Source organism: Candidatus Binatia bacterium (assembly GCA_036563615.1).
Taxonomy (GTDB): Bacteria; Desulfobacterota; Binatia; order UBA12015; family UBA12015; genus DATCMB01.
In genome coordinates, this window is the sequence record DATCMB010000022.1 from 281,493 (window position 1) to 511,052 (window position 229,560).

The following is a 229,560-nucleotide window of genomic DNA, read 5'->3' on the forward strand; positions in this document are numbered from 1 at the left end:
GAGGGGGCGTTCCGGCACGAGCTCGACATCCCGTTCTCGCGCGCGCTGGTCGCGTACCCGACCGACGCCCCGGAGCGCGTCGCGGGCTACGTCGTGCTGTGGCACGTCGCCGACGAAGTGCACCTGCTCAACCTCGCCGTCGCCCCGGAGCTGCGCGGGCGGGGACTCGGTCGGACGCTCGCGACGGCGGTCGTGGAGCATGCGCGCGAGGTCGCGGCCCGCTTCGTCACGCTCGAGGTCGCGATCGGAAACGACGTTGCGCGGACGCTCTACCAGCGGCTCGGATTCGTCGAGCGCGAGCGGCGCCGCGACTACTACGCGCCGGGCATCGACGCCGTCGTGATGGTGCTCGAGCTTGCTTGACGCGGCGCGTTGTGAACGCCGTTTTGGGCGTCGCGCGGCGGCTTCATAGTTGCTTAAAGCCGAAATTTCCGCTACGTTGGGAGTCCGTCCTCGGAGGGTCCCGCCTGATGCAGTTCAAAGTCGGTGAGAAGGTCGTCTACCCCGCGCATGGCGTGGGCGTGATCGAGAGCGTGCAGAGTCGCACGATCGCCGGCACCGAGAAGAAGTTCTACATGCTCCGGTTTCTCGACAACGACATGACGATCATGGTGCCCATGGAGAACGTCGCTTCCGTGGGCCTCCGACGCATCATCGGCAAGGACATGGTGAGCAAGGTCTACAAGATCTTGCGCGACAAGAAGGTCGAGATCGACCAGCAGACCTGGAACCGGCGCTATCGCGAGTACACCGAGAAGATCAAGACCGGCTCGGTGCTCGAGATCGCCAAGGTCCTTCGCGACCTGTTCGTCCTCAAGGGCGACAAGGAGCTCTCCTTCGGCGAGCGCAAGATGCTCGACACGGCGCGCAACCTCCTGGTGAAGGAGCTCGCGATCGCGCGCTCGCACCCCGAAGAGAAGATCATGGAGGAGCTCCGCACGATCTTCGCGCCGTAAGGCGCCGAGATCAGGCTCAACTTCTTCAGGCGTCAGCTCAGCGCGCCGTCGGGTTCAGGCTCCCGCTGCGGAAGCCCTCGAGATCGAGCACGACCCGACGGAACCCCGCCGCTCGCACGCCGGCGACGATGCGCTGTCGGATCTCCGGATCGAGACAGCGTTCCATCTCCGCGACCGCAATTTCCAGACGCGCGGTGTCGTCGCCATAGCGGACGCGGAACTCGCGGAAGCCGAGCTCGCGCAGCACGCGCTCCGCGGCCTCGATGCGCTGCAGCCGCTCGTGCGTGATCGCCGTCCCGTACGGCACGCGCGAGGCGAGGCAGGGCGACGCCGGCTTGTCCCACGTCGGCAGACCCAGCACCGCGCTCGCCGCACGGACGTCGGCCTTGGTCATGCCGGCCTCGACCAGCGGGTGACGCACCTGCTGCTCGCTCGCGGCGTCGAGACCCGGGCGGAAGTCGCCGAGGTCGTCGACGTTGACGCCGTCGAGCACCGCCGCGAGGCCGTGCGCCGCCGCCTCCGCGTGGCAGATCCGGTAGAGGTTGTCCTTGCAGAAGTAGCAGCGGTTGATCGGGTTCTTGGCGTAGTCCTCGATCGCGACCTCGTCGGTCGACACGACGAGGTGACGCGCGCCGATCCGTGCTGCGAGCGCCTTCGCCTCGGCGAGCTCGTGCGCCGGCATCGACGCCGACGTCGTGGTGAGCGCGAGCACGCGCTCGCCGAGCACGTCGTGCGCGACGCGCAGCAGGAACGTCGAGTCGACGCCGCCGGAGAACGCGACGACGGCAGAGGGGATCTCGCCGAGCAGCTCGCGCAGCCGCGCGAGCTTGGCGTCGACGGCGGGCTCGAGCCCCGCGGTTTCGGATCGCGTCGCGACGGGGTGCGCGTCGCCGGTCACGCTACGGCCCTTCCGGCTGGAACAGGTCGGTGGTGAGGTAGCGCTCGCCGGTGTCGCAGAACATCGTCAAGACAATCTTTCCGGGGCCGAGCTCGCGCGCCACCTCGATCGCCGCCGCGCAGTGCGCGCCCGACGAGATGCCGACCAGCAGACCTTCCTCGCGTGCCAGACGGCGGGCGTACGTGGTCGCCTCCTCGTCGCTCACCGCGATCACGCGGTCGTAGGAGCCGGGCTTGAGGTTCTCGGGGACGAAGCCCGCGCCGATGCCCTGGATCTTGTGGTAGCCGGGCGAGCCGCCGGACAGCACGGCCGACGCCTTCGGCTCGACCGCGATCACCTGGCAGCCCGGACGCTCGCGGTGCAGGACTTCGCCCACGCCGCTGATCGTGCCGCCGGTGCCGACGCCGGCGACGAACGCGTCGAGCTGCGGCATCTGCTCGAGGATCTCGCGCGCCGTCGTGCGGCGGTGCGCGTCGGGGTTCGCCGGGTTCCGGAACTGCTGCGGCATGAAGGCGCGCGGGATCGTGCGCGCGATCTCCTCCGCTCTCGCGACCGCGGCGTGCATTCCCTTCGAGTCTGGCGTGAGCTCGAGCTCGGCGCCATAGGCGAGCAGCAGGCTGCGCCGCTCCTCGCTCATCGTGTCCGGCATGGTGAGGATCAGCCGGTAGCCCTTGATCGCGCACACCAGCGCCAGTCCGATGCCGGTGTTGCCGCTGGTCGGCTCGACGATGGTGTCCCCCGGACGGAGCCGTCCGGTGCGCTCCGCCTCCTCGATCATCGCGAGGCAGATTCGGTCCTTGACGCTGCCGCCCAGGTTCGCGAGCTCGAGCTTCGCCCAGATCTCGGCGCCGTCCTTCGGCGCGACGCGATTGAGGCGGACGACCGGCGTGTTGCCGATCAGCTCGAGGGGCGATTGTGCGACGATGTTGGGTAGCGGCATGTCGCGCGGATGCTAACTGAGGGCGGCCGAACTTTGAAGAACGATCCCGTCGATCGGCCGTCGAAAGGGGAGGCCTCCCACGATGCGGGCGGCGCTCGCGACGCGGGGCGGCGCGTCCTGCTGCTCTTTCCGGGAGCGCTCGGCGACGCGGTCTGCCTCGAGCCCGCCGCGGCCCACCTCGCGGCGCAGGGCGAGCTGGTGCTCTACGCGCGCGGCGCCGCCGCGGAGGTCGCGGCGCTCTATCCCGCGCGGCCGCGCGTCTGCTCGCTCGACGCTCCGGAGATCGCCCGGCTGTTCGCGCCGGGCGAGGACGATCCCGAGCTCGCGCGCTGGCTCGCGGGCTTCGCCCGCGTCGTGAGCTTCACCGGGGCGGGGGTGCCGGAGGTGGCGCGGCGGCTCGGCGCGCTGCCGGACGCGACGCTCGCGCCGTTTCCGCGCCCGCCGCTCGAGCGCCATGCGGCCGACCATTTTCTGGGCGTCGTCTGCGGCGACCCGGCGGCGACGGCTCCACCGCCGCGGCTGGTCGCACCGGCGGAGGGCCGCCCGCCTGCGTCAGGCGGCGGCGCGCGCCTCGTCCTGCTGCCGGGCAGCGGTGGACGCGACAAGCGCGCGGCGCCGGAGCTGTTCCTCGAGGTCGCCCGACGCTGGCGCGACGCCGGCGGCGAGGTGACGGTCGTCCTCGGTCCCGCCGAGGCCGCCGAGGACGCGGCGTGGGTCGCAGCCGGCCGCGTCGTGCGACCCGGGTCGGTCGCCGAGCTCGCGGCCGTGCTCGCGCGCAGCGCCGCGTTCGTCGGCAACGACGCCGGACCGAGCCACGTCGCCGCGGCGCTCGGGGTCGCGGGCGCGGTGCTCTATCGCTCGACCTCGCCCGCGAGCTTCGGCCCGCGCGGTGAAGACGTCGCCGCGATCGACGTCCAAGCGCACGACGCGACGGTCAGTGCGGTGTGGGACGCGATCGGTCGGCGGGTCGTGGGCGAGCGGGACGGGAAGTGCGCCGCTCCATCGACGCCGAGTCCGCCCACTCCGCGTGACAATCGCCAGGATGATGAGTAGGGATGATGTCATCAGGTTGTCCGCGTCGTCGACGGGCTTGGGGCAGAACCGGGTGACGCACGACGAACCGCTCCGACGATCGCCGGTCAGCCGAGACGAACAAGGAAGAGCGCACAAAGCCATGGGATTTCGCAGCGGTCGCGCCGCCGGTCACGTCCTTGGCGGTCTTCCGCGGGCTCGCGCGTCGCTCGGGCTCGAGCGAGCTCACGTCCGCGGGCGTCGCGGGCCGGTCGGCTTGTCGGTGGGATGCAGCGAGCCATGAGCGAGCGGGAAGTGGGGAACAGCGAGTCGCTGCACGCCGCCGAGCGGCGCGAAGGGGAAGAGAAGCCGGCCTTTCGCGTGATCGACCGTCGGCGCTTCGCGCCCGACGGCAGCGAGCGCGCGGACGACGAGCCGCAGAGCCCGTCGTCGGGCAGCGACGCCGGTGCGCAGAGCACCTCGTCGCGCGAGGAGCGAGCGCAAGCGGCGGGCAGCGCGCAGTCGAGCTCGTCGTCGGCTCAGGGGCCCGAGCTCGCGATGCCGAAAGGGGAGCCCTACGAGCCCGGCGACATCCCCGAGCCGACCTTCTCGACGCTGGTGATCAGCCTCAGCACGCAGGCGCTGATGTATCTCGGCGAGATCCCGCCCCTCGAGGGCGGTGAGGCGCGCAAGGATCTCGCGGCCGCGCGCAACATCATCGATCTGCTCGCCGTTCTGGAGCGGAAGACGACGGGGAACCTCGACGCCGGTGAAGCGGCCTTGCTCGAGAGGGTCCTGTACGACCTCCGCATGAGGTTCGTCGCGATCTCGCGCGCCAGCTGAGCCCGAGATCCACCATCTCTCGTCCCGTAGAGAATCCGAGGTAGCCATCGAATGCGCAGCGTGTTGAAGGTCATCGTCCTGCTTCTGGTCGGCTTCGTGGTCGGCGTCGTCGCCGTACGCCAACGCGGCCAGCAGGAGCCCGCGGTCGCAACCGCGCAGGAGAGCGCTGCCTCGCGGCCAGCGCCCGCAACCGGCGGCAACGTACCCGCCTCCGAGAACAGCGCGTGCGTGACCTGCACGCTGCCGGACTTCACGCGCCTGGCGCACGATCTCGCGCCGGCGGTCGTGAACATCTCGACCTCGAGCAAGCCCGACCGCGGCGACGGCGGCAACGGTGACCGCCGCTTCCACGGACCGCGCGGGCAGATGCCGGGCTTCCCCGGTCAGGATCCGCGCGAATTCTGGGAGCCTTTCGAGCGCTTCTTCGGCCCGATGCCGCGCCGGCGCATGCCGGAGCGCAGCCTCGGCTCGGGCTTCATCTTCGATCCCGCGGGCTACATCCTGACCAACAACCACGTCGTCGAGAACGCGAGCGAGATCAAGGTCAAGCTCAACAGCGGCGAGGAGCTCACCGCCCAGCTCGTCGGCCGCGATCCGAAGACCGACATCGCCGTGCTCAAGATCGACGCGAAGAAGGATCTGCCGACGATCCCCTTCGGCGACTCCGACGCCGTCAAGGTCGGCGAGTGGGTGATGGCGATCGGCAACCCGTTCGGTCTCGAGTTCTCGGTGACCGCGGGCATCGTCAGCGCCAAGGGACGCTTCATCGGCCAGGGCAACTACGACGACTTCCTGCAGACCGACGCGCCGATCAATCCGGGCAACTCGGGTGGTCCGCTGCTCGACCTGCAGGGCCGCGTCGTCGGCATCAACACCTCGATCTTCAGCCGCAGCGGCGGCAACATTGGCATCGGCTTCGCGATCCCGATCAACCTCGCGAAGGAGCTGATCCCGCAGCTGCGTGAGAAGGGTCGCGTGACGCGCGGCTGGATCGGCGTGATGATCCAGAAGGTGACGCCGGAGATCGCCGAGTCGCTCGGCCTGCCGGCGCCGCGTGGCGCGCTGGTCGCCGACGTCGTCAAAGGCGGCCCGGCGGAAGAGGCGGGCGTCAAGGTCGGCGACGTGATCGTCAGCTTCGACGGTCACCAGGTGAAGGAGTCGACCGAGCTCCCGACGCTGGTCGCGCGCCAGGCGATCGGCAGCGAGGTCCCGGTGGTCGTGATGCGCGATGGCAAGGAAGAGACCATCACCATCAAGATCGCCGAGATGAAGGACGACGAGGAGCAGGTCGCGAGCGGCGAGTCCGAAGCCTTCGGTCTCACCGTGCAGAACCTGACCCCCGAGATCGCCGAGTCGCTCGGCATCGGCGTCGACGTGCAGGGCGTCCTGGTCTCCGGCGTCGAGCCGGGCAGCCCGGCGGACGAGGCCGGGCTGCGGCGCGGCGACGTCATCGTCGAGGTGAACCGCAAGCCCGTGCGTGACGTCGACGCGTACAACAAGGAGATGAAGAGCGTCGGGTCGGGCAAGAGCGTCCTGCTGCTCGTCCGGCGCGGCGAGAACACGGTCTTCCTGGCGCTCAAGCCGCCCGCAGGGTGAGGCCGGCTGCGCCCGACGCGAAGCCGAGCGGGCGCGGCCGACGGCTGCGCTCGCTACTCGCGGTGTTGTTGGCGGCGGCGATCCCGCTCGCGGGGATCGCCGCGTTCGCCGTGTGGGTCACCTACGCGCGGCTCGCCCGGGTGGTGGACGAGAAGTTCGCCGGTCGGCGCTGGGACTTCCCGTCGCGCATCTACAGCGACGAGTTCCTGCTCTACACGGGCCTCGACCTCGACGCGGCCGGCGTGCCGCGCAGGCTCGAGCGTCTCGCCTACCGGCCGATCGACGACACGCCGCGGGTCGGCGGCGAGTTCCGCCGCGAGCCCGGCGCCCTCGAGATCGCGCTGCGTCCGGGGGCGCTCGGTCGCACGCAGACCCAGCGCGTGCGCTTGACGCTCCACGGCAGCCGCATCGCCGACATCACCGACCTCGAGACCAACGAGCAGCTCGCCGCGGTCGCGCTCGAGCCCGAGGAGCTGACGGGCATCTGGGAGGGCGCCTGGGAGGACCGCCGCGCGATCAAGGTGGTCGACGTGAGCCCCGTACTGGTGCGCGCGATCCTCGCGACCGAGGACAGCCGCTTCTTCCAGCACCACGGCGTCGACCTGATCGGCATCGCGCGCGCGGCGCTGACCAATCTGCGCTCCGGCCGGGTGCGGCAGGGCGGCAGCACGCTCACGCAGCAGCTGATGAAGAACTTCTTCTTGACGACCGACCGCACGCTGTCGCGCAAGGTCGTCGAGGCGGCGATGGCCGTGGTCGCCGAGCGTCGCTACTCGAAGATGCAGATCCTCGAGAACTACCTGAACGAGATCTACCTCGGGCAGCGCGGCGCTCGCGGCATCTTCGGGGTCGCCGAGGCGGCGGAGTTCTACTTCGGCAAGCACCCGCGCGACCTCGACGTCGCCGAGGCGGCGCTGCTCGCCGGCCTGATCCGCGCGCCGAACGCGTACTCGCCGTTCCACTCGCCGGAGCGCGCGCTGCAGCGACGCAACACCGTGCTCCGGCTGCTGCTCGAAGCGGGCGACATCGACCAGACGACCTACGAGGCCGCGGTCGCAGCACCGCTCGGCGTCGTCCCGCCGCCCACCGACAGCACCACCGCGCCGTTCTTCGTCGACTACGTGAAGGGGGAGCTCGCCGGACGCTTCCCGCCCGACGTGCTGACGACCGAAGGGCTCAACATCTACACGACCCTCGACCCGCTGCTGCAGGAGCAGGCGCAGCGCATCGTCGAGAAGCGTCTCGACGACCTCGAGAAGCAGCGGCCGCGGCTCGCGGAGGCGGCGAAGAAGGACCGCCTGGAGGCGGCGCTCGTCGCGCTCGCGCCGCGCACCGGCGAGATCAAGGCGATGGTCGGCGGCCGCAACTACCAGGCGAGCCAGTTCAACCGCGCGACGCAGGCGCGCCGGCAGACGGGCTCGACGTTCAAGCCGATCGTCTACCTCGCCGCCATGCTCGAGGACGATCCGGAGCGTCACCTGACGCCGGCCTCGCGCATCGACGACTCGCCCTTCGTCTGGCGGCTCGACAACGGCCGCGAGTGGTCGCCGCGCAACTACGGCGACCACTACTACGGCGAGGTGACCGTGCGCGTCGCGCTCGAGCGCTCGCTGAACGCGGCGACGGCGCGCGTCGCGCAGTCCGTCGGCATGGACGCGATCGTGCGGCTCGCGCGCGAGCTCGGGATCGAGGGACCCATCCCCGAGGTGCCGTCGATTGCGCTCGGCTCGGTCGAGGCGTCGCCGCTCGAGATGGCCTCGGTGTACGCGGTGCTCGCGAGCGGCGGCACGCGCGCCGAGCCCGTCGCCATCCGCCGCGTCACGTCGCGCGACGGCGAGGTGATCCTCGGTGAGCCGCCGTCGTTGCGGCCGGTGATCCCTCCCGATACGGCGTACGTGTTGACGCACGTCCTCGAAGGGGTGCTCGACCACGGCACCGCCGCCGGCGCGCGCGAAGCCGGCTTCCGGCACCCGGCCGCAGGCAAGACCGGCACGACCAACGACTACCGCGACGCGTGGTTCGTCGGCTTCACGCCGGATCTCGTCGCTGCGGTGTGGGTCGGCTTCGACCAGCGCTCGCCGCTCAACATGTCGGGCGCGAGCGCGGCGCTGCCGATCTGGACGGACTTCATGAAGGTCGCGACCGCGGCGCTGCCGCCGCGTCCGTTCCTGCCGCCGCCCGGCGTGACGCTGGTCACGATCGATCATGGCTCGGGCGAGGTTGCCGAAGCGGGCCGTCGCGGCACGATCCAGGAGGCGTTCCTCGACGCCGACGCGCCGGCGATCGTGACGCACGAGGCGGAGCCCGTCCCGGTCGCGCCGCAGGACGGCGACGGAGGCGACGGATACGAAGACGCGCCCGAGCCGCGCGAGCTGCGCGAGGAGCGTCTCGCGTACGCGGGCGCAGAAGCGGAGGTAGGGAGGTAGGCGATGACGGCGACCCGTTCCCGCTGGCTGGTGCGGCTCCTGATCCTGATCGTCGCGATTTCCTTGATTGACTGCGCGCCGCGCAAGCGCGTACGTCGCAAGATGGTGACCCGGCCGACGCCCACCGCGACGCCGCGTCCCGACAAGAAGCGTCCGGCGCCGACGCCGACGCGTGCGCCGCGCGACATCACGCGCGACCCGCTGACGCGTCTCATCACCGAGAGCACGCCGTCGCGCGACGTGTCCGCGCTGAGGCTCGCCGAGCGGGCGCGCGAGGAGCTCGACGAGGGCACGACCGACAGCGCCTTCGAGCTGCTCGACACCGCGATCAAGAACGCGCCGACCCTGCAGCCGCCCTACGTGCTGCGGGCGCGGGCGTACCTCGCGGAAGGCGCCACGCAGCAGGCGCGGTCCGACCTCGACAAGGCGGCGTCGCTGCCGGCGCCGACCGCTTGGGTCGCCGAGGCCGCCGCGGTGCGTGGCATGATGTTCGAGCTCGAGGGCAACCGCAGCGAGGCCATCGCGGCCTACCGGCGCGCGCTACGGATCTTCCCAGGCAACGTCCGGGCGCGCGAGGCGCTGAAGCGTCTCACCGGCAGCACGTCCGGTGGGGGAGGGCCGCCGTGATCGTCCTCGGCATCGAGTCGTCGTGCGACGACACCGCGGCCGCGGTGCTGCGTGACGGACAAGAGCTCTCGAGCGTCGTCGCCTCGCAAGAGGAGGTGCACGGACCTTACGGCGGGGTCGTGCCGGAGCTCGCGGCGCGCAACCACATCCGCCACGTCGTGCCGGTGATCGAGACGGCGCTCGTGCGCGCCGGGATCGAGCTCGGCGACGTCGACGCGGTCGCCGCGACGCGCGGCCCGGGCCTCGTCGGCTCGCTGCTCGTCGGGCTCTGCACGGCGAAGGCGATCGCTCGTCGGCACGGGCTGCCGTTCGTCGGCGTCAATCACATCGAAGGACACCTGCTCTCGATCGAGCTCGAGGAGAAGGTCGAGCGTCCGTTCCTCGGCCTCGTCGTCTCGGGCGGGCACTCGGCGCTCTACTGGGCGGGCGAGGACGGCCGCTACGCGCTGCTCGGCCAGACGCGCGACGACGCGGCCGGCGAGGCCTTCGACAAGGCGGCGAAGCTGCTCGGGCTCGGCTATCCCGGCGGGCGCGCGATCGAGCAGGTGGCGCGCGACGGCGATCCCGACGCACTGCCGCTGCCGCGTCCGCGCGTGCGCGGCGCCGACCTCGACCTGAGCTTCAGCGGCCTCAAGACGGCGCTTCGTCTCGGCCTCGAGAAGCATCCGAACCTTCCGCTCGCCGACGTGGCGGCGTCGTTCCAGCGCGCGGTCGTCGACACGCTGCTCGACCTCGTGCGTCGCGCGATCGACGGCACGGGCGCGACGCGCGTCGTGGTGACGGGCGGCGTGTCCGCCAACGGCGCGCTGCGCGAGGCGATGGCGCGGCTCGCCGAGGAGCAGGGCGCGCGTCTGCTGGTGCCGCCGCTCCGGCGCTGCACCGATAACGCCGCGATGATCGCCTACGCCGGCTGGCTGCGTCTGCAGCGCGGCGAGCGCGATCCGCTGACGCTCAACGCCGCGGCCGAACTGCCGCTCGGACCGCGCGTGCACCCGAACGAGCTCCGTGCGTAAAGCGGCCCGCCGACGCGCGCTCGGCCAGCACTTCCTGATCGACGGCGAGGTCGCGGACCGGACGGTGCAGCTCGCCGACCTCGACCCCGGCGCGACGGTGCTCGAGATCGGACCGGGCCGCGGCGCGCTCACCGACCGCCTGCTCGCGGCGGGCCATCGCGTCGTCGCCATCGAGGTCGATCCCGAGCTTGCGAGCGCGCTCGAGGCGCGGCGCGACGATCGGCTCACCATCGTGCGCGGCGACGCGCTGCAGGTCGACCTCGCGACGCTGCCGCCCGGACCGCTGCCGGTGGTCGCCAACCTGCCGTACGCGACGGGCACGGCGATCGTCACGCGTCTGCTCGAGCACCCGGAGCGCTTCCCGCGCCTCACGGTGATGCTGCAGCTCGAGGTCGCGGAGCGTCTCTGCGCGTCGCCGAACACGCGGGCGTACGGCAGCTTGACGGTGCTCTCTGCGCTGCACGCCGAGGCGATCTTCGGCTTCGTCGTGCCGCCGCAGGCGTTCTCGCCGCGGCCGCAGGTCGACTCGGCGGTGGTGCGCCTCGACGTGGTCACGACGCCGCGCGCCGCGGTCATCGACGAGGCGCTGTTCCGGCGGGTCGTGCGCGCGGCGTTCGCGCAGCGCCGCAAGACGCTGCGCAACGCGCTCACCGCGGGCTTCGGCAGCGCCGTGGCCGACGCGATGCTCGCGGCGGCGGAGATCGATCCGCGCCGGCGCGCGGAGACGCTGTCGCTCGACGAGTTCGCGCTCCTCACGAGCGCCGCCGCGCGGGTACGCCAGCGCGCGTCCGACGCGGACCATGCCTGAGCTGCCCGAGGTCGAGACCGTCTGCCGGACGATCGCGCCGCACGTCGTTGGGCGCCGTATCGAGCGCGTCGACGTGCGCGAGCGGCGTCTGCGCCGTCCGATCCCGCGCGACCTCGAGGCGCGTCTCGCGGGACGCGTCGTCCACGGCGTGGCGCGGCGCGCGAAGTACCTCCTGCTCGACGTCGGCGAGGGGCTGCGCTGGGTCGTGCACCTCGGCATGAGCGGACGCTTCTGCGTCGGCGAGCCGCCGCCGGGGCAGCCGCACGTGCACGTCGTCGCGGACCTCGAGGGCGGCGTGCGGCTCTACTTCCGCGACCCGCGCCGCTTCGGCCTCATGCTGCTGTCGAGGGACGACGCCGACCTCGGCGTGCTCGGCGTCGAGCCGCTCGGTCCCGACTTCGACGGCGAGCTGCTGTGGTCGCTGAGCCGTCGGCACCGGCGTGTCACGGTGAAGTCGCTGTTGATGGACAGCCGGCTCATCGCCGGGGTCGGCAACATCTACGCCAACGAGGCGCTGTTCGAGGCCGGCATCCGACCGGCTCGGCGAAGTTGGCGCTTGACGCGCGCCGAGGCGGACCGTCTCGCCGCGGCGGTGCGCACCGTGCTCGAGCGCGCGATCGCGAGCCGCGGCTCCTCGCTGCTCGACTACCGCGACGCGGACGGCAACGAGGGCGAGTTCCAGCGCATGCTGCGCGTCTACGAGCGCGAGGGTGAGCCGTGCCGACGCTGCGCGACGCCGATCAAGCGCGTCGTCATCGCCGGACGCAGCTCGTTCTACTGCCCGCGCTGCCAGCGCTGAGCTGTGGCCTCAGCGCTGTCGGACCTCGCGCGCACGCAATCCGTCGCCGACCATCTGGATCGCGAGCACCGTGACGCCGAGCGCGATCGCGGGCGCGATCACGAGGTGCGGCGCGACCAGCAGGAACGAGCGTCCCTCGGCGAGCATCGCGCCCCACGACGGTGTGGGCGGCGGCGGGCCGAGGCCCAAGAACGACAGGCTCGACTCCGCGATGATCGCGCCGGCGACGCCGAAGGTCGCCTGCACGAGCAGCGCGGGACGCGCGCTCGGCAGCAGGTGACGCAGCACGACGCGCAGCGGGCTCGCGCCGAGCGCCAGCGCGGCGTGGGTCGACTCGCGCGCCGCCGCGGCGCGCACCTCGGCGCGCGTCAGACGAGCGTACGCGGGCCAGCTCATCACACTGAGCGCGATGACGACGTTGCGCGCGCTCGGTCCCAGCACCGCGGCGAGCGCGATCGCGAGCAGGATGCCGGGGAAGGCGAGCAGCACGTCGGTGACGCGCATCAGCAGCTCGTCGAGCAAGCGCCCGCCGTAGCCGGCGAGCGTGCCGAGCGCGACGCCGATCGTGAGCGCACCGGCGACGGCGGCGGCGCCGACGCCGAGCGACAACCGCGCGCCCCAGAGAAGACGCGCGAGCACGTCGCGCCCGAGCCGGTCGGTGCCGAGCGGGTGCGCGGCGGACGGCGGCTCGAGGTGGTGCGCGAGATCGATCGCCAGCGGGTCGTACGGCGCGAGCCAGGGCGCGAGCAGCGCTGCGGCGGCGATCACGGCGAGCAGCGCCGTGCCGACCAGGAGACGTCCTCGTCCGCGCTGCCGCGTGACGACGATGGACGGCGCCGATTCCGCCACGGGGAGCGGCGTCGCGGTCATGCGCGCTCCCGGAGCCGCGGGTCGAGCGCCGCCTGCACGAGGTCGGCGAGCAGGTTCACCGCGACGTAGCTCGCGGCGACCACCAGCACGCAGCCCTGCACGAGCGGGTAGTCGCGGGCGCCGATCGCCTGCACGAGCAGTCGTCCGAGCCCGGGCCACGAGAACACGGTCTCGGTCACGATCGCGCCCGCGAGCAGGCCACCGAGCTGCAGCGCGAGCACCGTGACGGTCGCGGTCGCGGCGTTCGGCAGCGCGTGGCGCAGCAAGACCAGCGCCGGCGAGAGTCCCCTCGCGCGCGCCGTGCGCACGCAGTCGAGCGCGAGCGCGTCGAGCAGCGAGCTGCGCAGCTGACGCGCGAGCAGCGCCGACATGCCGAAGCCGAGCGTCGCCGCGGGCAGCACGAGGCTGTCGAGACCGCGTCGTCCCGACACCGGGAAGAGCGGTAGCTCGACGGCGAGCCCGAGCTGCAGGAGCGGACCGAGGCAGAACGTCGGCAGCGCGGTCTGCAGCGCCGCGAGCAGCACGCCGAAGCGGTCGATGCGCGATCCCGGCCGCGCCGCCGCGGCCATGCCGAGCGGGACGCCGACCACGAGCGCGATCACGAGCGCAGCACCGGCAAGCTCGAGCGTCGCCGGGTAGCGCTCGGCGATCAGCTCGCTCACCGGACGCGACGTCGTCAGCGAGCGTCCGAGGTCGCCGCGCAGCGCGCCCGCCGTGAAGTCGACGAGCTGACGCCAGGCGGGACGGTCGAGGCCGAGCTCGTGGCGCAGCGCCTCGCGGTCGGCGTGGCTCGCGCGCTCGCCGAGGATCACGTCGACGGGATCGCCCGGCACGGCGTGCAGCAGCGCGACGACCAGCACGAGGACGCCGAGCATCGTCGGCAGCGCGAGCGCGAGGCGGAGGCACGCGTAGCGCAGCATCACGAAGTCGCGGGCGGTACGGAGATCAGACGCGCCGTCGCGAGCGAGCGCAGGTCGCCGGTCGGCGTCGGTACGAAGCCGTCGAGACGCTTTGTCTTGACGACGACGTTGTCGACCCACCACAGCGGCACGAACGGCAGATCGCGCTGCGCGATGTCCGTGACGCGCCGGTAGCGCTCGAGACGCTGCTCGCGGTCGGGGAGGCGCCGCGCCTCGAGCGTCAGCAGATCGACCTCGTCGTTCGCGTAGCCCCCGCGGTTGCTGCCGTGCGGCGGCGTCATCCGCGAGTGCAGGATCGTGTGCCAGTGGTCCGGGTCCTCGATGCCGACCCAGGCGAGGATGAAGAGGTCGAAGCGTCCGCGGCGCACGTCGCCGTAGAGCGACGCCCACTCGAGCGGCCGCACCTCGACGTCGAGCCCGACCTCGCCGAGCATCGCGGCGACGACCTCGCCGACGCGGCGGCGGATCTCGACGCTCGACGTCTTGAGCGTCAAGCGTCGCCCGGCGGCGCCGGCCTCCTCGACGAGGCGTCGGGCGAGCGCGGGATCGTAGCGGTACTCGGCGCCGTCGTGGTGTGCCCAGTGCTCGGGCGGGAAGAGCCCGTTCGCCGGACGCGCGTGACCGGCGAGCACGAAGCGCACGATCGACTCGCGGTCGATCGCGTGCGCGATCGCGCGCCGCACCCGCAGATCGGCGAGCAGCGGATCGCGCAGATCGAGCCCGACGTAGTGAAAGGTCGAGCCCGGGGTCGCGACGACGTCGAGCCCTTGCTCTTCCAGCCACGGCAGCAGGTCGGGCTCGACCGCGTTCTGCACCAGGTCGATCGCGCCGCGCGCCAGCGCCAGCGCGCGCGACACGCTGTCCGGCGCGACGCGGAAGAGGATTCCCGGCAGCGCGGGGCGCGGCTCGGCGGTGTCGCTCGCCGCGACACGGACGGTGTCGATGTCCGCCGACTCGAGACGGAACGGGCCGGCGCCGATGCGGCACTCCGGCAGCGCTGCGCACTTCGCGGGGAGGATCGCGAGGCGCGTCGCATGGAGGAACGTCGCCGCGGGCTCGCGCAGCGTGAAGCGCACCGTCCGCTCGTCCTCGGCGACGACCTCGGCGACGAGCTCGAGGGCCTCGTGCTGCTGCGCGCGCAGCGCCGGCGAGGCGAGCGAGCGGTACGTCGCGACGACGTCGTCGGCGCGCACCGGCGCGCCGTCGTGAAAGCGCGCGGCGCGGAGGTGGAAGCGGTAGGTGAGAGGATCCGGCGACTCCCAGCGCTCCGCGAGATCGGGCGTCGGCTCGCCGGCCGCGTTGGTGGTGGTGAGACCGCGGTGCACGAGGTCGAGCACGATCGTCGAGCTCGCGTCGCTCGCGGTGCGCGGATCGAGCGCCGTCGGCGCCGCGTCGAGACCGACGACGAGGTAGCCCGGAGGACGCTCCTGCGGCCGCGCGCAGGCCGCGACGAGCACCGTCAGGAGAGCCGCCAGAATCGCGCAAGTACGCCCTCTGACGGGGGAAAATTGTTGACCTTCGGAAAAGAAGTCTGTTAGCTCGTCCGCGCGGCGGCGCTCAACAGTCGCCAGGCGATTGCCGATGGAGTCCGTGACAGCCAGACGTCGGACGGCCGGGTGTCTCGCGAACACGCCGCGGCACCACGAGGTGGGGAGGTGGGAATGATTCGTCGGTGGCTTCTCGTCGGCCTGCTGTCGGTCGTCACGTTCGCGAGCGTGTCGCGCGCCGACCAGGGACCATTCCCGAGACCGAAGGTGCTCGAGCCGGCGATCAAGTTCTGGCGCGACATCTTCGCGACCTACTCGAAGCACCAGGTGGTGGTGCACGATGATTGGTATCTCGGCAAGGTCTACGAGGTCGTCGACTTCCGCTCCTGGGTGAGCGACGGCGAGCCGCTGACCATCTCGCAGGAGAACGAGAAGAAGCGCCAGATCGAGGAAGCGAAGCAGCGCGTGCGCAACATCCTGCTCTCACTGCACGCGCGTGGTGGCGACACGTCCGGCATGACGGCGGACGAGCGTCGCATCTACGAGATGTTCCGCGACGTGCCGGGGCACGACAAGTTCCTGCTCGCGGCCGATCGCGTGCGCGCGCAGCCGGGTCTGCGCGAGCGCTTCGCGCTCGGCATCGCGCGTCAGCGCGGCTACCTGCCGCGCATGGAGCAGGTGTTCCGCGAGGAAGGCCTGCCCGTGCAGCTCGCGCGCCTGCCGCTCATCGAGTCGTGCTTCGACCTGAACGCCTACTCGAAGGTCGGCGCGGCCGGCGTGTGGCAGTTCATGCCGTCGACCGGCAAGCAGTACCTGCACATCAGCGACGCGATCGACGAGCGTCGCGATCCGCTGCGCGCGACGCGCGCGGCGGCGCAGCACCTCGCGGCGGACTACCAGGCGCTCGGCTCCTGGCCGCTCGCGATCACCGCGTACAACCACGGCCGCGGCGGTGTGGCGCGCGGCGTGCGCGAGATCGGCTCGTCGGACATCGGCGACCTCGTCACGCGCTACCGCGGCAAGGCGTTCGGCTTCGCGTCGCGGAACTTCTACGCCGAGTTCCTCGCCGCGCTCGACGTCGTCGAGCGTGCCGACGAGCTGTTCGGCGACCTGCCGTACATCCCGCCGATCGAGGGCGAGGAGGTGCCGCTGCCGCACCCGATGGGGCTGCACCACGCTGCGCGTCTCGCGGGCGTCCGGGCCGAGGATCTGGTGGCCGCGAATCCGGCGTTCCTGTCCGCGGTGGTCGACGGACGCGCCTACATTCCGCGCGGCTACCGTCTCCGCGTCCCGCCGGGCGGCGACGTCGTGCAGGTCGCGCGCGCGACCCCGCCGCCGGTGCAGCGCACGCAGGTCGCGTCTGCGAAGCGACCGAGCAAGAGCACCCGTCCGGTCACGGTCGCGTCGAGCAAATCGAGCAAGAGCTCGAAGACCCAGACGGCGAGCAAGAGCGCGTCGAGCAAGAGCGCGTCCCGCCAGGTCGCGAGCAAGAGCAGCAAGGGCAAGAGCAGCGCGAAGAAGAAGCCGACCGTGATCGTGCACCGCGTGCAGAAGGGGCAGACGCTCGGCGACATCGCGCGCCGCTACGGCACGACCGTCGAGGCGATCCGCAGCATGAACAAGGTGAGCGCGCGCTCGTTGCAGGTCGGCCAGCGGCTGCGCATCCCGAGCTGACGGTCGGTCCGGGCGGGCGCTTCCGGACGCCGCGTGCGCGCAGCGTCGCGCCCACACGGCGCCGTGAGCAGCGACGAGCCCGGCTCGTGCGGGCCTCGGCGGCTATGCTAGGGCTCGTCCCGGGCTCATGCGCTATCTGCCGATCCTGGTCGATCTCGCGGGACGCCCGTGCCTGGTCGTCGGCGGCGGGGCCGTCGCGGCGCGCAAGGCGGCCACCTTGCTCGACGCCGGAGCGCGCGTGAGGGTCGTCGCGCCGAGCGTGTCGCGCGAGATGGAGGAGGTCGCGGCGCGGCCGGACGTCACCGTCGAGCGCCGCGCCTACCGGCGCGAGGACCTGACGGGGGTGGCGCTCGCCTTCGCGGCGACCGACGACGCGGAGCTGCAGGAGCGCATCGCGCGCGACGCGCGCGACGCCTCGGTGTGGCTCAACGCCGTCGACGAGCCGGAGCGCTGCTCGTTCGTCATGCCCGCGATCCTCGATCGCGATCCGCTGGTGGTGGCGGTCGGGACGGGCGGCGCGAGCCCGGCGCTCGCGCGCCGCATCCGCGACGACATCGGCCAGCTCCTCGGGCCCGAGTACGACGCCGCGCTCGCGCACCTCGCGCTGCTGCGCACGCGCTATGTGCCGGGTCCGGCGCGTCAGGCCGCGTTCAACCGCCTCGTCGACGGTGGGCTGCTCGAGGCGCTGCGCGCGCGCGACGGCGCGCGCGTCGAGGCGCTCACGCGCGAGGCGTGCAGCGGGCTCGACGCCGTCGCACAGGAGGCGCCGTGAGCGAGGCCGTGCTGCTGCGGCTGGCGATGCTGGCCTACCTCGTCGGCACGGTGTCGGGCGGGCTCGGCCTCGTGCAGCCGCGCGACTCCACCCGGCGGACCACGGCGGGCGCGCTCGTGGTCGGGTTCGTCCTGCAGGCGGCGGCGATCGTCGTGCGCTCGCTCGAGGTGGGGACGATCGCGGTCTCTTCGTTCGCCGAGCAGGGCGCGCTGTTCGCGTGTCTGCTGGTCGGCATCTACGTGCTCGCGCAGCTGCGCTACCGCCTCGCGGTGCTCGGTGCGGTGGTGGGACCGATCGGCTTCATCGGCGCGCTGGTCGCGCTGGTCGCGCACGGCGGCGCGCAGGACGTGCCGCCGTTCCTGCGCAGCCCGTGGCTGCCGGTGCACGTGATGCTCGCGTTCCTCGGCAACGCGGCGTTCGCGCTCGCCTGCATCGTGAGCCTGCTCTACCTCTGGCAGGAGCGGCAGCTGAAGGCGCACCACGTCGGCCCGCTCGCCCGACGCCTCCCGTCCCTCGAGACGCTCGACAACGTCAATTTCAAGTTTCTCGGCTGGGGCTTCATCCTGCTGACGCTGAGCATCGTGAGCGGCGTGCTGTGGGCCGAGCTGACCTCGGGTCGGCTGCTGTCGTGGGAGCCGCGCACGATTTGGACGAGCGTCATCTGGGTGATCTACGCGGTGCTGCTGCACGGACGCTTGACGGTGGGGTGGGGCGGACGTCGCGCCGCGGCGCTGACCATCGTCGGCTTCGCCGTGCTGTTCGTGTCGTTCATCGGCGTCAACGTGCTGACGCCGGGACGCCACGCCGTGAGCTACGGATGAGCGAGGGAGTCGCACGCGTGCGCCCGCTGCGCCTCGGCGCGGGGGCGCGGGTCGAGCTCTGGGTGATCGGACTCAACCATCGCAGTGCGCCCGTCGAGCTGCGCGAGCGTCTCGCCTTCTCCGACGAGGACATCGTGCCCGCCCTGGGGCGCGTGCTCGAGTCGACGCCGGTCGACGAAGCGGTGCTGCTCTCGACCTGCAACCGCGTCGAGCTCGTGGTCGCGGCGCCGCCCGACGTCGACGTCGTCGAGCCGGTGACGCAGTTCCTCGCGCGCGAGCGCGGCGTTCCGGCCGCGACCATCGCCGCGCACGCCTACGCGCATCGCGGCAAGGGCGCGGTGCAGCACCTCTTCCGCGTCGCCTCGAGCCTCGACTCGATGATGGTCGGCGAGCCGCAGATCTTGGGCCAGCTCAAGGAGCAGTTCCGGCGCGCGGCCGAGTGCTCCGCGGCGTCGCGCGTGCTGCGTCGCTGCTTCGAGCGCTCGTTCTCGGTCGCGAAGCGCGTGCGCAGCGAGACCGGCGTCGCGGGCAAGGCGGTGTCGCTGAGCTCGGCCGCGGTCGAGCTCGCGCGACGCATCTTCGACGACCTCGGCGACAAGACGGCGATGCTGATCGGCGCCGGCAAGATGAGCGAGCTCGCCGCGCGGCACTTCGTCGCCAACGGCATCGCGAGCGTCATCGTCACCAACCGCTCGTTCGACCGCGCCGTCGAGCTGGCGCGCACCTTCGGCGGGACGCCGGTTCCCTTCGAGCGCTACTCGCAGTACCTGCCGCTCGCCGACGTCGTGCTGGGCTCGGTCGCGACCGCGGGCTACATCCTCGGACCGAGTCAGCTGCACGACGTGCTGCGCGCGCGGCGCCGCAAGCCGATGTTCTTCATCGACCTCGGCGTGCCGCGGAACTTCGATCCCGCGATCAACGACCTCGAGAACGTGTACCTCTACAACATCGACGACCTCGCCCACGTCGCGGACGACCATCGCGCGGAGCGCGAGCGCGAAGCGGTGCGCGGCGAGGAGATCGTCCGCGAGGAGGCGGAGCGCTTCTGGCGCTGGATGTCGAGCCGCGACGTGACGCCGACCATCGTCGCGCTGCGCGGCAAGCTCGACGGCATCCGACGCGCGGAGCTCGACCGCGCGATCGCGGCGCTGCGCAAGCTCGAGCCCGAAGAGCGGCGCGCGCTCGAGGCGATGACGCAGGCGATCGTCAACAAGATTCTCCACCAGCCCTTGTCCGTGTTGAAGCAGCTCGCCATGCAGGACGAGGCCGAGGCGGCGCAGGTCGCGGAGCTCGTGCACCGGCTGTTCGCGCTCGAGGCGGGTGACACGGGGCGCGAACGCGATGCCGACGGCGACGACGAAGACTCCTGAGCGGCTGCGGATCGGCACGCGCGGCTCGAAGCTCGCGCTCGCGCAGAGCGGACAGACGGCGCGGCTGCTCGAGCAGTCGGGGATCGCGACCGAGCTCGTCGTCGTCAAGACGTCGGGCGATCGTCTCGCCGACGTCTCGCTCGCCAAGGTCGGCGGCAAGGGGCTGTTCATCAAGGAGCTCGAGGAGGCGCTCGCCGAGGGCCGCGTCGACCTCGCGATCCACTCGATGAAGGACGTGCCGGCGGAGGTGCCGCCGGGCTTCGTGATCGCCGCGGTGTCGCGGCGGGCGGACGTGCGCGACGTGCTGGTGCGCCGCGCGGGCGGCAGTGCAGGATCGCCCGAAGCATCGGCGGCCACGACGGACGCGCCGTACGAAGCGCCGCCGACGCGAGCGGCGACGACGACACCGCCCGCGGGCGACGCGCTCGCAGCGCTCCCCGCGATCGCCGCGCTGCCGCCCGGCGCGCGCGTCGGCACCGGCAGCCTGCGCCGCCGCGCGCAGCTCGCGGCGCTGCGTCCCGATCTGAACGTCGTGCCGCTGCGCGGCAACGTCGACACCCGCCTGCGCAAGCTCGAGGGCGGCGAGCTCGACGCGGTCGTGCTCGCCGCGGCGGGCCTCGCGCGCCTCGGGCTCGACGTCGCGGCCGAGCACCTCGCCGAGGACGCCTTTCTCCCCGCGCCAGGGCAGGGCGCGCTCGCCATCGAGACCCGCGCCGACGACGCGCGCGTCCGCGAGCTGGTGCACGTGCTGCACGATCCCGCGAGCGCCGCGGCGTGCGACGCGGAGCGCGCGTTCTTGCGCGAGCTCGGCGCGAGCTGCCAGGTGCCGGTCGCCGCGTTCGCGCGCGTCGCGGACGACGGCGCGCTGACGCTCACGGGTCTCGTCGCGAGCCTCGACGGCACGACCGTGCTGCGCGACGTCGCGCGCGGCCGCGCGGAGCAGGCGTCCGACGTCGGACGCGCGCTCGCCGACGCGCTCGTCGCGCGCGGCGCGCGCGCGATCATCGCCGCCGCGGAGGAGGCTGCCGGTCGGCTCTAGCCTGCGCGCACGCATGGGCCCCCTGAGCCAGGAGACGAGCCGCCCGTTCGTCGGGCGCGAGCACGAGCTGCGGCTTCTCGCCGGCGCGCTCGCCGACGCCCAGGCGGGACGGGCGCGCTGCGTGCTCGTCACCGGCGAGGCGGGCATCGGCAAGACCAGCATCGTCGAGCGCCTGGTCGCCGAGGTGCTGCAGCACTGCGTCGCGTGGGGACGCTGCAACGAGACCGAGGGGGCGCCCGCGTACTGGCCGTGGATCCAGGTGCTGCGCGGGATGATCCGGCATCGCTCGGTCGAGGGCGTGCGCGAGCTCGCCGGAGCGGCAGCGCTCGAGCTCGCGCGTCTCGCGCCTGCTCTCGCCGGCGACCAGCAGCCGCCGGTCGACGACCGCGACGACCGCGAGGCCGCGCGCTTCCGCCTGTTCGACGCGGTCGCGACGCTGGTGCGCCGCTCGGGCGACGTCGAGCCGCTCGTCGTAGTGCTTGACGACCTGCACTGGGCGGACAGCGAGTCGCTGCTGCTGCTCGACTACGTCGCGGGTGAGCTGCGCGACGCACGCGTGCTGCTCCTCGGGACGTACCGCGAGGCCGAGCTCTCGGCGACGACCGCTGCGCCGAAGCTGCTCGCCGCCGTGGCGCGCGTCGCGGACCGCGTCGCGCTCGGCGGCCTCGCCGCCGACGAGGTGGCGGGCTTGCTCGTTCGCAGCGACGGGACGGCGCCGTCGCGGTCCCTGGTCACCGCCGTGCACCGCGCGACCGGCGGCAACCCGTTCTTCGTCGTCGAGATCGCCGAGCTGCTGCGCGCGCGCGGCGAGGAGGACGCGAGCGCGCCGGAGGGCGGCTTTCGCGTTCCCGACACGGTGCGCGAGGCGATCCGCCGTCGCCTCGATCCGCTGCCGGCGCCCACGCGTCGAGTGCTGCGGCAGGCCGCGATCCTCGGGCTCGAGACGACGCTCGAGCCCCTCGCGGCGCTGTCGGGAGCGTCGAGCGCGTCGGTGCTCGAGGACCTCGAGCCCGCGCTGCGCGCAGGCTTGGTCGTCGAGACGCAGCGCGCGGGCGAGTACCGGCTCGCGCACGCGCTCCTGCAGACGGCGCTGCTCGACGAGCTCGACGTCGTCGAGCGCGCCGAGCTGCACCTGCGCGCCGGCGAGGTGCTCGAGACGCTCTACGCCGAGGACCCGTCGCCGGTGCTCGGCCAGCTCGCGCACCACTTCCGGCAGGCGGCGGCGCTCGGCGGGGCCGAGAAGGCTGTCGAGCACGCGACGCGCGCCGGCGACCGCGCGATCGCGAGCCTCGGCTTCGAGGAGGCCGCGGGACACTACGAGCGCGCGCTGCAGTCGGAGCGCGCGACGTCGCGCGACCCGCAGCGGCGTCTCGAGCTGCTGCTCAAGTTCGGCGACGCGCAGCGCTGGGCGGGCGACGAGGACGGCGCGCACGCGACGCTCTACGAGGCGGCGCGCCTCGCCCGCGAGCGCGGCGACGCAGTTTCGCTCGGACGCGCCGCGGTGCACGTCGTCGCGGCGAGCGCCGAGACCGGCGCGGTCGACCAGCCGCTGGTCGAGCTGCTCGAGGCGGCGCTCGCGGGTCTCGGTCCCGAAGATTCGCCGCTGCGCGCGCTGGTTCTGGGCGCGCTCGCGCGCACGCTCTACTTCGCGCCCGACCCCGCGCGGCGCGACGCGCTGAGCCGCGAGGCGGTCGAGGTCGCGCGCCGGGTCGGCGACCGCGCGGTGCTCGCGACCGTGCTGAACGACCGGCACTTCGCGCTCTGGCGCGCCGGCACGGAGAAGGAGCGGTTGGCGCTGACCGACGAGATGACCGCGCTCGCCGCGCAGTCCGGCCACGTCGACACGATCGCCGAGACGCGCGCCTGGCGGATCCTCGACCTGATCGAGCTCGGGCGGATCGAGGAGGCGGATCGCCTCGTCGCCGAGCACGTCGCGGCGACGGCGTCGACGCGCATCCCGCGCGCCGTGTGGCACGCGACGCTCGTCCGTGCCGCGCGTGCTTTGCTCGACGGTCGCGTCGCCGAGGCGGAGCAGCTCGCGCAGCGCGCGCTCGAGACGCGCGTCGCACACCCGCGCAACAACGCGCTGCAGTTCTACGCGGTGCAGCTCTTCAACATCCGCCTCGCGCAGGGACGCCTGGCGGAGGTCGGATCCGAGGTCGAGCGCGTCGCCGAGCGTCCCGGCGTCCCGCCGATCTGGCGCGTCGTGCTCGCGATCATCGAGCTCGCGCGGGCGGGACGAGCAGGCGAGCGCGATCTGCGCCGCGCTCGCGAAGGACGACTTCGCGGCGCTGCCGCGCGACTCGACCTGGCTCCCCGCGGTGGCGACGCTCGGCGAGCTCGCCTGGGAGCTCGGGGAGCCGGAGATCGCGGCGCGCGCGCATGCAGCGATCTCACCCTACCGCGGACAGATGGTGGTGAGCGGCTTCGGCGCCGTCGTGCACGGCACCGTCGACCGCTACCTCGGCGCCGCCGAGCTCGCGATGGGTCGCCACGACGACGCCGTGCGCTCGCTCGAGGCGGCGCTCGCCTTCGCCGAGCGCGTCGGCGCGGAGGCCGAGGCGCTGCGCGCGCAGAGCCTGCTCGCGCACGCGCTGCGGGCGCGCGGCGCTGCGGGCGACGCGGCGCGCGCGGACGCCCTCGCGGCGTCGGCGGTGGCGCGCGCCGAGGAGCTCGGCGCGCCGGGGCTGGCCGGTGGCCTGAGCGGCCGGCGGCGCCCGGACGTCGCCACGGTGGCGCAGCCGGGAACGGCGCAGACCGCCAGCGCGTCGCCGGGCGCGCAGCCCGCCGTGCAGCGCGCGACGCTGCGTCGCGAGGGCGACTTCTGGACGCTGGTCTTCGGCTCCGAGGTGCTGCGCCTGCGCGACACCAAGGGCGTGGGCTACCTGCGCGTCCTGCTGCGCCACCCGGGACGCGAGCTCCACGCGCTCGACCTCGCGCGCGGAACCGAGGAGCGTACCGCCGCGGGCGACGCCGGCGAGGCGATCGACTCCGAGGCGGCGCGCGCCTACCGCCGCCGGCTCGACGAGCTGCGCCGCGAGGCGGAGGACGCGGGCGACCCGGACGCGTACCGCGACGAGATCGAGGCGCTCGAGCGCGAGCTCGCGCGCGCGACCGGCCTCGGCGGCCGCAGCCGGCGCACCGGCTCGGACGCGGAGCGCGCCCGGTTGAACGTCACCCGGGCGATCGCGTCCGTCGTGCGCAAGATCGCGAGCGCCTGCCCCGAGGCCGGACGGCACCTCGAGGCGTCGGTGCGGACGGGCACGTTCTGCAGCTACGAGCCCCGCGACCGCGCGATCCAGTGGGACGAGTGAACGGCGTTCAACGTCTTTGAACGCCCGCGGGGCATGTCGGACGCCGATTTGCGCTTTCGCCCCGCCCCCGACGGTACCGCGCTCGTCGACGCCACGACTGGGCTCGCCTGGGAGCTCGCGCCCGAGGCGACGCCGCTGCGGTGGCACGAGGCGCTGGCCTCGACGCAGGCCTCCGGCTGGCGCCTGCCGACGGTTTCCGAGCTCGTGGTGCTGCTGACGAGCCTGCCGTCCGACCATCCCTTCCCGGGGGAGCCGCGCCCGGGCGACCTGTTCTGGTCGGCCTCGGAGTCGCCGTTCGCGCCGGCGACGCGGGTGCGCGCGGTCGAGATCGGCGCCGACCTGCGGGCCGCCGTGCTGCTGCTCGACAAGGACGCGCTGGCCCGGCGCTGGCGGGTCCGCGACCGGTCCTGACGCCGCGACCGCTCCTGCGCGGGCATCCGGGATGCGTCCGCGCACGTTGACCGCCGATGGCGGCCCGCCTAGACGGTTGGGTCGTCGTGAACACCGCCGCACCCGACGTCCGCCAGCGCGAGCGCTTCGTCGGACGGGGTCGGGAGCTGCGCGCGCTGAAGGCGCACCTCGCCGCTGCCGATGCCGGCCGCGGCACCCTCGTCCTGATCAGCGGCGACGCCGGGATCGGCAAGACGCGGCTCGTCGAGGAGGCGCTGCACGGCGTCCCGCGCCGTCGCGTGCTGTGGGGACGCTGTCGGGCCGGGGCGGGCGCGCCCGCGTACTGGCCGTGGCGGCAGATCGTCGGCGGCTACCTCGAGAGCGCCGCGCCGGAGCGCGTCCGCGCCGACCTCGGCGACGGCGCGCCCGACCTCGCGCGGCTCGTCCCCGCCGTGCGGACGACGCTCGGGGTGTCGCCGCGCGACGCCATCCCGGACGACGAGCAGGCACGCTTCCGGTTGTTCGACGCGGTCTCGGAGCTGCTGCTGCGCGCGTCGGTGGACGAGATGCTCGCAATTGTGCTTGACGACCTGCACGCGGCCGACCTCGAGTCGCTGCTGCTACTGCGCCACCTGGGCGCGGCGCTGCGCGGCAGCCGTCTGCTGCTCGTCGCGGCCTACCGCGACGTCGAGCTGCGGCAGGCGGCGCAGGCGGCGCGCGTCGTCGCGGATCTGGCGCGGGTCGGGCATCGGGTCGCGCTCGACGGCCTCGACGCCGACACGGTCGCCGCGTTCGCGCGCAACGTCCTCGCCGACCTGCCGGACGCGCTGGTCACGCAGCTTCACGACGTCACGGGCGGCAATCCGTTCTTCGTCAAGCAAGTGATGGCGCTCCTGCACCGCGACGGCTGGGACGCGTCCGGCCGTCTGCCGATCCCGTTCGAGGTGCGGGCCGCCGTGCGACGTCGCTTCGATCCGCTGACGCCCGCCGTGCGCTGGCTGCTCGCGCAAGCCGCGGTGCTCGGCCGCGAGTTCGAGCTCGGCGTGCTGGCGGCGCTGGTCGAGCTGTCGGAGGCGGACGTGCTCGGCATGCTCGGCGAGCCGCTCGCGCTCGGTCTCGTCGGCGAGGCCGAGGCGCCGACGCGCTTCCGCTTCGCGGACGCGCTCGTGCAGCAGACGCTGTACGACGATCTGCCCGCGGCGGACCGCGCGAGTCTGCACCGGGCCGCGGCGGAAGCGCTCGAGGCGGTGAGCGCGACCTCCGTCGTCGCGCCTTTCGCCGAGCTCGCGCACCACTACCACCGCGCGCTCGGGCGCGACGCGCTCGAGAGGGCGGTGCGCTTCTCGGTCCGCGCCGCCGAGCACGCGCGCGAGCTGCTGGGCTACGAGGAGGCGTGCGCGCACTACGAGCGCGCGCTCGCCGCGCAGAGCACGCTCGGCGCGCCCGTGCGCGAGCGTCTGCCGCTGCTGCTCGACTTCGCCGAGGTCCAGGCGCTCGCCGGCAACGGCGACGGGCTGCGCGCGACCTGTCTCGAAGCCGCGCCTCTCGCGCGCGAGGCGGGCGATCCGCGCGCGCTCGCGCGCGCCGCGCTCGGCTACGGCCGCATCCCGGCGCTGCAGGCGGACGATCCGACGCACGTCGGGCTCCTCGAGGAAGCGCTCGCGGCGCTGCCGGACGGCGACTCGCCGCTGCGCGCGCGTCTCCACGCCCGCCTGGTGCTCGCCACGTACTACGGCGCGCCGCCCGAAGAGCGCGACCGGCACGCGTGCGAGGCGGTGGCGATGGCGCGTCGTCTCGGCGACGCGGCGACCGAAGCCATCGCGCTGCGCTCGCAGTACCACGCGCTGGCCGGCACGCCGGATCCGTCCGCGCGGCTCGCGGTGCTCGCGGAGGCAATCCGCGTCGCGGAGCGCTGCGGACGGCTCACCGTCGCCTGCGACGCGCGCATCGATGCGGTCGGCGACTCCCTCGAGCTCGGCGACGTGCCGAGCGCCGACCGCGCTCTTGCTGCCGCGAGCGAGCTCGCCGAGCGGCTGCGTCTGCCACGCTCGCGCTGGCGGACGACCACGCTGCAGGCGGTGCGCGCGTTGCTCGATGGCGACCTGGCGCGCGCCGAGCAGCTCTCGGAGCGCGCGGTCGCGACCGCCGGCTCCGGCGCCGACCGCCGCGACGTCCTCGCGGTGCACGGCGGCATCGTGTTCCACGTCCGCCGCGCGCAGGGACGGCTCGCCGAGCTGATGGACGCGACGCGCGCCGCCGTCGGCGAGCGCACGTCGCCGCTTTGGCAGGCCGCGCTGGCGCTCGCCGAGGCCGAGGTCGGAAACCCGGAGGCCGCCGCGACGCTCGTGCGCAGGATCGCCGCGCGCGGGCTCGCGGAGCTGCGCCGCGACTGGACGCGGTTGCCGACGCTCGCGTACCTCGCCGACGCCTGCGGCCGGGTCGCCGAGGTGTGCGGACGGACGGGCGTCCGCGACGTGGCGCTCGAGCTCGCAGCGCTGCTCGAGCGCGAGGCGCCGCCGGTCCTCGTGTCGCCGATCGCGTGCCTCGGCCCGAACGCGCGCTACCGCGGCGTGCTCGCGCACGTCGCGGGCGAGCTCGAGGTCGCGGTCGGGCTTCTCGAGGAAGCGGTCGCGCTCGGCGAGCGGCTCGGCGCGCCGATCGAGGTGGCGCGTGCGCGGCTCGCGCTGGCGCGCGTGCTCGTCGAGCGCGCGGCACCGGGCGACGCGGAGCGCGCGCGCGAGCTCGCGGATGCGGTTGCCGACACTGCGCGGCGCCTCGCGCTCGGTGGGCTCGCGTCCGACGTCGAGGCGCTCCGCGGCGCTCTCGCACGTGCGGGCAGCCGCGGCCTCGTGTCTAGGCGGGCGTCGAGCGCGCCGCGCGTGTCTTCGTTGCCGACGCTCGAGGTGACGCTGCGCCGCGAGGATGGAGACTGGATCGTCGCGTGCGGCGACGAGTCGATGCGGCTGCGCGACACCAAAGGCGTTCGCTACCTGCTGCGGCTCGTCGCCGTTCCCGGACGGGAGATCGCGGCGCGCGAGCTGTTCGCGGAGGGCGAGCGCTCGGGCGGCAGCTCCGCTCCGGCGGTGTCGCGCGAGGCGCTGCGCGAGCGCGCGCGCGAGCTGCGCGAGGAGCTCGCGGAGGCGGAGGAGTTCCACGACCTCGGCCGCGTCGAGGCGCTGCGCGAGGAGCTCGAGGAGCTCGCCGAGCAGCTCGCCTCGGGCGTCGTCGCGACGTCGCGCGACGGCGCGCGCGGTGGCGACGAGGCCGACGCGGCGGCGGCCGAGCGCGCGCGTCTCAACGTGACGCGCGCCATCCTCGCGGTCGTGCGGCGCGTCGCGCAGGAGTGTCCGGCGCTCGGTCGCCACCTGCAGGACGCGGTGCGGACCGGGACGCTGTGCGCCTACCGTCCCGATTCCGCCCAGCAGGTCGTCTGGAAGGTCGTGGCAGCCGAGGTCGCGTGAGCGTCGCTCGAGCCGCGGTCACGGACCGAGGCGCGTGAGCTCGTGCACCACGAGCACGCGGCTTCCCGCACGCTCGAACACCTGGCCGCGCGCCACGACGTGCGCGGCGACGTGCTCGCGCGCGGCGGCGCTCGGGTCGCTCATCGGGGTGCTGCCGGCGAGCGGGTAGAGGTCGCCGGTGTCGTCCTCGACGATCCCGAGCTGGCCGCCGTTCTTCAGGCAGACGAGCGCGCAGGCGCGGTGTCCCTCGCCGCGCACGCCCTCGCGCAGATAGCAGCTGGTCTCGACGACCTCGCCGCGGATCTCGACCAGACGTCCGCCGGGAATCTGCTTCGGCTCGGAGGGCTGCGTGGTCGCGTGCGCGAGCCAGGCGAGCGCCGGCGCGACGGCGAGCACCAGGATCGCCGCGCTCGCTCGCTTGGGGACGTCGCGTCGCATGGCGGCGAACGTAGCCGGCGATCGACGCGGCTGCACGCGCTCGCGCGCAGGCGCTTGCTTGCCAGCCCGCAGGTGCGGCGGTACCTGGGAGCCGTGGCCGCCGGGATCGTCTATCTGGTCGGTGCCGGGCCAGGAGACCCGGGCTGCTTGACGCTGCGCGGCCGCGACTGCCTCGCCCGCGCCGACGTCGTGATCTACGACTACCTGGCGAACGCCGAGCTGCTGCGCCACGCGCCGCCGGACGCCGAGCGCATCTTCGCGGGCAAGCACGGCGCGGGTCCGCACCTGCTCGAGCAGGAGGAGATCAACCGGCTGCTGATCGAGCACGCGCGCGCGGGCAAGACGGTCGTGCGCCTGAAGGGCGGCGACCCGCTGGTCTTCGGACGAGGAGGCGAGGAAGCCGAGGCGCTCGCGGCGGCGGGCCTGCGCTTCGAGATCGTGCCCGGCGTGACCTCGGCGCTCGCGGTGCCGGCGTACGCCGGCATCCCGGTCACGCACCGCGACTGGGTGTCGGGCGTCACCGTGCTGACCGGCCACGAGGCGCCGGGCAAGCGCACGCCGCGCGTGCGCTGGGACCTCGTCGCGACCGCCGGCAACACGATCGTGCTGCTGATGGGCGTGACGCAGCTCCGCGCCAATCTGCGAGCGCTGCTCGACGCCGGCTTGCCCCCGGACACCCCGGCCGCGGCGATCCGCTGGGGAACCACCGCGCGCCAGCAGGTGATCGAGTCGACGGCGGCGAAGCTCGCGGACGAGGTCGAGCAGGGCCGGCTGCGTCCGCCGGTGACGGTGGTGATCGGCGAGGTCGTGCGCCTGCGGTCGACGATCGCGTGGTTCGAGCGCCGTCCGCTGTTCGGGCGTCGCGTGCTGGTGACGAGGACGCGCGAGCAGGCGAGCGCGCTCTCCGCCCTGCTCGCGGACGCCGGCGCCGAGGTCGTCGAGTGCCCCGCGATCGCGCTCGTGCCGCCGGATTCCTGGGAGCCGCTCGACCGCGCCCTCGAGCGGCTCGCGACCTACGACTGGATCGTCTTCACCAGCGCGAACGGCGTCGAGCGCTTCTTCGCCCGGCTCGACGCGTGCGGTCGCGACGTGCGGGCGCTGCACCGCGCGAAGATCGCGGCGATCGGTCCCGAGACCGCGCGCTCGCTCGCCGTGCGTCACCTGCGCGCCGACCTCGTGCCCGACGACTTTCGCGCGGAAGGTCTGATCGAGGCGCTCGCCGAGGGCGACGTCCGCGGCAAGCGCTTCCTGCTGCCGCGCGCGGGAGGCGCGCGCGCGGTGCTGCCCGAGTCGCTGCGCGCCGCGGGCGCCGAGGTCGACGAGGTCGTCACCTACCGCGCGGTGACGCCCGAGGAGAGCGTCGAGCGGCTGCGCCGCGCGCTCGACGAGGCGCCGCTCGACGTGCTGACCTTCACCAGCTCGAGCACCGTGACGAGCTTCTTGACGCTGCTCGAGCGTGCGGATCCCGAGCGGGGCAGGGCGCGCATCGCGGACGCGCGCGTCGCCTGCATCGGCCCGGTCACCGCGACGACGGCGCGCGAGCACGGCTTGCGCGTCGACGTCGTGCCCGAGAAGTACACCGTGCCGGCGCTGGTCGAGGCGCTCGTCCAGCATTTCCGGCAGGGCGCCGCGGACGCGGCGCGGGAGGTTCGTTGATGCCCGGTCGATTCCCCACCGTCCGGCCGCGTCGGCTGCGCACCACCGAGCGGCTGCGCCGTCTGGTGCGCGAGACCCGGCTCGCTCCGGAGCAGCTCGTGCTGCCGCTGTTCGTCATCCCGGGACGCGGCAAGGCGATCGACGTGCCGTCGATGCCGGGTGTCAAGCAATGGACGGTCGATCGCGTCAGCGAGGAGGCGAGCCGCGCGTTCGACGCCGGCGTGCGCAGCGTCATCCTGTTCGGCGTGCCGGAGCACAAGGACGCGCAGGGCAGTGATGCCTGGCGCGAGGACGGCATCGTGCAGCAGGCGCTCCGCGTGCTGCGCCGCGACCTGCCGGAGCTCACGCTGATCACCGACGTCTGCATGTGCGAGTACACCGACCACGGGCACTGCGGCGTGCTCGACGGCGAGACCGTCGCCAACGACCCGACGCTCGAGCTGCTCGCGCGCGAGGCGGTGTCGCACGCGCGCGCCGGCGCGGACATCGTCGCGCCGTCCGACATGATGGACGGGCGCGTGGGCGCGATCCGCGCCGCGCTCGACGCCGCGGGCTTCAGCTCGGTGCCGATCCTGTCGTACGCCGTCAAGTATGCGTCGGGGCTGTACGGTCCGTTCCGCGACGCGGCGCAGTCGACGCCCGCGTTCGGCGACCGGCGCAGCTACCAGATGGACCCCGCGAACGGGCGCGAGGCGCTGCGCGAGCTCGAGCTCGACCTCGAGGAGGGCGCGGACATGGTCATGGTCAAGCCCGCGCTGCCGAACCTCGACGTGATCGCGGCGGTCCGCGCCGCGTGCCACGTGCCGGTCGCGGCGTATCAGGTGAGCGGCGAGTACGCGATGATCAAGGCCGCGGCCGCAAACGGCTGGATCGACGAGGCGCGCGTCGTCGACGAGACGCTGACCGCGATCCGGCGCGCCGGCGCGGATCTCATCTTGACCTACTTCGCCGCCGAGGCGGCGCGCCGCTGCTGAGCGGCGAAGGAGGGATCGTGGCGAGTCCGATCGCGAGCGTGAGCCACGTCGGCGTGTGCGTCTCCGACCTCGAGCGCTCGCTGCGCTTCTACTGCGACGTGCTCGGCTTCGAGCGCTCGTCGACGATGCCGGACGTGCACGTCGCTGGCGAGCCGACCGACACGCTGCTGCGTCTCTCCGGCGTCGACCTGCACGCGGTCTACGTCGAGCGCGACGGCTTGCGGCTCGAGCTGCTGCACTACGCGTCGCCGCGCTCGCCGCAGGCGCCGCCGAAGCGCGCGATGAACGACCTCGGCTTCACGCACCTGTCGGTGCGGGTCGCGGACGTCACGGCGGCGCTCGCGACGCTCGAGCAGATGGGCGTCGAGATCGACCGCGAGAGCGTCATCCAGTTCGGCGGTCTGACGGTCGCGGCGTTCGTGCGCGATCCGGACGGTCTGCCGATCGAGCTGGTGCTCGCGCACTGACGCCTGCGTCGCCGAGGGCATCGCGCTCACGGCGTGAAGCCGAAGCGCTTGATCCAGCTCGGGTCGGCGCCCTTCACCTCGAGGCGCGCGGGCAGACCGCGCGGCCGCTCGCGACGCTCGCCGATGCGCAGCGCCTCCGGCTCGCGCTCGTCGTCGATCAGCAGGTCGATCGTGAGCTGGTTGAAGTCGCCGCCGAGCGTGACGTCGAGGCCTTCCTCCTTGCCGTTGGTCCGGGTCTCGAACTCGAGCTTCGAGGGCCTGGGCTGGCGGATCAGCAGGTCCTCCGAGGTCGGCGTCACGTCGCGGAAGCTGCCGGTCTTGCTCGTGCGGAGCTCGCCGCGCACGCGGTGCCGGCCGCCGTCGGGCAGCAGGCGCAGGTGCAGCCGTCCGCCCTCGCTCCACAGGAAGCACGCGACACCGGTGTCGATCGCGAACGCCGGACGGCCGTAGATCAGGCGGAACGGCAGCACGTCGGCCGGCGGCTCCGCGCGCACGACGGCCCCCGTGCAGAGCAGCGCCGCGCTCAGGCCCAGCGCTGCGAGCAGCGCCCGGACGTGGTGCGACCGGCGGCTCAGGACGCCGGTGGACGGCTCGGAAGCTCGCAGAACTCCCCCGTGTCGGCGCTCGCCGCGTCGAGCGAGAACGCCCGGCTGACGGTCCAGGTGAGACCGAAGGTGCAGAAGTAGAGCGCGTGGTGGCCGGACTCGCCGCCCGCGATCGCGATCAGGAACTGCTCGGGACGCGCCGCGAGCGGCACCGTGCCGTTCTCGACGTAGCCGCGCTGCTCGAGCTTCGGCCAGTACGCGCGCGGCCAGCGCTCGATCGGCGTGCGCGTCTTCTCGAGCAGCATGCGCTGCACGTCCTCGACCGAGAAGCCGTCGCGCGCGATCTTGGCGGCGAAGTCCGGGCAGAGGAGCAGCAGCATGTCGCCCTTTTCCTGCGGCACCAGCACCTTGTTGTTGCCGATCCAGTCGATGCCGTGCGCGAGCACCTCGATCAGCTCCTCGCCGCTCTCCGCAAAGACGTCCGCGATGTCCTGCGTGCCGGTCGCGCAGGTGACGGTCATCACGTTTTCCTCGGCGCGGAAGCCGCGACGCACGTGGAAGGGCTCCCAGGGGCTCTTCTCCTCCCACTCGCCGAAGCACAGCGAGATCCGTCCCGGCTGGCCGAAGCACGACTTGCTGACCGCGCCCGGGATCGAGCCGCCGACGTTGCGCATCACGAGCCGCAGCGCGCGGCCGATCGTCGCGTTGGCGCGGCCGTTGTGGCCGAGGCACGAGTAGCCGCACTCGATGCCGAGCGCGTGGCGCGCGGGGCCGTTGATCATCAGGGCCGGCGTCGCGCAGCACGTCGTGGTGTTGATCGCGTAGAGGTTGAACTCCGGCCGGGCGACCGCCTCGACGGCCGCGATCACGGCCGGGAAGACGTCCGGCGCGCAGCCGGCGAGGACGGCGTTGATCGCGATCTTCTCGACGGTGGCTTCACCGCGCCGCGGCTCGATCACGCCGACGACGTGCGTCGGCTCGAGCGGCGTGGCGTCGAGCATCGCCTGGACGCGCGCCTCGGTGGGCGGGACGACGGGCAGTCCGTCGCCCCAGCCTTGACGCTCGACGAACTCGTAGACCGCCACCGGGTCGTCGGGCACCGAGAACAGCTCGGAGACCAGCGTGCCGCGCGCCATCCGCGCGACCTTAGCACTCTTCAGCGGGCGACGAGGAGGGAGACGACGTCGTCGAAGCGCGCGAGCACGATCGCCTCGATCTCGTCGACGCTCTTGGTCTCCATCGGGTGCGGCAGGACGAGCGTGCGCAGCTCGGCGTAGCCGCGCGACCGGGCGGCCATGGCGGCGAGGTTGGCGAACACCTCCGTCACCACGAGGACGGCGGGGACGCCCTCGTTCTCACAGACTACGGTGTCGTGGACACTCCACGACGTGCACGACCCTCAAGTGCCGAGGCCGACGACGGCCGCATCCACCTCCCGCGCGAACTCGGCGACGCGCGCGCTCTCCCGCTCGGGCGTGCCGATGCGGGACTCGGGGTCGAACATGACCACGTCGGCGACGCCGAGGCGCTCGCGGGCGAGCTCGGCGAGCTTGTCCGCGAAGACCTCGAAGGAGCGCCAGGTGTGGTCGCGCCGGATGCCGAGGCGCTTGCCGGCGAGCGTCGCGAGCGGCGCGTTGAGCGTCCGGACGTCGCTCGGCCCCAGCGCGACGGGCGACAGGATCTGAAGCTGGCTCATGCGCGCTGCTTAGCCGAGGTCGCGGGGCGGTGGGAAGAGGAGGGTTGGCGTCGGCCGGCCACGGGGGGCGATCGTCGGTCCGGCTGCCCAGGTGAACGGCTCCGGACGGCCTGCCGATAACCACCGCCGGGTGGTGCCGAGCGGTCGTTTTCGCTGCCCGACCGGGAGGTCTGGTAAGGTTGACAACCCGGACGGGCCCCACTAGGGTTCCGCCCGCTGCCCAGGGGGTCGCGCCCGGAGGGGAAAACGGGGGCGGGCTTCAGAAGCGGCGGCATCGCCAGCGAGAGCAACCACATAACGGGCTCGGGCCAGTCTCGATCACGCCGTGACGGACGGTCCGGGTCAAACCAGCCCGGAGGACGCGCATGCGAACCCAAAGAGCTGTGTTGGTGATGCTACTTTCGCTCTGTGCGGGATGTGGTGTCGAGGTCGTACGGAAGGCCCAGCCTCTGGCGGGTCTGGAGAGCAGCCCGGGAGGGAGCTGGGTCAGCACCAGGGGCAGCGAACGCGGGGAACTGACGCATTCCATCGCCCGGGGGCGGGGGGCCTTGCCGCCGCTCGCGACCGCGGAGTTCGAGCAGATGACCCTGCACCCGCGGGTCATCTCGCACGCCAAGCAGCTCAGCCGCTCGCAGCGGATCACCGTCCGTGATGCGCTCGCGCGCAGCGGACGCTACATGGAGATCATCGAGCGCGAGCTCGCGCGCGAGGGCGTCCCGACCTCGCTGGCGTTCCTGCCGGCGGTCGAGAGCCACTTCTCCTGCGAGGCCGAGGGCCGCGGCACGGTCGGCCTGTGGCAGTTCACCCGCAGCACGGCGCAGCGCTACGGCCTGACGGTCAACGCGCACGTCGACGAGCGCCGCGACCCCGAGCGGGCGTCGCGCGCCGCCGCCCGGATGCTGCGCGACCTCTACGAGCAGTTCGGGCGCTGGGGGCTCGCGATCGCGGCCTACAACGCCGGCCCCGGACGCGTGCAGCAGGCGCTCGAGCGCCATCCCGGCGCCGACGTCTGGCAGCTCCTCGACCGCGGCTCGCTGCCCGAGCACACCCGCAAGTACGTGCCGAAGGTGCTCGCCGTGGCGGCGATCGCGAGCGAGCCGGAGCGCTTCGGGATCAGCGACGTCACGCCGCTCGAGCCGCTGAGCTACGAGACCTTCGAGGTCGCGGAGCCGCTCGACGTCGAGACCATCGCCTCGCTGTCGGGCGTGTCGGCGAAGGACATCCGCGAGCTCAACCCGGCGCTGCGCCGCGGCTCGATCCCGAAGACGCCGGGCGGCTTCACGCTGCGTCTGCCGCCGGGCACCAAGGAGCGCTTCGCCGAGAAGTACCGCGCGCGCGCCGGCGCCTGATCCTGCGGTGCGCGCATGCTGCAGCATGTGCGCAGCTCGGGCGTGCGCGGCGCCTGTGAGCGCGCGTCGGGCGTGAGCTCGACGCCTTCGGCGCGCGGTGCGTCGAGCTACGGCCGGCGCAGTCGCAGGGCTCGCTACGTCGGCGTAGCGCCGCGCGTGCGCAGCCCTCGCTGTTTCAGTGCAGCGTGTGCACCGGTCCCTCGACGACGCCGAGGACCGTGAGCGCCTGATCGGCGCTGTCGATGTGGTAGAGGATGTAGTAGCGGTCGATCGTCAGGTAGCGGCAGCCGCCCTGACCCTCGAGCACCGCCGACCCGCTCGGCAGCGGGTCGTCCGCGAGCGACACGATGGCCTCGCTGATCTCGCGCAGCGGGCCCCCGCCGATCTGCTCCATCTCGCGGTACGCGCTATACGTCAGGTTGAGCTTCATTCGACAACCGTCCATCCGTCTGGCCCTTGGTTCGGTTGCCGCGAGCGTCGACTTTAGACACCATCATGCGCCGATCCGGAGCCCGCATGACGAAGCCCGCAGCAGCCGAAACGCAGCCGACCGCAGCTTCCTACGTCCGCCCGGAGATCGCGGCGCTCTCGGGCTACGTCCCCGGCGAGCAGCCGAGCGACCCGCGGGTCATCAAGCTCAACACCAACGAGAACCCCTATCCGCCGCCGCCGTCGGTGCGCGAGGCGATCGCCGAGGCCTGCGAGCGTCTGCACCTCTACCCGGACCCGACGGCGCGCCCGCTGCGCGAGAAGGCGGGGGAGCTGTGGGGCGTCGACCCCGACGGCGTGGTCATCGGCAACGGCTCGGACGAGCTGCTGTCGCTGCTCATGCGGACGGTCGTCGCGCCGGGAGACGCGGTCGCGTACGCGACGCCGACGTACTCGCTCTACAGGACGCTGGTCGCGATCCAGGGCGGCCGCAGCGTCGAGATCCCGTACGGTCCGGACTACGCGGTGCCGCAGGAGCTCTTCCGCGTCGACGCGCGCATGATCCTGGTGTGCAACCCGAACGCGCCCTCGGGCACCGTCGTGTCGACCCGCGAGCTCGAGAAGCTCGCGCGCGCCCGCCGCGACCTGCTGCTGGTGGTCGACGAGGCCTACGTCGACTTCGCCGACGACGGCGTCACCTGGATCGCGAACGGCGAGCCCAACGTCGTCGTGCTGCGCACGCTCTCGAAGTCGTACTCGCTCGCCGGGCTGCGGCTCGGCATCGCGGTGACGACGCCCGAGCTCGCGCGCCAGCTCAACAAGGTCAAGGACTCGTACAACGTGAGCCGGCTCGCGCAGGCGGGGGCGCTCGCGGCGCTGAGCGACCAGGCGACGATGCGCGCGCACGTGGCGCGGGTGCGGGCGACGCGCGCGCGTCTCACGGCCGAGCTCGAGAAGCTGGGCTTTTCGGTGCTGCCGTCGCAGACCAACTTCGTGCTCGCGCGACGTCCGGGCGAGGCTGCGCTGCCGATCGCCGAGGCGCTGCGCGAGCGCGGCATCCTGGTGCGCTACTTCGCCGAGCTGCCGGACGCGCTGCGCATCACGGTCGGCACGGACGCGGAAATCGACCGCCTGCTCGAGGAGCTGGCGCAGCTTCGCTGAGACCGCGGGCTCTGCGGCGCCGCGGGTTCTGCCGAGCCGGCGTCGGCCGGGCGCGTCGCCTGGCGTCGGACGGGTAGGGCGGCTCGTCGCTCGTGACGAGCCTTCTGGGATCCGCGGCCCCCGAGATCCGTCCGTCGGGACGGACGCTCGAGCTCAGTTCGTCGGGATCGGGACGACCTCGATGTCGAGCGGGATGTCGTCCGCCGCTTCCTCGTCGGCGTCGGCGTCCGGGGTCTGCTCGGCGGCCGGTGCGCCCGGGCTCGCGCTCGCGTCGGGCGTCGGCGTGGGCTGCGCCTCGAGGAAGTCCGAGCGCTTCTTGTCGACGCGCTGGAAGACGTAGTCCTGCAGCACGTAGACCATCGGGCTGCCCTCGACGTTCGCGTAGAGCGTCTTGCTCTCGCCCTCGCCGGCGCGCGCGACGCGGATCGTGCCGATGTCGCCGTCCGCCTTGCGCACGCGGATCGTCAGGATCGGCTGGTCGAGCCCGAACTCGGGCTTCGGGCCGTCCTCGCTCGCGATGCTCTGGCCCTTCAAGCCGCGCAGGTCGTCGACCAGACGGCTCGCGACGAACTCCTTGACCTTGGCGTCGCCGGCGTCGGCGACCGTCCACTTGTCGTCCTTCTTCTCGAGCGTGAAGCCCTCGCCGTCCTGGCGCTCGACGGCGACCTGGGTCGCCTGGTCCTTGTCGAACTCGAGCACCGTCTTGTCGAGGAAGTCCTCGGTCGTCTTGCTGACCGTCGAGAAGACGTGCGAGCCGACGACGTAGACGGTGTCGGCCGCGTTGCTCTGGACGAAGATCTCGCGCTTCGAGGGCTCGTCGGTGGCGCCGCCCACGAGCAGGGATTTCTTGGTCTTGTCGGGTCCGACCACGAGCTCGACCGTGACCCGCGGCGGCGTCAGGTTGTACTTGGCGTCGGGCGGCGAGCCGGCGTCGTCGACGAAGCCGGTGGCGCGCAGCGAGCGCAGCGAGGAGAGCAGGCTGCGCACCTGAGCCGCGTCCGCCTTGCGCTCGGGCTCGCCGGCGAGCATCCACTCCGCGCCCTGCTTGCGCAGCACGATGGGCTCGGGCTCGGGGCCGGTGATCGTGATCTCCTGAACGTCGGCGTCGGCGAACTCGAGCACCGTCTTGTCGCGGACGTCGGAGACCTCCTTCTGCATGCCGATGCGCACCGTCTCGGTGGTGAGCAGGACGGCGGGCTCGTCGTTGCGCTGCGCGTAGGCGGAGAAGCCGATCGGCGTCTTCTTGCCGAGCTCGACCTTCGCGGTCTTGCCGTCGGCGAGCGTCAGCACGACGGTGGTCTCCGGCGGATCGAGGCCGTAGAGCTTCAGATCGCTCGGATTCTCCTCGACCGTCTTCTTGACCTCACCGTCGGCCAGCGCGCGGATCAGGTTGTCGACCGTGACCGCGTCCGCGTTGGTCGAGAGCGGCGCGGTGAGCTTCCACTTGCCGTCGACCTTCTCGAGGTCGAGCGTGCCCTTGGGCGACTCGATGTGGATCTTCGTCACCGCGTTGCGGTCGACGTCGAGGAGCTTGGTCGCCTTCTCCTCGGCCTCCATCTTCGGGCGCTCGACCCAGTACACGTAGGCGCCGAGCGCGGCGACGATCAGTGCGAGGATGATCGTGTTGCGAAAGCGCATGATGCCGCGCAAGCGAGGCTCAGAGCGTGGACCGTCTCCACCAGACCGCGAGGCCGGCGATCAGCAGCAGCTCGGGCAGGATGAGCACCGAGAGGTAGAAGATCGCGGTCGCCTGCTCCTCGCTGAACTGCACGCGCGACGCGCGGACGGTGCGCGGCCGGATCGACAGCAGCTCCTCCTGGCTCGCGAGCCAGCCGAAGGAGTTGAGGAACAGGTCGCGGTTGTAGAGCGAGTTGATGTTCTTGTTGTCGGCGAAGCCGGCCGTGCCGTAGACGACGAGGCGCGCCTCGCCTTCGCCCATGCCGAGCTGCTTCAGGTCGGCGGTGACCGCGACGCCGATCGACACGGGCCCCTTGACGTCCGCCTCCTCGAGGACGGCGATCTGCTGCTCGAAGAGCGACGTGAGGTCGGTCTCCGCCCAGCTCGAGCTGCTGGTCTTGGCGATCGACACCACCGTGAGCCCGGGCTTGGTGTCGCCCTCGCTCACGCTGCGGGTCATCGGGAAGACCGTGCGCTCCTTGAGATCCTTGGTGATCGGGTGCGCGCCGTACGAGCTGACGATCGGGTTCAGACCCAGCTGCGGACCCTGGAAGAGGCGAACCACCTGATCGACGATGACGTCGTTTCCGAGCTTGACGCCGAACTCCGCGAGCAGCGGCGCGAGCTGGTCGCCGGAGCGCGGCGGCAGCATGAAGATCGCCTTGCCGCCCTTCTTGAGGAACTCGGAGATCGCGTCGATCTGCTGCTGCAGCAGCGGACGCTCGGGAGCGGCCAGCGCGAGGATCGTGCAGTCCTCGGGCACCTTGCCCTCCTGCACGAGCAGCAGCTTCTTGACCTCGTAGTTCTCGTTGACCAGCGCTTCGCGCGCGAACGCGAAGCCCCGCGCGCTCTGCTGGTCGTCGATGTCGGGCTCGCCCTCACCCTCGACGAAGCAAACGGTCTGCTTGGTCTGCTTCGTCACCTTGATGAGCGCGTTGGTGATCGACTCCTCGCTCGGCTGCGAGACGGTCGTCGCCTGATCGCCGTACGCGACGCGCACCGTGCGGTACGCGCGCACGCCGTACTTCTCGGTGAGCTCCGGCTGCTTGTCGGGATCGATCAGCGTCGTCTTCACGCGCGGCGACGCGTAGGAGAAGCTCTCGAGCAGGGCCTCGACCTCGGGATCGTGTCCGCCCTCGAGGAACGCCTGCAGCTCGACGTCCTGCTGCAGGCTGTCGAGCACGCTCTGCGCTTGCGGCGAGAGCGTGAAGACGCCGGACTCGGTCAGGTCGTAGCGCTTGTTGTAGCGCACCCCGAGCCAGTTGACGCCGACCAGCAGCGCGATGAACAGCGCCGAGTACACCACCATGTTGGTGCCGTACTTGGTCGAGCGCGCGCTCAGCAGCTTGCCGAGGTCCTTGAAGCTGCTGAACAGGAAGATCAGCAGCAGGACCCCGCCGAGCACGAGGTGCAGCAGCGTGTAGGCCTCGAGCCGTCCCGTGAAGAAGAACGAGACGCCTCCGAAGAAGAGGAGGATCAGGCCGACGATGCCCAGGAGCGATTGCGAACGTCGCATGCCGGTTCCCGCTCAGCGCCAGCGGATGGACTCGACGGACCGCTGGGTGAGGAACATCCAGCCCACGATCATCGTCGCGAAGTAGACCAGGGTCTTGGTGTCGATGACGCCCTTGATCATGTCCGCGAAGTGCTCGGTGACCGAGATGTAGCGCAGCACCGCGCCGAGGGTCTCGCCGGCGCTGTCGGCGGGCCACGCGATGACGAAGAGCAGGAGCAACATGACCAGCCCGGTCACCGCGGCGATGATCTGATTCTCGGTCAGCGACGACGCGAACATCCCGACGGTGACGAACGTGATCGCGAGCAGCAGCAGCCCGATGTAGCCCGACACCATGATGCCGAGCTCGGGGTTGCCGTAGACGGCGAGGATCACGCCGTAGATCGCGGTCAGCCCGACCATCACGACGATGAAGCACGCCGCGCCGAGGAACTTGCCGACGACGATCTCCCAGGTGGCGACGGGCGAGGTGAGCAGCAGCTCGTACGTTCCGGCCCGCTTCTCCTCGGCGAAGCTCCGCATGGTGATCATCGGCACGAGGATGACGAGCACCACCGAGAGGTTGTGCAGCAGCGGCGCGATCACGAACTCGTTGACGTTCAGACGCGCGATCGCTTCGGCGCCGCCCTGGAAGCTCGAGTACATCGTGACCAGGAAGTTGAAGCGCGCCAGCAGGTTGAAGAAGAACCACCCGCCGAGCAGCAGGAACCCGGTCATCACGACGTAGGCGATCGGCGAGACGAAGATCGAGCGCAGCTCTCGCCCGGCAATCGTCAAGATGTTGCGCACGCTCAGACCCTTGCTTCGGCTTCGGCCAACGCGTGCGCGGCCCGCTCCTCCGCCGCCGCGTCACCGCTGATGTGACGCAGGAAGACCTCTTCGAGCGACGCGTCGCGCGTCAAGTTCGCGATCGTGTCCTCGCACGCGATGCGGCCGGCGTTGATGATCACGACCTTGTCGCAGACCTGCGCGACCTCGGGGAGGATGTGCGTCGACAGGATCACCGTGCGGTTGCCCGACAGCGTCTTGATCAGGCTGCGAATCTCGATGATCTGCCGCGGGTCGAGGCCGATGGTGGGCTCGTCGAGGACGAGCACCTCCGGATCGTGGACCAGCGCCTGAGCGAGGCCAGCGCGCTGCTTGTAACCCTTCGACAGGTGCGACAGCAGACGGCCCGCCACGTCGCTGAGACCGGTGCGCTCGATCACCTCGTCGCATGCGCTGCGCACGCGCGAGCGCGGAACGCCCTTCAGCTTGGCGACGAACGTGAGGTACGAACGCACCGTCATGTCGGGATAGAGCGGTGGGTTCTCCGGCAGGTAGCCGATGCGGCGTCGCACCTCCGCGGATTGCGTGAAGATGTCGAAGCCTGCGATGCGCGCCGTGCCGCTCGACGGGGGCAAGTAGCCCGTGAGCATGCGCATCGTGGTGGTCTTCCCGGCGCCGTTCGGGCCCAGGAACCCGAGGACCTGACCGCGCTCCGCCGAGAACGAGATCCCCTTCACAACCTCCCGATCACCGTAGCGCTTGGCGAGCTCGTGAACTTCGATCATTCGCGTCTTGGACGATCCTCGGGACGTCGGAATTCGGCGCGATACCTAGTGACCATCGGAAAAGTTGTCAAGGTAAACGACCTTGCGTAGCGCGCGTTTTCGAGCTTCGTGCGCAGACAAGTACAGAGTCCCTTCGCGTTTCGTGCCGACGTGACATCACTCGAGGCCGTTGGTACGTCTGCTGAGATGTCGTCGGGGACGACGCCAGAGCGAATCTGGCTGGTCGATGGTAGCGGGATCGTCTTTCGGGCTTTCCATGCCCTGCCGACCCTGGCGACGCGTCGTGGCCTGCCGACGGGCGCGGCCTACGGCTTCACCAGCATGCTCGCGAAGCTGCTGCGCGAAGAAAAGGCGACGCACATCGCGGTCGTGTTCGACGCGCCCGGCAAGACGTTTCGCAGCGAAGCGTACGCCGATTACAAGGCGACGCGCCCCGGAATGCCGAGCGAGCTCGCGCCGCAGATTCCCTACATTCGACGCGTCGTCGAGGCGCTCGGCATCCGCGTGATCGAAATTCCGGGCGTCGAGGCGGACGACGTCATCGGGACGCTGACCGCGCGCGCAGTCGCGCTCGGCGTCGACGTGCGCATCGTCACGAGCGACAAGGACATGATGCAGCTCGTCGGCCCGCACGTGACGCTCGTCGACACCATGCACGATCGCACGTTCGGCGTCGAGGAGGTGCGCGCGCGCTTCGGTGTCGAGCCGTCGCAGGTCGTCGAGGTGATGGCCCTGATGGGCGACAGCATCGACAACATCCCCGGCGTCAAGGGCATCGGCGAGAAGACGGCGAGCCGTCTGATCTCGCACTACGGCTCGATCGACGAGATGTACCGCCGCCTCGACGAGATCGAGACGCTCGGTCTGCGCGGCGCAAAGCGCGTGCGCACGATTCTCGAGGAGGGCGAGGAGTCGGCGCGCGCGAGCCGCTTCCTCGCGACGATCCGCAGCGATCTGCCGATCGAGCTCGACATCGAGTCGCTCGCGCGCGGCGAGGCCGACACCGCCGAGCTCAAGCGGCTCGCGACCGAGCTGGAGTTCACCAACCTGCTGAAGGAGTTCATCGGCGAGCCGGCTCCCGCGAAGGCCACGCGGCGCACCGAGAGCGCGCGTCCGGAGGAGGTCGAGCGCATGCTCGGGGCTCCCGGCTGCGTCGCGGTGGCGATCACGGACGTCGCCGCCGCGTCGGCGCAGGGCGAGCTGCAGCTCTCGCCGCCACGGCGTCTGGTCGCGATCGCGAGCGCCGAGGACGACCGCGTGCTGCTCGCCGAGGCGATCCCGCCGGGCGTCCGCGAGCTGCTCGCGCGCAGCCGCAGCGGCTGCACGCTGGTCGTCGACGACCTGAAGGCGCTGCTGCACCTGCTCGGTCTCGACGAGCGCATGGACGCCGCCAACCCCGAGGCCGACGTCTGCGACGTGCCGCTCGCGTCCTACGTGCTCGATCCGTCGCGACGCGCGCACTCGATCGAGGCGCTCGCCAACGATCGGCTGAACCGCACGCTGCCCAAGCCGGGCGACAGCGACGCCTCGACGCGCGCCGCGGAGCTCGCGAGCGCCATGCTCGAGCTCGGTCCGATGCTGATGGCGGAGCTCGAGGCGAGCGGTCTCGCGAAGCTCTATCGCGACCTCGAGCTGCCGCTCGCGCGCGTGCTCGCGGTGATGGAGGCGCGCGGGATCGCCGTCGATCGCGAGGCGCTCGAGCAGGCGGGGCGCGACTTCCGCGCGGCCGCAGAGGCGCTCGAGGCGGAGATCTTCGCGGCGGCGGGCGGTCCGTTCAATCTCGGCTCGCCGGCGCAGCTGCGCGAGGTCCTGTTCAACAAGCTCAACCTCCCCACCAAGGGCGTCAAGCGCGGAAAAACCGGGCTGTCGGTCGACGCCGACGTGCTGAACAAGCTCGCCGAGGTGCACCCGATCGCCGCGAAGATCGTCGAGCACCGCGCGCTGACGAAGCTCATCTCGACGTACGTCGTCGGGCTCGGCGCGCTGATCGATCCCAAGACCGGAAGGCTTCGCACCTCGTTCAACCAGACGGTCGCCGCGACCGGCCGGCTGTCGTCGAGCGAGCCGAATCTGCAGAACATCCCGGTGCGCACCGCCGAGGGACGAAGGATCCGCGCCGCGTTCGTCGCCGCGCCCGGCATGCGGCTCCTGTCCGCCGACTACTCGCAGATCGAGCTGCGCGTGCTCGCGCACCTCACGCAGGATCCCGTGCTGCTCGATGCGTTCCGCAAGGGCGAGGACATCCACCGGCGCACGGCGGCCGAGGTGCTCGGCGTCGCGCCCGAGGACGTCACGCCCGAGATGCGCCGGCAGGCGAAGGTGATCAACTTCGGCATCATCTATGGCATGGGTCCGCAGCGACTGTCGCGCGAGCTCGGGATCCCGTTCGCCGAGGCCGAGGCGTACATCCGGCGCTACTTCGAGCGCTACGCGAGCGTGCGCGCGTTCGCCGATCGCGTGGTCGCGGACGGGCGCCGCGACGGCTACGTCTCGACGCTGATCGGCCGGCGGCGCTACCTGCCGGACCTGAACTCGCGCGAGCCGAACATTCGCCAGGCCGCAGAGCGCATGGCGTGGAACAGCCCGATCCAGGGCACCGCGGCCGACGTGATCAAGCTCGCGATGCTGTCGGTCGAGCGCGAGATCGAGCGCACCGGCAGCGGAGCGCGCATGCTGCTGCAAGTGCACGACGAGCTTTTGTTCGAGGTGCCGGAAGGCGAGGTGGACGAGGCGGGACGTCTCGTGCGCCGCTGCATGGAATCGGTCGTCGAGCTCGCCGTGCCGCTCGTGGTCGAGCTCAAGTCCGGCCCCAACTGGGCTGCGCTGCAATGAATTTCCCCGTCGGAAGGTCCGTCTAGTGTCGGTGGAGCGTTCGGAGTGGGACCTCGTCCGCCTAGCCGGCAGCGGCGACAAGGAAGCGTTTCGCGAGCTCGTCGAGCGCTACCAGCGCCGCGTGCTGGCGGTGGTCATGGGCATGCTCCACGACCGCGAAGCGGCGCTCGAGGTCACGCAGGAAACCTTCATCAAGGCGTTCCGCTCGATCGGCCGCTTCAAGGGCGATGCAAGCTTCTACACCTGGATCTACCGCATCGCGGTCAACCTCGCGATCGATCATCAACGGCGCGAGTGGCGTCGTCCGCTCGCCGAGTCGACACGAAACAACAACAACAGCGAGTCGCCGCCGGAGGACATTCTGGAGCGCGTTCGCGACCAGAATCCGCGCGGTGATCCCTTCGAAGCAACCAAGGACGCAGAGCTACGCGAGCGCGTTCGCCAAGCGATCGACGAGTTGACCCCAGATCACAGAGCCGTGATATTACTGCGAGAGTTGGAAGGTTTGTCGTACGAGGAGATCAGCCGGGTGATGCAGTGCTCCAAGGGAACGGTGATGAGCCGGCTGCACTACGCCCGCAAGAAGCTGCAGGCCCGCCTCAAGGAGTTCATGTGAATTGTCGCGAGGCGGAACGGCTGATCGACACCTTCTTCGACGGCGAGCTCGACGGCCGCTCGATGCGCGACGCGGCGCTGCACATCACGCGCTGCAAGCGCTGTGAAGCCGAGCTCAACGACCGCGAGCGACTGCAGGAGCTGCTCGCCAAGGCGATCGACGAGGAGATCGCCGACGTCGACCTGAGCCGCATCTGGGCCGCGGTCGAGCCGGCGATCGATCGCATGCCGCGCGTGCGCTGGGCGAACGGCGTGGGCTTGCGTCTCGCCGCGACGAGCGCGCGCGTGCGCGGCCTCGTGCTCGGACGGCGCGACGACGCGCGGGACTACGACGACGCGCCGGAGCTGCGCTCGCCGAGCTGGGCCGCGGACCAGGGAGGCGGTCGCGTCTGGCGCTGGTCGCTCGCCGGCGGCACCGCGCTCGCGGCGTCGGTGCTGCTCGCGCTCGCGCTGCTGCCCGGCTCGCGCGAAGGCGAGCAGGGCGCCCCGCGGCTCGCGACGGTGAACCCGCCGGCGTCCGCGGTCGCGCGCAGCTCGACGGCGCCGCAGCCGAACGCGCTCGCGAACGACCTGCCGTTCGCGCTCGCGAGCTCCAGGGACGTGCGCGCTTCGCGCTCGTCGGGCAAGCAGGTCCAGGTCGAGTCGGTGAACTTCCCGCGCAGCTCCGTCGCGATGTGGAGCGAGCCGTCGAGCGACACGACCGTCATCTGGATCGAGGACGAGGAGCTGGCTGCCGGGGCACGATGAGCCGGTCGTCCAGGTGCACTCGATGACGCCGATGCCCGAGCCTCGTCCCGACACGCTCACGACCCTCTCCGGCAGCGGCGCCACTCCGCCAACGCATGAGCAACGTCGCGCGCGGGGAGCGATCGCACCGCGTGTCCGCGTCGCCGGCGCGCTGACGGTCGCGGCGCTGCTCGGGACGCTCGCCGCCGAGGCCGCGGCGCAGGAGCGCGTCTCGCTCGAGGTCGGCACCGTGCTCGCGACCAACTCGCGCGAGCACTTCGACGCGCAGCTCGCGGGCATGCGCGACCAGCTGCAGCGGCTGTTCCGCTACAGCTCGTACGAGCTCGTCAAGCAGGAGCAGAGCGACGTAAGCTGCGGCAAGCCCGCGACCTTCGACATCCCGGGCGGGCGGCGTCTGCGCGTGATGCCGAAGCAAGCGCGCGGCGGGCGCGTGTCGCTCAACCTCGCGCTGATGAAGGACAGCCACGTCCTGATGAACACCGACCTGACGCTCGGCAAGCGCGGGCTGATCATGGTCGGTGGGCCGCGCTACGAGAACGGGACGCTGATCATCTGGATCGGCGCGCGGCGCATGCCCGACGCGAGCGCCGTTCCGCCGGCGCTCGAGGTGCAGGGTCCGGCGGCGGCTGCTACGCAGCAGGCGGGTCCGCAGCCCGCAGGAGCGGTGACGGAATCGGTCGAATGATCCCCGAGCTTTCTTGGCAGACGTTGCTCGACGGCGTGCGCGACGCGTGGAGCGCGCTCGGGAGCGCCGTCGCGCCGGAGGGCGTCTTCACGCGCGACGCGCTCGAGCGTCTGGTGCGCCTCAGCTATCCGGTCGCGCCGTTCAACCGTCCCGAGCTGCTGGCGCCGATCCTCGGTCTCGCCGGCGTGCTTCTGAGCTTGGTGCTCGCCGGCGTCGCGGTGTCGTCGCTGCTGAGCATGGTCGCGGCGCTCCTCGCGCTCGGGCTTCTGCTGACGCGCTTCTTTGGCGTCACGCTCGAGCTCGGCGGCGCGGTCGCCAGCTGATCCGCCGGCGCCGCGCGCGCCGCTCGTCGCTCAGAGCTCCCGCAGCTCGCGGCGTTACGGCCGCTGCTGCTTCATCGCCTCGGCGAGGATCCGCGCCGTGCTCTCGCGCATGATGCGCGGGTCGACGGGCCGACCCTCGATCAGCGCCTTGCGCACGTCCTTGCCGGAGATCGACACCGGCTTCTCGTCCGGGTGGTTCTCGGTCAGGTCGACGCGCCCGATCGACTCGTAGTACGCGGCGAAGCCGACCTTGAGCGGCTTGATCTTCAGGTCGCCGGCGAGGTTCGAGAAGATCTCCTGCGCGTCGAAGTCGCCCCAGATCGCGGTGCCGTCGTGGAAGGGCGCGTCGGCGTGCTTGCGGCCGATGATGATGTCGGTGAAGCCGAAGTTCTGCCGGTAGATGGCGTGCATCACCGCTTCCTTCGGGCCGCCGTAGAACATCTTGATGTCGAGTCCGAGGAGGATGACGCGGTCGGGCACGGACTCGCCGCGCGGACCCCACAGCGCCGGGTCGCTGTCGCCCTCGCCGAGGCCGCGCTGCGTGATCAGCGCCTCGTACGTCGCCATGCGGACGTCGGCCTTGACGTCGTCGCCCTTGGTCTCGCCGATCAGCGGGTTCAGGCAGGCGCCCGCGTTGTAGCCGGCGCGGATCAGCGTCTCGAGGCCGTAGACCAGCGCGTACTCGTGCGCGCGGTGCAGCGGGTTGCGCGTCTGGAACGCGACCACGCGCTCCCAGCCCTTCTCCGCGAGGAGCTTGCGGACCTCGCGCGGCGGCAGGACGTACTTGCCGAGCACCGGGTGCTTCGGCTGCGGCAGCACCTCGATGCGGCCGCCGATCAGGTGCGTCTTGTCGGCGTCGCCCTTCAGCACCATGTCGGCGCCAGGGTGATCGTGGCGCGGCGTCCCGTACACCTTCTCGAGATATTTTTGCTTGTCCCAGGGGAAGACGTCGCTGACCTCGACGACCGCGACCACCTCGCCGCGGCTGTTCTCGAGCGCCACCTTCTCGCCGCGCTCGATCTGCGCTGCGAGCTTCGCGTCGACCGGGAAGGAGAGGGGGATCGTCCAGGCGTAGCGCTGGCCGCCGCGCTCGATGTAGGCGTGGTCGAGGACCTGGTGGTACTCGGCCTCGCCCATCGGACCGGTGAGCGGGCTCAGCACGCCGTCGCCGAGCCGGTAGACCGTCGACAGATCGGCGTCCGACACGGGCACGCGACGAAGCTTCGCGGCGTCGGCCCGGAACGCATCGATGCGCTCGGGCGCGACCATGCAGGAAACGGGCTCGGTGAGCCCGCCGTGAGGCGGGATGAGATCAGCCATCGACGAAGACCCTCTGACGTGAAGTGGATTCGCTGCGCGGCTGGCGCACCGGCGCGCGGGCGTCAGCGGACTGCGGGACTCTGGGTCAATACCGGCTGCGCCGGAGGCGGGCAACCACGCGGACACGCTGCGCTCCGCTCGGGCGCGCGCTCGTCCCACGTGGCGCCGTCGGCGGCGAGCCGCAGCGCTCGGGCGACGTCGTCGGCGGGGCCGATGGCCGCGAGCCAGCGGCAGCACGCGAGCGCCGCGAGCGTTCCCGCGAGCGCGCGCTGCGCGACCTCCGCGGCGCCGCGCTCGGCCTGCGGCGTCGCCGTGACCGCGGCGGAGGCGAGGCAGGCGAGGCAGCCGTGGCCGCGTGGCAGCAGCACGACCTCGAGCGCGCCGCCGCCGTCGCGCACGGCGATGCTGCCGAGCCGCGGCGCGCCCGCGGGCAAGCAAGCCGACGCACCCGCAGACGAGGACGCCGGCTCGCGCGCGTCGTCCGCCGAGAACGCGAGCACGACGTCGTAGGTCTCGAGCGACGCGGGCGGCTCGTCGAGCAGCCGCACCTGCGCGTCCGGGCTGCGCTCGGCGAGCGGGGCGAGCGCCAGGGCGCCGGCGTCGGCATCCGGATCCGGTCGCGAGCGGGAGGCGCTCGCCAGGCGATCGATCCGCCCCACGCCGGCGCCGGCGAGGTAGCTCAGCGCCGCGTCGGCGGCGACGCCGTCGCCCAGCGCGAGGACGCTTGCCGCGAGCAGCCGCCGCTGTCCGACGCCGCCGAGCTCACGCAGCAGGATCTGCCGGCTGTAGAGCTCGATCTGTTCGTCGGTGAGGCTCACTGCCCCGGCGCCAGGCGTACGTCCGGATCGCGCGCACGGCGCCCGCGCAGGTCCTCGATGCGCGGCGCGCGGTCGCGCCAGCCCTGCCAGAGGTTCGTGCTCAGATACTTGTCGCCGAAGTCGGGGAAGATGGTGACGATCTCGCCGCGCTCGAGCGTGCGCGCGAGCTTCAGCGCGGCCCAGCACGCGGCCCCCGACGACTGCCCGACGAGGATGCCTTCCTCGCGGCCGATCCGGTAGACCATGTCGTAGGCCTCGTCGGTCGGCGCCGGAATCTTCGCGTCGAGCTGCTCGCGGTGGTAGATCCCCGGCACGATCGAGCTCGCCATGTGCTTGAGCCCTTCGAGGCCGTGGAAGGCGTCGTCCGGCTCGACCTCCACCACCTGGATCGCGGGATTGCGCTCCTTCAGGTAGCGGCCCGTCCCCATCACGGTGCCGCTCGTGCCGATCGTCGCGACGAGGTGCGTGACGCGCCCCTCGGTCTGCTGCCAGATCTCGGGACCGGTGGTCTCGTAGTGGGCGAGGGGGTTCGCCTCGTTGTTGTACTGGTCGGGCTTGAAGTAGCGCTCGGGGTCCTCCGCGATCAGCTTGCGGCACAGCCGGATGGCGCCGTCGGAGCCCTCGAGCGGGTCGCTGAGGGTGATCTTCGCCCCGTACGCCTCCATGATGCGCCGCCGCTCGACGCTCGCGTTCGCGGGCAGCACCAGCTCGACCGGGTAGCCGAGCGCCGCACCGAGCATCGCGAGCGCGATGCCGGTGTTGCCGGAGGTCGAGTCGATGATCGTCTTGCCCGGACGCAGCTCGCCGCTCTCGAGACCCTTCTGGATCATGCGGAGAGCGGGACGGTCCTTGACCGAGCCACCCGGGTTGAAGCCCTCGAGCTTCGCCCAGATGGTGACGCCGGGCGGGATGTCCGCCGCCACGCGCGTCAAGCGCAGAAGCGGCGTCTTACCGATCAGCTTGGCGACGTCAGTGGCACGAAGCGGCTGCCGGGCGCCAGGCGCGAGCGCCGCATCGCTCAGACCCGACCTCCCGCGATCGCCGGGACGATCGAGATCTCGTCGCCGTCCTTCACCTTGGTGTCGAGCTGTTGCAGGAAGCGGATGTCGTCGCCGTTGACGTACAGGTTGACGAAGCGACGGACGCGCCCCTGCTCGTCGCAGATGCGCTCGCGGATGCCGGGGTAGCGCCGCTCGAGGTCGTCGACGAGCGCGCCCACGGTCGCGCCGTTACCGCTCACCGATTCGGATCCCGCGGTGAACTTGCGGAGCGGTGTCGGCACTTTGACGGTCACAGGCATTTCCAAAAGCCTCCCTTCAATAGCGGTGGATATTGACGTTGGGGGTACGTCTGCGCAAGGGCGCGCTCACGCGGGCGTCGGGCTCGCGGGCTGGCCGAGCGCCGCGTCGCAGGCCGGGCAGCGCGGGTTCGGACGGAGCTCGAGGGTCCGCCAGCGCAGCCGCGTGCCGTCGAGGATTGCGAGCCGGTTCGCGAGCGCGGGTCGCTCCCCCGACGCGATCCGCGCCGCCTCCGCGGCCGCCATGAGTCCGACCGCGCCCACGACCGGCCCCAGGACGCCCGCCTGCTGGCAGGTCGGCATGTCGTCGTCGGACGGCAGCTCGGGGAACAGGCAGCGCAGGCAGGCGCTGCGGCCGGGCAGGATGGTCATCAGCTGGCCGTCGAGGCCGAGCGCGCCGGCGTGCACGAGCGGCGTGCCGAGCGCGAGCGCCGTCGCGTTGAGCAGCACCTTGCTCGTCAGGTTGTCGGTGCCGTCGACGATCACGTCGTGGCCGGCGAGGAGACGCTTCGCCGACGCTTCGTCGAGGCGCTCGTCGTGCGTCGCGACCTCGAGCCCGGGGTGCCGCGCGCGCAGCCGGCGCGCCGCAGCCTCGACCTTGCGGCTCCCGACGTCGCCCGTGCCGTAGAGCGGCTGGCGCGGCAGGTTCGATGACTCGACCACGTCCGCGTCGATCAGCGTCAGGCGGATCCCGCGGACCGCGGCGAGGGCGGCGGCCGCCGGCGCGCCGAGCCCACCGACGCCGACGATCACCACGCTGCCCGGGCTCACAGCGGCTGGGACGCGCTCGGGCGGGTGCGGCTTGGGGACAGCGGTTGCACGGGGCTCGCGACCGCGTTCGGCGACAGGCGCGCGCGCAGCGCCTGCACGGCCGCGCCGGCGCGCGGCTGCGTCGGGTGCGGCGGAGGCGCGCTCGTCGCACCTTCCCCGCCGCCGTTCGCGCCCTGCGCTTCCGCGAAGGCCGCGTCGGCGAGCTTGGCGAGGTCCTCGTCGCCGGTCGCGCGCGCGTCGGCGGCGATCAGCGCGATCGCCTCGCGCGCGGCGTCGGTCTCGGGATACGTCGCGAGCAGCGTCGCGACGCGCGTGCGACCCGCCGCGTGGTTGCCCTTCTTCAGGTAGAACTCGGCGACGTAGAGCTCGCGCGCCGCCAGGTGCTCGCGCACCTCGCGCAGCTCCTCGCGCGCGCGGTTCGCGTACTCCGACTCCGGGTAGCGGAGGATCACGCTCTCGAAGCGCGCGTGCGCGTTCGCGGCCGCGTTGAGGTCGCGGTCGATGGTGTCCATCTGCGCCATGTACGCCTTGCCGATGTTGAACTCGACCTCCGGCAGACGCGGGCTCGTCGGATGCATGCGCTGGAAGTCGGAGAAGGCGGCGATCGCCTCGGCGTAGGAGCCGTCCGCGAAGTGCGCCTCCGCGATGCGCAGCTCGACTTCCTCGGCACGCGGATCGAGCGGGTAGTGGTCGAGCAGATACTTGTAGGTCGCGATCGAGATTCCGTAGTTGCCGTCGACGAAATCTTGCGTCGCCTGACGGTAGAGCTCGTCGGGCGGAGCGACCTGGACCTTGCTACCTCCGCACGCCGTCGCCGCCCCGAGGGCGAGCGCGCACAGCACGCGCGAAACGTCTCGCTTTGGAGAGGGTCGGCGCATGCGCTAGACGGTAGTGAATGCCTCGCGGCCCAGTCAAACAGCCGGTCGTCGCCGGGCTGACGGGCGGCGAGCTGCTCGGCATGTGGTCGAACACGCGCATGGTCGTGTTCGCCGCGATGTCGGCTTCGCTGTACGCCGCGATCCTGATTCCGTTCAAGGTGATCCCGCTGATCCCCGGGATCACCGAGCTGCGTCCCGCGAACGCGGTGCCGGTGATCTGCTCGTTCTTGTTCGGTCCCGCGGCCGGCTGGGGCGCGGCGATCGGCAACGCGATCGGCGACACGTTCGGCGGGCTCGGACCGGGCGACCTGTTCGGCTTCGTCGGCAACTTGCTCTACGGTCTCGCGCCGTACCGGGTCTGGCGCGCGCTCGGCGGCGGACGGCCGCTACCGGTGGACGCCGCCGGCTGGGCGCGCTTCTTCGTCAGCGTGCTCGCCGGCGCGGCGCTGTGCGCGCTCGTCGTCGGCTGGGGACTCAACCTGCTCGGCTTCGTGCCGTTCCCCGTGCTGGGCAACGTCGTGCTGCTGAACAACCTGCTCGCCGCCGGGATCCTCGCGCCGCTCGTGCTGCGGCAGATCTACCCGCGCGTCGAGCGCGCGCGACTGCTGTTCGACGACGTGCTCGAGGTGCGGCCGCCCGGACGGGTCCGCACGACTCTTGGCTTGACGCTGCTGTTCGTCGGCGCCTGCGGCGGGCTCGTCGCCGGCAACCTCGCGGCGACCGGCGCGTGGCAGCCGCCGTGGGTCGAGCCCAGCGGCTCGCCGACGCTCGCGCCCGAGGTCGGCTTCGGGGTCGCACCGTTCGTCGCGCTCGCCGCGCTCGGTCTCCTGCTCCTGTGACGGCTGCCGCACCGCCGCAACCCGTACCGGCGCCGCCAGGCGAGCCTCTGCTCGAGCTGCGTTCCGTCACCTGCCGCTATCCGGACGCGAGCGCGCCGGCGCTCGCCGACGTCGACTTCACGCTGCGCGCCGGCGAGATCGTCGCGGTCATGGGACACAGCGGCGCCGGCAAGTCGACGCTGCTCAAGTGCTTGACGGGGATCGTGCCGCGCTTCGAGCACGCCGAGGTGACCGGCGAGCGACGCGCCTTCGCCGAACCTCTCGACCACCTTCGTCCGGGCGATCTCGCCGGACGCGTCGGCATGGTCTTCCAGGACTTCGAAGCGCAGATCTTCTCGACCAACGTCGCGCTCGAGGTCGGCTTCGCGCCGCAGCAGCTCGGCCTGCCGCGCGCCGAGATCGCCAGGCGCACCGAGCGCGCGCTCGAGCGCGTCGGGCTCGCGGGCTTCGACGCGCGCGATCCGGCGACCTTGTCCGGCGGCGAGAAGCAGCGTCTCGCGCTGGCCGGCATCCTGGCGCTCGAGCCGCGGGTCGTGCTGCTCGACGAGCCGATCACCGACATCGACCCGGAGGGCAGGCGGCGCGTGCTCGAGCTGCTGCGCGCGCTGCGCGACGAGGGCGTCGGCGTGCTGATCGTCGAGCACGACGTGCTCGCGGCGCAGGAGGCCGACCGCCTGGTGCTGCTCGCGGAGGGACGCGTGCGGGCGGACGGGCCGAGCGCCGATCTCCTGCGCGACACGGAGCTGATCGCGGCCTGCGGCGTCAGGCCGCGCGACCTCGACGTGCTCGCGCTGCGGCTCGGGATCACCGCCCCGCTGCGCGACGTCGACGAGGCGGCGGACGTCCTGCGGCGCGCGGGCTTCGTCGCGCACGCGACCCCCGACGCGCAGATACCGCACGCGCAGGCGTCGACGTCGTCCGCCGACCCGCGCGCAGAGCGCTCGCCGACCCGCGCGGAGCAGGACGAGCCGCCGCTCCTCGAGCTGCGCGACGTGTCCTTCCGCTACGGCGACGACGCCCTCGCGCTCGACGGCGTCTCGCTGCGGATCCGTGCGGGCGAGATGGTCGCGCTCGTCGGCCAGAACGGCTCGGGCAAGACGACGCTCGCGAAGCACCTGATCGGGCTGCTGCACCCCTCGCAGGGCGCGGTGCTGCTCGAGGGCAGGGACACGCGCGGGCTGTCGCTCGGCGACGTCGCGCGCCGCGTCGGCTTCGTCTTCCAGAACCCGGACCACCAGCTGTTCTCGGCGTCGGTCGCCGAGGAGGTCGCGTACGGCCCGCGCCACCTGTCGCTCACGCCAGAGGAGCTTCGGGCGCGCGTCGAGCGCGCGCTCGCGGTGTGCGGGCTCGCCGACCGTCGCGACGACGATCCCTTCTTGCTGCGCAAGGGCGAGCGGCAGCGCCTCGCGGTCGCGTCGGTGCTGGCGATCGAGCCGCGCGTGCTGATCCTCGACGAGCCGACGACCGGCCTCGACTGGCGCGAGCAGCTCGCGATCCTCGAGCTGCTGCACGAGCTCAACCGCGCCAGGGTGACGATCGTCGTGATCTCGCACTCGCCGTGGCTCGTCGCCGAGCACGCGCAGCGGGTCGTGCTGATGGCGCGCGGTCGCGTGCTGTTCGACGGTCCGGTGCACGAGCTGCTGCGCGCCGAGGAGGCGCTGCGCGCGGGCTCGTTCGTGCTGCCGGATGCGTCGCTGCTCGGGCTGCGCTTCGGCGTCGCGGCGCGCTCGGTCGACGAGCTGGCGGCGGCGCTCGCGCGTCGGGGGACGCGGCCGTGACCTCGTCGCTCTTTCTCGACCGCGGCAGCGCCCTGCACGGCGTGCACCCGCTCACCAAGCTGTTCGCCGCGGCCGCGTTCTTCGTCGCCGTGTTCTCGCTCGAGCACCCGCTCGCGATCGCGCCGTACGTCGCGGTGCTGCTCGCCGCGGCCGCCGTCGCGCGCGCGACGCCGAACCTCGTGCGGCTGCGCCTCCTGCTGATCGCGATCCCGCTCGGGACGGTGCTCGTGTGGACGTTCTTCTTCCGACAGAGCACCGCCGACCTCGTGTTCCGTCCGTCCGTCGAGGGCCTCGTGTTCGGTCTCGGGATGGGGCTCAAGCTGCTGAGCTTCCTGCTGATCAACGTGGTGCTGCTGTCGACCACGCGGGTCGAGGAGCTGACCTTCGCCTTCACGCGGCTCGGGCTGCCGTACCGCGTCGGCTTCGCGCTGACGCTCGCGTTTCGCCTGGTGCCGCTGTTCGCGGACTCCGCCGCGACCGTCCTGCAGGCGCAGCGTCTGCGCAGCCTGGGCGCCGAGGCGCGCGGCGTGCGCGCGCGTCTCCGCCGCACGGCGCCCGTGATCGTCCCGGTGTTCATGGGGGCGCTGCGGCGCGCGGATCAGATGGCGATCGCGCTCGACATGCGCGGCTTCAGCCTTCCGGGACGTCGCCAGCCGCTGCTCGAGCGCCGGGTCGGGCTCCCCGACCTGTTCGTCGCGCTGATCGCGATCGGCGCGCCGGCGAGCGCCTTCCTGATGCGCGCCGCGGGCTTCGGCCTCGTCGGTCGCTGAGGCGCCGGCCGTCTTGACACGTCCGGGGGGTTCCGTACCTACACGAGTCACGAGGTTGCGCGGGACATGACCAGGGGAGGCCTGCAGAGACGCCGCGTTGCGATCACTGGCTTGGGCGTGGTGAGCCCGCTGGGATGCGGAGTCGAGCAGAACTGGGAAGCTCTGATGGCGGGCCGCTCCGGCATCACCCGCATCACCCGCTTCCCCTGCGACGACTTCCCGACCAAGATCGCCGGCCAGGTGCCCGACTTCTCGCCCGAGCGGTACATCGAGAAGAAGGACCGCAAGAAGATGGACGTCTTCATCCAGTACGCGCTGGGTGCGGCGACCATGGCGATGGAGGAGTCGGGGCTGAAGATCACCGACGACAACGCGGGCCGCGTGGGCTGCATCGTCGGCGTCGGGATCGGCGGCCTCGAGTCAATCGAAGAAACACATTGCAGCTTCCTCGAGTCGGGTCTGCGGCGGCTGTCGCCGTTCTTCATCCCGAAGCTGATCGGCAACCTCGCGCCCGGCCAGATCTCGATGCGCTTCGGCGCGAAGGGCATCAACTACGCGCCGACCAGCGCGTGCGCGTCGGGCGCGCACGGGGTCGGTGAGGCGTTCCGCCTGATCCGCGACGGCTACCTCGACGCGGCGATCGCGGGCGGCGCCGAGGCCGCGGTGACGCCGCTCGGCGTCGGCGGCTTCAGCGTCATGCGCGCGCTGTCGACGCGCAACGACGAGCCCGAGCGCGCGAGCCGCCCGTTCGACCGCGACCGTGACGGCTTCGTGATCGGCGAGGGCGCGGCAATCCTGATCCTCGAGGAGATGGAGTCGGCGCTCCAGCGCGGCGCGCGGATCCACGCGGAGATCGTCGGCTACGGCGCGAACGCGGACGCGTACCACATCACGCAGCCGGCGCCCGAGGGCCGCGGCGCGGCGGAGTGCATGCGGCTCGCGCTCGAGGACGCCGGCGTCGAGCCGCACCAGGTGGGCTACGTCAACGCGCACGGCACCTCGACGGAGGCCAACGACGCCAACGAGACCACCGCGATCAAGAAGGTCTTCGGCGAGCACGCGGCGCGCCTCGCGGTGAGCTCGACGAAGTCGATGACCGGACACCTGCTCGGCGCGGCCGGCAGCCTCGAGGCCGTGTACACCGCGCTCGCGGTGCGCGAGCAGATGCTGCCGCCGACCATCAACTACGAAAACCCCGACCCGGCCTGCGACCTCGACTACGTCCCCAACCAGGCTCGGCGCGCGAGCTTCGAGGTCGCGATCTCGAACTCGTTCGGATTCGGCGGCACCAACGCGTGTCTCGTGTTCCGCCGGTTCGAGCCGAGCGGCGGCGGCGAGCGCTGACCGCCTCCGGACGCGAGCTGTCTCCCGGACGCCGCTCGATGAGCTTCTCCGATCTCTTGCGCCGGCAGCTCGTCTTCATCGTCGGCAAGGGCGGCGTCGGTCGCACGACGGTGACGCTCGGCATCGCGCTCGAGGCGGCGCGTCGCGGACAGCGCGTGCTCGCGGTAGAGCTCGAGGGCGCGCGCGGTCTCGAGGCGGCGCTCGCGGCGCAGCGCGCGTCGACGTCGCCCCCCGAGGGTCTCGACCGCATCGAGTACATGGCGATCGACGGACGGCGCGCGCTCGAGGAGTACCTGTCGCTGATCATCCCGGTGCGCCGCCTGCTGAAGACGGTGTTCTCGAGCAGCGTCTACCAGTACTTCGTGGCGGCGGCGCCCGGGCTGAAGGAGCTGATGACGGTCGGCAAGCTCTGGTACGAGGCCGACCGTCGCCGCGGCAAGGACGGCCAGCCGCACGAGCTCGTGCTGGTCGACGGTCCGGCGACGGGCCACAGCCTGCAGTACCTGCGCATGCCGCAGGCGGCGCTCGAGGCGTTCACGAGCGGGCTCGTGCACCGCGAGGCGGAGCGCGTCGTCGGTCTCTTGCGCGATCCCGAGGCGACCGCGGTCGTCGTGGTCACGCTGCCCGAGGAGATGCCGGCCAACGAGAGCTGCGACATGTACCGCGGCCTGAACGAGCTCGGCATGCACACCGCGCTGCTGGTCGTGAATCAGGTGCACACCGCGCCGTGCACGCGCGCCGAGCTCGAGGAGGTCGCGAGCCGGCTGCGTGCCGACGCGGTCGCGACGCGCGGCAAGCGGCGCGAGCGTGCCGAGCGCAAGGACGCCAAGGAGGGCAGGGACGGCAAGAGCGCCGGCCGCGACGCGCTGCTCGCCGAGATCCTGGCCCGCGCCGAGGAGGAGCTCGGCTGGTCGGAGATCAACGCCGCGCACCTCGAGCGTCTCGCCAAGGAGATCCCGGTGCCGACCGTCAAGCTGCCCTACATCTTCAACGAGGAGTTCGGCGCCGAGGAGGTCTGCCAGCTCGGCCGCGAGCTCTCGACGCAGCTCGACGCGACCGGCGCCGCGCGCCCCGCGCGCGCGAAGAGTCCGCGCTGAGGATCGCCGTGGTCGCCGCGCGCAGCACCGCCGAGCTCTCGCAGCTGGTCGAGCGTCACCGGATCATCGTGTGCGCGGGCTCGGGCGGCGTCGGCAAGACGACGACGGCCGCGGCGCTCGCGCTCTGGGGTGCGCTGTGCGGACGGCGCGCGATCGTGCTCACCATCGATCCGGCGCGACGGCTCGCCGACTCGCTGGGCGTCGGCCCGATCGGCAACACTCCGGTCGAGGTGCCGCGCGAGGTGCTGGCGAACCTCGGCCGCGAGGTGCGCGGCTCGCTGTCCGCGATGATGCTCGACCAGAAGGGGAGCTGGGACGAGCTCGTCGAGCGCCACGCGCCGAGCCCGGAGGTGCGCGAGCGCATCCTCGAGAACCGCTTCTACCGCCAGCTCTCGCAGAGCTTCGCGGGCTCGCAGGAGTACATGGCGGTCGAGCAGCTCGGCGAGCTCGAGGCGTCGGGACGCTACGACCTGATCGTCGTCGACACGCCGCCGACGCAGCACGCGCTCGACTTCCTGGAAGCGCCCGAGCGCCTGCTCGCGTTCCTCGACCGCAAGATCGTCAAGTGGTTCGTCAAGCCGTCGTTCTCCGCCGGCTGGTCGACGCTGCGCACGATGAATCGCACGGTCGGCTTCCTGCTGCACAAGATCGAGGACGCGACCGGCGTGTCGGCGCTCGCCGACGTGACCGACTTCTTCGGCGCGATGGGCGGGCTGTTCGAGGACTTCGAGCCGCGCGTGCAGCGCGTGACGCAGCTGCTGCGCCAGCCGGAGACGGCGTTCCTTCTCGTCGCCGGGCCGGACGAGCAGGTGCTCGACCAGGCGGAGTACCTCGCGGGGCAGATGGCGGCGCGCGGCATGCCGCTCAAGGGCGTGGTGATGAACCGCGTGCACCCGCTGGTCGTGCACGACGGCATCGCGGACTCGGTCGAGGCGGTGACCGCGCTGCTCGAGGAGGTGCTGAGCGGCGAGCCGCAGAAGAGCCCCGCTCCGCCGCTCGAGAGCACGCGGCGCTCGGGCAAGGCGCCCGCGCCGGCCGCGCGCCGCGCGTCGCTCGCCGAGCGTCTGGCGCGCAACTTCGTCGCCTACCAGACGCGCGCGCGCGGCGACGCGGTGCGGATGGAGATCTTCCGCCAGGCCCTGCCGCGCGGCGTGCCGCTGGTCCAGGTGCCGAACCTGACCGGCGACGTGCACGACCTCTCGGGTCTGCTGCTCCTGCACCCGCACCTGTTCGGCGCGCGCGCTTGACGCGCATGCGTATGTGCTTGACGGGCGCGCGCACGACCCCCGACGGGTGTGTCCGCGTGCTCGACGCACGCGACGCGCTCGGCTCTCAGCTCGCGATCGCCGTCGAATCGGACGCCGAGCCCGCGCCGCGCTCGGTCACCGGCTGCGCGACGATCCACTCGAACGTCCCGTACGCGCCGCACGCGCAGCGGTCGCGCCACTCGGCGCTCTCCCGTCCGCAGCGCCGGCAGGAGTAGGCGAACGGCCGATGGCTGCCGGTCGCGGCGCGCGCGAGCAGCGTCGCGGCCTCGCGGTCGTGACCGCGCGCCAGCGCCAGCTCGCCCGCGACGAGGTCGCGCTCGGGCGTGACGTCGATGCCCTCGGCGCGATAGGTCGGCGTGTCCTTGACGATCTCCGCGAGCTCGGCCTCCGCCGCCGAATGTCGCCCGGTCGCGACCAGGGTGCGGGCCAGCATGAGCCGGGGCGCGGCGAGACGGTTGCCCGCGCAGGCGTCGCGCAGGATCGGCAGCGAGCGCTCCGCCTGTCCGGTGCTCGCGTGCAGCGCGGTCAGGCGCTCGAGCAGGACGCCGCTCGGGTTGCGCCGGATGGCGTCGCGGTAGAGGCGCTCCGCGGCGCGCACGTCGCCCGCGGCGCGCGCGCGCTGGGCGAGGGCGACCACCGCCGGCAGGAAGTCGGGCGCTTCGCCGAGGATCCGGCGTAGCGCGTGTCCGCCGCCGGCGGCGTCGGCGTCGGCCGCGCGGTAGCGCATCGCGAGCAGCATCTCCTGCGCCTCGGCGCGCCGCAGCGGCTCGCGCTCGACGCTGACGAGGCGCTGCGCGCTCGCCGCCGCGTCGGCGAAGCGGCCTTCCGCGGCGAGCGCCGCGGTGAGATCGGCGAGCAGGCGAGGGCTGTCCGGCTCGAGGCGGACCGCCTCCTGCAGCCAGTCGATCGCCGCGCCCGCGTTGCCGCGGCGCATGGCGAGCAGCCCGAGCTGGTGCAGCAGCCGCGGCTCGCTGCCGAGCTGGCTGCGCGCCGATTCGAGCAGCCGACGCGCGGTCTCGAGCTCGCCGCGCGCCTCGTACGTCCGCGCGAGCGCCATCACGGCCTCGAGGTCGCGCGGGTGCCGCTCGACGTAGCGCTCGAGCCTGCGCGTCGCGGTGTCGAAGTCACCGGACCAGAGCCGCCGGTGTCCTTCGTCGCGCACCCGCAGCATGGATTGACGCTTGCGCTCGCGACGCTGCTCGCGCCAGCTCGACACGCTGCTCACGCTCGAGCGCAGCATGCCGCCGAGCAGCACCAGCGCCGCGCCGAGCGCCAGCGCGCCGAGCACCAAAGCCGCCATCGGCAGCTCGAGCGACGACTGCGGGCCCAGCAACAACGAGACGGTGTGCCCGTTGTGGTAGAACAGGTACCCGACACCCCCGCCGATCAATCCGACGAGGAGGGCTACGGCGAGGCGACGCAGCAGCGTCTACCTCGTGCTGTCGGCTTCGCGCGCGGCGGCCGCGGCGAGCTCGGTCGAGGACGCCGGCAGCGTGCGACGCGGTGCCTGCGCCCAGAGGCGTTCGAGATCGTAGAAGTCGCGCACGGGTGCATAGAACACGTGCACGACGACGTCGCCGAAGTCGAGCAGAACCCACTGGCCGTGGCGCAGCCCTTCGACGGCGAGCGGACGGTAGCCCGCCTTGCGGCAGACCTCTTCGACGTGCTCCGCGATCGCGCGGACCTGCGTGTCGGAGCGTCCCGAGACGATCACGAAGTAGTCCGCGAGCGAGGTGTGCTCGCGGACGTCGAGGATCGCGAGGTCGGCGCCCTTCTTGTCGAGCGCCGCTTCCGCGCAGAGCACGGCGCGCTCCCACGTGGCGTCCTTGCTCTGCTTGCGCGACGGGGATCGACTCACGACGAGGCGAAGACTCCCTTCCCGTTGTGGCGCCTGCCGCAGCTCAACGGGTCGTCCCGGCCGGCGCAGCGGCGTACAGACCGTGCGCGGCAATGTACTCGACGACGGCATCGGGAGTGAGGAAGCGGATCGAGCGCCCGGCGGCGACCGCAGCGCGCAGCGCCGAGGCGGAGACGTCGATGGCGGTCACCGGGATGAAATCCAAGCGGTGCCCGCTTTGATGACGGAAACTACCGATGTCCGAGACGTAGCAGAACGTACCCCGTGCGGCAATGTGGGGCGACGCGATGCGCAGGGCATCCGGACCGGGCGCGACCTCGTGCGGCGGCCGCGAGGTGACGACGAGGTCGCACTCGAACGGGATCTCCTCCCAGCGGTGCCAGGTGTGGAAGTCGCGGAACGCGTCGAGGCCGACGATGAGCACGAACGAGCGCTGCGGGTGGCGCTCCTTCAGCACGCGGATGGTGTCGATCGTGTAGGACGGTCCGCTGCGCTCGAGCTCGACCGGCTCGACCCGCAGCCCGGGCCCGCCCGCGACGGCGAGCTCGAGCATCCGCAGACGGTCTTCCGCCGGCGCGACCCCGAGCGCGTCCTTGTGCGGCGGCGTGCTCGCCGGGATGAGCCACACCTCGTCGAGCTCCGCGCGCTCGCGGACCTCCTCCGCGGCGCGCAGGTGGCCGAAGTGCACCGGGTTGAAGCTGCCTCCGTAGAGGCCGGTACGCGTGCCGCTCAGCGCGCGCCTCGCGTGTCGCGTCGCTCAGCGGACCTGGCCATCGCCTTGGACGACGTACTTGTAGGTCGTGAGCTCGCGCAGCCCGAGCGGACCGCGCGCGTGCAGCCGGTTCGTCGAGATGCCGATCTCGGCGCCGAAGCCGAACTCGCCGCCGTCGGTGAAGCGGGTCGACGCGTTGACGTACACGGCGGCCGAGTCGACCTCGCGCGCGAAGCGCCGGGCCGCGGCGCGGTCCTCGGTGACGATCGCCTCGGCGAGTCCCGTCGAGTGCGCGCCGATGTGCTCGATCGCCTGCCCGAGGTCGTCGACCACGCGGATCGACAGGATGAGGTCGAGGTACTCCGTGTCCCAGTCCTCGTCGGTCGCGGGCTTGACGTCGGGCAGCACCGCGCGCGTGCGCTCGCAGCCGCGCAGCTCGACGCCGCGCTCGCGCAGCGCCGCCGCCGCCTTGGGCAGGAACTCGGACGCGATCTCGCGGTGCACGAGCAGCGTCTCCATTGCGTTGCACACGCCGGGGCGCGACGTCTTGGCATTGACGCAGATCGTGACCGCCTGCGCGACGTCCGCCGCCCGGTCGACGTAGGTGTGGCAGATGCCCTCGAAGTGCTGGATGACCGGCACGCGCGCCTTCTCGTGGATCGCGTGCAGCAGGCTCGCGCCGCCGCGCGGGATGATGACGTCGATCTCGTCGACCGCGCCGAGCATCTCGTCGACCGCCTTGCGGTCGGTCGTGCGGACGAGCTGGATCGCGCCCACCGGCAGACCCGCCTCGCGCAGCGCGCGCTCCGCGACGTCGGCGATCGCGGTGTTGCTCTGGATCGCCTCCGAGCCGCCGCGCAGCAGCACCGCGTTGCCCGACTTGAGGCAGAGCGCCGCCGCGTCCGCGGTGACGTTCGGGCGCGACTCGTAGATCACGCCCACCACGCCGAGCGGCACGCGGACCTGCGCGATCTCGAGCCCGTTCGGGCGGCGCCAGGTGGTGATCGTGTCGCCGACCGGATCCGGCAGCTCGGCGATCTCCTCGACGGCGCGCGCCATGGCCTCGACCCGGCGCTCGTCGAGCGTCAGGCGGTCGCGGAAGGCGTTGGTCGCGTCGCGCAGCGCGGCGAGATCGCGCGCGTTGGCCTCGAGCAGCGTGCGCGTCTCCTCGCGCAGGAGACGGGCGAAGGCGCGCAGCGCCGCGTTCTTGGTCTCCGTCGAGGCGAGGCGAAGCGGACGCAGCGCCGCCCGCGCCGCGCGCAGCGGCTCGGCGATCAGGCGACGATCCTGGGATTGATCTTCAGCGGGGCGATTCACGCGCGACACGTTAGCATCCCGCGCCCGCCGCGCGCCCACCGCGGCTCGCGCCGGCTTGGCACGAGCGTCCGCGAGCGGCGCGTGGGGCAGGGCGCGCCGCCCCGCGCTTTCCGCCGATCACGACGCGCGCTCGCCGGACGCGACGCGCGGCCGCTCGACGTCGGCGAGCACCACGAGGTCGTCCCGGTGCACGATCGCGTCGCCCATTTTGTAGCCGAGGAGCGCCTCGACCTCGCTGCTGCGCTTGCCGGCGATGCGCGCCGCCTCGGTCGAGCGGTAGCTGACGAGGCCCCGCGCGAACTCCTCGCCGTCGGGTCCGACCAGGCTCACGCAGTCGCCGGGCTCGAAGCGTCCGCTCACCGACACGACGCCCGACGGCAGCAAGCTGCGGCCGCGCGTCGTCACCGCGGCGACGGCGCCGGCGTCGCAGTGCAGGACGCCCTTTGGCTTGACGGTGTACGCGATCCAGTGCTTGCGCCGCGCGAGGCGGTCCGCGAGCGGCAGGACGAGCGTGCCGACGTCGGCCTGCGGATCGAGCACCGCGGCGAGCGTCCCCGGCTTGCGGCCGTCGCCGATCACCACCGCGATGCCGGCGGCGCTCGCCTTGCGCGCGGCGAGCAGCTTCGAGCGCATTCCGCCCGTGCCGAGCCCGCTGCTGCCGCGCGCGAGCTCGAGCGTCGCCTGGTCGACGCGCTCGAGCACTGGGATGCGCCGCGCGTCGGGCGTCGTCACGGGGTTCGCGGTGAACAGCCCGCCGACGTCGCTCAGCATCACGAGCAGGTCGGCGCCGACCAGCGTGCCGACCAGCGCCGACAGGTTGTCGTTGTCGCCGAACTTGATCTCGTCGACCGACACCGTGTCGTTCTCGTTGACGATCGGGACGACGCGCTTCGCGTGCAGCGTCGCGAGCGCGTGCTCCGCGTTCAGGTAGCGGTGGCGCTTCGCGAGGTCGTCGGCGTCGAGCAGGATCTGCGCGACGACGATGCCGTGCGCGGCGAGCGCCTTCTGCCACTCGGCCATGAGCTGGATCTGGCCGACGCTCGCCGCCGCCTGGCGCTCGGGGATCGTGCGCGGCGCCGCACCGCCGAACAGCGTGCGCCCGGCGGCGATCGCGCCCGAGCTGACCACGGTCACCGCGAGCCCGCGCGCGTGCACCCCGGCGATGTCGCTCGCGAGCCGCGCGAGCGCCGCGCGGTCGAGCCCGGCGCCGTCGGCGAGCACCGACGAGCCGATCTTCACCACGACGTGCCGCAGCCGGCGGATCAGCGCCGGCTTGACGTCCGCTTGACGGAGCTCAGGCATCGCTGGGCGTCTCGCGCGTGTCGATCGCCGCTTCGGCGGGCGCGGACTCCTCCGCGCGGTGCAGCTCGTCGAGCGCGCGCGCGATGCGGGCGACCAGCTCGGGCAGACCTTCGCCGGTCACGGCGGAGATCCCGAGCACCGAGTGCCCGCGCGCTTCGAGCTCGCGGGCGAGCTCCGGGAAGCGCTCTCGTGCTTCGGTCAGGTCGAGCTTGTTCGCGGCGACGATCTGCGGCTTCGCCGCGAGCTCCGGGTCGGCGAGCTCGAGCTCGCGCTGGATCACCTCGAAGTCGTGCAGCGGATCGCGTCCGCTGTCGGGCGACAGGTCGAGCAGGTGGAGGAGCAGGGAGGTGCGCGACAGGTGACGCAAGAAGCGCGTGCCGAGCCCGACGCCGCGGTGCGCGCCCTCGATCAGACCCGGGACGTCGGCGATCACGAACGAGCGTCCCTCGTCGACGCGCACGACGCCGAGCTGGGGCACGAGCGTCGTGAAGGGATAGTCGGCGACCTTCGGACGCGCGGCCGAGAGCCGTGCGATCAGCGACGACTTGCCGGCGTTCGGGAAGCCGACCACGCCGACGTCGGCGAGCAGCCGCAGCTCGAGCCGCAGGCGGCGCTCCTCGCCCGGCTCGCCCGGCGTCGCGTGGCGCGGCGCCTGGTTCACCGAGGTCGCGAAGTGGATGTTGCCGAGGCCGCCCTTGCCGCCGCGCGCGACGATCACCTCGGCGCCGTCCTCGCACAGGTCGGCGAGCGTCTCGCCGGTGTCGGCGTCGCGCACGATCGTGCCGACCGGCACGCGGGCGACCAGGTCGTCGCCGCCGCGTCCGTACTGCTCCTTGCCGCGGCCGTGCTCGCCGCGACCGGCCTTGAGCAGCGGACGGTACTTGAGGTCGAGCAGCGTGGTCAGGCTGCGGTCGGCGCGCAGGATGACGTGCCCGCCGCGTCCGCCGTCACCGCCCGAGGGGCCGCCGCGAGGAACGAATTTCTCGCGACGGAACGCGACGCAGCCGTTGCCGCCGGCGCCGCCCACCGCCACGATCTCGACCTCGTCGATGAACTTCATGCAGCCCGCCTCGGGTCGGGCGAGCCACGATACGCGGACGGACTTCTGCTGCGGCTCGCGCCTTCGGCGCCGTCAGGCGGAGGCCGTCTCCGGCGTCGCCTGCGCCTGGTCGAGCGGCAGCACGCTCACGCGGCGCCGATCCTTGCCCATGCGCTCGTAGCGGACGATGCCGTCGATCTTGGCGAACAGCGTGTAGTCGCGGCCCATGCCGACGTTGCGGCCGGGATGGATCCGCGTGCCGAGCTGGCGGACGAGGATGTTGCCTGCGCGCGCGGTCTCACCGGCGAACAGCTTGACGCCGCGCCGCTGACCCTGGCTGTCGCGCCCGTTGCGAGTGCTGCCCTGACCTTTTTTGTGTGCCATGGTGATTCCTCGAGCGCTGCGCTCAGATCGAGAGCACCTGGACGCCGGTCGTCAGCTGACGGTGACCGTGCCGGCGGCGGTAGTTCTTCCGGCGCTTCTTCTTGAAGACCAAGATCTTGCGCGTCTTCTCCTGCCCGATGATGCGAGCGGCGACGCTCGCGCCCTCGACCAGCGGCGTGCCGATGGTCACCTGCTCGCCGTCACTGCGCAGCAGCACCTCGGGGAACGTGATCTCACTGCCGACCTCACCGTCGAGGGCTTCCACCCAGATGACGTCGCCGGGCTCGACCCGGTACTGCTTTCCCCCCGTACGGATGATCGCGTAAGCCATGCTCTGATCCCTTGGCAAGAGTAACCGTCTTGGCTACCGAACGGGTGTGCGGGAGTCAACCGAACGAGGCGCAGAGACGGCCACCTCGACGGTGGTGCTCTACAGCCGCGAAGATTGCTGCCTCTGCGAGGACGCCCTGCGCGAGATCGAGGCCGCGCGCGCGAGCGTACCGTTCGAGCTCCGGATCGTCGACGTCGACTCGGACCCCGAGCTCGTGCAGCGCTACGGCCACGAGGTCCCGGTCGTCGAGATCGACGGCCGCAAAGCGTTCAAGTATCGGGTGACGAGCCGCGAGCTGCTGCGCCGCCTGCGGCGACGGTCCTGAGCGGGTGGAGGTAGGGGCAGGATGCCACGCATCGCGGTCGATGCCATGGGTGGGGACTTCGCGCCGGAGGAGGTGGTCCGCGGCGTCGCCCAGGCGTCGCTCGAGACGGACATCCAGATGATCCTGGTCGGCAGCGCGGACAAGATCCAGGCGCTGCTCGACGAGGGGCCGTACAACCCCGAGCTGATCTCGGTCCGTCACTGCTCGTCCGCGATCGGCATGGGCGAGGACCCGCGCGAGGCGCTGCGCGCCAAGCGGGACGCCTCGATCGCGGTCGCCGCGCGCATGGTCGCGGCGGGCGAGGCCGACGCGATGGTGTCGGCGGGCAACACCGGCGCCTGCGTGCTCGCCGCGGCGAAGCACTTCAAGCTGATCCGCGGGGTCAAGAAGGCGGCGCTGGCGAGCGTCTTCCCGCGCCAGACGGAGTACCCCGGTCAGGACACGCTCGGGCTGCTGCTCGACGTCGGCGCGACCGTCCGCTGCGACGCGGTCGAGCTCACGCAGTTCGCGGTCATGGGCAGCGCGTACGCGCGGCGGATCTCGAAGGTCCCGAACCCCCGGGTCGGCCTGCTCAACATGGGCAGCGAGGAGACCAAGGGCGGCGAGGTGCTGGTCGAGGCGTACCGCCGCATGAAGTCGCTGCCCGCGATCAACTTCGTCGGCAACATCGAGGGCAACGACGTCGCGACCGGCAAGGCGGACGTGATCGTCACCGAGGGTCTGCTCGGCAACGTGGTCCTCAAGCTCATCGAGGGCATCGGCGAGATCGCGGCGACGCTCGCCGCGCACGCCGCGCAGGAGAGCTGGCGCTGGCGGCTCGGCATGGCGATGATGTCGAGCGGCATCGCGCGCATGCGCGACCTGACCGACTTCCGCACCTACGGCGGCGCGCCGATCCTCGGCTTCGAAAACCTCTGCATCAAGGCGCACGGCCGCTCGACCGCGCCAGCGATCCGCAACGCGATCAAGGTGGCGGCGAAGGCGGTGCGCGACCGCATCTCGCCCGAGATCGCGGAGACGCTGGCGCAGATCCGGTGAGCGACGTCGCCGCGCCGGACGTAGCCACCACGGAGGCGATCGAGCAGGCCGCGATCACCTTCCGCTGGGACCTCGACAAGACCTACCTGCGCACGCAGTTCGAGAGCCTGCGGCAGATGGTCAAGATCCCCTTCGAGGCGGGGAGCGACAAGGTCCACCTGCCGGGGGTGCCGCAGGTCATCCAGGGGCTCCGTCGGTGCGCGGTCGCGCGCTCGCAGCGGCCGTTCGTGTTCTTTCTCTCGGCGAGCCCGCCGCAGATCGGCAACGCGATCCGCGAGAAGCTCGAGCTCGACGGCATCGAGTACGACGGCATCATCTTCAAGGATCAGCTGCGCAACCTGGTGCGCGGCCGCTGGCGCAGCCTGCGCGAGCAGGTCGGCTACAAGCTGAGCGAGCTGCTCGAGAGCCGGCAGCGCGGACCCGCCGCCGCGCGCGAGATCCTGTTCGGCGACGACTGGGAGAGCGATCCGCTGATCTACTCGGTGTACGCCGACATCCTCGCCGGCCGGCTCGACGTCGAGGCGGTGCGGAAGATGCTGCGCACGCTCGACGTCGAGCCGAGCGCGATCGCGCGCGTCGCGCGCGCGATCGAAGCGCTCGAGAGCCACTCCGAGGTCGTGCAGCGGATCTACATCAACCTCGAGAAGCGCACGCCGCCGGGACGCTTCCACGCCTTCGGCCCGCGTCTCGTGCCGGCGTTCAACTACTTCCAGACCGGAGCGTCGCTGTTCGAGCTCGGGCTGATCGACGACGAGGCGCTGAAGGCGATCGCGCGCGCCCTCATCGAGGAGGCGAGCTACAGCGGCGACCGGCTGCGCAACTCGCTCGACGACCTCGTGCGTCGCGGGCATCTGAAGCCGTCGAGCCGCACGCGCATCATCCGCATCCTGCAGCGCGCCGGCTACGCGAACCCCGCCCCGCACGAAGCGATGCTGCGCGCGCGGCTCAAGGCGGCCTTCGAGCGCCTGCAGGCGCGCTGGCGCCGCGGCGGCGAGACGGAGCAGTTCCCCGAGCTGGACTACGCGCAGATCCTGCGCGACTGGACCGGACGCGAGCTCTGACGGCTCTGCGCGGCGGCTCGGACTCGGACGGCGTCGGGCACGCGCCGCGCGTCGGGCAGGCCGCGCCGCCCGTCAAGCGCGCGCCGCGTACTCGATCAGCCGCAGGTCCTCGGTGTCGCCGAGCTGCTGGCGCAGCGCCTCGAGCACGCCGCGCAGGTTGACCACGCGCGTGCACGCCGCGACCTCGGCGAGACGCTCCTTGTTCTTGACGAGGAAGCCGGTGACCACCTCGCGCGACACCGCCTCGACGCCGTTCACGTCGATCGTGATGCGCTGGTAGCCGGCCTGCACCGCTTGTTTGACGCGCTTGAGCAGCGCCCGCGCCCCGCGCAGGTCGAGCGCGCCCTCGACCTGGATGAAGAGCGACCGCATGCGCTCGTCGCTGACCGCCTTGGTGCGCAGCCACGCCCGGCGCGCGATCGAGCCCTCCGGCAGCGCCTGCTGGCCGGCCGGCGTCACGACGTACGGCGAGCGCGCACGCGCGCGCCGCGTGCGGTTCAGCGCGCGCAGGAGCTGCATGCGCACGGTGTAGCGCCCGCGCCGCGCCTGCGCGGCCTCGGCGCGCAGCCGGTAGCCGGCGGCGAGCGCCAGGTTGCGGACGCCGCCCGGGAACAGCGCGCGGCGCCAGATCGCGCCGTGGCGCGCGAGACGCCGCCGCGCCCAGTCGATGCCGTTCGCGACGCTCTCGGGATCCATCAGCGGCTGGCGCTCGGCGCCGTCGTTCGCGAGCTCGGCGCGCGTCACCACCGGCACGGCGATCAGCGCACGCCGGCAGAAGCGCAGCGCGCGCTCGAACACGCCCTCGTCGTCCTGCGCGAGACCGAGCGGCAGCCGGGCGACCGTCGCGATGCCGAGCCCGCGCACGCGACGCAGCGCCGACACCACGCGATCGAGCGCCGGACGGCACTCGTGCACGCCCGAGGCGAGGCCGTCGATCAGCGAGCCCTCGCGCTCGATCTCGATCGCGACGCAGCCCGCGCGCGCGGCGTCCTCGATCACCGCCTTGTGCGCGACCGCTTCGAGCCCGAGCGTGCCGCTGAACGGACGCGGCTGACCTTCGAGGGCACGGAACAGATCGCACGCGGCGCTCGGCGTGAGCTCGCGCAGACCGATCAGACGGAGCGATGCGTCGCGCGGCAGAGCCTCGATCTCGCGCACGACGGACTGCGTGTCGCGCGGCGTGCCGTCGGGGTTCAGGAGGTGAATGGGCACGTGCCCGCTCGGATCGAGGACGTCGAAGCGCATGGCGCCGCTCTAGTGTGGAAGCGCGCCCAATTCAATGCATGTTCGTCGCCGCCGACGTCGTCTGGCGACGTCGTCCTCCGAGCGGCGCGGATCGCTGCAGGATCGGTGATGGAGGGGCGCAGAATCCCTGATGGATCAGCGCCGCACGACCTCTTCGACGACGATCGCCGGCAGGCCGCGCTCCTCGAGCGACGCCGCGAGCAGCTGCGCTTCCTCGCGCTGCGCGTACGGTCCGACGCGCACGCGGTAGACGGGACGGCTGCGGTCGCCGCCCGAGGCGACGTAGACGTTCTCGCGCGGCTGGCGCAGCGAGCCGCCCTCGAGCTCCTTCAGGGACGCGAGGTCGCGACGGTACGCGTCGGCGCGCGCGCGGTCGGCGAACGCCGCGACCTGCACCGCGAACGCGACCGTGCCGATCTCGCCGTCCTCGTGATCGAGCGGCTCGACCCGCACGCTGCAGGTGCCGCTCTCGACCATGCCGAGCTTGCGCGCGGCCGCGTACGATAGATCGAGGATGCGGTCGTCGACGAACGGGCCGCGGTCGTTGATCCGGACCGTCACCTGACGGCCGTTCTCGAGGTTGGTGACGCGCACCCGCGTGCCGAGCGGCCAGGTGCGGTGCGCCGCCGTCATCCCGTGCTGGTTGTAGGTCTCGCCGCTCGCGGTGCGCTGGCCGTGGAAGCCGGGCCCGTACCACGAGGCGATGCCTTCCTGGATGGGCGGCTGGACCGAGCGGGTCGCGCAGCCCGCGGCGAGCGTGACGAGCGCGACCAGCAGCGCGCGCGACAGCAGGCGGGCGACGAAACGTGCGTGCCGCGCCGGCGCGCGGCGGTCGGTCCTCCGCTTCACCATCATCCACCTCCACCGATCGCCCGCCCGCACGGGCGACGAACCGATCCGCGCGGCAGACTACCCTCGGAGATCCCGCGGGACAACCCGCGGAACGCGGTGAACCGATCGCCCGGCTGCTGCGTATTACGGGACGAGCGGCGCGATCCTGCAGATGCGGTCGCGCGCCACAAGGAGGTGAGCATGGGAGCGACGAAGAAGTGCCCGTACTGCGCGGAGGAGATCGCGGCCGAGGCGATCCGCTGCCGCTACTGCCGCAGCAGGCTGTCGTTCATCGATCCCGCGAGCTGGTACCGCGCGCAGCCGAACCGCAAGATCGCCGGCGTCGCCGCCGCGGTGGCGCGCTCGCTCGCCGTTCCGGTCGGGGCGGTGCGGGCGGCCTTCGTGCTCGCGACCTTCTTCCACTTCCTCGGGCCGATCGTCTATCTCGCCCTGTGGCTGACCATCCCGTTCCACCGCGACGGCGACTCGCTGCTCGAGCGTGCGATCGCGGAGGCCAAGGACGCCGCCGCGCGTCTGTTCGGTGACGACGAGCCGGAGCGCGGGGCGACGGGACGACACGGCCCGATGATCTGAATTGGCCTCCGACGAAGAGCTGATGCAGGCGGTTGCGACAGGAGACGGCGCGGCGCTGCGCGAGCTGTGCGCGCGCTGGGAGCGTCCGCTCTACCAGCTCCTGCACCGCGCCGGCGCAGGCTCCGAGGCGGAGGACCTCTACCAGGAGACCTGGCTGCGCGTCGTGCGGGCGGCGCGCAGCTTCGATCCGGCGCGGCGCTTCTCGACGTGGCTCTTCCAGATCGCGCTCAACCTGTGCCGCGACCTGCGCCGGCGCGGCGTGCCGGTGCCGGCGTCGCCCGACGTCGAGCAGGCGGCCGACGCCGCGACCGGCACGTCGCGCGCGCCGGTCGACGACGCGATCGACGCGCGCCGCCTGCTCGACGCGCTGCCCGAGCCGCAGCGTGAGGTGGTCGTGCTGCGCGTCCTGCACGACGCGAGCGAGGCCGAGACCGCGGAGATCCTGGGCTGTCCGCGCGGCACCGTGAAGAGCCGGCTGCACCACGCGCTCGCCCGGCTCGCCGGTCTCGCCCGCGGCGGCGCAGCGGACGGAGGCGTTTCATGAGGGACTGCGAGGCGATCCTGCTCGCGCTCGTGCGCGGCGAGGCGTTGCCGGACGAGGAGTCCGCGCACGTCGCGACCTGCGCGCGCTGCGCGCCGCTCGCCGAGGGGCTCGCTGCGGTCGCGCCCGAAGTCGCCGCGGCACGCGCGCCGGTTGCGCCGCCGCCCGGGCTCGCCGAGCGCGTGCTGCGTGCGGCGTCGCCGCTGCTCGCCGAGAACGCGCGGCTCGCGCGATCCGCTGCCGCACGGCTCGACGTTCGGCGGCTCGCCGCGGCGCTCGCACCGGCGATGCTCGCGTTCCCGCTGCTCGTCCTGCTCGACGTGTGGGTGCTGCGCGCGGCGCACGCGCTGCTGAGCGAGCTCCTGCCGGGTCCGCTCGGGACCTACCTGGTCGCGAGCTACGCCGTCCTGCTGGCGGCGCTCGCGGCCCTCACGTTCGGCGCGATTCCGCTGCTCGTGCAGCGTCAAGCGCACGCGTTCTGGAAGGAAAGCCATGTCTGAACCCCAGCTCAAACGCTGCCCGTTCTGCGCGGAGGAGATCCGCGCGGAGGCGATCAAGTGCCGCTACTGCGGCAGCCACCTCGAAGGCCGCGCGCCGGTGCGCGGCTGGCAGCGCAGCCGCGAGGGCAAGATGATCGCCGGCGTCTGCGCCGGGCTCGCCCGCGAGTTCGACGTCCCGGTGACGGTGCTGCGTCTCGCGTTCGTGCTCGGCACGCTGTTCGGCGGGGGCATCGGCATCATCATCTACCTGGTGCTCTGGGTCGTGATGCCGTACGCGCCGAGCTTCGCCGACGCCGAGCCCTGGGCCTCGCCCGATCCGCCGACCGGCTTCCGGTGACGCGTTTCCCGCCCGGGGGTGGTGTGCTACGAACCCTGCGCGGCGTGGTGACGCAACGTCCCGCGCCCCTGCGGGAGTTGCTGCAAGATGGCCGGTCATTCCAAGTGGAGTCAGATCAAGCATAAGAAGGCCGCCAAGGACGCGAAGCGTGGCAAGGTCTTCACCAAGCTGATTCGCGAGATCACCGTCGCCGCGCGTCTCGGCAACAGCGGCGATTCGAACTTCAACCCTCGCCTGCGCACCGCGATCCTCGCCGCCAAGGCGGCGCGGATGCCGCACGAGAACATCGAGCGCGCGATCAAGAAGGGTCTCGGCGAGGACGGCGGCGCCGCGTACGAGGACGTGATGTACGAGGGCTACGGCCCCGGCGGCGTCGCGATCATGGTGCGCGCGCTGACCGACAACCGGAACCGCACCGTCGCCGAGATCCGCAATCTCTTCCAGAAGTACGGCGGCAACCTCGGCGAGACGGGCTGCGTCGGCTGGATGTTCCAGCGCCGTGGCGTGCTGATGATCGAGGGGCCGTCGATCGGCGAGGAGCAGGTGATGGAGGTCGCGCTCGAAGCGGGCGCGGACGACGTCGTCGACGCCGACGGCACCTGGGAGGTGTCGACCAGCCCCGAGTCGTTCGAGGGGGTGCGGGCGGCGCTCGAGAACGCCGGGGCGACGATCAGCAGCGCCGAGGTGACGATGGTGCCGAGCAACACCGTTGCGGTGCGCGGCGCCGAAGCCGAGAAGCTCGTCAAGCTGCTCGAAGCGCTCGACGACCACGACGACGTGCAGGCGGTGTCGGCGAACGCGGATCTGGACGCGGACGAGGTCGCGCGGCTCTCCGCGTGATCCTTCTCCGCCGGCGGCGGGCGCCGGACGGACGGGCGGGGTGGAGGCAGGACGTGCGTGTGATGGGGATCGATCCGGGGTCGCGCGTCACCGGCTGGGCGCTGGTCGAGGCAAGCGGCGACACGCTGCGCGTGCTCGGCTCCGGCGTCGCGGCACCACGTCCCGGCGACCTCGCGCTGCGGCTCGGCACGATCGCCGAAGAGATCGAGCGGCTGATCGCCGAGTGGTCGCCCGAGTCGATCGCGGTCGAGCGCGCCTTCGTCGGACGCAACGTCGCGAGCGCGCTGCGCCTCGGTGAGATCCGCGGCGCGGTGCTCGCGGTCGCGGGGCGTCGCCGGCTGCCGGTCGTCGACTACCCGCCGGCCACCGTCAAGCTCGCGGTCGCGGGCTCCGGGCGCGCGGAAAAGGAGGCGGTCGCGCGCGGCGTCAGCACCCTGACCGGCTCGCGCCACGTCGCCGGCGACGCGACCGACGCGCTCGCCGTCGCGATCTGCCACCTGCGCCACGCGAGCTTCGCGCGCCGGCTCGTGCCAGCGGTGCGCTGAGGTGCTGCGGGCGGGCGCATGATCGGCGCGCTGCGCGGCAAGATCGAGAGCAAGTCGCCCGGCCTGGTGCTGGTCGACGTCGGCGGCGTCGTCTATGAGGTCGCCGTGTCCCTGCAGTCCTTCGCCCGGCTGCCCGCCGAAGGGGAGAGCGTGCGGCTCGACGTCGTCACGCACCTGCGCGAGGACGGGCTCACGCTGTTCGGCTTCCTCGACCGCACCGAGAAGTCGGTCTTCAACCTGCTGCGCTCGGTGAGCGGCGTCGGGCCGAAGCTGGCGCTGAACATCCTGTCGGGCATCCCGGCGCCCGAGCTGCGCAGCGCGCTCGGCGGCGGCGACGTGCAGCGCCTCACCCGCATCCCCGGCGTCGGCAAGAAGATCGCCGAGCGTCTCGTCCTCGAGCTGCGCGAGCGTGCGCGCGAAGAGGAGCTCGCGGCGGGCGTCGAGCCGGCGGCGGTGAGCGACGGCGACCGCCGCGACCAAGAGGCGGTGTCGGCGCTCGTCAACCTCGGCTACCGCCGCGCCGACGCCGAGAAGGTGCTGCGTGAGGTGCCGCGCGACGTGCCCCTCGAGGAGGCGATCCGCGAGGCGCTGCGGAGGTTCGCGCGGTGAGCGTCGAGCGCAAGGACCCGGCGCTGGCGACGGTCGCGGTGAGCGACGAGGAGCAGCGCTTCGAAGCGTCGCTGCGCCCCGAGACGCTCGCCGACTACGTCGGCCAGGAGTCGATCCGCAACACGCTCGCGGTCGCGATCGCGGCGGCGCGCGAGCGCGGCGACGTGCTCGACCACGTGCTGCTCTCCGGCCCGCCGGGCCTCGGCAAGACGTCGCTCGCGCAGATCATCGCGCGCGAGATGGGCGTGCGTTGCCGCAAGACGCAGGGACCGGCGATCGAGCGCAGTGGCGACCTCGCGGCGATCCTCTCCGACCTCGAGGAAGGCGACGTCCTGTTCATCGACGAGATCCACGGCCTGCCGCGCAAGGTCGAGGAGGTGCTCTATCCTGCGATGGAGGACTTCGAGCTCGACCTGGTGATCGGGCAGGGGCCGACCGCGCGCACGATGCGGCTCGCGCTCAAGCCATTCACGCTGGTCGGCGCCACGACCCGCGCCGGCATGCTGAACGCGCCGCTGCGCGACCGCTTCGGCACCTCGTTCCGGCTCGAGTTCTACGCACCGAACGAGCTGATCCAGATCCTGAACCGCTCGGCGCGCATCCTCGGCATGAACCTGTCGCCCGAGGGCGCGGCCGAGATCGCGCGCCGCTCGCGCGGCACGCCGCGCATCGCGAACCGGCAGCTCAAGTGGGTGCGCGACTACGCGCAGGTGCACCATCCGGGAAAGCCGGTCGACGCCGAGGTGGCGTCGCGCGCCCTCGAGCTGCACCGCGTCGACCCCGCGGGCCTCGATCCGATGGACCACGCGATCCTGCTCGCGGTGCTCGACCGCTTCGCGGGCGGTCCGGTGGGCATCGACAGCCTGGCCGCGCTGCTCGGCGAGGAGCGCGAGACCATCGAGGCGGTCTACGAGCCGTTCCTCGTCCAGTCGGGATACCTCGAGCGCACGCCGCGCGGCCGCGTCGCGACGCAGCGCTGCTGGGAGCACTTCGGCCGCGTCCCGCCGGCGGGACCGAAGCAGGGCCGGCTGCTATAAGAGCGACGTGCCCGACATCGGACGCACGCTCGTCTTTCTCGGCATCGTGCTCGTCGTGGTGGGCGGCCTGTTCATGCTGCTGTCCCGCACCGGCGTGCCCTTCGGTCTCGGGCGGCTGCCCGGCGACATCCTGATCAAGCGCGACGGCTTCACCTTCTACCTGCCGATCACGACCAGCATCCTGCTGAGCGTGGTGCTGTCGTTCATCTTCTGGCTGCTGCGCCGTTGAGGTCGAGCACGCCGACGCCCGCCGACACCCCGGACCGCCGCGAGCCGAGCCGCTTCTGGCGACGCCGCGAAGCGTTCCTGCTCGCCGCGACGCTGCTCGCGGCGCTCTTCTTCTTCCTCTTCGAGACGCGTCTGCCGCCGTTCACCACCGGCGAGTCGGTGTCGCAGAACGTCGTCTTCTTCCTCCTCATCAACCTCAACATCGTCCTGATCCTGCTGGTGGTGTTCCTGCTCGGGCGGAACATCATCAAGCTGGTCGTCGAGCGGCGTCAGCGCGTCCTGGGCTCGCACCTGCGCACGCGGCTGGTCGGCGGCTTCCTGCTGGTCGCGATCGTCCCCGCGGTGCTCCTCTTCCTGGTCGCGCTGGGCTTCATCCGCAGCTCGATCGAGAGCTGGTTCTCGGTGCAGGTGCAGAGCGCGCTCGAGGGCGCGCTCGACATGTCGGACACCTACTACCGCGAGGGCATGGCGACGGCGCTGCGCGATGCGCAGGAGGTCGCGCGACGCCTCGGCGAGTCGCGCAAGAAGCTCGCGGACCAGCGTCCGTTCCTCGCCGCGAAGCGCCTCGAGTACGCCGTCGCGCAGATCGCCGTGTTCGACGCCGAGGGCGCGCCGGTGGTGACGTCGACCGCGGAGCGGCTCGGCAAGGCGTTCGCGGCGCCGCCGGACGCCGAGTTCCTCACCGAGGCGCTCGCCCGCGACGAGTACACGCGCGTCGTGACGCTCGACGGACGCGAGGTGCTGCGCGCCGCCGCGCGCATCCGTGACGCCGCGGGCGAGGTGCGCGGCCTCGTCGTCGTCGACCAGATCGTCCCGCGCAGCGTGACGCGGCGGCGCAACGAGATCCAGCAGAGCGTGCAGCAGTACAAGCAGCTCAAGCTGATGCGCCGCCCGCTGATCAACAACTACGTGCTGACGCTGCTCGTCGCGGCGCTCGCGGTGGTGTTCGGCGCGACCTGGCTCGGCTTCGTGCTCGCGCGCAGCATCACGGTGCCGATCCAGCGCCTCGCCGAGGGCACGCGCCGCGTCGCCGAGGGACACTACGACGAGCGCATCCAGCTCGAGTCCGGCAGCGACGAGGTCGCGACGCTGGTCGCCGCCTTCAACCGGATGACGGCGAACCTGCGCACGACGCACACCGCGCTCGCCGAGCGCGGGCAGACGCTCGAGACCATCCTCGCCAACATCGCGGGCGGCGTGGTGTCGATCGACCGCGAGGGACGCATCGAGACCGTCAATCCGGCGGCGCGCACGATGCTCGGCATCGACGAGCACGTCGTCGGCAAGCCGTTCCGCGACGCGTTCGCCGCGAAGGAGCACGACGCGATCCGCGAGCTGCTCACCGAGCTCGAGACGCGCGCGCGCGAGGAGGTGTGGGACAAGCTGCCGCCGCACCGCCTGTCGGTCGAGTCGAGCGAGGGCGCGGGGCAGATCCTCGCGACGGGCGTCGTGCTGCGCGGCGAGGACGGCCGTGCGACGGGCGCGCTGCTGTTCTTCGAGGACGTCACCGAGCTGCTCAAGGTGCAGCGCATGGAGGCGTGGCGCGAGGTCGCGCGTCGCATCGCGCACGAGATCAAGAACCCGCTCACGCCGATCCAGCTCTCGGCGCAGCGGCTGCGCAAGCGCTACGCCAAGGAGCTCGGCGGCTCGGTGCTCGACGAGTGCACGCGGACGATCATCGCCGAGGTCGAGGTGCTGAAGAACCTGGTCAGCGAGTTCGCGCACTTCGCGCGCCTGCCGACCGGGACGCACGTGCCGACCGATCTGAACGAGCTGGTCGACGAGGCGATGGTGCTGTTCCGCGAGGCGCACCGCGGCATCCGCTTCACCTTCGACCGCGACCCGAAGCTGCCGCCGCTCGAGCTCGACCGCGACGGCATGCGGCGCGTGCTGACCAACATCCTCGACAACGCGGTGGCGGCGATCGCGGCGGTGCCGGGACGCAGCGAGCGCGTGCCGGCGGCGGGACGCGGCGGCGACGGCGACGGCGCGGGCGAGATCGTCGTGCGCGGCGCGATCGACGTCTCGACGCGCTACGACGCCACGCGCGGCGTGGTCGGCCTCGAGATCGCGGACGACGGCATCGGCATGACGCCCGAGGTCAAGGCGCGGCTGTTCGAGCCGTACTTCTCGACCAAGCCGCAGGGCACGGGCCTCGGGCTCGCGATCGCATCCGCGGTGCTCGCCGACCACCAGGCCTTCATCCGCGTGCGCGACAACCAGCCGCGCGGCAGCCGCTTCCTGATCGAGCTGCCGGTCCGCGAGCACACGCTCGAGGTGCCGCACGCGCAGCCCGCGTGACGGCGGGCCGCGCGGACGCTAATGGGGGCAGGGTGTCGAATCCGAGCAAGACCATCCTGGTCGTCGACGACGAGGAGCAGATCCGCCAGAGCCTGCGCGGGGTCCTGAGCGACGAGGGCTTCGCGGTGATCGAGGCGGGCGACGGGAAACGCGCCCTGGAGCTGCTGCGCGAGGGCAAGCCCGACCTCGTGATCCTCGACGTCTGGCTGCCCGAGATCGACGGCATCGCGCTCCTCGAGCAGATCAAGACGACCCACCCCGACCTGCCGGTGATCATCATCTGCGGCCACGCCAACATCGAGGCGGCGGTGCGCGCGACCCGGCTCGGGGCGATCGACTTCATCGAGAAGCCGTTCTCGCTCGAGGCCCTGCTGGGCTCGATCGAGCGCGCGCTCGGCTGCACGGACGGCAGCGACGCCGACGACGGCTCGGTGGTCACCGGACGCGGCGTCGCGGTGGCGCCGCACGTCGCGCCGGGCGAGGACGGCTACCTGCCGCAGCGCACGATCGGCAAGAGCGTCGTGGCGAGCGGGCAGGGGCTGCACTCCGGGATCCGCACCGGCGTGATCCTGCACCCGATGCCGCCCGACACCGGCATCGTCTTCCAGAGCCTCGCGACGGAGAAGAGCGTGCCCGCGCTGGTCGAGTTCGCGGACTCGACGGGCTACGCGACGACGCTGTTCCGCAACGGCTTCAGCGCCAAGACCGTCGAGCACCTGCTCGCGACGCTGCACGGCTACGGCGTCACCAATCTCCTCGTCAAGATGGAAAACGAGGTGCCGGCGCTCGACGGCTCGGCGCTCGAGTTCTGCCATCTGATCGAGGAGGCGGGCGTCGTCGACCAGCCGGGCCCCGGGATCACGCCCTACGTCGTCAAGCGTCCGTTCCACATCGAGGAAGGGCAGAGCGTCCTCGACGTCGAGCCCTACGACGGCTTCGCCATCGACTACACGCTGATCTATCCGGCTCCGGTGGGACAGCAGCGCTACGTCTTCGAGTACCGCGGTCCGGATTCGTTCCGCGACGAGGTCGCGCCGGCGCGCACCTTCGGCTTCGTGCACGAGTTCACGCGTCTTGCCGCGGCCGGTCTCGCCGCCGGCGGCCGGCTCGACAACTGCATCCTGATCGGCGACGACGGCGTGATCAACGGCGAGCTGCGCTTCCCCGACGAGTTCGTGCGCCACAAGATCCTCGACGTGATGGGCGACTTCGCGCTGCTCGGGCGTCCGCTGCGCGGCAAGATCATCGCGCGCGCGACCGGCCACCGGCACAACGTCGCGATGGTGCGCGAGCTGCTCGCCGCCGAGGCGCAGGCGGGCGGGGCGTAGGGCACCGCGGACCGCGCCAGGCGCGGTCCGCCGCCTCGCGCAGCAAGCGCGGCAAGGCAGCGCCGCCGCGCGTGGCGCCGACGGCCTAGCGCAGCACCGGCGCGCCGATCGTGCCCTTCAGCGTGTAGCCCTGGTTCTGCCCGGGGCCGCGCTTCGGCAGTAGCGCGGTCGCGACGCGCAGCGCGGGCGGCGCGTCGGCCGGCACGTCGATCGTCAAGCGCAGGTTGAGCACGCTCTGCGCGACCGGCTCGCGTAGCAGCACGTCGCCCGTCGCGGCGAACGTGAGCTGGTCGCCCGCGGTGCGCAGCTCCTTGACCTGCAGCCGCGAGCCGAAGAGCTGTGCCGAGCCCGTGACGGTGCCGAGCGCGAGGTCGGGCACGCGGAAGCCGCGCACGGTGACCTCCTCGAGCGCGACGTTGCGCGCCGAGAGCTCGATCTCGCCCTCCGCGCTCTGCGTCGTGCGCCCGTCGCCCGAGAGCCGCAGCGACAGGTCCGCGGTGCCGGCGATGCGCCCGGGCGGCGGCACGAGCGGGGCGAGCGCCGGCGCGAGCGACACGCCGCGCGCGTCCAGCGACCCGACGACGCGCTCGCCCGCGAGCTGGACGTCGCCGTGCAGCTCGCCGCCGTACGCGCGTCCAGCGAAGACGGCGCGTCGGAAGTTGCCGGTGAGCGCCGACAGCAGCGGCATCCGGACGGTGAGCTCGCTCAGCGAGGCCAGCGGTCCGTCGCCCCGCGCCGACGTCACCCGCACGTCCGAGAAGCGGTAGCCGTTCGGGAAGGCGAACGAGACCTCGCGGAAGCCGACCTCGATCGGCGCCGCGGCGAGCGCCACCTCGAGCGCGCGCCGCGCGATCAGGTCGTGCGGCAGCGTGCGCAGCAGCGCGATCAAGAACACGACCAGGAAGAAGGCCGCGTAGCCGAGCAGCCGCGCGCGGGTGCGCAGCACGCCGAGCGCCGCGCCCACGAAGCCGCGCGGCGCCGCCTTGGCCGGGATCGCCGTCATTGCGGGCGGATCCGCGCGACCACGACCGTCGCGTCGACGCGGGTCTGGTCCTTGTATTGACGCTTGACGGCGACGCGCTCGACGCTCATCGGCGGGTCGCGGTTCTCGATCGCGTAGAGCAGGTTGACCAGCGCGCGCATCGTGATGCCCTCGATGCGCATCTCGACCATCTCCTCGGTGAGCTCGTTGCTGATCGTGCGCGTCGACGGGTTCATCGCCACGATGCGCTCGCGTCCGGCGATCGGCACCGACAGCGACTCGAGCTGCGCGAACAGCGACGGACCGCCGTTGCCGGCGCTCGCGCCGCGCTCGAGCGCCTCGACCTCGCTGCGCAGCGCGCGGTAGCGCGCGACCAGCTCGCCGATGCTGCCCGCGTCGTTGCGCGCCCGCTGGACGTCGCGGTCGAGGCGGGAGATCGCGTCGCCGAGCGGCTCGATCACGCCGAGCCAGACGACGAGCAGCGCGGTCACCGCGAGCGCCGCGAGCACGAGCATGCGCTCGCGGGGCTCGAGGCGTCCGAGCGCTTCCGAGGCGCGCTCGCGGAGCGGCCGCACGAAGCGGGCGAGCGCTGCGACGTCGGGCCGGGCGGGCGTCATGCTCGCTCCGGCGCGAAGCGCAGCGCGACGCGGAACTCGATCCGTCCGTCGACGCCGGTCTTCACGTCCTTGACCTCGGGGTCGGTGAGCCCGGGGACGCTTTGCAGCGCGCGCTTCACGACGTCGACCGACTCGTAGCTGTCGGTGCGGCCGCGGATGCGCACGCCGTCGTCGTCGATCGCGAAGTCCTCGATGACCACCGGCACCTGCTCGGGCACCGCGGCGTGGATGCCGCGCAGCAGCTCGAGCGTGGTCGGGCGGCCGGCCGCCGCGCCGCCGAGCGCTTCGCGCCGCTTCTCGAGCGTCTGGATTGCGCCCTCGAGCTTCGTCCGCTCGGTGCCCGGGGCGGCGCCGGGCAGCACGTCGGCGACGGCGCGCGCGATCTCGCCCTGCAGCATGGCCAGCTCGGCGCGCCGCTCGGCGATCGCCGCGCCGAAGGCCGCGAGGCCGAGCACGACCGCCGCGACCGCGAGCCAGCCCGCGATGCGCAGCTGGTGCCACGCCTCCTCGCTCGGCGCGTGGTAGGCGAGGTCGCCGGTGCGGAAGTCGAGGCTGAGCGGCGTGAGCCCGGCGGCGCGCGCCGCGAGCGCGACCGCGCGCAGATCGGCCGCCGGTGCGCTCGCCGCCCAGGGCGGCAGGCTGGTCGCGAGCGGGATCTGCTCCGCGCCGAGCGCGCCGACCAGGGCGCGCGTCGCCTCGTCGGGCGGTGCGGCGAGCAGCACGGGCGGCACCGCTTCGCCGTCGAGGAGCGCGAGCGCCGCCCAGCGCAGCTCGCGCGCGCGCTCCGCCGCGGTGGGCGCGTCGACCACGCGGAAGGTGACGAGCCGTCCGTCGCGGAACAGCGCGAAGCCGCCATCGGCGCGCGGGTCGAGGACGAGCGCGTCGCCGCTGCGCGGCCGCGCGAGCCCGGCGAGCGCGAGCGTCGCGACCTCGACCACCGCGGGCTCGAGCCCCGCGGCGCGCATCTCCTCGAGGTGACGCTCGACGTCGGCGCGCTGCGCGATCGCCGCCAGCACCGCCGCGCCCTCCGCCTCGCGCTCGAGGACGGTGAAGGCGATGACGCCGGTCTCGACGTCGAACGGCACCAGGCTCTCGAGCTCGAACGGCACGGTCGCGGCGAGGCGGCTCGCGTCCGCGAACGGCAGATGCACCACGCGGTGGCTGACCGCCGCCCCGGGTAGCGCGCTCCCGACGGCGTCGGGAGCGTTCGGCACGTGCCGCTCGACGAGCGCGCGCAGCTGCTCCGCGAGCGGACGCGAGGGGTCGCGCGGCTCGCGCCAGGTGCCGACGAGACGCGTCGTGCGAGCGCCCGTCTCGAGCAGCGCGATGGTCAGCGCGTCCTGCGTCGCGTCGACGCCGAGCGCCAGCACGTCAGGAGATCTCCACCGGCATGACGTCCGCGACCGGACGCTCCTGCCACCACAGGCGCCGCGCGCGTCCGCCCGAGCGCTGCACCGTCGTTCGCAAGACCTGCGTCACGTCACCGACCGTGCCCGAGGCGCGGATCGAGTACAGGTTGCTCTTCGTGCCGAGCCACTCGCGGCGCGCGCCGGCGCACTTCTGCTTCTTCCACTCCTCGACCTCGTTGCGCCAGGTCTGCTCCTGCTCGTCGGTCGGGAAGGACGGGCAGGCGGGTGGCGCGTCGCTCTCGCCGACGTCGCAGCCGAGCGCGCGCAGGACGCGCCAGTCCGCGGTGTTGAGATTGACGGGCTGCAGCGGACCCGACGAGCGCTGCTGCTCGGTGCGCGGGATCACCGTGACGTAGGGCCGCAGGACGCGCAGCGTCTGCTCGTCGAAGCCGCGGATCAGCAGCAGCTCCTCGAGCGTCGACATCGGACGCTGGCGCGGCTCGCACGGCATGGGAAGCGCACAATAGTCGCTCGCTTCCCCGGTTGCCATCGGCGAGCCGCTGCTCGGCGACGCGATCCAGGCGGCGATGCGGTCGACCAGGTCCGGGTCGAGGCCGAGCAGGCTGAAGAGCTCCTGCACCGCGGCGCGGTAGCGCGCGTCGCCGACGGCGTTGAGATCGAGCTTGCCGCCCTCGTCGGTGATCTGCAGGCCGACCACGCCCGGCCCGACGGGAACGCCGATGATCGGCGCCGCCCAGAGGCCGTTCGGACAGGTCACGTCCGGGTCGTTGGTGTCGTCCGAGGTGATCAGCGCCTCGCCCGCGACCTCGGCCGAGCGCGCGAGGAGCTGTGCGGCCATCGCGTTGCCGGCGTTGCGCGTCAGGTGGGTGTGGACGAGCGTCGCGTCGGTCATCTCGACGACGATCACCGTGAGCAGCGCGACCGCGAACAGCGCCGCGAGCAGCGCCATGCCGCGCTCGTCGCGGACGCCCGTGCCGCGGACGCCGACGCCGCGGTCGCCGAAGATCCGACGGAGGCGACGACGCGCGCTCACGACCGGCTCCGTCCGCCCATCGGCAGGTCGATCAGCAGGCGGTAGACGGGCGGGTTGTCGCTGTCGTCGGCGAGCGCGAGCTCGAGCTCGACGGCGCGCGGGATCGCCACGCCGTCCTGCCCGCCGCGCCAGGCGGTGAGCAGCTCGCTGCCGGTCTCGGGCAGCACGCGCACGGTGAAGAGGGCCACGTCCTCGAGGATCGGGCTGGTCGCGGGCGGCGTGCCCTCGGCGGCGACCGACGGCAGCTGGTCCTTCATCAGCACGCCGCCCGCCGAGCCGCGGGGACCGGGCTCGAGGCGGTAGCGCACGAGCTCGATCGGGTCCTGCACGCCCGCGCGCATGCGCCGCGCCTGCGTGGTCGCGAAGCTGATCTCGCTCGCCGGGAACTCGTCGCTGCGGTCGAGGACGGTGAAGCGGCCGCGCTCGTCGGGCAGCGCCACGGCGCCGGTCAGCTCCTCGGCGAGGCGCTGCAGCGTGAGGCGCGCGGCGTTGGCGCGCTCCATCGCGGCCTCGGCGTGCTCGCGCGAGCTGATCGCGCGCTGGAAGGGAGCGGCCTGCGCGAGCGCGAGGATCGCGACGATCGCGAGCGCGATCAGCATCTCGAGCAGCGAGAAGCCGGCTTCGTGTTTCCTCGCGGCGTTCATGGCTGCTCTCATTGCTGCTGCCGTGGGCGGACGAAGAGCGTCAGCTCGGCGGCCGCGGACTCGTCGCCGTCCGGCACGACGCGCACCGTGACCTCGCGCGTGTCCGGAGCGGGGAACTCGTTCACCGAGCGGTACCAGCGGTAGCCCGGGTAGCGTCCGGGGAACTCGCCCTCGAAGTCGCCCTGCGACTCGCCGACGTCCGGGTAGCCGCCGAGCTCGACCTCGGTGATCAGCGAGCGGGCGAGCAGCAGCGCCTGCGCGTACGCCTGCTCGCGCGCCGCGAGGCGCAGGTTGCGCACGTGCAGGCCGAGCAGCGCGGTGAACGCGGTCGCGATCACGGCGAGCGCGACCATCACCTCGAGCAGCGTGAAGCCGCTCGCGCCGCGTCGGCGCAGCACGGCGCTCATGCTCACGGCTCCGCCAGCGTGCGCACGTCGACCCAGCGCTCGACGACGCGCGGCCGCGAGCGCGCCGGCTCGACGACGACGGAGTAGGTGTCCGCCGAGCCCGGACCGGAGCCGAGGCGGATGACCAGCGGATCGGTGTAGCCGTCGGGGGCGAAGAGCGCCGCGACGTAGCCCTCCGACGTGGTCGTGAGCCCCGGTCCGGCGACGTCGAGACGCACCGAGTCCGGCAGCTGCACCGGGCGGAACAGCGGCTCCTCGGCGGCGACGAAGCGCGGGCCGGTCGTGGTGTCGATCAGCACCTCGGCGCCGTACGCGCCCTGCTCGGGATCGAACGACAGCCGGATCCAGCGTCCGCGCAGCGCCGCGTCCTCGCGCAGGAGCTGGATGCGCGAGGCGAGCTGGCGTGCGCTCGCCTGCAGCGAGACGCCGCCGAGAAGGCCGAGGCGCGGCAGGACGAGCGTCACGAGGAGCCCGATCAGGGCGACGGTGAGCATGAGCTCGAGCAGCGTGAAGCCGCGCGCTCGGCGCTCGTTCGCGGAGGTCGGGTGCGCTGAGCACGCCGCGTGCGCCGCGTGAAGGCAGCGGTCGTGCTCCGGTCGCCGCGCGGCGCGGCCGCGCCTCGTCGCCCGCGCAGACGTGCCGCTCGCGGCCGGCGGGCGCGCCCGCCCGGACCAGCTCACGCGTCGCTCTTCGCGCCGCTCACAGGTTGCGCGAGTCGATGTCGGCGTTGACGCCCTCACCGCCTTCGGCGCCGTCGGCTCCGTACGACATGATGACGTAGCTGCTGCCGTCGCTGCGGAACACGTACGGCGACCCCCACGGATCGACCGGCACCTTGTCGAGGTAGCCGTCGGGGTTCCAGCGACGCGGGATGAGCCCCGTCGTCGGCGGTCGCACCAGCGCCTCGAGGCCCTGCTCGGTGGTCGGGTAGAAGCCGTTGTCGAGCTTGTACAGGCTGAGCGCCTGCTCGATCGCCTTGACGTCGGCGGCGGCCTTGGTCTGGCGCGCCTCGTCGGTGCGTCCGAGGATGCGCGGCGCGACCAGCGTGATCAGGAGGCCGAGGATGAACACGACCACCATGATCTCGATGAGGGTGAAGCCGTCCTGTCGTCCGAGCCGGCGCGTTCTCACGAGGTCGTTCATCGATTCACCTTTTTAGCGCACCAGCGCGTTGATCTCGAAGATCGGAAGTAGGATCGCGAGCACGATGAAGAGCACGATGGCACCCATCACGACGATCGTCACGGGCTCGAGCACGGCGGTCAGGGTGCCGAGCGTGCTCTCGACCTCCTGCTCGTAGCTGTCGGCGACCTTGCCGAGCATCGCCTCGAGCTCGCCCGAGCGCTCGCCGACCGAGATCATGTGGCTGACGAGCGGCGGGATCAGCCCGGACTGCCGCAGCGGCGCGGCGATGCTCTGGCCCTCGCGGATCGCCGCCCGCGCGTCGTCGATCGCCTGCGCGAGGGCGCGGTTGCCGGCGACGCCGCTCGCCACGTCGAGCGACTGCATGAGCGGGATGCCGTTCGCGAGCAGCGTCGCGAGCGTGCGGGCGAAGCGGGCGACCGCGATGCGCGTCACGATCGGGCCGACGAAGGGCATGGTGAGCAGCTTGCGGTCGAGCCACAGCCGCCACTGCGGGCGCCGCCGCGCGGCCATCAGCCAGGCGATGGCGCCGACGAGCAGCAGCGCGATCAGCCACCAGCTCGACGCGATCGCGTTCGAGACGCCGAGCAGCGCGCGCGTCAGGAACGGCAGGGTCTGCTTCTGGTCGGCGAAGATGCGCGTCACGCGCGGCACGACGAAGCCGAGCAGGAAGGCGACGATGCCCGTCGACACCACCGTCATGAGCACGGGGTAGGCGAGGGCGTTGCGCACGCGCGCGCTGAGCCGGGTCTGCGCTTCGGTGTAGGTCGCGAGGCGCTCGAGCACGAGGTCGAGCGCGCCCGCCGCCTCGCCGGCGCGCACCATGCCGACGTAGAGCTCGGGGAAGATCGTCGGGAACTCGGCGAGCGCGGTCGCGAGCGGCGTGCCTTGCGTCACCTGGTCGCGAACGTGCGACAGCACCTGCGTGACCGCGGGCTTGTCGCTCTGCTCGCCGACCGCGGCGAGCGCCTCGACCACGGGCACGCCGGCCGCGATCAGGGTGCCGAGCTGGCGCGAGATCAGCGCCAGCTCGGCGGACGAGATGCGCGGTCCGCGGCGCAGCGCGAAGCCGCTCGCCGCGGCGGGCGCCTGGCCGCGCTCCTCGCGGACCTCGGTCGGATAGATGCCGTCACGACGCAGCCGCAGGCGCGCGCCCTTGGCGCTGTCGGCGTCGATGACCCCCTGGACGGTGCGGCCGGCTGCGGTGAGGCCGCGGTAGGCGAAGACTGGCATCTACGAGTACGAACGAGTTCCACGCGCGCAGGGCGCGGCCGAGCGAAACGAGCGCGGGAGTCGGGCCCCGTGCGGCCCTGCCGCGTGGGGCGAGGGGCGCATGCCCCGGGTTGGAAAGCTCCGACTAGACCACATCTTCCTGCGTCACCCGCAGCACCTCCTCCACCGTCGTCACGCCCGCCGCGACCTTGGCGGCGCCGTCCTCGCGCAGCGTCGGCATGCCCTGTCCGGTCGCGTAGCGGCGCACGGCGGCCGCGTCGCTGCGCTGCATGACCAGCGAGCGGATCGCGTCGTCGAGCACCAGCAGCTCGTGGATGCCGGTGCGGCCGCGGTAGCCGGTGCCCTTGCAGGACTCGCAGCCCTCTCCGGCGAGGTAGATCGTCGTTCCGGGCTCGAGGCCGATCTCGGCGGCGTCGGGACCCTGCGCGACGGTCGCCTTGCGGCACGACGGGCAGACGCGCCGCACGAGGCGCTGCGCCATCACCGCGACCAGCGACGACGACACCAGGAACGGCTCGATGCCCATGTCGATGAGACGCGAGAGCGCGCCAAAAGAATCATTCGTGTGCAGCGTCGAGAACACCAGGTGGCCGGTCAGCGCCGCCTGGATCGCGATCTCGGCGGTCTCGCCGTCGCGGATCTCGCCCACCATGATGATGTCCGGATCCTGACGCAGGATCGAGCGCAGGCCGTTGGCGAAGGTGAGGTCGATCTTTGGATTGACCTGGATCTGCCCGACGCCCTGCAGCTGGTACTCGATCGGATCCTCGATCGTGATGATGTTGCGCAGGCTCGAGTTGAGGCGCGAGAGCGCGGCGTAGAGCGTCGTCGTCTTGCCGCTGCCGGTCGGGCCGGTCACCAGGATGATGCCGTGGCTGCGGTGGATCAGCTTCTCGATCTGCCGCAGGTTGTCGCCGGCGAGGCCGAGCTCCTCGAGGGTCAGCAGCGCGCCCGTGCGGTCGAGGAGACGCAGCACCGCGCGCTCGCCGAACTGCGTCGGCACGATCGACACGCGCACGTCGATGTCGCGTCCCGCGGCGCGGAAGCGCAGACGGCCGTCCTGCGGCAGGCGCTTCTCCGCGATGTCGAGCCCGGCCATGATCTTGATGCGCGCGACGATCGTCGGGTGGTAGCGCCGCGGCGGCTTGAGGATGTCGTAGAGCAGGCCGTCGATGCGGAAGCGCACCGAGACCTCGCGCTCGAAGGGCTCGATGTGGATGTCCGACGCGCGGTCCTTGACCGCCTGGAAGAGCAGCGAGTTGACGAGCCGGATGATCGGCGCCTCGTCGTCGGCGTCGAGCAGGTCGCGCGGCTCCTCGAGCTCGTGCGCGACGGCGTCGAGCTCGCCGGCCTCGATGTCGCCCATCACCGCCTCGGCGGTGCCCCGGGTGCTGTCGTAGGCGGCGTTGATCGCCTCGAGGATGGTCGCGGCCGGCACCACCACCGGGCTCACCCGACGGCCGTAGAGCGCGCGCAGGTCGTCGACCACCTGCGTCGCGCGCGGGTCGGCGAGCGCGACCAGCAGCGCGCCGTTGTCCTCGCCGAGCGGCAGGCAGGCGCTGCGCTTCGCGTACTGGATCGGCAGCCGCGCCAGCAGGGCCGGGTCGACCTGGCGCGGGTCGAGCTGGTCGCGGAACGGTAGCCCGAAGCGCTCGGCGAGCGTCGCTGCGGTCGCGGTGTCGGGCAGGGTGCGCGCCGCGCCGCCGTCGCTCGCGACCTCGTTGCTGCGTGGCGTGGCCATCGCCCGCCTATTGTGCCACGGCCGGCGGCGCGCTGCCTTCCGACGGCAGAAGCACGCCGGTCTCGCCGTCCGCGGGCTCCACGTCGACGCGCGGGTTGCGCACGTTCTCGGCCGGCAGCAGGACGCCCACCGTCGTCGCCCGCTCCGGCGGGCGCTCCGCGGGCCGCCCCGGGGCGACGCGCTCCGACGTCAGGCGGTGCGGCTCGACCTTGCCGCGCGTCCCCGCGAACACGCTCTTGCCGGTCAGCGCCGCGCGGAAGCGCTGGCGCTCCTCCTCCGTCACCGACGCCATGACCGCGGGGTTCCGCAGGATGCGCGGCGTCAGCAGGATGATCAGGTTGACCTTGTCCTTCGAGTCGTCGTTGAACTTGAAGAAGTTCCCGAGCACCGGGATGTCGGACAGGTAGGGCACGCTGCTCTCGCTCTTGCGCAGCGAGTCCGAGATCAGCCCGCCGATCGCGACCGTCTGGTTGTCCTTGACGACGACGCTGGTGGTCGCCGAGCGCACGGTGGTGGTCGGACCGAGCTGCAGCACCTGCAGCTCGCTGGTCGGGACCAGCGCCGACACCTCCTGGAAGATCAGCAGGCGGACGGTGTCGCCCTCGGAGATCTGCGGCGTGAGCCGCAGCGTGATGCCGACGTCGCGACGGTCGACCTGGCTGAAGGTGTTCTCGAGGTTGGTCTCGTTGGTCGAGCGGCTGGTGACGAACGGCACGTTCTGACCGACGACGATCTCGGCCTCCTCGTTGTCGGTGGTCATGATCGTCGGCGCGGACAGCACGTTGATGTCGGTGTCCGCCTCGAGCGCGCTCAGCAGCAGCGCGCCGGCCGGGATCTTGGTGCCGTCGGCGAGGACGATCGACTGCTCGCTGATCAGCGCGGCCAGCAGGCCGGAGAGGCTGCCGAGGCCCGCGGCGTCGCCGCCCTGGATGGTCTGCGTCACCGGGTTCAGGTTGCGGAAGTTGACGCGCCCCAGCGCGACGCCGCCGTCGGCCGACACGCCGCCCTGCATCTCGATGCCGAGCTGACGCGCGCGCGACAGCGACACCTCGAAGATGATCGCCTCGACCAGCACCTGGCGCCGCGGGATGTCGAGCTTCTCGATGACCTCGCGGATCGTCTCGTAGTCCTGCGGCGCGGCGCTGATGACCAGCGAGTTGGTCGCCGGGTCGGCGGTGACGCGCACGCCGGACTCGAACTCGACCGCGGGCGCGCCGGTGCCGGCGCTGACCACGCCGCCCGCCGTGCCGGGCTGCGACACGCTGCGACCGGTGCCGGGCAGCGCGCCCGAGCTCGGGCGGCTGATCGTGCTGCGGCCGAAGTCGCCGAGCGACTGCGAGCCGGTCGCGGTGCGGAAGCGGCCACTGCCGAAGCGCCCGCCGCCCTCGGTCACCGCGCGTCCGGGCAGGATCTGGCGCGGCACCGTGTTGGTCGTCGTGCCGACGAGCTCGGCGAGCACCTGCACCATCTCCGTCGCGTCCGCGTGGCGCAGGTAATAGACGTTGATCCGCCCGGTGCCCCGCGGCAGCGGACGATCGAGCTTGTCGATCAGCGCGTACGCCTGACGGAGCTCGAGCGGGCTGCCGATCACCACCACCGAGTTCGAGCGCTCGTCGGGCACGACGCGCAGCCCGCCCGGACCGCGCGCCGCGCTGCCGGGTTGCTTGCCCGCCGTGCCGACGCCGGGCACGGAGCTCGTCGTCGTCGACGTCGTACTGCGCGCGCCGCTGTCCTGGTCCTCGATCGCTTCGCGCAGGATGTTCGCGACGTCGGACGCGAAGGCGTGCTTGAGGTGGATGACCTCGACCGTGCGCTCCTGGCCCGGCACGTCGAGGCCGAGGATCAGCTCGACGAGACGCGCGATGTTCACCTCGCTGTCGACGATGATCAGCGAGTTGGTCGGCGCGTAGGCGGAGATCAGGCCGTCGCGCGACACGAGCGGCTGCAGCAGCTGGGCGGCGGCCTGCGCCTCGAGGTGCTCGAGCGGCACGACGTGCGTGACGTAGGTGTCCGACGGCTGGTCGGTCTTGCCGCCGTCGACCGGCAGCCCGGCCGTCTTGGCGTCCTTGATCGCGACGATCTTCACCACCGGTCCGGTGTCGACCAGCGTGAAGCCCTTCACCTGCAGCACCGACTGGAAGACCCGGTAGGCCTCGTCGACGGTGATCTTGCTCGGCGAGATCACCGACACCTTGCCCTTGACCTTCTCGTCGAGCAAAAAGTTCTTGCCGGTGATCTCGCTGATGAACTTGGCCAGGGTCGCGATCTCGACGTCCTGGAAGTCCATCACGACGAGGTCGTCGGGCGCGAGCGGCTGCGGCGCGGACGCCTCCGCCGGGGGCGTCGGCTCGGGCTCGTCCTGGGCGCGCGTCGGCACGCCGAGCGCGAGCACGGCCAAGAGCGGCAGCAGTACGGCGACGATCGCGGTGCCGCGTCGGCTGCGGGACACGTGCGGGGCCCGGGTGCTCAACGGATCTCGTAGGAGAGGGTGCGAGTCTCGCCCCCGCGGACGATGTCCACGTTGAGGCGCTTCTCGCCCTGCAGCTCCTGAAGCAACGACATCGCGCGCGCGGGGTCGTTGAGCTCGATGCCGTTCACCCGCTGGACGACGTCGTTGTTCTGCAGACCGATCTTCTGGAACAGGCTGCCCGGCCGGATGGCGAAGACGCGGAAGCCGTTGGTCTTGCCGTCCTGCATGTTGGGCACCGCCCGCATCTGCGTGAAGAGCTGCGACAGGTTCTCGAGCGAGTGGTCGACCTCGGCCTGCGCGACCAGGTAGCGGTCCTCGCCGATCTTGCGGATCTGCGAATCGTCGTCGGCCTGGGTCGAGGCGGCGGTCGACACGGCCGTCGTGGTCGTGCTCGCGCCGCCGAGGCCGAGGTTCGGCGGCACCGTGAGCAGCTCCTCCTGTCCGTCACGGCGCAGCGTCATGCGCCGCCAACCGATGTCGATCACCTCCGCTCCTCCCACCTTGTCGCCGATGCCGAGGATCTTCTGCTCCTTCGACTGCGCGTCCTCGATCACCGCGTAGCGCTTCGCGCCGTAGCGGCCCGTGCCGAGCAGGGTCACCGACGCGGGTCCGCTGCGCAGGGTCGTGCTCGAGCCCGACACCACCGGCTCCGTCGCCGGAACCGCCGCGAACAGGTCGCGGCGCGCGATCGCGAGGTAGTCGGACAGCGGCCGCAGCTTGGTGCGGGTCTCGCGATCGGTCGTGGCGTGCTGGAACGAGACGCCGGCGCGCGACAGCCGGCCCCGGACGACGCTGGACACGGCTTGAGCCGCGAACGTCGCGGCGAGGGCCAACAGGATCAGGTGTGCCGTAATCCAGTACGGTCGGCGGATCCTCGTGAGCACGACGCGTGACACGTATGCCAACCCGTGCAGGGCTGCAAGCGCGTGGACACGCAATTGACGCCTCGGAGAGCCTCCAGTAAAAGCGCGCGCGTCCACGTCCGCTGATGAGCTCCGAGCAGCGCCGCGCCCCGACCGAAGACGACTTGACCGCCACGCGTCGGGCCAAGCTCGCTGAGCTGCGCGCGCAGGGCAAGGCGTACCCGAACCGCTTCAAGCCGCAGCACCACGCGGCCGAGCTGCACGCGGCGCACGGCGAGAAGGACGCCGCCACCCTCGAGGCCGAGAAGCCCGAGGCTTCGGTCGCCGGGCGCATCGTCGCGAACCGCGACTTCGGCAAGGCGCTGTTCGTCGTCGTCGAGGACGTGAGCGGGCGCATCCAGACCTACCTCCGGCGCGACGCGCTCGGCGAGGAGGAGTTCAAGCTCGCGCGCTCGCTCGACCTGGGCGATCTGATCGGCGTCGAGGGGACGGTGTTCCGCACGCGCAAGGGCGAGCTCACCGTCGAGGCGCGCCGGCTCGTGATGCTCGCCAAGTGCCTGCACACGCTGCCCGAGAAGTGGCACGGCCTCTCGGACGTCGAGATCCGCTACCGGAAGCGCTACCTCGACCTGATCGCGAACCGCGAGGTGCGCGAGGTGTTCCTCGCGCGCTCGAAGATCCTGGCGGGCATCCGCAGCTTCCTCACCGCGCGCGACTTCGTCGAGGTCGAGACGCCGATCCTGCAGACCATCGCCGGCGGCGCCGCGGCGCGTCCGTTCCTCACGCACCACAACACCCTCGACCTCGACCTGCAGCTGCGGATCGCGCCCGAGCTGTTCCTGAAGCGCCTCCTGGTCGGCGGCTTCGAGCGCGTCTTCGAGATCGGCCGCAACTTCCGCAACGAGGGCATCTCGACGCAGCACAACCCCGAGTTCACGATGCTCGAGTTCTACCAGGCCTACGCGACCTGGGAGGACCTGCTGCCGCTCGTCGAGCAGATGGTCAGCGAGCTCGCGGTCGCGGTCACCGGCTCGGCGGTCGTCAAGTACGGCGAGCACGAGATCGACCTGCGGCCGCCGTGGCGGCGCATCGCGCTGCTCGGCGAGACCGCGCGCGCCGCGGGCTGCGACGTCGCCGACCTGCGCGATCCGGAGCGCGCGAAGAAGGTCGCCGAGCGCCACGGCGTCGTGCCGCCGCCCGGCGCGGGCGCGGGCGGCATCGCGACGGCGCTCTTCGAGCACCTGATCGAGGATCAGCTCGTCCAGCCGACCTTCGTCACCGGCTTCCCGGCCGAGGTGTCGCCGCTCGCGCGCCTGAACGACGACGATCCCTTCCTCGTCGACCGCTTCGAGCTCTACGCGGTCGGCCGCGAGATGGCGAACGGCTTCTCCGAGCTCAACGACCCGGACGACCAGCGCGCGCGCTTCCTCGCCCAGCTCGAGAGCCGCAGGCAGGGCGACGCCGAGGCCCACCCGATGGACGAGGACTACGTCGTCGCGCTCGAGCACGGCATGCCGCCGGCGGCGGGCTGCGGCGTCGGCATCGACCGGCTGGTGATGCTGCTCTGCAACGCGCCGTCGATCCGCGACGTCATCCTGTTCCCGCTGCTCCGCCCCGCCGGGCGGTCGTAGGGAGAGCCTCCGTGCGCTGGGAGGTCATGGTGGCGCTGCGCTATCTGCGGGCGCGGCGGCGCGAGATGTTCGTCTCCCTGATCGCGCTCATCGCGGGCGGCGGCGTCGCGATCGGCGTCATGGTGCTCTGCATCGTGATGTCGGTGATGACGGGCTTCGAGGAGGACCTGCGCGACCGCATCCTCGGCTTCAACCCCCACATCGTGCTGCTGAGCCACGGCGGCACGGTGCGCGACTACCCGAGGATCGTCGAGACCGTGCGCAGCACGCCCGGGGTCGTCGCGGCGGCGCCGTTCGTCTACGGGCAGGCGATGGTGTCGTCGGAGACCTCGGTGTCGGGCGCGATCGTCCGCGGCGTCGAGCCCGAGCACGCGAACGACGTCGTCGACGTCCGCCGCCACCTGAAGGACGGCTCGGTCGACCGCCTCGGCGAGCCCATGCCGGTCACCACGGTGGTCGACGGCGAGGACCAGGTCGTCGAGGTCCCGCAGATCTTGATCGGCGCCGAGCTCGCGAAGTCGCTGCACGTGCGGGTCGGCGACTGGGTGAACGTCATGTCGCCGCTCGGCTCCCCGACCGCGATGGGCATGGTGCCGCGGGTCAAGCGCTTCGCCGTCGGCGGCGTGTTCGACTCCGGGATGTACGACTACGACTCGACCATCGTTTACATGTCGATGGCCGACGCCCAGCGCTTCTTCGAGATCGGCGAGAAGGCGACCGGCATCGAGGTGCGCGTCGACAAGATCGACGACGCGCGCACCATCGGCCGCGAGATCGAGCAGCGGATCGGGTATCCGTACTACGCGCGCGACTGGATGGAGGTGAACCGCAACCTGTTCGTTGCGTTCAAGCTCGAGAAGTTCATCCAGTTCATCGTTCTCCTGTTGATCGTCCTCGTTGCCGCGTTCAACATCGCGGCGACGCTGATCATGGTGGTGATGGAGAAGCGGAAGGACATCGCGATTCTCAAGTCGATGGGGGCGACGAATCTGGCGATCGGCACCGTGTTCGTGTTTAAAGGCGCGGTGATCGGCGTCTTGGGGACGATCGTGGGCATTCTCGGGGGACTCGGCGGGTCGTGGCTGATCGAGCGCTACGAGTTCATCGAGCTGCCCAAGGACGTGTTCTACGTGTCCACGGTGCCGGTGCGCATCTATCCGGAGAACTTCGCGCTGGTCGCGATCGCGGCGATCGCGATCTGCATCCTCGCCACCATCTATCCGGCCCGGCAGGCGGCGCGTCTCGCTCCTGTCGAGGTGATCCGCTACGAGTGAGCCGGGGCGGTGGGGTGGAGGAGAGGAATCACGTCGAGGCGCGTGGGCTCGTCAAGGAGTACACGGACGGCCCCAGAAAGGTTCGTGTGCTGTCCGGCATCGACCTCGACATCGCAGCCGGGGAGACCGTCGCCATCATCGGCGAGTCCGGTGTCGGCAAGAGCACGCTGCTCCACCTTCTCGGCGGCCTCGATCGACCGACTGCGGGTACGGTTCGCGTCGCCGGCACCGAGCTCGGCGCGCTGCGCGACCGCGAGCTGGCGCGCTTCCGCAGCGAGTCGATCGGTTTCGTCTTTCAGTTCCATCATCTGCTGCCGGATTTCACGGCGCTCGAGAACGTCATGATGCCGTGCCTGATCGGCGGCGAGTCGCCGGCCGTCGCGAAGGAGCGCGCGACGGCGATGCTCGAGCGGGTCGGGCTCGGCGCGCGCCTGCAGCACCGTCCGGGTGAGCTGAGCGGCGGCGAGCAGCAGCGGGTCGCGGTGGCGCGCGCGCTGGTGCGCCGTCCGGCGCTCGTCCTCGCCGACGAGCCCACCGGCAACCTCGACCCCGACACCGGCGCCGAGGTCGAGAGGCTGCTGATCGAGCTCAACCACGAGGCGGGCATCACCTGCGTCGTGGTCACGCACAGCCCGCGGCTCGCGAGCGCGATGGATCGAACGATGCGCTTGACGCACGGACACCTGGAGGCGGCGTGAGCGCACGGATCGCGGGAAGCCGCGTCGCCGCGTGGCTGCGCGTCGCCCTGGTCGCGGTGCTGGTGTGCGCGGCCGGCGTCGCCGCGGCGCAGCCGGGAGGACGCAGCGGCGCGCCGACGCTCGCCGCGGTCGAGATCCGCGGCAACCATCGCGTCGACGAGGGCGCGATCAAGATCCACGTCAAGAGCCAGCCCGGACAGCGCTTCGACCCGGCGCGGGTCGATCAGGACGTGCGCGCGATCTGGGCGATGGGCTTCTTCGACGACGTCGTCGCGGAGCTCGACGAGGCGCCCGGCGAGCGCGGGCAGGCGATCCTCACCTTCCGCGTGCACGAGCGGCCGTTCATCACCACGGTCACCATCGAGGGCAACGAGGACCTCAAGCAGGAGGAGCTCGAGGCCGCGCTCAAGGTGCGCGCGCGCACGATCTACGACCCCGAGAAGGTCCGGCGCGGCATCGAGGACGCGCGCCGCCTCTACGAGGAGAAGGGCTACCTCGACGTCGAGATCACGCCCGAGCTGCGGCCCGGTCCCGCCGAGGGCGACGTCGAGCTCGTCTACAAGGTGCAGCAGGGCGAGCCGATCCGCATCAGCAAGATCGAGTTCACCGGCAACGAGAACATCTCCTCGAGCGACCTGCGCGGGGTCATGCAGACCAAGGAGAAGTGGTTCCTCTCCTGGCTGTTCAAGTCCGGCACGCTGAACCGCGACGCGCTCAAGACCGACGTCGAGCGCATCACCGCGTACTACTACGACAACGGCTACGTGAACGTGAAGGTCGGCGAGCCGAAGGTCGAGCGCGACGGCGACTCGCTGAAGATCACGATCGACATCCAGGAAGGCGAGCAGTACGACTTCGGCGAGATCCGCTTCGCGGGCGACGTGCCGCCGACGAGCGAGGAGGAAGCGCAGCTCTTCGAGGCCATCGAGGCGGAGAAGGGCACGACGTTCCGCGCGAGCGTGCTGCGCGACGACGTCACCAAGCTCACCGACTTCCTCGGCGACCAGGGCTACGCGTTCGCCAACGTCGAGCCGGAGACGCTGATCCGACCGGAGGAGAAGGCCGTCGACGTCACCTTCCGCATGAACCGCGGACGTCCGGTGACGATCGGCAAGATCGAGATCACCGGCAACACCAAGACGCGCGACAAGGTCATCCGCCGCGAGCTCAAGATCGGCGAGCAGGAGCAGTTCTCGGCGACCAAGCTGCGCAAGAGCCGCGACGCGCTCCGCCGTCTCGGCTTCTTCTCCGACGTCAACCTGACGACGCGTCAGTCGCCGGTGCCCGACCAGATCAACGTGCTCGTCGACCTCAAGGAGGGCTCGACCGGCGCGTTCAGCGCGGGCGCGGGCTACAGCTCGGGCGACCAGTTCCTGTTCAACGTCCGCATCTCGGAGAACAACCTCTTCGGACGCGGGCAGCGGATCGTGTTCAACGCCGACTTCGGCTCGATCCGGCGCAACATCTACGTCGCCTTCACCGAGCCGTACGTCTTCGACACCGACCTGCTCGGCTCGATCACGCTCTACAACACCGAGCTCGACTTCAACGACTTCACCCGCGGCAGCACCGGCTTCTCGCTGCGCGGGCTCTACCCGCTCGAAGCGCTCGGCTTCGAGCGCCTCGGTCCGTTCTCCCTCGAGGACACGCGCGTCGGCCTCGAGTACCGCTTCGAGCGCGGCCGCATCTTCGACGTCTCGCTCGACGCGCCGCCGGGGATCTTCACCGAGCAGGGCGAGGTCACGGTGTCGTCGATCGCGCCGAACATCCTGCGCAACACGCTGAACCACGCCTTCGACCCGACGGCGGGATCGTTCCAGGAGATCTCGCTCGAGTTCGCGGGCCTCGGCGGCACCAAGTTCATCCGCCTCGAGGGCCGCGGGCGCTGGTTCTTCCCGATCTACCGCATCCGCGACTTCGGCACGCTGGTCTTCTCGTCGGGCGGCACGATCGCCTACGGCAAGGGCGAATCCGGTTTGTCGGGCAACGAGCTGCCGCTGATCGAGCGCTACTTCCCGGGCGGCATCAACACCGTGCGCGGCTACGAGACCCGCACGCTCGGTCCGCGCGAGAACGTCTTCGACCCGCAGGGCAACATCATCAACAGCGAGCCGATCGGCGGTTCGAACGAGCTGGTGGTGCAGAACGAGATCATCTTCCCGATCGTTCAGCAGCTCGGTCTGCGTGGCGTCTTGTTCTTCGATCTCGGCAACGCCTGGCTCCACGACGACGGCATCGATATTGGCAACCTGCGCTATTCCGTCGGAGGCGGCGTGCGCTGGCTGTCTCCGTTCGGGCCGCTCCGGGTCGAGTTCGGTGTGCCGCTCAACATCAAGCCCGGCGAGCGCAAGAGCTCGGTCCTCTTCTCGTTCGGCGCTCCGCTCTGAAGAAAGACCAAGGAGAAGGAAGAAAATGAAGGGAGTCTCCGTCGGCCGCGCCGGCATCGCGGCGGTGCTGCTCGCCATCCTCTGCGTCCCGTTCGACGCAGCGGCCGAAGTGAAGATCGGCTACGTCGACCTGCAGCGCGCCCTCAACGAATCGGCCGCGGGCAAGAAGGCGAAGGAGGACTTTCGCGCTCAGGTCAGCAAGCTCGAGAGCCAGCTCAAGGGCAAGAAGGAGGAGCTCGACCGGCTGAAGAACGAGCTCGAGACCAAGGGCATGGTCATGCGCGACGAGGAGCGTCGCAAGCTCGAGGACGAGTTCGAGAGCAAGCGCCTCGAGCTCAAGCGCCGCTTCGAGGACTCTCAGGCCGAGCTCCAGAAGAAGGACCAGGAGCTGACCGGCAAGATCATCCAGGACCTCCAGCAGATCATCAAGGAGGTCGGCGACAAGGAAGGCTACACGCTGATCCTCGAGCTGGGCACGAGCCCCGTGCTCTACTACAAGAAATCGGCCGACATCACCGATCAGGTCTTGAGCGTCTACAACGCGAAGAGGTAGCCGCGGCCCGGGTGGCGCGAAGGCCACGACATCCCGCACGATGAAGCGAGCGTGCCCCAAGCCATGAGCGTCCTCGGCAACGAGATCGCGCGGTTCGTCCCGCACCGCTATCCGTTCCTGCTCGTCGATCGGGTGATCGAGTTCGAGCCCGAGAAGCGCATCGTCGCGATCAAGAACGTGACGTGGAACGAGCCGCAGTTCACGGGACACTTCCCGGACCGGCCGATCATGCCCGGCGTCCTGATCTGCGAGTCGATGGCGCAGGCGGGCGGGCTGCTCGTGCATGGCTCGTTTCACGGCGGCTTCGACATCGAGCAGCTCGCGCAGGAGGGCGTCTTTCTGGTCCTGACGAGCCTCGACAACGTCAAGTTTCGCCGCCAGGTCGTGCCCGGCGACCAGCTGCGGATGGAGGTCGAGCTGGTGCGTCGGCACCGGCCGCTGTGGAAGATGCGCGGCGTCGCGACGGTCGACGGCCACGTCGTCGCGCAGGCCGAGTTCTCCGCGGTCGAGGTCGCTGGGGACGGCGGCGCGCGTCCCGAGTCGCGCCCGTCGTCGCCGCCGCCGGTGCGCATCCATCCGACGGCGATCGTCGCGCGCGGCGCGAAGCTCGACTTCGGCGTCGAGATCGGACCCTACGGCGTAATCGGACCGAACGTCACGCTCGGGCGCGGCACGCGCGTCGGCTCGCACGCCTGCATCGACGGCCACACGACGCTCGGCGCGGACAACCGCATCTCGCCGTTCGCGAGCGTCGGCTCGATCCCGCAGGACAAGAAGTACAAGGGCGAGCCGAGCCGTCTGATCATGGGCGACCGCAACAGCGTGCGCGAGTTCGCGACGCTGTCGCTCGGTACCGAGGGCGGCGGCATGGAGACGGTCGTCGGCAACGACAACCTCTTCATGAACAACAGCCACGTCGGGCACGACTGCCGGATCGGCAACGGCGCGACGCTCGCGAACGGCGTTGCGCTCGCCGGCCACGTCACCGTCGACGACTACGCGATCGTCTCGGGGCTCGCCGCCGTCGCGCAGTTCGTGCGCATCGGCGAGAGCGCGTTCATCGGCGGCGGCTCGATGGTGGTCATGGACGTGCCGCCGTACTGCATGGCGAACGGCGACCGCGCGAAGCTGGTCGGGCTGAACGTGGTCGGCCTCGAGCGCCGCGGCTTCACGTCGGAGCAGATCAGCGAGCTGAAGCGCGCCTACCGCCTGCTGTTCCAGAGCAAGCTGCTCGCGCGCGACGCGATCGCGCGCATCCGCGAGGAGCTCGCTTCGTCGCCGCACGCGCTCGCGATGGCGGACTTCGTCGCCAACAGCGAGCGCGGCGTGACGCGCCCGTGAGGCGCGGGCGATCGTGGACGCGTCGAGCAGCACGGGACGCCTCGGGCTGATCGCCGGCAACGGCGTCTTCCCGCGCCTGGTCGCGCAGGGCGCGCGCGAGGTGGGCGTCGAGGTCGTGGCCTGCGCGCACGTCGGCGAGACCGACCCCGAGCTCGAGCACGAGGTCGCGTCGTGCACCTGGGTGCGCGTCGGCGAGCTCGGCAAGATCATCCGCACCTTCAAGCAGGCGGGCTGCGAGCGCGCGGTGATGGCGGGCGGCATCAAGAAGGCGCGCCTGTTCAGCGGCTTCCGGCCGGACCTGCGCGGCGCCGCGTTCCTCGCCCGCATGCGGACGCTCTACGACGACAAGCTCCTGCGCGGCGTCGCCGAGGAGCTCGAGTCCGAGGGCATCCGCGTCATCCCGTCGACCGAGTACCTGCCGCGGCTCGTGCCGCAGCCGGGCGTGCTGTCGCGGCGCGCGCCGAAGGCGAAGGAGCGCGCCGACATCGCGTTCGGCTTCGAGGTCGCGAAGGCGATCGGCGCCTTCGAGATCGGCCAGACGGTGGTCGTGAAGGACGGGCTCGTGCTCGCGGTCGAGGCCGTCGAGGGCACCGACGCCGCGATCCGGCGCGGCGGCGAGCTCGCGCGCAGCGGCGCGGTGGTCGTCAAGGTGAGCAAGCCGCAGCAGGACCTGCGCTTCGACGTCCCCGCGGTCGGACCCGAGACCATCCGCCTGATGGCCGAGGTCAAGGCGACGGTGCTCGCGCTCGAAGCGCGCCGCACGATCATCCTCGAGCGCGAGCGCACGCTGGAGGCGGCGGCCGCGGCCGGGATCTCGGTGGTCGCGGTCGAGATGGAGCCCGCGACGGGCACGGCGGGCGAGACGCCCGCGAGGCGCTGAGGCGATGACCTCGACGGCGGCGCGGCCGCGTCTTCGCGCCGCGGTGGTCGGCGCGGGCTACCTCGGCAGCTTCCACGCCGAGAAGTACGCGCAGGCGGACGGCTGTGACCTCGTCGCCGTCGCCGACGTCGACCTGCCGCGCGCCGAGGCGCTCGCCGCGAGGCTCGGCACGCGCGCGGTCGCAGACTTCCGCGAGGTCATGGGCGAGATCGACTGCGCGAGCGTCGTCGTGCCGACGCAGCACCACCACGCGGTCGCGCGCGAGCTCTTGTCGGCGGGCGTCGACTGCCTGGTCGAGAAGCCGCTCGCGGCGAGCGCGGCGCTGGCGCGCGAGCTCGTGCAGGTCGCGCACGAGCACGGACGCATCCTGCAGGTCGGCCACCTCGAGCGCTTCAACCCCGCCTTGACGCGGCTCGCGCGCATCATCCGCAACCCGCGCTTCATCGAGTGCCACCGGCTCGCGCCGTTCACCTCGCGCGGCGCCGACGTCGACGTCGTGCGCGACCTGATGATCCACGACCTCGACCTGATCCGCTTGCTGGTGCCGCAGGAGGTGGTGTCGATCGAGGCGGTCGGCGTGCCGGTCGTGACGCCGGCGATCGACATCGCGAACGCGCGCCTGCGCTTCGAAGGCGGCTGCATCGCGAACGTCACCGCGAGCCGCGTGTCGATCAAGCGCGAGCGCAAGCTGCGTCTCTTCCAGCCCGACACCTACCTCGCGTTCGACCTCGCGGAGCGCTCGGTGCGGATCTGCCGGCGCACGCCGCTCCCGAGCGGGCAGGCCGAGATCGGCTGGGAGCAGATCGACCTCGGCGAGGCCGACGCGCTCGGGCGCGAGATCCAGGCGTTCCTCGCCTCGGTGCGCACGCGCTCGCGTCCCGCGGTGACCGGCGAGGACGGCTGCGCGGCGCTCGAGCTCGCCGAGCGCATCCTGGCGGTCATGGAGACCGAGTGAGCGCGGCGGGCGCCGTCGCCGGAGCGGCCGGCGCGGCGTCGCGCGACGCGGCGCCGCCGACCGTGCTCCTCGTCGCCGGTGAAGCGTCGGGCGATCTGCGCGGCGCCGAGCTGGTCGCGGCGCTGCGCGAGCTCGTGCCCGACGTGCGGGTGATCGGGGTCGGCGGCGAGAAGCTGCGCGCCGCCGGCATGGAGGTCCTGGTCGACGCCGCCGAGCTCTCGACCATGGGCGTCACCGAGCTGCTCGGGCGCGTGCGCTCGATCGTGCGCTCGTACCGGCGCGTGCGCGGCGCGATCACCGGCCGCGACGCCGCGGCGAAGCCCGACCTCGTCGTGCTGATCGACTTCCCGGACTTCAACCTCCGGCTCGCGAAGGTCGCGCGCCGCGCCGGCATCCCGGTGCTGTACTACGTGAGCCCGCAGGTCTGGGCGTGGCGCCGCTACCGCGTGCGCACGCTCGCGAAGCGCGTCGACCACCTGGCGGTGGTCTTTCCGTTCGAGGCGGACCTCTACCGCGGGCTCGCGCCGGTGACCTTCGTCGGCCACCCGGCGCTCGAGACGGTGCGCGCCACGAGCGCGCCGGCGGAGACGCGCGCGCGCCACGGCCTCGCGACGGATCGTCCGCTGGTCGCGCTGCTGCCCGGCAGCCGCAGCGCCGAGGTGCGCGAGCTCCTGCCGGTGATGGTCGAGGCGGCGCGGATCCTCGGCGTGCAGGCGGCGGTCGCGCTCGCGCACGAGAGCCTGCGGCCGCTCGCCGAGTCGGTCTGCCCGCCCGGCATGCCGATCGCGACGGGCGAGACCTACGACCTCGTCGCCGCGTCGGACCTCGTGCTGCTCGCCTCGGGCAGCGCGACGCTCGAGACCGCGCTCCTCGAGCGGCCGATGGTCATCATGTACCGGCTCGCGCCGCTCACGTATGCGCTCGCGCGGCTGCTCGTGCGCGTGCCGTTCATCGGCATGCCGAACCTGATCCTCGGCAAGGCGGCGGTGCCGGAGCTGATCCAGAACGACGTGACGCCCGAGCGCGTCGCCGCCGAGGCGCGGCGCATCCTCGACGACCCGCAGCTCGCCTCGCGCATCCGCGCGGACCTCGCCGAGGTGCGGCATCTGCTCGGCGAGCCGGGCGCCGCGCGCCGCGCGGCGCGCATCGCAGCCGGCATGCTGAAACGAGGTTTGTGAGCCCCGGACGTCTTCGCTAGGACCCCGGACAGCGCATGACGTCGCAGCACATCTACCGTCGGCTGCTCGGGTACCTCCGGCCGTACGTCTGGCCACGCTTCGCGATCGCGACCGTCTGCATGCTGGTCTTCAGCGCGACCAACGGCGCGATGCCGTTCCTCGTGCGCAGCGTGTTCGACGACGTCTTCGCCGACAAGAACGTGGCGGTGCTGTACGCGCTGCCGTTCGTGATCCTCGCCGTGTTCTTCGTGCGCGGCGTCGTCAATTACATCAACAGCTACTTCACGGAGTGGGTCGCGCAGCGCACGATCACCGACCTGCGCGACGAGATGAACGAGCGGGTGCAGTACCTCCCGCTGTCGTTCTTCAACCGCACGCCGACCGGCACCATCGTCTCGCGCATCACGAACGACGTGGCGCAGCTCCGCAACTCGCTGGTCGACGCGAGCGTCGCGCTGCTGCGCGACAGCACGTCGCTGGTGATCACGGTCGCGGTCGCGTTCTGGCTCGACTGGGTGCTGGCGCTGATCGGCTTCGTCGTCTTCCCGGTCTCGGTGCTGCCGGTGCTGCGGCTGTCGCAGCGTCTGCGCCGCTACTCGCGGCGCGGCCAGGCGACGCTCGGCACGCTGACCGCGCTCCTGCAGGAGACCATCCAGGGCAACCGGATCGTCAAGGCGTTCGGCATGGAGGAGTACGAGCGCGCGCGCTTCTCCGCCGAGAACCGGCGGCTCTTCGGCCTCTACATGAAGGCGTCGCGCGCCAAGGCGCTGATCCAGCCGCTGATGGAGATGCTCGCCGCGTTCGGCATCGCGGGCGTCGTGCTCTACGGCGGCTACTCGGTGATCCAGGGCGGACGGACGCCGGGTGACTTCATGGCGTTTCTCACCGCGCTCATGCTGGTCTACGAGCCGTTCAAGGGCCTCGCGAAGGTGAACGCGGTGATCCAGCAAGGTCTCGGCTCGGCCGAGCGCGTGTTCGAGCTGATCGACACGCCGAGCGACGTGCGTGAGCGTCCGGGCGCGCGCGCGCTGCCGCCGTTCTCGCAGGAGATCCGCTTCGAGAACGTGAGCTTCCGCTACCCGCCGCGCAGCACCGCGACCACCACCGGCAACGCGCGCGACGACGCCGCGGCCCGCGGCGACGGCGAGGACTACGCGCTGCGCGACATCAACCTCGTCCTGCGCCGCGGCGAGGCGGTGGCGCTGGTCGGCGCGAGCGGCGGCGGCAAGTCGACGCTCGCCGACCTGATCCCGCGGTTCTACGACCCGACCGAGGGACGCATCACGATCGACGGCATCGACCTGCGCGACGTCACGCTCGCGTCGCTGCGCAACCAGATCGGCATCGTCACGCAGTTCACCTTCCTGTTCAACGACACGATCCGCGCGAACCTCGCCTACGGCAGCAGCGAGCCGACGCAGGAGGCGATCGAGGCGGCGGCGCGCGCGGCGAACGCGCACGACTTCATCTGCGCGCTGCCGAACGGCTACGACACGGTCGTGGGCGAGCTCGGCGTGACGCTCTCGGGCGGGCAGCGCCAGCGGATTGCGATCGCGCGCGCGCTGCTGAAGAACGCTCCCATCCTGATCCTCGACGAGGCGACCTCGGCGCTCGACTCGGAGTCGGAGCGCCTCGTGCAGGACGCGATCGACCGCCTGATGGTCGGCCGCACGACGCTCGTGATCGCGCACCGCCTCGCGACCATCCGGCGCGCCGACCGCATCGTGGTGCTGGGCGGCGGCCGCATCCTCGAGGAGGGCACGCACGAGGAGCTGCTGGCGCGCGGCGCCACCTACCGGCGGCTGCACGACCAGCAAGCGCTCGGCGTGGCGCCGCCCGCGACGCCGGCCGACGAGCCGGCGCTCCGCCTCGCATGAAAGAGCCGGCCGCCGCGCCGCGGCGAGCGGCGGGGTCGGCTGGCTCGCTGTCGCTGCGCGACAGGATCCTGATCCTCGTCGGCGGGACGCTGCTCTACGTCGTGCTGCGCATCCTCGGCTGGACGACGCGCAAGACCTTCACGGGACCGGGCGCCGACGAGCTGCTGCGCCGCTTCGCCGACCACGAGCCCTCGATCCTCGCGTTCTGGCACGGGCGCATGGTGATGATGCCGTTCGCGTACCGCGGCGCGGGCGCCTGCATCATGAACAGCAGCCACCGCGACGGTCAGCTGATCTCGCGCGCGATCGAGCTGCTCGGGATCGAGGTCGTGCGCGGCTCGTCGACGCGCGGCTGGGTCAGCGGCATGCGCGGCCTGCTCGCGGCGCACGCGCGCGGACGCGACCTGGTGATCGTGCCCGACGGGCCGCGCGGTCCGCGCTGCCGGGCGAAGAGCGGCGCGGTGCAGCTCGCGCGCGCGACCGGCGCGCCGATCTTTCCCGTCGCCTACGCCGCGAGCCGCTCGCGCGTGCTGTCGCGCAGCTGGGACTGGCTGTGCATCCCGCTGCCCGGCTCGCGCGTCGCCTACGTGATCGAGGAGCCGATCCGGGTGTCGCGCGACGCGTCGCCCGAGACGCTCGAGGAGGCGCGCGTCGCGCTCGAGAGTCGCCTCAACGAAGCGGTGCGTCGTGCCGACCGCGCGTGCGGCGTCGCACCCGAGCACACGCTTCAGTATATCGAGGGCGTTGCGCGTCGTGCGGAATCGTGAAAGGGCACGAAGCGAGGGAAAGCGCTATGCGGGGGATGCAATCGATCCTGGTTGCCGTGGTGGGTATCGCTTTGGTGCTGGGCGTCGGCGTTCCGGCGCATGCGGACAAGGCGAAGCGCGCTTCTGCGGTGAAGGCGTCGCCGGAGGAGCTGCAGGCCGAGTTCAAGCGCTTCTGCGACAGCTGGATGGAGAAGCTCAGGGAGCGCGAGCGTCACAACATCGCGAACATCGAGTGGAAGCCCAACGGAACCGGCGTGGTGGGCGAGTACATTGGCTACGACACGACCAACGTGCAGATTCCCGAGATCACCAACGCCGACACCACGCCGATCGGCCGGGTCATCTACCACGAGCTCAAGCTTCGACTCAGCGGCGCGTCTCAGGTGGATGCCCTTGCACAGCAGCCAGAGATCATCGAGCGGACCGAGGTCACGGAGCTCTTCCGCTACGAGCGCGGTAACTGGGTCTACTGACCCGGACGCCGCCGCGCCGCGCGCGCGCCGCGCCTCCGCGGGCTCGGGGATCGTCCTCTACAACGTCTTGTTCACGTCGCTCGCGCTGCTGCTCGCGCCGCTGGCGGGGCTCGTCTGCCTCGTGCGCCCGTCGTGGCGACGCGGGCTGCTCGGACGGCTCGGCGTCGGCTGGCCGGCGCGCGACGCGCGGCCGCTGCTGTGGGCGCACGCCGCGTCGGTCGGCGAGGTCGAGGGCATCGCACCGCTCGTCGAGTGCTGGCGGCGCGCGACGCCGGGCGGCACCGTGGTGATCTCGGCGCAGACGTCGACCGGCTGCGAGCACGCCCGCCGTCTCGTCCCCGATGCGCGCGTCGTGACCTTCCCGATCGACGTGCCCGGCATCGCGGGACGCGTCGTGCGGCGCGTGCGTCCCGACCTGTTCCTGTTCAGCGAGAACGAGCTCTGGCCGAACGTGCTCACCGCGCTCGATCGCGCCGGGATCCCGGCGGTGCAGGTCAGCGGGCGGCTCTCGCCCGGCGCTGCGCAGACGCTCGCGCGCTTTCCGCGCTTCTCGCGCGCGGTGCTCTCGCGCGTGACGCGCTTCTGCGTGCAGGCGAACGAGCACCGCGAGCGTCTGCTCGCGCTCGGCGTGCCGCCGGCGCGCGTCGTCGTGACGGGCTCGCTCAAGGCGGACGGTCGCATGCCGGAGCCGCCGGCGTTCGTCGGCGCGCTGCAGGCGCTCGGGCGCCCGGTGGTGGTCGCCGGCTCGACGCACGCGGGCGAGGAGGAGGCCGTGGTCGCGGCGCTGCGCGAGCTGCGCGTGCGTCCGGTGGCGCCGCTGTGGGTGATCGCGCCGCGCCACCCCGAGCGCTTCGCGGGCGTCGGCGCGATGCTCGCGCAGCGCGGTCTGCGCGTCGTGCAGCGCTCCCGCCTGCCCGAGGACGAGCGCGCCGCGGTCGAGCAGCTCGAGAGCGCGGACGTCCTGCTGCTCGATACGCTGGGCGAGCTCGCCGGCTGCTACCACGCGGCGACGGTGGCGTTCGTCGGCGGCACGCTGGTGCCGATCGGCGGCCACAACCTGCTCGAGCCCGCGCGCTGCGGCGTGCCGGTGATCGTCGGACCGCACGTGCACACGGTGCGCGCGCTCGCGGAGTGCCTCGCGGCGGCGGGCGCGGCGGTGATCGTCGCCGACGCGCGCGAGCTCGCCCGCGCCGTCGAGGCGTTCCTCGATCCCGAGCGGCGCGCCGCGGCGAGCGCCGCCGCGTGCTCGGTCGCGACCGAGCAGTGCGGCAGCTTGCCCGCGACCTGGGCAGCGATCGAGCCCTTGCTCCGCGAGCGCCGCGGCGACGCCGTCGCGGACGACGCGCGCGCCGAGGCGGGGGCGCGATGAGCGTGGGCCTCGTCGCGCAGCAGGACATCGTCCGCACGTGGCAGCAGGGCGGACCGTCGCGCTACGCGCTCGGACCGCTCGCGTGGGGCTACCGTCTCGGCGTCGGGCTGCGCCGGCTCGCGTTTCGCGCCGGGCTGCTGCGCCAGCACCGGGTCTCCGTGCCGGTGCTGAGCCTCGGCAACTTGACGGTCGGCGGCACCGGCAAGACGCCCGCCGCGCTGTGGCTCGCCGAGTGGCTGCGTGAGCAGGGCGAGCGGCCGGCGATCGTGACCCGCGGCTACGGCGGACACCTGCGCGGCCGCGTCGTGACCGTCGGGCGCGACGGCAAGGCGCTCTACGACGCGCGCGAGATCGGCGACGAGGGCGTGCTGCTCGCCGAGCGCTTCGCGGGGCCCGTCGTGTGCGGCGCCGACCGCGTCGCGGCGGCCAAGATGGCGATCGACCAGCACGGCGCGACGGTGCTGATCCTCGACGACGGCTTCCAGCACTGGCGCCTCGCGCGCGACCTCGACGTGCTGCTGGTCGACGGCCGCATGGGCTTCGGCAACGGCGCGCTCTTGCCCGCGGGGCCGCTGCGCGAGCCGCTCTCGGCGCTGCGTCGCGCAGACGCCATCGTGATCACCAAGGCGAAGGCCGGCTCGCGGGTCGCCGAGACCCTCGTGCGCTTCGCGCCCGGTGTGCCGACGTTCTCCGCCGAGCTCAAGCCGCGCTCGCTGATGGTGAGCGAGGACGGCGAGCTGCTCGCCCGTCCGCTCGGCGATCTGGTCGGGCGCAAGGTGGTGACGGTGTCGGCGATCGCGCAGCCGCAGTCGTTCTACGAGCTGCTCGGCCAGCTCGAGGTGCGTCCGGTCGAGGTGCTCGAGTTCCCCGACCACCACCAGTACACGCAGGCCGACTGGCAGCGCATCACGCAGGCCGCGCACCGCGCGGAGCTCGTGGTCTGCACCGAGAAGGACATCGTCAAGCTGCGGCGCTTCCCGTTCGCCCGCGGCGGGCTCGCCGCCCTGCGGGTGGATTTTGCGCTACGCGAGCGCGACGAGGAGCGCTTCACCGAGCTGCTCAAGGGCCGTCTCGAGCAATCTTTGCGGCTGCGCACCGCGGGCGAGGATGCTAGGAGCGTCGGCCAGTGAACGGCTCCGTTCGCGGGCGGCCCCGGGTCACCGACGGCCGAGCCGATACGGCCATCCTCCGGGAGGAAGCTTGCACGTACTGGTGACCGGCGTCGCGGGATTCATCGGCTCGAACGTTGCGGAAGCGTTGATCGCGCGCGGCGACAGGGTGCGCGGCGTCGACTGCTTTCTCGATTACTACCCGCGCGCGGTGAAGGAGCGGAACATCGCCGCGCTCCGGCGCTCGCCGCTCTTCGAGTTCCACGAGGCGGACCTGGTGACCGCGGACGTCGACGCGCTCACCGAGGGCGTCGACGCGGTGCTGCACCTCGCCGCCCAGGCCGGCGTGCGGGCGAGCTGGGGCAAGGATTTTCGCATCTACTGCGAGGCCAACGTGCTCGCGACGCAGCGGCTGCTCGAGGCCAGCGCGCCGCGCAAGCTGCGCTTCGTGTACTCGTCGTCGTCGTCGATCTACGGCGACGCGCCGGACTTCCCGACCGCCGAGACCACGCTGCCGCGCCCGGTGTCGCCCTATGGCGTCAGCAAGCTCGCCGGCGAGCACCTGTGCCGGCTCTACACGCAGGCTTCGGGGCTGCCGACGATCTCGCTGCGCTACTTCACGGTGTACGGGCCGCGTCAGCGTCCGGACATGGCGTTCCACCGCTTCCTGCGCGCGCACCTCGCGGGCGAGGAGCTGGTGGTCTACGACGACGGCAAGCAGACGCGTGACTTCACGTTCGTCGGCGACGCCGTGCAGGCGAACCTGCTGGCGCTCGAACGGGGCACGCCCGGCGCCGCGTACAACGTCGGCGGCGGCTCGCGGGTCAGCGTCAATCAAGTGCTGGAGATGATCGCCGAGCTCACCGGACGCGAGCCGCGCGTGCGTCGCGCGGAGCGGCAGAAGGGCGACGTGCGCGACACGCACGCGCTCACCGACGCCGCGCGCAAGGAGCTCGGCTGGGAGCCGCGGACGTCGCTGCGCGACGGGCTCGCGGCGGAGCTCGAGTGGCTGAAGAGCGAGGTCGCGGCGGGCTAGGAGGATTTCATGGCGATCAGTCAGGAGCTGCTCGACATCCTGGTCTGTCCCCAGTGCAAGGGCGACATCCAGCTCACGCCGGAGGGCGACGCGCTGACCTGCGCGGCCTGCCGGCTGCGCTACCGCATCGAGGACGACATCCCCGTGATGCTCGTCGACGAGGCGACCTCCTGGTAGGCGGGCCACGAACGCGCTGAACCGCCCACGCCGCCTGCTGCTCGCGCAAACGAGCTTTCTCGGTGACGTCGTGCTCACGACGCCGCTGTGGCGCGCGCTGCGCGACGCGTTCCCCGAGGCGGAAATCTGGTGGTTGACGCGGCCCGACGCCGCACCGCTGATCGCGCCGCTCGTCGGACCGGACCGCGTCCTGACCTTCGACAAGCGCGGCAAGGAGAGCGGGCTCGCCGGCATGCAGGCGATCGCCGCCAAGCTGCGCGCGCTGCGCTTCGACGTCGCGATCGCGGTGCAGCGCTCGCTGCGCACCGCGGTGACGCTCGCGCTGGCCGGCATCCCCGAGCGCGTCGGCTTTGCGGGAGCGCCGGGCTCGCCGCTCTACCAGCACCGGGTCCCGCAGCGCGGCGCGCACGCGCGCGACCGGCTGCTCGCGCTCGCGACGCCGTTCGGGATTCGTCCGGTGCCGCCGCCGCTACCGGTGCTGGAGATCGATCCGGAGGCGGCGAGCGCGGTCGCGGCGCGGCTCGCGAGCGCCGGCGTCGGCGACGACGAGCGGCTGCTGGTGATCGCGCCGGGCTCCGCGTGGGAGACCAAGCGCTGGCCGGCGGAGCGCTTCGCCGAGGCGGCGTGCGCGCTCGTCGGGCAGGAGGTCGATCGCGTGGTCGTCGTCGGCACCGCGGGCGACGCCGCGCACGCGGCGACCATCGCCGCGGCGCTCGCGCGCCGCACGCACGGCGGTTCGACGACGCTCGATCTGTGCGGGCGGACCTCGACCGCGGAGCTGGTCGCGGTGCTCGCGCGCGCGACGCTCGTGCTCGCCAACGACAGCGCGCCCGCGCACGTCGCGGCCGCGCTGCGCCGCCCGGTGGTGGTCGCGTTCGGGCCGACCGTGCCCGCGCAGGGCTTCGCGCCGCTCGGGCCGTGCGTGCGCATCGTCGAGCGCGAGCTCGCCTGCCGGCCGTGCTCGCGTCACGGCGAGCGCTTCTGCCCGATCGGCACGCACGAGTGCATGGAGGATCTGCCGGCGACGGCGGCGGTCGCGGCGGCGCGCGCGCTGCTCGCCGCGGCGTCGCCGGCTGCGCTGACGACGCCGCCCGAGCGGCGTGAGGGAGCGCTGTCGTGACGCGCGCGCCCGAGCTGGTGGTGGTCCGCTTCGACGGCGCCGCGGAGCCGCTGTCCGCAGATCTGCCGTTCGCCGTGCGCCGCGTGATCGACGCGCGCGAGCACGCGACGCCGGAATCGCTGCTTGAAGCGGCCGAGGCGGATCAGGCCGCGGTGCTGTGGCTGCCGCCGTGGGCGTCGCTCGACGGGCGCGCGGCGGCGGCCGCCGCGGAGTGGCTCGCGCGTCCGGCGTCGCAGCCGCGCGCCGCCCGCGTCCGCCTCGAGCTCGCGTACGCGGGCACGGTCGCCGACGCCGGACGCCGCCTCGTGCTGTCGGATCCGGGGGCGGTGACGCTGGAGGGCGAGCGGGTGGTGGCGCGCCCCGGCGCGCGCATCGACGATCTGCCGGAGCCGTGGACGGTGGTCGTGCCGGAGACCCTGCGCGAACACCTGGCGCAGGTCGACGCGCAGTCGTCGCTCGCGGCGCGCCTGCGTCACGCGGCGCGCGAGCCGGCGCGCTGGCGCTCGCTCGTTTGGATCCCCGCGACCTTCGCGCTGCGCGCGCTCGTCGCGACCCGCGGGTCGCGACGGCTCGTCCTGCCGCACGTCGTCATCGAGGCCTACCGCGAGGTGCTGGTCGCCGCGAAGCTCTGGGAGCTCGCGCACGTCGCCGGTCGGGCGTGAGGCTGCCGCCGGAGTTCGTCGTGCCGCGCCCGGGCGTCGCCGTCCGCGCCGGACACGAGGCGCACGTCGCGGGCTGGCTCGCCGCCGCCTTCGACGGTCGTCACGACCTCGGCGACGCCGCCGAGCAGGGCATCGTCGGCGGGCGCGGCGCGGTGCGGCGGCTGCCGCTCGACGCGGCGGGCGACGTCTACGTCCGCCGCTACGTGCACGGCGGGCTGCTGCGGCGCCTGCTGCGCGACGTCTACTGGGAGCGGCCGCCGCGTCCGTGGCGCGAGCTCGTCGCGACCGAGGCCGCGCGCCGCGCCGGCGTCGCGGCGCCGGAGGTGCTCGCCGCGGCGGCGCTGCCGCTCGCGGGCGGCGGGAGGGCAGGGCTCCTCTACCGCGGCGTGCTCGTCACGCGCGCGCTCACCGGGCGGCGCTCGCTCGGCGAGGCGCTGCGCGCGGCGCGCGACGACGGCGAGCGGCGCGCCTGGATCGCCTGTGCGGTGCGTGCGGTGCGCACGCTACACCAAGCGGGGATCGTGCACCGCGACCTCAACGTCAGCAACGTGCTCGTCGGCGCGAGCCCGGAGGAGCCCGCCGCGCTGATCGACTTCGACCGCGCCGCCGTGCGCGCAAGGCCCGCGGGGGCGCTCGACGTCGCGCTCGCGCGCCGCCGCCTCGCGCGCTCGATCGCGAAGCTCGGGATCGCGGGACTCGACCGGCGCGGCGCGGCGGCCGTGCTGCGCGCCGCCGGGCTCGGAGGCGCGCCGTGAGCCGCGCGCTGCCGTCGCGCTCGCAATCGCCCTCGTTTCACGCGGTGGGCTGGTCCGCGGCCGACGTGGCCGCGCGCGGCCTGCGCGACGACGCACCGGCGCGGCGCGTGCTCAAGGACGGCAAGCGCGGCACGATCGTCTGGCTCGACGACGCGGGACCGAGCGGCGAGGCGGTGGTCGTCAAGTACTTCGCGCCGCGCTCGCCGCTGCGCCGCGCGCTCGCGCTCTGGCAGGGCTCGCCGGCGCGGGTGCAGCAGCGCAGCGCCGAGGCGCTGCTCGCGGCCGGCGTCGCCGTGCCCGAGCCGCTCGGCGTGGTCGACGCGATCGGCGACCCGGCGGCGCCGACGAGCGCGCTCGTGCTGCGCGCGGTGGTCGACGGGCGCACCGTCAAGCAAGCGTACCTCGAGCTCGGCAAGCGCGAGCGGCGCGCGCTCGCGCGCGAGCTCGGACGCTTCGTCGCGCGTCTGCACGCGCGCGGCGTCTACGTGCCCGACCTCAAGGAGTCGAACCTGCTCGTGCGGCGCGACGAGCACGGCTTCGCGTTCGTGCTCGTCGACCTCGACCGCGTCCGCTTCCCGCGCGGCGGGCTGTCGGCGCGGCGCCGGCTCGCGAACCTCGTGCAGCTCGATCGCTCGATCGGCCGCTACGCCGACGACCGCGACCGCCTCGCGTTCCTCGCGACCTACCGACTCGGCCTGCCCAGCAAGGAGCGTCTCTCGCGCATGGCGGCGACGGTCGACGTCGCGCGCCGGCGCAAGGACCGCAGCGTCGCGCGCCGTCGGCGACGCGCCGGCATCAAGCCCGAGGACCGGCTGCCGATCTCCTGCATCATCATCTGCGGCAACGAGGCGCACCGGATCCGCGACTGCCTCGACAGCGTCTCGTGGTGCGACGAGATCGTGGTCGTCGACTCGTACTCGACCGACGGCACCTGGGACATCGTTCAGGAGTACACGAGCAACGTCGCGCGCCGCGCGTGGACCGGGCACGTCGATCAGAAGCAGTACGCGCTCGACCGCGCGAAGCACCGCTGGGTGCTGAACGTCGACGCGGACGAGTGCGTCTCGCCCGGCCTGCGCGAGGAGATCGAGGAGGTGCTGTCGCACGACGGCCGCGGCTACGACGGCTTCCTGATCCCGCGGGTCGTGTTCTACCTCGGCCGCTGGTGGTGGCGCGGCGGGTGGTATCCCGATCGCCGGCTGCGTCTTTTCCGTCGCGAGAACGCGATCTGGGGCGGCGAGGACCCGCACGAGAAGGTCCTCCTGCGCGGCCGCGTCGGACGCCTGCGCGAGCCGCTCTGGCACTACACGTACGACGACGTCAGCGACCACGTCTCGACGATCAACCGCTTCACGACGACCGCCGCCGAGCGCGGCGAGGTCGCGCGTCCGGCGAGCTGGAACGGCCTCGTGCTGCGTCCGCTCGGACGCTTCCTGCGCTTCTACTTCCTGAGCCGCGGCTTCACGCTCGGCATGCCGGGTCTGTTCGTCGCGATCTCGGCAGCCGTCTACGTGCATCTCAAGTACGCGAAGCGCGACGAGCGCGCGCGCCGTGAAGCGCAAGGCGCGAACCGCGAGGGGAGGGCGTGAGCGCGCTGCGCGTCCTGCACGTCGACCCGGAGCGCGGCTTCAGCGGCGGCGAGACGCAGGTGCTCGGGCTCGCGCGCCACCTCGCCGAGCGCGGGCATGCGGTGTCGGTCGCGGCGCACCCCGACGGCGAGCTCACGCGCCGGCTGCGCGAGCTCGGGATCGCGACGCTGCCGCTCGAGAGCCGCTTCGGCCACGATCCGCGCGCCGGGATGGCGCTGCGCCGCGCGGTCGCGGCGCTGGCGCCGGACGTCGTCCACTTCCACACCTCGCGCGCGCTCTCGCTCGCGCCCTACCTGCCGCGTCGCGCGGTGCAGGTCGTGACCCGACGCATGGACTACGCGCCGCGCGGGCTCGGTCCGTACGTGCGCTGGCTCTACGGGCGCATGGACGCGGTGATCGCGATCTCGGCGGCGGCGCGCGCGGCGCTCGCGGCGCGCGGCATTCCCGCGAGCAGGATCGAGATCGTGCCGAGCGGCATCGACGTCGCGCGCTTCCACGGTCTCGAGGCGGGCGCGGCGCGCCGCGAGCTCGGGATCGACGCCGGCGTGCCGGTGCTCGCGATCGTCGCCTCGCTGCACGAGCGCAAGGGGCACGCGGTGCTGCTCGAGGCGCTCGTGACGCTCGCGCGCGAGCTCGCGACGCCGCCGCTCGTGCTCGCCGCCGGCACCGGTCCCGAGGGCGACGCGCTGCAGGACCTCGCGGTGCGCCTCGGCGTCGCCGAGCGCGTCCGCTGGCTCGGTCGCGTCGCGGACGTCCGCCCGGTGCTCGCGGCGGCGGACGTCGTGGTGATGCCGTCGCTCGCGGAAGGGCTCGGCGTCGCCGCCATCGAGGCGATGGCGGCCGCGCGTCCGGTGGTGGCGAGCGCGGTCGGCGGGCTGCCGGAGCTGATCCGCGACGGCGAGCAGGGGCTGCTCGTGCCGCCGCGCGATCCGGTGGCGCTGGCGGCGGCGCTCGCGCGCTGCCTGCGCGACCCCGAGCTGCGCGCGCGGCTCGGTGCGGCGGGGCAGGCGCGCGCCGACGCGTTCTCGGTCGCGGCCATGGCGCGTGGCACCGAGGCGGTGTACGAACGCGCGCGGGCGGCGCGCTCCGCAGGGCTGCGTCGTCGGAGCGAGCCGTGAGCATCCGCAGCTTGAGAAGCGTACCCACCACTTCCATCGGAGCGTCGACCGCCGGCGCGACCGGCGCGCCGTCGTCCGTGCGTCGTCTGCTGCAGCTCGTGCACGCGTTTCGTTCGGCGCGCGTGCTCGTGGTCGGCGACCTGATGCTCGACCACTTCATCTGGGGCGACGTCCGCCGCATCTCGCCCGAGGCGCCGGTGCCGGTCGTGCAGGTGACGCGCGAGAGCATGCACCCCGGCGGCGCGGGCAACGTGGTCGCGAATCTGGCGGCGCTGGGCGCGCGTCCGCGAGTCGTCGGCTGGGTCGGCAAGGACGCGGCGGGCGCGACGATCCGGCGTCTGCTGTCCGAGCTCGGCGCCGACGCCGACGGCGTCCTGGTCACGTCGGGCGCGTCCTCGATCGAGAAGACGCGCATCATCGCGCACCACCAGCAGGTCGTGCGCCTCGACCGCGAGCCGTGGCGGCCGAACGAGCGCGTCGGGCGCGAGATCGTCCGCCGCGTGGAGCGCGAGCTGCCGCGCGTGCAGGCGGTGATCGTCTCCGACTACGGCAAGGGAACGATCCAGCCCGGCTTGCTCGACATGCTCGCGCGGCGCCGCGAGCGCGACGGCTTCCTCTACCTGATCGACCCCAAGCAGCCGAACTTCGCGCACTACCGCAACGCGACGCTCGTCAAGCCAAACGAGAGCGAGACCGCGGCCGCGGCCGGCGTCGAGATCGACGGCCCCGAGGCGCTCGAGCGCGCGGCGAGCGTTCTCCTCGAGCGCTGGCAGAGCGACGCGGTGCTGATCTCGCGCGGCGAGCACGGCATGTCGCTCTGCCGCAGCGACGCGCCGCCGCGTCACTTCCCGGCGGCGGCGCGCGAGGTGTTCGACGTCACCGGCGCGGGCGACACCGTGCTCGCGATCGCGGCGCTCGCGCTCGCGAGCGGCGGCACGCTCGAGGAGGCGGCCTGGCTCGCGAACGTCGGCGCCGGCGTCGTGGTCGGCAAGGTCGGTACGGCGACGCTCGCGCCCGCCGAGCTCGCCGACGCCACCAGCGAGGCCGCGGCCGAGCGCGCGCCGCGCCGCACGACGAGGACGCGACCGTGAAGAGCATGACCGGCTACGGCACGGCCGCGGTCGAGGTCGGCGGCGGCCGTCTGGTGGCGGAGATCCGCAGCGTCAACTCGCGCTTCCTCGAGCTGCGCATCAGCGTGCCGCGCGAGCACCAGGCGAGCGAGGCGGAGCTGCGCGAGGTCGTGCAGAGGAAGATCGAGCGCGGCCGCGTCGACCTCGTCGTGCGACGCGAGGGCGCCGCGCGTCCGGTGCATCGCATCGAGCCCGACCTCGAGCTCGCCCGCGCCACCGTGGCCGCCTGGCGGCGCATCAAGACGGAGCTCAAGCTCCCCGGCGAGATCGACCTCGCGCTGCTGCGCGCGAGCGCCGGCGACCTGCTGCGTCCGGTGCAGAGCCAGCCCGACGCCGCGATGGAGCTGCCGGCGCTGCGGCGCGTGGTCGAGCAGGCTCTGCGTCAGCACACGCGCGAGCGCGAGCGCGAGGGCGCGAACCTGCTGCGCGACATGCGGCTGCGCTGGAAGAACCTGACCGCTCTGCACCGCGAGTGCGCACGCCTCGCGCGCGAGATGAAGCCGATCCTCACCGAGCGCCTGACGAGCCGGGTCAAGGCGCTGCTCGGCGAGCAGGGGCTCGACGACGCGCGCGTCCTGCAGGAGGTCGCGCTGGCGGTCGACCGCAGCGAGGTGTCCGAGGAGCTGACGCGTCTCGGCAGCCACCTCGACGCGCTCGCCGCGCTGCTGCGCGAGAAGAACGCGGTCGGCAAGCGGGTCGAGTTCTTGATCCAGGAGATGGTGCGCGAGGTGAACACGATCGGCTCGAAGGCGAACCACCTGCCGATGACGCAGGCGGTGCTCGCCGCGAAGAGCGAGCTCGAGAAGCTGCGCGAGCAGGCGGCGAACGTCGAATGAGCGCCGGCGTGCCGAGTGGTGCGGCGCCGAGGCGCGGCATCCTGTTCGTGGTCTCGGCGCCCTCGGGCGGCGGCAAGACGACGCTCGTCAACGCCGCGCTCGCGGCCGATCCCGGGCTGGCGCTCTCGGTCTCCTACACGACGCGCACGCCGCGCGCGGGCGAGCAGCACGGGCGCGACTACTACTTCGTCGACGCTGCGGAGTTCGCGCGGCTGCGCGACGCCGGCGAGTTCGTCGAGTGGGCGGAGGTCTTCGACCACGCCTACGCGACGCCGCGCGCGCCGCTCGACGCCGCGATCGGCTCGGGCTGCGACATGCTGCTCGACGTCGACATCCAGGGCGCGCGCTCGATCAAGCGCGCCTATCCGGCCGACGCGGTCGGGATCTTCGTCGTGCCGCCGTCGTTCGCGGTGCTCGAGCAGCGGCTGCGCGCGCGCGGCACCGACAGCGATGCGCAAATCAAGCGCCGGCTCGCCCGCGTCCGCGAGGAGATCAGCGCGGCGCGCGAGCCCGGCGTCTACGACTACCTGCTGGTGAACGACGACCGCGCCCGCGCGGAGCGCGATCTGCTCGCGATCATCGCGGCCGAGCGCTGCCGGATCGGACGACGCTCCGTGCTGCCGCTCGCCTGAGCGGACGCGTGCTCGCGGCGCGGCTCAAGCCATCGCTCGGATGATCGCGTCGGCCGCGGCCCTTGCGGAGGCAGAGAGACGTCCCTATCTCACCAACAGGGTGACCCTCGAGAGCCTCGTCAGCAAGGTTCAGAGCTATCTTCCGGCGGCGCCGGTCGAGGTGATCCGCCGCGCGTACGAGTTCTCCGCCGAAAAGCACAAGAACCAGCGCCGGGCGACGGGTGAGCCGTACGTCTCGCACCCGCTCGAGGTCGCCGGCATCATCGCCGACCTCAAGCTCGACGTCCCGAGCATCGCGACCGGGCTCCTGCACGACACGGTCGAGGACACGCTGACCACGCTCGGCCAGGTCGAGGCGCTGTTCGGCACCGAGATCGCGACCCTGGTCGACGGCGTCACCAAGATCAGCCAGATCAACTTCACCAGCCGCGAGGAGCACCAGGCGGAGAACTTCCGCAAGATGATCCTCGCGATGGCGCGCGACCTGCGGGTCATCCTGATCAAGCTCGCGGACCGCACGCACAACATGCGGACGCTCAACGGCCTGCCGCCGCAGAAGCAGGCCGCCATCGCGCAGGAGACGCTCGACGTCTATGCGCCGCTCGCGCACCGGCTCGGCATCTACTGGATGAAGAGCGAGATGGAGGACGCGGCGCTGCACGCCCTCCATCCGGAGATCTACTACCAGCTCAAGCGGGCGGTCGCGAAGAAGAAGACCGAGCGCGAGCGCTACATCCGCGAGGTGCAGGCGATTCTCGCGAAGCAGTTCGAGGCGGCCGGCATCGAGTGCACGATCACCGGACGGCCGAAGCACTTCTACTCGATCTACCAGAAGATGCGCAGCCGGAACCTGCTCTACGAGCAGGTCTCCGACCTGGTGGCGTTCCGCATCATCGTCGACACGGTGCGCGAGTGCTACGAGGCGCTCGGCGTCGTGCACAACCACTGGAAGCCGGTGCCGGGGCGCTTCAAGGACTACATCGCGCTGCCGAAGCAGAACGGCTACCAGTCGCTGCACACCACCGTGATCGGGCCGCGCGGCGAGCGCATCGAGGTGCAGATCCGCACCCAGGAGATGCACCGGGTCAACGAGGAAGGCGTCGCCGCGCACTGGAAGTACAAGGGCAGCTCGGGGATCGACCTGCAGGACGTGCAGCGCTTCCAGTGGCTGCGTCAGCTCCTCGAGTGGCAGCAGCAGGTCAAGGATCCGCACGAGTTCCTGCACAGCTTCAAGGAAGACCTGTTCCCGGACGAGGTCTACGTCTTCACGCCGAAGGGCGACCTGCTGAACTTCCCGCAGGGCGCGACGGTGATCGACTTCGCGTACCGCATCCACTCCGAGGTCGGACACCACTGCTCGGGCGCGCGCGTCGGCGGACGTCTGGTGCCGCTGCGCTACCAGCTGCAGAGCGGCGACACGGTCGAGATCATCACCACGCGTCGCCAGACGCCGGCCCGCGACTGGCTCAAGTGGGCGAAGACCCCGCGTGCCAAGGAGAAAATTCGCGCCTGGATCAAGGCGCAGCAGGCGGCACGCAGCATGGAGGTCGGGCGCGAGATCCTGGCGCGCGACCTCGCGCGGCACCACCTCGACTTCGGCAAGCTCACCCGCGACGGGACGCTCGAGCGGGTCGCGCACGAGTTCGGGCTGAAGAACCTCGACGCGCTGATGAGCCAGGTCGGCTACGGCAAGCTGACCGCGCGTCAGGTGCTCGAGAAGGTCGTCCCCGAGAGCGAGCTCGCGACGCCGCAGCAGGAGAAGGAAGGCACGCTGCAGCGGCTGTTCCGCGCGGTCGCGCGGCGGCCGGGGACGAGCGGCGTCAAGGTGAGCGGCGTCGACGACGTGCTCGTGCGCTTCGCGCGCTGCTGCGACCCGCTGCCGGGCGAGCGCATCGTCGGCTTCATCACGCGCGGACGCGGCGTCACGGTGCACGCGATGGGCTGCGTGAAGGTGCTCGAGGCCGATCCGCAGCGCCGCGTCGACTGCGTGTGGCGCGACGACACCGACCACGTGCCGCGCCCCGTGCGCCTCGAGGTGATGTGCGTCGACGAGCCGGGCCTGCTCGCGGCGATCACCAAGGCGATTGCGCAGAGCGGCATCAACATCTCCAAGGCCGAATCCCGAAGCGTGCCCGACCAGAAGGCGCTCAACACCTTCGAGGTCATGGTCCAGCACGCCGACGACCTGACGCGCGTCATGCGCAACCTGACCCGCGTACGCGGTGTGATGCGGGTCGAGCGCCTGCGCGCCTGAAGAGCGCTCGACCTTCCGAGGAGCGAAAGGAGCCCAGCGATGGACGTGCTCGCGATTCCCGCCGTACGCGTGTTCGCGTTCTGGTACCTGATCCTCGCGGCCAAGATGCTCGTGCTGATCTTCCTGATCAGCCGGGCGCGGATGCGCGCGGGGGTGTTCGTCTCGCCCGAGGACTACGCCATGGCCGGACGCGAGCGTCCGCTCGCACCGGTGCCGGACGAGCACATCGAGCGTCTGCGCCGCGCGCTCGCGAACGACGTCGAGAACATCCTGCCGTTCTTCGGCATCGGTCTGCTCTACGCGCTGAGCGGACCGTCGCTGATCTGGGCGCGCATCCTGCTCGCGGGCTTCGCGGTGGCGCGCATCGTCCACACGGTCGCGTACGTGCGCGGCATGCAGCCGCACCGCTCGCTGGCGTTCGTGATCGGCATGGTCTGCCTGTGGTGGATGCTGCTGGTCGCGCTGTGGAGCGTGCTGTGAACGCGTCGGAGCGCGTGGTCGCGACCAGCGCCGCGCCGGCCGCGATCGGACCCTACGTGCAGGCGCGCGTCGTCGACGGCTTCGTCTACTGCTCGGGCCAGATCGGCCTCGACCCGACGAGCGGCGCGCTGGTCGAGGGCGGGGTCGCCGCGGAGATGCGGCGGGCGCTCGCGAACCTCGACGCCGTCCTGCAGGCCGCCGGCGCCGGGCTCTCGACCATCGTCAAGACGACGCTCTTCCTGGTCGACATGAACGACTTCACGACGGTCAACGAGATCTACGCCGAGGCGTTCACGCCGCCGTACCCGGCGCGCTCGACGGTCGCGGTGGCGGCGCTGCCGCGCGGCGCGCGGGTCGAGATCGAGGCGATCGCGCGCCTGCGCTGAGCGGACGCCCGATCGCGCGGGGCGCGCGGGGAGGGCTCGCCGAACGGCCTTCCGGCCCAGCCGGGGTCGCCGCCTCGGCGGACGGGCACTTTACATCGCACCGCTGCATCGTTACGAGACGCGGATCCCGCGCCCGCGGCTGTGACCTCGGCCCGGGGCATGCAAGGAGAACCACTGCGATGGCGCGCGCCTGTGAGATCTGCGGCAAGACCCGCTCGGTTGGCCACAACGTGAGCCACGCGAACAACAAGACCAAGCGGGTTTGGCGGCCGAACCTGCACACCGCCCGCGCGATCATGAACGGCACCGTGCGGCGCATCCTGGTCTGCACGCGCTGCCTGCGCTCGGGGCGGGTGACCAAGGTCACGGGATCGCGCCCCGCTCAGGTCAGCGCCTGACGCTCGCCGGCTGACGATCAGGGCCGACCGAGCGTCGCGCCCGCGGGCCCGAGCGGCCTGCGATCGCGGACGATCGAGCGGCTCACTTCCTCCGCGCCGTGGTGCTCTGCTGCGGCGCAGCCGTCTTCCCCGCCACGGCCCGCCGCGAGCGCTCGACCAGCCGCGTCGTCGACTGCCCGGGAACGAGCTTCACCCGCACGACCTTGCCGCCGCGCGCGCGCACCAGGTCGGCGCCGACGATGTCGCGCTCGGCCCAGTCCGCACCCTTCACCAGCACGTCCGGCTCGAGCGCCGCGATCAGCTCGTAGGGCGTCGGCTCGTCGAAGATCACCACGTGATCGACCGCGGCGAGCGCGGCCAGCACCTCGGCGCGCGCGTCCTCGCTCTGCACGGGGCGTCCCGGACCCTTGAGGCCGCGCACCGAGCGGTCGCTGTTCAGCCCGACGACGAGCAGGTCGCCGTGCGAGCGCGCGATCGCCAGGTAGCGCACGTGCCCGGGGTGCAGCAGGTCGAAGCAGCCGTTGGTGAAGACCACGCGCTTGCCCGCGCGCTGCGCCCGGCGGCACGCACGCCGCACGCGCTCGAGCGAGCCGACCTTGGCGCGATACGAGAGGGCCTGCACCGGCGGCGTTCCTAGCACCGTTGGAGGGGCGGTGCAGGCGATGTTACGAGCGACGGCACATGGCTCAGAGTTCCCGCGGCCGGCGGCGCCAGGAGCCGGAGGTCGTGCGCATCGACCTGAACGGCGTCTTCGCGAGCGCGATCGGTGCCGCGAACGGCATCCACGACGACGAGCTGACGGCGCTGCGGCCTCGCCTGGTGGACGCCGTCGGCGCGCTGCAGAGCGAGCGCGCGCAGGGGCTGCATCCGTTCCTCGACCTGCCGATCGAGCGCGACGGCCTGAACGACGTGCTGGCGCTCGCCGACCAGCTGCGCGACGACGTCGACCACTTCGTCCTGCTTGGCACCGGCGGCTCGGCGCGCGGCGCGCGCGCGCTCGCGACCGCGCTCGAGCTCGAGGTCGCGGCGGAGGTCGCGCCCCAGCGCCGCCGTCCGCAGCTCATCGTCGCCGACAACATCGACCCGGTGAGCTTCGCCCGCCTGCTCGACGAGCTCGACCTGTCGCGCACGGTGTTCAACGTCGTCAGCAAGTCCGGCGAGACGACGGAGACGCTGGCGCAGTTCCTCGTCGTGCGCGAGCGGCTGCTGCGCGAGCTCGGCGCGGTGGACTACGTCAAGCACATCATCGTGACGACCGACGCCGACGGCGGCGCGCTGCGCCAGATCGTCAACGACGAGGGCTTTCCCTCGACGCCGTTCCCCGGCGGTGTGGGCGGCCGCTTCTCGGCGCTGAGCTCGGTGCACCTGCTGCCGGTCGCGCTGCTCGGCATCGACGTCGAGGCGATCCTCGACGGCGCCGCGGAGATGGACAAGCGCTGCCGCGCGCTCGAGCCCGAGAGCAACCCGGCCGCGATGCTGGCCGCCGTCCGCTACCTGCTCGACGTCTTGCACGGCGTGCCGACCGCGGTGGTGATGCCGTACTCCGACCGCCTGGTGCCGCTCGCCGACTGGTGGTGTCAGCTCTGGGCGGAGAGCCTCGGCAAGCGCGTCGAGCGCAACGGCGGGCGCCTCTCGATCGGCCAGACGCCCGTGCGCGCGGTCGGCGCCGCCGACCAGCACGCGCAGATGCAGCTCTACCTCGACGGTCCGGCGGACAAGGTGGTGACCTTCCTGCGCGTCGAGAAGCACGGCGTCGAGGTCGAGATCCCGCGCAGCTACACCGACCTCGACGACGTCTCCTACCTCGGCGGTCACGACCTCGGGGCGCTGCTCGACCTCGAGCAGCGCGCGATGCAGCTCGCGCTGCACAAGCGCGGCCGCCCGACGATCACCATCGAGATCCCGCGCCTCACGCCGCACGTGGTCGGCCAGCTCGTCTACCTGCTCGAGGTCGAGACCGCGCTCACCGCGGCGCTGTTCGGGGTCGATCCCTACAACCAGCCGGCGGTCGAAGAGGGCAAGCGGCTGATCTACGGCGCCGCGGGTCGCCCGGGCTTCGAGGCCGAGCGCACCGAGCTCGAGCAGTGGCTCGCGGCGAGACGACCGGAGCGGATCGTTTGAGCGCGCCGTCTGCGGCTTCGGCGAAGGCGCGCATCGCTGTCCTCGACGCCCTGGTCGCGGACCAGATCGCCGCCGGCGAGGTGATCGAGCGCCCGGCTTCGGTGGTGAAGGAGCTGGTCGAGAACGCGCTCGACGCGGGTGCGCGCGACGTCCACGTGACGCTCGAGGAGGGCGGCTGCAAGCGCATCGTCGTGCGCGACGACGGCTGCGGCATGTCGCCCGAGGACGCGCACCGCGCCTGCCTGCGCCACGCGACCAGCAAGCTGCGCGCGATCGAGGACCTCGGACGGTTGACGAGCCTCGGCTTCCGCGGCGAGGCGCTCGCCAGCATCGCCGCCGCCGCCGACGTCACCATCGTGACCCGCGAGCGGCACGCCTCGGAAGGCGTGCGCGTGACGCTTCGTCAAGCAAAGATCGTCGAGTCGGTGCCGGCCGGCGCACCGGTCGGCACGACCGTCGAGGTGCGCGATCTGTTCGCGACGCTGCCGGCGCGGCGGAAGTTCCTGAAGAGCGCCGCGACCGAGCTCGCGCACATCTCGGACCTCCTGCAGCGGCTCGCGCTCGCGCGGCCCGAGGTCGGGTTCGTGTGCGTGCACGGCGGGCGCGAGGTGTTCCGCTATCCGGCGGTCGCGCGCGGCGAGGAGCGCGTGCGGCAGGTGCTCGGCGCGGAGCGCGCGAAGGTGCTCGTGCCCGTCGACCGCACGGAGCTCGACCTGCGCGTGCACGGCTGGACGTCGCGCGGCGGGCACAGCCAGCCGCAGGCGCGCGCGGTGCTGACCTACGTCGGCGGACGCCTGGTGCGCGACCGCGTGCTGATGCGCGCGGTGCTCGACGCGTACCGCGCGCTGCTGCCGTCGGGACGCTACCCGAGCACGGTGCTGTTCCTCGACCTGCCGCCGTCGGCGGTCGACGTGAACGTGCACCCGGCGAAGGTCGAGGTGCGCTTCGCGCAGCCCGACGCGGTCTACGGCGTCGTCGTGCGCGCGCTGCGCGCGGCGCTGGCCGCCGCGGCGGTGGCGCCGGGCGAGGCGCGCGACGCGGACGCGGGTGGGGAGGCGAGCTCCGGCGACGAGAGCGCGCCGCGCGGTGCGGGGGCGCCCGGTCCCGAGCGCGTGCAGGAGGCGCTGACGCGCTACGCGATCCGCCGCGAGGTGGGCGCGCAGGCGCCGCTGTTCCAGGCGCGCCTCGGTGGGACGAGCGGAGCCGCACCCGCCTCCGCGCCGTCGCGCGCGACGCTGCCGCCGCGCGCGCCTGCGTCCACGACCGTGCGTGCGCCGTCCGCGCCCGGTGCGTCCGCGCCGCCGCTCGCGGCGGACGCAGCGACCGCGACGACGGCGGCCGGGATCACCGCGCCCGCGGTCGACGCCGCGGAGCCTGCGGTCGAAGCCACGCCGTCGCGGCCGACCTTCGCCGAGCTGCGCGTCGTCGGCCAGGCGTTCGGCGGCTTCATCGTGTGCGAGTCGCGCACGTCGCTGGTGCTGATCGACCAGCACGCGGCGCACGAGCGCGTGCGCTTCGAGCGCCTGCGCGCGGCGCCGCCGGCGGCCGCGACCGCGAGCCAGCGCCTGCTCGTGCCGCGGGTCGTGGAGCTCGACGCCGCGGCACGCGAGCGGCTGCTCGCGCGCGCGGACGAGAGCCGCGACGCCGGCTTCGAGATCGAGGCGTTCGGCGATCGGGCGGTGCTGCTGCGCGCGCTGCCCGCCGCGCTCGACGTGTCTACCGATGTCGAGCGCCTGCTCGCCGACCTCGCCTCCGACCTCGGCGAGATCGGCAGCAGCGAGCAGATGGCGAGCGCGCGCGACGCGCTGCTCGCGCGCATCGCGTGCCACGGCGCGGTTCGCGCCGGCGATCCGCTCGAGCGCGAGGAGATGGAGCGTCTGCTCGCCGACCTCGACACCATCCCGTTCGCCGCGACCTGCCCGCACGGTCGTCCGCTGCTGATGGAGATCGAGCGCAGCGAGCTCCTGCGCCGGGTGCGACGGACGTGAGCGCGACCCGGCCGCGCGTGGTGGCGCTGGTCGGCCCGACGGCGGGCGGCAAGACCGACCTCGCCCTCGCGCTCGCACCGGCGCTCGACGCCGAGATCGTCTCGGTGGACTCGCGTCAGATCTACCGCCGGCTCGACATCGGCACGGCGAAGCCCGACCGCGCCGCGCGCGCCGCGGTGCCGCACCACCTGCTCGACGTCGTCGAGCCCGACGAGGCGTTCGACGCCGCGCGCTTCGCGGCGCTCGGCCGCGAGGTGGTGGCGGACATCCTCGCGCGCGGCCGCAACGTGCTGCTCTGCGGCGGCAGCGGGCTCTACCTGCGCGCGCTCACCGAAGGGCTGTGCCCCGCGCCGCCCGCGGATCCGGAAGTCCGCGCCGAGCTCGCGCGCGAGGTCGCGGAGCGCGGCGCGCCGGCGCTGCACGCGGAGCTCGCTCGCGTCGACGCGCGCGCCGCGGCGCGCATCTCGCCGAACGACGCGGTGCGGATCACGCGCGCGCTCGAGGTCGTGCGCCTCACCGGACGGCCGCTCTCGGAGTGGCAGGAGCGCCACGCGTTCGCCGACCGCCCGTACGAGCTCTTGACGCTCGTCCTGTCGCCGCCGACGGACGAGCTCGAGGCGCGCATCGCGCGGCGCGCGGCGGCGATGTGGGACGCAGGCCTCGTCGAGGAGACGCGCACGGTGCTCGACGCGGGCTTCGACGGAGCGCTGCGGCCGCTGCAGGCGATCGGTTACCGCGAGGCGCAGCTCTTCCTGCGCGGCGAGCTCGACCGCGACGCCGCGATCGATCGGATGCGGCTCGCGACGCGACAGTACGCGAAGCGCCAGCGCACGTGGTTCCGCGCGCTCGCCGACGCCGTCTGGCTCGACGGCCACGAGCCGATCGCCGCCGTGCGCGAGCGCGCGGCACGCTTTCTCTCGGGAGATCTCGGTGCGACGGACGTATCTCGACTTTGAAGAACCCCTGCGTGCGCTCGACCGCGCGCGCGACGCAGCCCGCGCGCAGGGCGATCGCGCGACGGAGGAGCAGGTCGAGCGCGAGATCGACGCGACCGCGCGGCGCATCTTCGCCGGGCTCACCGCGTGGCAGCGCGTGCAGCTGTCGCGGCACGTCGATCGTCCCTTCACGCTCGACTACGTCGGCGCGCTGTGCACCGACTTCGTCGAGCTGCACGGCGACCGCGCGTTCGGCGACGATGCGGCGATCGTCGCCGGCCTTGCGCGCCGCGGCGAGCGGCCGCTCGCGATCGTCGGCCACCAGCGCGGTCGCGGCACGGCGGAGAAGGTGCGGCGCAACTTCGGCATGCCGCGCCCCGAGGGCTACCGGAAGGCGCGGCGCGTGTTCCGTCTCGCGGGGCGTGCGGGCATCGGGCTTCTGACCTTCGTCGACACGCAGGGCGCCTTTCCCGGCACCGAGAGCGAGGAGCGCGGCATCGCGGAGGCGATCTCGGGCTGCATCGCCGAGCTCGCGGCGCTGCCGGTGCCGATCGTCAGCGTCGTGATCGGGGAGGGCGGCAGCGGCGGCGCGCTCGCGCTCGCGGTGAGCGACGCGCTGCTGATGCTCGAGCACTCGTGCCTGGCGGTGATCTCGCCCGAGGGCTGCGCGTCGATCCTCGAGCGCCAGCGCTCGCCCGAGGGCATCGCGCGCGCCGCGGAGTCGCTCGGTCTCACCGCGGCGCGCCTGCACGCGCTCGGCATCGCCGACGAGATCATCCCGGAGCCCGTGGGCGGCGCGCACCGCGATCCCGCGGCGGCTGCGCGCGCGGTCGGCGAGGCGATCGACCGCGCGTTCGCGGCGCTCGACGAGCTCGATCCCGAGGCGCTGCGCCGGCGGCGCGACGAGCGCCTGCGCGCGATCGGCCGCGCGGCGGTGGTCGAGCGCGCCGCCGAGGCGCGCTGAGCCTCGGTGCGGGCAAGCCCGAGCGCGGCTCCGCGCCGCGCGTAGATCGATGTCGCGCAGCGTGGGTGGCCGCGCGGGACGCGCGTCCGCGACGCGCTTTGGTCCGGCGGCGCGCCGTGTGGTAGCGCGTCGGGCGGTGGGAGCGAAGGCGAGGCAAGCACCGCAGGCGAAGCCTGCGCGCACGCGGAATCGGGACGCCAAGCAGCGGCTCGCCGAGCTGCGCGCGCGTCTCGACGAGCTCGACGCGCAGATCCTCGCCGTGCTCGGCGAGCGCTATCGCGTCGTCGAGGAGATCGTGCGCGTCAAGCAGCAGAGCGGCGACGGCGTCTGGGTGCCGGCGCGCGAGCGCGCGCAGATCGAGCGCCTGCTGAAGCTCAACGAGGAGAGCGGGGCGCGCGTGCGTCCCGAGGCGTTGCGCGCGATCTTCGGCGAGATCCTGTCGGCGTCGCGCGCGCTGCAGGGCACGCTGTCGGTCGCCTACCTCGGCCCGGCGGGGACGTACTCGGAGCAGGCGGCGCGCGAGCAGTTCGGCTCGTCGACGGCGTTCAAGCCGGTGACCTCGATCGCGGAGGTGTTCCGCGCGGTCGAGCGCGGCGACGCGCACTACGGCATCGTGCCGATCGAGAACTCGACCGAGGGCATGGTCGGTCCGACGCTCGACGCCTTCGTCACCACGTCGCTGCAGATCGTCGCCGAGCGCGAGCTCAACATCCGGCACGCGCTGCTGTCGCGCGCCAAGTCGCTGAAGCAGGTGCGTCGCGTGCTGTCGCACGCGCAGTCGCTCGGGCAGTGCCGCGAGTGGCTGCGTCAGAACCTGCCGGGCGTGCCGACGGTCGACGTGCCGAGCAACGCGCTCGCGGCGCAGGCGGCGGCGCGCTCGACGACGGTCGCGGCGATCGCGAGCGCGGAGGCCGCGTCGCGCTACGGGCTCAACGTGCTCGCGAGCGACATCCAGGATCTGCCGCGCAACGTCACGCGCTTCGTCGTCATCGGCAAGCCCGGCGGCGAGATCGCGCCGGACGCGGACAAGGTATCGCTGCTGTTCTCGGTCAAGAACCGCGCCGGCATGCTGTACCGCAGCCTGAAGCCGCTCGCCGAGCGCAACATCGACATGTGCAAGATCGAGTCGCGTCCGATGCGCGGCCGCTCGTGGGAGTACCTCTTCTTCCTCGACTTCCGCGGCCGCCCCGACGAGCGTCGCGTCAAGGAAGCGATGGCCGAGATGGCGCGGCAGTGCGTGTGGCTCAAGGTGCTCGGGGCGTACCCCGCGGCGCGCTCGGCATGACGGACGGTCGACCGATGGAACCGATCCGCCGCCTCGGCATCGTCGGAGTCGGCCTGATCGGCGGCTCGCTCGCGCTCGCGCTGCGTCGCGCGGGGCTCGTGCGCGAGGTGGTCGGCGTCGGCCGCAGCCGGGCGAACCTCGACGTCGCGCTGGCGCGCGGCATCGTCGACCGCGCGGGCGACGATCCGGCGCTGGTGCGCGGCTGCGACGTCGTGGTGCTCGCGACGCCGGTCGCGGCCCTCGCGCGGATGGCGGCGGCGATCGCGCCGCACCTCGAGCGCGACGCGATCGTCACCGACGCGGGCAGCGTCAAGGAAGGAGTCGTCCGCGACTGCACGAGCGCGCTCGCGGGACGCGCGCGCTTCGTCGGCGCGCACCCGATCGCCGGCACCGAGGACTCGGGAGCCGCGGCCGCCGACGCCGAGCTGTTCCGCGGACGGCGCTGCGTACTGACGCCGGTCGCGGGCACCGATCGCGACGCGCGCGCGCGCGTGCGCGCGCTTTGGGAGGCGGTCGGAATGGAGGTGGTCGAGATGGCGCCGGCCGCGCACGACGCGGTGCTGGCGCTGACCAGCCACACGCCGCACCTCCTCGCCTTTGCCTTGACGCGCGCCGCGGAGGCGATGCGGCAGAAGGCCGACGGCGCCGCGGATCCGTTCGCGTTCGCGGGGCCGTCGTTCGAAGGCGCGACGCGCGTCGCCGTGAGCTCGCCCGAGACCTGGCGCGACATCCTGCTCGCGAACGCGCCCGCGGTGCACGACGCGCTCGCGGCGCTCCGCGCCGAGCTCGACGCGCTCGAGGCGGCGGTGCGTGCGGGCGACGGCAAGCGTCTCGCGGGACTCATTGCCGAAGCGCGCGCGGCGAAGCAGCGCGCGGCGGCTGCGAGCGGAGGAAGCAGTGTGAGCGCAACGGTTGGTGGTTCGGCGGGTGGCTCGACCGGACGTTCGTCCGGCGGCGCGAGCGGCGGCGCCGCGCCGTCGACGGTCGTCGTGCAGCCGGCGGCGGCGCCGCTCGCGGGCGACGTCGAGGTGCCGGGCGACAAGTCGATCGCGCACCGCGCGCTGCTCTTCGGCGGCATCGCGCACGGCACGACGACGATCCGCGGCGTCGGGCAGGGGCAGGACAACGCGTCGACCATGCACGTGCTGCGCGCGCTCGGCGTCGAGGTCGCGCGCGAGGGCGGCTTCGTGCGCGTCACCGGCAAGGGCTTCGACGGTCTGCGCGCGCCGAGCGAGGTGCTCGACTGCGGCAACTCGGGCACCACGATGCGTCTCGTCGCGGGCGTGCTCGCGGGGCGTCCGTTCACGGCGACGCTCGACGGCGACTCGTCGCTGCGCCGCCGCCCCATGCGCCGCATCGTCGAGCCGCTCGAGCGCATGGGCGCCAAGCTCGAGACGAACGATGGCCGTCCGCCGGTGCGCGTGACCGGCGGCGTGCTGCGCGCGGCGGAGTTCAAGCTCTCGGTCGCGAGCGCGCAGGTGAAGACGGCGATCATCCTCGCGGCGCTGCAGGCGACCGGACGCACGACGGTCGAGGAGCCGGGCGCGTCGCGCGACCACACCGAGCGCCTGCTGCCCGCGTTCGGCGTGCGGCTCGAGCGTCCGCGTCCGAACGTCGTCGTGGTCGAGGGACCGCAGGAGCTGCGCGCGTGCTCGGTCGACGTGCCGGGCGATCCGAGCGCGGCGGCGTTCTGGTTGGTCGCGGGCTCGATCGTGCCGGGCTCGCGCATCTTCGTCCGCGGCGTGTCCATGAACCTGACGCGCATCGGCGCGCTCGACGTCCTGCGCGCGATGGGCGCGAAGATCACGGTGCACGAGCGTCCGCCGCTCGGCGACGAGCCGGTCGCGGACCTCGAGGTCGAGGCGACGGAGCTGCATGGCACCGAGGTCGCGGGCGAGCTCATGCTGCGCGCGATCGACGAGTTCCCGGTGCTCGCGGTCGCGGCGGCGGTCGCGCGCGGCGAGACGCGCTTTGCCGACGGCGCCGAGCTGCGCGTCAAGGAGAGCGACCGCATCGCCGCGATGGCGCGCGGCCTCTCCGTGCTCGGAGCGGACGTCTTCGAGCACGAGGACGGCATGACGGTGCGCGGCGGCAAGCCGCTCGGCGGTGGTACGGTCGAGAGCCACGAGGACCACCGCATCGCGATGGCCTTCGTCATCGCGGCGCTCGCCGCGCGCGCGCCGGTGACGATTCGCGGCGCGGACGCGATCGCGGTCTCCGACCCGGGCTTCCTCGTGACGCTCGCGAAGCTGCGCCGTGGCGGAGGAGAGCCGGGATGACGGCCGCGACCACGGCGCGCCGTCCGGTGGTGACGATCGACGGCCCGGCCGGCGCCGGCAAGAGCACGGTGAGCCGCGCGCTCGCCGCGCGCCTCGGCTTCACCTACCTCGACACCGGCGCGCTCTACCGCGCGGTCGCGCTCGCCGCAGGCGACGACGCCGAGCGCGCGCGGCGCATCGACGAGAACGAGGTCGCGGCGATCTCGGCCGACGACGAGGCGGCGCTCGCGGCGCTCGCGCGCTCGCTGCCGCTCGCGTTCTCGGACAACGGCACGCGGCTCTCGATCGGCGACCGCGACGTCAGCCTCGCGATCCGCACGCCGGAGATCAGCCAGCGCGCATCCAAGATCTCGGCGCTGCCGGCGGTGCGCGCGGCGCTGCTCGACGTGCAGCGTCGCTTCGGCGAGGCGGGCGGCATCGTCGTCGAGGGGCGCGACGCGGGGAGCGTCGTCTTCCCGGACGCCGAGGTGAAGTTCTTCCTCACCGCCGATCTCGCGGAGCGCGCGCGGCGCCGTGCGGCGGAGCTACGTGCGCGCGGTCTCGAGGTCGACGAGGAGGAGGTGCGGCGCGACATCGAGAGCCGCGACGCACGCGACGCGGCACGCGCGGCGGCGCCGCTGGTGTGCCCTCAGGGCGCGGTGGTGATCGACACCTCGGGGCTCACGATCGAGCAGGTCGTCGAGCGCTTGTACGGCGTCGTAACCATGCGTGATCGCTCTTGAAAACCGCTCTGGCGAAGAGTATGGCAACGAGAACGCGCGTGGCGGACCCGCACGCGCGACCCCCTTGGAGGTCGTTTTTGCATGATGAGCGCGAATGACGAGTCGTCGCTTGACGAGGATTTTGGCAAACTCTTCGAGCAGAGTCTCAAGTCCGTCAAGCCAGGCGAAGTCGTCAAGGGCCGCGTGGTTCAGATCGCGAACGGCCTCGTCACGGTAGACATCGGTTACAAGTCGGAAGGCCAGATCCCGATCAACGAGTTCCGCGATCGCGACGGCAACATCGAGGTCAACGTCGGCGACGAGGTCGACGTCTACTTCGAGGCCAGCGAGGGCGAGACCGGCGCGGTCAGCCTGTCGCGCGCGAAGGCGGAGCAGGTCAAGGTCTGGCGCGACATCGAGCAGGCGTACAACGAGGGCCTGCCGATCGAGGGTCTGATCGTCGGCAAGGTGAAGGGCGGCCTCAAGGTCGACATCGGCGTCGGCGCCTTCCTGCCCGGCTCGCACGCCGACCTCCGTCCGACGCGCAACCTGGATCGCTTCATCGGCCAGAAGGGCCGCTTCGCGATCCTCAAGTTCAACCGCTCGCGCGGCAACGTCGTGGTGTCGCGTCGCGCGGTGCTCGAGCGCGAGCGCTCGGCGCTGAAGGAAGAGACGCTGCGCGTGCTCGAGGAGGGCATCATCCTCGAGGGCGCCGTCAAGAACATCACGGACTACGGCGCGTTCGTCGACCTCGGCGGTCTCGACGGTCTGCTGCACATCACCGACATGTCGTGGGGCCGCATCTCGCACCCCTCGGAGGTCATCAACGTCGGCGACCAGGTGAAGGTCGTCGTGCTGAAGTACGACCCCGAGCGTGAGCGCGTGTCGCTCGGCATGAAGCAGATCATGCCCGACCCGTGGACGACCGCGGCCGAGCGCTACCCGGTCGGCACCCGCATCCGCGGCAAGGTCGTGAGCATCACCGACTACGGCGCGTTCGTCGAGCTCGAGAAGGGCGTCGAGGGCCTGATCCACGTCTCCGAGATGTCGTGGACCAAGCGCGTGACGCACCCGTCGAAGGTGCTCGAGCTCGGCGCCGAGGTCGAGGTCCAGGTGCTCGACGTCGACCCGCAGAACCGCCGCATCTCGCTCGGCCTCAAGCAGGTCGCGCCGAACCCGTGGGAGCTGGTCCGCGTCAATCACCCGACCGGCAGCAAGATCACCGGCAAGGTGAAGAGCATCACCGACTTCGGCATCTTCGTCGGGGTCGACGACGGGATCGACGGGCTGGTCCACATCTCCGACCTGCACTGGACGAAGAAGATCAAGCACCCCTCGGAGCTCTACAAGAAGGGTGACGAGATCGAGGCCGTCGTGCTCGGCGTCGACGTCGAGAACGAGCGCATCTCGCTCGGCGTCAAGCAGCTCACCCCCGATCCCTGGCTGACGCTGCCGGAGCGCTACCCGGTCGGCACCAAGGTCAAGGGCCCGATCACGAGCATCACCGACTTCGGCGTGTTCGTCGAGATCGAGGACGGGATCGAGGGTCTGATCCACGTCTCGCAGATCTCGACCGAGCGCATCGACAAGCCGAGCCAGCACTTCCAGGTCGGCGAGGAGATCGAGGCCGAGGTCACCAACATCGATCCTCGCGAGAAGAAGATCGGCCTCTCGGTGCGGGCGCTGCGTCGCACCGAGGAGCGCGAGGAGATGAACGCCTACCTGAGCCGCGAGGGCAAGGCGGCGAAGTTCTCGCTCGAGGACGTGGTGGGAGACGAGCTGCAGCGGGCGGTGGGCGAGAAGAGCAAGTCGCAGAGCTAGAGGCTCGGCCGAGGGAACCATGCCCGGGCAGCCCGTGCGCCGCGCTTTCGGCTTCGTCGGCGGTTTTCTCGTCCTCTTCTTCGTCCTCGCGTTCGCCCTCGCCTGGATGCGTGCGGGGTCGGGCGGCGCGCTCCTGCCGGGCAAGGAGATCGTCGCCGTCGTCCCGCTCGAGGGCGAGATCCAGCGCTCCGACGACTTCGTCGAGACGCTCGACGACCTCGCGGAGAACCAGCGCGTCGGCGCGGTGGTCGTGCGCATCAACTCGCCGGGCGGTGCCGTGGCGCCGTCGCAGGAGATGTACGACGCCGTCCGCCGGCTCTCGGAGAAGAAGCCGGTGGTCGCCTCGCTCGGCGCGGTCGCCGCGTCCGGCGGCTACTACGTCGCGAGCGCGGCCGACGTCGTGGTCGCGAGCCCGGGCACGCTGACGGGCTCGATCGGCGTCATCATGCAGATCGCCAACGTCAAGGGTCTGCTCGAGAAGCTCGGCGTCGAGACCACGACCGTCACCGCGGGCAAGTGGAAGGACATGGGCTCACCGTTCCGCAATCTGACGCCCGAGGAGCGGGCGATCCTGCAGCAGATGGCGGATCAGGTGCACACGCAGTTCATCGACGCCGTGGCGGCGGGCCGCAAGCTCGATCCCGAGCGCGCGCGCGACGTCGCGAGCGGACGCATCTACACGGGAGAGGAGGCGCACCAGGTCGGGCTGGTCGACGAGCTCGGCGGTCTCGATGACGCGGTCAGGATCGCGGGCAGCCGCGCCGGCATCGTCGGCAAGCCGACCGTCGAGCGCTTCTCGCCGCGCCGCGGACCGTGGTGGTGGCGGGCGCTGTTCGCCGACGAGGCGATGGCGACGGCGTCGTCGGGAAGCACGCTGGCCTTCCTTCTCGCGCTCGCCGAGATGGCGAGCGAAGGATCCCCCTCCGGGCAACCGCAGCTTCTTTGGCGGCTGCCGATCGTGACGGAAGGATTCCGCTGGTAGCCTCCGGCGCGAGCGACCAGCGGACGAAAGTCGAGGCAGACCATGACGAAGCGCGAGCTGATCGAAGCCGTCGTCGCCGCCCGCAGCCACATCCCGCGGCGGGAGGTCGAGACGCTGGTGAACTCCGTGTTCGCCAGCCTCACCGAGGCGTTGGCGCGCGGCGAGCGGATCGAGATCCGCGGCTTCGGCAGCTTCGTCGTCAAGCGTCGCAACGCGCGCGAGGGCCTGAACCCGAAGACCGGCGAGGTCGTGTCGGTGATGGCCAAGCGGGTGCCGTTCTTCAAGGCCGGCAAGGAGCTCAAGCTGCGCGTCGACGGCAAGGGCAGCGCGTACAGCGAGCCGCCCGCAGCTGCGGCCGCCGCACAGGGCGAGCGCTGAGCAGCGATTTGCCGCACGAAGAGGCTCGTCCGTCGTGAGCCACAGGGTGCTCTGGGCGCCTTGGCGCATGACGTACGTCGAGGGCAACGCGCCGCGCCGGGGCGGCTGCATCTTCTGCGACCTGCCCGTCGAGGGCGACCCGCGTGAGAACCTCGTCCTGCACGCCGACGAGCACGCGGTCGTCATGCTGAACCGCTACCCGTACAACAGCGGTCACCTGATGGTCGCGCCGCGGCGCCACGTGGCGGACCCGCTCGAGCTGCCGGACGACGCCTGGACCGCGCTCATGGACCACGTGCGGCGGGGCATGGCGGCGCTGCGCGAGACCTTCCGGCCCGAGGGCATGAACGTCGGCGCCAACCTCGGCACGGCGGCCGGCGCCGGGATCGCCGCCCACCTGCACTGGCACCTCGTGCCGCGCTGGTCGGGAGACACCAACTTCATGCCGGTCGTCGGCGAGGTGAAGGTCATCCCCCAGCACTTGCTCGACACCTACGATTTGCTGAAACGGCACTACACCTGAGGTATCCTCGGGCAACGCGTCGGCGGATGCATGGCGCGTAGGAGGTGTCGATGCGCCCTGAAACCACCGTCGGCGATCTGCGTCGCGCGGGCTACCGTCCGGTATCGGTGCGCGAGGAGATGCGCCGTAACCTCATCGACACGCTGTCGCGGGGCGAGCGCATCCTGCCGGGCATCATCGGCTACGACGACACGGTGATCCCGGAGATCGAGAACGCGATCCTCTCGGGACACCACATGGTGTTCCTCGGCGAGCGCGGCCAGGCGAAGTCGCGGATGATCCGCGGCCTGGTGCAGCTGCTCGACGAGGAGGTGCCGGCGGTCGCCGGCTGCGAGATCCACTGCGACCCGCTCGCGCCGATCTGCCGACGCTGCAAGAATCTGCTGGAGCGCGAGGGCGACGACGCGCCGATCACCTGGCTCCGACGCGAGGACCGCTACGGCGAGAAGCTCGCGACGCCCGACGTCTCGATCGCGGACCTGATCGGCGAGATCGATCCGATCAAGGTCGCCGAGGGGCGCTACCTCGCCGACGAGGACGCGATCCACTACGGCCTCGTGCCGCGCACCAACCGCGGCATCTTCGCGATCAACGAGCTGCCCGACCTGATGGAGAAGATCCAGGTCGGGTTGTTCAACCTGATGGAGGAGCGCGACGTCCAGATCAAAGGCTTCAAGGTGCGTCTGCCGCTCGACATCGTGATCGTCGCGAGCGCCAACCCCGAGGACTACACGAGCCGCGGTCGCATCATCACGCCGCTCAAGGACCGCTTCGACGTCCAGATCCGCACGCACTACCCGCAGCGGATCGAGACCGAGATCGCGATCGTCGAGCAGGAGGTGCCGATCGCCGAGCGCTGCGGACGTCCGGTGCGCGTGCCGGACTTCATGAAGCAGGTGATCGCGCAGCTCACCTTCGAGGCGCGCGCGTCGCACGAGATCAACCAGACCTCCGGCGTCAGCGTGCGTGTCACGGTGAACAACTACGAGACGCTGATCGCGAACGCGGAGCGGCGCGCGGTCCGCCTCGGCGAGAACGAGATCGTGCCGCGGATCTCCGATCTGCACGCGGTGTCGGCGTCGATGCTCGGCAAGCTCGAGCTCGAGTACACGGGCGACGAGCGCGGCGAGACGTCGCCGCTCGAGCGCCTGCTCAACCGCGCCGTGCTCGCGGTGTTCGACCGCGTGATGTCGGTCGACCGGCTGTCGAAGGTGAGCAACTACTTCGCCGCCGGCTGGGGCGTCGAGGTGTCGGACATGATGCGCGCCGACGAGTACCTCGAAGGCATCCGCGCGATCCCCGGGCTGCGCGAGGCGATCGCCGAGCTCGGCCCGTTCGAGTCGCCGGCGCTGATGGCGTCGGCGACCGAGTTCATCCTCGAGGGCCTCCACCTGCACCAGAAGCTCAACAAGGACGTCGAGGGCGGCCGCATCACGTACCGGGCCTGACATGCTGCGCATCCGCTACACGGCCTGGGACGGCACGCAGCGCGTGCGGCTCGACGCCGACCGCGTGTTCGAGAAGCTCGCGGACGCGCTGTCGTACACCGACGACGTCCAGCAGGCGCTCGACTGGCTGCTGCGCCACGGTCTCGAGCTCGACGGCACCGTCGTGATGGGGCTCGACGAGCTGCTCCAGTCGGTCCGCGAGCAGATGCGCGAGCGCATGAGCCGCTTCAACCTCGACCACGCGCTCGACGATCCGCGCTCGCGGCTCGACGACATCCTCGAGCGCGAGCGCGAGGCGCTCGACGAGATGATGCGCGACGGCGACCCGGGCGCCGTGGCGCGCGAGAAGCGCGCGTTCCTCGACGACCTGCCGAGCCGGCTCTCCGAGGCGATCGAGCGCCTCGCGCAGCACTACCAGTTCGTCGATTCGGAGGCGGCGCGCCGCTTCCAGGAGCTGCTCTCCGAGCTCGACGACATTCGGCGGCTCGAGGACTTCAAGCGCTCGTACGGCGAGCAGATGCGCGGTCCCGAGTCGCTCGACTACGGCGAAGCGCTCGAGCTGATGCGCGAGATGGCGTCGCTCAAGGAGCTCGAGCGCAATCTGCTGACGGGCAACATCCCGACGATCGACGCGTCCGAGCTGCGCCGGCTGCTCGGCGATCGCGCGGCGCAGGACCTCGAGCGCCTCGGCCAGATCGTCCTCCTGCTGACCAACGCCGGATACTTGACGCAGAAGGAAGGCCGCGCGCGGCTGTCGGCGCGCGGCATCCGCCGCATCGGCCAGCTCGCGCTGCGCGACATCTACCAGCAGATGCTGCGCGACCGTCCCGGCAGCCACAACACCGACTTCCGCGGCGCCGCGGAGATCCGTCCCGAGCGCACGCGGCCGTGGCGCGACGGCGACATGCTCGAGCTCGCGCTCGTGCCGACGCTGATGAACGCCGTGCGCCGCCGTCCGGTGAAGCCGCTCGCGATCGAGCCCGGCGACTTCGAGGTGCACGAGGCCGACTACGCGACCACGACGTCGACCGTGCTGCTGCTCGACATGAGCTGGTCGATGAGCTGGGAGGGGCGCTTCGCGGCGGCGAAGAAGGTCGCGCTCGCGCTCGAGAGCCTGATCCGCACGCGCTACCCGCGCGACTACTTCGGCATCGTCGGCTTCTACACCCGCGCCGTCGAGCTCAAGCCCGCCGACCTTCCCGAGGCGAGCTGGAACATGGGCGACCCGTTCACCAACTTGCAGGACGGGCTGCGCCTCGCGAGCGAGATGCTGCGCCGCCACCCGAGCCGCAACCAGCACGTCATCGTGGTGACCGACGGCCAGCCGACCGCGTACTTCTCGCGCGGACGGCTGTACTGCGAGTGGCCGCTGTCGTTCGGCGGGGTGTCGCTGCGCGCCGCGGCCGAGACGCTGAAGGAGGTCGAGCGCGTCACGCGGCAGGGCATCACGATCAACACCTTCATGCTCGACGACTCGCCCGGCCTGCGCGCGTTCGTCGAGCGCATGACGCGGATCAACAAGGGGCGGGCGCTCTACAGCCGCCCGGACCGGCTCGGCGAGTACCTGCTCGTCGACTACCTCGGCAAGAAGCGGAAGAAGGTCTGATGCCGGACCGCGCTCGCGCGACGCTGCGCGCGCTCGCAGCGCTGGTCGGCGGAGCGCTGCTGCTCGCGGCGAGCGCGGCGCGCGCCGATCTCCCGCCGCCGCCGACCGAGCCGCTCATCGGCCCGTTCAACTTCTGCTACCAGTCGGTCGAGATCTTCCGCTCGCTGAAGCACGGCGACTTCGACTTCTGCCGCCTGCGTCTGCGCTACACCCCGGGCCGCGCCGAATGTTTGCGGATCATCATCTCGTCGTGCAATCTTGTCGTCCCGGGGCACCGCAGCAGGGGCGTTCCCGGAGGGCTCGACGGCTTCGCCGAGCGGATCATCTGCCCACCGGGCCCACCCCCGCCGACGTGCCCGTCGGGGTATTGGTAGCGCCGGGAGGAGTGGGGGAGGAGTCGGGAGTGCGACGCGAGTCGGTGTCCTCGCGCGACCAGCATGACCGTGCGCGGCCGGTAGGGCGCCGAGCGGCGGAGGCCACGCGGAGCGGGCGCGCGCGTCGATGAGCCAGCGTCCCGCCAAGCTCACGCCGATGCTCGCTCAGTACCTGCGCGTCAAGCAGCAGGTGGGCGACGCCGTGCTCTTCTTCCGCCTCGGCGACTTCTACGAGATGTTCTTCGAGGACGCGGAGCGCGTGGCACCGCTCCTCGACTTGACGCTCACCTCGCGCAACAAGGACGACCCGAACCCGATCCCGATGTGCGGCGTGCCGCACCACGCGGCGCAGGGCTACGTGAGCCGCCTGGTCGCGCAGGGTCTGAAGGTCGCGATCTGCGACCAGATCAGCGATCCGCAGAGCTCGCCGGGGCTCGTCGAGCGCGGGCTCACCCGCATCGTCACGCCGGGCACGGTGCTCGAGGAGGAGGAAGGGCTCGCGAGCAGCGAGCCCGGCTACCTGGTCGCGCTCGGTCGCGGCGCGGACGGGACCGGCGTCGTGCTGGTCACCGTCGAGGCGTCGACCGGCGAGCTGCGTTGCTGCGAAGCCGCGTCCGCGGCGCTCGCGCGCGAGGAGCTGCTGCGCATCGCGCCGCGCGAGATCCTGATCCCCGCGGGCGACGAGGTGCTCGGCGAGCTCGCCGCGGCGGGCGGTGCCGCGGTGACGCCGCGCGAGGCGCCGCCCGGCGAGACGGCAGACGAGGCGGAGCGCGTCCTCGAGCGCTTGCTCGGCGAGTGCGAGGACGCGGCGCGCTTCTCCGAGGCGATGCGCGCGGCGCTGCGCTGCGCGCTCGCGTACGTCGCGGAGACCGTGCGCGGCGGCCTCGAGCACCTCGCGCCGCCGCAGCTCTACGCGCTCGGCGACCACCTGATGCTCGACGAGCGCACGCGGCGCAATCTCGCGGTCGTCGAGGGCGCGGCGCGCGGACGGCACGGGTCGCTCTGGTGGGCCATCGATCGCACGGTGACCGCGATGGGCGCGCGTCGCCTGCGCGACTGGCTGCTCTACCCGCTGCTCGACCTGCAGGCGATCGGCGAGCGGCTCGACGCCGTGGAGGCGCTGGTCGAGTCGCCGGGCTTGCGCGCGGACCTCGCCGAGGCGCTGCGGCCGATCGGCGACGTCGAGCGGCTCGCGGCGCGCATCGCGCTCGGTCGCGCGGGGCCGCGCGAGCTCGTGCGCCTCGCGCGCGGCCTCGAGCGCGCGGCCGTCGTGCACGAGCTGCTCGCGGCGGCGCCGCGTCCGGTGCTCCTCGAGCGCGTCGCTGCGGCGGTCGCTCCGCCGCCGGGGCTGGCCGCGCGCATCGGCAACCTTCTGGTCGACGCGCCGCCGCTCACGGCGGCCGAGGGCGGCGCGATCCGTGCCGGCGCCGACGAGGAGGTCGACCGCCTGCGCGCGCTGACGCGCGACGCGCAGGCGCTGATCGCCGAGCTCGAGGCGCGCGAGCGCGCCGCGACCGGGATCGCATCGCTCAAGATCCGCTACCAGCGGGTGTTCGGCTACTTCTTCGAGGTCACCAAGGCGAACCTGAAGAACGTCCCGCCGCACTTCATCCGCCGGCAGACGGTCGCGTCGGGCGAGCGCTACACGAGCCCCGAGCTGCGCGAGCTTGAGCAGCAGCTCACGACCGCCGACGAGCGCTGCCGCCAGCGCGAGGTCGCGCTGTTCAACGAGCTGCTCGCGGAGGTGCGGACGCACGAGGCCGCGCTCGGACGCCTCGCGCGCGAGCTCGCGACGCTCGACGCCGTGCTGAGCCTCGCCACCACCGCGCACGAGAACGGCTACGTGCGACCGCAGGTGCACGCCGGCACGACGCTCGAGATCCGCGACGGGCGCCATCCGATCGTCGAGAAGACTTCGGCGGCCGGGTGCTTCGTCGCCAACGACACGCTGCTCGACGAGGAGTCGCAGCAAATCGTGATCTTGACGGGTCCCAACATGGCCGGCAAGAGCACGTACCTGCGTCAGGTCGCGCTGATCGTGCTGCTCGCGCACGCCGGCAGCTTCGTGCCGGCGGCCGAGGCGAGGATCCCGCTGACCGATCGGATCTGGACGCGCGTCGGCGCCGCGGACGACCTCGTCGCCGGCGACTCGACCTTCATGGTCGAGATGAAGGAGACCGCGACGATCCTGCGCAACCTGACGCCGCGCACGCTGGTCGTGCTCGACGAGATCGGACGCGGCACGAGCACCTACGACGGCATCGCGATCGCGTGGGCCGTCGCCGAGCACCTGCACGACGCGCAGCCCGCGCCGGGGGCGCGCGTCAAGACGCTGTTCGCGACCCACTTCCACGAGCTCACGGCGCTCGCCGAGTCGCTGCCCCGGGTGCGCAACTTCTCGGTCGCGGTGCGCGAGTGGAAGGAGGACGTGCTGTTCCTGCGCCGCGTGGTGCCCGGTCCCGCGAGCCGCAGCTACGGCGTCGCGGTGGCGCGTCTCGCGGGTGTGCCGGAAGCCGTGGTACGCCGCGCACGCGAGGTCCTCCGCGGGCTCGAGGAGGGCAAGCCGCTCGGCTCGCAGACGGCGTCGCGCGGTCGCGGGCGCAACGACGCGCAGCTCGACCTGTTCGCCGACCCGGCGCAGCGTCTGCGTCGCGAGCTCGCGGCGCTCGATCCCGACGCGCTGAGCCCGCTGCAGGCGCTGCAGAAGCTGCACGAGCTCGCGCTCCTCGCCCGGGAGGGATAACGGACGTGCGTCGCCTGGCCTCGATCGCGATCCTCGGTGTGCTGCTGGTCGTCGCGGGCGTCGCGGGCGTTGCCGGCGCGCAGCAGGCGGGCGGCGCGCAGGCGCCGAGCGCGCCGCGGGCGACCGTCGAGCGCATCGCCTGGGAGACGGTCGACGGGCGCGGACGCCTGGTGATCGGCGTGCGCGGCACCGTCGACTACAGCACGCACGTCGCCGGCGCCGACCCCGCCGCCGGGCTGCCGCCGCGCGCCTACGTCGACCTCCGTCCGGCCGTGATCGGCAAGGACATCGTGCGCGCCCAGCCGGTCGAGGACGTGCTCGCGCAGCGCATCCGTGTCGGGCAGTTCGACGCCCAGACCGTGCGCGTCGTGGTCGACCTGACGAGCCCGGCGCTGTTCGAGGTCAGCACGAGCGAGCGCCCGCCGCGGCTCCTGCTGTCGCTGCGTCGCCGCGACGCGCGCCAGCACGTCGCCGTCAAGCAACGGCTCGAGGACACCGAGCGCGTGGCCGCCGCGCCGCCGCCGCCCGCAGCGGAGGCGAAGCCGCCGGTCGGGAAGGACGCGAAGCCGGGTGCGACCGACGAGAAGCCGTCGGACGCGACGGTCGCGAAGCCGGAGGAAGGGAGAGAGGCGAAGCCGCCCGCCACCGAGGTCGCGAGCGCGTCGCCCGCGCCCTCGCCGGCGGCGACGCCGGCGCCCGCCGTGGCGCAGGCGACGCCGGCCACGCGCCGCGAGCCCGCGCCGTCACCCGTCGTGCTGGCCGCGGCGCCGACGGACGCCGAGACGCCGCGCGCGAAGGAGCGCGCGGCGAAGCCCGCTCCGGCGCCGGCCCGCCCCGAGAGCGAGGCCGCCGCGGAGAAAGGATCCGAGTCGGACGAGAAGCGGGCGACGGAGGTCGCGGCCGTCGCCCGCACGGACGCCGCGCGCCGTGCCCCGCGCAGGAAGGGCGACGCCGCTCGCGCGCCGCGCCCGCTGCCGACGCCCACGGTGTGGACGGTGGTGATCGATCCCGGGCACGGCGGCAAGGACCCCGGCGCGCGCGGCGTCACCGGCGAGGTGGAGAAGAACATCACGCTCGCGGTGTCGAAGCTGGTCGCAGAGAGCCTGTCGCGCGACCCGAACATCCGCGTCGTGCTGACGCGCACCGACGACACCTACGTCTCGCTCGAGGAGCGCACCGCCATCGCGAATGCGAATGGCGCCGATCTGTTCGTCTCCGTGCACGCCAACGCGAGCGAGAACCCGCAGCTCGCCGGCATCGAGACCTACACGCTCAACAACACCGACGACCGCGCCACGATCCGGCTCGCCGCGCTCGAGAACGGGCTCGCGTTCACCGGCGCCACGCCGAGCGAGCCCGACCTGGCCTACATCCTGAGCGACCTCGTGCAGACCGGGAAGGAGGACGAGTCCGTCGCCGCGGCCCGGGCTGTGCAGAACAGCCTCGTCAGCTATCTTCGTCAGCGATGGAAGGGGGTCCAGAACCTCGGCGTCAAGAAGGGGCCGTTCTACGTCCTCGTCGGCGCCTACATGCCGTGTATCCTGGTCGAGACGGCGTTCCTCACCAACGAGACGGAAGGCCAGCGGATCGCCGCGCGGCGCTACCAGATTGACGTTGCCGAGGGGATCGCCGAGGGTATTCGTCGCTTCTTCGCGAGCGAGACCGCGAACGCCAACCTGTAGAACCCGCAGATGCTCGAGACGAGCCGCATAGGGCCGGCGACGGCCACCGAGACGCCGCCGCGCTCGCTCGAGCCCCCCGCGCTGCCGACGCTGCCGGACCCCGCCGAGGCCGAGGACCTGCGCACGACGGCGCGCGACTTCGTCACCGAGACGCGCGAGGCGCTGCGTCGCTGGCACGACGCGGGCGCGAGCGGCGTCGACGTCGTCGAGCGCTTGACCGGCGCGATCGACCGCCTCATCGAGTTCCTCTACGAGGCGGCGACGGCGGCCTACCGCCGACGCTACGTGCAGCTCGACCAGCGCTGCGCGGTGCTCGCGCAGGGCGGCTACGGGCGCGGCGAGCTCAACCCGTACTCCGACATCGACCTGCTGTTTCTCTACCCGCACAAGGTCACGCCCTACGTCGAGACCGTCAACGAGACGATCCTCTACACCCTGTGGGACACGCGCCTGCAGGTCGGCTTCGCGGTGCGCAACGTGCGCGAGTGCGTGCGGCTCGCGGCGACGGACCTCAAGATCAAGACCGCGCTGATCGACGCGCGCTACGTCTGCGGCGACCGTCCGCTCGCCGAGGAGTTCGAGCGCGCGCTCGAGCGTGAGATCAAGCCGCGCGGCACGGCGAAGTTCTTCCGCGAGAAGCTCGCCGAGAGCGACGCGCGCCACCACGAGTACGGCGACTCGGTCTACCTGCTCGAGCCGCAGATCAAGGAAGGGCAGGGCGGCCTGCGCGACCTGCACACGGCGCTGTGGATCGCCAAGATCAAATTCAAGGTCGCGAGCCTGCGCGAGCTCGCGGTGAAGGGCGTGATGAACGCGAACGAGCTCGCCGAGATCGAGCACGCGCGCGACTTCCTGTTCCGCGTGCGCAACGCGATGCACTTCCTCTCCGGCTCGCACCAGGACCAGCTCACCTTCGAGCTGCAGGAGATGGTGGCGGAGAACCTCGGCTACACGGCGTCGGAGAACGGCGGCCTCAAGCCGGTGGAGCGCTTCCTCAAGGACTACTACCTGCAGGCGTCGACGGTGACGCGCTTCGCGCAGGCGATCATCGACCGCTCGGTGAACCCGCCGCGCCCCTACCGCCTGATCGGGCGCATGATGGCGCGCACGATCCGTCCGGGCGTGCAGATCGTCGCGGGCGAGCTCGCGGTCACGAATCGCGAGATCTTCGAGGAGAACCCGACCGAGCTCGTGCGGCTGTTCGTCGACTCGCAGCGCCACGCGGTCAAGCTGTCGTCCGCGCTCGCCGACCTGATCCGCAACAACGCCTGGCGTCTCGGCGACGCCGAGCGCACCGACGATCGCGTCGTCTCGGCGTTCATCCAGATCCTGCGCTCGCCGTACCGCGTCTACGAGACGCTGCACGAGATGCACAAGCTCGGCGTGCTGTCGCGCATCATCCCCGAGTGGGAGCACCTGCGCTGCCTCGTGCTGCACGACCTCTACCACATCTACACCGTCGACGAGCACTCGCTGATGGGCATCCGCGAGCTCGAGCGGCTGCGCATGGGCGAGCACGCCGACGCGTCGCCGCTGCTGACGCAGGTGATGCGCGAGGTCGACAAGGTCGAGCTGCTCTTCCTCGGCATGATGATGCACGACTCGGGCAAGGGGCTCGGCGGCGGACACTCCGAGAAGGGCGCGGTGTTCGCGCGCGACCTCGCCGCGCGCCTCAAGCTCAACGAGGACGACGCCAAGGAGCTCGAGTTCCTGGTGCGCAACCACCTCGTCATGTCGCACCTCGCGCAGCGGCGCGACATCCACGACGACAAGCTGATCCGCGAGTTCGCGCAGCTCGTCGGCACGACCGACACGCTGAAGCGCCTCTACCTGCTGACCTACGCCGACATGCGGGCTACCGGCCCCAAGGTCTGGAACAACTGGAAGGACATGCTGCTCTCCGAGACGTACCTGCGCGTCACGGAGGCGTTCGCGCGCGGGCTCGAGCCGGAGGACCGTCAAGAGCGCATCGCGCGCATCCGCGAGCGCGTGCTCGCCGAGACGCGCAAGACCCGCGGCGAGCAGGCGGCGCAGGAGTTCGCGCGCTTCGCGGAGAGCATGCCGGACATCTACTTCCTCACCACGCCCGAGACGCTGATGGCGGACCACGCGACGCTCGTGCGCCAGGCGCGCGAGCAAGGTCTCGCGACCAGCGTCACGCACAATCCGGCGTACGAGTTCAGCGAGTTCACCGTCGCGACCAAGGACCGCCCCGGGTTGTTCGCGATCCTGACCGGCGTGCTCGCGGCGCGCGGCATGAACATCGTCGGAGCGCGCATCGCGACCTCGAGCGACGGCATCGCGCTCGACGCCTTCCGCGTGTCGCACCTCGAGCGCCGCGAGGCGGCGCTCGACGACGAGCGCTGGCAGAAGACGCGCGAGCTGCTCGACGACGTGCTCGCCGGCCGCCGCGACCTCGGCGAGGTGATGGCGCAGGCCGCGCGTCCGGGGCTGCTCGACCGCAAGCGGCCGCTGCGCGTCCCGACCCGGGTCGAGGTGAGCAACGACGCCTCCGAGAACTACACCGTGGTCGACGTCTACACGCACGACCGGATCGGCATCCTCTACCGGATCGCGCAGGCGCTCTACGCGCTCGGGCTCGACATCCACCTGGCGAAGATCTCGACCAACGTCGACCAGGTGCTCGACGTCTTCTACGTCACCGAGTCGGACGGGACGAAGTCGCAGCGGATCGCGGAGATCGAGGCTCAGGTCGGCGCCGCGCTGCGCGACGAGACCGAGAGCGGCGCGGAGGCCGCCGCGCCGGCCGCGGGCGCGTGACGCTCGACGAGCTGATCGACCGCTTCCTCGCGCGGCTGCGCGGCGAGGTCGGCGTCTCGCCGCACACCTACGCCGCCTACGCCGCGGACCTCGCGCGCTTCGCGGCGTTCGTCCGCGCCCGCTTCGGCATCGAGGACGTGGCGCGCGTGACGCGCGAGACCGTGCTCGCCTTCCAGGCCGCGGAGGCCGAGCGCGGCGTCGGCGCCCGCTCGCAGGCGCGGCGTCTGTCGGCGCTGCGCGGGCTCTTCCGCTTCGCGGTCGCGGAGCGCGTGATCCCGGACAGCCCGGTCTCGGACCTGCGCCAGCCGCGGCTGCCGCGCCGGCTGCCGGCGACGCTCGGCGCGTCCGACGTGCCGAAGCTGCTCGAAGCCGCCGCGGCGACGCCGACGCCGCTGCGCGACCAGGCGCTGCTCGAGGTGCTCTACGGGGCCGGCGTGCGCGTGAGCGAGGCGATCTCGCTGCGCGTCGACTGCATCTTCCTCGAGGAGCGCGCGCTGCGCGTCCTCGGCAAGGGCGACAAGGAGCGCGTCGTGCCGCTCGGACGTCCGGCATGCGCGGCGCTCGCGCGCTACCTCGAGCACGAGCGGCCGCGGCTCGCCCGCGGCGGACGCGCGCCCGAGGCGTTCCTCTCGCCGCGCGGCAAGCGGCTCACGCGCCAGGCGGTGTTCGCGCTCGTGCGCCGGCTCGCGGCGCGCGCCGGCATCGACGCCCCGCTCTCGCCGCACGGGCTGCGGCACGCGTTCGCGACCCACATGGTCGAGCGCGGCGCCGACCTGCGCGTGGTGCAGACCCTGCTCGGGCATGCGAACATCGCGACCACGGAAATCTACACGCACCTGAGCCGCGCGCACCTGCGCCAGGTCCACGCCGCGCACCATCCGCGCGAGCGGGTCCGCGCGGCGGCGCGACGGGCGAGGGTCGGGGAGGAGCGCGAGTGACGGCAGCGACGGGCGGCGGACGGAAGGTGGTGGTGAGCGGCATGCGGCCGACGGGCAAGCTGCACCTCGGCCACCTGCTCGGCACGCTGCGCAACTGGGTCTCCCTGCAGGACCAGTACGACTGCCACTTCTTCGTCGCCGACTGGCACGTCCTGACGACCGACTACGAGCACCCCGCGAAGGTGCCGCCGTTCGTCGACGACATGGTGCTCGACTGGCTCGCCGCAGGCATCGACCCCGAGCGCTGCGTGATCTTCCGCCAGTCGTCGATCCTCGAGCACGCCGAGCTGGCGCTGCTCTTCGGCATGATCACGCCGGTGCCGTGGCTCGAGCGCAACCCGACGTACAAGGAGCAGAAGGAGCAGCTCCAGGACCGCGACCTCTCGACCTACGGCTTCCTCGGCTACCCCGTGCTGCAGGCGGCGGACATCCTGCTCTACAAGGCCCATTTCGTGCCGGTCGGGGTCGACCAGGTGCCGCACGTCGAGCTGACCCGCGAGATCGCGCGCCGCTTCAACCACCTCTACGGCGAGGTCCTGCCCGAGCCGCAGGCGCTGCTGTCGCCGACGCCGAAGGTGCCCGGCACCGACGGCCGCAAGATGAGCAAGAGCTACGGCAACGCGATCTTCCTCGACGAGGAGCCGGAGTCGATCCAGAAGCGGCTCGAGCGCATGGCGACCGATCCGCGCCGCGTGCGCCGCACCGATCCGGGCGATCCCAAGGACTGCCCGGCGTTCAACCTGCACCAGGTGTACTGCACGCCCGACGAGATCGACTACGTCACGCGCGGCTGCACGACGGCCGGCATCGGCTGCGTCGAGTGCAAGCGGATCATGATCAAGCACGTGCTCGCCGACCTGGCGCCGCACCGCGAGCGGCGCGCCGAGCTCGCCGCGCGCAAGGGCTACGTGCGCGACGTCCTCGAGGCCGGGACCGCGCGCGCACGCGAGATCGCCCGGCGCACGATGGAAGAGGTGCGCGCGGCGATGGGCCTCGTCGGCTGAGGACCGCGCAGGGTTCACGCGCGCGCGGAATGTGGTAGGAGGCGCGAGGGGGGAGCGGATGAGCGCGATGAGCACGATCGGCGCAGGGGCGGCGGCCGAGCAGTACACCGTCAAGCTCGACAGCTTCGAGGGCCCGCTCGACCTGCTGCTGCACCTCATCAAGAAGCACGAGGTCGACCTCTACGAGATCCGCGTCTCGCAGGTCACCGACCAGTACCTCGCGTACCTGTCCGCCGCGCGCGAGCTGAACCTCGACATCGCGGGCGAGTTCCTGGTCATGGCGGCGACGCTGATCTACCTGAAGTCGCGCGCGCTGCTGCCGCCCGAGGAGCGCGACGAGTTCGAGGACGAGGAGCCGCTCGATCCCGAGGCGCAGCTCATCCAGCAGCTGATCGAGCACGAGCGCTTCCAGAAGGTCGCGGCGGCGCTCGCGCAGCGTCCGGTGCTGGGCCGCGACGTGTTCCGCCGCACGGTGGTCGAGCACGCGCCGGGCGAGTTCGTCGAGCCGATGCGGCCGGTGAGCGTCGGCGACCTGCTGCTCGCGCTGCAGCGGGTGCTGAACCGGCGCGCCAACCAGCCGGTGCACCGGGTGGCGCAGGAGCGGGTCAGCCTGCGCGACGGCCTCGAGCTCGTCCTCGAGCAGCTGCGCACCGTGCGCCGCGCGACCTTCGAGGACCTCTTCCCGCCCGATGCGTCGCGCCGCCGCATCATCGTGACGTTCCTCGCGATCCTCGAGCTGATCAAGATCGGTGCGCTGATGGCGACGCAGGAGACGGCGTACGGCGAGATCCAGGTGGAGCTCCTGCGTGACATCGATCCGGACAGCGTGCTGACGGTCGACTTCGAGGGAGCGTACGGATGAGCGGGTCGAGCGAGCACGAGTCCCCCGAGAACGAGGCCGCGACCGAGCAGGAGCGTGCGGCGGCCGCGTCCGCGGGCGGCGAGGAGTCCGCGCCCGAGGCGGTCGAGGCGGGCGCCGAGGACGCCGACGAGGAAGGCGCCGCGGACACGGACGACGAGGGCGCCGACGCCGAGGACGAGGTCGACGACGAGGACGCCTTCGCGGAGGAGGACGCCGACGCGGAGTACGACGTCGAGGCAGAGGACGACTCCGACGCGGAGGACGTCACCGACGCAGAGGACGAGGACGAGTCCGACGACGACGCGGAGACCGCGCAGGCGGACGGCGAGGAGAGCGAGCAGACCGACGGCGCGCACGCGGACGGCGCGGAATCCGAGCCCACGGACGGCGCGCACGCCGACCAGGCCGACGGCGCCGACGCCGACGCGTCCTCGAACGCGAGCGGCGAGCAGGCCGACGACGGCGACGACGCCACCCCGGACGCGAGCGACGTGCCGCCGCTGCGCACGATCCTCGAGGCGGTGCTGTTCGCGACCGCCGAGCCGCTGCCGCTCACGCGCCTCGTGCGCGTGCTCGGCGCCTGGCCGCGCGCCGCGGTGAGCGAGGCGCTCGACGAGCTGCGCGCGTCGCTCGAGAACGACCAGCGCGGCATCCGTCTCATCGAGACCGCAGGCGGCTTCCAGCTGCGCTCGAGCGTCGAGTGCGCGCCGTGGGTGCGGCGCTTCTTCGCGGAGAAGCCGCCGCGTCTGTCGCGCGCGATCCTCGAGACGCTCGCCATCGTCGCCTACCGCCAGCCGGTGACGCGCGGCGAGGTGGAGGCCGTGCGCGGCGTCAACTGCGACGCGGTGCTGGGCGCGCTCTTGACGCGTGGTCTGATCCAGGTCGTCGGCCGCCGCATGTCGCCCGGGCGTCCGGTCGAGTACGGCACGACGACGAATTTCCTCGAGCTCTTCAGCTTGAAGGATCTCTCCGAGCTGCCGGAGCTGCCCGAGCCGGCGGCGCTTGCACGCCTGATCGAGGAAGCCGATGCTGGCGAGCAGGGCGAGGAGGCCGAGCAGGCCGAGCCGGTGGAGCAGGGCGACGAGGGAGAGCCCTCCGATGCGGACGCGGACGGAGCGACTGCAGAAGATCTTGAGCCAGGCGGGGATCGCGTCGCGGAGGGCGGCGGAGGACCTGATCCGGGAGGGTCGGGTGAGGGTGAACGGCCGGGTGGTCCAGGAGCTGGGGGCGAAGGCGGACCCGAGCCGGGACCGGATCACGGTTGACGGCCGCGCCGCGGTTCCGCGCAGGCTGCAGTACTTCGCGTACCACAAGCCGGTCGGCGTCGTGAGCACGATGTCCGATCCCGAGGGCAGGCCCGCGATCGGCGACGTCGTGCGCGGGCTGCGCGAGCACGTCTTCCCGGTCGGACGCCTCGACTACGAGTCGAGCGGCCTCGTGCTGCTGACCAACGACGGCGAGCTCGCGCAGCGGCTGACCCACCCGCGCTACCAGGTTCCCAAGGTCTACCGCGTCAAGGTGCGCGGCCGACCCGACGAGGCGGCGCTCGAGCGCCTGCGCCGCGGCGTGCGTCTCGCCGACGGCATGACCGCGCCCGCCGAGGTCACCGTCGAGTCGCTGCTGCCGAACAAGACGCGCCTGCGCATCGCGATCCGCGAGGGACGCCAGCGTCAAGTACGAAGGATGTGCGAGGCGATCGGCCATCCGGTCGACAAGCTCTCGCGCATCGCGATCGGACCGCTCCGCCTGGGCTCGCTACGGGTCGGCGAGATCCGTGAGCTCACGCCGCGCGAGGTCCTCGCGCTGCGCCACGCGGTCGCCGGACGACGCCCGCTGGGCGAGCGGCCGGCGCCGCCGCGTCCGGAGGCCGGGACTAGACGGGCAGCTCCCGCACCGCGTCGTACAACCCGCGCCAGCGAGCGTAGTACGCCTCGTAGTCCGCGCTGAGCGCCACGTCGCGCGGCAGCTCGCGCTTGCGGACCATCGCGGCGGTCGCCTCTGCGACGGAGCCGTACGCGCCCTGTCCTGCGGCGGCGAGCACGGCGGCGCCGAGCGCGGTCGCGTTCGCGTCCTCCGAGACGCGCAGCGGCCGCGGCAGCAGCGCGGCGAACATGCGCAGCAGCGCCGCGCTGCGCGTCATGCCGCCGGAGAGCGTCACGCTCTCGACCGGCGTGCCGAGCACCGCCTCGACCTGCTCGAGGTTGGCGCGGATCGCGCACGCGACGTTGAGCAGGAACGCGGCGAGGAAGTCGCCGCGCGCCGGGCGCTGCGTGAAGGGCGGCAGCGGGAAGACGAGGCCGAGCCCCTGGTTCGGCTTGTAGGCGAGCAGGTCCCAGATCTGCGGCCCGGCGACGGAGAACACGGGCGGCGGCGCGGCGCCGCGCCCGGCCATCGCCGCCTCGGCCTCGGCGAACGCGCCGTCGCCGGCGAGCCCCATCACCTCGAGCAGCCACTCGTAGGCGATGCCGGTGTCGCCGGCGTTGCTCTCGAGCGTCCAGCGTTCGGGGACGACGTGGCAGCCGGTCCACAGGCGTCCGGCAGGATCGAGGACCGGGCGCACGGTCGCCGCCATCACCGGCGTCGTCGTGCCGAGCACCGCGCCCGCCTCGCCGGGCTCGACGACGCCCGAGCCGAGGAGCGCGCACTGCGTGTCGCCGCCGCCGGCGAACACCGGCGTGCCGGCGGCGAGCCCGGTCTGCTCCGCGGCGGCAGCGCTCACCTCGCCGATCCGCGTCGCCGGCTCGACGATCGGCGGCAGCACGCTCTGCGGGACGTCGAGCGCGGCGAGCAGCTCCTCGCTCCAGCGCCGCGCGGAGACGTCGAGGAACAGCGACTCGCACGCGTTCGACGGCTCCGACACCAGCGCTCCGCAGAGCCGGTAGGAGAGCCAGTCGTTGAGCGTCAGCACGTGCGCGACCTCGGCGCCGCCGACGGCGCGATGCGAGACCAGGCGCGCGAGCGACGACACGAACGGCGGCCAGTGCCCGGTGATGCGCACGCCGGTCTCCATGTCGAGCTTGCCCATCACCTCGAGCGCGCCGGCGAAGCCGCGTCCGTCGATGTTGGGTGCCGCGTAGATCTCGCGTCCGTGCGCGTCGAGGAAGACGGTGCCGAGGCGCTGGGCGGTGGTCGCGACGCCGGCGATCTCTCGGGCGTCGACGCCGGCCTCGGCGATCGCCTGGCGCGTGCAGCGCGCGACCGCGGCCCAGAACGCGTCGGGATCGAACGCGTAGCCGCGGCCGAGCTCCTCGTTGGGGTGCGCGACCTCGGTGTAGGTCCACGGCTCGCGCACGCAGGCGACGCAGCGTCCCTCGACGTCGAACAGCGCGCACTTCGCGCCGCCGGTGCCGTAGTCGAGCGCGGCGAACAGGGGCCCTCGCGAGCTCATGCGCCCGGCACTGTCCTCGATCGTGCTCCGTCTGGCAAGCGATCGATCGAACCGTGGCCGGCGTGCGCGACGCGGCGGGCGTCGCGCAGCGTCGTCAGTCCTCCGGCGACTCGTCCGGCGATGCGGGAACCATCGGCACGAAGCGCACGGCGCCGAGGCTCTCGCGGGTCAGCGTCCCGCCGCGCTTGGTCCAGCGGTAGAGCATCTGGTCGACCTCGCCGAGCGGGGCGACCAGGATGCCGCCGTCGGCGAGCTGCTCGACGAGCGCCGCGGGCAGCTCGGGCGGCGCCGCGGTGAGGATGATGCGATCGAACGGCGCCTTCTCCGGCCAGCCCTGGTAGCCGTCGCCGATGCGGACGTGGACGTTGTCGAAGCCGAGGTCGGCGAGCCGCTTGCGCGCCTCCTCGCCGAGCGGTGCGACGATCTCGACCGAGTAGACCTCGCGCGCGAGCCGCGACAGGATCGCCGCCTGGTAGCCCGACCCGGTCCCGACCTCGAGCACGCGCTCGCGGCCGGTGAGGTTCAGCGCGTCGGTCATGATCGCGACCACCGTCGGCTGCGAGATCGTCTGCCCGTGGCCGATCGGGTAGGCGTGGTTGCCGTACGCTTCGAAGAGTCCCGCGCCCGGCATGAAGAGGTGCCGCGGTACCGCGCGCAGCACGTCGAGGACGCGGGACGAGATCCACGGGTCGCGGCGCGCGACCTCGGTCACGAGCTCGTCGCGCAGCTTCGCGGCCTCGGGGGTGTCGCCGCGCAGCGCCGCGCTCGGGGTAGGTGCGGGCGGCGTCGGCGTGCCGGTCTCCGCGTGCGCCGTGCCGAGCAGCGGTACGCCGAGCCCCAAGCCGACGAGCAGGGCGGCCGCGAGGCCGCTCGCGAGCAGCGCGGCGCTCATGCGACCTCCCCGCGCGCGACCCGCAGCATGCTGCGGAAGAAGGCCAGGCTCACGACGAACGGCACGCCGTAGTACGCGAGGCGGAAGAGCAGCACGGCGATCACCGTCTCCTCCATCGGCGTGCCGAGCGCGACGAAGACCGTCGTCATCGATCCTTCCATGATGCCGATGCCGCCCGGCGCCAGCGACACCATGGAGAACAGGATGCCGACGGCGAAGCCCACCGTGACCAGCGGGAAGGGGATGTTCAGGTGCACGCACCAGAAGCAGCCCCACAGCACGGCCAGCGTCACGATCCAGTCGAGGACGATCCACACCACCGGCAGCACCATCTGCCGCCAGTTGGCGAGGATGAAGGCGAAGCCGCGCTCGATGTTGAGCTGCAGCCGCCACAGGCGGATGCGCCGCGGCGTACGATGGTGGGGCAGCACCTTGCGCGCGATGAGGTGGCTCGCCTCGAGGCCCCAGAACAGCACGCGGCGGCGCACGCCGCGGTGCAGGAGCAGGAGCAGCGCGAGCAGCGTCGCGACGACGAACAGCGCGAGCAGCACCGCCGCCGACACCAGCGCCGCGGTGCCGAGCGACTCGTGCGTGAGCAGGAAGACGAAGCCCATCGCGAGAAAGATGAGCAGCGTCAGGTTCGTGATCAGACCCTGGACGAACGAGATCGTGACCGCGCGTCCGACCGGGATGCCGAACTGGCGGAAGAAGAACATCCGCAGCGCGAAGCCCGAGAGCCCGCCCGTCGCAATGATGTAATTGACGATGTTCGAGACGAAGGTGATGCGCAGCATCGGCACGTAGCCGATCGGCGTGCCGGCGGCGCGCGCGATCCCCTCGTACGACATCGCCATCAGCACGTAGCTGAGCAGCGTCGTGCCGATCGGCACGAGCAAGCGCGGCCACGCGATGGTGGACGCGACGTTCAGCAGCTCGCGACCGTCGCTGTAGAAGAACAGCAGGCCGAAGCCGATGACGGCGAAGGTGATGGTCGCGAGCAGGAGGCGGCGGCTCGAGTAGCTCGACAGATCCGACGCGGGCGCGAGACCGGCCGCGGCGACGGCGTCCGGTGCGCCGTTGCTCTCCTCCGCGGGGCTCTGCGGTGGCCGACGCGCGCGGCGCGCCGGATCGGTTTCAGCGCGCACGCGCACCCAACGCCACCCGAGGGCCGCTCGAGCGGCTCCGCGTCGACCACGCGACGACGCCGCCGATCGGCCCGCCGAGGAGCGCGCCGACCACCGCCGCGCCCGCGAGCTCGCGGAAGGTCGGCTGCGGCGAGCCGATGCTGGGGAAGGTGTAGGCGCCGACGAACGACGCGGCGGTCGCGATGACCAGCGACGCCGCCGTGTCGGCCGCTCCGGTCGCACGATCGAACCACACGGCGCCGGCGAGCAGCGCTGCGCCGATCAGCAAGGTGAGCCACCACGACGGCAGGCGGTGCGGGTGCAGCGACAGCGTCAGCCTGCGCTCCGCCTGACCGTCGATGCGCAGCGCCGAGACGCGAAGATCTTCACGCTTCGGGTTCTCGACCACCACCGTGGTCGCCTGGCGCTCGCGCAGCACCTCGACCGACTGGCTGCGGCTCTGCCGCTGGCGCTGCCAGGTGTGCTTGAACTCGCCCTGGAAGGTCTGCGGCGAGGTCTGGTCGCCATCGAGGGTGATCGAGTAGCGCGCGGCGCGCGCCCCGCCCGGATCGGCGGCGAAGAGGTGGCCGTCGATCAGCATGTCGAAGCGGCGCACCTCGCTGGTCGGCAGCGTGATGGGCAGGTTCTCCGGCGTCGCGTCGACGGTGAACCAGCGCTCGGCCGGGTAGATGCGTCGGTGCACGGGATAGAACATCGCGATGAGCCACAGGGCGCCGTACACGGCCGCGAGGGCTCGCTGGCGCGGCGCCAAGCGGTGCGCGTAACGCATCGGGAAGAAGAGCACCATGCAGAACAGCAAGAACGCGCAGGCGGCGAGCGCGGGCCGGGTCGCGATCACGTCGAGCAGCCCGAGGATGTAGAGCAGCAGGAAGACGAGCGCGCCGATCAGCGGCGCGAGGAAGGTCCTGAGGGCGTCCTTCAGCGATGCCGGGCTGCCGCGACGCAGCGGCTTGCGGCGAAACGGAGCCCCGACGCGGCGGCGCGCAGGACGGGCGGGGGGCATACCGAAACCGTAGCACGCGCCTTCCGCGCCGAGAAAGCTGGCGGTCTCACCAGCCGCGCAGGTCGATCGCCCACGTGTCGAGCACGCGCTCGCCGTCCACGAGGTACGCGCGCTCGTGGTACGCCATCGTCGGATCGACGTGCGCCGGCCACACGCGGATGCGGTCGCCGACGCGCAGCGAGCGCGCGTCGCGCGGCGCGTCCGGCGGCTCGCCCTCGACGCGGATCCGCGTCTCGTCGTCGAGGCCGAAGGTCAGGTGCTCGTCGGAGCAGAACCACACCTTGGCGCCGTCGAGCGTCGGGTTGCCGTGGTCCATCCCGAACGCCTTCAAGCCGCAATCGGCGACCGCGTAGCCGGGCGACACCGAGATCACCGTCGCGAGCACGCTCAGCGCCTGGCGGAACGGCAGCCCGAGTCGCGCGTACGCGGTGTCCATCAGCGCGTACGATCCCGCCTGGATCTCGCTCGCCCACACGTTGACGTCGTACGTCCCCGTGCCGCCGGCGGAGATCAGCTCGCCGCCGACCTCGGCGTGCGCCGCGAGCAGGAGCTGCATCGCCTGCTCGGTCTTGCGCGTGCGCAGCTCGCGGTCCTCGAGGCCGACGACGTGCCCTTCGTAGCCCATCACGCCACGCACGCTGAGCCCGGAGCGGCGCGCGAGGTCCGCGAGGCGACCCGCCGCGGACGGATCGCAGCCGCAGCGCGGCAGGCCGACGTTGACGTCGATCAGCACCTCCTTGATGCCGCCGCGCGCGGCGGCGGCGATGGTCTCCGGCGAGTCGACCGCGAGCGTGACGCGCGCCTCGACCCGTCCGAGCCGGCGCGCGTCCGCGAGCTCGTTCGCGAGCAGCAGGTCCTGGCCGAGCCCGGCGGCAGCGAGCCCCTCGACCTCGCGCACGGTCGCGCAGGTGAACGCCTGATGGCCGTGCTCCGCCTGCAGGCGCGCGAGCGCCACGCACTTGTGCGCCTTGACGTGCGGACGCAGCCGCGCTCCCGGCAGCGCCACCGACATCGTCGCGAGGTTGTGCTCGAGGTCGCGTCGCTCGATGAGCAGCGCCGGGGTGGTGAGGTCGAGCGTCGTGGTCTTCACGTGTCGGGTATGCGCCAACGTCGGCGCGGCGACAAGGACGGCTCGCGCGTGGCGCGCTCACCGCGCAGGCCGCGCCGTGAGGGCCGTCCCGGGCTCGGACGAAGCGCTCAGCCGTGCGCGCGCTCGCCCGCCATCGCCAGATCGATCGGGCGGCGGACGGCGAAGCGGTAGAGGCGCGCCGGGCGGTGTGCGCCGTGCCGCGTCTGGGCGAGCGGCGTCAAGAGCCCGAGCGCCAGCATGCGCTTGCGGAAGTTGCGGCGGTCCAGCGGGCGTCCGAGCACCGCCTCGTAGACCTGCTGCAGCTCGGCGAGCGTGAACGTCCGACCGATCAGCGCGAAGGCGAGGTTGGTGTAGGCGAGCTTGCCGCGCAGGCGCTCGATCGCAACGCGCGCGATCGTCGCGTGGTCGTAGGCGAGGCGGGGCAGGGCGTCGCACGGGTGCCAGCTGATCCCCGGCGCCTCCATCGGCTGCGCGAGCAGCGCGAGGTACGCGACCGACACGACGCGCGACGCCGGGTCGCGTCCCGGCTCGCCGAAGGTGTAGAGCTGCTCGACGTGCGCGCCGCTGCGCGGCAGATGGTGCTCGAGCCAGCGCGCCGCGGCGTCGTCGAGCGACTCGCTCTCGCGCACCCGACCGCCCGGAAAGGCGAGGCGGCCGCGCTCACGGCCGCTCGTCACCGGCACGAGCGCCGCGTGCAGCTTCCCGTCCGTGACCGCGAGCGGGACGACGTCGACCGCCACGCCGACCGTCGCGTCGCGGTGCGCCCTCGCGCGCACCGTCTGCGCGGTGCGCTTCGTCAAGCGGAGAGTTCCAGCATCCGGCGCAGCGAGCGCTCGGCGCCGGCGCGCACGTCCTCGTCGAGCTCGATCGGGTAGCGCATCTCCTGCAGCGACTTCAGCGTGTCCTCGAGCGTGATCATCTTCATGTACGCGCACAGCTTGCAGCTCTTGTAGAAGCGCTTCTCCGGCAGCTCGAGCAGCAGCCGATCGGACAGCCCGCACTCGGTGACGACCAGGAACTCGGTGGCGGGACTCTCCTTCGCGTAGCGGATCATGCCGCTCGTCGAGAGCACGGCGTCGGCGCGCTCGATCACGTCCTCGCGGCACTCGGGGTGCACCAGCACCTTGACGTGCGGCATGTGCTTGCGGACGGCCTCGATCTGCTCCGGCGTGATCTGGTGGTGCACGTAGCAGTTGCCGTTCCAGGCGATGATGTTCTTGCTGGTGTTCTGCTGGACGTAGCGGGCGAGGTTCTCGTCGGGGACGAAGAGGATGTTCTGGCTCGGCAGCGCCTCGACGATCTTGACGGCGTTCGCCGACGTGCAGCAGACGTCGCACACCGCCTTCACCGCGGCGGTGGTGTTGACGTAGCAGACCACCTGCAGGTCGGGGTACATCGCGAGCAGCTCGCGCTTGCGCTCCTCGAGCTCGTCGGCGTCGACGCTGTCGGCGAGCGAGCAGCCGGCACGCAGGTCGGGCAGCAGCACGGTGCGCGTCGGGTTCAGGATCTTCGCCGTCTCCGCCATGAAGTGGACGCCGCAGAAGACGATGACGTCGGCGTCGACGGTGGTGGCCTTCTGCGCGAGCTCGAGCGAGTCGCCGACGAAGTCCGCGACCTCGAAGATCTCCGGCCGCTGGTAGTTGTGCGCCAGGATCACGGCGCGGCGCTCGCGCTTGAGCCGCTGGATCTCGGCGACGGTGGACGCGATGCGCTCACACGCCTCCGGGGTGTAGGTCGCAGGATCGCCGAGAGCAGCGAAGCTCTCGTAGAGCTCCTGCGCGGACGGCGTGCTCGCTTCGTTCATCGGAGGTCCCTTCGTGGCCCGTGCGGGCCGTACTTTGCGTATGGATTACGCATACTCGGCGGGAGACGGCGCCGCAACAGGCTGGATCCGGCTTTTCGCGCGCTCCGCGAGGCGGCGTCAGCGTCCGGCGACGGTCATCTGCCGGATCTTGATCGTCGGCGACGCGATGCTCGAGCGGAAGGTGAGGTCGTCGGCGACCATCTCGATGTCGCGCAGCATCTGGAGCAGGTTGCCCGCGACCGTCACCTCCTCGACGGGGTGCGTCAGCTTGCCGTTCTCGATCCACAGCCCCGACGCGCCGCGCGAGTAGTCGCCGGTGACGCCGTTCACGCCGAAACCGGAGAGGCCGGTGACGTAGAGGCCGCGCTCGACCGAGGCGATCACCTCCTCGGGCGTGCACGTGCCCTTCTCGAGGTAGAAGTTGGTCGGGCTCGCACCTGGGACGTCGCCGACCGAGCGCGCCGCGTTGCCCGTCGTCGCGAGCCCGAGCTTGCGCGCGGAGTAGGTGTCGAGCAGGTAGCTCTTCAGCACGCCATGCTCGATGACGACGTTGCGTCGCGTCGCGACACCCTCGGCGTCGAACGGGCGCGAGGCGAGGCCGCGCAGCATGCGTCCGTCGTCGACGATGGTGACGAGCGGGCTCGCGATCTGCTGGCCGACCTTGTCGAGCAGGAACGAGGCACGGCGGTAGAGCGCGCCGCCGCACGCGGCGCTCGCGACGTGCGACAGCAGCGTCGCCGCGGTCTGTGGATCGAACACCACCGGCACCTGCTGCGTCGGCACCTGCTTCGCGCCCAGCCGACGCAGCGCGCGCTCCGCCGCCTTGCGTCCGATGCTCTCCGGATCGGCGAGGCGCGCGAGCGAGCGCGACGCGTCGTACCAGTAGTCGCGCTGCATGCTGCCGTTCTCCGCCGCGACCGGCGCGACCGACAGCGAGTAGCTCGTCGTGCGGTAGCTGCCCGAGAAGCCGAGGCTCGAGACGTAGGCGACGTGCGACGAGGACAGCGCGAACTCCGCGCCCTCGGAGTTCACGAGCCGCGGATCGGCGCCGAGCGCCGCCGCCTCGCAGCGCCGCGCACGCTCGACGCGCTCCTCCGGCGACAGCTCGAGGCCCGCGGGATCGGCGATCTCGAGCTCCGGGAAGTCGCGCGCGAAGAGCGACGGATCGGGCAGCCCGGCGAGCGGATCCGGCGCCACGGCGCGCGCCATCTCGACCACCTGGCTCGCGAACGCGTCGAGCGCGTCGGGCGAGAGGTCGGCGGTCGAGGCGACGGCACTCGCCTGGCCGACGAAGCAGCGCAGACCGAGGCGACGCTCGCGCGACAGCTTGACGGTCTCGACCTCGCCGAGACGCACCGCGGTCGACGACGACTCGATCTCGATCATCACCGCGTCGCAGGCGGTCGCGCCCGCGCGCCGCGCGCGCTCGACGACCGCCGCCGCGACGTCGACCGGCTCGTGGGCCACGGACCGCTCGCTCACGTCCGCGTCCCTCCGACGGTGATGCCGTCGATGCGCACCGTCGGCAGCCCGACGCCGACCGGCACCGACTGTCCGTCCTTGCCGCACACGCCGACGCCCTCGTCGAGCTTCAAGTCGGCGCCGACGCGCGTGATCCGCGTCAAGACATCCGGGCCGTTGCCGATCAGCGTCGCGTCCTTGACCGGCGCGCCGATCTTGCCGCCCTCGATCAGGTAGGCCTCGCTCGCGGAGAAGACGAACTTGCCGTTCGTGATGTCGACCTGGCCGCCGCCGAACGACACCGCGTAGAGCCCGCGGTCGACCGAGCGGATGATGTCCTCGGGGTCGTCCTCGCCCGCGAGCATGAAGGTGTTCGTCATGCGCGGCATCGGGTAGTGCATGAAGCTTTCGCGCCGTCCGTTGCCGGTCGGCGCGACGCCCATCAGGCGCGCGTTCAGGCGGTCCTGCAGGTAGCCGACGAGACGGCCCTTCTCGATCAGCACGTTGCGCCGCGTCGGCGTGCCCTCGTCGTCGACGTTGAGCGAGCCGCGGCGCGAGGGCAGGGTGCCGTCGTCGATCACCGTGCAGAGCTCGGACGCGACGCGCTCGCCCATGAGCTTCGAGAACGCCGACGTGCCCTTGCGGTTGAAGTCGCCCTCGAGCCCGTGGCCGACCGCCTCGTGCAGCAGCACGCCCGGCCAGCCAGGGCCGAGCACGACCGTCATCTGCCCGGCGGGCGTGTCGACCGCGTCGAACGCGACGACCGCCTGCCGCGCGGCCTCGCGCGCGTACGCGAGCGCGCGCTCCTCGTCGCCGAGCAGGAACTCGAACCCGACGCGTCCGCCGCCGCCGAACGATCCCGAGTGCCGTCGTCCGCCATCCTCGGCGATGCACGTCACCTGCAGGCGGAGCAGCGGCTGGCGGTCGCTGACCAGCTCGCCCGCCGAGTTCGCGATCAGCACGAGCTTGTCCTCGATCGACAGCGACGCGATGACGTTGGTGATGCGCCGGTCGAAGGCGCGCGCCTCGCGGTCGACCCGCTCGAGGAGCGCGATGCGCTCGGGCAGCGGACGCACCAGCGCGTCGGGCGCGACCGGGTAGAGGTCGTGCGGCGCAGCACCCTGGCCGCGGCGCAGGTCGACCGCGGTGCTCGACGCGCCCGAAGCCGCGATCTGCCGCGCGTGCTGCGCCGCGAGCTGCAGACGCTCCGCCGTCACCTCGTCGGAGTAGGCGTAGCCCGTCTTCTCGCCGGCGAGGACGCGCACGCCGACACCTTGCGAAACGCTGTGCGTCGTCTTCTTCACCAGGCCCTCTTCGAGGGCGACGCTCTGCACGGTGCGGAACTCGAAGTAGAGGTCCGCGAAGTCGGCGCGGCGCGCGAGCGCGGAGCCGAGCGTGGCCTCGAGCGTGCGCGCGTCGAGCCCGAAGCGGTCGAAGAAGAACGTCTGCGGTGCGAGCTCTTCCGGCTGTGTCATCGATCCTCGTCGGTCTTTCTCGGGCGTGAGCCCGTAGAGTCGAGCATGTGTCGCCTGGCGGCCGTGTCAAGCATCTCGCGTCGCCGGAGCAGCTCGATCAGCGGCCGGTCGGCAGCGAGGAAGTCGAGCTCGCAGAGACGCGCGATCGGGAGCCAGCGGATCTGCTCGAACACCCGATTCTCGATGGTACCGCGATGGCTCGTGATCGCGAAGAAGTGGACCCGCACGTACGGCCCGTTCGGGTAGACGTGCTCGACGCTCGCGATGCGCGGGCCGACGGTGACGCGGATGCCGAGCTCCTCGGCGAGCTCGCGCTCGAGGCACGCTTCCGGCGACTCGCCGGGCTCGAGCTTGCCGCCCGGAAACTCCCACTTCAGCGGGTGCGCGCTCGCGTCCGCGCGCCGCTGGCAGACGAGCACCTGCTCGCCGTCGCGCAGCAGGCCCGCCGCAACCTCCACCGGCGCGCTCACTGCAGCGTCGGCGCCTGGCGCTTCAGCTTGACGAGCGCCTCGCGGATGACGTCGCCCTCGGGATCGTTCGGCACGAGCCGCAGGTAGCGCTCGAAGTCGGCGACCGCGGCGTGCGGGCAGTCGAGCCGCTGGTAGAGCGCGCCGCGATCGCGCAGCCAGAGCGGGTTCGTCGGATCGAGGTGGACGAGCCGGTCGACGACCGCGAGCGCCCGCGTGAAGTCCTTGCGCTGCAGGTGGTTCGCCTTGAGGTTGCCGAGGATGCGCACGAGCACCGCGCGCGTGTCGGGCGGTGCTGCGACGAGGCGTGCGACCTGCGCGTCCGCGTCCTCGACCCCCATCTGCGCGAGCCACGCCGCGAGCGTCGCGCGCTCGACGACCCGTCCGCTCGCGAACGGATCGAGCAGCACGTCGGCGTGGCGCACGAGGAAGTGGCCGGGCGCGTTGACGCCGTAGACCGGCTGGCCGAGCCGCGTGCCGACCGCGATGTAGACCACGGCGAGCGTGATCGGGATGCCGCGGCGGCGATCGATGACCTCGTTCAGGTAGCTGTTGCGCGGGTCGTAGTAGTCTTCGGTGTCGCCCGCGAAGCCGAGGCGCTCGAAGAGCTCCGCGCACATCGCGCGCCGCGCGTGGTCCGGCGTCGGCGTGTCCCCGAGCTCGCGACGAACGCGCTCGGCGACGTCGTCGAGGAAGGCGAGGTAGCGCGCGCGGTCGAGGTCCGGATACTCCTCGGCGGCCACGAGCAGCGCGGCCGCGGCAAGGTCGGTGCCGGGGTGCGCAGCGCTGCGGTAGAGGGCGCCGCGGATCTCGTCGATGGAAGGCATCCCCTGTCCGATCGGTCTAACACCCGCTCGCGTCGCCGACCAACGCAGTCGCTGCGGCGGGAGGTTCGACGCTGCGCGCCACGAGCCAGGGCTCGACGGGGTGGACAAGGGAGCCTGGCAATCAGTATAGATGCGCTTCTGCGGCGGCGCCTTCGCGCCCGCCGCATCGCACTCCATGGGCCAAGCCAAGGGACCACTGGTCTCACTTCTGGCCGCGGTCGCGGGACCGCAGCCTCTCGTCATCCTGCCCCACGACAACCCGGATCCCGACGCGCTCGCCAGCGCCGCCGCGCTGCAATACATCCTGCGCGAGCTCGCCGGCAAGGAATCGGTGATCGCGCTCGGCGGCATCATCGGCCGCGCCGAGAACCGGGCGATGGTCAAGTATCTGAACATCAACCTGGTGCCGGTGAAGGAGGTCGACCTGAAGCCGGACAGCCAGGTGGCGCTGGTCGACACCCAGCCCGGGCGGACGAACAACTCGCTACCGCAGGAGGTCCGTCCGACCGTGGTGATCGATCACCATCCGCCGTACAGCTCGACCGACGGCATTCCGTTCGTCGATCTGCGCGATCAGTACGGCGCGACGTCGACGATCCTCACCGAGTACCTGCGCGACTCGCACCTGACCGTCGAGAGCAAGATTGCGACGGCGCTGTTCTACGGCATCGCCGCCGAGACGCAGGACCTCGGACGCGAGGCGACGCCTGCCGACTTCGCGGCGAGCCACTTCCTCTACCCGTACGCGAACAAGCGCCGCCTCGGAAAGATCGAGAACGCGCGCGTGCCGCGCGAGTACTTCCGCACCTTCCGCGACGCCATCGAGGAAGCCGTGGTGTACGACAAGGTCGTCATCTCCGACCTCGGCGACGTCCTCTATCCGGACATGGTGGCGGAGGTCGCGGACTTCCTGCTGCGCCTCGACGAGGTCGAGTGGGCGCTCGCCATGGGCTGCTACAAGAAGTGCCTCTACGTCTCGCTGCGCACCACCGACCGCGAGGCGAACGCCGGCGAGATCCTGCAGAAGGTGCTCGGCAGCCGCTCGGCGGGCGGCCACGACATGATCGCCGGCGGCAAGGTGCGCATCGACGGCAACGGCCTCGAGCGCGAGAAGATCGCGGTGCGGGTGAAGGATCGCCTGCTGCGCCGGATCGGCGTCGAGGGCGCGAACCCCTGGGACCTGGTGTAGCGCTCGTCGTGTAGCGAGCGTTACGCGGACGTTGGGGCGACGCTTCCGCGTCGGCCGGCGGCGCGGCTCTCAGCCGACGCCGTCGAGCGCGTCGCGCGCCTCCGCGCGCACCGCTTCGTCGGGATCGTGCAGCGCCCGCTCGAGCGCCGCGCACGCGCCTTGCGGGTCGACGTCGCGCAGCCGTCCGAGCGCCCAGGCGACGTGCTGGCGGACGAGCGGCGCGTCGTGGGAGCGGAGCGCCTCGGCCAGCGCCGGCACCGCGTCCGGGTTGCCGGTGTTGCCGAGCACGACCGCCGCGTTGCGCGCGAGCCCGATGCGTCCGGTACGTCCGGTGCGGCGCAGCGCGCTCGCGCCATAGCGCGCGGCAAAGCCTTCCTCGTCGAGCGCGAGCAGCATGCGCAGGTCCGGTGCGAGCTCGTCGAGGTCGGGGCCGACCTCGTCGCGGTTCCACGGGCACGCGATCTGGCACAGGTCGCAGCCGAACACCCACTCGCCGAGCAGCGATCGCAGCTCGCGCGGGATCGCGCCGCGATGCTCGATCGTCAAGTACGAGATGCAGCGCCGCGGCTCGAGCAGGTAGCCAGGCTCGATGGCGTTCGTCGGGCAGGACGCGATGCAGCGCGTGCACGTGCCGCAGCGGTCGGGGACCGGTGCGTCGGGATCGAGCTCGAGGCTCACCAGCAGCTCGCCGAGGAACGCGTACGAGCCCTCGTCCTCGCTGAGCGTCAGCGTGTGCTTGCCCGTCCAGCCGACGCCGGCGCGCGCGGCCCACTCGTGCTCGAAGACCGCCGCGGTATCGACGAAGCCCGCGGCGCGCGCGCCGGGCGCGATCTCCTCGACCGCCGCAGCCCAGCGCGCAAGGCGTTCGCCCATGACGTCGTGGTAGTCCGGTCCGGCGGCGTAGGCGGCGACGCGACCGCGCAGCTCGCGTCGCCAGTCGACGCGCGGCGGAGGAGGCGCCGCGTACGGGAAGAACGCGCTGATCACCGAGCGCGCCCATGGATAGCGCGTGCGCGGATCGAGCCGCACCTTCACGTGGTGCAAGAGGAAGCGCATGTCACCCGCGCGTCCGTCGTCGAGCCAGCGACGGAAGAACTCGTCGCGCTCGACCCGGCCGATCGTCGCAACGCGCGGACGCACGAAGCCGAGCTTCTCTCCAGCCGTGAGAATCTCGCGCTTGATGTGTGCCATCTGCGCCACGCTCACTGTGCCGCGAGCGGCACCGCGCGCCACGCGTGACGCGTCGGTGTGGCAACGCGGTGTCGCGTCGGCCGGTGACGCGTCTCGTCGCCGGGGGCGGCAATCGATTGTCGCGCGTCAATCGCTTGCCGGTGCCGCACTGCGTCCGCCACGCGCTCGACGATACCTGCGCGACGCATGGGAAGGTTGCGTAGAGATCCCGCAGAAGGTCGCAAGTTCAAAGGCTTGGAGACGCTCGACAAAGCGTCTGCGGAGCCCTTCCGCGACACCTCTCCGGCGCCGCGAAACGTCCTCGAAGACGCGGCACGGGCGTTGCTCAGCCGCCGCATTGCAGCCGGCCGCGAACGCAGGATGCGGCGACGGGGGAGACCATGATTCGCAGTGCAGCGAGGCCCGAGACGAGCAAGCGGAAGGCGAAGGATGCGAAGACGACGCGGCGCGGACCGTCTCGCAGCAAGGACGCGAGCGCGCGAAGCGGCACGGAGCGCCCGGTGAAGGAGGAGGACGTCACGGCGTACCTCCCACTCGTGCGTCAAGTGGTGCAGCAGGTGCAGGCTGCGCTTCCGGCGTCGATCGAGCACGACGAGGTGATGAGCTGGGGCGTCGACGGTCTGCTCGACGCGTTCAAGAAGTACGATCCGTCGAAGGCGACCCACTTCCAGACCTACGCGCGCATCCGCATCCGCGGCGCGATCCTCGATCAGCTGCGCTCGCTCGACTGGGTGTCGCGCACGGTGCGCCAGAAGGCGAACCACCTCTCGCGCGAGGCGCAGAAGCTCGAGCATCATCTCGGGCGTCAAGCATCGCACGACGAGCTCGCGTCCTCGATGGGGATGTCGATCGACCGTCTGCACGAGCTGATGAGCGAGGTCGGCGACCTCGCCATGATCTCGCTCGAGGACGTGGCCTTCGGTCGCAACAACGAGCGCCTCGGCTTCGAGGACTACATCGCGGCGCAGACGGGCGATCCGATGGCCGCGCTGCTGTCGCGCGAGCGCGCGGGCGCCGTCGCGAACGCGATCCAGCAGCTCCCCGAGAAGGAGCGCCTGGTCATGCCGCTGTACTACCACGCCGAGCTGACCATGAAGGAGGTCGGCGCTCGCCTCGGCATCACCGAGTCGCGCGTCTCGCAGCTCCACACGCAGGCGATCACCCGCCTGCGCTCGATCCTCTCGAGCTACGTCCAGGATACGCTGCCGGACCCCGTGGCCGCGCACTGAGCGCGGGCGCGAAGCGCTCGGCGGCAATCGCCCGCGCCGACGCGTAGTCGGCGCGGGAGTTGACGTTCACGAAGCTGAGCCCGTCCGGATCGAGCGCGCGCAGCTCGCGCTCGTCGAGGACGGCGCAACGCACGCGGTCGAGGCGGGCGGTCGGCCGTAGCTGTCCTTCGCCGAGCTGACGCGCGTAGTGCGCCGCCATGGTCGACACCCGATACGCGGCGACCAGCGGCTCGAGGTAGCCGCGCCAGCGCGCGAGGACGACATCGGGGCGCGTGCGCGCCTCGCAGCGCGCGAGCACCTCGGCGACCACCGCAGGCGCGAGGAACGGCTGGTCGCAGGCGGTGACGAAGGCGACCTCGCCGCGCGCCGCGGCGAGCGCGCTCGCGAGCCCGGAGCACGGTCCGAGGTGCGCGTGCGCGTCGTGCACGATGCGCACCCGCGGACGCAGCGCGAAGGTCGCGCGGCCACCGAGCGCGCGCCAGGTGCGCGCGAGCCGGGTCGCGAGGCGCCGCAGCTCGTCGAGCAGACCGTCCGGCAGCGCGTCGGGCGGGGCCGCGACGATCAGCAGCTCGTCGCACGACGGCGCGAGCGCGCGCGCGACGTGCACCAGCAGCGGCTCGCCGCCGAGCTCGAGCAGCGCCTTCGGACGGCCGATGCGGCTCGAGCGGCCGCCCGCGAGGATCGCGCCGCTGCGCACGCTGCCGGCCGCGCGGGTCATGCCGCGAGCCGGCTCAGGCGCCGGTGAAATCCGTCAAGCGCACGAAGGCCTGGTAGCGCGCCTCGATGTCGGCGGGCGACACCTCCCACAGGCGCTGCATGCCGAAGCGCTCGACCACCAGCGACGCCATCACGCTGCCCTGCGCGATCGCGCGGCGCAGCCCGGACGACGTCGCGCCGTGCCGCGCGAGGTAGCCGAGCAAGCCGCCCGCGAACGTGTCGCCGGCGCCCGTCGGGTCGAAGACCTCCTCGAGCGGATAGGCCGGCATCGCGAAGATCGAGCCCTCCTCGAACGCGAGGACGCCGTACTCGCCGCGCTTGATGAGCAGCCGCTGCGGGCCCATCTTGCGGATCTTGTGCGCGGCGCGCACCAGGTTGTGCTCGCCCGACAGCTGACGCGCTTCCTCGTCGTTGATGATCAGCATGTCGATCTGCGAGAGCACGCGCTCGACCGCGGGACGCGCGTTGTCGAGCCAGAAGTTCATCGTGTCGCACGCGACGAGCTTGCGTCGCCGGAGCTGACGCAGGACCGAGAGCTGCAGCTCGGGGTCGATGTTGCCGAGGAAGACGTACTCGAAGTCGCGGTACGACTCGGGCAGCTCGGCGCGGAACTGGGTCAGCACGTTGAGCTGGGTGTCGAGCGTGTCGCGGTTGTTGAGGTTCTCGTGATAGCGGCCCGACCAGCGGAAGCTCGGCCCGTCGCCGACCGTGACGCCCGTCAAGTCGACGCCGCGGCTCGCGAGCCGATCGAGCGTCTCCTTCGGGAAGTCGTTGCCGATGATCGCGCAGACCGCGGTGGGGCTGGAGAAGCTCGCCGCGAGCGCGGCGTAGGCGGCCGACCCGCCGATCTCGTTCTTGACGGAGCCGGCGGGGGTTTCGATGTCGTCGAAGGCGAGCGTGCCGATGATCAGGAGCGACATGCGGCGTTCTGTATCTGCTCGCCCGTGCGCGTGCCACCGGGCCGCGACGGCGTGGCTCAGCCGGTGGTCAGGAGGCCGGCGTCGGTGAGGACCGCGTCGACGCGCTGGTCGTGGGGCTCGACCGGCAGCTCGTCGAGCAGGCTCGTCGCGTGGCACACGCCGACGATCGTCCAGCCGAGCGCCCGCAGCCGCGGGATCAACCGGTCGTAGTCGCCGCCGCCGCGGCCCAGGCGGGCCCCGCGACGGTCGAGCGCGACCGCGGGGGCGAGCAGCACGGCCGGCTGCGGCAGCGACGCGAGCTCGCACGCGGCGCCGCACGGCTCGAGGATGCGCGCCGGCCCGCTCGGCGCGAGCTCCGCGCCCTCCGGGGTGACGACCAGCTCGAGCCGCCCCGGGGCGGCCCGCCGCGGCAGCAGCACGGTCGCGCCGCGCGCCCGCGCGGCCTCCAGCACCGGCGCCACGTCGATCTCGCCGTCGCAGGCGACGTAGCCGGCGACCGTCTGCGCCCGCTCGATCGCAGCGCTGCCGGCCGCGATGCGGGCGACCGACGCCGAGGCGTCGGCCAGCGCGCCCTCCGGGAGGGCGCGGCGAGCCGCCCGCAACTCCGCGCGGAGACGCTTCTTTTCCTCGAGGACCGACGACCCGGCAGGCAAACCTTTCCTTCTGTACCGGAACCGGTTCGCCTGTTACAGTCCGCCGATCACCGCGGCGCAGGCCGGCTGCCGCACCATTTTCGTCTCCAGGGAGAACACCGCTCGATGGCGCTCAAGAACTTTTTCTTCACCTCGGAGTCCGTCTCCGAGGGGCATCCGGACAAGATGTGCGATCTGATCTCCGACGCCGTCGTCGACGAGATCCTGCGCCAGGACCCGAAGGCGCGCATCGCGTGCGAGACGCTGTGCAAGACGGGCATGGTGGTGATCGCCGGCGAGATCACGACCAACGCGAAGATCGCCTACAGCGAGATCGCCCGCGAGACCATCAAGGAGATCGGCTACACGTCCTCCGAGATGGGCTTCGACTACGACACCTGCGCGGTGCTCACCGCCATCGACCGTCAGTCGCCCGACATCAGCATGGGCGTCACCAAGGAGAACGAGGCGGAGCAGGGCGCGGGTGACCAGGGCCTGATGTTCGGCTTCGCGTGCAACGAGACGCCCGAGCTGATGCCGCTGCCGATCTCGCTCGCACACCGTCTCGTCAAGCATCTCACGCAGATCCGCAAGGAGCACCCGCAGCAGTACCCGTTCCTGCGTCCGGACTCGAAGTCGCAGGTCACCGTGCAGTACGTCGACGGCAAGCCGGCGAGGGTGCGCAACGTCGTCATCTCGACGCAGCACAGCGAGGACGTGACGAACGAGAAGCTGCGTCAGGTGATCATCGACGACGTCATCAAGCAGGTGATCCCGAAGCACTTCCTGACGCCGGAGACCGAGTTCCACATCAACCCGACCGGCCGCTTCGTGGTCGGCGGTCCGAAGGGCGACTGCGGCCTCACCGGACGCAAGATCATCGTCGACACCTACGGCGGCTACGGGCGTCACGGCGGCGGCGCGTTCTCGGGCAAGGACCCGTCGAAGGTCGACCGCTCGGCCGCGTACATGGGCCGCTACATCGCGAAGAACGTCGTCGCGGCGGGGCTCGCCGAGCGCTGCGAGGTGCAGATCGCGTACGCGATCGGCATCGCGCGCCCGATGTCGGTGCTGATCGACACCTTCGGCACCGGCGTGGTGCCCGACGAGCAGATCGCCGACGCCGTGCTCGAGATCTTCGACCTGCGCCCCTACGGCATCATCAAGACGCTCGACCTGCTGCGCCCGATCTACAAGAAGACCGCAGCGTACGGCCACTTCGGCCAGGCGCCCGAGGGCGGCTTCTTCACCTGGGAGCGCGAGGACAAGGCGCCCGTCCTCGCCGAGCGCTTCGGGCGTCAGGTTCCGAAGCGCGCCTGAGGCCTCGGCGCGTCACTCGCTGCGCGGCGGCCGCGACACGCTCGGGTTGCCGCGCAGCGAGAAGCGCCAGGGCAGCTCGGCCCACGGCCCCGCGTAGTCGACGCCGATGCGGCGCGACCTGACGACGTCGCTGCGATCGGGGAGGCCGCAGCGCGGCCGGTAGATGCGCAGCGCGCTCGTGCGCAGATCGGCGCCGTTGAGCGACCGGTCGATGCCGAGCGCCTTGGTCAGGTTGCCCGGACCACGCGCGAGCGCCGCGTCCGGCACACGCGCGCCGCGGCGGGCGCGCATGAGCTCGAGACCGTGCACCGGCTCGAGCGCGCGCAGCAGCACGGCTTCGGGAACGTCGCGCGTCGCAGCGACGACGTTCACGCACCAGTGCATGCCGTAGATGAAGTAGACGTAGGCGACGCCGCCCTCGCCGTACATCACCTCGTTGCGCGCCGTGCGTCGACCGCGCGCCGAGTGCGCGGCGAGATCGTCCGGTCCGCAGTACGCCTCGACCTCGACGATGCGTCCCGCGACGAGACCTTCCGGCGTCTCGTGCGCGAGGATCAGGCCGAGCAGGTCCGGCGCGAGCTCGAGCGCCGGACGGCGGAAGAAGGAGACGGGTGGCGTCGTGCCGAGCGAGCGCGGCGCCGGGGCGTTCGTGGTGCTCGACGGCTCCGGTGGCGTCGCTCGGCGCGCAGCGGCGCGCGCGCGCCGCTGCGCGTCTTCGCGTGCGAGCAAGCTCAGCTCTGGAGAGCCATCCCGACCTGCATCATGAAGCCCATGTCGCCTTCGATCTTCAGCTTGCCGGTCATGAAGGCTTCCTGCGGGTTCATCTTGCCCTCGGCCATCGCGAGCTGATCGGCGAGCGCCACGGTGACCTTGGCGCGCGGCGTCGCGGCGCCGTTGAAGCAGATCTCGATCTTGAACGGATCGCCGTCCGGACGGGTGAGGTTCTGCTCGACCGTGCCGCGCAGCGCCTTCACCGCCGGGCTCATGCCCGAGCGCGACCCCTGCCGGCGCGGCGGCACGATCAGCGCCGGCGCGGCGCCGTTGCGCGCGTTGATCGCGTCGAGCGCGTCCTTCGCGGAGACGGTGTAGGTGACGAGCGCGTTCTCCGGCTTGCCGCGCTCGACGGTCATCTTGCCGCCGGCGACCTTGAGCGTCCACTCGCCGCCGCCGTCGCCGGTCACGACGTAGCACAGGGTCGCCTCGTCCTGAGCGTTCTGGGCCTCCGCTGCGAAGCCCTCGGGAACCACCTTCTCGAAGAACTCCGCGACCGTGATCTCTTCAGCCATGCTTGGATCTCCTTCTTCTGGGGAGGAGGGCGTGCGCGAACGACTTGGCGATGCGCTCGCCGCAATGGAACGATGGTCGGTACGACAGGTCGTGCGCCGTGGTCGTCCGGCTCGCTTCGCGAGGCGAGCGTTGAGGGCGTCCGGGCGCTCTGGTAGCGCGGTATACGCTCGGCCCTTCCGGGCGGCAAGAGCGTAGCGACCAGGAGCGCAGTCACGGACACCACCGAGGCACCGCGCACCGTCGCTTCCCACGAGCAGGAGCCGCCGCTCTACACGCGCAACTTCGTGCTCGCGGCGATCACCCACTTCACGGGTGGCATGTCGACGGGCATGTTCATCCTCTACCCGCTGTTCCTCGCCCACCTCGGCGCGGACGAGCTCCTGATCGGGCAGGTGATGGGCCTCGGCGCGGCGGCGGCGGTGGCGACGCGCCCGATCGCGGGACATCTGCTCGACGTCCTCGGAGGACGGCGGACGCTGCTCTGGGCCGGGCTCGTCAATCTCGCGAGCATCGTGCCGCTCGCCTTCGTCGGCGTGATCGGCGCGCCGCTGCTCCTGCTCACCGTCCTGCACGCGATCGCCGCCGGGACGCTGTTCGCGAGCTACTTCACCTATGCCGCGCACATCGTGCCGCTCGCGCGCCGCATCGAGGGCGTCGCGATGTTCGGCGTCGCGGGCATGCTGCCGAACGGGCTCGCGCCACCGCTCAGCGAGTTCCTGATCGACCGCGCCGGCTTCGCCGCGTACTTCGCGTGCGCCGCGGGCTTCACCGCGGTGTCGCTGCTCTTCACGCTGCTGCTCGAGGACGCGCGCGGCGAGCACCCGGCGCCGACCGAGCGTCCGCGCGCGAGCGTCTGGCTGCGGCTCGTCGTGCTGCCCGAGCTGCGCGTCGTCTACCTGACGACGTTCCTCTTCGGCGTCGGGCTCGCGGCGATCTTCACGTTCCTCGCGCCGTACGCGGTCGCGGCGGGGCGCGGCGAGGTCGGCGGCTTCTTCTTCGCGTACGCCATGGCGGCGATTCTGACGCGCGTCGTCGGCGGACGGATCCCCGAGCGGGTCGGGCCGCGGAACGTGCTCGTCCCGGCGCTGCTCGCCTACGCGATCGGTCTCGCGCTGACGCCGTTCACCAGCACGCAGCCGCCGCTGCTCGCGCTCGGCGCGCTGTGCGGCGCGGGGCACGGCTACGCGTTCCCGATCTTGAACGTGCTCACCGTCGCCCGCACGCCGGGGCACGTGCGCGGCGCCGTGGTCAGCCTCTACACCGCGATGATCGACCTCGGGCAGATGGCGGGCGCGCCGCTGCTCGGCGCGATCGCGATGCGGAGCTTCCCGGCGATGTTCTTGACGGCGGCGGGCGCGCTGGTGCTGGCGGTGCTCGCGGTGCGCTTCGCCGACCGCCCTGGCGTGGTCGAGCGCGTGTAGCGCGCGCTCAGCCCGCGAGCTCCGGCAGCGTGCGCGTCGCCGCCGTGCAGCGCCGCGAGGCGGTGTAGATGCGCATCAGCCCCTCGCGGTCGTCCTCCCACACGACGACGCAGCGGGCCGCGTCGCCGTGGCCGACGACCGCGAGGTGCGGCTTGCCCTGGTAGCTCGGACCGTCGCCGGTGTCGTCGACCCGCTGCTCGCGCTGCGCCGTGCCGCCGCTCTCGTCGTCGAGCGCCGCGAACAGGATGTCGGAGTTGCCGCGGCGATCGTCCTGCCAGACGGCGAAGCCGCGCTCGCCGGCGCGCGCCAGCGCGACGTGGCTCTGGTAGCTCGGGCGGACGCGGTTCGGATCGAAGCCCTGCCACGAGCGGTCGAGCTGGCGGTCGGTGCGCCAGGTGGCGCCGTTGTCCGGGCTCTCGGCGACGAAGACGTTGGTGTCGGGCTCGCGCGCGCGGATGTCGGTCCAGGCGACGCGGATCGCGTTGCTGCGGGCGCGCGCGAGCGACGGCGCGTCGCAGATGCGCTCGAAGTCGGGGTAGCCGTTGACGCGCTGGTTCTCGCCGAAGCTGCGTCCGCCGTCGGTCGAGCGCGCGACGTAGACGTCCCAGTTGTAGTCGCGGAAGTCGACCCAGGCGACGTGCACCGTCTGGCCGACGGCGAGGATCGCGGGCGCCCACTTGTTGTCGAGGCTCGCGGCGAGCGGCGTCGGCTCGCCGCGGTCGACCCGCACGGCGGGTGCGAACGACGCGCCGCCCGGCGTGCCGCGCGCCGCGTAGACGTGCGCGAGCGCCACGCCGTCGGGGCCAGTGTCGCGCTCGTCGATCCAGGCGACGACCGGCGCGCCGTCGCCGAGCAGCGCGATCGCGGGCTGCCAGCGTCCGGCGGGCTTGTCGCCGCCGTCGACGCGCACGTCGCCCACGACCTTCGTGCCGTCGAGCGCGAAGCGCGCGAGCTCGATCCGCGCCGCGTCGTCGTCGGCGCCGCGCTCGAACGCCTGCCACACCACGTAGACGCCGTCCGCGCCGATCGCGACGTCGGGATCGAGCTCGCTACGCACGCCGGGCGCGGCGTCGCTCACCTTGATCGCCGGAGCGAAGCTGTCGCCGCCGTCGCGCGACAGCGCGAGGTAGATCTGCGGCAGCGCGCCGTCGCGCGTGTCGTCCCACACCACGGCGACGGTGCGTCCGCGCGCGGCGACGCGTGGGCGGCGCTGCCGTCCGTCGGGATGCGGGCTCACGGCGCGATTGACGCCGAACGACGTCGGGCGCCGCGTCGGATCGGGCTCGACCGGAACGCCGAGCCCCGCGCTCGGCCCCGGCGGGATGTCGAGGTCCGCCCACACGACCGCCTCGCGGTAGCCGTTCTCGCACGAGCCGACGGCGAGCGGGGACGGGCAGGGCACGCCCGAACCCGGCAGCAGCGGCGCGCCCGCGGCGGCGAGCTCCTCGCGCCGCTCGGCGAGCGTGCGCGCGGTCGAGCTCGGGTCCGGATCCGGCACGATCCACGGCGCGAGACGCAGGAAGCCCCGGTCCGCGAGCTGGCCGATGAAGCCGTTGTCCGGCGTGCGCGGCCCGGCCGGCGTCTTGTCGCGCCGGCGCACGAGGATCGCGCTCTGTCCGTCGAAGGTCGTGTCGAACAGGTTGCCGGTCAGGCTCGGCGCGACGTTGTAGAGGAAGCCGCCGCGAATTTGTAGATTGGCATAGCCGCCCGACTTGAAGACGTCCGGCGCCCACTCGCGCGTGTCGTACGCCCAGGTGCTGAACGCCTCGGACTGCAGGAGAAAGCTCGCGCCCTTCAAGTCGAAGCGCTCGTTGACGTCCGGCATCCAGGCGTCCTTCGAGATCACGACGCCGATCGCGCCGACCGGCGTGTCGAGCACGTCGAGGTCGCGCAGCGACGCGGACGCGAGGCTGAGCCCGCCGCCGGGCTTGTCGATCGTCTGCTCGATCGGCGTCAAGTAGACCTTCGGCACGCCGGACAGCTCGCCGCCCGTCTCGCTCGGCGCGCGCAGCGTGCCGCCGCGTCCGTCCGGCACGACGAGCTCGCCGTCGGGCGCGAACAGGAAGACGAAGTTGCGCGGCAGCGGCGAGGTCGCGACGTAGGCGTAGCTGCGCTCGGGCTCGTCGGGGTCGCGCAGCAGGGCGACGAGATCGGGGGCCTCGCTCGCCTCGACGCGGCGCGCGGGCGCGGCGTCGAACGACACGCTCACCCAAACGCCGTAGCGCATCGCGATCTCGCGGAAGGTCTCGTAGACCGAGCGGTAGAGCACGTCGGTGAGCGCGAGGATCAGCGCGCGGATCGGCTGCGCCTGCAGCTCGGGGTAGACGCCGCTGTAGTACGCGATCTGCTCGCCGTACGGACCGAGCAGGCTCGCGAACGCCTCGGTCGCCGTGCTCGCGGCGCGCGCCGTCGCGCCGCGCGAGCCGATCAGACCGGCGACGAGCCCGGTCGCCTCCGGGAAGTGGACGACGGCGAGCGGTGGCGCCGACGGGTCGTGCGGCGGCAGGTGGCTCGCGACGTCGTCGACTCCGGCCTGCACGAGGTCCGGCGTGCGCAGGCGCGCATCGACGAGCGCGAGCATCTTCGCGCGAAAGCTCGCGACCGTCTCCGCGTCGGCGACGCGCTGCTTGTGGCCGACCAGGAACACGCGCACGGTCTCGGCGGCGGCGCGCGGCGGCAGGGCGAGCGCGGTCGCGAGGACGAGAACGAGGAGGACGGGAAGGGCTGCGGGGCTGCGTCGGGAACGGTGCAAGCGCGAACGGTGCAGGCGCGAACGGTGGACGAGCATCGGACGGCTGCATAGCAGCTCCCTGGGCGCGACCGGAACCGCGAAACGGCTCGCGCTCCGCGCTTGAGCGGCCGCGGCCCGCCGTGCCATCTCGTCCCCGATGGACGCGACGCAGCGCAGGCTCGTGGCGCTCGCCCGCGAGGGCGACATGCAGCTTCGCTCGGCGGCGATCTTGCTCCTCGGCGAGCTGCGCTGCGACGAGCCTGCGGCGGTCGAGGCGGTGGCGGCGGCGCTCGAGTCGGGCAACGCCGTCCTGCAGGACTTCGGCCTCGCCTACGCGGAGAAGGTGGGCAGCGACGGGCTCCTGCCCGCGATCGTTCCGTTCCTCGCCGAGCCGCCGTCACCGGCGCGCGAGCGCGCGGAGCGCATCCTCGCCGCCGCCGGAGCGGCCGGCGTGTCGGCCGCGGCGGCGGTGCTGCCGAAGCTCGATCGCCGCAAGCGTGGTCCGGTCGCGGCGTGGATCGCGCACCAGCAGGGCAAGCGTCCGCGCGACGCGCTCCTCAAGCTGCTCGCCTCGCGCGACCCCGACGCGGTGCGCGAGGCGGCGCGGGCGCTGGTCGCCGCGAGCGCGCAGACCGACGAAGCGGGGCAGCGCGCGATCGCGGAGCGCCTCGCCGAGCGCCTCGGCGACGAGGCGCTGCTCGGCGACGAGCCGACGCTGCTCGCGCTCGTCGACCTCGCGGCGACGCTCGCGCGACCGGAGCTGCGCAAGGCGCTGCTCGTGCTCGTGCGCACGGCGAGCGGTCGCGCGCGCTCGGCGGCAGTGCGCGCGCTCGGCGCGGCGCTGAGCCACGGCAAGCCGACCGCCGCGGAGCAGCGCGTGCTCGTGGAGCTTCTGGAGGACGCCGACGAGTGGGTCGTGCGCGCCGCGGCCGACGTGCTCGCGGAGCAGCCGTTCGGCGCGGACCGCCTGCCGCTCCTGACCAGGCTCGCCGCCGTCGCGAGCCCCGCCGCGCGTCGCTTCGCGCTCGCGAAGATGGCGGAGATCGATTCAGGCGCGGTCGTCGCGACGCTTCTCGAGCACCTCGACGACGCCGACCACGGCGGCCGCACGGCGGCGCAGACGGCGCTCAAGCACGTCGAAGGCGCGCACGGCGTGCTGGTCAAGGCGCTCCTGCGCTGCGACGACGAGCGCCGCGCGTGGGTGCTCGCCGACATCCTCGCGACGCGTCGCGAGCCGTGGAAGAAGGCGCAGGCGGACGCGCTGCTCGAGCGGTTCGACGCGAGCCTCGCGCGCGACGACCGGCTGTGGAGCGCGCTGCTGCACGTCGTGCGCGCCGCCGGGCTCGAGGAGCGCGCGGCGAGCATGCTCGTCGAGCGCAGCGAGACGCTCTTCAAGAAGAGAAAATTCGCCGACGCCGCGCGGCGTCTCGCGCTGCGCTGCGAGCTTCCCGGCGCGGACGACGAGACGCGCTTCCAGCTCGCGCTCGCGCGTCTCAAGAGCGGCAAGCGCGACTGGATGGGGCTCGCGCGCCGGCGCGACGAGGCGCTGGAAACGCTCGCTGCGCTCGAGCGCGGCACGTTCCCGATCGCCGAGCGGCTGCGCAAGAGCCGCGCGCTCGGTCTCGAAGAGCTGTTCTACGTCGCGTTCAACCTCGCCGAGGAGGGGCCGACGCGCGCCGCGGCGGTCGAGCTCCTCCGTCACGTGGTGGCGAAGTCGCCGCGCACCAAGCTCGGCAAGGCGGCGCGCAACAAGCTGACCTTGCTCGAGCGCGCCGGCGCGCTCGCGGCCACGGCGACCTGACGGTCGCTCGCTGCTCGCCGCGGCGGCGCGAGCATTCAGGCGCGTCGCTCGCGCGCGGCGCGACGCTGCGTCAGGGCGCGTACAGCCGGTTGCCGCGGATGCCGACGCGCACCGACGCCACCGTCGAGCCGCTGCCCAGCTCGGGGAAGCCGAAGTTGGTGAAGTAGAGGCGGGTCGGGTCGCGGCCCGTGCCGAAGCCGAAGGCGAGGCTCGCGGGGCCGTAGACGTCGCCCGCGGTGACGAACGGCCGCGCCGCGGGCGCCTCCTCGGGAAGCACGACCCAGATCGAGCCCGCGCCCGCGACGAACAGGTGGCCGCGCTCGTCGAACGCGATGCCGTCCGGCAGCCCGAGCCCGCTCGCGTAGAGCTCGGGCGTCGAGAGCTCGCCGTCGTCGCTCTGCTGCATGCGCACGACGCGGTTGTTGAAGGTGTCGGCGACGTAGAGCAGCCCGTCGGGGCCGAACGCCATGCCGTTCGGCGTCGGGATCTCGCGGGTCAGCGTCTGGTACGTGCCGTCGATCTCGATCAGCGCGATCTGCGGGCGACCGCCGAGGCCCATCGCGGAGACGAGCGGACGCTGGAAGCGGTCGAAGACGATCGCGTTCGGGCTGTCGAGGCCGCTCGTCGCGACGCGCAGCACGCCGGCCTGGCTGATCGCGAGCACCTCGCCGGTCGTGAACGCGGCGGCGAAGATCTCGTTCTGCGGCCCGGTCGCGAGCCCTGCGAGCTCGCGTCCGGTCTCGAAGAAGACGTCCGTGAAGCCCTCGGGGAAGACGCGGACGATGCTGCCGGTCGACGTTCCGACGTACAGCACGCCGTTGCTGTCGAAGGTGAGCCCCTCGGGGCCCGCGAGGCCGGACACCTCGGTGGTGGCCGGCGGCGCCGGATTCGGCAGCTTGGGATCGGAATCGCCGCCACATGCCGCCGCGCCGAGCGCGAGCGCGATCGAGAGTGCCGCCCGGACGAGTCTGCCACCGCGCCTCATAGCCACCTCCTGGGGTCGCAAAGCGGCGCGCACGCTAGCGCATTTCTTTCCCGCGACGAAGCGGCACGGGACGAGGCTCGCGCGACGCGTGGGTCGGGCGGAGAGAGTGCTCGTGCGTGCGCCGTGCGGCACGCGGGCGCTTCCGCCGCGGACCACCCGTCACACGGACCGCATCGACCCGACCGCTGGCGCGAGCTCGAGGCCCCGCTCGGGGGCGGTGTCCCTCAGTGCTGGAAGGCCTTGGTCGGCAAGGGCTGCAACCCGCTCAGCGCCTCGACGAAGTGCCCGAACTCCTCCTCGCTGAGGTACAGGTCGATGCCGTGGTCGTAGAACGAGATGCTGACGTTCGCGCCGCCTTCGTCGTCGACGAAGCGGATCACGCGAAAGCAATCACACTCGTAGAGGGTGTCCTCGTCATCTCGTTGGCTCATGCGGCTCTCCCCGGGCCACGGCCCTAGGCAACGCAAGCCACGAACGACCCGCGTCGGTTCCTTGGTAACGGGTCGTGGTCTGCAATGCTACCGCCTTCGCCGCGCGACGCGTCGGTGATTCGCTTGCTGCGCGCTCGGGGGGCGGCGTAGCCTGAGCCGTGGTCGAGGTGCCGCTGCGCGAGCCGATCGAGCTCCGGCTGGGTCGGAAGGAGGACCGGGAGTTCATCGTCGAGCTCGCGACCGCGACCTTCGCGGCGCTCGGCGACTACCGCGCCACGATGTCGAGCTGGCTCGACGCGGCCGAGGTCGGCGCGGTGGTCGCGACCGAGGCGGGCCATCGACGCGGCTTCGCGCTGGTCGCCGTGCGCCAGGAGATCGGCTTCGGCCGCCGTCCGACGGCGGAGCTGCTCGCGATCGCGATCGCGCCGACGCAGCGGCGACGCGGCATCGGCCGCATGCTGCTCGAGCGCGCGGAGCTCCTCGCCCGCGGCTTCTCGGCGAGCGAGATGCGTCTGCACACGGCCGCGAGCAACGCGCGCGCGCAGCGCTTCTTCACCGCCGCGGGCTACCAGCGCACCCGCGAGCGCGCGGCGGCGTATCCGAGCGGCGAGCAGGCGCTCGCGATGGTGAAGGCGCTGGGCTGAAGCGCGCGTCGCGCCGCGGCTCGCGCGCGGCGACGACAGCGCGCCGTCGCGCGACACGTCGGCGCGGTGCGTGGCGCAGCTAGCGCGTCGTGCGGCGCGCGAGCAGCTCGAGGTAGCTCTCCGGGATCGGTGCGAGGTGCGCGAGCCCCAGACGCTCCTGCGCCGCGCGCAGCCGCGCGCGGCCGTCCTCGACCGTCTGCGACGCGACCTCGACCTCGCAGAACGTGCCCAGGCCGTCGACCTCGTCGATCGTGACGTGGACCGTCAGGTCGCCGTCGAGCGTCCACTCCTCGCGCCGCTTGCGCACCTCGGCCGCGACGCGGAAGCCGAGCCGCTCGAGGAGGCGCGACGCGGTCGGGTGATCCGTCTGCAGCGCGAGCTCGATCTCCTCGCGGGTCTTGAGCGGCGGATCGAGCTTCGGACCCTTGTAGGTCACGCGCAGCTCGTCGCCGTCGGCGCGCAGCCGCAGCGCCTCGTCGGTCGACGCGAAGTCGCGCGTCGGGTGCGCGAAGTAGGTGTCGACCTGCGTTCGCGTGCCGTGCGCGCGTGCGCCGAGCGCCGCGAGACGCGCCCGCAGAGGATCTACGTCGCCCGGCGCGAGCGCGAGCTTGATCTCGGCCTCGAGCACGTCAAGCACCCTCAAGCATACGCGCGCCGGAAGTGCTCGAGCATCGCGTCGTCGACGTTGCGGATCGGGTAGCGATCGCCGGAGCTCAGGTTGACGACGCGCGCGCCCTCGAGATCGATGCGCAGCCGCGCCCCCGTGTGGATCGCGAGCGACTCGTTGACCGCCACCGCGGGTAGCCCGAGCTCGAACGCGTAGCGCGCGAACGCGGGATCGTACGAGTAGGCGACCACCGCGGCGATCCGCGCACCCAGCATCGCGCGCACGCCCGCGTCGTTGGACGTCCCCGCGGCGAAGTCGCCGCCGCCGACCACGATGTCGCCGGGCGAGACGCGGCTCGGGAAGCTCGGGTCGATCGGCGTCATCAGGAAGCGCTCGGGATGCGGATCGTCGTGGCGCGACGGCGGCAGGATCAGATCGGCCGTCACGTCGAGGCCGAACGCCCACGCGTTGCCGGTGAGGATCGGACAGCGCGCGTCTGCGGCCGGCATGCCGCCTCCATAGGCTTCGTCCGCCGCCGGCTCAACAGGTTTCGCGGCCGCGGCCACAAGTCCGCCGTGCCGGCGCGGCGGCTTCGCCGCACGCGCGCAACGGGCTTCGCCCGGCGGCGACGCAACCGTTACCAAAGCGGGTCATGCGCATCCTCGTGACCAACGACGACGGCATCCTGGCGCCGGGGCTCGCGGCCCTGGCGCACGTGCTGCGGCCGCTCGGCGAGATCGACGTCGTGGCGCCCGAGGCGGGGCAGAGCGGTGCCGCGCACGCGATCACCTTCATGTCGCCGCTGATCACCCAGCGGGTGAAGGTCGGCACCGAGCTCGAGGGCTGGAGCGTCGACGGCAGCCCCGCGGACTGCGTGAAGCTCGGCGTGCGCGCGCTGTGCGGCGGGCGTCCCGACCTCGTCGTCTCCGGCATCAACGCCGGCTCGAACCGCGGCGTCGACGTCATCTACTCGGGCACCGTCGCGGCGGCGGTCGAGGCCGCGTTCATCGGCATCCCGGCGCTCGCGATCTCGCTCGAGGCTTCGGAGGTGCTGGACTTCGAGCGCGCCGCGGTCCACGCGCGCGTGATCGTCGAGCGCGCGATCGAGCTCGGCATCTCGCCGGGCATGGTGCTGAACGTCAACATCCCGCGCCTCGATCGTGGCGAGCCGCGCGGCGTCCGGATCGTCCCGCAGAGCACCGCGCCGTGGACCGACACGTACGACCGGCGCACCGATCCGCGCGGTCGCGCGTACTTCTGGCTCACGGATCAGGGCGACCGCGAGCCCGAGAGCGACGACACCGATCTGTCCGCTCTGCGCGCGGGCTACATCACCGTGACGCCGCTGCAGTACGACCTCACGCAGTACGCGCAGCTCGCGCAGCTCCGCGAAACCTGGGGTCCGCATCGCGGTCCGACGAATCCGACTGATTGAGAAGATCCCTTCGCATGATATCCCGAAGGGTTCGATGAACATCACCGCCGTCAAGGGATTCCGCGACGCGCTGCCCGAGGCGGCGCGCCTGCTGTCCCGCGTCGAGAATGCGGCGGTGCGGGTGCTCGAGACCTACGGCTACGCCGAGATCCGCTTGCCGATCGTCGAGCGCACCGAGCTCTTCGCGCGCGCGATCGGCGAGACCACCGACATCGTCGAGAAGGAGATGTACACCTTCCCGGACCGCGACGAGACGCTGCTCACGCTGCGTCCGGAGGGGACCGCGCCGCTCGTGCGCGCCTACGTCGAGCACCATCTCGATCAGAAGGATCCGGTCGGGCGCTTCTACTACCTCGGGCCGATGTTCCGGCACGAGCGTCCGCAGAAGGGACGCCACCGGCAGTTCTACCAGGTGGGCGCCGAGCTGATCGGACGCGAGGATCCGCTCGCCGACGCCGAGCTCCTGCTCGCGATGTGGGACGTGCTCGACGCCGTCGGCGTGCGCGGCGCGACGCTGCTCCTGAACTCGCTCGGCGACGCGCAGTGCCGTCCCGCGTACCGCGACGAGCTGCGCGCGTTCGGCCAGTCGCGCCTCGACGAGCTGTGCGAGAACTGCCGACGCCGGCTCGACAAGAACCCGCTGCGGATCCTCGACTGCAAGGAACCCGGATGCCGCGAGGCGACCAAGGACGCGCCGCGCCTGATCGATCACCTCTGTGAGCCGTGCGCGACGCACTTCGCGCGCGTGCGCGCGCTGCTCGACGCGCAGGGCGTGCCGTACGAGCTCGACCCGCGTCTCGTGCGCGGGCTCGACTACTACGTGCGCACGACGTTCGAGGTGATGGGTCCCGGTCTCGGCGCGCAGGGCGCAGTCGGCGCGGGCGGACGCTACGACGGGCTCGTCGCGCAGCTCGGCGGTCCGCCGGTGTCCGGAATCGGATTCGCATTCGGCGTCGACCGCCTGGTGCTGTCGCTGCAGGCGTCGGACCCGAGCGTCGACGCACAGGTCGCGGCCGAGCTCGCCCCCGAGATCTTCATCGCCCCGCTCGGGGCCGAGGCCGAGGCCGAAGCGCTCGGCGTCGCACGGCGGCTGCGCGCCGCCGGATTGCGCGTCGAGCTCGACGGTGGCCGCAGCCTGAAGAGCTTGATGCGTCGGGCGGACAAGCTCGGCGCGAAGCAGGTGATGATCCTCGGCGAGGAAGAGCTCGCGCAGCGCCGCGCGACGATGCGCGACATGGAGGCCAAGCAGGACCGCAAGCTGGCGGTGGACATCGACCTGACCGGCGACGCGCTTCTCGCGGCCGTGGGGGCGAGGAGGAGCGCATGACGACGGTGGCAGAGAAGGAGCACGCACCCATCCAGCTCGACACGCTCGGCGACTGGCGGCGCAGCGTGTACTGCGGCGAGGTCCGCATGAGCGACGTCGGGCGCGAGCTGATCCTGATGGGCTGGGTCGCGAACCGCCGCGACCACGGTGGCATCGTGTTCATCGACCTGCGCGACCGCACCGGCATCGTGCAGCTCGTGCTCGACCCCGACGACAGCCCGGTCGCGCACCAGCGCGCGCACGCCCTGCGCAGCGAGTTCGTGATCGCGGTGCACGGCAAGCTCGCGGCGCGGCCGCCCGAGACGCGCAACGAGGCGCTGCCGACGGGCGACGTCGAGCTGCGCGTCGACGAGCTGCGCGTGCTGTCGACCTCGCGCGTCCTGCCGTTCCCGCTCGACGAGGCGAGCGAGGCGAACGAGGCGGTCCGGCTCAAGCACCGCTACCTCGACCTGCGGCGTCCGCGCTTGACGCACAACCTGATGGCGCGCCACCGCGCGACCGCCGCGATCCGCCGCTACCTCGACGAGCGCGGCTTCGTCGACATCGAGACCCCGATCCTCACGCGCTCGACCCCGGAGGGCGCGCGCGACTACCTCGTCCCGAGCCGCGTCAATCCAGGAATGGTGTACGCGCTGCCGCAGTCGCCGCAGCTCTTCAAGCAGATCCTGATGGTGTCGGGCTTCGATCGCTACTACCAGATCGTCCGCTGCTTCCGGGACGAGGATCTGCGCGCCGACCGCCAGCCCGAGTTCACGCAGGTCGACATCGAGATGTCCTTCGTCGGCGCGGAGGACGTCATGGCGCTGACGGAAGGTCTGCTGGTCGCGGGCGCGCGCGCGATCGGCGCGCCGGAGCCGCCGACGCCGTTCCCGCGCATGCACTACGACGAGGCGATGCGGCGCTTCGGCACCGACCGTCCGGACACCCGCTTCGGCCTCGAGATCTGCGAGCTCTCGGACCTGATGCGCGAGAGCAAGGCGCGCATCCTCGCGGAGGCGGTCGCGCGCGGCGGCGCCGTCGCGGGCATCGTCGCCGAGGACGGCCGGCGGCTGTCGCGTCGCGAGCTCGACGAGCTCGTCGCCTGGGTGCAGACGCTCGGCGCCGGCGGCCTCGCCTGGATCCGCGCCGCGGAGGACGGCTGGCAGTCGCCGCTCGCGAAGTTCTTCGACGAGGGCGAGCGCGAGAAGATCTGCGAGCGCACCGGGCTGCGGACGGGCGGCGTGCTGTTCCTCGTCGCCGGGCCGCGCACGCACGCGCTGACCATCCTCGGCCAGCTGCGCCTGCGCCTCGCCAACATGCTCGGCATGATCCCCGAGGGGAAGTGGAACTATCTCTGGGTGACCGACTTCCCGCTGCTCGAGTACAACCTCGAGGCGAAGCGGCTCGCGGCGGTGCACCATCCGTTCACCGCGCCGCGCGACGAGGACATCGAGCTGCTGTCGACCGAGCCCGAGAAGGTGCGCGCGCAGGCCTACGACGTCGTGCTGAACGGCACGGAGCTCGGCGGCGGATCGATCCGTATCCACCGTCCGGACATCCAGGCCAAGATGTTCGCCGCGCTCGGCATCGACGAGGCGCAGATGCGCCACCAGTTCGGATTCTTGCTTGACGCGCTGTCGTACGGCGCGCCGCCGCACGGCGGCATCGCGCTCGGTCTCGACCGCCTGTGCATGCTGTGGCTCGGCGAGAGCTCGATCCGCGACGTGATCGCGTTCCCGAAGACGCAGAAGGCGTCGGACCCGATGAGCGAGGCGCCGTCGCCGCCGACGCCGGCGCAGCTGCGCGAGCTCGGGCTGCGCTTCGTGCGCGGCGAGTGACGCGGGCCGCGTCGCTCCGCGTCGATCAACCCAGCACGTCGCGCACCGGCGTCGCCTCGAGGCCGCAGGCCTCCGCGACGCCCGCGTGCACGACCTTGCCGCGGTAGACGTTGAGCGCGCGCTGCAGCGGCACGCTGGCGCGCAGCGCCTGCTCGACGCCCGCGTCGGCGATCTGCAGCGCGTAGGACAGCGTCGCGTTGGTGAGCGCGTGCGTGGACGTGTGCGGCACGATGCCGGGCATGTTGGTCACGCAGTAGTGCACGACGCCGTGCTCGACGTAGATCGGGTCGCGGTGCGTCGTCGGGCGCGAGGTCTCCGACGTGCCGCCCTGGTCGATCGACACGTCGACCAGCGCCGCTCCCTTGCGCATCGCCGCGACGAGCTCGCGTGACAGGAGCTTCGGCGCGCGCGCGCCCGGGATCAGCACGGTGCCGATCACGAGGTCGGCGCTCAGCACCTCCTCCTCGACGTTGGCGCGGTTCGACATCACGGTGGTGACCTGGCCGCGCAGGATGTCGTGCACGTAGCGCAGCCGCGTCGCGTTCACGTCGAGGATGCTCACGTCGGCGCCGACGCCGGCGGCGACCTGGCAGGCGCTGGTGCCGGCGATGCCGGCGCCGAGAATCACGACCTTGCCCGGACGCACGCCCGACGCTCCGGACAAGAGCACCCCGCGGCCGCCGTTCTGGTGCTCGAGGCACCAGGCGCCGACCTGGATCGCGAGGCGTCCGGCCACCTCGCTCATCGGCATCAGGAGCGGCAGCGAGCCGTCGTCGAGCTGCAGCGTCTCGTAGGCGATCGCGGTCGTGTCGCTGTCGAGGAGCGCGCGTGTCAAGCGCTCGTTGGCGGCGAGGTGCAGGTAGGTGAAGAGCGCGAGCCCCGGCCGCAGGCGAGGGATCTCTTCCTCGACGGGCTCCTTCACCTTGAGCACCAGCGTGCTCTCGGCCCACAGCACCTCGGGGTCGTCGATCAGCTCGGCGCCGGCTTCGCGATAGCGCTCGTCGGCGAGCCCGGAGCCGGCGCCGGCGCCGCGCTCGACCAGCACGCGGTGGCCGTGCGCGCGCAGCGCCGCGCAGCCCGCGGGCGTCAGCGCGACGCGGTTCTCGTCGGGCTTGATCTCGCGCGGGACGCCGATCGTCATGTCTCTTGGTACCAGATCCGGCGCCGCGGACGCAGAGATCCGCGTCGTCAGCGACGCGAATCACGGCTGGACACGCGGCTCGGGGTGCACGCTGGACAGCCGTCGGGGAGGCCCGTATAGACCCCGCGAATGGCGGCGGACGAAGCAGCGGGCGCACGCATCATCGACGGCAAGGCGATCGCGCAGCGCGTACGCGAGGAGGTCCGCGCGCGCGTCGCGGAGCTCAAGCAGCGCGGCGTCGAGCCGGGGCTCGCGACCGTGCTCGTGGGCGACGATCCCGCGTCCGCGATCTACGTGCGCAACAAGAAGAAGGCCTGCGTCGAGGCCGGCATGGCGTCGTTCGGCCACGAGCTGCCGGCGTCGACCACCGAGGCCGAGCTGCTGCGCCTGATCGACGAGCTGAACGCGCGCCCCGACGTGCACGGCATCCTCGTGCAGCTTCCGCTGCCGTCGCACCTCGTGCCCGAGCGCATCATCGAGCGCATCTCGCCGGACAAGGACGTCGACGGTCTGCACGCGGTGAGCCGCGGACGTCTCGTCGCCGGTGAGCCGGGGCTGCGGCCGTGCACGCCGCTCGGCGTGCTGCGCCTGCTCGACGAGGTCGGCTGCGACCCGAAGGGCAAGCGCGCGGTGGTGGTCGGCAGAAGCCTGCTGGTCGGCAAGCCGGCGGCGCTGCTGCTCCTCGAGCGTCACGCGACCGTGACCATCTGCCACTCGCGCACCGCGGACCTCGCCGGCGAGATCGGACGCGCCGACATCCTGGTCGCCGCGATCGGCAAGGCGCAGGCGATCAAGGGCGAGTGGATCAAGCCGGGCGCGGTGGTGATCGACGTCGGCACGAACCGCACGGACGAGGGCCTCGTCGGCGACGTCGAGTTCGAGGTCGCGCGCCAGCGCGCGAGCGCGATCACGCCGGTGCCGGGCGGCGTCGGTCCGATGACGATCGCGATGCTGCTCGCCAACACCGCGCAGGCGGCCGCCGCGAGCCTGCGCTAGGGAATCATGCGCCGCACACCACTCTACGAGCAGCACCGCGCCGCGGGCGCGCGCTTCACCGAGTTCAGCGGCTGGGAGATGCCGGTGCAGTACGCGGGCATCCTCGCCGAGCACGCGCTCGTGCGCCGCAGCGCCGGGCTCTTCGACGTCTCGCACATGGGCGAGATCGAGGTGCGCGGACCGGGCGCGCTCGAGCTCTGCCAGCGCGTCGCGACCAACGACGCGTCCCGCCTCGCCGTCGGCCAGGCGCAGTACACGCTCTGGTGCGACGAGAACGGCGGCACGATCGACGACACGATCCTCTACCGGACCGGCGACGAGCGCTTCCTGTTCTGCGTCAACGCAGGCAACGCGCAGATCTGCCGCGACTGGATCCTCGAGCAGAGCAAGCACGTGCCGAACGCGGTCGTGGTCGACAGAAGCGACGAGCTCGCGCTGCTCGCGCTGCAGGGACCGCGCACGACCGACGTGCTGCAGCGCGTGGGCGCCGAGGCCGAGCTGCTCGCGCTGCCGCGCTTCGCCTGCGCGGAGGCGACGGTCGCGGGCGTGCGCGTGTTCGCGGCGCGCACCGGCTACACCGGCGAGGACGGCTTCGAGCTCTTCGTGCCGGTCGCGAGCGCGGTCGCGCTCTGGCAGGCGCTGCTCGGCGCCGCGAGCGACGACCTCGAGATCGGCCCGATCGGGCTCGGCGCGCGCGACACGCTGCGGCTCGAGGCCGGGCTGCCGCTCTACGGCCACGAGCTCGCGCGCGACGTGACGCCGCTCGAAGCGGGCCTCGGCTGGGCCGTCAAGCTCGACAAGCCGCACTTCATCGGCCGCGACGCGCTCGTCGCGCAGAAGCAGAAGGGCGTCCCGCGCCAGCTCGTCGGCCTCGAGCTGCGCGAGCCCGGCATCGCGCGCGCCGACTATCCGGTGCTCGCCGACGGCAAGCAGGTCGGACGCTGCACGAGCGGCACCAAGTCGCCGACGCTCGGCAAGGCGATCGCCCTTGCGTTGATCGCGCGGGAATCGCTAGACGCAGCGTTGTCCGTCGAGATCCGCGGTCGCGCGGTCGCGGCGGAACGCGTGCGGCTGCCGTTCTACCGCCGGCCGGCGACGCCGGCGAGCTGAAAGACGAGGACAGGATCGACGCGATGGAGCTTCCCGAGGACCTCAAGTACACCCGCGAGCACGAGTGGGTCTCGATCGACGGCACGATCGCGACCGTCGGCATCACCGACCACGCGCAGCAGCAGCTCGGCGAGGTCGTCTTCGTCGAGCTGCCCGCGGTCGGTGACCGTGTCGAGAAGTCCGAGGCGTTCGGCGTCGTCGAGTCGACCAAGGCGGTGTCGGACGTCTACGCGCCGGTCTCGGGCGAGGTCACGGAGATCAACGACGACCTGCCGGACAACCCCGAGCTCATCAACGAGGACCCCTACGGCGACGGCTGGATGATCAAGCTGCAGATCGGCGACACCGCCGAGCTCGACGAGCTGATGACCGCCGAGGAGTACCGCAAGTACATCGAGGAAAGCGCCGCCGAGTAGGTCGCAGCCGCGCGCCGGTCGGCGCCCGCAGCGGTACACGAGATGGACTACACCCCCCACACCGAGGCGGACGTCCAGGCGATGCTCGCCGAGATCGGCGTCTCGCGCATCGCCGATCTCTTCGCCCACCTGCCCGAGGACGTGCGTCTCGGGCGCGCGCTCGACATCGCGCCCGGGCTCAGTGAACCCGACCTCCGCGCGCGTCTCGCGGCGCTCGCGAGCCGCAACCGCGCCGAGGTGCTGTCGTTCGTCGGCGCGGGCGCGTACGCGCACTACATCCCGAGCGCGGTCGACGCGCTCGCCTCGCGCTCGGAGTTCGCGACCGCGTACACGCCCTACCAGCCCGAGGTCAGCCAGGGCACGCTGCAGGCGATCTTCGAGTTCCAGACGATCACCTCGATCCTGCTCGGCACCGAGCTCGCGAACGCGAGCATGTACGACGGCGCTTCGGCCGCCGCCGAGGCGGTGCTGATGGCGCTGCGTTTGCGCGCGAGCCGCACGCGCGACGCGCGCGGCGGGAAGGTGGTCGTCGCGCGCTCGCTGCACCCGAACGTCCGCCAGACGATCGCGACCTACCTGTCCTCGATGGAGGACGTGACGCTGATCGAGGCGGGCTTCGACCAGAGCGGCCGCGTACAGCTCGACGACGCGACCGCCGGCAACGGTGACGCCGCGGCGGGCGAGGTCGCGTGCGTGGTCGTCGGCTACCCGAACTTCTTCGGCGTCGTCGAGGATCTGCGCGCGGCGTCGGCGTGGGCGCAGGCGCACGGCGCGCTGCTCGTCACGGTGACGCTCGAGCCGCTCGCGCTCGGCTGGCTCACTCCGCCGGGCGCTCTCGGCGCCGACATCGCGGTCGGCGAAGGGCAGGGGCTCGGGCTGCCGCTGAGCTACGGCGGGCCGGGTGTCGGCCTGTTCGGCACGCGCGAGAGCTTTCTGCGCGCGATGCCGGGACGCATCGTCGGCGAGACCGTCGACGCCGACGGCAAGCGCGGCTTTTGCTTGACGCTGTCGACGCGCGAGCAGCACATCCGCCGCGAGAAGGCGACCTCCAACATCTGCACGAACCACAGCCTGTGCGCGCTCGCGTTCACGATCTGCGTGGCGCTGCTCGGGCCGAACGGCCTGCGCGACCTCGCGCGCCTCAACGTGCGCAAGCTGCGCTACGCGGTTGCGCAGCTCGCCGGGGCGGGGCTCGAGGAGCGCTTCACGGGTCCGACGTTCAACGAGTGCGTCATGCGCGGCGCGGACGTCTCGGGACGCTGGGAGAAGCTCGTGCGGCGCGGGATCGTCGCCGGCGTGCCGCTCGGACGCTGGTACCCCGAGCTCGACGACTCCCTGCTCGTGTGCGTCACCGACGTGCACCGCCGCGCCGACATCGAGCGGCTCGCCAGCGAGTGGCGCTCCGCGGGAGCAGCGTGATGTACGACGAGCCGCTGCTGTTCGAGGCGGGATCGCCGGGACGCCGCGCGGTCTCCCTGCCGGCCGACGACCTGCCGCCGGACGTCGCTCTGCCGGCGCTCGAGCCGGAGCTCGCGCAGCCGTCGCTCGAGGGGCTGCCCGAGCTCAGCGAGCTCGAGGTGGTGCGTCACTTCACGCGCCTCTCGCAGTGGAACTTCTCGATCGCGTCGAACTTCTACCCGCTCGGCTCGTGCACGATGAAGTACAACCCGATCGTGAACGAGTGGGCGGCGCGGCTCCCCGGCCACCAGGGGATCCACCCGCTTTGGCCCGACGTGCTGACGCAGGGCGCGCTCGCGCTGATGCACGAGCTCGAGCAGATGCTCGCCGAGGTGAGCGGCATGGACGCCGTGACGCTCACGCCCGCGGCCGGCGCGCAGGGCGAGTTCGTCGGCATCAAGATGGTGCGCGCGTACCACGAGCAGCAGGGCAACCCGCGCAAGACCGTTTTGATCCCGGCGAGCGCGCACGGCACCAACCCGGCGAGCTCGGTGCTGTGCGGCTACCGCTGCGTCGAGGTGCCGGTCGGGCGTGACGGGCTCGTGCACGTCGCGGACGTCGAGGCGCGTCTCGACGAGGACGTCGCCGCGGTGATGATCACCAACCCGAACACGCTCGGGCTCTTCGAGCGCGACATCCGCAGCATCGCCGACGCGGTTCACGCGAAGGGCGGGCTGGTCTACATCGACGGCGCGAACATGAACGCGCTCTGCGGCGTCACGCGTCCCGGCGACGTCGGCGCCGACGTGCTGCACATCAACCTGCACAAGACGTTCTCGACGCCGCACGGCGGCGGCGGTCCGGGCGCGGGTCCGGTGGGCGTCAAGAAGATCCTCGAGCCGTTCCTGCCGGTGCCGCGCGTCGTGCGAACCGCGAGCGGCTTCCAGCTCTCGGAGGACGCGCCGCTGTCGATCGGGCGCGTGCGCACGTTCCACGGCAACTTCGGCATGCTGGTGCGCGCCTACACCTACATGCTCGGGCTCGGCGGCGACGGCATCACGCGCATGACCGAGCGCGCCGTGCTGAACGCGAACTACCTGCGCAAGAAGCTCGAGCCGCTCTTGACGATCGCGCAGCGCGGGCCGTGCCTGCACGAGTGCGTGTTCACGGATCAGGGTCTCGCCGACACCGGCGTCAAGACCATGGACATCGCCAAGCGGCTGCTCGACTTCGGCTTCCACGCGCCGACGATCTACTTCCCGCTGGTGGTGAGCGGCGCAATGATGATCGAGCCGACGGAGACCGAGAGCCGCGAGACCCTCGACGCCTTCGTCGCCGCGATCGAGCGCATCGTCGCCGAGGCGCGGAAGGATCCGCAGCTGCTCAAGACCGCACCGCACACGACGCGCGTGCGCCGGCTCGACGAGGTGCGCGCGGCGCGCCGTCCGGTGCTGCGCTGGCGTCCGGCGAAGCCCGCGGACGAGGCGACGGCGTCGTCCGGTGACCCGCCTGCGTCCGATGCGCCTGCGTCGTCCGGGGAAACGCCCGCGTCTTCCGGCGACGCACCTGCGTCGTCCGGCGAGACGTCCGCGCCGGCGAGCGACGCGCCCGCGCCGTCCGCCGACCCCTCCACGGACACCGCCGAGGGCTGAGCGAGCCCCGCAGACGGGCACGAGCGCGTCCCGCGGGCAGCTTGAAGCGTCCGCTACCCTCGCAACGTCGAGCAACTCGCGCGCGCTCGCGCGAGGCGCGGCCTAGAGCAGCCCGATCCGCAGCCGGCTCTCGACCGTGCGCAGCACCGGCCCGCGCGGTCCCGGGCCGACGCCGGCGATGAGCTGCGCCTGGAAGATGAACTCGTACTCGCCGTTGGCGTTCGCCGCCGACGGCGGCGGGTTGTCGTCGAACGCGGCCTGGCGGAGCGCGTCGATCAGCGTCTGGTCGACGGCCATGCTGCCCGAGTGCTCCTCGATCTCGAGCGTCTTGAGCTTGCCGTTGCGGTCGAGGATGACGCGCGCGGTGACGATGTCGTTGGCCGCGAGGATGTCCGACGCCTCGAGGTTCTGCCGCTGGTAGATCAGCAGATTCTGGAACACGCGCGTGCCGACGCGGCGCACGAAGGGCGCGAAGCGGTCGGCCTTGGTGTTCAGCATCGTCAAGTTGCCCTGCGCGACGTCGGGCAGGGCGTCGAAGGTGCCGCGCATGCCGCCGAACAGTCCCGGCGCCGGCGGCGGAGCGCTGACCAGGTCCTTGCGCGGATCGTCGACGGCGTTCGGCCCGGTCGGACCGCCGCCGGCTGCTTGACGCTCGAGCTGCGCCTTGGCGAGCACCTCGCTCGGCGGCGCGAACAGCTCGCGCAGGCCGGGCAGCTTCTCGCGCTCTGCGGGCACGGTCTCGCCGCGCTCGACGATGCTCGGGCGCTTCGCCGCCTCCTGCGCGCGACGCTGTGCGGGCTGCGACTTCGCGGGCGCCTTCGCCGGCGCCTTGGCGGCGGGAGCCTTCGCCGGCGGAGCCTTCGCGGGCGGGGCCTTGGCCGGCGCCTCCGGTGCCGCCGGCTTCGGCGCGGGCGGCGGTGCCGGCGGCTGCGCGCTGGCGACCTGCGGCGGCTGCTGCGGCGCCTGCGGCCCGCCGGCGTCGGGATTGCCCTTGCGCACCGTCTCCTGCTCGACGCGGTTGTCGCGGTCGCTCAGGAAGGCGCGGCCGACGGGCGGCAGGTTGTTCTCCTGATCGGACGGCGCGACGATCTGCCGCCGCGTCTCCGCGGCGGCGAGCCGATCGGCCGGACGCTGCGCGGGCGGCGGTGGGGGTGCCTCGGCCGGCGCGGGCGCGAGCTTGACCACGACCGGCGGCGGCTCGAAGTCGCCGAGCGACAGCTTCGCGCCGCGTAGCCACAGCAGCATCAGCGCGTGCACCGCGATCGACAGCAGCAGGAAGTAGAACAGCGTCGAGGCGCGCGGGGCGTGCGGTTCCTGCGGTTCGCTCAGCGTTGCCACGGCAAGCGCTCCTTGCGGTAGGCGAACCCCTTTCCTACAGTGGAATCGATGGGACTGGGAATTCCCGAGCTGTTGATCATCCTGATCGTCGTGCTGATCATCTTCGGCCCGGGGAAGCTGCCCGCTCTCGGTAGTGGCGTGGGTAACGCGCTACGGAACTTTCGCAAGGCAGTGAACCAGCCCGACGCGATCGACGTCACGCCCCCGCAGGAGGACGACGCGAATCGCACCGCGCACGCGCAGAGCGCCGGCGACACCTCGTCGGCCAACACCGAGCGCAGCGCCTGATCCCGCACGGATCGCCGCTCACGCCGTCCGCGCGTCGATCACGCGGCACGTGACCTCGGTCGTCCCGGGCGGCGGATCGGGGAACACCAGGAGGAAGCTCGCCGACTCCCCGGGGCGGATCACGAAGCGCCGGTTCGGCTCGAGCCGCAGCAGCATCTCGACCTCGCTCGGCGACAGATCCTGGATGGTCTTGCGCTGCTGGTTCGCGGCGTAGACCGTCTGCCGCCGCTGCTCGACGCCGTTGACCAGCAGCCGACCCTCGATCTCGATGATGCGCAGGTCCTCGTTGGTGGTGTTGATCGCGCGTCCGCTGACGACGTACGCCGGGCGGCCGCCCTTGATGTGATCGAGGCCGCCCTCGACCTGCGTGAGCTGCAGACGCCAGACGAGCAGGTGGTCGCCGCCGAGCAGGCGGCCGAGGATCGGCACGCGGCTCAGCGTCTCGAGCGCCTCGGCCGGACGCCGGTCGAGCGCGACCGCGAGGCCGAGGTAGATCGCGCACACCGTGCCGACGCCGATCGCCACCGCGCGCAGCGGTGAGCGGCTCTCGCTCGCGGCCGCCGACTTGATGCGCCGCGGGTTGATCGGCGGACGCCGCTGGCGGTCGTCGGAGGCGAGGATCGGCCGGCGCGGCTCGTCGTCCTCGAGGTCTTCGAGGTCGTCGAAGTCGTCCTCGTCGCGCAGGCGGAGCTCGTCGCGGTGCGAGCGCTGACGTGCGGGGCGTGCGCGCTCGCGCTCGCGCTGTCGTTCGAGCTCGCGCTCCCGCTCGCGGGCCCGCTCGCGTTCCCGCTGCCGCTCGCGCTCGAGCTCACGCTCTCTCTCGCGCTCGCGTTCCCGCTCGCGCTCACGTTCGCGCTCGCGGGTAGCGCGGGCGACGAACGCCGGCTCCTCGTGCTCGTCGCGCGCGACCTCGCGCTCGCGGCTCGAGGAGCGCTCGCTGCGCGCGGCGCGCTCGCGGGCGCGCGGGGCAGGGGCTGGGCGGACGTCCTCGGGCTCGTCGTCCTCCTCGTCCTCTGCCTCGTCCGTCTCTTCTTCTTCCTCGTCGTCCTCGAGCTCTTCTTCCTCGTCGTCGGGGGCGACGTCCTCGCGCTCGTCCTCTTCCTCGTCCTCGGGCTCGGCGGCCTGCACCACGGTCTCGTCGTCCTCGGCTGCGGCGGCGGCCTCGTCCTCCTCGGTGCGTCGGCGCCGGGCGCGCGACGGACGGCTCTCGGCGGCGTCGTCGTCGCGCACGAAGGGCAGGTCGAGGTTGCGCTCCTCGGCGCGGCCGCGCGACTGGCGCGCCGGGCGCTCGGCCTCGCGCGTGAAGACGAGGCTGCAGCGCGTGCACTTGAAGACCGGGCGCGGGTCGTTGATGCGCGCGGTGGGGACCTTGTACTGGGTGCGGCAGCGCGGGCACTGGACGGTCATGTCCAACCAGCCTCCCCCCGCGCGTGCCTCGTCCCCGTCATCCCAGTGCGAGAGGGGGGACTTGAACCCCCACGGGTGTTACCCCACAGGCTTCTGAGACCTGCGCGTCTGCCAGTTCCGCCACTCTCGCGTGTGCGGACCGCGGCTCGCCGCCGCGGCACTGCGAAGGACTCATAACCGCTCGAAAGCGAGCCGGCAACGGCGAGCCGCAAAGTTGGTCGCAAGCGGGGCCGGCGGTGCGCGTGCTATCGTGCGGCGCGATGTCCACGCACGAGCTCGGCCGCGGCGAGGCGGCAGCACGCGCCGCCGATGCGCGGCTCGAGCCGGAGGCGCCGACCCAGGCGTCCCCACCGCCGACGGCGACGCCACCCTCGGCGAGCGACGCCGCGCTCGCGCAGCGGGTGTCCTGGATCCTCGGCGCGGCGCTGGTCGCCGCGCTCGCGTTCGTCGTCTACCAGGTCCTGTCGCACTTCGCGGCGGGGCTCGCGTGGGCGGTGATCCTCGCGGTGAGCGTCTGGCCGGTGCACCGCCGCATCCGCGCGCGCCTCGACCGCTGGCCCGGGCTCGCGGCCTTCACGACGATCCTGCTGGTCACGCTCGGCTTGATCGTCCCGCTGACCACGATCGGCGTCCTGCTCGTGCGCGAGCTCGAGACGCTGTCGACCGATCTACGCGGCGACCTGAGCGACCAGGTGGCGATCCTCGAGGACGCGGCGTCGCGCCTGCCGCTGGTCGGCGAGCCGCTGCGCGAGGCGCTCGTGCTGCTGCGTCAAGACACGCGCGCCGCCGTCAAGGCGCTGTTCGGCGACCACGGCGGCATCGTCTTGACGTTCGCCGGTCAGACCGCGGGCGCCGTGAGCCGGACGCTGTTCAAGCTCGTCGTCTGCCTGTTCACCGCGTTCTTCCTGTTCCGTCACGGCGACTCGCTCGCCGCGCAGCTACGCACCGCGGGACGGCGCGTCGGTGGACAGCGCCTCGAGGTCATCCTGCAGCACGTTGGCTTGACGGTGCGTGCGGTGGTCTACGGGCTGGTGATGACGGCGGCGGTGCAGGGCGTTGCCGCCGCGGTGGGCTTCTGGGTCGCCGGCGTGCCGTTTCCGTGGCTGCTCGGCGCGCTGACCATGGTGCTGTCGTTCGTGCCGATGGGGCACGCGGTGGTGTGGGTTCCGGCCGCCGTCTACCTGGTGCTCGAGCAGAGCTACTGGGCCGCGGCGGGGATCGCGATCTGGGGTGCGGGCGTGGTCGCGAGCATCGACAACGTGATCCGTCCCGTGTTCATCGGCGTGCGCACCGGCATTCCGCTGCTGCTGGTCTTCATCGGTGTGCTGGGCGGCATCCTGAGCTTCGGGATGGTCGGCCTCTTCATCGGGCCGGTCGCGATCGCGATCACGCTCGCGCTGTGGTGGGAATGGATCGGCACGCCGCCCGAGCCACCAGGGCCGAGCGGCGTGCCGTCGAAGCGCGCGGAGCGCTGAGGAGGGCGGCGGAATCGCGGCGCCCGGCTCCTCCTCCCACGAGCCGGGCGCTGCCGTCCCCCAACCACCTTCCTCGCTAGCGCACCTCGCTCGCCAGGGTGGTGGCAGCCGCAGCCACCCGGGCCCGCATCGGAGCACCAGCGGTGCCATCGAGACCGGCGTCGCCGGTGTGCAGGTCGTACGCGTACATGCCGTGCTCGCCGAGATCGAGGCCCTCGATCTCCTCCTCGGGGGAGACGCGGATGCCCGTCGTCACCTTGAGCACGCCGAAGATCAGTCCCGCGCACACCGCGGTGAACACCGCGTAGGCCACCACGCCGATCGCCTGCACGCCGAACGAGTGCTCGGGGTTGGTCGAGAAGATGCCGACCGCGAGCGTGCCCCAGATGCCGCAGGTGAGGTGGACCGAGATGGCGCCGACCGGGTCGTCGATCTTGAGGCGATCGAGGCCGAGCACCGAGGCGACGACGATCAAGCCGGCGATGAAGCCGATGATGATCGCGCCGAGCGGCGTGATCACGTCGGCGCTCGCCGTGATGCCGACGAGACCGGCGAGGATGCCGTTGAGCAGCATCGTGTGGTCGGGCTTGGTCGACACGAAGCTGTAGCCGACCAGGGCGCCGACCGCGCCGGCCGCGGCGCCGAGCGACGTCGTGACGAGCACGAGCGAGGTCTTCGCCGGGTCGGCCGACAGAACCGAGCCGCCGTTGAACCCGAACCAGCCGAGCCACAGCAGGAAGACGCCGATGGTCGCGAGTGGCATGTTCGAGCCGGGGATCGGCGTGATCTTGCCGTCCTTGCCGTACTTGCCGAGACGCGGGCCGAGGAGCAGGACGCCCATCAGCGCGCCCCAGCCGCCGACCGAGTGCACCACGGTCGAGCCCGCGAAGTCATAGAAGCCCATCTGATCGAGCCAGCCGCCACCCCACTTCCAGGAACCAGCGATCGTGTAGACGAAGGCGACGAAGATCGTCGAGAAGATCAGGAAAGGATACAGCTTGACGCGCTCCGCGACCGCACCGGAGACGATCGTCGCGCAGGTCGCGGCGAACATCGCCTGGAAGAGGAAGTCGGTCCAGTAGGTGTAGCCGCCGTCGGCGTAGCCGGGCGTCACACCGTTCTCGGGTGGCGTCAAGCCAAAACCGGCGAAGCCCAGGTAGCCGTTGAAGTCGCCGGGGTACATCAGGTTGAAGCCGACGATGAAGTACGTCAGCAGGCCGATGCACGGGATGATCGTGTTCTTGAACAGAATGTTGGTGGTGTTCTTGGCCCGCGTGAGGCCCGACTCCACCGATGCGAAGCCGAGGTGCATGATGAACACCAGGGCCGTGGCGAGCATCATCCATGCGTTGTTTGCGGCGAACAGCCCTGGGTCGACCGCCGGCGCCGCCTCCTCCGCGAAGGCAAGCGCCGGCGCGAGCACCAGCGATGCGATCGTCGCCAAGCGAAGCTTTCCAATCATGATCGTCTCCTGATCCGGGGTGCGACGCGGCGACCCCATGGTCGGTTGTCTCGCGGCGCGCTCGTCCCCCGCGGACGAGCGCGTGGCCGCGTGCGGGTTACAGAGCCTCGGCGCCCCGGTCGCCGGTCCGGATGCGAACCGCGTCGTCCACGGGGACGATGAAGATCTTCCCGTCTCCGATGCGGCCCGTGGCGGCCGCGGCGCGAATCGTGTCCGCGACGGTCGCGACGCGCGAATCGTCGACGAGCAGCTCGATCTTCACCTTGGGCAGGAAGTCGACCACGTACTCGGCGCCGCGGTACAGCTCGCTGTGCCCACGTTGCCGGCCGAAGCCTTTGACCTCCGAGATGGTCATGCCGTCGACGCCTTCGCGCGCCAGCGCTTCCTTCACCTCGTCCAACTTGAACGGCTTGATGATGGCCTCGATCTTTTTCACGCGACGCTCCTTCCGGGCGACGAGCAGCCCGTGCGACGCGTTGAGCAACGGATGTGCCGCCAGCCGGACGACGCACGGACGCCACAATCCGCGCGTTCGGGCGTCGGACGCTGGCGCGGCTTTGGGCAACTGCCGCTTGCGTGGGCACCGTCTGCCCGCGCGGCGAGCGCGCTGCGCCGTTCGTGCAGCAGCAAATTGACTCGCCGCGCGACCGGCTGTTACCGCACAGGCCGATGCCGAAGGAGCTTGCCAAAGCCTATGCGCCTCAGGAGGTCGAGGAGCGCTGGGCGAAGGAGTGGATCCAGCTCGGGGTGTCGACGGCCCACGTCGACGCGCCCGGTGAGCCGTACTCGATCGTCATCCCGCCGCCCAACATCACCGGCCAGCTGCACCTCGGGCACGCGCTCAACAACACGCTGCAGGACGTCCTCATCCGCTACAAGCGGATGGACGGCTACAACGCGGTCTGGATCCCCGGCACCGACCACGCGTCGATCGCGACCCAGAACGTGGTCGAGCGCCAGCTCGCGGCGCAGGGCCTCGACCGCCACACCATCGGCCGCGAGAAGTTCCTCGAGCGCACCTTCGCGTGGCGCTCGGAGGTCGGACCCTACATCATCGCGCAGCTGAAGCGGCTCGGCGCGAGCTGCGACTGGACGCGCGAGCGCTTCACGATGGATGAGGGCCTGTCGCGCGCGGTGCGCGAGGTGTTCGTCCGCCTCTACGAGGACGGCCTGATCTACCGCGGCCGGCGCCTGATCAACTGGTGCTGCCGCTGCGGCACGGCGCTGTCCGACATCGAGGTCGAGCACGAGGACACGCAGGGCCACCTGTGGCACCTGCGCTACCCGCTGCTCGACGGCGACGGCGAGGTGGTGGTCGCGACCACGCGTCCCGAGACCATGCTCGGCGACACGGCGGTCGCCGTGCACCCCGAGGACGAGCGCTACCGCGCGCTGGTCGGCAAGCGCGTGCGCCTGCCGATCGTCGGACGCGAGATCCCGATCATCGCCGACGAGCACGTCGACCGCGAGTTCGGCTCGGGCGTGGTCAAGATCACGCCGGCGCACGACTTCGACGACTTCGAGATCGGACGCCGGCACGGCCTCGAGATGGTCTCGGTGATCGGCGAGGACGGCACGATGACGTCCGCCGCGGGGCCGTATGCGGGCCTCGACCGCACGACCGCGCGTGAGCGCATCGTCGAGGAGCTCACCGCGACCGGCGTGCTCGTCAAGACCGAGCCGCACGCGCTCGCGATCGGCACCTGCTACCGCTGCCGCTCGGTGGTCGAGCCGCTGCTCTCGACGCAGTGGTTCGTGCGCACCAAGCCGCTCGCCGAGCCCGCGATCGCCGCGGTGCGCGAGGGCCGCACGCGCTTCCACCCCGAGCACTGGAGCAAGACGTACTTCGCGTGGATGGAGAACATCCGCGACTGGTGCGTGTCGCGTCAGCTCTGGTGGGGACACCGGATCCCGGCCTGGTACTGCGACAGCTGCCCCGCCGATCCCGGCACCGAGCCCGAGGGCGCGCGCGCCGACCAGCGCTCGCCGAAGGTCATCGTGTCGCGCGAGGACCCGACGAGCTGTCCCGGCTGCGGCGGTCCGCTGCGTCAGGACGAGGACGTGCTCGACACCTGGTTCTCGAGCGGGCTGTGGCCGTTCTCGACGCTCGGCTGGCCCGACGACACGCCCGAGCTGCGCAAGTGGTACCCGACGTCGGTCCTCGTCACGGGCTTCGACATCATCTTCTTCTGGGTCGCCCGGATGATGATGTTCGGCCTGCGCTTCACGGGCGAGGTGCCGTTCCGCGACGTCTACGTGCACGGCCTCGTCCGCGACGAGTACGGCGAGAAGATGAGCAAGACGAAGGGGAACGTGAAGGACCCCCTCGAGCTGCTCGCCACGTACGGCACCGACGCGCTGCGCTTCACGCTGATCGCGCAGTCGGCGATGGGACGCGACATCCGTCTCTCGCTCGACCGCATCGACGGCAACCGCAGCTTCGCGAACAAGATCTGGAACGCGGCGCGCTTCATCCTGATGAACGCGGACGCCTCGGTCGACCTCGCCGCCGGACGCAGCGGCGGCAGCGACGCGGATCGCTGGATCCGCGCGCGCCTCGGCCGCGCGATCGACGAGGTCCGCGCCGCGCTCGACGGCTACCGCTTCAACGACGCCGCGACGACGCTCTACCGCTTCCTGTGGAACGAGTTCTGCGACTGGTACGTCGAGCTCTCGAAGCTTTCGCTTTACGGTGAGGACGAGGCGGCGCGGGCGACGACGCTCGCGACGCTGGTGTCGGTGTTCGAGACGGCGCTGCGCCTCCTGCACCCGATGATGCCGTTCATCACCGACGAGCTGTGGCACGCGCTGCCGGGCGTCGACGCCGAGAAGCCGGCGCTGATGCTCGAGTCCTTCCCGCGCTCGGCCGACGTCGAGCGCGACGCCGCCGCCGAGGCGCGCATCGAGCGCCTGATCGACGTCGTGCGCGCGCTGCGCAACCTGCGCGCCGAGATGAACCTGCCGCCGAGCCGCGCAATCGATCTGTACGTCGCCTCGCAGGACCGCACGGCGCTCGACGATTTGCGCGGCTTCGAGAGCGCGGTGCGGACGCTCGCCAAGATCGACCGCCTCGAGCTCGTCGGCGACGGCGAGCGGCCGAGCGGCAGCGCGGTCGCCGTCGCGGGCGGGCTCGAGCTCTACGTGCCGCTCGCCGGGCTGATCGACGTCGGCGCCGAGCGCCAGCGCCTCGAGCGCGAGATCGAGCGCGTCGCGAAGGAGCTCGCGCAGGTGACGCGCAAGCTCGAGAATCAGGACTTCCTCGCGCGCGCGCCCGAGGAGATCGTCGAGAAGGAGCGCGCCAAGGCGAGCGAGCTGACGGCGAAGCAGGAGCTCCTGCAGCGCGGGCTCGAGCGCCTGCGCGAGGTGCAAGCTTGACGCGCACCGCCGCGCGCGCGCGCGGCACGCGGACGTCCGCGAAGCGCACGCGCGCCAGCGCAGCGCGGCCGCGCGCGGCGGCGACCGGCGCGCCGGATCCGTTCCGTCACCCCTCGACGCTCGCGCTCGTGCGCCACGCGCTCGCCGAGGACATCGGCCGCGGTGACATCACGACGGCGGCGACGGTGCCGGACGGCGTGCAGGGCAGGGCGGTGCTCGCGACGCGCGAGGCGTGCGTGGTCGCCGGGCTGCCGCTCGTCGAGATGGTGCTCGGCGAGCTGCACGCGACGCGGCCGCTGCGCGTGCGCCTGCGGGCGCGCGAGGGACAGCGCGTTGCCCCCGGCACGGTGCTCGCGGAGATCGAGGGCGAGCTCGCGCGGCTGCTGACCGGCGAGCGCGTGCTGCTCAACCTCGTGCAGTCGCTCTGCGGTGTCGCGACCGTCACGCGCCGCTACGTCGACGCGGTCGCCGGCACGCGCACGACGATCCTCGACACGCGCAAGACGACGCCCGGGCTTCGCCTGCTGCAGAAGTACGCGGTGCGCATGGGCGGGGCGCGCAACCACCGCTTCGGTCTCGACGACGGCGTGCTGATCAAGGACAACCACATCGCCGCGTGCGGAGGCTCGCTGCGCCTCGCGGTCGAGCGTGCGCGCGCGGCGGCGCCGGCGGGGATCAAGATCGAGGTCGAGTGCGACCGGCTCGAGCAGGTGCGCGAGGCGCTCGCCGCCGGCGCGGACATCGTGCTGCTCGACAACATGCGTCCCGAGCAGGTGCGCAAGGCGCGGGCGCTGGTCGGCGATCGCGTGCTGCTCGAGGTCTCGGGCGGCGTGAGCCTCGACACCGTGCGCGCGTACGCCGAGGCGGGCGCCGACTTCATCTCCGTGGGCCGCTTGACGCACTCGGCGCCGGCGATCGACCTCGGCCTCGACGTGCGCTCGGCGCGTCCGGGCGCGAAGGGGCGTTGAGCGCCACGCGAGCGCCGGATCCGCGCGGCGACGGCGCCCTGCTCGCCGCGCTCGACGGCGGCGACTGGCGCTCGGGAGCGGAGATCGCCGCGCGCCTCGGGGTGTCGCGCGCGGCGGTGTGGAAGCGCATCGAGCGGCTGCGCGAGCGCGGCTACGACATCGAGGCGTCGGCCGGGCGCGGCTACCGTCTCGTGCGCGCGAGCGAGCGCCTCCTGCCGGAGGAGATCCTCCGTCACTGGCAGCCGCGCCAGCTCGCGGGGCACATCGTGCACCGCGACTCGATCGACTCGACGAACCGTCTCGCCGCGGAGCTCGCGCGCGGCGGCGCGCCCGAGGGCACCGTGGTGATCGCCGAGCAGCAGACCGCCGGCCGCGGACGCCTCGGCCGCAGCTGGGCGTCGCCGGCGAACGTCAACCTCTACTGCTCGATCGTGCTGCGGCCGTCGCTGCCGCCGCTCGAGGTGCCGCGCCTCACGCTGGTCGCGGGGCTGGCCGTCGCCCAGGCGATCGCGGCCACCGCGCCGCGGGTCACGCCGCAGATCAAGTGGCCCAACGACGTGCTGATCGACGGCCGCAAGGTCTCCGGCACCCTCACCGAGCTCGACGCCGAGACCGACCGCGTGCGCTACGTGATCGTCGGCATCGGCGTCAATCTGAATGCAGGGCGCGCGGACTTCCCGCGCGAGCTCGCGCGCAAGGCGACGAGCCTCGCGCTGGCTTCGGGCGCGCGCGTCGACCGCGCGGCCTTCACCGGACGGCTCCTCGGCGCGTTCGAGGCGAGCTACGAGGTCTTCCGCACGCGCGGGTTTGCGGCGCTGCGCAAGGCCTACGAGGAGTTCCACTGCCTGCAGGGACGGCGCGTGTCGATCGACGCGCGGCCGCCGATCGATGGTGTGGTGCGCGGCGTCGACGACGACGGCGCGCTGCTGGTCGAGACGCGCGGCGAGGTGCAGCGCGTGGTCGCGGGCGAGGTGACGCTGCGCGGCGCCTATAGGTCGCTGCGTCGCTGAGAACCTCGCGCGCGCTTGCGCTGCCGAGCCGACGCGCCTAGTCTCCCGTTGGCTCGATGCTGCTCGCGATCGACGTTGGGAACACCCACACCGTCGTCGGGCTCTTCGAAGGGGAGAAGCTCCGACGGCACTGGCGCCTCCTCACCGAGCACGCGCGGACGGCCGACGAGTACAGCGTCGTCCTGTGGAACCTGCAGCGCATGTCGGGCATCGATCCCGGCGAGATCGAGGGCATCATCGTCTCGAACGTCGTGCCGCAGATGCAGGCCACGATCGACGCGATGTGCCTCGCGACCTACGGTCGCGCGCCGCTGGTCGTCGGGCCGGGCATCCGCACCGGGATGCCGATCCTGTACGACAACCCGCGCGAGGTCGGCGCAGATCGCATCGTCAACGCCGTCGCGGCCTACGAGCGGCACCACGACCTGTGCATCATCGTCGACTTCGGCACGGCGACGACCTTCGACGTCGTGAGCCCGAAGGGCGAGTACCTCGGCGGCGTCATCACGCCGGGCATCGGCATCTCGCTCGAAGCGCTCTACTCGCGCACCGCCAAGCTGCACCCGGTGGAGCTCGTACGCCCGCCGCGCGTGGTCGGGCGCAACACGGTGCACGCGATCCAGGCCGGCGTGTTTCACGGCTACGTCGCCTTGGTCGACGGGCTCGTCGACCGCATCCAGCGCGAGCAGGGCGGTGTGGCGCGCGTGATCGCGACCGGCGGGTTCGCGGAGACCATCGCCGAGGAGTCGAAGACGATCGGCGAGGTCGACGAGTTTCTCACGCTCGAGGGGCTGCGCCTCATCTACGAGCGCAATCGGGAGGGAACGGGCCATGGCCGCTGAGGATCCCGCACGCATCCGCAACGTCATTCTCATCGGACACGGTGGGGTGGGAAAGACGACGCTCGCGGAGGCGATGCTGCTCGCGGCCGGCGCGACCAAGACGCTCGGACGCACGGCGGACGGCACCTCCAACTTCGACACCGAGCCGGAAGAGCAGAAGCGCGGCAGCTCGATCTTCTCGGGCTTCTACCACCTCGAGTGGAAGAAGACGGACGTCAACGTGATCGACGCTCCGGGGGCCGCGTCGTTCATCCACGACGCGAGCAACTGCCTGCGGGCCGCGACCACCGCGGTGCTCGTCATGTCGCCGAACGGCGAGACCCGCGGCGAGGACGAGAAGGTTCTGACCTGGGCCGCCGAGCTGCAGATCCCGCGGATCGCGTTCGTCACCCGCATGGACCGCGAGCGCGCGAGCTTCGAGCAGGCGGTGACCGATCTCGCCGAGGTGCTCGAGCAGAAGCCCGTGCCGGTGCAGATCCCGATCGGCGCCGAGTCGAGCTTCAAGGGCGTGGTCGATCTGCTCAGCAACAAGGCGTGGCTCGTGCACGGCGAGGGCGGCCAGATGCGCGAGGCCGAGATCCCGGCCGACGTCGCGGAGGAGGCGCGCTCGGCGCGCGAGCGGCTCGTCGAGGCGGTCGCCGAGACCAACGACGTGCTGCTCGAGCACTACTTCGACAGCGGCGAGCTCGCGCAGGACGAGCTCGTCACGGGGCTGCGCGAGGCGATTCTCAAGGGCGCGCTCCTGCCGGTGCTGTGCGGCGCGGGTGCCAACGCGGTCGGCGCCGCGACGCTGCTCGACTTCGTCGTCCAGGCCTGTCCGTCGGCCGCCGAGCTGCCGCCCGCGGTCGGCGACGATCCGAAGAGCGGCTCCGAGGTGACGCGCAAGCCGTCGCTCGACGAGCCGTTCTCGGCGCAGATCGTGCGCACCATCATCGACCCGTTCGCGGGCAAGCTGAGCGTCTTCCGCGTGTTCTCGGGTCAGGTCGCGGCCGACAGCACGGTCTACAACTCGACGCGCCAGGTGAAGGAGAAGCTCGGCCACCTGTTCCGCCTCGAGGGCAAGAAGCAGGTGCAGATCCCGCGCGCCGTCGCGGGCGACGTGGTCGCGGTCGCGAAGCTCAAGGACGCCGCGACCGGCGACACGCTGTGCGACGAGAAGGTGCACACGTACTACCCGCGGCTGCGCGACTTCGAGGCGTCGATCTCGTTCGCGCTCGAGGCGAAGAACAAGGGCGAGGAAGACAAGGTCATGGCCGGCCTGCACCGCCTGCAGGAGGAGGACCCGGCCCTGCACCTCGACCGCGACGAGCAGACGAAGGAGATCATCCTCGGCGGCATCGGCCAGCTGCACATCGAGGCGACGATCGAGCGTCTCAAGCGCAAATTCGGCGTCGACGTCGTGCTGAAGGCGCCGAAGGTGCCGTACAAGGAGACGATCCGCGGCAAGGCGCAGGCCGAGGGCAAGGTGAAGAAGCAGACCGGCGGACACGGCCAGTTCGCCGTCGCCTGGCTCGAGGTCGAGCCGCTGCCGCGCGGCGGCGGCTTCGAGTTCGTCGACAAGATCGTCGGCGGCGTCGTGCCGCGGAACTTCATCCCGGCGGTCGAGAAGGGCGTGCGTGAGGCGCTCGCGCAGGGCGTGGTCGCGGGCTACCCGGTGGTCGACGTGCGGGTCACGCTGTTCGACGGCAAGCACCACGACGTCGACTCGTCGGAGATGGCGTTCAAGACCGCGGCGGCGCTCGGCTTCAAGGCCGCCGTCGAGCAGGCGAAGCCCGTCCTGCTCGAGCCGATCATGGCGCTCGAGGTGCAGGTGCCCGAGGACGCGATGGGCGACGTGATCGGCGACATCAACGCGCGGCGCGGCAAGGTGCAGGGCGTCGAGCCGCGCGGTCACAACCAGGTGATCAAGGCCCGCGTGCCGATGGCGGAGATGCTGAAGTACGGCCCGGACCTCAACTCGATGACCGCAGGCCGGGGCTCGTTCCACATCGAGTTCTCGCACTACGAGGAGCTGCCGGCGCACCTCGTCGACAAGGTCGTCAAGGAAGCGAAACGGCAGGCGGAGGGCTCGTGAGCCCGGGACCGGGTGATCAGTTCCTCACCCGGGATCCCGACGCCCAGGACCCCGAGGTCGCAGCGGTCCTCGAAGGCCGCGACCAGATCAGGATCGAGGAGGACATGGTCGCGGAGGGCGCGCCTGCGTCGCCCGCGCGCGAGTCCCTCTTCCAGCGCATCCGCAAGATGCCGGTTCCGAAGCGCGTCAAGCTGGCGCTCACCGGCAACAAGGAGGTGCGCACCATCCTGGCGCGCGACCCCGTCAAGCTCGTGCAGGCCTGCGTGCTGCGCAACCCGCGCATCACGCTCGAGGAGGCGCTCGCGATGGCGAAGAACCGGAGCCTCCCCGGCGAGCTGCTGCGCATCATCGCCGACGAGAAGGAGTGGGTACGCCACTACTCGGTGCGCCTCGCGCTGGTGCAGAATCCGAAGACGCCGCTGCAGATCGCGCTGAGCCTGCTGAACGGCGTGCACGAGCGCGACATGCGGCTCATCGCGAAGAGCAAGAACGTGTCGTCGGTGCTGCAGGCGCAGGCGCGGCGCAACCTGCTGCGCCGCGGCAAGGCGTCGTAGCGTCCGACGTCTCGCTCGCGTTCGACGCCGCGCTCAGGGCGTGCGCATCGGCGACGGGCTCGGGATCGGCGTCGGGACGCCCGACGGGGTCGGCCCGGCCGAGCTCGGCGTCGGCGTGGGCGTCGCGGTCACGCTGATCGTCGCCGTCGCGGTGTTGTCGAGGAACTGGATGCGCGCGTTGGCGATCCCGACGGTGCGGCCCGCGGGCACCTCCGCGAGCTGACCCTCGGGGTCGAGGAGCTGCGCGATCGGATCGTCGGGCTCGATCGTGCCGTTCTGGTTGACGTCGACCCAGAAGAAGACGTCGACCTTGCCGGGATCGACGTTGGTGCGGCTGAAGGTGCCCTCGATGGAGGGAATGGTCAGGAAGCTCGCCGGACAGCTCGACGGGTCCTGACCGGGCTCGAGGCCGACGCAGATCAGCACGTTGATCTGCGCCGGATTGGTGAACGGGTTGCTGCTCGTGATGTTGCCCGTCACCGTGACCATCGGCGACGGGGTCGGCGGGCCGTCCGGGCAGTTCAGGCAGATGTCCTCGCCGCCGCAGGCGAGCAGCCCCGCGACGAGCGCGACCGCCGCCGTCGTCATCACCCTCGCCACCAGCGACCCGCCTCGACGTCTCATCGCCCGAAACTTACGGCTCGGCGGCGCACGAGGTCAAATCGGGACGACCCGCGCGTCCCCGGTAGCGAAGCGCACCGCTTCTCGTTAGACGACGAAGCTTATGGCGAGCTATCAGATCGTGAAGGTGCCGCAGGACGGTCAGCCCATTCGCATGGGCTCCGACGGCAAGCTTCAGGTCCCCGACAACCCGATCATCCCCTTCATCGAGGGCGACGGCACCGGCCCCGACATCTGGCGCGCCGCGCAGCGGGTGTTCGACGCCGCGGTCGCCAAGGCGTACGGCGGCAAGCGGAAGATCGCCTGGTGCGAGGTCTACGCCGGCGAGAAGGCGTTCAACAAGTTCGGCGACTGGCTGCCGGAGGAGACCGTCACCGCGTTCCGCGAGTTCCTGGTCGGCATCAAGGGACCGCTGACGACGCCGGTCGGCGGCGGCATCCGCTCGCTCAACGTCGCGCTCCGGCAGATGCTCGACCTCTACGTCTGCCTGCGTCCGGTGCGCTACTTCCAGGGCGTGCCGAGCCCGGTGAAGAAGCCGGAGCTCGTCGACATGGTGATCTTCCGCGAGAACACGGAGGACATCTACGCCGGCATCGAGTGGCCCGCCGAGTCGCCGGAGGCGAAGAAGGTCATCGCCTTCCTGCAGAACGAGATGGGCGTCAAGAAGATCCGCTTCCCCGAGACCAGCGGCATCGGCATCAAGCCCGTCTCGCGCGAGGGTACCGAGCGCCTGGTGCGCGCCGCGATCGAGTACGCGATGCGCGAGAAGCGCAAGAGCGTGACGCTCGTCCACAAGGGCAACATCCAGAAGTTCACCGAGGGGGCCTTCCGCGACTGGGGCTACGCGCTCGCCGCGCGCGAGTTCCGCAACGAGACCGTCACCGAGCGCGAGAGCTGGATCCTCGGCAACCGCGAGGCGAACCCCAATCTGTCGAACGAGGACAACGCGCGCGCGATCGAGCCGGGCTACGACATGATGACCGCCGAGCAGAAGAAGAAGGTGGTCGACGAGGTCGAGCGTGCGCTCGCGCTGTGGCCGACGCACGGCGACGGCAAGTGGAAGCAGAAGCTGCTGATCCGCGACGCGATCGCCGACATCACGCTGCAGCAGGTCCTGACGCGGCCCGCGGACTTCGACGTCATCGCGACGCTCAACCTGAACGGCGACTACCTGTCGGACGCGCTCGCCGCGCAGGTCGGCGGCATCGGCATCGCCCCCGGCGGCAACATCAACTACAAGACCGGGCACGCCGTCTTCGAGGCGACGCACGGCACGGCGCCGAAGTACGCCAACCTCGACAAGGTCAACCCGGGTTCGGTGATCCTGTCGGGCGAGATGATGTTCCGCTTCATGGGCTGGAACGAGGCGGCCGACGCGATCATCCGGGGCTTCAACGGCGCGACCGCCGCGAAGACGGTGACCTACGACTTCCACCGCCTGATGGAGGGCGCGACGCTCGTCAAGTGCTCGGAGTTCGGCGACGCGATCATCAAGCACATGTAGCCGGCGCGTGACGCGGGGCGGGCGCGTCGTGCGCGCTCGTCCGTGCGTCTTCGCCGGATCTCGGTGCGCGGTCCGTCCGCGTTCCGCGCCAGACGCTCGATTCGATCTTAAGGCTGAAAGGATTCGGAGATGGCTCGACGCAAGATTGCTCTGATCGGTGCCGGCAACATCGGCGGCACGCTCGCGCACCTGTGCGCGCTCAAGCGCCTCGGCGACGTCGTCCTCTACGACGTGGTCGACGGCCTTCCGCAGGGCAAAGCGCTCGACCTCGCCGAATCGGGCCCGATCGAGGGCTTCGACGCCGAGATCAAGGGCACGACCCAGATCGCCGACATCGCCGGCGCGGACGTCTGCATCGTCACCTCCGGCGTCGCCCGCAAGCCGGGCATGAGCCGCGACGACCTCCTCGGCATCAATGCGAAAATCATCTCGGAGGTCGCGACCGGCATCAAGACGCACGCGCCGAACGCGTTCGTCATCGTGCTGACCAACCCGCTCGACGCGATGGTGACGCTGATGAAGCGCGTCACCGGCTTCCCGAAGCAGCGCGTCGTCGGCATGGCGGGCGTGCTGGACTCGGCGCGCTACCGGACGTTCCTCGCGATGGAGCTCGGCGTGTCGGTCGAGAGCGTGCAGGCGCTCGTGCTCGGCGGGCACGGCGACGACATGGTGCCGGTGCGCTCGTCGTGCACGGTCGGCGGCGTTCCGGTCGAGCACCTGATCTCGGCCGAGCGGCTCGACGCGATCGAGGCGCGCACCCGTCAGGCGGGCGGCGAGATCGTCGCGCTGCTCAAGACCGGCTCCGCGTTCTACTCGCCGGCGTCTGCCGCGATCCGCATGGCCGAGGCGTACCTCTTCGACCGCAAGGAGATCCTGCCGTGCGCCGCGTACCTCGAGGGTGAGTACGGCCTGAAGGATCTCTACGTCGGCGTCCCGGTGCGCATCGGCGCGGGCGGCGTCGAGCAGGTGATCGAGGTGCCGCTCAGCGAGAAGGAGAAGAAGGAGCTCGCCGTGTCGGCGAGCCACGTCGGCGAGCTGGTCGCGGCGCTCGACGCGGTGCTCAACAAGTAGGTCGTCCGGGTCCCGCCGTGCACAGCGCCGCGATCGACTTCGGCGGGACGGTCACCGACCTCGTCCTGCGCCGGCCGGGGCGCGACGACGTGCTGCTCGCGCTGCCGTCGGCGTCGCCGGAGCCCGCCGTCGCGGAGGAGCTGCTCGCGCAGCTGGTCCGCGCGTCGGTCGACGGCACGCGCTCGGCGCTCGAGCTGGTCGCGGTGACCGGCGGTCGCTCCTGGCAGCTCCCGGACCGGCTGGGCTCGACCCGCGTCGTCAAGGTCGACGAGCCGACGGCGACCGCGGTCGGCGGCCTGCGCGAAGCGCCGCCGACGCCGGCGATCGTCGTCAGCCTCGGCACCGGGACCGGCATCGTGCTCGCCGACCCGCCGAACCCGCCGCAGCGGCTCGTCGGCAGCGGCATCGGCGGCGGCACGCTGCTCGGGCTCGCGAAGCTGCTGCTCGGCACGACCGACGTCGAGACGATCGGCGAGCTCTCGCGGCGCGGCGACGTGTCGCGCTGCGACCTCACGGTCGGCGACATCCTCGGCAGCGGCGTCGGACCGGTTCCCGCCGAGGCGACGGCGGCGCACTTCGCGCGCGTCGCCCGCAAGGGTGGCGGAGAGCCGCGCCCCGAGGACCTCGCCGCCGCGCTCATCAACCTCGTCGGGCAGGCGGCGCTGCGGCTCGCGTTCGAGGCGGCGCGCTTCCACTCGGCGCGCTCGATCGTGCTGCTCGGGCACGTGCTCGACGTGCCCGGCTTCCGCGACGCCATCGAGCGCATCCCGCTGCTCGACCGTTCCTTCGTTCGCATCGTGACCGACCCGGGCTTCGCGGTCGCGCGCGGCGCGCTCGAGACCGCGCTGCGCGACGGCGCTCCGTACCCAGCGTAACGGCTCCCGCACGCACCAGGCAGGCAGAAAGGCAAGCCAGATGAACATTCACGAGTATCAGGCGAAGCAGATCCTCGCGCGCTACGGCGTCGCGACGCTGCGCAACCAGGTCGCCTCGACCCCCGAGGAGGCGGCGCAGGCGGTGCAGCAGCTCGGCGGCCCGGGCCCGTGGGTGGTGAAGGCGCAGATTCACGCCGGCGGCCGCGGCAAGGCCGGCGGCGTCAAGCTGGTGAAGAGCGCCGACGAGGCGCGCGAGTTCGCGAAGTCGATCCTCGGCAAGCCGCTCGTGACGCACCAGACCGGGCCGCAGGGCAGGGTGGTGCACCGCGTGCTCGTCGAGGACGGCTGCAAGATCGCGCGCGAGCTCTACCTTGGCTTGACGCTCGACCGCGCGACCAGCCTGATCACCGTGATCGCGTCCGCGGAGGGCGGCGTCGAGATCGAGGAGGTCGCGGCGAAGACGCCGGAGAAGATCCTGCGCGAGGCGGTGCAGCCGGTCGTCGGCCTGCAGCCGTTCCAGGCGCGCAAGCTCGGCAAGGCGCTCGGCATCCCCGCCGCGTCGCTCGGCAAGCTCGCCAAGTTCCTCACCGGGCTCTACCAGGCGTACATCGACACCGACGCGTCGCTGGTCGAGATCAACCCGCTCGTGCTCACCGAGGAGGGCGATCTCGTCGCGCTCGACGCGAAGATGGGCTTCGACGACAACGCGCTCTTCCGCCACCCGGAGATCAAGGAGCTGCGCGATCCGAACGAGGAGGACCCGCGCGAGCAGGAGGCGCAGAAGTACGACCTCTCCTACATCGCGCTCGAGGGCAACATCGGCTGCATGGTGAACGGCGCCGGCCTCGCGATGGCGACGATGGACATCATCAAGTACGCGGGCGGCGAGCCGGCGAACTTCCTCGACGTCGGCGGCGGCGCGAGCGAGGAGAAGGTCGCGGCGGCGTTCCGCATCATCCTCGCCGACCCGACGGTGAAGGCCGTCTTCATCAACATCTTCGGCGGCATCATGCGCTGCGACGTGCTCGCGGCCGGCGTGGTGAAGGCCGCGAAGGACATGAAGCTGACGGTCCCGGTCGTGGTCCGCATGGAAGGCACGAACGTCAAGGAAGGAAAGCAGATTCTCGCGGACTCCGGTCTCAACATCATCGCCGCCGAGGACATGCTCGACGGTGCCAAGAAGGCCGTAGCCGCCGCGAAGGGCGCCTGAGCCGGAGAACCCCCATGAGCATTCTGGTCGACAAGAACACCAAGGTCGTCACCCAGGGAATCACCGGGGCGACGGGTCAGTTCCACACGCGCGCGTGCAAGGAGTACGGCACGCAGGTGGTCGCCGGCGTGACGCCGGGCAAGGGCGGCACGGACTTCGAGGGCATCCCGATCTTCGACACCGTCGCCGAGGCGCGCGCGAAGACCGGCTGCAACGCGAGCGTGATCTACGTCCCGCCGCCGTTCGCGGCCGACGCGATCATGGAGGCGGCCGACGCCGGCGTCGAGCTCGTGATCTGCATCACCGAGGGCATCCCGGTGCTCGACATGGTGCGCGTCAAGCGCTTCCTCGCCGGCACGAAGACGCGCCTCATCGGACCGAACTGCCCGGGCGTCATCACGCCGGGCGAGTGCAAGATCGGCATCATGCCCGGCTACATCCACAAGCCGGGCAAGATCGGCGTGGTGTCGCGCAGCGGCACGCTCACGTACGAGGCCGTGCACCAGCTCACGCAGCTCGGCATCGGGCAGTCGACGTGCGTCGGCATCGGCGGCGACCCGGTGAACGGCACCGGCTTCATCGACGTCCTCGAGCTCTTCAACCGCGACCCGAACACCGAGGGCGTCATCATGATCGGCGAGATCGGCGGCACGGCCGAGGAGGAGGCCGCCGAGTACGTCAAGCGCGAGATGAAGAAGCCGGTCGCGGGCTTCATCGCCGGCCAGACCGCGCCCAAGGGCAAGCGCATGGGCCACGCCGGCGCGATCATCTCGGGCGGCAAGGGAACGGCTGCGGACAAGATCGCCGCGATGGAAGCAGCGGGCATCCGCGTCGCACCGAGCCCGGCGGAGCTCGGCGTGACGATGCGCGCGGCGCTGGGCGGCTGAGAAGCTCAAGGAGTCAAGCACATGGAACGTACCCTCTCGATCATCAAGCCCGACGCGGTCGCGAAGCACGGCATCGGCAAGGTCCTCGCGCGGATCGAGGAGGCCGGCCTGAAGGTCGTCGCCGGGCGCTACCTGCGCCTCACCACCGAGCAGGCCGAGGCCTTCTACGCCGTCCACAAGGAGCGGCCGTTCTTCAAGGACCTGGTCAAGTTCATGACCTCGGGCCCGGTGTTCGTCTCGGTGCTCGAAGGCGAGAACGCGATCACGCGCTACCGCGAGGTGCTCGGCGCGACCGACCCCGCGAAGGCCGCGCCCGGCACGGTGCGCAAGGACTTCGGCACCGACGTCGAGAAGAACGCGGCGCACGGCTCCGACGGGCCGGACACGGCGCGGCAGGAGATCGCGTTCTTCTTCCGCGGCATCGACTTCGTTTGATCAGTGCGCTGCGCCGCGGCCGGGTGCTTCCACCGGCGGCCGCGGCGCAGCGTCCCCCACCTTCTCGGCACGGCTCGTCTCGCCGTGCCGCCTCCCTTGGGAATCGTCGCGAACGAGGACGACCTCGCGACGGACATCGAGCTCTTCGTTTCTCCTCCGAGCTGCGTCCGGCCAGGCACGCGGCCCTCGAGACGCTCTCGAATTTCGTTCCTGAAATCGCGTCGATGAGATGCGGCGAAACGGATCTATGCTTGACGCACGTCGATGCTGTGTGAGGTGCAGCTGCATTTGACGTGCTCATGCGCAACATAAGGATCTCTTGACGTTCGCGTCTCCTCCCGGCAATGAGCGGCGGACTTCCGGCCGGAGGTCTCCGGCCGCACGGGAGGGTTCGCATGCCGCATCGATCTTTCTTCGTCTCGATGTTGCTGCTTGCGGTTGCCCCCGCAACGCACGCAGCACCGACGCGCGCGCAGCATTGTGAGGCGTCGCTCGAGTTCGCGTCCGCCAAGTACGCGCAGTGCAGGCTCGTCGCCGAGCAGAAGTATTCCATCAGCCTCGATGCCGCGAAGCGCGAGAATGCGCTCCTCAAGTGCTCCGCGAGCTTCGCCAAGGCCTTCGCGAAGGCGACGACGAAGTACGGGGCAGACTGCGCCGCGACCGAGCCTTCGTCGGCGTTCGAAACCTACCTGTCGCAGTGCGCGGACGACGTCGCGTCCGCGGCCGGCGGTGCGTCGCTGCCCGACTACGCCGGCGAGCTCGCGAGCTGCAACGGCGATCTCGCAACCTGCGAGAGCGATCTCGCCGCGTGCGCGTCACGGCCGCCGGCGCTGCTGCTGAAGACCGGGCAGACGTCGAGCCATGGCAGCGGTAGCGACGGCGACCTGCAGATCGGCGTCGCGCACCGCTTCGTCGACAACGGCGACGGGACGATCACCGACACGCGGACGGGCCTGATGTGGGAGAAGAAGTCGGACGACGGCTCGATCCACGACAAGGACAACACGTACACGTGGTGCAGCGACGCGAATCGCGACGGGGTTTGCGACGGCCTCGACGTGGCGCTCGACGGTACGGTGGTGACGGAGTTTCTCGCGGAGCTGAACTCCGGCAGCGGCTTCGCGGGATACACCGACTGGCGGCTACCGAACCGCAAGGAGCTCGAGAGCCTCGTGAGCCTCGAGGTGTTCGATCCGAGCGCCCTTCCGGAGTTCGACTCGGGCTGCGAGCCCGGCTGCACCGTGCTGACGTGCAGCTGCACCGCTTCCGGCGGCTACTGGTCGTCGTCCACACCGGCCTCCGTTCCGCAGAGCGCATGGCAGGTGGACTTCGGCGACGCCGCGGTGCTCGGGGGCAGTAAGGCGGGAGAGAAGCACGTGCGCGCGGTTCGCGGCGGCGCGTGATTCGGCTCTTCCTCTCGAAGTCGTTCGATCCTCAACGGAGGTTCGCCATGCCACACCGCTCCATTTTCGCTCTGATTCCTGTGCTTGCCTTCGCTGCTGCGGCGCACGCGGCGCCGACGCGCGCGCAGCAGTGCGAGGCGGCGCTCGAGCTCGCGTCGGCCAAGTACGCGCGATGCCGGCTCGTCGCCGAGCAGAGGCACTCGAGGAACCCCGACGCGGCGAAGCGAGAGAAGGCGCTCGCCAAGTGCTCGGCAAACTTCAGCAAGGCGTTCACCAAGGCGACGACGAAGTACGGGGCAGACTGCGCCGCGACGGAGCCGTCGTCGACGTTCGAGACGTACCTCGCGCAGTGCACGGACGACGTCGCGGCCGCGGCCGGCGGCGCGTCGCTGCCCGACTACGCCGGCGAGCTCGCGAGCTGCAACGCGGATCTCGCGAGCTGCGAGGACGATCTCGCCGCCTGCGAGGCGGAGCCCGGGGCGCGGCTGCTCAAGACCGGGCAGACGACGAGCTACGGTCCCGGCGACGACGGCGACCTGCAGATGGGCGTCGCGCACCACTTCGTCGACAACGGCGACGGGACGATCACCGACACGCGGACGGGCCTGATGTGGGAGAAGAAGTCGGACGACGGCTCGATCCACGACAGGGACAACAGGTACACGTGGTGCGCCGGTCCGTCCGGGCTGTGCACGGAGCTCGACGGTACCGTGGTGACGGAGTTCCTCGCGACGCTGAACTCCGGCAGCGGCTTCGCGGGCTACACGGACTGGCGGCTGCCGAACCGCAGGGAGCTCGAGACCCTCGTCAACCTCGAAGTCTACAATCGAGCGACGTTTCCCGAGTTCGAGTCGGGCTGCGTCCCCGGCTGCGCGGTGCTGACCTGCAGTTGCACCTTTCCTGGCTTCTACTGGACGTCGTCGACGTCCGCCGAGGCTCCGGTGACCGCGTGGATCGTGGATTTCGGCGAAGGGTTCATGATCCCGATGGGCAAGGGGGCCAGCACCTACGTCCGGGCCGTCCGCGGCGGCTCGTGAGCTGACGCACGATCCTCGAGGGCTTGGTTTCGCGGGCGCCGGCTCGTGGCGCGAGCCGCGGGCCGGCGCCCGCGAGACGGTTGTCGCTGGGCGCTCGCTCCCCGAGCCTCGCCGCGAGGAAGCCAGAACCGCGACGCCGTTCCTGCGAGGCATCGGCTTCGTTTGACCTTCGCCTGATGGCGACCGCCGTCGCGGCGTAGCGGAGCTCGCTCCGGCCGGCGACGCCCCGGTCGACCCGACGCGGGCCATGGCCGGGCGGTCAGGCAAGATTCTGCTTGATCGTCAAGCGAAAAGGCGGTAGCGTGCGCGGCACTTCGTTCAGGACGTGTTCGGCCGCGACTGGAGGTGCCCCATGCTACGCCGAGTTCCCATCCTCCTGATCCCGCTGCTGATCCTCGTTCCCGCGGCACGAGCGGCGCCGACGCGCGCCCAGCTGTGCGAGGCCGCGCTCGAGCTTGCGGCGGCGCGCTATGCGCGCTGTCGGCTGCTTGCCGAGCAACGGTACTCGAAGTCCCTCGACGCGGAGCGACGGACGACGGCCCTCACCAGGTGCTCGCGAAACCTCGCGGAGGCGTTCGCGAGGGCGACGGCCAAGTACGGCGCGGACTGCGCGGCGACGGAGCCGTCGTCGGCGTTCGAGGAGTACTTGATGCAGTGCACGGACGACGTGGCGGCGGCGGCCGCTGGCGCGGAGCTCCCGGACTACGCAGGCTGCGCGGCAGAGCTGGCGGCCTGCACGGCCAACCTCGCGACGTGCAGCGCGGAGCTGGAGGTCACCGTGGCGGACCTCGAAGCCTGCGAGGCCGAGCTGGCCGCGTGCCCGCCGAACGTGGCGCACCTGATCGTGAACGTCGCCGTCCACAACGAGCGCGGCGGCACTGCGACCGCGAGCGACTTCGGCGTCCACGTCGGCGGCGCGGGCGCGATTCCGTCCTCGTTCCCGGGTGAAGCCGCACCCGGCACGATCGTGACGGTGACGCCGGGGCAGACGTTCCTCATGGCCGTGACGAACCCAGCGCCCGGCTACTTCGTCTCGTTCCTGGGTAGCTGTGGTTCCGAGCCGCTCGCGCCCGGGGCGATCGCCACCTGCACCGTCAAGGCCGAGTACCTCCCGGCGCGGCTCCACGTCATCAAGACCGTCAGGAACGACGATGGCGGCACCGCGGTCGCGTCCGATTGGACGATCCACGTCGCCAACGCGAACCCGTCGCCCTCGTCGTTTCCGGGCACGGCGTCGCCGGGCGTGGAGGTCGCGATCGACGTTGGGCCGTACTCGGTGACGGAATCGGGCGGGCCGGACGGGTATCAGGCGTCGTTCTCGGGCTGCTCGGGGACCGCGGTCGTCGGTGGCGTCTACGTCTGCGAGATCGTCAACGACGACGTCGCGCCGACGCCGTAGGCGCCAAGAGCCGCGCGCCGGAGAGGCCCCGGCCAACAGGGCGTCCGCGCGGCGCGGCGACCGCGGACGCGGACCGCGCGGTGCCAGCGCGCGGTCCGCGTGCTAGGCCTCCGGCGTGCTCCCGGTCTTCGCCGCCACGCCCGACTCGGTGAACGCGATCCTTCACCGCGCCGGGATTGCGTCCTATCGCACGGGACAGGTGCTGTCGTGGATCTACGGCCGCGGGGTCACGGATCCCGACGCGATGACCAACCTGCCGCGCGAGCTGCGCGCGTACCTCCGCTCCGAGCTCGCGCCGCCGGCGCTCGAGGTGGTCCGCATCGCGCGCTCGCACGACGGCACCCGCAAGATGGCGCTGCGCCTCGCTGACGGCGAGCTGATCGAGAGCGTTCTGATCCCCGACCGGCACCGCCTGACCCTGTGCGTGTCGTCGCAGGTCGGCTGCGCGATGGGCTGCGCCTTCTGCGCGACCGCGCGGCTCGGGCTGCGCCGCCACCTGCGCATCGACGAGATCGTCGGGCAGGTGATGCTCGCGCGCCGCCACCTCGAGGAGGATCCGCTCGGCGTGGGCCACCTGACGAACCTCGTCTTCATGGGCATGGGCGAGCCGCTGCACAACCTCGAGAACGTGATCGGCGCGATCGACATCCTGACCTCGCCCTGGGGGCTCGGCATCTCGCCGCGGCGGATCACGGTGTCGACGGTCGGGCTCGTGCCGCAGATGCAGGCGCTGCTCGAGCGCACCGCGGTCAATCTCGCGGTGTCGCTGTCGGCGACCACCGAGGAGAGCCGGCGCGTGCTGATGCCGGTCACGCGCAAGTACTCGCTGCGCACGCTGCTCGACGCCTGCCGCGCGCTGCCGCTGCCGCGTCGCCGACGCATCACCTTCGAGTACGTGCTGCTCGCCGGCGAGAACGACGGCGACGAGGACGCGCGCCGTCTGGTGTCGCTGCTGCACGGCATCCGCGCCAAGGTGAACCTGATCTGCTTCAACCCGTTCCCCGGTGCTCCGTACGAGGGCACGCCGGAGGCGCGCCGCCTGCGCTTCCAGCAGCTGCTCCTCGACCACGGCGTCCACGCCACGATCCGCGAGAGCCGCGGGCCGGACATCGCAGCCGCGTGCGGCCAGCTCGCCGCGCAGGCGGCGGCCGGCTGAGCGGACTTCCGCCGACCCGAGCCCTCGAGCCCGATGCCCGGAATCTCCGTCATCGTGAACCCCTATGCCGGCGGCAACAAGCGCGGCATGCGACGCGCCGAGCGTCTCGCGCGCATCGTCGGTGACCACGGCGAGGTGCACACGCCGTCGACGCTCGAGGAGCTCGACACCGTCATCTGCCGCGCGCTCGACAAAGACCCGGACGTGCTCGCGCTGTGCGGCGGCGACGGCAGCTACTTCCGCGCCTTCACCGTGCTGCACAAGCGGCTCGGCGACGCGCCGTGGCCGCTGATCCTGCCGCTGCCGGCCGGCACCATCAACAACCTGACGCACGCGATCCGCTCGCAATCGAGCTCGCCCGAGCGTCTGCTGTCGCACGTCGTCAACGACCACCTGCACGGCATCACGCACGACTGCGCGGACTGCGACCTGTTCTCGGTCAACGACGAGGCCGTCGGCTACATCTTCGGCTGCGGCATGATCGTGAACTTCCTGCGCGCGTACTACGCGCCGCCCGATCCGGGACCCCTCACCGCTGCCTGGCTCGTGCTGCGCCTGATGGGCTCGGCGCTCGTCCGCGGGCCGCTGCAGGCCAAGATCTTCCAGCCCTTCGAGGCGGACGTCGTGTGCGACGGCGAGCGCGTGCCGCACCGCTCGTACCGCATGCTGATCGCGAGCAGCGTCTCGGCGATCGGGCTCGGCTTCGAGCCGTTCTACCTCGCGGGGCGCAAGCCGGGGCAGTTCCACGTGCTGGGCGGGCCCGCCAAGGCGACGCAGCTCACGCGCAAGCTGCGCTACTTCTACAAGGGCTACCCGGCGCGCGACCCGGACCTGTACGACAACATCGCCGCCGAGCTGCACGTCGAGTTCGCGCGCCCGGCCTACTACACGGTGAACGGCGATCTGCTCGGACCCGAGATGCGCGTCACCGTGCGCCGCCTGCGCCGCATCCAGGTGATTCGCGGCTGAAACCCGCTTTCGCGACGCGACAATGGACGCTAGGAATCGACACTCATGACCCAAGCCGGCCTTTCCACCGACCGCCGTCTCTCCGAGACCCTGATCGAGTCGGCGCGGAGCCTGCCCGAGGGGCAGGTCTCCGTGCGTGAGCTCGTGGAGCGTCTGGGGCAGTCGGGCATGCAGCTCTTCGCGGTGTTCTTGACGCTGCCGTTCCTCGTGCCGGTGTCGGTGCCGGGCGTGAGCACGGTGTTCGGCCTGGTGATCATCCTGATCGGCATCGGCGTCGCGCTGAACCAGCTGCCCTGGCTGCCGGGCTTCGTGCTGCGTCGCGAGGTGCCGGCGGGACCGCTCGGCAAGGCGCTCGAGCAGGGCGCGAACCTGGTCGCGCGCTTCGAGCGGCTGCTGCACCCGCGCTTGACCGTGTTCTCGAAGGGCGCCGCGGTGACGCGCTTCAACGGCCTCGTGCTCGCGTTCGCCGGACTCCTGCTGATGGCGCCGTTCGGCTTCGTGCCGTTCTCGAACACGCTGCCGGGCATCGCGATCCTGTTCCTCGCGCTCGGCATCCTCGAGCACGACGGGCTGTTCGTCCTGCTCGGCTACCTGATGACGATCGCGACGCTGCTCTACTTCGCGGTGCTGATCTGGGGCGCCTGGGAGGCGGGGCAGCTCATCCTGTCCTGAGCCGCTCCCGAGCGGAGGGGCGTCGCGTCCGCCGGCGGCGGGACGCGCACGAGCCTTTCGCAAACTCCGGTTTGAACTCGCCGCGTACCGTGTGCGAATCCTAGCGCCGTGTCGAATTCCACTCCCCGCGCAACCCTTGGCGTGATCGGCGGCAGCGGCCTGTACGACCTCGCCGATCTCCACGACGTCGAGCGCGTGCGCTTGACGACCCCGTTCGGCGACCCGTCGGACGAGTTCGTCATCGGCACGCTGTCCGGCTGCCGCGTCGCGTTCCTGCCGCGCCACGGCCGTGGCCACCGTCTTCTGCCGACCGAGCTCAACTTCCGCGCCAACATCCACGGCATGAAGCAGCTCGGCGTCGTGCAGCTGCTCGCGGTCGGCGCCGTCGGCAGCCTGCGCGAGGAGATCGTGCCCGGGCACGTCGTGGTGCCGGACCAGTTCATCGACCGGACGTTCTCGCGCAACGCGACCTTCTTCGGCGACGGCGTGGTCGCGCACGTCCAGTTCGGCGACCCGGTGTGCGGACGCCTCGCGAAGAGCGTCGCCGCGGCCGCGCGTTCGGCGGGCGCGACGGTGCACGAGGGCGGCACCTACGTCTGCATGGAGGGGCCGCAGTTCTCGACGCGCGCCGAGTCGAACCTCTACCGGTCGTGGAACGCGTCGGTGATCGGCATGACCAACCTGCAGGAGGCGAAGCTCGCGCGCGAGGCGGAGATCTGCTTCGCGACGCTCGCGATGAGCACCGACTACGACTGCTGGCACGAGAGCGAGGCCGAGGTCGACGCGGCGAGCATCCTCGCCGTTTTGAAGGCGAACGCCGAGCTCGCGGCGCGCACGGTCGCCGAGCTCGCGGGCAAGCTGCCCGAGGGCGATTGCGCGTGCCGGCACGCGCTCGAGTTCGCGATCGTCACCGACCGCGCGACGATCCCCGAGCGGACGCGGGAGCGTCTCCGCCTGATCGCCGGCAAGTACCTATGAACGACCTGCGCATGGACGACGTGCGCAGCGCGGAGCGCTGCGCGCTGTCCGTCGTCGTGCCGTTCTACGAGGAAGAGGAGGCGATCGACGCCTTCTTCGAGGAGCTGCTCGGCGTGCTCGACCGCCTCGGGCTCGACGCCGAGGTGGTCGCGGTCGACGACGGCTCGAGCGACGGGACGTTCGCCAAGCTCGCCGCCGTGCACGCGCGCGATCCGCGCGTGCGCGTGATCCGCTTCCGGCGCAACTTCGGCCAGACGGCGAGCCTCGCGGCCGGCTTCGCGCACGCGCGCGGCGACGTCATCGTCACCATGGACGGCGATCTGCAGAACGATCCCGCCGACATCCCGCGGCTGCTCGCGAAGCTCGACGAGGGCTGGGACGTGGTCTCCGGCTGGCGTCACGACCGGCAGGACGACACGCTGACGCGCATCCTGCCGTCGCGCATCGCGAACGCGATCATCTCGTCCGCGACCCACGTCAAGCTGCACGACTACGGCTGCGGCATCAAGGCGTACCGCCGTGAGATCGCGCAGGGCCTCAAGCTCTACGGCGAGATGCACCGCTTCCTGCCGGCGATCGCGGGTGACCTCGGCGCGCGGGTCACGGAGATCCCCGTCAATCATCGCCCGCGCACGGTGGGACGCTCGAAGTACGGGCTGTCGCGCACGGTGCGCGTCATCCTCGACCTGATCACCGTCAAGTTCCTGTCCGACTTCGCGACGCGCCCGATCCAGGTCTTCGGCCTGCTCGGGCTGCTCGCGACGACGCTCGGCGCGCTGCTGCTGCTCTACCTGGGCTTCGAGAAGATCGTGCTCGGCGTCGAGCTCGGCGGACGGCCGATCGTGCTGCTCGCGATCCTGCTCGTCGTGACCGGCCTGCAGTTCATCACCTTCGGGCTGCTCGGCGAGATGCTGGCGCGCACCTACCACGAGTCCCAGGGCAAGCCGACCTACGTCGTGCGCGAGACGCTGGGCTAGCGACCGCGGCGAGGCATGCGCCGCATCGGCATCGACGCGCGCAAGCTCGACGACGGGGGCATCGGCCGCTACGTCCGCGAGCTGCTGCGCCGCCTGCCCGCGCTCGCGCGCGACACGACGTTCGTCGCGCTGGCGCGGCCCTCCGGCGTCGAGCGGCTGCGCGCGCAGGGCGACCTCGAGGTGGTCGAGGTGCGTGCGCGCGGCTACTCGCTCGCAGAGCACGTCGAGCTCGCGCGGGTCGCGGCGGAGAGGCGGCTCGATCTCCTGCACGTGCCGCACTACGTCGTGCCGGGGATGGCGCGCGTGCCGCTCGTCGCGACGGTGCACGACCTGATCCACCTGCGCGTGCCGCGCACGCCGCTGCACGCGGTCTACGCGCGCGTCATGCTCGGGCTCGTGCGCCGACGCGCGCGTCTGGTCTTGACGCCGTCGCACGCGGTGGCGCGCGACCTCGAGACGCTCGCCGGGATCGCGCGCGAGCGGGTCGCGGTCGTGCCGAACGGCGTCGACGCGGACGCCTGGGGCGCGCCCCTGCCCGAAGGGGCGGTCGAGGGCTTCGTCCGCCGCCGCGGGCTGCAGCCGCCGTACGCGCTCAACGTCACGAACGGCTTGCCGCACAAGGGCCTCGACCTGCTGCTCGAGGCCTGGCGGGAGCTGCCGGAGATCAAGCTCGTGCTCGCGGGGCAGGGCTCCGACCGGCGCGCGGTGCGCGAGCGCGTCGCCGCGGCGGGGCTGCCGCCGGGCGCGGTGACGGTCCTCGGCGAGCTCGACGAGGCCGAGCTCCGCTGCGCGTACCGGGGAGCCGCGGTGGTGGTGATCGCGTCGCGGCTCGAGGGCTTCGGGCTGCCGGCGCTCGAGGCCATGGCGGCCGGGGTGCCGGTGGTCGCGGCCGAGGCCGGCGCGCTGCCGGAAGTGGTCGGCGACGCGGGGATTTTGTTCCCGGAACGTTCGGTTGCTTGCCTGCGCGGGGCGCTCTATAGACTTACGCCCCGATCGAAGCAGGAGGCCCGTGCCGACCTGATTCGCCGGGGGCTCGCGCGCGCCCGCGAGTTCACGTGGGATCGCACGGCGCAGGAGACGTACGCGGCGTACCAGCGGGCGCTGCACTGTCAGACGTGAGGGTCGCACTTGTTCACGATTGGCTCGTCGGGATGCGGGGCGGGGAGAAGTGCCTCGATCTCATGTGCGAGCTCCTGCCGGACGCGGAGATCTTCACGCTGCTGCACGCGCCGGGGTCGGTCTCGAAGCGGATCGAGTCGCGGAAGATCCACACCTCGTCGCTGCAGCGCCTGCCGCTCGCCCTCAAGGCGTACCCGTACTACCTGCCGGTTCTGCCCTGGGCGATCGAGCAGTTCGACATGCGCGGCTTCGACGCGATCGTGAGCGTCAGCCACTGCGTCGCGAAGGGCGTGGTGCCGGCGCCGGAGTCCTGGCACGCCTGCTACTGCCTGACGCCGATGCGCTACATCTGGGACGCGTACGGCGAGTACTTCGACTCCCGCGGCTCGCGCTCCCTGCGCGTCGCCGGCCGGATCGTCGCGCCGTGGCTGCGGATGTGGGACGTCGCGTCCTCGGCGCGGGTCGACGCCTTTGCGGCGATCTCGCAGCACGTGCGCAGCCGGATCAGCCGCTACTACCATCGCGACTCGTGCGTCATCTATCCGCCGGTCGACGACCACCTGTTCGACGTGCCGCTCGCGAGCGGACCGGGCAGCTACTTCCTCTCGGTCGGTGCGGCGGCCCCGAACAAGCGGCTCGACCTCGCGATCGAGGCGTTCCGCGAGCTCGGTCTGCCGCTGGTCGTGGCGGGGGCGGGTCCTGGTGCTGCGCAGCTGCGGCGTCGCGCGCCGGCCAACGTCTCGTTCTTCGGCTGGAGCACGGACGAGGAGCTGGTCGCGCTCTACCAGGGCGCGCGCGCGCTGGTCTTCCCGGGCTACGACGACTTTGGCTTGACGCCGCTCGAGGCGGCGGCCGTGGGCCGTCCGACGATCGCGTTCGCGGGCGGCGGAGCGCTGGAGACGGTGGTGCCGAGCAACGGGCGTGACGTGGGCACCGGCATCCTGTTCACCGAGCAGACGGCGTCCGGGCTCGCGGCGGGCGTGCGCGAGTTCCTGCAGGTCGAGTCGGAGTTCGATCCGGCGGCGCTGCGAGCGCACGCGGCGCGGTTCGCGCGTCGGGAGTGCAAGGCGCGACTGCGCGAGTTCTTGGGCCAGGGCATCTCGGCGAGGGCGTTCGCATGCTGAAGGAACGCCGTCAGCTCTTCATCGGTCTCTTCGTGATGGCCGATCTCACCGTGCTGGCGGCGGCGTGGGCGCTCGCCTACGCGCTGCGCTTCGTCGTGCCCGTCATCCCGGTCACCAAGGGCACGCCGCCGTTCGCGAACTACTTGACGCTGCTGCCCGTGATCCTCGCGATCTGGGGCATCGTGTTCCGCGCGAGCGGGCTCTACGACCCGATGCGCACGCGCGAGGTCGGCGCCGAGCGCCGCACGGTGCTGCGCGCCTGCTCGCTCGCGATGCTGATCTTCACCGCGGTCAGCTTCCTCGGCTTCGAGAAGGCGTACTCGCTGTCGCGCCTGATGCTGCTCTACTTCTACGTGCTCGGCACGGCCGCGGTCATCGTCGAGCGCTCGCTGCTGCGCGAGATCCTGCGCGAGCTGCGCCGACGCGGCTACAACCTGCGCCACGTGCTGATCGTCGGCGACGGCGAGCTCGCGCAGGCGGTCGCCGATCGCATGACCCGCCACCCGGAGTTCGGTCTCAAGGTGCGTGGTTTCCTGACCGATGACCCCGCCAGGGTGGGGACTTCCATCGGCGCCGTTCCGGTCTGCGGTCAGTGGGACTCCGTGGCGGACGTGGTCGCCAAGGGCGGCGTCGACCAGGTCGTGCTCGCGCTGCCGTTCGAGGCGCTGCCGCGGCTCGGCGGGATCGTCTCGAAGCTCGACTCGGCCGCGGTCGACATCAAGGTCGTCCCCGACGTCGAGCGCTTCGTCAGCCTGCGCAGCGGCATCGAGGAGTTCGAGGGCCTGCCGGTGATCAGCCTGCGCGCGACGCCGCTCACCGGCTGGAACCGGGTCGCGAAGCGCGCCATGGACGTTGCGCTAGGCTCCGTCGCGCTGGTCGTCGCGGCGCCGCTGATGCTGGTCATCGCGCTGCTCGTCAAGCTGACCTCGCCGGGGCCCGTGCTGTTCAGCCAGGAGCGCATGGGGCTCGACGGGCGCGTGTTCCGCGTCTGGAAGTTCCGCACCATGCGCGAGGACGCCGAGGAGGACACCGGCCCGGTGTGGGCCACTCCCGACGACCCGCGCCGCACCAAGGTCGGAGCCTGGCTGCGTCGCCTGTCGCTCGACGAGCTGCCGCAGCTCATCAACGTGCTGCGCGGCGAGATGAGCCTCGTCGGGCCGCGTCCCGAGCGGCCCATCTTCATCGAGGAGTTCCGCCGGCGCGTCCCGCGCTACATGCTGCGCCACATGGTCCGGGCCGGTATGACGGGCTGGGCGCAGGTCCACGGCTGGCGCGGAAATACCTCTATTGAGCAGCGCATCAAGTACGATCTTTACTACATCGAGAACTGGTCCCTGCTGCTCGACCTCAAGATCCTCGCGCTCACCTTCGTTCGAGGCTTCGCCAACAAGAACGCCTACTGATGCCTTGGCGCCGCGCGCGCCCCGTGAACCCCTGAACGGGAGATTGGTCCATGAAAATCTGTGTCGTTGGAACGGGCTACGTCGGTCTGGTCGCCGGAACCTGCTTCGCCGAGAGCGGCAACGACGTGACCTGTGTCGACAACGTTGCGGAGAAGATCGAGGCGCTGCAGCGCTGTGAGATTCCGATCTACGAGCCGGGGCTCGAGGAGCTGGTGCGGCGCAACAGCGAGGAGAAGCGCCTGCAGTTCACCACCGACCTCGACGCCGCCGTGAAGGGGGCGGAGATCTGCTTCATCGCGGTCGGCACGCCCATGGACCACTCCGGGGCTGCCGACCTGCGCGCCGTGATGGCGGTCGCCGAGGGCATCGCCAAGGCGGCGAACGGCGACAAGGTGGTGGCGATCAAGAGCACCGTGCCGATCGGCACCGCCGACCGCGTGCGCCGCATCATGCGCGAGCACAGCAAGCACCACCTGCCCGTGATCTCGAATCCGGAGTTCATGAAGGAGGGCGCCGCGATCGAGGACTTCATGAAGCCGGATCGCGTGGTGCTCGGCGGCGACGACGAGGCGGCGCTCGAGAAGATGAAGGAGATCTACTCACCGTTCGTCCGCACCGAGAACCCCATCCTGGTGATGGACAACCGCTCGGCGGAGATGACCAAGTACGCGGCGAACTCGCTGCTCGCGACCAAGATCTCGTTCATCAACGAGATCGCGAACCTGTGCGAGAAGGTCGGCGCCGACATCAACGCCGTGCGCCGCGGCATCGGTACCGACCGCCGCATCGGGCCGCACTTCCTCTTCCCGGGCGTGGGCTACGGCGGCAGCTGCTTCCCGAAGGACGTCCACGCGATCATCTCGACCGCGCAGGACCACCAGCTCGACTTCACGCTGCTGCGCGCGGTCGACGAGGTGAACGACCGGCAGAAGCGCGTCCTCGTGGGACGCATCCTCGAGCACTTCGGCGGCGACGTCTCCGGGCGTCAGCTCGCGGTGTGGGGGCTCGCGTTCAAGCCGCGCACCGACGACATGCGCGAGGCGCCGTCGGTGGTGATCATCGAGCGCCTGCTCGGGTGCGGCGCGAAGGTCGCGGTGCACGATCCCGAGGCGATGAACGAGGCGCGCAAGATCCTCGGCGACCGCGTCACCTACCACCGCCTCAACTACGACGCCCTCAAGGACGCCGAGGCGCTCATCATCGTCACCGAGTGGAACGAGTTCCGGCGTCCGGACTTCCAGCGCATGAAGTCGCTGATGAAGTCGCCGGTGATCTTCGACGGGCGCAACGTGTACGAGCCGCAGCAGATGCTCGCCCACGGCTTCACGTACTACTCGATGGGACGCCGCACGGTGCGGCCGGAGAACGGCGGCCGATGAGAATTCTCATCACCGGCGGAGCCGGCTTCATCGGCTCGCACCTCGCCGACCGCCTGCTCGCGGACGGCCACTCGGTGATCGCGATCGACAACCTCGCGACCGGGCACACGCGCAACATCGAGCACCTCGCCGGTCACGAGCGCTTCAAGTTCATCAAGCACGACGTCACGGAGTACATCTACATCGAGGGCAAGCTCGACGTGGTGCTGCACCTGGCGTCGCTGCCGAGCCCGGTCGACTACCTGAAGAAGCCGATCCCGACGCTGAAGGTCGGCGCGCTCGGCACGCACAAGGCGCTCGGCCTCGCGCGCAGCAAGGGCGCCTGCTTCATGCTCGCCTCGACCTCCGAGGTGTACGGCGACCCGCTCGTGCACCCGCAGCCCGAGTCGTACTGGGGCAACGTCAATCCGGTCGGCCCGCGCGGCGTGTACGACGAGTCGAAGCGCTTCGCCGAGGCCATCACGATGGCGTACCACCGCTACCACGGCCTCGACACGCGCATCTTTCGCATCTTCAACACCTACGGCCCGCGCATGCGTCCCGAGGACGGGCGGGTGGTGACGAACTTCATCGCGCAGGCGCTGCGTGGCGAGCCGCTCACCGTCTACGACGACGGCTCGCGCACGCGCAGCTTCTGCTACGTGAGCGACCTCGTCGACGGCATCGTCAAGCTCATGCACGTGCCGGAACCCGAGCCGATCAACCTCGGCAACCCGTCCGAGATGAAGATCCTCGAGTTCGCGCAGCTCGTGCAGAAGCTGACGGGCTCGACGTCCGAGATCGTCTTCGTCACGCCGACCGACGAGCGCACCAAGGACGACCCGCAGGTACGCCGCCCCGACATCACGCGTGCGCGCACCGTGCTCGGCTGGGAGCCGCGCGTGTCGGTCGAGGAAGGTCTCGCGCGCACCATCGAGTACTTCCGCGCGCGCTTCGCCGAACAGGCCTGACGGCTCGCGAAAGGCAGGGAAGCCTCATGAAGATCGTGGTCACCGGTGGCGCGGGCTTCATCGGCTCGCACGTCGCCGAGGCGTACGTGCAGGCCGGACACGACGTCGTCGTGGTCGACGACCTGTCGAGCGGCAAGCGCGAGCAGGTGCCCGAGGGCGCGCGCTTCGTGCAGATGGACGTCCGCGACCCGGCGATCGCCGATCTGTTCGCGCGCGAGCGTCCGGAGCTGCTGAGCCACCACGCGGCGCAGATGGACGTCCGGCGCTCGGTCGCGGATCCGCGCTTCGACGCCGACGTCAACATCATGGGGCTGCTCAACCTGCTCGAGGCGGCGAAGGCGGTCGGCACGCGGCGCGTGCTGTTCGCGTCGTCGGGCGGCGCCGGCTACGGCGAGCAGGACGAGTTCCCCGCCCCGGAGACGCACCGGACCGCACCGGTGAGCCCGTACGGCGTGAGCAAGATCGCGAGCGAGCTCTACCTCGGCTGCTACCAGGCGATGATCGGCCTGGAGTGGGTCGCGATGCGCTACGCCAACGTCTACGGCCCGCGTCAGGACCCGCACGGCGAGGCCGGCGTGGTCGCGATCTTCACGCTCAAGCTGCTCTCCGGCGAGACGCCGACCATCAACGGCGACGGCAAGCAGACGCGCGACTACGTCTACGTCGGCGATCTCGTGCGGGCGAACCTGGCGCTCGCGACCCACAGCTACTGCGGCCCGATGAACTTCGGCACCGGTATCGAGACCGACGTCAACACCCTGTTCCACGAGCTGCGGGAGCTCTGCGGCGCGGACGTCCCCGAGCAGCACGGGCCGGCGAAGCCCGGGGAGCAGCGGCGCAGCGTCATCTCGCCGAAGCTCGCCGAGCAGGTCCTCGGCTGGCGGCCGGAGGTCACGCTGCGCGAGGGGCTCGCGCGGACGGTCGAGTACTTCCGCGAGAAGCGCGCGGGCGGCGGTCGCTAGGCGGCCGGGCAGGGCGGAGGCTGCCGTCGGCGCCGGGCGAACGCCACGGCCGGCGGACGGCGCGCACCAGCGAAACGACGGGCGCCAGGGGGCGCGGTCTGGTAAGTAGTCACGTTTCCGATGGACAGCGACCGGATTCGCAATTTCTCCATCATCGCCCACATCGACCACGGCAAGTCGACGCTGGCGGACCGCCTGCTCGAGCGGACCGGCACGTTGTCCCAGCGCGAGATGCAGGACCAGGTGCTCGACGACATGGAGCTCGAGCGCGAGCGCGGGATCACGATCAAGGCCCGCGCCGTCCGCCTGCGCTACCGCGCCCGTGACGGCAAGGACTACGTCCTCAACCTGATCGACACCCCGGGCCACGTCGACTTCTCCTACGAGGTGTCGCGGAGCCTCGCGGCCTGCGAGGGGGCGATCCTGGTCGTCGACGCGGCGCAGGGGGTCGAAGCTCAGACGCTCGCCAACGTCTACCTGGCGTTGGACAACGACCTCGAGATCGTCCCGGTGCTGAACAAGATCGACCTGCCGGCGGCCGATCCGGACCGCGTCCGCCGGCAGCTCGAGGAGGTCATCGGCCTCGACGGCTCGGAGGCGGTGCTGGCGAGCGCGAAGCAGGGCGTGGGCATCGACGAGATCCTCGAGCGGGTCGTGACGCACATCCCGCCGCCGCGCGGCGACGCCCAGGCGCCGCTCCAGGCGCTGATCTTCGACTCCTGGTTCGACCCGTACCACGGCGCGGTGGTGCTGGTGCGGGTGAAGAACGGCGTCGTGAAGAAGGGCGACCGCATCCGCTTGATGGCGGCCGGGCGCGACTACGAGGTCACGCGCGTCGCCGTGCTGACCCCCGCGCCGAGCGACGTGCCGCAGCTCGGACCGGGCGAGGTCGGCATCCTGATGGCGTCGATCAAGGAGATCGCCGACGCCCGCATCGGTGACACGGTGACGCACGCGCAGCGTCCCGCGGCCGAGCCGCTGCCGGGCTTCAAGGCCGTCAAGCCGATGGTCTTCAGCGGTCTCTATCCCGCCGACACCGGGCAGTACGAGGCGCTGCGCGCGGCGGTCGAGAAGCTCAAGCTCAACGACGCGTCGTTCTCCTACGAACCCGAGAACTCGATCGCGCTGGGCTTCGGCTTCCGCTGCGGTTTCCTCGGTCTCCTGCACATGGAGATCGTGCGCGAGCGTCTCGAGCGCGAGTTCGGCCTCGTGCTGATCACCACCGCGCCGACGGTCGCGTACCAGGTCGTCACCACGTCGGGGGAAACGATCTTGGTTGACAGCCCGGCGAAGCTGCCGCCGGTGCAGAACATCGAGCGCATCGAGGAGCCGTTCATCCTCGCGACCATCCACCTGCCGGCGGAGTACCTCGGCGCGGTTCTGAAGCTCTGCGAGGACAAGCGCGGACGCCAGAAGGAGATCAAGTACCTCGGCGAGAACCGCGTCATGCTGGTCTACGAGCTGCCGCTCAACGAGGTGGTGGTCGACTTCTACGACCGCCTGAAGTCGATCTCGAAGGGCTACGCGTCGCTCGACTACGAGCTCTCGAGCTTCGTCGCCAGCGACCTCGTCAAGCTCGACATTCGGGTCAACGGCGAGGTGGTCGACGCGCTGTCGATGATCGTGCACCGCGACCGCGCCTACACGCGCGGCCGCGAGCTGGCGGCGAAGCTGCGTGAGCTGATCCCGCGGCAGATGTTCGAGGTGGTGATCCAGGCGTCGATCGGCAGCAAGGTGATCGCGCGCGAGACCATCAAGGCCATGCGCAAGAACGTGACCGCCAAGTGCTACGGCGGCGACATCACCCGCAAGCGCAAGCTCCTCGAGGCGCAGAAGGAAGGCAAGAAGCGCATGAAGCAGGTCGGCCGGGTGGAGATCCCGCAGGAAGCGTTCCTCGCCGCGCTGAAGGTGGACCAGTGACGGCCCCGCATCAGGCCCGCGATTCGAAGTCGGGCGGCGCCGAGGACGTGCGCCCGACGCCCAAGGCCAAGTCGACCTTCCGCGAGTACGCCGAGGCCCTCGTGGTCGCCTTGGCGCTCGCTTTGTTCATCCGAACGTTTTTCGTGCAGGCCTTCAAGATTCCGTCCGGATCGATGCTGCCGACGCTGCAGATCGGCGATCACCTGCTCGTCAACAAACTTCTGTATGGCGTTCGGATCCCCGTGTATGGCACACGTTTGTTCAGCTACTTCGAGCCGGAACGGGGCGACATCATCGTGTTCGTCTACCCCGAGGATCGGGAGAAGGACTTCATCAAGCGGGTCATCGGGATCCCGGGCGACGAGATCGAGATCAGGAACAAGAAGCTGTACCGCAACGGCGAGCCGGTGGGTGAAGAACCGTACGCGCAGTACACGGAGCCGGCCGAGCCGGGACCTCGCGACAACTTCGGCCCCGTTACCGTCCCGGAGGGTCACGTGTTCGTCATGGGCGACAACCGCGACCACAGCTTTGACTCACGTTTCTGGGGCTTCGTGCCGTATGAGGACATCAAAGGCAAAGCGTTCATCATCTACTGGTCGT

215 protein-coding genes and 1 tRNA gene (2 of these 216 running past the window's edge) are annotated in these 229,560 nt (G+C 71.9%); 142 read left to right on the top strand and 74 right to left on the bottom strand.

Going from position 1 to position 229,560, the window contains the following annotated elements; translation table 11 throughout:
* Together rimI and VIS07_19755 are read left to right on the top strand one after the other, a co-directional pair.
* Positions 1 to 363, top strand: partial view of a ribosomal protein S18-alanine N-acetyltransferase gene (gene rimI, locus VIS07_19750; GenBank protein HEY8517749.1) — the 3' portion only. It extends 108 nt beyond the left edge of the window; the window shows 363 of its 471 coding nt (coding positions 109-471); the start codon falls outside the window, past its left edge; the stop codon is at positions 361 to 363.
* A 107-nt stretch (positions 364 to 470) separates the two neighbouring features.
* Positions 471 to 956: a CarD family transcriptional regulator gene (locus VIS07_19755; protein HEY8517750.1), complete on the top strand. Its 486-nt coding sequence runs from the start codon at positions 471 to 473 to the stop codon at positions 954 to 956.
* A gap of 37 nt (positions 957 to 993) precedes the next feature.
* Here the strand turns inward: VIS07_19755 and larE are convergent, their stop codons facing one another.
* Both larE and cysK read right to left on the bottom strand, forming a co-directional pair.
* On the bottom strand, positions 994 to 1,854 hold the full coding sequence (gene larE, locus VIS07_19760) for an ATP-dependent sacrificial sulfur transferase LarE (GenBank protein HEY8517751.1): 861 nt from the start codon (positions 1,852 to 1,854) through the stop codon (positions 994 to 996).
* A gap of 1 nt (position 1,855) precedes the next feature.
* Positions 1,856 to 2,794 carry a cysteine synthase A gene (cysK, locus tag VIS07_19765; GenBank protein ID HEY8517752.1) on the bottom strand — a complete coding sequence of 313 codons (939 nt, stop codon included), beginning with the start codon at positions 2,792 to 2,794 and terminating at the stop codon, positions 1,856 to 1,858.
* A gap of 33 nt (positions 2,795 to 2,827) precedes the next feature.
* Here cysK and VIS07_19770 point away from each other — a divergent pair, with 33 nt between their 5' ends.
* The 8 genes from VIS07_19770 to mutM all read left to right on the top strand — a co-directional run bounded on the left by VIS07_19770 (position 2,828) and on the right by mutM (position 11,917).
* Positions 2,828 to 3,847, top strand: a complete 1,020-nt coding sequence (locus VIS07_19770; protein HEY8517753.1) for a glycosyltransferase family 9 protein — start codon at positions 2,828 to 2,830, stop codon at positions 3,845 to 3,847.
* 258 nt (positions 3,848 to 4,105) lie between these two features.
* Positions 4,106 to 4,648 carry a DUF1844 domain-containing protein gene (locus tag VIS07_19775; GenBank protein ID HEY8517754.1) on the top strand — a complete coding sequence of 181 codons (543 nt, stop codon included), beginning with the start codon at positions 4,106 to 4,108 and terminating at the stop codon, positions 4,646 to 4,648.
* Between the two features lie 51 nt (positions 4,649 to 4,699).
* A complete protein-coding gene (locus VIS07_19780; protein ID HEY8517755.1) occupies positions 4,700 to 6,244 on the top strand; it encodes a DegQ family serine endoprotease in 1,545 nt (514 codons plus the stop codon).
* Positions 6,241 to 8,670 (top strand): PBP1A family penicillin-binding protein, encoded by a 2,430-nt coding sequence (locus VIS07_19785; GenBank protein ID HEY8517756.1) that lies wholly within the window; start codon positions 6,241 to 6,243, stop codon positions 8,668 to 8,670. The genes VIS07_19780 and VIS07_19785 overlap by 4 nt, the downstream gene beginning before the upstream one ends.
* Before the next feature lie 3 nt (positions 8,671 to 8,673).
* Positions 8,674 to 9,297 carry a tetratricopeptide repeat protein gene (locus tag VIS07_19790; protein ID HEY8517757.1) on the top strand — a complete coding sequence of 208 codons (624 nt, stop codon included), beginning with the start codon at positions 8,674 to 8,676 and terminating at the stop codon, positions 9,295 to 9,297.
* Entirely contained in the window at positions 9,294 to 10,310 is a 1,017-nt protein-coding gene (tsaD, locus tag VIS07_19795; protein HEY8517758.1) for a tRNA (adenosine(37)-N6)-threonylcarbamoyltransferase complex transferase subunit TsaD, read from the top strand. The genes VIS07_19790 and tsaD overlap by 4 nt, the downstream gene beginning before the upstream one ends.
* Entirely contained in the window at positions 10,303 to 11,118 is an 816-nt protein-coding gene (gene rsmA, locus VIS07_19800) for a 16S rRNA (adenine(1518)-N(6)/adenine(1519)-N(6))-dimethyltransferase RsmA (GenBank protein ID HEY8517759.1), read from the top strand. The genes tsaD and rsmA overlap by 8 nt, the downstream gene beginning before the upstream one ends.
* Positions 11,111 to 11,917, top strand: a complete 807-nt coding sequence (mutM, locus tag VIS07_19805; GenBank protein ID HEY8517760.1) for a bifunctional DNA-formamidopyrimidine glycosylase/DNA-(apurinic or apyrimidinic site) lyase — start codon at positions 11,111 to 11,113, stop codon at positions 11,915 to 11,917. Before rsmA ends, mutM begins: the two co-directional genes overlap by 8 nt.
* Before the next feature lie 9 nt (positions 11,918 to 11,926).
* Here mutM and VIS07_19810 read toward each other — a convergent pair whose 3' ends face one another.
* The 3 genes from VIS07_19810 to VIS07_19820 are packed head-to-tail and all read right to left on the bottom strand — an operon-like array spanning position 11,927 to position 15,164.
* A complete protein-coding gene (locus VIS07_19810; protein HEY8517761.1) occupies positions 11,927 to 12,787 on the bottom strand; it encodes an ABC transporter permease in 861 nt (286 codons plus the stop codon).
* Positions 12,784 to 13,707, bottom strand: a complete 924-nt coding sequence (locus VIS07_19815; GenBank protein ID HEY8517762.1) for an ABC transporter permease — start codon at positions 13,705 to 13,707, stop codon at positions 12,784 to 12,786. Before VIS07_19815 ends, VIS07_19810 begins: the two co-directional genes overlap by 4 nt.
* Positions 13,707 to 15,164 (bottom strand): ABC transporter substrate-binding protein, encoded by a 1,458-nt coding sequence (locus tag VIS07_19820; GenBank protein ID HEY8517763.1) that lies wholly within the window; start codon positions 15,162 to 15,164, stop codon positions 13,707 to 13,709. Before VIS07_19820 ends, VIS07_19815 begins: the two co-directional genes overlap by 1 nt.
* Positions 15,165 to 15,368: 204 nt before the next feature.
* Between VIS07_19820 and VIS07_19825 the strand changes: the two genes are divergently transcribed.
* The 5 genes from VIS07_19825 (at position 15,369) to hemC (ending at position 20,870) form a co-directional block, all read left to right on the top strand.
* A complete protein-coding gene (locus VIS07_19825; GenBank protein ID HEY8517764.1) occupies positions 15,369 to 16,868 on the top strand; it encodes a transglycosylase SLT domain-containing protein in 1,500 nt (499 codons plus the stop codon).
* Between the two features lie 127 nt (positions 16,869 to 16,995).
* Entirely contained in the window at positions 16,996 to 17,640 is a 645-nt protein-coding gene (locus VIS07_19830; protein HEY8517765.1) for a bifunctional precorrin-2 dehydrogenase/sirohydrochlorin ferrochelatase, read from the top strand.
* Complete coding sequence (locus tag VIS07_19835) at positions 17,637 to 18,461, top strand: cytochrome c biogenesis protein (GenBank protein ID HEY8517766.1); 825 nt, start codon at positions 17,637 to 17,639, stop codon at positions 18,459 to 18,461. Before VIS07_19830 ends, VIS07_19835 begins: the two co-directional genes overlap by 4 nt.
* The gene (gene hemA / locus VIS07_19840; protein HEY8517767.1) at positions 18,458 to 19,831 is read left to right on the top strand and encodes a glutamyl-tRNA reductase; all 1,374 of its coding nucleotides are present in this window, start codon (positions 18,458 to 18,460) and stop codon (positions 19,829 to 19,831) included. The genes VIS07_19835 and hemA overlap by 4 nt, the downstream gene beginning before the upstream one ends.
* Entirely contained in the window at positions 19,803 to 20,870 is a 1,068-nt protein-coding gene (hemC, locus tag VIS07_19845; protein HEY8517768.1) for a hydroxymethylbilane synthase, read from the top strand. Before hemA ends, hemC begins: the two co-directional genes overlap by 29 nt.
* On the opposite strand, the gene VIS07_19850 is transcribed toward hemC, so the two are convergent.
* Entirely contained in the window at positions 20,833 to 22,941 is a 2,109-nt protein-coding gene (locus VIS07_19850) for a hypothetical protein (GenBank protein HEY8517769.1), read from the bottom strand. The two genes, hemC and VIS07_19850, sit on opposite strands and share 38 nt — an antisense overlap.
* A 250-nt stretch (positions 22,942 to 23,191) precedes the next feature.
* Between VIS07_19850 and VIS07_19855 the strand changes: the two genes are divergently transcribed.
* From VIS07_19855 to VIS07_19865, 3 genes are all read left to right on the top strand, one after another.
* Positions 23,192 to 24,184, top strand: a complete 993-nt coding sequence (locus tag VIS07_19855) for a hypothetical protein (GenBank protein HEY8517770.1) — start codon at positions 23,192 to 23,194, stop codon at positions 24,182 to 24,184.
* A 33-nt stretch (positions 24,185 to 24,217) separates the two neighbouring features.
* The gene (locus VIS07_19860; GenBank protein HEY8517771.1) at positions 24,218 to 24,595 is read left to right on the top strand and encodes a hypothetical protein; all 378 of its coding nucleotides are present in this window, start codon (positions 24,218 to 24,220) and stop codon (positions 24,593 to 24,595) included.
* 86 nt (positions 24,596 to 24,681) lie between these two features.
* Positions 24,682 to 28,035 (top strand): AAA family ATPase, encoded by a 3,354-nt coding sequence (locus VIS07_19865; protein ID HEY8517772.1) that lies wholly within the window; start codon positions 24,682 to 24,684, stop codon positions 28,033 to 28,035.
* Between the two features lie 18 nt (positions 28,036 to 28,053).
* Here VIS07_19865 and VIS07_19870 read toward each other — a convergent pair whose 3' ends face one another.
* Positions 28,054 to 28,473: a hypothetical protein gene (locus tag VIS07_19870; GenBank protein HEY8517773.1), complete on the bottom strand. Its 420-nt coding sequence runs from the start codon at positions 28,471 to 28,473 to the stop codon at positions 28,054 to 28,056.
* Positions 28,474 to 28,566: 93 nt separating this feature from the next.
* On the opposite strand from VIS07_19870, the gene cobA reads away from it, so the two are divergent.
* The 3 genes from cobA to VIS07_19885 are packed head-to-tail and all read left to right on the top strand — an operon-like array spanning position 28,567 to position 31,570.
* Positions 28,567 to 30,129, top strand: coding sequence for a uroporphyrinogen-III C-methyltransferase (cobA, locus tag VIS07_19875; GenBank protein HEY8517774.1), 1,563 nt, complete (start codon positions 28,567 to 28,569; stop codon positions 30,127 to 30,129).
* Positions 30,129 to 31,103, top strand: a complete 975-nt coding sequence (hemB, locus tag VIS07_19880) for a porphobilinogen synthase (GenBank protein HEY8517775.1) — start codon at positions 30,129 to 30,131, stop codon at positions 31,101 to 31,103. The genes cobA and hemB overlap by 1 nt, the downstream gene beginning before the upstream one ends.
* A 17-nt stretch (positions 31,104 to 31,120) precedes the next feature.
* On the top strand, positions 31,121 to 31,570 hold the full coding sequence (locus VIS07_19885) for a VOC family protein (GenBank protein ID HEY8517776.1): 450 nt from the start codon (positions 31,121 to 31,123) through the stop codon (positions 31,568 to 31,570).
* Between the two features lie 26 nt (positions 31,571 to 31,596).
* Here the strand turns inward: VIS07_19885 and VIS07_19890 are convergent, their stop codons facing one another.
* The 4 genes from VIS07_19890 to VIS07_19905 form a co-directional block, all read right to left on the bottom strand.
* A complete protein-coding gene (locus VIS07_19890; protein ID HEY8517777.1) occupies positions 31,597 to 32,064 on the bottom strand; it encodes a hypothetical protein in 468 nt (155 codons plus the stop codon).
* A 77-nt stretch (positions 32,065 to 32,141) separates the two neighbouring features.
* Entirely contained in the window at positions 32,142 to 33,251 is a 1,110-nt protein-coding gene (locus tag VIS07_19895; GenBank protein ID HEY8517778.1) for a hypothetical protein, read from the bottom strand.
* A 20-nt stretch (positions 33,252 to 33,271) separates the two neighbouring features.
* Positions 33,272 to 33,442 carry a hypothetical protein gene (locus tag VIS07_19900; GenBank protein HEY8517779.1) on the bottom strand — a complete coding sequence of 57 codons (171 nt, stop codon included), beginning with the start codon at positions 33,440 to 33,442 and terminating at the stop codon, positions 33,272 to 33,274.
* Positions 33,443 to 33,514: 72 nt separating this feature from the next.
* Complete coding sequence (locus VIS07_19905; GenBank protein HEY8517780.1) at positions 33,515 to 33,811, bottom strand: hypothetical protein; 297 nt, start codon at positions 33,809 to 33,811, stop codon at positions 33,515 to 33,517.
* A 548-nt stretch (positions 33,812 to 34,359) separates the two neighbouring features.
* On the opposite strand from VIS07_19905, the gene VIS07_19910 reads away from it, so the two are divergent.
* Positions 34,360 to 35,160 (top strand): lytic transglycosylase domain-containing protein, encoded by an 801-nt coding sequence (locus tag VIS07_19910; GenBank protein ID HEY8517781.1) that lies wholly within the window; start codon positions 34,360 to 34,362, stop codon positions 35,158 to 35,160.
* A 175-nt stretch (positions 35,161 to 35,335) separates the two neighbouring features.
* Here the strand turns inward: VIS07_19910 and VIS07_19915 are convergent, their stop codons facing one another.
* Complete coding sequence (locus tag VIS07_19915; GenBank protein ID HEY8517782.1) at positions 35,336 to 35,605, bottom strand: type II toxin-antitoxin system RelE/ParE family toxin; 270 nt, start codon at positions 35,603 to 35,605, stop codon at positions 35,336 to 35,338.
* Positions 35,606 to 35,676: 71 nt separating this feature from the next.
* On the opposite strand from VIS07_19915, the gene hisC reads away from it, so the two are divergent.
* Positions 35,677 to 36,750: a histidinol-phosphate transaminase gene (hisC, locus tag VIS07_19920; GenBank protein HEY8517783.1), complete on the top strand. Its 1,074-nt coding sequence runs from the start codon at positions 35,677 to 35,679 to the stop codon at positions 36,748 to 36,750.
* A 153-nt stretch (positions 36,751 to 36,903) separates the two neighbouring features.
* Here hisC and VIS07_19925 read toward each other — a convergent pair whose 3' ends face one another.
* From VIS07_19925 to VIS07_19940, 4 genes are read right to left on the bottom strand one after another with little or no spacing between them, the layout of a single operon-like run.
* On the bottom strand, positions 36,904 to 38,388 hold the full coding sequence (locus VIS07_19925) for a DUF4340 domain-containing protein (protein ID HEY8517784.1): 1,485 nt from the start codon (positions 38,386 to 38,388) through the stop codon (positions 36,904 to 36,906).
* A 19-nt stretch (positions 38,389 to 38,407) separates the two neighbouring features.
* A complete protein-coding gene (locus VIS07_19930) occupies positions 38,408 to 39,943 on the bottom strand; it encodes a Gldg family protein (GenBank protein ID HEY8517785.1) in 1,536 nt (511 codons plus the stop codon).
* A 12-nt stretch (positions 39,944 to 39,955) separates the two neighbouring features.
* The gene (locus tag VIS07_19935; protein ID HEY8517786.1) at positions 39,956 to 40,732 is read right to left on the bottom strand and encodes an ABC transporter permease subunit; all 777 of its coding nucleotides are present in this window, start codon (positions 40,730 to 40,732) and stop codon (positions 39,956 to 39,958) included.
* A gap of 2 nt (positions 40,733 to 40,734) precedes the next feature.
* The gene (locus VIS07_19940) at positions 40,735 to 41,496 is read right to left on the bottom strand and encodes an ABC transporter ATP-binding protein (GenBank protein HEY8517787.1); all 762 of its coding nucleotides are present in this window, start codon (positions 41,494 to 41,496) and stop codon (positions 40,735 to 40,737) included.
* 186 nt (positions 41,497 to 41,682) lie between these two features.
* On the opposite strand from VIS07_19940, the gene polA reads away from it, so the two are divergent.
* The 5 genes from polA to VIS07_19965 are packed head-to-tail and all read left to right on the top strand — an operon-like array spanning position 41,683 to position 46,698.
* Positions 41,683 to 44,328 carry a DNA polymerase I gene (gene polA, locus VIS07_19945; protein HEY8517788.1) on the top strand — a complete coding sequence of 882 codons (2,646 nt, stop codon included), beginning with the start codon at positions 41,683 to 41,685 and terminating at the stop codon, positions 44,326 to 44,328.
* Between the two features lie 25 nt (positions 44,329 to 44,353).
* Positions 44,354 to 44,944 (top strand): sigma-70 family RNA polymerase sigma factor, encoded by a 591-nt coding sequence (locus VIS07_19950; GenBank protein HEY8517789.1) that lies wholly within the window; start codon positions 44,354 to 44,356, stop codon positions 44,942 to 44,944.
* Positions 44,941 to 45,690 carry a zf-HC2 domain-containing protein gene (locus VIS07_19955; protein HEY8517790.1) on the top strand — a complete coding sequence of 250 codons (750 nt, stop codon included), beginning with the start codon at positions 44,941 to 44,943 and terminating at the stop codon, positions 45,688 to 45,690. Before VIS07_19950 ends, VIS07_19955 begins: the two co-directional genes overlap by 4 nt.
* 22 nt (positions 45,691 to 45,712) lie before the next feature.
* A complete protein-coding gene (locus VIS07_19960; GenBank protein HEY8517791.1) occupies positions 45,713 to 46,375 on the top strand; it encodes a hypothetical protein in 663 nt (220 codons plus the stop codon).
* A complete protein-coding gene (locus VIS07_19965; protein HEY8517792.1) occupies positions 46,372 to 46,698 on the top strand; it encodes a hypothetical protein in 327 nt (108 codons plus the stop codon). The genes VIS07_19960 and VIS07_19965 overlap by 4 nt, the downstream gene beginning before the upstream one ends.
* A gap of 54 nt (positions 46,699 to 46,752) precedes the next feature.
* Here VIS07_19965 and VIS07_19970 read toward each other — a convergent pair whose 3' ends face one another.
* The 6 genes from VIS07_19970 to bamD form a co-directional block, all read right to left on the bottom strand.
* On the bottom strand, positions 46,753 to 48,018 hold the full coding sequence (locus VIS07_19970; protein HEY8517793.1) for a sulfate adenylyltransferase: 1,266 nt from the start codon (positions 48,016 to 48,018) through the stop codon (positions 46,753 to 46,755).
* A gap of 62 nt (positions 48,019 to 48,080) precedes the next feature.
* Complete coding sequence (locus tag VIS07_19975) at positions 48,081 to 48,836, bottom strand: hypothetical protein (protein HEY8517794.1); 756 nt, start codon at positions 48,834 to 48,836, stop codon at positions 48,081 to 48,083.
* Complete coding sequence (locus VIS07_19980; protein HEY8517795.1) at positions 48,833 to 49,858, bottom strand: cysteine synthase; 1,026 nt, start codon at positions 49,856 to 49,858, stop codon at positions 48,833 to 48,835. The genes VIS07_19975 and VIS07_19980 overlap by 4 nt, the downstream gene beginning before the upstream one ends.
* A complete protein-coding gene (locus tag VIS07_19985; GenBank protein ID HEY8517796.1) occupies positions 49,855 to 50,136 on the bottom strand; it encodes a ubiquitin-like small modifier protein 1 in 282 nt (93 codons plus the stop codon). Before VIS07_19985 ends, VIS07_19980 begins: the two co-directional genes overlap by 4 nt.
* A gap of 66 nt (positions 50,137 to 50,202) precedes the next feature.
* Positions 50,203 to 50,904 carry a HesA/MoeB/ThiF family protein gene (locus VIS07_19990; protein ID HEY8517797.1) on the bottom strand — a complete coding sequence of 234 codons (702 nt, stop codon included), beginning with the start codon at positions 50,902 to 50,904 and terminating at the stop codon, positions 50,203 to 50,205.
* Positions 50,901 to 51,746 (bottom strand): outer membrane protein assembly factor BamD, encoded by an 846-nt coding sequence (gene bamD / locus VIS07_19995; GenBank protein ID HEY8517798.1) that lies wholly within the window; start codon positions 51,744 to 51,746, stop codon positions 50,901 to 50,903. Before bamD ends, VIS07_19990 begins: the two co-directional genes overlap by 4 nt.
* Positions 51,747 to 51,799: 53 nt before the next feature.
* Between bamD and VIS07_20000 the strand changes: the two genes are divergently transcribed.
* The 6 genes from VIS07_20000 to VIS07_20025 all read left to right on the top strand — a co-directional run bounded on the left by VIS07_20000 (position 51,800) and on the right by VIS07_20025 (position 58,857).
* Positions 51,800 to 52,621, top strand: a complete 822-nt coding sequence (locus tag VIS07_20000; protein HEY8517799.1) for a QueT transporter family protein — start codon at positions 51,800 to 51,802, stop codon at positions 52,619 to 52,621.
* Complete coding sequence (locus VIS07_20005; GenBank protein HEY8517800.1) at positions 52,618 to 54,399, top strand: energy-coupling factor transporter ATPase; 1,782 nt, start codon at positions 52,618 to 52,620, stop codon at positions 54,397 to 54,399. The genes VIS07_20000 and VIS07_20005 overlap by 4 nt, the downstream gene beginning before the upstream one ends.
* Positions 54,396 to 55,169: an energy-coupling factor transporter transmembrane component T gene (locus VIS07_20010; protein ID HEY8517801.1), complete on the top strand. Its 774-nt coding sequence runs from the start codon at positions 54,396 to 54,398 to the stop codon at positions 55,167 to 55,169. The genes VIS07_20005 and VIS07_20010 overlap by 4 nt, the downstream gene beginning before the upstream one ends.
* A 66-nt stretch (positions 55,170 to 55,235) precedes the next feature.
* A complete protein-coding gene (fabF, locus tag VIS07_20015; GenBank protein ID HEY8517802.1) occupies positions 55,236 to 56,513 on the top strand; it encodes a beta-ketoacyl-ACP synthase II in 1,278 nt (425 codons plus the stop codon).
* Between the two features lie 38 nt (positions 56,514 to 56,551).
* Positions 56,552 to 57,610, top strand: coding sequence for an ArsA family ATPase (locus VIS07_20020; GenBank protein ID HEY8517803.1), 1,059 nt, complete (start codon positions 56,552 to 56,554; stop codon positions 57,608 to 57,610).
* 8 nt (positions 57,611 to 57,618) lie between these two features.
* The gene (locus VIS07_20025; protein HEY8517804.1) at positions 57,619 to 58,857 is read left to right on the top strand and encodes an ArsA-related P-loop ATPase; all 1,239 of its coding nucleotides are present in this window, start codon (positions 57,619 to 57,621) and stop codon (positions 58,855 to 58,857) included.
* Between the two features lie 85 nt (positions 58,858 to 58,942).
* Here the strand turns inward: VIS07_20025 and VIS07_20030 are convergent, their stop codons facing one another.
* The 8 genes from VIS07_20030 to rplU all read right to left on the bottom strand — a co-directional run bounded on the left by VIS07_20030 (position 58,943) and on the right by rplU (position 65,821).
* Entirely contained in the window at positions 58,943 to 60,268 is a 1,326-nt protein-coding gene (locus VIS07_20030) for a tetratricopeptide repeat protein (protein ID HEY8517805.1), read from the bottom strand.
* 39 nt (positions 60,269 to 60,307) lie between these two features.
* Positions 60,308 to 60,736, bottom strand: a complete 429-nt coding sequence (gene rsfS / locus VIS07_20035; protein HEY8517806.1) for a ribosome silencing factor — start codon at positions 60,734 to 60,736, stop codon at positions 60,308 to 60,310.
* 43 nt (positions 60,737 to 60,779) lie between these two features.
* Positions 60,780 to 61,469, bottom strand: a complete 690-nt coding sequence (gene nadD, locus VIS07_20040; protein ID HEY8517807.1) for a nicotinate (nicotinamide) nucleotide adenylyltransferase — start codon at positions 61,467 to 61,469, stop codon at positions 60,780 to 60,782.
* A 24-nt stretch (positions 61,470 to 61,493) separates the two neighbouring features.
* A complete protein-coding gene (locus VIS07_20045) occupies positions 61,494 to 62,765 on the bottom strand; it encodes a glutamate-5-semialdehyde dehydrogenase (GenBank protein HEY8517808.1) in 1,272 nt (423 codons plus the stop codon).
* A 117-nt stretch (positions 62,766 to 62,882) separates the two neighbouring features.
* A complete protein-coding gene (proB, locus tag VIS07_20050) occupies positions 62,883 to 64,067 on the bottom strand; it encodes a glutamate 5-kinase (GenBank protein ID HEY8517809.1) in 1,185 nt (394 codons plus the stop codon).
* Complete coding sequence (obgE, locus tag VIS07_20055; protein HEY8517810.1) at positions 64,060 to 65,127, bottom strand: GTPase ObgE; 1,068 nt, start codon at positions 65,125 to 65,127, stop codon at positions 64,060 to 64,062. The genes proB and obgE overlap by 8 nt, the downstream gene beginning before the upstream one ends.
* A gap of 72 nt (positions 65,128 to 65,199) precedes the next feature.
* The gene (rpmA, locus tag VIS07_20060) at positions 65,200 to 65,490 is read right to left on the bottom strand and encodes a 50S ribosomal protein L27 (GenBank protein ID HEY8517811.1); all 291 of its coding nucleotides are present in this window, start codon (positions 65,488 to 65,490) and stop codon (positions 65,200 to 65,202) included.
* Positions 65,491 to 65,512: 22 nt separating this feature from the next.
* Positions 65,513 to 65,821: a 50S ribosomal protein L21 gene (gene rplU, locus VIS07_20065; GenBank protein ID HEY8517812.1), complete on the bottom strand. Its 309-nt coding sequence runs from the start codon at positions 65,819 to 65,821 to the stop codon at positions 65,513 to 65,515.
* A gap of 91 nt (positions 65,822 to 65,912) precedes the next feature.
* Here rplU and VIS07_20070 point away from each other — a divergent pair, with 91 nt between their 5' ends.
* The 3 genes from VIS07_20070 to VIS07_20080 are packed head-to-tail and all read left to right on the top strand — an operon-like array spanning position 65,913 to position 68,245.
* Entirely contained in the window at positions 65,913 to 66,146 is a 234-nt protein-coding gene (locus VIS07_20070) for a glutaredoxin family protein (GenBank protein HEY8517813.1), read from the top strand.
* A gap of 21 nt (positions 66,147 to 66,167) precedes the next feature.
* Entirely contained in the window at positions 66,168 to 67,184 is a 1,017-nt protein-coding gene (gene plsX / locus VIS07_20075) for a phosphate acyltransferase PlsX (protein HEY8517814.1), read from the top strand.
* On the top strand, positions 67,181 to 68,245 hold the full coding sequence (locus VIS07_20080) for a phosphatase domain-containing protein (protein ID HEY8517815.1): 1,065 nt from the start codon (positions 67,181 to 67,183) through the stop codon (positions 68,243 to 68,245). Before plsX ends, VIS07_20080 begins: the two co-directional genes overlap by 4 nt.
* Before the next feature lie 72 nt (positions 68,246 to 68,317).
* On the opposite strand, the gene VIS07_20085 is transcribed toward VIS07_20080, so the two are convergent.
* Both VIS07_20085 and VIS07_20090 read right to left on the bottom strand, forming a co-directional pair.
* Positions 68,318 to 69,490 (bottom strand): hypothetical protein, encoded by a 1,173-nt coding sequence (locus VIS07_20085; protein HEY8517816.1) that lies wholly within the window; start codon positions 69,488 to 69,490, stop codon positions 68,318 to 68,320.
* A 135-nt stretch (positions 69,491 to 69,625) separates the two neighbouring features.
* Entirely contained in the window at positions 69,626 to 70,342 is a 717-nt protein-coding gene (locus VIS07_20090) for a septal ring lytic transglycosylase RlpA family protein (GenBank protein ID HEY8517817.1), read from the bottom strand.
* A gap of 180 nt (positions 70,343 to 70,522) precedes the next feature.
* Between VIS07_20090 and VIS07_20095 the strand changes: the two genes are divergently transcribed.
* The 11 genes from VIS07_20095 to lpxC all read left to right on the top strand — a co-directional run bounded on the left by VIS07_20095 (position 70,523) and on the right by lpxC (position 79,181).
* On the top strand, positions 70,523 to 70,915 hold the full coding sequence (locus VIS07_20095) for a PspC domain-containing protein (GenBank protein HEY8517818.1): 393 nt from the start codon (positions 70,523 to 70,525) through the stop codon (positions 70,913 to 70,915).
* Positions 70,916 to 70,937: 22 nt separating this feature from the next.
* On the top strand, positions 70,938 to 71,459 hold the full coding sequence (locus VIS07_20100) for a sigma-70 family RNA polymerase sigma factor (GenBank protein HEY8517819.1): 522 nt from the start codon (positions 70,938 to 70,940) through the stop codon (positions 71,457 to 71,459).
* Positions 71,456 to 71,956, top strand: a complete 501-nt coding sequence (locus VIS07_20105) for a hypothetical protein (GenBank protein HEY8517820.1) — start codon at positions 71,456 to 71,458, stop codon at positions 71,954 to 71,956. The genes VIS07_20100 and VIS07_20105 overlap by 4 nt, the downstream gene beginning before the upstream one ends.
* Positions 71,949 to 72,293, top strand: coding sequence for a PspC domain-containing protein (locus tag VIS07_20110; GenBank protein ID HEY8517821.1), 345 nt, complete (start codon positions 71,949 to 71,951; stop codon positions 72,291 to 72,293). The genes VIS07_20105 and VIS07_20110 overlap by 8 nt, the downstream gene beginning before the upstream one ends.
* 87 nt (positions 72,294 to 72,380) lie before the next feature.
* Complete coding sequence (locus VIS07_20115) at positions 72,381 to 73,133, top strand: YebC/PmpR family DNA-binding transcriptional regulator (protein HEY8517822.1); 753 nt, start codon at positions 72,381 to 72,383, stop codon at positions 73,131 to 73,133.
* Between the two features lie 62 nt (positions 73,134 to 73,195).
* Positions 73,196 to 73,678: a crossover junction endodeoxyribonuclease RuvC gene (gene ruvC / locus VIS07_20120; GenBank protein HEY8517823.1), complete on the top strand. Its 483-nt coding sequence runs from the start codon at positions 73,196 to 73,198 to the stop codon at positions 73,676 to 73,678.
* 18 nt (positions 73,679 to 73,696) lie between these two features.
* Complete coding sequence (gene ruvA, locus VIS07_20125; protein ID HEY8517824.1) at positions 73,697 to 74,287, top strand: Holliday junction branch migration protein RuvA; 591 nt, start codon at positions 73,697 to 73,699, stop codon at positions 74,285 to 74,287.
* Between the two features lie 23 nt (positions 74,288 to 74,310).
* Positions 74,311 to 75,324, top strand: a complete 1,014-nt coding sequence (gene ruvB, locus VIS07_20130; protein ID HEY8517825.1) for a Holliday junction branch migration DNA helicase RuvB — start codon at positions 74,311 to 74,313, stop codon at positions 75,322 to 75,324.
* Positions 75,325 to 75,331: 7 nt separating this feature from the next.
* A complete protein-coding gene (locus tag VIS07_20135) occupies positions 75,332 to 75,553 on the top strand; it encodes a DUF2905 domain-containing protein (GenBank protein HEY8517826.1) in 222 nt (73 codons plus the stop codon).
* Positions 75,550 to 77,853 (top strand): ATP-binding protein, encoded by a 2,304-nt coding sequence (locus VIS07_20140; protein HEY8517827.1) that lies wholly within the window; start codon positions 75,550 to 75,552, stop codon positions 77,851 to 77,853. Before VIS07_20135 ends, VIS07_20140 begins: the two co-directional genes overlap by 4 nt.
* Positions 77,854 to 77,885: 32 nt before the next feature.
* Positions 77,886 to 79,181 carry a UDP-3-O-acyl-N-acetylglucosamine deacetylase gene (gene lpxC, locus VIS07_20145; protein HEY8517828.1) on the top strand — a complete coding sequence of 432 codons (1,296 nt, stop codon included), beginning with the start codon at positions 77,886 to 77,888 and terminating at the stop codon, positions 79,179 to 79,181.
* A gap of 85 nt (positions 79,182 to 79,266) precedes the next feature.
* On the opposite strand, the gene gspN is transcribed toward lpxC, so the two are convergent.
* The 12 genes from gspN to gspC all read right to left on the bottom strand — a co-directional run bounded on the left by gspN (position 79,267) and on the right by gspC (position 91,801).
* Complete coding sequence (gene gspN / locus VIS07_20150) at positions 79,267 to 80,184, bottom strand: type II secretion system protein GspN (protein HEY8517829.1); 918 nt, start codon at positions 80,182 to 80,184, stop codon at positions 79,267 to 79,269.
* A complete protein-coding gene (gspM, locus tag VIS07_20155) occupies positions 80,181 to 80,780 on the bottom strand; it encodes a type II secretion system protein GspM (GenBank protein HEY8517830.1) in 600 nt (199 codons plus the stop codon). The genes gspN and gspM overlap by 4 nt, the downstream gene beginning before the upstream one ends.
* Entirely contained in the window at positions 80,777 to 82,150 is a 1,374-nt protein-coding gene (locus tag VIS07_20160; protein ID HEY8517831.1) for a type II secretion system protein GspL, read from the bottom strand. The genes gspM and VIS07_20160 overlap by 4 nt, the downstream gene beginning before the upstream one ends.
* Position 82,151: 1 nt before the next feature.
* A complete protein-coding gene (gene gspK / locus VIS07_20165) occupies positions 82,152 to 83,183 on the bottom strand; it encodes a type II secretion system minor pseudopilin GspK (GenBank protein ID HEY8517832.1) in 1,032 nt (343 codons plus the stop codon).
* The gene (locus VIS07_20170; protein HEY8517833.1) at positions 83,180 to 83,827 is read right to left on the bottom strand and encodes a prepilin-type N-terminal cleavage/methylation domain-containing protein; all 648 of its coding nucleotides are present in this window, start codon (positions 83,825 to 83,827) and stop codon (positions 83,180 to 83,182) included. Before VIS07_20170 ends, gspK begins: the two co-directional genes overlap by 4 nt.
* An 8-nt stretch (positions 83,828 to 83,835) precedes the next feature.
* On the bottom strand, positions 83,836 to 84,234 hold the full coding sequence (locus VIS07_20175) for a prepilin-type N-terminal cleavage/methylation domain-containing protein (protein HEY8517834.1): 399 nt from the start codon (positions 84,232 to 84,234) through the stop codon (positions 83,836 to 83,838).
* A gap of 2 nt (positions 84,235 to 84,236) precedes the next feature.
* Positions 84,237 to 84,974, bottom strand: a complete 738-nt coding sequence (locus VIS07_20180; GenBank protein HEY8517835.1) for a GspH/FimT family pseudopilin — start codon at positions 84,972 to 84,974, stop codon at positions 84,237 to 84,239.
* Positions 84,934 to 85,377: a type II secretion system major pseudopilin GspG gene (gene gspG / locus VIS07_20185; GenBank protein ID HEY8517836.1), complete on the bottom strand. Its 444-nt coding sequence runs from the start codon at positions 85,375 to 85,377 to the stop codon at positions 84,934 to 84,936. The genes VIS07_20180 and gspG overlap by 41 nt, the downstream gene beginning before the upstream one ends.
* A 12-nt stretch (positions 85,378 to 85,389) precedes the next feature.
* Positions 85,390 to 86,610: a type II secretion system inner membrane protein GspF gene (gspF, locus tag VIS07_20190; GenBank protein ID HEY8517837.1), complete on the bottom strand. Its 1,221-nt coding sequence runs from the start codon at positions 86,608 to 86,610 to the stop codon at positions 85,390 to 85,392.
* Positions 86,611 to 86,734: 124 nt separating this feature from the next.
* Positions 86,735 to 88,351: a type II secretion system ATPase GspE gene (gspE, locus tag VIS07_20195; GenBank protein HEY8517838.1), complete on the bottom strand. Its 1,617-nt coding sequence runs from the start codon at positions 88,349 to 88,351 to the stop codon at positions 86,735 to 86,737.
* Between the two features lie 7 nt (positions 88,352 to 88,358).
* Positions 88,359 to 90,821 carry a type II secretion system secretin GspD gene (gene gspD, locus VIS07_20200; GenBank protein HEY8517839.1) on the bottom strand — a complete coding sequence of 821 codons (2,463 nt, stop codon included), beginning with the start codon at positions 90,819 to 90,821 and terminating at the stop codon, positions 88,359 to 88,361.
* Positions 90,818 to 91,801, bottom strand: coding sequence for a type II secretion system protein GspC (gene gspC, locus VIS07_20205; GenBank protein HEY8517840.1), 984 nt, complete (start codon positions 91,799 to 91,801; stop codon positions 90,818 to 90,820). The genes gspD and gspC overlap by 4 nt, the downstream gene beginning before the upstream one ends.
* 47 nt (positions 91,802 to 91,848) lie before the next feature.
* Here gspC and lysS point away from each other — a divergent pair, with 47 nt between their 5' ends.
* The 28 genes from lysS to rpmB all read left to right on the top strand — a co-directional run bounded on the left by lysS (position 91,849) and on the right by rpmB (position 120,749).
* Positions 91,849 to 93,315, top strand: coding sequence for a lysine--tRNA ligase (gene lysS, locus VIS07_20210; GenBank protein ID HEY8517841.1), 1,467 nt, complete (start codon positions 91,849 to 91,851; stop codon positions 93,313 to 93,315).
* 11 nt (positions 93,316 to 93,326) lie between these two features.
* Complete coding sequence (locus VIS07_20215) at positions 93,327 to 94,589, top strand: lipoprotein-releasing ABC transporter permease subunit (GenBank protein ID HEY8517842.1); 1,263 nt, start codon at positions 93,327 to 93,329, stop codon at positions 94,587 to 94,589.
* 14 nt (positions 94,590 to 94,603) lie between these two features.
* Positions 94,604 to 95,287: an ABC transporter ATP-binding protein gene (locus tag VIS07_20220; GenBank protein HEY8517843.1), complete on the top strand. Its 684-nt coding sequence runs from the start codon at positions 94,604 to 94,606 to the stop codon at positions 95,285 to 95,287.
* Entirely contained in the window at positions 95,284 to 97,674 is a 2,391-nt protein-coding gene (gene bamA, locus VIS07_20225) for an outer membrane protein assembly factor BamA (protein HEY8517844.1), read from the top strand. The genes VIS07_20220 and bamA overlap by 4 nt, the downstream gene beginning before the upstream one ends.
* Before the next feature lie 25 nt (positions 97,675 to 97,699).
* On the top strand, positions 97,700 to 98,227 hold the full coding sequence (locus VIS07_20230; GenBank protein ID HEY8517845.1) for an OmpH family outer membrane protein: 528 nt from the start codon (positions 97,700 to 97,702) through the stop codon (positions 98,225 to 98,227).
* Between the two features lie 51 nt (positions 98,228 to 98,278).
* Positions 98,279 to 99,568 carry an acyl-ACP--UDP-N-acetylglucosamine O-acyltransferase gene (lpxA, locus tag VIS07_20235; protein HEY8517846.1) on the top strand — a complete coding sequence of 430 codons (1,290 nt, stop codon included), beginning with the start codon at positions 98,279 to 98,281 and terminating at the stop codon, positions 99,566 to 99,568.
* A gap of 13 nt (positions 99,569 to 99,581) precedes the next feature.
* Positions 99,582 to 100,448 carry a UDP-2,3-diacylglucosamine diphosphatase LpxI gene (lpxI, locus tag VIS07_20240; protein ID HEY8517847.1) on the top strand — a complete coding sequence of 289 codons (867 nt, stop codon included), beginning with the start codon at positions 99,582 to 99,584 and terminating at the stop codon, positions 100,446 to 100,448.
* A 4-nt stretch (positions 100,449 to 100,452) separates the two neighbouring features.
* Positions 100,453 to 101,403 (top strand): Gfo/Idh/MocA family oxidoreductase, encoded by a 951-nt coding sequence (locus VIS07_20245; GenBank protein HEY8517848.1) that lies wholly within the window; start codon positions 100,453 to 100,455, stop codon positions 101,401 to 101,403.
* Positions 101,400 to 102,581, top strand: a complete 1,182-nt coding sequence (gene lpxB / locus VIS07_20250) for a lipid-A-disaccharide synthase (GenBank protein HEY8517849.1) — start codon at positions 101,400 to 101,402, stop codon at positions 102,579 to 102,581. The genes VIS07_20245 and lpxB overlap by 4 nt, the downstream gene beginning before the upstream one ends.
* 35 nt (positions 102,582 to 102,616) lie before the next feature.
* A complete protein-coding gene (gene msbA / locus VIS07_20255) occupies positions 102,617 to 104,458 on the top strand; it encodes a lipid A export permease/ATP-binding protein MsbA (protein ID HEY8517850.1) in 1,842 nt (613 codons plus the stop codon).
* Complete coding sequence (locus VIS07_20260; protein HEY8517851.1) at positions 104,455 to 105,225, top strand: lysophospholipid acyltransferase family protein; 771 nt, start codon at positions 104,455 to 104,457, stop codon at positions 105,223 to 105,225. Before msbA ends, VIS07_20260 begins: the two co-directional genes overlap by 4 nt.
* A gap of 35 nt (positions 105,226 to 105,260) precedes the next feature.
* A complete protein-coding gene (locus tag VIS07_20265; protein HEY8517852.1) occupies positions 105,261 to 105,698 on the top strand; it encodes a hypothetical protein in 438 nt (145 codons plus the stop codon).
* A gap of 67 nt (positions 105,699 to 105,765) precedes the next feature.
* Positions 105,766 to 107,067: a glycosyltransferase N-terminal domain-containing protein gene (locus VIS07_20270; protein HEY8517853.1), complete on the top strand. Its 1,302-nt coding sequence runs from the start codon at positions 105,766 to 105,768 to the stop codon at positions 107,065 to 107,067.
* Positions 107,064 to 108,197 carry a tetraacyldisaccharide 4'-kinase gene (gene lpxK, locus VIS07_20275; GenBank protein HEY8517854.1) on the top strand — a complete coding sequence of 378 codons (1,134 nt, stop codon included), beginning with the start codon at positions 107,064 to 107,066 and terminating at the stop codon, positions 108,195 to 108,197. Before VIS07_20270 ends, lpxK begins: the two co-directional genes overlap by 4 nt.
* Positions 108,198 to 108,267: 70 nt before the next feature.
* Complete coding sequence (locus VIS07_20280) at positions 108,268 to 109,212, top strand: NAD-dependent epimerase/dehydratase family protein (protein HEY8517855.1); 945 nt, start codon at positions 108,268 to 108,270, stop codon at positions 109,210 to 109,212.
* A gap of 9 nt (positions 109,213 to 109,221) precedes the next feature.
* Entirely contained in the window at positions 109,222 to 109,389 is a 168-nt protein-coding gene (locus tag VIS07_20285) for a Trm112 family protein (GenBank protein ID HEY8517856.1), read from the top strand.
* A gap of 37 nt (positions 109,390 to 109,426) precedes the next feature.
* On the top strand, positions 109,427 to 110,509 hold the full coding sequence (gene waaF / locus VIS07_20290) for a lipopolysaccharide heptosyltransferase II (GenBank protein ID HEY8517857.1): 1,083 nt from the start codon (positions 109,427 to 109,429) through the stop codon (positions 110,507 to 110,509).
* Complete coding sequence (locus tag VIS07_20295) at positions 110,506 to 111,171, top strand: hypothetical protein (protein HEY8517858.1); 666 nt, start codon at positions 110,506 to 110,508, stop codon at positions 111,169 to 111,171. Before waaF ends, VIS07_20295 begins: the two co-directional genes overlap by 4 nt.
* Positions 111,168 to 111,926: a lipopolysaccharide kinase InaA family protein gene (locus VIS07_20300; protein ID HEY8517859.1), complete on the top strand. Its 759-nt coding sequence runs from the start codon at positions 111,168 to 111,170 to the stop codon at positions 111,924 to 111,926. The genes VIS07_20295 and VIS07_20300 overlap by 4 nt, the downstream gene beginning before the upstream one ends.
* Positions 111,923 to 113,515 (top strand): glycosyltransferase, encoded by a 1,593-nt coding sequence (locus tag VIS07_20305; protein HEY8517860.1) that lies wholly within the window; start codon positions 111,923 to 111,925, stop codon positions 113,513 to 113,515. The genes VIS07_20300 and VIS07_20305 overlap by 4 nt, the downstream gene beginning before the upstream one ends.
* Positions 113,512 to 114,633, top strand: a complete 1,122-nt coding sequence (locus VIS07_20310) for a glycosyltransferase family 4 protein (GenBank protein HEY8517861.1) — start codon at positions 113,512 to 113,514, stop codon at positions 114,631 to 114,633. The genes VIS07_20305 and VIS07_20310 overlap by 4 nt, the downstream gene beginning before the upstream one ends.
* Positions 114,634 to 114,644: 11 nt before the next feature.
* Positions 114,645 to 115,724: a D-glycero-beta-D-manno-heptose-7-phosphate kinase gene (gene rfaE1 / locus VIS07_20315; protein HEY8517862.1), complete on the top strand. Its 1,080-nt coding sequence runs from the start codon at positions 114,645 to 114,647 to the stop codon at positions 115,722 to 115,724.
* 5 nt (positions 115,725 to 115,729) lie between these two features.
* On the top strand, positions 115,730 to 116,599 hold the full coding sequence (locus tag VIS07_20320; protein HEY8517863.1) for a YicC/YloC family endoribonuclease: 870 nt from the start codon (positions 115,730 to 115,732) through the stop codon (positions 116,597 to 116,599).
* On the top strand, positions 116,596 to 117,231 hold the full coding sequence (gmk, locus tag VIS07_20325; protein HEY8517864.1) for a guanylate kinase: 636 nt from the start codon (positions 116,596 to 116,598) through the stop codon (positions 117,229 to 117,231). Before VIS07_20320 ends, gmk begins: the two co-directional genes overlap by 4 nt.
* A 100-nt stretch (positions 117,232 to 117,331) precedes the next feature.
* Positions 117,332 to 119,485 (top strand): bifunctional (p)ppGpp synthetase/guanosine-3',5'-bis(diphosphate) 3'-pyrophosphohydrolase, encoded by a 2,154-nt coding sequence (locus tag VIS07_20330; protein ID HEY8517865.1) that lies wholly within the window; start codon positions 117,332 to 117,334, stop codon positions 119,483 to 119,485.
* Positions 119,486 to 119,524: 39 nt separating this feature from the next.
* A complete protein-coding gene (locus VIS07_20335; GenBank protein ID HEY8517866.1) occupies positions 119,525 to 119,965 on the top strand; it encodes an MAPEG family protein in 441 nt (146 codons plus the stop codon).
* On the top strand, positions 119,962 to 120,351 hold the full coding sequence (locus VIS07_20340) for a RidA family protein (GenBank protein HEY8517867.1): 390 nt from the start codon (positions 119,962 to 119,964) through the stop codon (positions 120,349 to 120,351). The genes VIS07_20335 and VIS07_20340 overlap by 4 nt, the downstream gene beginning before the upstream one ends.
* 179 nt (positions 120,352 to 120,530) lie before the next feature.
* Positions 120,531 to 120,749, top strand: coding sequence for a 50S ribosomal protein L28 (gene rpmB, locus VIS07_20345; protein ID HEY8517868.1), 219 nt, complete (start codon positions 120,531 to 120,533; stop codon positions 120,747 to 120,749).
* An 82-nt stretch (positions 120,750 to 120,831) separates the two neighbouring features.
* Here rpmB and rfaE2 read toward each other — a convergent pair whose 3' ends face one another.
* On the bottom strand, positions 120,832 to 121,371 hold the full coding sequence (rfaE2, locus tag VIS07_20350; protein HEY8517869.1) for a D-glycero-beta-D-manno-heptose 1-phosphate adenylyltransferase: 540 nt from the start codon (positions 121,369 to 121,371) through the stop codon (positions 120,832 to 120,834).
* Positions 121,372 to 121,430: 59 nt separating this feature from the next.
* Here rfaE2 and VIS07_20355 point away from each other — a divergent pair, with 59 nt between their 5' ends.
* The 22 genes from VIS07_20355 (at position 121,431) to VIS07_20460 (ending at position 150,111) form a co-directional block, all read left to right on the top strand.
* Positions 121,431 to 122,870 (top strand): glucose-6-phosphate isomerase, encoded by a 1,440-nt coding sequence (locus VIS07_20355; protein ID HEY8517870.1) that lies wholly within the window; start codon positions 121,431 to 121,433, stop codon positions 122,868 to 122,870.
* A complete protein-coding gene (gene mutL, locus VIS07_20360; GenBank protein HEY8517871.1) occupies positions 122,867 to 124,858 on the top strand; it encodes a DNA mismatch repair endonuclease MutL in 1,992 nt (663 codons plus the stop codon). The genes VIS07_20355 and mutL overlap by 4 nt, the downstream gene beginning before the upstream one ends.
* Positions 124,855 to 125,814, top strand: coding sequence for a tRNA (adenosine(37)-N6)-dimethylallyltransferase MiaA (gene miaA, locus VIS07_20365; protein HEY8517872.1), 960 nt, complete (start codon positions 124,855 to 124,857; stop codon positions 125,812 to 125,814). The genes mutL and miaA overlap by 4 nt, the downstream gene beginning before the upstream one ends.
* Positions 125,789 to 126,757, top strand: coding sequence for an acetyl-CoA carboxylase carboxyltransferase subunit alpha (locus VIS07_20370; GenBank protein HEY8517873.1), 969 nt, complete (start codon positions 125,789 to 125,791; stop codon positions 126,755 to 126,757). Before miaA ends, VIS07_20370 begins: the two co-directional genes overlap by 26 nt.
* Before the next feature lie 136 nt (positions 126,758 to 126,893).
* Positions 126,894 to 128,042 carry a prephenate dehydratase gene (gene pheA, locus VIS07_20375; GenBank protein HEY8517874.1) on the top strand — a complete coding sequence of 383 codons (1,149 nt, stop codon included), beginning with the start codon at positions 126,894 to 126,896 and terminating at the stop codon, positions 128,040 to 128,042.
* A gap of 14 nt (positions 128,043 to 128,056) precedes the next feature.
* Positions 128,057 to 130,321, top strand: a complete 2,265-nt coding sequence (gene aroA / locus VIS07_20380; GenBank protein HEY8517875.1) for a 3-phosphoshikimate 1-carboxyvinyltransferase — start codon at positions 128,057 to 128,059, stop codon at positions 130,319 to 130,321.
* Positions 130,318 to 131,043: a (d)CMP kinase gene (cmk, locus tag VIS07_20385; GenBank protein HEY8517876.1), complete on the top strand. Its 726-nt coding sequence runs from the start codon at positions 130,318 to 130,320 to the stop codon at positions 131,041 to 131,043. The genes aroA and cmk overlap by 4 nt, the downstream gene beginning before the upstream one ends.
* 81 nt (positions 131,044 to 131,124) lie before the next feature.
* A complete protein-coding gene (locus VIS07_20390; GenBank protein HEY8517877.1) occupies positions 131,125 to 132,843 on the top strand; it encodes a 30S ribosomal protein S1 in 1,719 nt (572 codons plus the stop codon).
* 19 nt (positions 132,844 to 132,862) lie between these two features.
* Positions 132,863 to 133,825 carry a signal peptide peptidase SppA gene (gene sppA, locus VIS07_20395; protein ID HEY8517878.1) on the top strand — a complete coding sequence of 321 codons (963 nt, stop codon included), beginning with the start codon at positions 132,863 to 132,865 and terminating at the stop codon, positions 133,823 to 133,825.
* A gap of 42 nt (positions 133,826 to 133,867) precedes the next feature.
* On the top strand, positions 133,868 to 134,203 hold the full coding sequence (locus tag VIS07_20400) for an integration host factor subunit beta (protein ID HEY8517879.1): 336 nt from the start codon (positions 133,868 to 133,870) through the stop codon (positions 134,201 to 134,203).
* Positions 134,204 to 134,237: 34 nt separating this feature from the next.
* Complete coding sequence (locus tag VIS07_20405) at positions 134,238 to 134,726, top strand: HIT domain-containing protein (GenBank protein ID HEY8517880.1); 489 nt, start codon at positions 134,238 to 134,240, stop codon at positions 134,724 to 134,726.
* Between the two features lie 50 nt (positions 134,727 to 134,776).
* Positions 134,777 to 136,174 carry a magnesium chelatase gene (locus VIS07_20410; protein ID HEY8517881.1) on the top strand — a complete coding sequence of 466 codons (1,398 nt, stop codon included), beginning with the start codon at positions 134,777 to 134,779 and terminating at the stop codon, positions 136,172 to 136,174.
* Position 136,175: 1 nt separating this feature from the next.
* Positions 136,176 to 137,780 (top strand): VWA domain-containing protein, encoded by a 1,605-nt coding sequence (locus VIS07_20415; protein ID HEY8517882.1) that lies wholly within the window; start codon positions 136,176 to 136,178, stop codon positions 137,778 to 137,780.
* Positions 137,780 to 138,154 carry a hypothetical protein gene (locus tag VIS07_20420; GenBank protein ID HEY8517883.1) on the top strand — a complete coding sequence of 125 codons (375 nt, stop codon included), beginning with the start codon at positions 137,780 to 137,782 and terminating at the stop codon, positions 138,152 to 138,154. The genes VIS07_20415 and VIS07_20420 overlap by 1 nt, the downstream gene beginning before the upstream one ends.
* Positions 138,155 to 138,281: 127 nt before the next feature.
* The gene (gene mutS, locus VIS07_20425) at positions 138,282 to 140,897 is read left to right on the top strand and encodes a DNA mismatch repair protein MutS (protein ID HEY8517884.1); all 2,616 of its coding nucleotides are present in this window, start codon (positions 138,282 to 138,284) and stop codon (positions 140,895 to 140,897) included.
* Positions 140,898 to 140,902: 5 nt separating this feature from the next.
* A complete protein-coding gene (locus tag VIS07_20430; protein ID HEY8517885.1) occupies positions 140,903 to 142,579 on the top strand; it encodes an N-acetylmuramoyl-L-alanine amidase in 1,677 nt (558 codons plus the stop codon).
* Positions 142,580 to 142,588: 9 nt separating this feature from the next.
* Positions 142,589 to 145,360, top strand: coding sequence for a [protein-PII] uridylyltransferase (gene glnD, locus VIS07_20435; protein HEY8517886.1), 2,772 nt, complete (start codon positions 142,589 to 142,591; stop codon positions 145,358 to 145,360).
* On the top strand, positions 145,357 to 146,298 hold the full coding sequence (locus tag VIS07_20440) for a tyrosine recombinase (protein HEY8517887.1): 942 nt from the start codon (positions 145,357 to 145,359) through the stop codon (positions 146,296 to 146,298). Before glnD ends, VIS07_20440 begins: the two co-directional genes overlap by 4 nt.
* The gene (trpS, locus tag VIS07_20445) at positions 146,295 to 147,302 is read left to right on the top strand and encodes a tryptophan--tRNA ligase (protein ID HEY8517888.1); all 1,008 of its coding nucleotides are present in this window, start codon (positions 146,295 to 146,297) and stop codon (positions 147,300 to 147,302) included. The genes VIS07_20440 and trpS overlap by 4 nt, the downstream gene beginning before the upstream one ends.
* A gap of 67 nt (positions 147,303 to 147,369) precedes the next feature.
* A complete protein-coding gene (locus VIS07_20450; GenBank protein ID HEY8517889.1) occupies positions 147,370 to 148,164 on the top strand; it encodes a segregation/condensation protein A in 795 nt (264 codons plus the stop codon).
* Positions 148,161 to 149,429, top strand: coding sequence for an SMC-Scp complex subunit ScpB (gene scpB / locus VIS07_20455; GenBank protein ID HEY8517890.1), 1,269 nt, complete (start codon positions 148,161 to 148,163; stop codon positions 149,427 to 149,429). The genes VIS07_20450 and scpB overlap by 4 nt, the downstream gene beginning before the upstream one ends.
* A complete protein-coding gene (locus tag VIS07_20460; protein ID HEY8517891.1) occupies positions 149,311 to 150,111 on the top strand; it encodes a pseudouridine synthase in 801 nt (266 codons plus the stop codon). The genes scpB and VIS07_20460 overlap by 119 nt, the downstream gene beginning before the upstream one ends.
* Here the strand turns inward: VIS07_20460 and VIS07_20465 are convergent.
* The 11 genes from VIS07_20465 to VIS07_20515 form a co-directional block, all read right to left on the bottom strand.
* Positions 150,038 to 151,552 carry an FGGY-family carbohydrate kinase gene (locus tag VIS07_20465; protein ID HEY8517892.1) on the bottom strand — a complete coding sequence of 505 codons (1,515 nt, stop codon included), beginning with the start codon at positions 151,550 to 151,552 and terminating at the stop codon, positions 150,038 to 150,040. The genes VIS07_20460 and VIS07_20465 overlap by 74 nt on opposite strands.
* Before the next feature lie 94 nt (positions 151,553 to 151,646).
* Positions 151,647 to 152,444, bottom strand: a complete 798-nt coding sequence (locus VIS07_20470) for a protein-L-isoaspartate(D-aspartate) O-methyltransferase (GenBank protein ID HEY8517893.1) — start codon at positions 152,442 to 152,444, stop codon at positions 151,647 to 151,649.
* Positions 152,441 to 153,589 (bottom strand): lysylphosphatidylglycerol synthase transmembrane domain-containing protein, encoded by a 1,149-nt coding sequence (locus VIS07_20475; GenBank protein ID HEY8517894.1) that lies wholly within the window; start codon positions 153,587 to 153,589, stop codon positions 152,441 to 152,443. Before VIS07_20475 ends, VIS07_20470 begins: the two co-directional genes overlap by 4 nt.
* Positions 153,579 to 154,592, bottom strand: a complete 1,014-nt coding sequence (locus VIS07_20480) for a hypothetical protein (protein ID HEY8517895.1) — start codon at positions 154,590 to 154,592, stop codon at positions 153,579 to 153,581. The genes VIS07_20475 and VIS07_20480 overlap by 11 nt, the downstream gene beginning before the upstream one ends.
* 46 nt (positions 154,593 to 154,638) lie before the next feature.
* Positions 154,639 to 155,682, bottom strand: coding sequence for an alanine racemase (locus VIS07_20485; GenBank protein ID HEY8517896.1), 1,044 nt, complete (start codon positions 155,680 to 155,682; stop codon positions 154,639 to 154,641).
* A gap of 107 nt (positions 155,683 to 155,789) precedes the next feature.
* The gene (locus tag VIS07_20490) at positions 155,790 to 156,482 is read right to left on the bottom strand and encodes an NUDIX domain-containing protein (protein HEY8517897.1); all 693 of its coding nucleotides are present in this window, start codon (positions 156,480 to 156,482) and stop codon (positions 155,790 to 155,792) included.
* A complete protein-coding gene (gene nadA / locus VIS07_20495; protein HEY8517898.1) occupies positions 156,479 to 157,486 on the bottom strand; it encodes a quinolinate synthase NadA in 1,008 nt (335 codons plus the stop codon). The genes VIS07_20490 and nadA overlap by 4 nt, the downstream gene beginning before the upstream one ends.
* Before the next feature lie 117 nt (positions 157,487 to 157,603).
* Positions 157,604 to 158,968, bottom strand: coding sequence for a TldD/PmbA family protein (locus tag VIS07_20500; GenBank protein HEY8517899.1), 1,365 nt, complete (start codon positions 158,966 to 158,968; stop codon positions 157,604 to 157,606).
* Positions 158,965 to 160,422 carry a metalloprotease TldD gene (gene tldD, locus VIS07_20505; GenBank protein HEY8517900.1) on the bottom strand — a complete coding sequence of 486 codons (1,458 nt, stop codon included), beginning with the start codon at positions 160,420 to 160,422 and terminating at the stop codon, positions 158,965 to 158,967. Before tldD ends, VIS07_20500 begins: the two co-directional genes overlap by 4 nt.
* Complete coding sequence (locus VIS07_20510) at positions 160,419 to 160,892, bottom strand: (deoxy)nucleoside triphosphate pyrophosphohydrolase (protein HEY8517901.1); 474 nt, start codon at positions 160,890 to 160,892, stop codon at positions 160,419 to 160,421. Before VIS07_20510 ends, tldD begins: the two co-directional genes overlap by 4 nt.
* Positions 160,889 to 161,716: a tetratricopeptide repeat protein gene (locus tag VIS07_20515; GenBank protein HEY8517902.1), complete on the bottom strand. Its 828-nt coding sequence runs from the start codon at positions 161,714 to 161,716 to the stop codon at positions 160,889 to 160,891. The genes VIS07_20510 and VIS07_20515 overlap by 4 nt, the downstream gene beginning before the upstream one ends.
* A 175-nt stretch (positions 161,717 to 161,891) precedes the next feature.
* Between VIS07_20515 and VIS07_20520 the strand changes: the two genes are divergently transcribed.
* Complete coding sequence (locus VIS07_20520) at positions 161,892 to 162,905, top strand: bifunctional oligoribonuclease/PAP phosphatase NrnA (GenBank protein ID HEY8517903.1); 1,014 nt, start codon at positions 161,892 to 161,894, stop codon at positions 162,903 to 162,905.
* 69 nt (positions 162,906 to 162,974) lie between these two features.
* On the opposite strand, the gene queG is transcribed toward VIS07_20520, so the two are convergent.
* On the bottom strand, positions 162,975 to 164,096 hold the full coding sequence (gene queG / locus VIS07_20525) for a tRNA epoxyqueuosine(34) reductase QueG (protein HEY8517904.1): 1,122 nt from the start codon (positions 164,094 to 164,096) through the stop codon (positions 162,975 to 162,977).
* A 500-nt stretch (positions 164,097 to 164,596) separates the two neighbouring features.
* Between queG and VIS07_20530 the strand changes: the two genes are divergently transcribed.
* Entirely contained in the window at positions 164,597 to 165,325 is a 729-nt protein-coding gene (locus VIS07_20530) for a FliA/WhiG family RNA polymerase sigma factor (GenBank protein ID HEY8517905.1), read from the top strand.
* Here VIS07_20530 and VIS07_20535 read toward each other — a convergent pair.
* Genes VIS07_20535 through VIS07_20545 form a run of 3 tightly spaced genes read right to left on the bottom strand, consistent with a single transcriptional unit; the run spans position 165,255 to position 167,615 of the window.
* Positions 165,255 to 166,043, bottom strand: a complete 789-nt coding sequence (locus VIS07_20535) for a molybdenum cofactor guanylyltransferase (GenBank protein ID HEY8517906.1) — start codon at positions 166,041 to 166,043, stop codon at positions 165,255 to 165,257. The genes VIS07_20530 and VIS07_20535 overlap by 71 nt on opposite strands.
* 13 nt (positions 166,044 to 166,056) lie before the next feature.
* A complete protein-coding gene (locus VIS07_20540) occupies positions 166,057 to 166,962 on the bottom strand; it encodes a PfkB family carbohydrate kinase (GenBank protein ID HEY8517907.1) in 906 nt (301 codons plus the stop codon).
* Positions 166,963 to 167,018: 56 nt separating this feature from the next.
* The gene (locus VIS07_20545) at positions 167,019 to 167,615 is read right to left on the bottom strand and encodes a 5-formyltetrahydrofolate cyclo-ligase (GenBank protein HEY8517908.1); all 597 of its coding nucleotides are present in this window, start codon (positions 167,613 to 167,615) and stop codon (positions 167,019 to 167,021) included.
* Between the two features lie 105 nt (positions 167,616 to 167,720).
* Between VIS07_20545 and metK the strand changes: the two genes are divergently transcribed.
* Positions 167,721 to 168,914, top strand: a complete 1,194-nt coding sequence (gene metK, locus VIS07_20550) for a methionine adenosyltransferase (GenBank protein HEY8517909.1) — start codon at positions 167,721 to 167,723, stop codon at positions 168,912 to 168,914.
* 12 nt (positions 168,915 to 168,926) lie between these two features.
* Here metK and VIS07_20555 read toward each other — a convergent pair whose 3' ends face one another.
* Positions 168,927 to 169,643 carry a DNA-3-methyladenine glycosylase gene (locus tag VIS07_20555; protein ID HEY8517910.1) on the bottom strand — a complete coding sequence of 239 codons (717 nt, stop codon included), beginning with the start codon at positions 169,641 to 169,643 and terminating at the stop codon, positions 168,927 to 168,929.
* Positions 169,644 to 169,645: 2 nt separating this feature from the next.
* Positions 169,646 to 170,200, bottom strand: a complete 555-nt coding sequence (locus tag VIS07_20560; GenBank protein HEY8517911.1) for an SCP2 sterol-binding domain-containing protein — start codon at positions 170,198 to 170,200, stop codon at positions 169,646 to 169,648.
* Positions 170,201 to 170,485: 285 nt separating this feature from the next.
* Here VIS07_20560 and VIS07_20565 point away from each other — a divergent pair, with 285 nt between their 5' ends.
* On the top strand, positions 170,486 to 171,622 hold the full coding sequence (locus VIS07_20565) for an MFS transporter (GenBank protein ID HEY8517912.1): 1,137 nt from the start codon (positions 170,486 to 170,488) through the stop codon (positions 171,620 to 171,622).
* A 7-nt stretch (positions 171,623 to 171,629) separates the two neighbouring features.
* Here the strand turns inward: VIS07_20565 and VIS07_20570 are convergent, their stop codons facing one another.
* Positions 171,630 to 174,374 carry a hypothetical protein gene (locus VIS07_20570; GenBank protein ID HEY8517913.1) on the bottom strand — a complete coding sequence of 915 codons (2,745 nt, stop codon included), beginning with the start codon at positions 174,372 to 174,374 and terminating at the stop codon, positions 171,630 to 171,632.
* 136 nt (positions 174,375 to 174,510) lie between these two features.
* Between VIS07_20570 and VIS07_20575 the strand changes: the two genes are divergently transcribed.
* Positions 174,511 to 176,154 (top strand): hypothetical protein, encoded by a 1,644-nt coding sequence (locus VIS07_20575; protein HEY8517914.1) that lies wholly within the window; start codon positions 174,511 to 174,513, stop codon positions 176,152 to 176,154.
* A 70-nt stretch (positions 176,155 to 176,224) separates the two neighbouring features.
* On the opposite strand, the gene VIS07_20580 is transcribed toward VIS07_20575, so the two are convergent.
* The gene (locus tag VIS07_20580) at positions 176,225 to 177,139 is read right to left on the bottom strand and encodes an SMP-30/gluconolactonase/LRE family protein (GenBank protein HEY8517915.1); all 915 of its coding nucleotides are present in this window, start codon (positions 177,137 to 177,139) and stop codon (positions 176,225 to 176,227) included.
* Positions 177,140 to 177,363: 224 nt separating this feature from the next.
* A complete protein-coding gene (locus VIS07_20585; protein ID HEY8517916.1) occupies positions 177,364 to 177,570 on the bottom strand; it encodes a hypothetical protein in 207 nt (68 codons plus the stop codon).
* Between the two features lie 158 nt (positions 177,571 to 177,728).
* Here VIS07_20585 and VIS07_20590 point away from each other — a divergent pair, with 158 nt between their 5' ends.
* Entirely contained in the window at positions 177,729 to 178,214 is a 486-nt protein-coding gene (locus VIS07_20590; GenBank protein ID HEY8517917.1) for a GNAT family N-acetyltransferase, read from the top strand.
* Between the two features lie 79 nt (positions 178,215 to 178,293).
* Here VIS07_20590 and cyaB read toward each other — a convergent pair whose 3' ends face one another.
* The gene (gene cyaB / locus VIS07_20595; protein ID HEY8517918.1) at positions 178,294 to 178,842 is read right to left on the bottom strand and encodes a class IV adenylate cyclase; all 549 of its coding nucleotides are present in this window, start codon (positions 178,840 to 178,842) and stop codon (positions 178,294 to 178,296) included.
* Positions 178,843 to 178,853: 11 nt separating this feature from the next.
* Positions 178,854 to 179,330 carry a hypothetical protein gene (locus tag VIS07_20600; protein ID HEY8517919.1) on the bottom strand — a complete coding sequence of 159 codons (477 nt, stop codon included), beginning with the start codon at positions 179,328 to 179,330 and terminating at the stop codon, positions 178,854 to 178,856.
* A 143-nt stretch (positions 179,331 to 179,473) separates the two neighbouring features.
* Between VIS07_20600 and surE the strand changes: the two genes are divergently transcribed.
* From surE to aspS, 3 genes are read left to right on the top strand one after another with little or no spacing between them, the layout of a single operon-like run.
* A complete protein-coding gene (surE, locus tag VIS07_20605) occupies positions 179,474 to 180,256 on the top strand; it encodes a 5'/3'-nucleotidase SurE (GenBank protein HEY8517920.1) in 783 nt (260 codons plus the stop codon).
* Positions 180,257 to 180,290: 34 nt separating this feature from the next.
* Positions 180,291 to 181,583: a histidine--tRNA ligase gene (gene hisS / locus VIS07_20610; GenBank protein HEY8517921.1), complete on the top strand. Its 1,293-nt coding sequence runs from the start codon at positions 180,291 to 180,293 to the stop codon at positions 181,581 to 181,583.
* The gene (gene aspS, locus VIS07_20615) at positions 181,580 to 183,400 is read left to right on the top strand and encodes an aspartate--tRNA ligase (GenBank protein HEY8517922.1); all 1,821 of its coding nucleotides are present in this window, start codon (positions 181,580 to 181,582) and stop codon (positions 183,398 to 183,400) included. Before hisS ends, aspS begins: the two co-directional genes overlap by 4 nt.
* Positions 183,401 to 183,425: 25 nt before the next feature.
* Here aspS and ald read toward each other — a convergent pair whose 3' ends face one another.
* A complete protein-coding gene (gene ald / locus VIS07_20620; protein HEY8517923.1) occupies positions 183,426 to 184,541 on the bottom strand; it encodes an alanine dehydrogenase in 1,116 nt (371 codons plus the stop codon).
* 129 nt (positions 184,542 to 184,670) lie between these two features.
* On the opposite strand from ald, the gene folD reads away from it, so the two are divergent.
* The 5 genes from folD to gcvPB are packed head-to-tail and all read left to right on the top strand — an operon-like array spanning position 184,671 to position 190,113.
* On the top strand, positions 184,671 to 185,537 hold the full coding sequence (gene folD / locus VIS07_20625; GenBank protein ID HEY8517924.1) for a bifunctional methylenetetrahydrofolate dehydrogenase/methenyltetrahydrofolate cyclohydrolase FolD: 867 nt from the start codon (positions 184,671 to 184,673) through the stop codon (positions 185,535 to 185,537).
* A 6-nt stretch (positions 185,538 to 185,543) separates the two neighbouring features.
* Positions 185,544 to 186,647, top strand: a complete 1,104-nt coding sequence (gene gcvT / locus VIS07_20630; GenBank protein HEY8517925.1) for a glycine cleavage system aminomethyltransferase GcvT — start codon at positions 185,544 to 185,546, stop codon at positions 186,645 to 186,647.
* A 23-nt stretch (positions 186,648 to 186,670) separates the two neighbouring features.
* A complete protein-coding gene (gene gcvH / locus VIS07_20635) occupies positions 186,671 to 187,063 on the top strand; it encodes a glycine cleavage system protein GcvH (GenBank protein HEY8517926.1) in 393 nt (130 codons plus the stop codon).
* A 42-nt stretch (positions 187,064 to 187,105) separates the two neighbouring features.
* The gene (gcvPA, locus tag VIS07_20640) at positions 187,106 to 188,482 is read left to right on the top strand and encodes an aminomethyl-transferring glycine dehydrogenase subunit GcvPA (GenBank protein ID HEY8517927.1); all 1,377 of its coding nucleotides are present in this window, start codon (positions 187,106 to 187,108) and stop codon (positions 188,480 to 188,482) included.
* The gene (gcvPB, locus tag VIS07_20645; GenBank protein HEY8517928.1) at positions 188,482 to 190,113 is read left to right on the top strand and encodes an aminomethyl-transferring glycine dehydrogenase subunit GcvPB; all 1,632 of its coding nucleotides are present in this window, start codon (positions 188,482 to 188,484) and stop codon (positions 190,111 to 190,113) included. Before gcvPA ends, gcvPB begins: the two co-directional genes overlap by 1 nt.
* A gap of 102 nt (positions 190,114 to 190,215) precedes the next feature.
* Here the strand turns inward: gcvPB and VIS07_20650 are convergent, their stop codons facing one another.
* On the bottom strand, positions 190,216 to 191,451 hold the full coding sequence (locus VIS07_20650) for a TonB C-terminal domain-containing protein (GenBank protein HEY8517929.1): 1,236 nt from the start codon (positions 191,449 to 191,451) through the stop codon (positions 190,216 to 190,218).
* Between the two features lie 48 nt (positions 191,452 to 191,499).
* Between VIS07_20650 and tatA the strand changes: the two genes are divergently transcribed.
* Positions 191,500 to 191,739 carry a twin-arginine translocase TatA/TatE family subunit gene (gene tatA / locus VIS07_20655; protein HEY8517930.1) on the top strand — a complete coding sequence of 80 codons (240 nt, stop codon included), beginning with the start codon at positions 191,500 to 191,502 and terminating at the stop codon, positions 191,737 to 191,739.
* 18 nt (positions 191,740 to 191,757) lie between these two features.
* Here the strand turns inward: tatA and VIS07_20660 are convergent, their stop codons facing one another.
* Together VIS07_20660 and VIS07_20665 are read right to left on the bottom strand one after the other, a co-directional pair.
* Positions 191,758 to 193,146 (bottom strand): MJ0042-type zinc finger domain-containing protein, encoded by a 1,389-nt coding sequence (locus VIS07_20660; protein ID HEY8517931.1) that lies wholly within the window; start codon positions 193,144 to 193,146, stop codon positions 191,758 to 191,760.
* Positions 193,147 to 193,192: 46 nt separating this feature from the next.
* Positions 193,193 to 193,276, bottom strand: a tRNA-Leu gene (locus VIS07_20665).
* 130 nt (positions 193,277 to 193,406) lie between these two features.
* Here VIS07_20665 and VIS07_20670 point away from each other — a divergent pair.
* Positions 193,407 to 194,621, top strand: coding sequence for an AI-2E family transporter (locus tag VIS07_20670; GenBank protein HEY8517932.1), 1,215 nt, complete (start codon positions 193,407 to 193,409; stop codon positions 194,619 to 194,621).
* Positions 194,622 to 194,697: 76 nt separating this feature from the next.
* On the opposite strand, the gene VIS07_20675 is transcribed toward VIS07_20670, so the two are convergent.
* Entirely contained in the window at positions 194,698 to 195,963 is a 1,266-nt protein-coding gene (locus tag VIS07_20675; protein HEY8517933.1) for an ammonium transporter, read from the bottom strand.
* Positions 195,964 to 196,180: 217 nt separating this feature from the next.
* Positions 196,181 to 196,519, bottom strand: a complete 339-nt coding sequence (locus VIS07_20680) for a P-II family nitrogen regulator (GenBank protein HEY8517934.1) — start codon at positions 196,517 to 196,519, stop codon at positions 196,181 to 196,183.
* A 233-nt stretch (positions 196,520 to 196,752) separates the two neighbouring features.
* Here VIS07_20680 and VIS07_20685 point away from each other — a divergent pair, with 233 nt between their 5' ends.
* The 6 genes from VIS07_20685 to VIS07_20710 are packed head-to-tail and all read left to right on the top strand — an operon-like array spanning position 196,753 to position 204,906.
* On the top strand, positions 196,753 to 199,458 hold the full coding sequence (locus tag VIS07_20685; protein ID HEY8517935.1) for a valine--tRNA ligase: 2,706 nt from the start codon (positions 196,753 to 196,755) through the stop codon (positions 199,456 to 199,458).
* Complete coding sequence (gene nadC / locus VIS07_20690) at positions 199,455 to 200,426, top strand: carboxylating nicotinate-nucleotide diphosphorylase (protein ID HEY8517936.1); 972 nt, start codon at positions 199,455 to 199,457, stop codon at positions 200,424 to 200,426. Before VIS07_20685 ends, nadC begins: the two co-directional genes overlap by 4 nt.
* A complete protein-coding gene (locus VIS07_20695; GenBank protein ID HEY8517937.1) occupies positions 200,423 to 201,436 on the top strand; it encodes a biotin--[acetyl-CoA-carboxylase] ligase in 1,014 nt (337 codons plus the stop codon). The genes nadC and VIS07_20695 overlap by 4 nt, the downstream gene beginning before the upstream one ends.
* A 56-nt stretch (positions 201,437 to 201,492) precedes the next feature.
* The gene (locus VIS07_20700; GenBank protein HEY8517938.1) at positions 201,493 to 202,278 is read left to right on the top strand and encodes a type III pantothenate kinase; all 786 of its coding nucleotides are present in this window, start codon (positions 201,493 to 201,495) and stop codon (positions 202,276 to 202,278) included.
* The gene (gene fusA, locus VIS07_20705; GenBank protein HEY8517939.1) at positions 202,268 to 204,352 is read left to right on the top strand and encodes an elongation factor G; all 2,085 of its coding nucleotides are present in this window, start codon (positions 202,268 to 202,270) and stop codon (positions 204,350 to 204,352) included. Before VIS07_20700 ends, fusA begins: the two co-directional genes overlap by 11 nt.
* Positions 204,349 to 204,906 carry a hypothetical protein gene (locus VIS07_20710; GenBank protein HEY8517940.1) on the top strand — a complete coding sequence of 186 codons (558 nt, stop codon included), beginning with the start codon at positions 204,349 to 204,351 and terminating at the stop codon, positions 204,904 to 204,906. The genes fusA and VIS07_20710 overlap by 4 nt, the downstream gene beginning before the upstream one ends.
* Positions 204,907 to 204,939: 33 nt before the next feature.
* On the opposite strand, the gene VIS07_20715 is transcribed toward VIS07_20710, so the two are convergent.
* Entirely contained in the window at positions 204,940 to 205,530 is a 591-nt protein-coding gene (locus tag VIS07_20715; GenBank protein ID HEY8517941.1) for a hypothetical protein, read from the bottom strand.
* 100 nt (positions 205,531 to 205,630) lie between these two features.
* On the opposite strand from VIS07_20715, the gene icd reads away from it, so the two are divergent.
* The 22 genes from icd to lepB form a co-directional block, all read left to right on the top strand.
* Positions 205,631 to 207,031, top strand: a complete 1,401-nt coding sequence (gene icd, locus VIS07_20720; protein ID HEY8517942.1) for an NADP-dependent isocitrate dehydrogenase — start codon at positions 205,631 to 205,633, stop codon at positions 207,029 to 207,031.
* A gap of 129 nt (positions 207,032 to 207,160) precedes the next feature.
* Positions 207,161 to 208,102, top strand: a complete 942-nt coding sequence (mdh, locus tag VIS07_20725; protein ID HEY8517943.1) for a malate dehydrogenase — start codon at positions 207,161 to 207,163, stop codon at positions 208,100 to 208,102.
* Between the two features lie 17 nt (positions 208,103 to 208,119).
* Positions 208,120 to 208,977 (top strand): Fumble domain-containing protein, encoded by an 858-nt coding sequence (locus VIS07_20730; protein ID HEY8517944.1) that lies wholly within the window; start codon positions 208,120 to 208,122, stop codon positions 208,975 to 208,977.
* Positions 208,978 to 209,017: 40 nt separating this feature from the next.
* Positions 209,018 to 210,187: an ADP-forming succinate--CoA ligase subunit beta gene (gene sucC / locus VIS07_20735; GenBank protein HEY8517945.1), complete on the top strand. Its 1,170-nt coding sequence runs from the start codon at positions 209,018 to 209,020 to the stop codon at positions 210,185 to 210,187.
* A 14-nt stretch (positions 210,188 to 210,201) separates the two neighbouring features.
* A complete protein-coding gene (gene sucD / locus VIS07_20740; protein ID HEY8517946.1) occupies positions 210,202 to 211,074 on the top strand; it encodes a succinate--CoA ligase subunit alpha in 873 nt (290 codons plus the stop codon).
* Between the two features lie 21 nt (positions 211,075 to 211,095).
* Positions 211,096 to 211,509: a nucleoside-diphosphate kinase gene (gene ndk, locus VIS07_20745; protein ID HEY8517947.1), complete on the top strand. Its 414-nt coding sequence runs from the start codon at positions 211,096 to 211,098 to the stop codon at positions 211,507 to 211,509.
* Between the two features lie 395 nt (positions 211,510 to 211,904).
* Positions 211,905 to 212,912 carry a DUF1566 domain-containing protein gene (locus VIS07_20750; GenBank protein ID HEY8517948.1) on the top strand — a complete coding sequence of 336 codons (1,008 nt, stop codon included), beginning with the start codon at positions 211,905 to 211,907 and terminating at the stop codon, positions 212,910 to 212,912.
* A gap of 47 nt (positions 212,913 to 212,959) precedes the next feature.
* A complete protein-coding gene (locus tag VIS07_20755) occupies positions 212,960 to 213,949 on the top strand; it encodes a DUF1566 domain-containing protein (GenBank protein HEY8517949.1) in 990 nt (329 codons plus the stop codon).
* 352 nt (positions 213,950 to 214,301) lie between these two features.
* Positions 214,302 to 215,348, top strand: coding sequence for a hypothetical protein (locus VIS07_20760; protein ID HEY8517950.1), 1,047 nt, complete (start codon positions 214,302 to 214,304; stop codon positions 215,346 to 215,348).
* 115 nt (positions 215,349 to 215,463) lie between these two features.
* Positions 215,464 to 216,504, top strand: coding sequence for a 23S rRNA (adenine(2503)-C(2))-methyltransferase RlmN (gene rlmN, locus VIS07_20765; protein ID HEY8517951.1), 1,041 nt, complete (start codon positions 215,464 to 215,466; stop codon positions 216,502 to 216,504).
* A gap of 33 nt (positions 216,505 to 216,537) precedes the next feature.
* Positions 216,538 to 217,473 carry a diacylglycerol kinase family protein gene (locus tag VIS07_20770; protein ID HEY8517952.1) on the top strand — a complete coding sequence of 312 codons (936 nt, stop codon included), beginning with the start codon at positions 216,538 to 216,540 and terminating at the stop codon, positions 217,471 to 217,473.
* A gap of 45 nt (positions 217,474 to 217,518) precedes the next feature.
* Complete coding sequence (locus tag VIS07_20775; protein ID HEY8517953.1) at positions 217,519 to 218,145, top strand: exopolysaccharide biosynthesis protein; 627 nt, start codon at positions 217,519 to 217,521, stop codon at positions 218,143 to 218,145.
* A 108-nt stretch (positions 218,146 to 218,253) separates the two neighbouring features.
* Positions 218,254 to 219,123 carry an S-methyl-5'-thioadenosine phosphorylase gene (mtnP, locus tag VIS07_20780; GenBank protein HEY8517954.1) on the top strand — a complete coding sequence of 290 codons (870 nt, stop codon included), beginning with the start codon at positions 218,254 to 218,256 and terminating at the stop codon, positions 219,121 to 219,123.
* On the top strand, positions 219,120 to 220,100 hold the full coding sequence (locus VIS07_20785; protein HEY8517955.1) for a glycosyltransferase family 2 protein: 981 nt from the start codon (positions 219,120 to 219,122) through the stop codon (positions 220,098 to 220,100). Before mtnP ends, VIS07_20785 begins: the two co-directional genes overlap by 4 nt.
* Before the next feature lie 15 nt (positions 220,101 to 220,115).
* Positions 220,116 to 221,219 carry a glycosyltransferase family 1 protein gene (locus tag VIS07_20790; protein HEY8517956.1) on the top strand — a complete coding sequence of 368 codons (1,104 nt, stop codon included), beginning with the start codon at positions 220,116 to 220,118 and terminating at the stop codon, positions 221,217 to 221,219.
* A gap of 32 nt (positions 221,220 to 221,251) precedes the next feature.
* Positions 221,252 to 222,343, top strand: coding sequence for a glycosyltransferase (locus VIS07_20795; GenBank protein HEY8517957.1), 1,092 nt, complete (start codon positions 221,252 to 221,254; stop codon positions 222,341 to 222,343).
* On the top strand, positions 222,337 to 223,746 hold the full coding sequence (locus tag VIS07_20800; protein HEY8517958.1) for an undecaprenyl-phosphate glucose phosphotransferase: 1,410 nt from the start codon (positions 222,337 to 222,339) through the stop codon (positions 223,744 to 223,746). Before VIS07_20795 ends, VIS07_20800 begins: the two co-directional genes overlap by 7 nt.
* 50 nt (positions 223,747 to 223,796) lie before the next feature.
* Positions 223,797 to 225,125, top strand: coding sequence for a UDP-glucose/GDP-mannose dehydrogenase family protein (locus VIS07_20805; protein HEY8517959.1), 1,329 nt, complete (start codon positions 223,797 to 223,799; stop codon positions 225,123 to 225,125).
* The gene (locus VIS07_20810; GenBank protein ID HEY8517960.1) at positions 225,122 to 226,075 is read left to right on the top strand and encodes a UDP-glucuronic acid decarboxylase family protein; all 954 of its coding nucleotides are present in this window, start codon (positions 225,122 to 225,124) and stop codon (positions 226,073 to 226,075) included. The genes VIS07_20805 and VIS07_20810 overlap by 4 nt, the downstream gene beginning before the upstream one ends.
* 26 nt (positions 226,076 to 226,101) lie before the next feature.
* Complete coding sequence (locus VIS07_20815; protein ID HEY8517961.1) at positions 226,102 to 227,037, top strand: NAD-dependent epimerase/dehydratase family protein; 936 nt, start codon at positions 226,102 to 226,104, stop codon at positions 227,035 to 227,037.
* 120 nt (positions 227,038 to 227,157) lie between these two features.
* Positions 227,158 to 228,957, top strand: a complete 1,800-nt coding sequence (gene lepA / locus VIS07_20820) for a translation elongation factor 4 (GenBank protein HEY8517962.1) — start codon at positions 227,158 to 227,160, stop codon at positions 228,955 to 228,957.
* Positions 228,958 to 229,004: 47 nt separating this feature from the next.
* Positions 229,005 to 229,560, top strand: partial view of a signal peptidase I gene (gene lepB, locus VIS07_20825; GenBank protein ID HEY8517963.1) — the 5' portion only. Its footprint extends 56 nt past the window's final position; the window shows 556 of its 612 coding nt (coding positions 1-556); its start codon is at positions 229,005 to 229,007; its stop codon lies beyond the right edge, outside the window.

Coding starts and splice junctions, on each gene's coding strand:
- VIS07_19755 (HEY8517750.1), top strand. CDS start 471: ATGCAGTTCAAAGTCGGTGAGAAGGTCGTCTACCCCGCGCATGGCGTG.
- cysK (HEY8517752.1), bottom strand. CDS start 2,794: ATGCCGCTACCCAACATCGTCGCACAATCGCCCCTCGAGCTGATCGGC.
- VIS07_19775 (HEY8517754.1), top strand. CDS start 4,106: ATGAGCGAGCGGGAAGTGGGGAACAGCGAGTCGCTGCACGCCGCCGAG.
- VIS07_19780 (HEY8517755.1), top strand. CDS start 4,700: ATGCGCAGCGTGTTGAAGGTCATCGTCCTGCTTCTGGTCGGCTTCGTG.
- VIS07_19790 (HEY8517757.1), top strand. CDS start 8,674: ATGACGGCGACCCGTTCCCGCTGGCTGGTGCGGCTCCTGATCCTGATC.
- mutM (HEY8517760.1), top strand. CDS start 11,111: ATGCCTGAGCTGCCCGAGGTCGAGACCGTCTGCCGGACGATCGCGCCG.
- VIS07_19810 (HEY8517761.1), bottom strand. CDS start 12,787: ATGACCGCGACGCCGCTCCCCGTGGCGGAATCGGCGCCGTCCATCGTC.
- VIS07_19815 (HEY8517762.1), bottom strand. CDS start 13,707: ATGCTGCGCTACGCGTGCCTCCGCCTCGCGCTCGCGCTGCCGACGATG.
- VIS07_19825 (HEY8517764.1), top strand. CDS start 15,369: ATGATTCGTCGGTGGCTTCTCGTCGGCCTGCTGTCGGTCGTCACGTTC.
- VIS07_19830 (HEY8517765.1), top strand. CDS start 16,996: ATGCGCTATCTGCCGATCCTGGTCGATCTCGCGGGACGCCCGTGCCTG.
- hemA (HEY8517767.1), top strand. CDS start 18,458: ATGAGCGAGGGAGTCGCACGCGTGCGCCCGCTGCGCCTCGGCGCGGGG.
- hemC (HEY8517768.1), top strand. CDS start 19,803: ATGCCGACGGCGACGACGAAGACTCCTGAGCGGCTGCGGATCGGCACG.
- VIS07_19860 (HEY8517771.1), top strand. CDS start 24,218: ATGTCGGACGCCGATTTGCGCTTTCGCCCCGCCCCCGACGGTACCGCG.
- VIS07_19870 (HEY8517773.1), bottom strand. CDS start 28,473: ATGCGACGCGACGTCCCCAAGCGAGCGAGCGCGGCGATCCTGGTGCTC.
- hemB (HEY8517775.1), top strand. CDS start 30,129: ATGCCCGGTCGATTCCCCACCGTCCGGCCGCGTCGGCTGCGCACCACC.
- VIS07_19895 (HEY8517778.1), bottom strand. CDS start 33,251: ATGGCGCGCGGCACGCTGGTCTCCGAGCTGTTCTCGGTGCCCGACGAC.
- VIS07_19905 (HEY8517780.1), bottom strand. CDS start 33,811: ATGAGCCAGCTTCAGATCCTGTCGCCCGTCGCGCTGGGGCCGAGCGAC.
- VIS07_19915 (HEY8517782.1), bottom strand. CDS start 35,605: ATGGACGGTTGTCGAATGAAGCTCAACCTGACGTATAGCGCGTACCGC.
- hisC (HEY8517783.1), top strand. CDS start 35,677: ATGACGAAGCCCGCAGCAGCCGAAACGCAGCCGACCGCAGCTTCCTAC.
- VIS07_19925 (HEY8517784.1), bottom strand. CDS start 38,388: ATGCGCTTTCGCAACACGATCATCCTCGCACTGATCGTCGCCGCGCTC.
- VIS07_19930 (HEY8517785.1), bottom strand. CDS start 39,943: ATGCGACGTTCGCAATCGCTCCTGGGCATCGTCGGCCTGATCCTCCTC.
- VIS07_19940 (HEY8517787.1), bottom strand. CDS start 41,496: ATGATCGAAGTTCACGAGCTCGCCAAGCGCTACGGTGATCGGGAGGTT.
- polA (HEY8517788.1), top strand. CDS start 41,683: ATGTCGTCGGGGACGACGCCAGAGCGAATCTGGCTGGTCGATGGTAGC.
- VIS07_19960 (HEY8517791.1), top strand. CDS start 45,713: ATGACGCCGATGCCCGAGCCTCGTCCCGACACGCTCACGACCCTCTCC.
- VIS07_19965 (HEY8517792.1), top strand. CDS start 46,372: ATGATCCCCGAGCTTTCTTGGCAGACGTTGCTCGACGGCGTGCGCGAC.
- VIS07_19970 (HEY8517793.1), bottom strand. CDS start 48,018: ATGGCTGATCTCATCCCGCCTCACGGCGGGCTCACCGAGCCCGTTTCC.
- VIS07_19985 (HEY8517796.1), bottom strand. CDS start 50,136: ATGCCTGTGACCGTCAAAGTGCCGACACCGCTCCGCAAGTTCACCGCG.
- VIS07_20000 (HEY8517799.1), top strand. CDS start 51,800: ATGCCTCGCGGCCCAGTCAAACAGCCGGTCGTCGCCGGGCTGACGGGC.
- fabF (HEY8517802.1), top strand. CDS start 55,236: ATGACCAGGGGAGGCCTGCAGAGACGCCGCGTTGCGATCACTGGCTTG.
- VIS07_20020 (HEY8517803.1), top strand. CDS start 56,552: ATGAGCTTCTCCGATCTCTTGCGCCGGCAGCTCGTCTTCATCGTCGGC.
- proB (HEY8517809.1), bottom strand. CDS start 64,067: ATGCCTGAGCTCCGTCAAGCGGACGTCAAGCCGGCGCTGATCCGCCGG.
- obgE (HEY8517810.1), bottom strand. CDS start 65,127: ATGAAGTTCATCGACGAGGTCGAGATCGTGGCGGTGGGCGGCGCCGGC.
- rpmA (HEY8517811.1), bottom strand. CDS start 65,490: ATGGCACACAAAAAAGGTCAGGGCAGCACTCGCAACGGGCGCGACAGC.
- rplU (HEY8517812.1), bottom strand. CDS start 65,821: ATGGCTTACGCGATCATCCGTACGGGGGGAAAGCAGTACCGGGTCGAG.
- plsX (HEY8517814.1), top strand. CDS start 66,168: ATGCCACGCATCGCGGTCGATGCCATGGGTGGGGACTTCGCGCCGGAG.
- VIS07_20085 (HEY8517816.1), bottom strand. CDS start 69,490: ATGCGCTTCGACGTCCTCGATCCGAGCGGGCACGTGCCCATTCACCTC.
- VIS07_20090 (HEY8517817.1), bottom strand. CDS start 70,342: ATGGTGAAGCGGAGGACCGACCGCCGCGCGCCGGCGCGGCACGCACGT.
- VIS07_20095 (HEY8517818.1), top strand. CDS start 70,523: ATGGGAGCGACGAAGAAGTGCCCGTACTGCGCGGAGGAGATCGCGGCC.
- VIS07_20100 (HEY8517819.1), top strand. CDS start 70,938: ATGCAGGCGGTTGCGACAGGAGACGGCGCGGCGCTGCGCGAGCTGTGC.
- VIS07_20105 (HEY8517820.1), top strand. CDS start 71,456: ATGAGGGACTGCGAGGCGATCCTGCTCGCGCTCGTGCGCGGCGAGGCG.
- VIS07_20110 (HEY8517821.1), top strand. CDS start 71,949: ATGTCTGAACCCCAGCTCAAACGCTGCCCGTTCTGCGCGGAGGAGATC.
- VIS07_20115 (HEY8517822.1), top strand. CDS start 72,381: ATGGCCGGTCATTCCAAGTGGAGTCAGATCAAGCATAAGAAGGCCGCC.
- ruvC (HEY8517823.1), top strand. CDS start 73,196: ATGGGGATCGATCCGGGGTCGCGCGTCACCGGCTGGGCGCTGGTCGAG.
- ruvA (HEY8517824.1), top strand. CDS start 73,697: ATGATCGGCGCGCTGCGCGGCAAGATCGAGAGCAAGTCGCCCGGCCTG.
- gspN (HEY8517829.1), bottom strand. CDS start 80,184: ATGACGGCGATCCCGGCCAAGGCGGCGCCGCGCGGCTTCGTGGGCGCG.
- gspM (HEY8517830.1), bottom strand. CDS start 80,780: ATGACGCCCGCCCGGCCCGACGTCGCAGCGCTCGCCCGCTTCGTGCGG.
- VIS07_20170 (HEY8517833.1), bottom strand. CDS start 83,827: ATGAACGCCGCGAGGAAACACGAAGCCGGCTTCTCGCTGCTCGAGATG.
- VIS07_20175 (HEY8517834.1), bottom strand. CDS start 84,234: ATGAGCGCCGTGCTGCGCCGACGCGGCGCGAGCGGCTTCACGCTGCTC.
- gspG (HEY8517836.1), bottom strand. CDS start 85,377: ATGAACGACCTCGTGAGAACGCGCCGGCTCGGACGACAGGACGGCTTC.
- gspF (HEY8517837.1), bottom strand. CDS start 86,610: ATGCCAGTCTTCGCCTACCGCGGCCTCACCGCAGCCGGCCGCACCGTC.
- gspE (HEY8517838.1), bottom strand. CDS start 88,351: ATGGCCACGCCACGCAGCAACGAGGTCGCGAGCGACGGCGGCGCGGCG.
- VIS07_20230 (HEY8517845.1), top strand. CDS start 97,700: ATGAAGGGAGTCTCCGTCGGCCGCGCCGGCATCGCGGCGGTGCTGCTC.
- VIS07_20245 (HEY8517848.1), top strand. CDS start 100,453: ATGACCTCGACGGCGGCGCGGCCGCGTCTTCGCGCCGCGGTGGTCGGC.
- msbA (HEY8517850.1), top strand. CDS start 102,617: ATGACGTCGCAGCACATCTACCGTCGGCTGCTCGGGTACCTCCGGCCG.
- VIS07_20260 (HEY8517851.1), top strand. CDS start 104,455: ATGAAAGAGCCGGCCGCCGCGCCGCGGCGAGCGGCGGGGTCGGCTGGC.
- VIS07_20265 (HEY8517852.1), top strand. CDS start 105,261: ATGCAATCGATCCTGGTTGCCGTGGTGGGTATCGCTTTGGTGCTGGGC.
- lpxK (HEY8517854.1), top strand. CDS start 107,064: ATGAGCGTGGGCCTCGTCGCGCAGCAGGACATCGTCCGCACGTGGCAG.
- VIS07_20285 (HEY8517856.1), top strand. CDS start 109,222: ATGGCGATCAGTCAGGAGCTGCTCGACATCCTGGTCTGTCCCCAGTGC.
- VIS07_20320 (HEY8517863.1), top strand. CDS start 115,730: ATGACCGGCTACGGCACGGCCGCGGTCGAGGTCGGCGGCGGCCGTCTG.
- gmk (HEY8517864.1), top strand. CDS start 116,596: ATGAGCGCCGGCGTGCCGAGTGGTGCGGCGCCGAGGCGCGGCATCCTG.
- VIS07_20335 (HEY8517866.1), top strand. CDS start 119,525: ATGGACGTGCTCGCGATTCCCGCCGTACGCGTGTTCGCGTTCTGGTAC.
- rpmB (HEY8517868.1), top strand. CDS start 120,531: ATGGCGCGCGCCTGTGAGATCTGCGGCAAGACCCGCTCGGTTGGCCAC.
- VIS07_20355 (HEY8517870.1), top strand. CDS start 121,431: ATGGCTCAGAGTTCCCGCGGCCGGCGGCGCCAGGAGCCGGAGGTCGTG.
- aroA (HEY8517875.1), top strand. CDS start 128,057: ATGGAACCGATCCGCCGCCTCGGCATCGTCGGAGTCGGCCTGATCGGC.
- cmk (HEY8517876.1), top strand. CDS start 130,318: ATGACGGCCGCGACCACGGCGCGCCGTCCGGTGGTGACGATCGACGGC.
- VIS07_20390 (HEY8517877.1), top strand. CDS start 131,125: ATGATGAGCGCGAATGACGAGTCGTCGCTTGACGAGGATTTTGGCAAA.
- sppA (HEY8517878.1), top strand. CDS start 132,863: ATGCCCGGGCAGCCCGTGCGCCGCGCTTTCGGCTTCGTCGGCGGTTTT.
- VIS07_20400 (HEY8517879.1), top strand. CDS start 133,868: ATGACGAAGCGCGAGCTGATCGAAGCCGTCGTCGCCGCCCGCAGCCAC.
- VIS07_20410 (HEY8517881.1), top strand. CDS start 134,777: ATGCGCCCTGAAACCACCGTCGGCGATCTGCGTCGCGCGGGCTACCGT.
- VIS07_20415 (HEY8517882.1), top strand. CDS start 136,176: ATGCTGCGCATCCGCTACACGGCCTGGGACGGCACGCAGCGCGTGCGG.
- VIS07_20420 (HEY8517883.1), top strand. CDS start 137,780: ATGCCGGACCGCGCTCGCGCGACGCTGCGCGCGCTCGCAGCGCTGGTC.
- mutS (HEY8517884.1), top strand. CDS start 138,282: ATGAGCCAGCGTCCCGCCAAGCTCACGCCGATGCTCGCTCAGTACCTG.
- glnD (HEY8517886.1), top strand. CDS start 142,589: ATGCTCGAGACGAGCCGCATAGGGCCGGCGACGGCCACCGAGACGCCG.
- VIS07_20450 (HEY8517889.1), top strand. CDS start 147,370: ATGAGCACGATCGGCGCAGGGGCGGCGGCCGAGCAGTACACCGTCAAG.
- scpB (HEY8517890.1), top strand. CDS start 148,161: ATGAGCGGGTCGAGCGAGCACGAGTCCCCCGAGAACGAGGCCGCGACC.
- VIS07_20465 (HEY8517892.1), bottom strand. CDS start 151,552: ATGAGCTCGCGAGGGCCCCTGTTCGCCGCGCTCGACTACGGCACCGGC.
- VIS07_20470 (HEY8517893.1), bottom strand. CDS start 152,444: ATGAGCGCCGCGCTGCTCGCGAGCGGCCTCGCGGCCGCCCTGCTCGTC.
- VIS07_20480 (HEY8517895.1), bottom strand. CDS start 154,592: ATGCCCCCCGCCCGTCCTGCGCGCCGCCGCGTCGGGGCTCCGTTTCGC.
- nadA (HEY8517898.1), bottom strand. CDS start 157,486: ATGAACGAAGCGAGCACGCCGTCCGCGCAGGAGCTCTACGAGAGCTTC.
- tldD (HEY8517900.1), bottom strand. CDS start 160,422: ATGACACAGCCGGAAGAGCTCGCACCGCAGACGTTCTTCTTCGACCGC.
- VIS07_20515 (HEY8517902.1), bottom strand. CDS start 161,716: ATGCCTTCCATCGACGAGATCCGCGGCGCCCTCTACCGCAGCGCTGCG.
- VIS07_20520 (HEY8517903.1), top strand. CDS start 161,892: ATGGGCCAAGCCAAGGGACCACTGGTCTCACTTCTGGCCGCGGTCGCG.
- queG (HEY8517904.1), bottom strand. CDS start 164,096: ATGGCACACATCAAGCGCGAGATTCTCACGGCTGGAGAGAAGCTCGGC.
- VIS07_20535 (HEY8517906.1), bottom strand. CDS start 166,043: ATGACCCGCGCGGCCGGCAGCGTGCGCAGCGGCGCGATCCTCGCGGGC.
- VIS07_20540 (HEY8517907.1), bottom strand. CDS start 166,962: ATGTCGCTCCTGATCATCGGCACGCTCGCCTTCGACGACATCGAAACC.
- metK (HEY8517909.1), top strand. CDS start 167,721: ATGGCGCTCAAGAACTTTTTCTTCACCTCGGAGTCCGTCTCCGAGGGG.
- VIS07_20560 (HEY8517911.1), bottom strand. CDS start 170,200: ATGGCTGAAGAGATCACGGTCGCGGAGTTCTTCGAGAAGGTGGTTCCC.
- VIS07_20575 (HEY8517914.1), top strand. CDS start 174,511: ATGGACGCGACGCAGCGCAGGCTCGTGGCGCTCGCCCGCGAGGGCGAC.
- VIS07_20580 (HEY8517915.1), bottom strand. CDS start 177,139: ATGAGGCGCGGTGGCAGACTCGTCCGGGCGGCACTCTCGATCGCGCTC.
- VIS07_20585 (HEY8517916.1), bottom strand. CDS start 177,570: ATGAGCCAACGAGATGACGAGGACACCCTCTACGAGTGTGATTGCTTT.
- VIS07_20600 (HEY8517919.1), bottom strand. CDS start 179,330: ATGCCGGCCGCAGACGCGCGCTGTCCGATCCTCACCGGCAACGCGTGG.
- surE (HEY8517920.1), top strand. CDS start 179,474: ATGCGCATCCTCGTGACCAACGACGACGGCATCCTGGCGCCGGGGCTC.
- hisS (HEY8517921.1), top strand. CDS start 180,291: ATGAACATCACCGCCGTCAAGGGATTCCGCGACGCGCTGCCCGAGGCG.
- aspS (HEY8517922.1), top strand. CDS start 181,580: ATGACGACGGTGGCAGAGAAGGAGCACGCACCCATCCAGCTCGACACG.
- ald (HEY8517923.1), bottom strand. CDS start 184,541: ATGACGATCGGCGTCCCGCGCGAGATCAAGCCCGACGAGAACCGCGTC.
- folD (HEY8517924.1), top strand. CDS start 184,671: ATGGCGGCGGACGAAGCAGCGGGCGCACGCATCATCGACGGCAAGGCG.
- gcvT (HEY8517925.1), top strand. CDS start 185,544: ATGCGCCGCACACCACTCTACGAGCAGCACCGCGCCGCGGGCGCGCGC.
- gcvH (HEY8517926.1), top strand. CDS start 186,671: ATGGAGCTTCCCGAGGACCTCAAGTACACCCGCGAGCACGAGTGGGTC.
- gcvPA (HEY8517927.1), top strand. CDS start 187,106: ATGGACTACACCCCCCACACCGAGGCGGACGTCCAGGCGATGCTCGCC.
- gcvPB (HEY8517928.1), top strand. CDS start 188,482: ATGTACGACGAGCCGCTGCTGTTCGAGGCGGGATCGCCGGGACGCCGC.
- tatA (HEY8517930.1), top strand. CDS start 191,500: ATGGGACTGGGAATTCCCGAGCTGTTGATCATCCTGATCGTCGTGCTG.
- VIS07_20660 (HEY8517931.1), bottom strand. CDS start 193,146: ATGACCGTCCAGTGCCCGCGCTGCCGCACCCAGTACAAGGTCCCCACC.
- VIS07_20670 (HEY8517932.1), top strand. CDS start 193,407: ATGTCCACGCACGAGCTCGGCCGCGGCGAGGCGGCAGCACGCGCCGCC.
- VIS07_20675 (HEY8517933.1), bottom strand. CDS start 195,963: ATGATGCTCGCCACGGCCCTGGTGTTCATCATGCACCTCGGCTTCGCA.
- VIS07_20685 (HEY8517935.1), top strand. CDS start 196,753: ATGCCGAAGGAGCTTGCCAAAGCCTATGCGCCTCAGGAGGTCGAGGAG.
- VIS07_20700 (HEY8517938.1), top strand. CDS start 201,493: ATGCTGCTCGCGATCGACGTTGGGAACACCCACACCGTCGTCGGGCTC.
- fusA (HEY8517939.1), top strand. CDS start 202,268: ATGGCCGCTGAGGATCCCGCACGCATCCGCAACGTCATTCTCATCGGA.
- VIS07_20715 (HEY8517941.1), bottom strand. CDS start 205,530: ATGAGACGTCGAGGCGGGTCGCTGGTGGCGAGGGTGATGACGACGGCG.
- icd (HEY8517942.1), top strand. CDS start 205,631: ATGGCGAGCTATCAGATCGTGAAGGTGCCGCAGGACGGTCAGCCCATT.
- mdh (HEY8517943.1), top strand. CDS start 207,161: ATGGCTCGACGCAAGATTGCTCTGATCGGTGCCGGCAACATCGGCGGC.
- sucC (HEY8517945.1), top strand. CDS start 209,018: ATGAACATTCACGAGTATCAGGCGAAGCAGATCCTCGCGCGCTACGGC.
- sucD (HEY8517946.1), top strand. CDS start 210,202: ATGAGCATTCTGGTCGACAAGAACACCAAGGTCGTCACCCAGGGAATC.
- ndk (HEY8517947.1), top strand. CDS start 211,096: ATGGAACGTACCCTCTCGATCATCAAGCCCGACGCGGTCGCGAAGCAC.
- VIS07_20750 (HEY8517948.1), top strand. CDS start 211,905: ATGCCGCATCGATCTTTCTTCGTCTCGATGTTGCTGCTTGCGGTTGCC.
- VIS07_20755 (HEY8517949.1), top strand. CDS start 212,960: ATGCCACACCGCTCCATTTTCGCTCTGATTCCTGTGCTTGCCTTCGCT.
- VIS07_20760 (HEY8517950.1), top strand. CDS start 214,302: ATGCTACGCCGAGTTCCCATCCTCCTGATCCCGCTGCTGATCCTCGTT.
- VIS07_20770 (HEY8517952.1), top strand. CDS start 216,538: ATGCCCGGAATCTCCGTCATCGTGAACCCCTATGCCGGCGGCAACAAG.
- VIS07_20775 (HEY8517953.1), top strand. CDS start 217,519: ATGACCCAAGCCGGCCTTTCCACCGACCGCCGTCTCTCCGAGACCCTG.
- VIS07_20785 (HEY8517955.1), top strand. CDS start 219,120: ATGAACGACCTGCGCATGGACGACGTGCGCAGCGCGGAGCGCTGCGCG.
- VIS07_20790 (HEY8517956.1), top strand. CDS start 220,116: ATGCGCCGCATCGGCATCGACGCGCGCAAGCTCGACGACGGGGGCATC.
- VIS07_20795 (HEY8517957.1), top strand. CDS start 221,252: ATGCGGGGCGGGGAGAAGTGCCTCGATCTCATGTGCGAGCTCCTGCCG.
- VIS07_20800 (HEY8517958.1), top strand. CDS start 222,337: ATGCTGAAGGAACGCCGTCAGCTCTTCATCGGTCTCTTCGTGATGGCC.
- VIS07_20805 (HEY8517959.1), top strand. CDS start 223,797: ATGAAAATCTGTGTCGTTGGAACGGGCTACGTCGGTCTGGTCGCCGGA.
- VIS07_20810 (HEY8517960.1), top strand. CDS start 225,122: ATGAGAATTCTCATCACCGGCGGAGCCGGCTTCATCGGCTCGCACCTC.
- VIS07_20815 (HEY8517961.1), top strand. CDS start 226,102: ATGAAGATCGTGGTCACCGGTGGCGCGGGCTTCATCGGCTCGCACGTC.
- lepA (HEY8517962.1), top strand. CDS start 227,158: ATGGACAGCGACCGGATTCGCAATTTCTCCATCATCGCCCACATCGAC.